The sequence below is a fragment of the Rhodococcus sp. Z13_19A genome (assembly GCF_058133575.1).
Genome location: NZ_JBYUNN010000002.1, coordinates 453382 through 676342, shown reverse-complemented (window position 1 = coordinate 676342; position 222961 = coordinate 453382). Strand labels below are relative to the sequence as shown.

Sequence of the window (222961 nt, the reverse complement as noted above, 5' to 3'; positions counted from 1 at the left end):
CGGGTGAAGAACGAGCTCGACCCCAGCCACACCCTCGCGCCCGGACGGGGACCAGGAGGTACCTGATGGCCGAGAACGTGTCCCTCGGTGTGCCGGTGGTGGGCTACCAGCCCACCAGCCCGCCCCAGGACGCCCAGCCCACCTCCGCCTTCGACGGCCACCACCCGCCCTCGGAGGCGCTCGTCGGCGACTGCGTGCACTGCGGCTTCTGCCTGCCCTCCTGCCCCACGTACACCCTCTGGGGCGAGGAGATGGACTCCCCGCGCGGCCGCATCCACCTGATGAAGACCGGGCTGGAGGGCGAGCCGATGACCCCGGCACGGGTGCAGCACTTCGACGCCTGCCTGGGCTGCATGGCCTGCGTCAGCGCGTGCCCCTCCGGGGTGCAGTACGACAAGCTGATCGGCGCGGTCCGTCCGCAGGTGGAGCGGCGGCACACCCGGCCGTGGCGGGACCGGCTGCTGCGCGGGCTGATCTTCCGCACCTTCCCCTACCCGCGCCGGCTGCGGCTGCTGCGCGGGCCGCTGCGCGCCTACCAGCGCAGCGGGCTGTCCCCGGTGCTGCGCCGCTCCGGGCTGCTGGACCGGCTCTCGCCGTCGCTGCGGGTGATGGAGTCGCTGGCCCCACCCCTGGCCCGGATGGAGCGGGTGCCGGAGGTGACCCCCGCGGTGGGACCGCGGCGGGCGGTGGTCGGCATGCTCACCGGCTGCGTGCAGAGCGTGTTCTTCCCCGACGTCAACGCCGCCACCGCCCGGGTGCTGGCCGCGGAGGGGTGCGAGGTGCACACGCCCGCCCGGCAGAAGTGCTGCGGAGCGCTGAGCGAGCACCTGGGCCGGGAGGAGGAGGGCCTTCGGTTCGCCCGCGCGCTCATCGAGACGTTCCTGGCCGCAGAGGTGACCCACGTGGTGGTCAACGCCGCCGGCTGCGGCTCGCAGATGAAGGACTACGCCCACCTGCTGCGCGACGACCCCCACTACGCCGAGCGGGCCGCGCTGCTCAGCGACCAGGTCCGCGACGTCTCCGAGCTGCTCGCCGAGCTGGGCACCGTGGCTCCGCGCCACCGCCTGGACCTGTCGGTGGCCTACCACGACGCCTGCCACCTGGCCCACGCCCAGGGCGTCCGCGCGCAGCCCCGCACGCTGCTGCGCGAGATCCCGGGGGTGGAGGTTCGCGAGATCGCCGACGGCACCACCTGCTGCGGCTCCGCCGGCGTCTACAACGTCCTCCACCCGGCCACTGCCGACGAGCTCGGCGACCGCAAGGCCGCCACCGTCCTCGCCACCGGGGCGCAGCTGCTGGTGACGGCCAACCCCGGCTGCCTCATGCAGATCGCCACCGCCGCCGAGCGGGCCGGGCACGCGCTGGCGGTGGCGCACACCGTGCAGGTGCTCGACGCCGCCATCCGCGGGCTGCCCGCCGCCACGCTCACCCAGCGCCAGCCGCCAGCATCTGAGCTGCCCTGAAAAGTGACTTTCCCTGTTGGCAAGCAAACCGTAGACTTGCCGACATGGAAAACGACTTCGCCCCGGCGGGAGCACTCACGCCAGCCCAGGCACGCCAGGCGCTGGATGGCCTGGACGTGGACGGCGCCCGGCTGGCCGAGCAGGTGGTGACGCCCTGGTGGTACCACCCCAGCCTCGGCCTCATCGTGGCGCTCATCGTCGGCGCGCAGGCACTGCCAGGATCAGCAGCCGTCGTGCTGGTGGCCCTCGGCGTCATCGCGATCCCGGTCCTCACCACGACGTACCGGCGGCGCTACGGCATCTCCACCACCCAGCCTGCCGGCCCGCGCAGCCGTCGCCTGCTGTTCCTGACGGCCGGGATCTTCCTGCTGGCCATGGTGGCCTCCACCTTCGGCAAGCTCGCCGGCCTCGCCTCAGGGTGGGCGCTGCTGCCCGCCGTCCTGGCCCTCGTCACCACCGTGGTGCTCGGGCGCCGCTACGACGACGTCCTCCGCAGCGAGCTGGCCCGCACCACTGCCGAGCGGGCATGAGCGACCGCACCTCCCCCGCGTTCAACGAGGTCATCCACTCGCCCGCACGCCTGCGGGTCTGTGGCCTGCTGCGGTGGGTGTCCGAGCTGGAGTTCGCCGTCGTCCGGGACACCCTCGGGCTCAGTGACGCCACCCTGTCCAAGAACCTCAGGGTGCTCGCCGAGGCGGGATTCGTGACGATGCGCAAGGAGCGCTCCCCCGTGCGCGCGGACTCCCGCAGGCTCACCTGGGTGGCGCTGACGCCCGCCGGACGCACCGCCCTCGAGGCCCACCTGGCCGCGCTCGCCCAGATCGCCGACGGCCTGTCCTAGGGGTGGAGCCGCTCCGGCCGCAGCAGCTGCAGCGCCAGCTCGGGCAGGGCCGGGTCGGCGGCGTCGAGCCAGTGCACCCGCTGGTCGCGGCGGAACCACGAGCGCTGCCGGCGCACGAAGCGGCGGGTGCCGGCCGCGGTGGCCCGCTGCGCCTCGGCCAGGTCGTGCTCGCCGTCCAGGGCGGCCAGCACCTGGGAGTAGCCCAGCGCCCGGCGCGCGGTGACGCCCTCGCGCAGCCCGTGCTCCAGCAGCTGGTGCACCTCCGCCACCAGCCCCTGGGTAAACATGGTCGCGGTGCGCGCCTCGATGCGGGCGTCCAGCTCGGCGGTGTCGCGGTCCAGACCGATCAGCACGGTGTTCCAGCGCGGGGTGCCCACCTCCGGCCGGGAGGCGCTGAAGGGCTGTCCGGTCAGCTCCACCACCTCCAGCGCCCGCACGATGCGCCGACCGTCGGAGGGCAGCAGCTTGCGGGCCGCCTCGGCGTCCACCCGGGCCAGCTCCTGGTGCAGCTCCAGCGGTCCGCGCACCGCCAGCTCGGCCTCCCAGCGGGCACGCACCGCCGGGTCGGTGGCGGGGAAGGTGAGCTCGTCCAGCAGCGCCTGCACGTACAGGCCCGAGCCGCCGACGATCACCGGCACGGCACCGCGTCCTTGGATCGCCTCCACGTCGGCGCGCGCCGTGCGCTGGTAGTGCGCGACGCTGGCGGTCTCGGTCACCTCCAGCACGTCCAGCTGGTGGTGGACAATGCCGCGGCGCTGCTCCGGCGGGGTCTTGGCGGTGCCGATGTCCATGCCGCGGTACAGCTGCAGGGCGTCGGCGTTGACCACCTCCCCGCCGAGCTCCTCGGCCAGCTGCAGGGCCAGCTCGGACTTGCCGGTGGCGGTGGGCCCCACGATGGCCACCGGCCGGGGCACCGCCGAGCCCGGGCTCAGCGCTGCCACGTCGCCACCTGGTAGCCCACGCCGTAGGGCGCCCCGCGGTAGAGGGTCTCGGTGCGCCAGCCGTCCCCGGCGGCCGCGGCCGCGGCTGCGGCGACCTGCCAGGGCACCCGACCACTCGCGCCGAGCTCCGCGCACAGCTGCGCGTCCAGCGCGGCGAGGGCGCCGCAGTCGGCGGTGGCCAGCGCGTGGTCGAGCTCGGCCTGCAGGGCGGCGGCGCGCTCGTCGAGCGCACCCGGCGCCTTCTCGGTGAGGGTGGTGCAGCCGTCGCCGAGCACCAGCAGTCCCTGCGGGCGCGGGTCCTGGGCCAGCTCGGCGGCCAGTGCCCGGCCTTGCTCGGCGCACTCCTGCGGCGAGGCGTCCGCGGCGGTCAGGCGCACGTCCACGCTGGCCTCTGCCGCCACCTGTCCGCGCAGCCAGCCGGCCACCAGCGCGGGCAGCGGGAGGTCATCGGGAAGCTCCGTCGACGAGGTCTCAGTGCCTGCGCCGAGGGCCACGGTCACGTCCGCGCCGTAGCCGTGCCACGAGCCGGTCGTCGGGGGGCCCAGCCGACACGAGGTGTCGTGCACGCCAACGGAAGTCCACGGCGAGGCCAGGTCGGTGAGCACCCGGGTGGCGCGGAGGCAGGCCGTGCGAAGGTCGTCGGTCTCGGCCGCGGCGGCGCCGGCCAGCTCGGGAACCAGCAGCGGAGGAACAGGCACGAGCACCACTGCGGTCAGCACGGGGGCCGAGGGTAGTGCACCGTCAGGGCGCTGCTTGGTTCTCACCGGGGCCATTACCTGTTTCAATGGCCACAGCACTCGGCGAACCGGCCGGGTGCACGAGCACGTGGGCAGCCGTGACGCGCGGCAGGACGAGGCAGGCCAATGACCGAGAACCCAGCATCCCCCGAGCAGGCGACCACCCCCGGCGACTCTCCCCGCCCCGCCGGCCCCAAGCCCGGGATGCCCAAGCCGGGCGGTCCGCGCCCGGGTCCCCGGCCCTCCGCCGCCCCCGCCCCGACCACGCCGGCCACGCCGCGCGCGGTCGCTCCCGCTGCCAGCGCCAGCCGCTTCGGCCGGGTGGACGACGACGGTGGGGTGTGGCTGCGCACCAAGGACGGCGAGCGACAGGTCGGGTCCTGGCAGGCCGGTGAGCCCGCCGAGGGCCTGGCCCACTTCGCCCGCCGCTTCGACGACCTCGCCACCGAGGTGGTGCTGCTGGAGAAGCGGCTGGAGGCCGGCACCGGCGACGCCAAGCACACCCAGCAGGCGGTGCGGGCACTGCTGGAGACCCTGCCCACCGCCGCGGTGGTCGGCGACGTCGAGAGCCTGCAGGCCCGCCTGGAGGCGCTGCTGACGGTCACCGACGAGAAGGCCGCCGCGGACCGCAGCCGCAAGGAGGCCGCCCGCGCCGCCCAGGCCGCGCGCAAGGAGGCCCTGGCCGCCGAGGCCGAGCAGATCGGGGCGGAGAGCACCCAGTGGAAGGCGAGCGGCGACCGGCTGCGCGCCATCCTCGAGGAGTGGAAGACCATCCGCGGGCTCGACCGCAAGTCCGACGACGCGCTGTGGAAGCGCTACTCCAAGGCCCGGGAGGCGTTCAACCGCCGGCGCGGCGCGCACTTCGCCGAGCTCGACCGCGACCGCGCGGGTGCCCGCTCCCGCAAGGAGGAGCTGGTGGTGGAGGCCGAGTCGCTGTCCGGCTCCACCGACTGGGGCCCCACCGCGGGCCGCTTCCGCGACCTGATGGCGGAGTGGAAGGGCACCGGCCGCGCTCCCCGCGAGGCCGAGGATGCGCTGTGGCAGCGGTTCAAGGCCGCGCAGGACGTGTTCTTCGCCGCCCGCAACGCCGCTGCGGCCGAGCGCGACGAGGAGTTCACCGCCAACGCGGTGGCCAAGGAAGAGCTGTTGGTCGCGGCGGAGCAGCTCGACCCGGCCACCGACCTGGAGGGGGCGCGCAACGCGCTGCGCTCGCTGCAGGAGCGCTGGGACGACATCGGCAAGGTGCCGCGCGACCGCATGCAGGAGCTCGAGGGCCGGATGCGCGCGGTGGAGCAGCGCGTGCGCGAGGCCACCGACAAGCAGTGGCAGCGCACCGACCCCGAGGCCCAGGCCCGGGCGGCGCAGTTCCACGAGCGGGCCACCCACCTGGAGGAGCAGGCCGCCAAGGCCCGTGCCGCGGGCAAGGTCAAGCGGGCCGAGGAGGCCGAGGCGCAGGCGGCGCAGTGGCGCGAGTGGGCGCAGACCGCGGAGCAGGCGCTCCAGTAACCAGCACGGAGCAGGCGCTCCAGTAACCGGCACGGAGCAGGCGCTCCAGCAACCAGCACCACAGCACGGGAGCCGGTCACCGCATCGCGGTGACCGGCTCCCGTGGTTCTGCCGACTAGTTGTTGGGGATGGGCCGTCCGTGGGTGAGCTCCACCCGGGTCCAGACGATGCGCAGCCACTGGAAGGTCAGCACCGCCACCGCGGCCCAGGCCAGGAACAGCCCCACGCCGGGTCCGCCACCGGTGCTGTCCACCGCCAGCGTCTGGCGGGACCACACCGCGAGCAGGCCCAGGAAGGACACGAAGCCGCTGCCCAGGGTGGCCACCCAGGCCAGCACCCAGCGCCGGGCCAGCAGCGCCGCGGCGGAGGCGATCACCACGAAGACCAGGCCGCCGGCGAACAGCCGCAGCGGCAGGATCACGCCCTCGGCCACCGCGGTGTCGTCGTGCACCAGCACGTCCCAGCCGGTGGCGGTGCCCGCCTGCGGCAGGATCATCGACAGGATCCCGGCGAGCACCGCGACCGCGATGACGATGCCGCGCAGGCCCGGCTCGATGGTGCCGGTCACCCGCCGCTCCACCGAGTCGACCTCGTCCCGGATGCCGAGCAGCTCCTCGTCGGTGAGCTCTCGGCGACGGTTGTCGTCCACACTTCCTCCAGAGATCAGCGCAGGGCAGCGCAGAAGATCAGCGCAGACCAGTGTCCTCGCCCGGTCAGACGCGTGCAGCCCTGGGTACCGGCAGGCCCAGCAGGACGCCGGGGGTCGCGGTGCCGGGGGTCTGCGGCGCCCGCGCGGCCGCGGCGTTGTCCCCGGCCCGGGTCCGCCGGTGCGACAACGGGTCACCGTCGGCCACCAGGTGGAACGGGGCGGCGTAGGTCACCACCGTCTCCACCACGTCGCCGGGGCGGATCTCGGCCCCACCGGTGGCGAAGTGCACGAGCCGACCGTCGCGGGCCCGGCCGCTGAGCCGGGCGGTGCTGGCGTCCTTGCGGCCCTCGCCCGAGGCCACCAGCAGCTCCACGCGAGTACCGATGAGGTCACGGTTGGCCTGCAGCGAGATCTCCTCCTGCAGCGCGGTCAGCCGGCCGTAGCGCTCGGTCACCACCTCCTTGGGCACCTGCTCGCCCATGGTGGCCGCCGGGGTCCCCGGACGCGGGGAGTACTGGAAGGTGAAGGCGCTGGCGAACCGGGAGCGGCGCACCACCTCCAGGGTGTCCTGGAAGTCCTGCTCGGTCTCGCCGGGGAAGCCCACGATGATGTCGGTGGTGATGGCCGCGTGCGGCATCAGCTCCCGCACCCGGTCGATGATGCCCAGGTAGCGCTCGCTGCGGTAGGAGCGGCGCATGGCCTTGAGGATGCGGTCGGAGCCGGACTGCAGCGGCATGTGCAGCTGCGGGCACACGTTCGGCGTCTCGGCCATCGCGTGGATGACGTCCTCGGTGAAGTCGCGGGGGTGCGGGGAGGTGAAGCGCACCCGCTCCAGGCCGTCGACTTGCCCGCAGGCCCGCAGCAGGTCGGCGAAGGCGCTGCGCTCGCCGAAGGACACCCCGTAGGCGTTGACGTTCTGCCCGAGCAGGGTGACCTCCAGCACCCCCTGCTCCACCAGGGCGCGCACCTCGGCGAGCACGTCGCCGGGACGGCGGTCCACCTCGGTGCCGCGCAGCGAGGGCACGATGCAGAAGGTGCAGGTGTTGTTGCAGCCCACCGAGATGGACACCCAGCCGGAGTAGGCGGAGTCCCGCTTGGCCGGCAGCGCGGACGGGAAGACGTCGAGGGACTCCAGGATCTCCACCTGGGCCTGCTCGTTGTGCCGAGCGCGCTCCAGCAGGGTGGGCAGCGAGCCGATGTTGTGGGTGCCGAACACCACGTCCACCCAGGGCGCGCGGTTGACGATGCCCTCGCGGTCCTTCTGGGCCAGGCAGCCGCCGACGGCGATCTGCATGCCCGGGTGCGCGGCCTTGGTGGAGGCGAGGTGGCCGAGGTTGCCGTAGAGCTTGTTGTCGGCGTTCTCCCGCACCGCGCACGTGTTGAGCACCACTACGTCAGCCTGCTCACCCGGGTCGGCGGCGGTGTAGCCGGCGGCCTCCAGCATCCCGGCGAGGCGCTCGGAGTCGTGCACGTTCATCTGGCAGCCGTAGGTGCGCACCTGGTAGCTGCGCCCCTCCCCCTGGGCCGGCATCGGTTGTGCCGCTGACGCTTCCATGGACAGCGCTGAGTGCGCGGCTGACCCGGCCGATCCTGTCACTGCGTGTTCCACACCGGCCAGGCTACGGCCCGCGGTGGCGTGCACCGCGCGGGCGGCGACCCCCTCGTGCTCGTGTGAACGTTGCATAACGCCTTACCTGACACAGCGGCGGTGGGCGACTCGGCGCCTCCCGCTGCGGTACCTTCCCCGCCATGACCAACGCGCACGCCACCCAGGACGCGTCCAGCGATCAGAGCGGCACCGCTGTGCCTCTCGGCAAGTCGTCGGACCAGCCCGCCCGCCGCGGGTCCACCGGGGCGCCGCTGGTGGTGATGAGCGAGGTCAACAAGCACTTCGGTGACCTGCACGTGCTCAAGGACGTCAACCTCACCGTGCACACCGGTGAGGTCGTGGTGGTGATCGGCCCGTCCGGTTCAGGCAAGTCCACCTTGTGCCGCACCATCAACCGGCTGGAGACCATCGACAGCGGCACCATCACCGTCGACGGCGTGCCGCTGCCCGACGAGGGCAAGGCGCTCGCCGCCCTGCGCTCCGACGTCGGCATGGTGTTCCAGTCGTTCAACCTCTTCGCCCACAAGACGGTCCTGGACAACGTCACGCTCGGGCCGATCAAGGTGCGCAAGCTGAGCAAGCAGAAGGCCAACGAGCGGGGCCGCGAGCTGCTCGCCCGGGTGGGCATCGCCGAGCAGGCCGACAAGATGCCCGCGCAGCTCTCCGGTGGTCAGCAGCAGCGAGTGGCCATCGCCCGGGCCCTGGCCATGGACCCCAAGGTGATCCTGTTCGACGAGCCGACCTCGGCGCTGGACCCGGAGATGATCAACGAGGTCCTCGACGTGATGACCTCGCTGGCCAGGGACGGGATGACGATGGTGGTGGTGACCCATGAGATGGGCTTCGCCCGTCGGGCCGCGGACCGCGTGCTGTTCATGGCCGACGGCCAGGTGGTGGAGGACGCCGCTCCCGACGTCTTCTTCGACTCCCCCAGCTCCGACCGCGCCAAGGACTTCCTGAGCAAGATCATCAGCCACTGACCGAAGGCCCAGCCGGCCTCCGCACCCCAGACCGCCCCCAGGACCCCTGGCGAGCGACACCCACCGCGAATCGCGGACGAGCAGAAACGGGAACACCATGCGACGTCGAGTGATCAAGGCAGCGGCAGGTGCCACGCTGCTCACCCTGGTGATGACTGCCTGCGGCAGCAGCAGCAGTGACGAGAGCGCGGCGCCGGTGGCCGACAAGCCCACCTTCGCCGAGGGCACCACCATGGCGAGCGTGGCCAGCTCGGGCAAGCTGCGGGTCGGCATCAAGTTCGACCAGCCCGGCTTCGGCAAGCAGGGGCTGTCGGGCAAGTACGAGGGCTTCGACGTGCAGATGGCGCAGATCGTCGCCGCCGGGCTGGGCCTGCAGCCCGACGCCATCGAGTTCACCGAGGCTCCGTCGGCCCGCCGCGAGGAGCTCATCGAGACCAAGAAGGTCGACATGGTGGTGGCCACGTACACCATCAACGACAAGCGCAAGGAGCGCGTCTCCTTCGCGGGCCCGTACTACGTCGCCGGCCAGCAGCTGATGGTGGACAAGGACGACACCACGATCACCGGCCCGGACTCGCTGAAGACCAACCCCGACGCCAAGGTTTGCTCGGTCACCGGCTCCACCCCTGGCGAGAACATCAAGAAGTACGTGGCCAACCCCAACCAGGTGGTCCTCTTCGACGTGTACTCCAAGTGCGCCGATGCTCTCCGCACCGGCCAGGTGCAGGCTGTCACCACCGACAACGTCATCCTGCTGGGCTTCGTCGCCGGCGCCAAGGACGACTTCAAGCTCACCGGTGAGCAGTTCACCCAGGAGCCCTACGGCATCGGCATCGCCAAGGGCGACGTCCCGTTCTGCCAGTTCATCCACGAGCAGCTGACCAAGGCCAAGGAGTCCGGCGCCTACGAGAAGGCGTGGAAGGACACCGCCGGCGAGGTCGAGGGCGCCCAGACCCCCGAGCTGCCCGCGCTGGCCGCCTGCAGCTAGCTGGTCGCCTCGGTGCGGGCCGCTCGCACGTGGCCCGCACCGAGGCTCTCCCCCTGCTCCTGATGACCAGCTCCGCACCGCCTGGAGGCACCCGCGCGTGAACGCGATCACCGACAACCTCGACCTGTACTGGTCGGGGCTGCAGAAGTCGTTCCTGATCTGCATGCTCGCCATGGTCGGCTCGTTGGTGCTCGGCACCGTGCTGGCGTCCTTCCGGGTCTCCCCGGTTCCCACGCTGCGCTGGTTCGGCACCGCCTACGTCACCATCTTCCGCAACACCCCGCTGACCGTGGTGCTGTTCTTCATCGCCTTCGGCATGCCCGAGCTGGGCGTGAACGCCAGCTACTTCACCTTCGGCCTCATCGGCCTGGTGCTCTACACCTCGGCGTTCGTCTGCGAGGCGGTGCGCAGCGGGGTGAACTCCGTGCCGCCGGGGCAGGCCGAGGCTGCCCGCTCCATCGGGCTGGGCTTCAGCCAGGTGCTGGCGCTGGTGGTGCTGCCCCAGGCGCTGCGCAGCGTGGTGCCTCCGCTGGGCAGCGTCATCATCGCGATGTTCAAGAACTCGGCCGTGGTCGGTGCCCTCGGCGTCGCCGGTGACCTGTGGAGCGTGGGCGCCAGCCTGACCAGCGCCCAGGGTTACGCGGCGCTGCCGGTGTTCGTCGGTGTCGCCATCGGCTACCTCATCATCACCATTCCCTCCGGCGTGCTGCTGCAGGTCCTCGAGCGCAAGGTGGCGATCGCCCGATGAGCAAGCTCCTGAGTCGTACCGCGCCCACTGGCAGCGCGGTCCTCTTCGACGTCCCCGGGCCCCGCACCCGGCGCCGCGTGCTGATCTTCAGCGTGCTGGCCGCCGTCGCCATCGCGGCGCTGCTGGCGCTGGCGGGGCTGCGGCTGGCCGACAACGGCCAGTTCGAGTCCGACAAGTGGGCCCCGCTGCTCGACCCCACCAACGCCGACTTCCCCGACGTGTGGAACTTGCTCGGCCAGGGCCTGGCCAACACCCTCAAGGCCGCCGCGCTGGCCATCGTGCTGTCGCTGGTGGTGGGCACCATCATCGGCGTGGCCCGGCTGTCAGCCGGCAAGGTCACCCGCATCCCGCTGATCGCGCTGGTGGAGCTGTTCCGTGGCCTGCCGGTGATCATCACTATCTACCTCACCTCCAAGCTGCTGCCCGAGATCGGCCTGGACGTGTCCTCCTGGCCCGGCGGTGAGCTGCTGTGGTTCCTGGTGATCGGCCTGACGGCCTACAACTCGGTGATCTTCGCCGAGATCATCCGCTCCGGCGTGGTGTCACTGCCCAAGGGCCAGCGCGAGGCGGCCGAGGCGATCGGGCTGACCAACGGCCAGACGCTGCGGCTGGTGCTGCTGCCCCAGGCGTTCCGGGTGATGCTGCCGGCGCTGATCAGCCAGGTGGTGGTGGTGCTCAAGGACACCTCGCTCATCGCGGTGCTGGGCGGCTACATCGAGCTGCTCAAGCAGGGCGGGCTGCTGATCCAGAACCTGAACAATCCGCTGCAGACCTACCTGGTCATCGGCGTCATGTTCATCCTCATCAACTACGCGCTGAGCAAGCTGGCCGAGCTGGTGCAGCGTCGGGTGTCCCGCACCACCAGCACCACCCCTGAGGCCGCACCCGCCGGCGCCGACGCCTGACCCTGGCTCAGCGGGCAGGCTGCCGGCATGGCAGACGGTGAGTGGTTCCAGCCCGGGGAGCTGTACGAGCACAGCGTGCGGCTGCTGGCGCGGGGACGGGCGGACGACCGTGCGCCAGACGCCCGTCCGGCGGGTCCTGACCGCCACTGGGTCGCCCTGGCCCTGACCACCGCCGGCGACCTGGCGGTCACGGTCTTCGTGACAGGTGGTGCCACCAGGGCGCTGCAGCGCCACGTCCAGGTGCTGCGGCGAGCCGACCCACAGTGGGTGCCGCTGGCCGCGCACCACGCGGCCGCCTCCGCCGACACGCTGGCCGAGCGCCCCCCGACCGACGTGCTGGGCGGCCCCGTGGTGGTGGTCGAGTCGGGCGCCGTGGCCGCGGGAAGAGGGCGGCGGGTGCGGTGGGCGCTGCTCCGGGCCCGCCGCGGGAAGAGGGCGGCGGGTGCGGTGGGCGCTGCTCCGGGCCGCGCGCGAGGTGCGCACCGTGGTGGTCGACGACCGGGCGGTGCCGGTGCCGTGGCACGGGCACCTGGTGCTCGGCTGGCGCGGACGGCGGCACCCGAAGGTCCTGGTGCCCACCGGGAGCACCACCGCCGAGCTCGCGGTGGTGCGGCTACAGCTGGGTGGCCTCGGACGCTCCACCGGCAGGTAGTGGGTGGTGGTCGCTCAGCGCCGCGCCGGGGCATCGTCGTGGCGCGGTGCGCCGGGCGCGTCGGCGGACGACTGGGTGGCGGTTGGCTCCACGGCTGCAGCCAGCTGGCCAGTGGTGGGAACCGCCCGCACCCAGGCCCGGGTGAGGGCCGCGGCAGCGATGATCAGCAGCGGTCCCAGCAGCCAGCCGGCGAGCACGTCGGCCACCCAGTGGAAGTCACGCACCACCAACGACATCCCGACCAGCGCCGGCACTCCCACGGCTAGCGCCCACGCCGACCGTCGCCAGCGCGGGGCGAGCAGGCACGCGACGACGCCGTAGACCACGGTGGCGGTAGTGGTGTGCCCGGAGGGCCAGAGCACGCCCGTCTCCCCGTCGAGGCCGGGGCGCCCGACCAGGTGCTTGAGCGAGAGCACGGCCACCACCAGCAGCAACGATGCGCTGCCCGCGAAGATCATCGGCACCCAGTACTGGCGTCGCCCGCAGAGCACGGCGACTCCGAGCAGCAGCAGGAAGATGGCCACCGGTGGGTCGCCCAGGTGGGTGATGACCTGCGCCAGCTCAGCCCACGGGGTGTTCTGCCGGGTGGCGAAGTGGCGCTGCACCGCCTCGTCCAGGGTGATGATCGGGCCACCCCACACCACCTGGACCCACAGGACCAGCAGACCCAGCACCAGGACCGGCGGCACCCACCGCGGGACCCTGACGTCGGGGAGCTTGTTGGTGTTGGTCGTCGGTTGCCCCATGGGCAAAAGCCTACGGACTGTCCTCGGTGTACTCGTCCGTGGCTGCGCCTGCCGCGGTGAGCTCGTCGGAGACCACCCGGAACGCCAGCCCCTGGCTGTACCCGCGGCGGGCGAGCATGCCCACCAGCTTGCGGGTGGCCGCAGCGGTGTCGTCCACCGTGAGCGTGCGCAGCCGCTTGCGCACCAGCTCGCGCGCCCGCAGCTCCTCGGACTCCTCGTCGACGTGGCTCAGTGCCTCCGCGGCGACGGAGTCCGCCACACCCTTGAGCCGCAGCTCGGCGGCCAGCGCACGCTTGCCCTTGCCGGAGTACTCGTGCCGCGACTGCACCCAGGTGCGGGCGAACGCCTGGTCGTCGATCAGCTCGACCTCGGTGAGCTTGTCCAGCACCGGTGCGATGTGGTCGTCCTCGAAGCCCTTGCGACGCAGCCGCTGCTCGAGCTCGGCGCGGCTGCGCTGCCGGACGGTGAGCAGCTGTAGGCACGCCTCGCGGACGTCCTCCTCAGTGCTCACCGTGCTCAGAAGTCGACCGGCGCGGGGGCGACCTCGTCGGTGACCACGGCGCCGATGCCGAGCTTCTCCTTGACCCTCTTCTCGATGTCGTTGCCGACGTCGGGGTTCTCCAGCAGGAACTTGCGGGCGTTCTCCTTGCCCTGACCCAGCTGGTCACCCTCGTAGGTGTACCAAGCACCCGACTTGCGGACGATGCCGTGCTCGACGCCCATGTCGACGAGCGAACCCTCCCGGCTGATGCCGTGGCCGTAGAGGATGTCGAACTCCGCCTGCTTGAAGGGCGGGGCCACCTTGTTCTTGACCACCTTGACGCGGGTGCGGTTGCCCACGGCGTCGGTGCCGTCCTTCAGGGTCTCGATGCGCCGGATGTCCATGCGGACCGAGGCGTAGAACTTGAGCGCCTTGCCACCGGTGGTGGTCTCCGGCGAGCCGAACATGACGCCGATCTTCTCGCGCAGCTGGTTGATGAAGATCACCGTGGTGCCGGAGTTGCTCATCGCGCCGGTCATCTTGCGCAGGGCCTGGCTCATCAGCCGGGCCTGCAGGCCGACGTGGCTGTCCCCCATCTCGCCCTCGATCTCGGCGCGGGGCACCAGGGCCGCCACGGAGTCGATGACCAGGATGTCCAGCGCACCGGAGCGGATCAGCATGTCCGCGATCTCCAGGGCCTGCTCCCCGGTGTCGGGCTGGGAGACCAGCAGCGCGTCGGTGTCCACGCCCAGCTTCTGCGCGTAGTCGGGGTCGAGCGCGTGCTCGGCGTCGACGAAGGCGGCGATGCCGCCGGCCTTCTGCGCCTGGGCCACGGCGTGCAGGGCGACGGTGGTCTTGCCGGAGGACTCCGGGCCGTAGATCTCGATGACCCGGCCACGGGGCAGGCCGCCGATGCCGAGCGCGACGTCCAGCGCGAGGGAGCCGGTGGGGATGACGGCGATGGGCACGCGGGCCTCGTCACCGAGACGCATCACCGAGCCCTTGCCGAAGTTCTTGTCGATCTGCGCCAGGGCCAGGTCGAGCGCCTTGTTGCGGTCGGGTGCTTGAGCCATCGGGGTCTCCTCGTTGGTGCTCTGTTCGGGTCGGCGTGAACGGTAGGACCGGGCACCGACGGTTTTGGTGGATCGTCCGCGGCTGTGGACGAGCCCCGTCGCTGGGGACAACCTCAACCGAACGTGCCCCAGCGTAGACGAACAGGTGTTCGAGTGTGGTACCTGGTTTTCGACACGCCGGACGAGGCGCGTCGGGAGGGAGCTACGGGTGCTCGACCCCGGCAGCAGCCTGCGCACCCGCCGGCGCCTGCGCCGCGCGGTGCTGTGCTGGCACTGGCTGACCTGCGGCACCGGGACCTCCGTGCTCGGCGCGGGCCAGGGTGTGCAGCGCCGTCGTCGCCGCCACGCCCATCACCAGGATGGAGATCGCCATCGGCACGGCGGTGTCCGGCCCGGCGATGCCGACCAGCGGAGACACGGCCGCGCCCACGGTGAACTGCAGCGCCCCCATCACCGCGGAGCCGGTCCCGGCTGCCCGCGGCACCTGGGCCTGCGCCAGGGCGGTGGCGTTGCCGAAGATGAAGCCGATGCTGGCGGTGACGCAGAACATCGCCCCCAGCAGCGCCCACTGCGCCGACCCACCCACGGTCACCACGGCCAGCAGCAGCACCCCGGCCGCGGTCAGCGCGGTGACGCCACCGGTGAGCAGCCGCCGCGGCGACACCCTGCCGATCAGCCGGGTGTTGATGATGTTGGCCCCCACCAGGCCGGCGGCGTTGCAGGCGAACACCACCGAGAACATGCCCGGCGACAGTCCGAGCAGGTCCTGCACCACGAACGTGGACTGCGAGATGTAGGAGAACAAGGCCCCGAAGCCGCTGGCGAACACCAGCGTGTAGCCCAGGAAGCGGCGGTTGGTGAGCACGTAGCGGGCGTTGCGGCCGAGGGCGGCAAACCCGGCGCCGTGCCGGCGGTCGGCGGGCAGGGTCTCCGGCACCAGGAGCAGCACGCCGACCAGCATCACCACCGCCAGCCCGGTCAGCACCCAGAACACCCCGCGCCACCCGATCGGCCCGATCAGCGCACCCCCCGCCAGCGGGGCCATCACCGGGGCGACGCCGCCGATGATCATCATGACGCTGAACAGCTTGGCCGCCGCGGTGCCGCTGGCCCGGTCGGCGATCACCGCGCGGGCCAGCACGATGCCCGCCGCGCCGGAGAAGCCCTGCAGGAAGCGGGTGGCTACCAGCACCTCCACCGTGGGTGCCGTGGCGCAGAGCACCCCGGCCACCGCGCAGAGGGCGGTACCGCCGATGAGCAGCCGCCGTCGGCCGATGCCGTCGGAGAGCGGGCCGATCACCAGCTGCCCGATGGCCAGACCCGCGAGGAACGTGGTGATGGTCAGCTGCACGCTGCTGGCGGTCGCCCCGAGGTCGTCGGAGACCTCCGGCAGCCCGGGCAGGTACATGTCCGTGGCCAGCGGCGCCACCGCGGACAACAGCGCCAGCACGCACAGCATGGGAACGGAGATGGCCCGCTCCCGGGCGTTCTTCTTCGGCACGCACGCTCCTCGAGATCCCGGTCAGCTGACCGCAGCACCCTACGGGCCGCCACGGTCTCCGAGATCACCAGCGCTCGGGCGGGACGTCCATCTCCGCGCACAGCGCGCGCCACACCTCACGGGGATCCGTCCCCGCCTCGATGGCCTGGTCAGCGGTGCGGCCACCGAGGGCGCCCAGGACGTGGTCGGCCACCAGCATGTCGCCGCGCTGCGGCCCGAACTCCAGGGCGACCAGCTCGCGGAACTCTGTCAGTCGCATCCGGTCACCGTAGAAGTCGACAGCCGCCCGGCGCATCCCGGGCTCAGCGGCCGCACGCCCGCGGCATCCCGGCAGACGGTGACGGCGTCGGCGCGCACCGCGTCGAGGCTGCGGGCGGCCCGCTGCGCGGCGGCGGCGTGGGCGGGCTCGGCCAGCACCTGCTGCACGACGGCAGCCAGGCGCTCGGGCGTCAGCGGGCGGACGATGACGGCGCTGCCCTGCCTGGCCGCCCGGTTGGCCAGCTCCCACTGGTCGCCCCCACCGGGCACCAGCACCGCGGGCACGCCCGCGGCCAGCGCCTTGGCCAGCATGCCGTGCCCGCCGCCGATCACCGCCACGCTCGCCGCGGCCAGCAGGGTGTCCTGCCGGCCAGTGCCCACGCTCGCCCAGCCGGGCACCTCCAGCGTCGGGTCCGGGTCCAGCACCGTGGCCACCACGCGCACTCCGCTCAGCCCGGCCAGCGCCGCCTCGAGCACGCCCAGGGTGCCGCCCTCGGCGGTGGACGGGGAGAGGAACACCAGCGGGTCGGACCCCGGCGGCAGCGCCAGCTCAGCCTCCTGCGGGTCCCACTGCAGCGGGCCCACCACGTGGGTGCGCTCCGGCCAGTCGGGCCGGGGCACCTCCAGCGCAGGCAGCGTGGCCACCAGCCGCGCCGTCGGACCGGGATCGCGCACGGGCAGGCCCACCGAGGCCCGGGCCGCGGCACGCTGGCGCCGGCCCTTCCGGGTGGAGCGGGCGGCCATCGCCCGCAGCAGGGCGTCGCGCGCCCGGCCGCCGACGCCGGTGCCCACCGCCAGCCCGCTGCCCACCGGCGGCAGCCCACGCGAGGGCAGGTAGAGCGGGTGCGGGCAGAGCTCCACCCACGGCAGTCCGAGACGTTCCGCGGCCAGCCCGCCCGCCGCGGTGAGCACGTCACCCACCACCAGGTCCGGGCGCAGCGCGTGCAGCTCGGGCACCAGCACGGTGGACATGTACGCCGCCCGGCCGTGCATCCGCTGGCCGGGATCGGCGTCGTCGTCGCCGGGGCGGGGCGCCAGGCCGGGCAGGCGCCGCCACGGCACGCCGGCGCGGGCGGCGGCGTCCTGCCAGCGGGGGCTGGTGAACAGCACCGGCTCGTCCCCGGCGGCCTGCAGGCGCAGGCACAGCGCCATGGCCGGGAACGCGTGCCCCGGGTCGGGGCCGGCCACCACCGCTACGCGCACGGGGCTGAGTGTGTCAGGCGGGGGTGGGTGGGGCCGCCGTCGGTCAGCGCTGCCCGCCGTTGACGTGCAGCGTCTGCCCGCTCACGTAGCCGGCCTCCTCGCTGGCGAAGAACGCCACCACGGCGGCGATGTCGTCCGGTGTCCCCACGCGGCGCACCGGGATCTGCTCGGCGGCCAGCTTCTGGTGCTCCTCGGGGTCCATGCCCAGCCGCCGCGCGGTGGCCGCGGTCATGTCGGTGGCGATGTAGCCCGGGGCCACCGCGTTGACGGTGATCCCGAAGGGGCCGAGCTCGAGAGCGGCGGTGGCGGTGAAGGCGATGACCCCGGCCTTGGCCGAGGCGTAGTTGGCCTGGCCTCGGTTGCCCAGCGCCGAGCGGCTGGACAGGTTCACGATGCGGCCGTAGCGCTGCTCCACCAGGTGGCGCTGGGCGGCCTTGGTGAGCAGGAAGGTGCCGCGCAGGTGCACCGCCAGCACCAGGTCGAAGTCCTCCACGCTCATCTTGAACAGCATGTTGTCGCGAGTGATGCCGGCGTTGTTCACCACGATGTCCAGCCCGCCCAGCTCGCGGACCACCTGGCCGACGGCGGCGTTGACGCCCTCCTCGGAGGTGACGTCGGCGCCGATGCCCACCGCCGTGCCGCCGGCGAGGGTGATGGCCTCCGCCGAGGAGCTGGCGGCGTCGGCGTTGAGGTCGAGCACCCCCACTGCGGCCCCCTCCGACGCCAGGCGGGCGGCGATGCCAGCTCCGATGCCCTGACCCGCGCCGCTCACGATCGCCACTCGTCCGTCGAACCGTCCCATTGCTGCCCCAGCCCCTCTGCGTGTCCAGTCGCCTTGCGCTGCGGCCAACCTAACACCGTTAGGTGGTCGGCGGAAGGTGCGCTCCCGGACCATGGAGAAGGTGACCACCAGCTCCGACGTCGTCCGGTTGCGCGCCACCGCGTGGCACGAGAACGCCTGGTACACGGCGCTGCACTCGGTGTGGCGCTTCCCGCGGCGGCACCGCACCGTGCTGCGCCAGGCCGTCGGCGCGGTGCTCACCTACGGCATCGTGGCGGCGATCTTCTGGGCCATCGTCACCGAGCTGTCCGCGGAGGCCGACAACAGCGCGAGCCTCGACCTGATCCAGGCCTGGCACGTGGTGGCGCTGGTGAGTCTGGGGCTGGTGCTCCTGCTGTCCAACGCCCCTGCCCTGATGATCGCCCTGCCCGGGCAGACCCTGCGCCAGGCCGTCATCGCCAACACCGCGGGCACGGCGGTGTCCAACACCCTGCCCGAGGGCGGTGCGGTGGCCACCGGCCTCACCTTCGCCATGACGCGCTCCTGGGGCTTCCGGCTGGCCGAGATCGCCCGCAGCGTGCTGGTAATGGACGTGGGGAACAGCCTGGTCCGCTACACCCTCGGGGGCATCGCGCTCGCGGTGCTCGCCACCCAGCCCGGCTCGCCGCAGGTGTTTGCCGTCGTGGCTGCGGCGGTCCTCGTGGTCGTCGCACTGGCCGTGGTGGTGCTGGCGCAGGTGCTGCGCAGCGAGTCCTTCGCCCGCCGGGTCGGATCGCTGGTGGGCACGGTCGTCAACGCCGTGCTCCGCCGGCTGCACCGGCAGCAGCACCCGGACCTGCCCGGTCGCGTCGCCGAGCTGCGGGTCGGCTCCGCCGAGCTGGTGCGGCAGCGGTGGCTCGCCCTCACCGTCGCCATCGCCTCCGTCCAGCTGATCAACTGCCTGGCCCTGGGTGCCGCCCTGCACCTGCAGGGGGTGGTGGAGGTGTCCTGGGCGCGCGTCGTGGTCGCCTACGCCGGCACCGCCCTCATCTCGTTGCTGATGCCCAGCCCTGGCGGCCTCGGGGTGGCCGAGGGGTCGCTGCTGACGATCCTGGGCAACGGCTTCGGCACCGTCTCCTCGACGCCGGAGCTGGTGTCGGCGGTGCTGCTCTACCGGATGGCGACCTGGTTGCTGCCCACGGTCGTCGGCCTGTTCACCTACCTCTACTGGCGGCGCACCCAGCACGCGCGCGGCCGCCGGTCCACGCAGGTCAGCCAACCTGCCGCCGAAGGCTGACGGACCCCCGCGCCATGATGGGTGCGTGACCAACCCGGTAAACGACGCGAGGGCCGCCCTGCAGGGCTTCTCCCCGGCCACCCGCGCCTGGTTCACCGGCGCCTTCGACGCACCGACCGACGCGCAGGCCGGCGCCTGGGCCGCCGCCCAGGCCGGCCAGCACGCCCTGGTGGTCGCGCCCACCGGATCCGGCAAGACCCTCGCCGCGTTCCTGTGGGCGCTGGACCGGCTGGCCGCCGAGCCGCCGCCGGAGGAGCCCAGGCTGCGCTGCCGGGTGCTCTACGTGTCACCGCTGAAGGCGCTGGCGGTGGACGTGCAGCGCAACCTGCGCTCCCCGCTCACCGGCATCCGCCAGGAGGCCCAGCGGCTCGGGCTACCGGTGCCCGACCTCACCGTCGGAACCCGCAGCGGCGACACCCCCGCCAGCGAGCGGCGCACGTTCAACCGCACCCCGCCGGACATCCTGGTGACCACCCCGGAGTCGCTGTTCCTGCTGCTCACCTCCGCGGCGCGGGACTCGCTGCGCGGGGTGCAGACGGTGATCATCGACGAGGTGCACTCGGTGGCCGCCACCAAGCGCGGCGCCCACCTCGCCCTGTCCCTGGAGCGCCTGGACGAGCTGCTGGAGACCCCGGCTCAGCGGATCGGCCTCTCCGCGACGGTGCGCCCGGTGGAGGAGGTCGCAGCCTTCCTCGGCGGCGGCCGGCCGGTGCAGGTGGTGCAGCCGCGCACGCCCAAGACCGTGGAGGTGCGCGTCGAGGTGCCGGTGGAGGACCTCGCCAACCTCGGTGAGCTCACCGGGGAGGTGGAGGGGTCGGCGGCCGGGACGGAGCGGCGCACCTCCATCTGGCCGGCGGTGGAGGCCCGGGTGCTCGAGCTGGTGCAGGCACACCGCTCCACCATCGTCTTCTGCAACTCCCGGCGGCTGGCCGAGCGGCTGACGTCCAAGCTCAACGAGCTGGCCGCCGAGCAGCTGGAGGTCACCGACGCGGTCGCCGCGGCGCTGCTGGGCGACGAGGCGCCCGCCCCGGCCCAGCACTTTCCCGCCGAGGCCCCGGGGGCCTCCGGCACCACCGACGGGGCACCGGTGGTGATCGCCCGGGCCCACCACGGCTCCATGTCGCGGGAGCAGCGCACCCTGGTGGAGGAAGACCTCAAGGCCGGACGGCTGCCCTGCGTGGTGGCCACCTCCTCGCTGGAGCTGGGCATCGACATGGGCGCGGTCGACCTGGTGGTCCAGGTGGAGGCACCGCCCAGCGTGGCCTCGGGCCTGCAGCGGGTCGGTCGCGCCGGGCACCAGGTGGGTGCGGTGTCCTCCGGCGTCATGTTCCCCAAGTTCCGCGGCGACCTGGTCTCCTGCGCGGTGGTGGCCGAGCGGATGGCGGCCGGGCAGATCGAGGCGATCAGCTACCCGCGCAACCCCCTGGACGTGCTGGCGCAGCAGGTGGTGGCCATGGTGGCGCTGGAGCCGTGGACGGTGGCCGGGCTGGCCGCCGTGGTGCGCCGGGCGGCACCCTTCGCCGCGCTGCCCGACTCGGCGCTGCAGGCCGTGCTGGACATGCTCTCCGGGCGCTACCCCAGCGAGCAGTTCGGCGAGCTGCGGGCCCGCATCACCTGGGACCGGGTGACCGACGAGCTGCGCGGACGCCCCGGCGCCCAGCGCCTGGCCGTCACCTCCGGCGGCACCATCCCCGACCGCGGGTTGTTCACCGTGATGACGCCGGGCGGCGCGGAGGGCGAGTCGGGCACCCGGGTGGGCGAGCTGGACGAGGAGATGGTCTACGAGTCGCGGGTGGGTGACACCTTCCTGCTCGGCTCCACCGCGTGGCGGGTGCAGGACATCACCCACGACCGGGTGATCGCCGTGCCCGCCCCCGGCCAGCCGGCCCGGATGCCGTTCTGGCGCGGGGAGTCCATCGGCCGCCCGCTGGAGCTGGGCCGGGCCCTGGGCGCGTTCGTCCGGGAGATCGTGGCCGCCGACGCCGAGCCCGCCCGTGCCCGCGCCCGCCAGGCCGGCCTGGACGAGTGGGCCGTGGACAACCTGCTGGCCTACCTGGCGGAGCAGCGGGAGTCCACCGGCGGGGTGCCCGACGACCGCACCATCGTGCTGGAGCGCTTCCGCGACGAGCTGGGCGACTGGCAGGTGGCGGTGCACTCCCCGTTCGGCGCGCAGGTCAACGGGCCGTGGGCGCTGGCCGTGGCAGCCCGGCTGCGGGAGCGGCGCGGGGTGGATGCCCGGGTGGCCAGCGCCGACGACGGCATCGTGCTGCGCCTGCCGGAGGCCTTCGACGACTCCGGCGGGGACCTGCTCGTCACCGCCGAGGACGTGCTGCTCGACCCGGACGAGGTGGAGCAGCTGGTGATCGCCGAGGTGGGCTCCTCCGCGCTGTTCGCCGCCCGGTTCCGCGAGTGCGCGGCCCGGTCGCTGCTGCTGCCGCGGCGCAACCCCGGCCGCCGCAGCCCGCTGTGGCAGCAGCGCCAGCGCTCCGCCCAGCTGCTGGAGGTGGCCAGCGCCTACGAGTCGTTCCCGGTGGTGCTGGAGGCGATGCGCGAGTGCGTGCAGGACGTCTACGACCTGGCCGGGCTGCGCGAGCTGATGGCCGACGTCGCCGCCCGGAAGGTGCGCGTCCTGGAGGTCACCACCCCGGCGCCGTCGCCGTTCGCCCGCAGCCTGCTGTTCGGCTACGTGGGCACCTTCCTCTACGAGCTGGACGCGCCGCTGGCCGAGCGCCGGGCCGCCGCGCTCAGCCTGGACTCCACCCTGCTCGGCGAGCTGCTCGGCTCGGAGTCGGTGCGCGAGCTGCTCGACCCCGAGGCACTGGCCGAGATCGAGGCGCAGCTGCAGCGCACCGACCCCGACCGCCACGCCCGCGACGTGGAGGGCGCCGCGGACCTGCTGCGCTTCGTCGGCGACCTGTCGGTGGCCGACGGGCTGGCGCGCGGGGTGGCGCCGCAGTGGCTGGAGCAGCTGGAGCAGGACCGGCGGGCGCTGCTGGTGCGCATCGCCGGCGAGCAGCGCTACATCGCCATCGAGGACGCCGGGCGGTACCGGGACGCGCTCGGCACCGCGCTGCCGGTGGGGGTGCCCGAGGTGTTCACCGAGCCCACCCCCGACCCGCTGGCCGAGCTGACCGCCCGCTACGCCCGCACCCACGGCCCGTTCGCCCCGGCCACCCTGGCGCAGCGCTACGGCCTGGGCACCGCCGTCGTCGTCGGGGTGCTCGACCGCCTCACCGGCACCGGGCGGCTGGTGCGGGGCGAGCTGCGCCCGGACGGCGCGGGTACGGAGTACTGCGACGCCGAGGTGCTGCGCCGCATCCGCCGCACCTCGCTGGCCCGGCTGCGCGCGGAGGTGGAGCCGGTGGAGCCGGCGGCGCTGGGCCGCTTCCTGCCGCTGTGGCACGGCATCGGCGCAGCCCCGCGGCGCCGGGCGCCCACCGCCGACGACCTGCTGGGCGTGGTGGAGCAGCTCGCCGGGGCGCCGCTGCCCGCCAGCGCGCTGGAGTCACTGATCCTGCCGGCCCGGCTGTCCGGCTACTCCCCCGCCCTGCTGGACGAGCTCACCGCCTCTGGCGAGGTCACCTGGACCGGCTGCGGCAGCCTGCCCGGCGGCGACGGCTGGATCGCCCTGGCGCCCACCGACGTGGCCGACCTGCTGCTGCCCGAGGTGGACGAGCAGGCACCCGACTCACCGCTGCACCGCCACCTGCTGCAGGCACTCGACGGCGGGGCCCTGTTCTTCCGGCAGCTCACCGACCGGGTGGGGGCCGCGCTGGTCGAGGCCGGTGAGCCGCTGCCGGTGGACAGCGAGGTGGTCACCGCGCTGTGGGACCTGGTGTGGGCCGGGCTGGTCACCAACGACACCCTCGCCCCGGTGCGCGCGCAGGTGGGCGCCGGCGGCACCCACAAGGCGCGGCGCTCCGCCCCGCGCAGCCGCTACGCCCGGATGCGCGCGGGACGGCCGGCCATGCCCTCGCGCACCGGTCCCCCGACGGTGGCCGGTCGCTGGTCGGCAGCGGTGCCGCGGGAGGCGGATCCCACCCGGCGTGCGCACGCCCGAGCCGAGGCCTACCTGGAGCGCCACGGCGTGCTCACTCGCGGTTCGGTGGACACCGAGCGCATCACCGGCGGCTTCTCCGGGGTCTACAAGGTGCTGCGGGCCATGGAGGACTCCGGGCGGTGCCGGCGCGGCTACGTGGTGGAGGGACTGGGCGGGGCGCAGTTCGCGGTGCCCGGCGCCATCGACCGGCTGCGCTCGGTGGCCTCCGCCGACCGTGACGCCCGCGCCGAGCCCACCGTCACCCTGCTGGCCGCCACCGACCCGGCCCAGCCGTGGGGGGCGGCGCTGGAGTGGCCCCCGGCCGTGCTCGCCGAGCAGACGCCCGACCCCCGCGCACCCGGAGACGGTGCCGCCGCGCGCAACCGGCACCGCCCCGGCCGCAAGGCGGGCGCGCTGGTGGTGTTGGTGGACGGAGTGCCGGCGCTGTACCTGGAGCGAGGCGGCAAGTCGCTGCTCAGCTTCACCGCCGATGCCGCCACCCTGGACCGGGCCGCTCGTGAGCTCGCCGCTGCCGTGCACGACGGTCGGCTGCGCTCGGTGGCGGTGGAGCGCACCGACGGGGTGGACGCACTGGGCTCGGCGCTGGGCACGGTGCTGGGCAACGCCGGCTTCCACGCCACCCCGCGGGGCATGCGCCTGCGAGCCTGAGCGCGGCCGATACCGGCGACTACCGGATGCTGCGCTGGTTGTTGCCCTTGATGGCGGCGTAGGCCGCGGTGCCGACGAACAGCAGCCCGCCGATGACGGCGAGCCAGAACAGCCCCTTCACGATCGCACCGATCAGTGTCACCGCCAGCCAGACGATGATCAGGACCCCGAGAATCTTCCAGATCATGCCGTTGTCCTCACCTCGACGAAGCCCGCCGCCATGACGGGTGTGTTGAGCGTCAGCCTCTCATCATGGGCGGCGATGTCCCAAGCGTCGAGGCTTGCCACCGCAAAGTTCTCGCCGGGCACCGACAAATCTTCGGTTGCGCACGGCAAAACCTGGGAAAATGACTCTTCCCAAAGCGTCCGAGCCGTGAGTAAGGTTAGGGATACCTAAACTTCGGTGGAAGGACCTCCACGCCCATGTTCGTCTGCATCTGCCACGCGGTCACTGAGACCGACGTCGAGCTGGTCATCGAGAACGGGGCGAGCACCGAGGAAGAGGTCGGGGAGCGCTGCTACGCGGGGACTGGTTGTGGCAGCTGCCTCGATCGCATCTGCGACCTCATCGATGCTGGGACCCGGCGTGAAAGAATGCTGCTGAAGCTGGCGGGCTGACGCCCCCGAGCCTCGCTACCGGCAGGTCGCCGGCACGCATGTGCGATGTCCCAGTGGAGGCGTAGATGAAGGGTGACCCCAAGGTCATCGAGTTCCTCAACAAGCAGCTGACGGGGGAGCTCACCGCGATCAACCAGTACTTCCTGCACGCCAAGATGCAGGACTCGCGTGGCTGGTCGAAGCTCGCGGAGTACACCCGCGCCGAGTCGATCGACGAGATGAAGCACGCCGAGGTGCTCACCGACCGCATCCTGATGCTGGACGGTCTCCCCAACTACCAGCGCCTGGAGCCCCTGCGCATCGGCCAGAACATCACCGAGATGTTCGAGTCCGACCTGCAGGTGGAGGTGGACGCCGTCACGGTGCTCCGCGAGGGCATCGAGTACATGCGCTCCGTCAACGACACCACGTCGGCGCGCCTGTTCGAGACCATCCTCGAGGACGAGGAGGGCCACGTGGACTACCTGGAGACCCAGCTCGACCTCATCAAGACCCTGGGTGAGCAGCTCTACCTGGCCAAGCAGGTGGCGCCGGTCTCCGAGGCCTGAGCTTCGCCAACCGGGCCTGCAGGCCGACCCCGGCGCTAGGCGCTCCCGATCACGATGGCGGGGCGCGCGCCGGGGTCGAGCCATCTCAGCAGGTTCACCAGGTCGTCCCGGTGCACCGCCACGCAGCCCGCCGTGGGCTGGCCGTTGCTGACGTGCAGGAAGAAGGCCGAGCCCGCTCCGCGCACCCGGGCGGCGTTGTAGCCGATGGCCACGGCGTAGTCGTAGACCGCCCCCGCCCCGAAGAGGTTCTCCGATGCTCCCCCGGGGCTGTTCTGCTGCACCACGTGGGTGTTGTAGGTGGGGCTGTTGACGTTGGAGTCCCACCAGTCCCACCACCCGGTGGTGAAGTAGGGCAGTCGAGTGCCGGGGTTGGCCTGCCGGCCGAACGCCTGGGTCAGCGGGTACGCACCCTCCGGGGTGAGGTTGGTGTACTCCGAGGCCTGGCCGATGCCGTTGGGCCCGATGTTCGCCGGCACAGGGCCGTACACCTGCGTCCACCCCGTCGGCGTGCGGTTCCAGGCGGTGACGGTCGCGGTGCTCGCGCCGCGCCAAGGCGCCACCACGGTGATCACCTGGTCGGCGTTGCCCTGGTAGGGCAGCGGCAGCGTGGCCGGCGGCGGCGGGAACAGCCACGCCCACACCTGTTGGAACAGCCCCACCAGGAAGCTCCACACGGTGGCCCAGTCGAAGCCCGCCGCCTGGGCACGCACCGGGGCCGCGGCTGCGGTCGGGGCGCTGACGGCCGTCCGGGTCACCGGCGCGAGCGGAACGGCCGCCGCCACCGGTGCCACGCTCACGCTGACCGGCACCGGCGTCGCGGCCGCTGCCACCGCCTGGCCGCCGCCCACGCCGGTGAGCGCGATACCCAGCAGGACGCTCACCGCCACCGCCCGTGTCCCGAGCGACCGTCTCATCGCGCCTCGTCTCCGTCTGAGCACGGGGCGTTGCGGGGCCTCAACGCACCGAGAGAGCCGGAAAAAGGGCGATGAGGGACCTGACCGCCCCGTAGCAGGGGGCGCGTGCACCCCCCGAACACTGTGGACACACCGTAGAGCACGGGGTGGCAGGGCCCGGCCGCTTCAGCAAAGCCACGCGTGCGGCGGCCACGGCACCGGGTGCGATCATTGGGGACGTGCCTGAGGGAGACACCGTGTGGCTGGCTGGCCGCCGGATGCGTGCCGCGCTGGTGGGCGAGCAGCTGGTGCGCGGCGAGCTGCGCCACCCCCAGCTGTCCACTGTGGATCTCACCGGTCGCACGGTGACCGCGGTGGAGTCGGTGGGCAAGCACCTGCTCATCCGCCTTGACGACGGACGCACCCTGCACACGCACTTCCTGATGGACGGCTCGTGGCACCTGTACTCCCCCGGCCGTCGCTGGCAGGGCCCGGACCACCAGGTGCGCGCGGTGCTGGCGACACCGACCAAGGTGGCGGTGGGCTTCCGGCTGTACCAGATGGCGCTGGTGCCCACCGCCGAGGAGGACCGGCTGGTCGGCCACCTGGGCCCCGACCTGCTCGGTGAGCACTGGGACGCCGCTCAGGAGGAGGAAGCCGTCGCCCGGCTCAGCGCCGAACCTGGCCGCGAGCTGGGGCAGGCGCTGCTGGACCAGCGGGTGCTCGCCGGCGTGGGCAACCTCTACAAGGCCGAGGTGTGCTTCCTGCTGGGCGTCTCACCGTGGAGCCCGGTGTCCGCCGTTGACCCGGTGCGCTGCGTGCGGCTGTGCCGGGACCTGTTGCTGCGCAACGCCAACCGCCCTCAGCAGTCCACCACCGGCCTGCTCGGCCGCGACCGTGAGCACTGGGTGTTCGAGCGCACCGGGCTGCCGTGTCGCCGCTGCGGCACCACGGTGGGCCTGGCCAACCAGGGCGAGCCTCCCCGGCAGCGCCTGACCTACGTGTGCCCCACCTGCCAGCCGGGCCCGCACCCCCCGCTGGCCACCCGGCCCGCCCGAGCCAAGCGCGTGCAGAAGGCCTGAGCAGGCCTACCACTCGCGGGTGGGCAGCTCCGCTCGCCAGGACCGCTCGGCGGTGTGCAGTCCGGCCAGCTCGTCCAGCGCGGCCGTGAGTGCATCGATGCGCTCGGCGGTCTCGGTCAGCGCCGGCCGGTGGTGGTCGGTGTGCCGCGACCTGGTGGCCACCGCGCGGGCGGCCGCGGCCACCACCTGCTCGTACTCGGCGACGCCGGCCTGCAGCCGCCGCACCGCCTCGCCCACCACCGGCTCCAGCTCGGTGGCGGCCACTGGGCTGGAGTCCCGGGCGCGCTCCAGCGCACCGAGGGCACCGGCCTCGTGGCGCAGCACCGCGGCAGCCGAGGCCGCGGAGGCGCGAGCCTCCTGCACCTCCCCGGGGGGTACCGCGGCGTCGGCCTCCAGCAACCCGAAGAGGTTGTGCAGGCTGGACTCCGCCGCGGCCAGCCCGCGCAGCGGCGCCAGGGCGGCCGAGGCCCGCGGCAGGCGGGGGTCCACCGAGCGGCCCGGCGGCAGCGGAAGGCGCCGCAGCCGGCGCAGCCGCACCGCGAAGGCCGTGGTGGGTACTGCGGCCGCCGCAGCCAGCCCGCAGCCGGCGGCCACCACCAGCGACGGCGCGTCAAAGACCGCGAGCCCGGCGGTGCCCGCGGTGAAGGCACCGGTGGCGCTGCCGAAGCCGACGGTGCTGGCCGTCGCCGCGCGGCGCTTGCGCAGCGCCCGCCGGCGCGGGTCCTGCCAACGGGTGACGGCGTTGCCCACTCCCCGCGCCGCCTCCTGGGCAGAGGCGAAGGCGGTGGAGAGGTCGAAGCGCGGGCTGCTCATGTCGTGCGGACGGCCGCTCAAGCCTGGCGCTCGCCCTGCGCGGGCGGTTCGGTCGCCGGCTGGGCGGCACTGGACTGGGCGGCACTGGACTGGCCGGGCGCCGCCTTGGTGGTGTCGACGGCGGGTCGGGCAGTGTCCTGGCCTGCGCCCGCACCGAGGGACTGCTGCCCCGGCGCTGCGCTGAGCGCCCCGGCCCCGGAGTCCATGGAGGCGCGGATCTGCTCCAGCCGGGTGCGTCCGGCCAGCTGGTGGGTGGACTGCTGCACCTCGAGCATCCGGCCCTCCACCGAGTCCTTGGACAGCTCGGCCGAGCCGAGGGCAGTGGCGTAGCGGCGCTCGATCTTCTCCCGCACGTCGTCCAGGGACGGGGTGGTGCCCGGGGCGGAGAGCTCGTTGACCGAGCGCAGCGAGCTGCTCACCTGCTCCTGCATCTTGGCCTGCTCCAGCTGGCTGAGCAGCTTGGTTCGCTCGGCGAGCTTCTGCTGCAGCAGCATCGCGTTCTGCTCCACCGCCTGCTTGGCCTGCCCGGCCGCCTGCAGCGACTGGTCGTGCAGGCTCTTGAGGTCCTCCACCGCCTGCTCGGCGGTCACCAGCTGCGCCGCGAAGGCTTCCGCGGTGCTCTCGTACTGGCCGGCCCGGGCGTCGTCGCCCTTGCCGCGGGCGTCGTCGGCGAGCATCAGCGCCTGCCGGGTGCTGGTGGACAGCTTCTCCACCTCACCCAGCTGGCGGTTCAGCTTCATCTCCAGCTGGCGCTGGTTGCCGATCACGGCGGCGGCCTGGTGCGACAGCGCCTGGTGCTGGCGCTGGGCCTCCTCGATGGCCTGCTGGATCTGCACCCTGGGGTCGGCGTGCTCGTCGATCTTGCTGGAGAACAGCGCCATCGAGTACTTCCACGCCTTGACGAACGGGTTGGCCATCGTCAGCCTGCCTCCCAACCATCTGCGCCCCCGCGAAGCGCGGCGGCGGCCGCCTGCGGCGACGGCGCACGACTCTCGTGCGCCAGACCGGGATGCGTCACCCCGGCCCCAGGACCCCATCCTCTCAGCCGCGGCCGCACCGTTGCACACCTCACGGCCGCGCGCCGCCTGTGCTCAGGCGGCGCGGGCGGTGACGTGCAGGCCCCGCGGGGCGGAGATGACCACCCGTGTTCCGTCCGCGATCTCGGCGCTGTGACCGGGCGGGAGGCTGACCGCAGCGGTGTCGCGCGACTGGGCCCCCTCGCCGGAGGCCAGCGCCTGGCTCACGTCGGTGAAGACCTGGGACAGCGGAACGTCGAGGGCGTCGCAGATGGCGGCGAGCAGCTCGCTCGAGGCCTCCTTGCGGCCGCGCTCGACCTCGGACAGGTAGCCGAGGCTCACCCGCGCGCTCCCGGAGACCTCACGCAGGGTGCGGCTCTGGGCCGTCCGTGCCCGTCGCAAGCTGTCCCCGATTGCCTCTCGCAGCAGCAGTGCCATGGTGCCGCCCTTCATTGGTCGAGTGCCGTCATGACGTACAACGTCGCGGCACCCGCAGTCAGTTCCCGACCAGCCGATCCTTCCGGACAAGTGGGACTGGCGCCACTGGGTGTTGGTCCCGGCGCCGGGGGTGCGGGCACTGGGTGGTCAGGACGCCCGGGCCGCGGCCTGCTTCATGCGAATTCCCTTGGCGCGCAGACGCAGAGCCCGTACCACGTAGTCGGCGCCGGTGAGCACGGTGAGCAGCACCGCCAGCACCATGAGGGCCTGGCTGAACGGCTGCACCCCGTCGGGCAGCGGCAGCACGTACAGCCCGATCGCCAGGGTCTGCACCAGCGTCTTGAGCTTGCCGCCGCGGCTGGCGGGGATCACGCCGTGGCGGATCACCCAGAACCGCAGCGCGGTCACGCCGATCTCGCGGACGGCGATGATCGCGGTCACCCACCAGGTGAGCTCACCGAGCACGCTCAGCCCGATCAGCGCGCCGCCGATCAGGGCCTTGTCGGCGATGGGGTCGATGATCCGGCCGAAGTCGGTGACCAGGCCGTACTTGCGGGCCACCTCCCCGTCGATGCGGTCGGTGATGCTGGCCACGGCGAACACCACGAAGGCCGCCACCCGCCACCCGGTGGACTCCCCCGACTCCGCGAAGAGCGCCAGCAGGAACACCGGCACCAGAGCCAGCCGGAGCATGGTGAGCATGTTGGCCGCGTTCAGGATCGGCGGCGGGTCGGGCAGCGGCCTGGTGCTCACCCGGCGCTCCGCGCGGCCCCGGTGGCGGCCAGCTGCCCGCCGAGCTCCGGTGACTGCACGGTCTCCTCCTGCACGGTCTCCTCTTGCACGGGCTGCTCCGGGGGGATGACCTCCAGGGCCTCCACGACCAGGTCGACGCCGTCGCTGCCCACCACCCGGGCGCGGACCAGCTCACCGACCTCCACGCTGCCGACCTCGGTGAAGACGCACTCGCCGTCCACCTCGGGGGCCTGGTGCTCGGCGCGGCCCGACGCCAGGCCGACCTCGCCCTCGCCCATCTCGGCGAGGTCCTCGGTGCCGTCACGCTCGACGAGCACCACCACCTCGGTGCCGATGCGGTCCTCGGCCCGCTGCGAGGTGAGCTCGTCCACCAGCGAGGAGATGCGCTGCACGCGCACGTTCACCTCGGCCGGGTCGACGTGGCCGTCCAGGTCGACCGCCTCGGTGCCGTCCTCGTCGGAGTAGCCGAACACGCCGACGGCGTCCAGGCGGGCACCGATGAGGAACTGCTCCAGCTCCACCAGGTCCTCCTCGGTCTCCCCAGGGAAGCCGACGATGACGTTGGTGCGGATGCCGGCCTCGGGGGCCAGCGCCCGGATCTGCGCACAGAGCTCCAGGAAGCTCTCCCGGTCGCCGAAGCGGCGCATCCGGCGCAGCACCGGGCCGGAGGCGTGCTGGAAGGAGAGGTCGAAGTAGCGGGCCACGCCGGGCGTGGTGGCGACCGCGCGCAGCAGCGCGGGCCGGGTCTCGGCGGGCTGCAGGTAGCTCAGCCGGACGCGGTCGATCCCGGGGATGGCCGCCAGCTCGCCGAGCAGGGCCTCCAGGATGGTGGTGTCACCGAGGTCCTTGCCGTACGAGGTGGAGTTCTCGCTCACCAGGTACAGCTCGCGCACGCCGTGCTCGGCCAGCCAGCGGCCCTCGGCCAGCACCTCGGCGGGGCCGCGGGAGACGAAGGAGCCGCGGAAGGAGGGGATGGCGCAGAACGAGCAGCGCCGGTCGCAGCCCGAGGCCAGCTTCAGCGGCGCCACCGGGGCGTCGTCGAGGCGGCGGCGGACCACTCGCGAGGCCGGTCCCCACGCGTGGCCGGGTACGGCCACCTCGGCCGCGGCCTTGGGGCGCTCCACCGGGGAGATGGGCAGCAGCAGCCGCCGGTCGGCCGGGGTGTGCGAGGCGATGGGGGTGCCGGCCATGACCTCCTGCAGACGGTCGGCCAGCTCCGGGTAGTGGTCGAAGCCCAGCACCGCGTCGGCCTCGGGCAGGTCCTTGGCCAGCTCCGCGCCGTAGCGCTCGGCCAGGCAGCCCACCGCGACCACCTTGGCGCCGGTGTCGGAGGCGGCCAGCAGCGTGTCGATGGAGTCCTTCTTCGCCTGCTCGATGAAGCCGCAGGTGTTCACCACCACGAGGTCGGCCGGGTCACCGTCGGCGACCAGCTCGAACCCCCCCTCAGCCAACCGGCCGGCCATCTCCTCGGTGTCCACCTCGTTGCGGGCGCAGCCCATGGTCAGGAGGGCGACGCGAGCCGGCGGGTGCGCAGAGCCGGGAGCGGAGGCGGTGGACGGGGAGGAGGAAAGTACAGACACGCTACGTAGCCTATCCGGCCGGCCGTACTAGCCTGCGCATCATGACCTCAGGCGGAGACGTGCTCGTGCGTCGGGCGCGCACCTCCGACGTCCCGGCCATCAAGAACCTCGTCGACCGCTACGCCGGCCGCATCCTGCTCTCCAAGCCGCTGGTCACCCTCTACGAGTCGGTGCAGGAGTTCTGGGTTGCCGAGTGCGGCAACACCGTCGTGGGGTGTGGGGCGCTGCACGTGCTGTGGTCGGACCTCGGCGAGGTGCGCACCGTGGCGGTCGACCCGCCGTACCTGGGCCACGGCATCGGCCACCGCATCGTGGCGAAGCTGCTGGAGGTGGCCCGCGACCTGGAGCTCAGCAGGGTGTTCGTGCTCACCTTCGAGGTGCGCTTCTTCGCCCAGCACGGCTTCGTCGAGATCGAGGGCACCCCGGTGGACGCCGAGGTCTACGCCCAGATGCTGCGCTCCTACGACTCCGGCGTCGCGGAGTTCCTCGACCTGAGCACGGTCAAGCCGAACACCCTGGGCAACACTCGGATGCTGCTCACCCTCTAGCGCGCCTCGCTACAGTCGCCTGCCATGAGCAGCTTCGTGGCACCGCCGTTCGGGACGTTCGCCACCGCGCAGCCGGCGCTGGAGGTGGCCGAGACGCTGGCACCGGCGGTGGCCGAGGCGCTGCGCAGCTGGGACGCCGCCGCCACGGTGCTCTACGTGGACACCGACCCGGACAAGGCCGACACCGCGGTGTTCTGCGCCGCCTACGACGTGCCCCTGCAGGCGTCAGCGAACTGCGTGGTGGTCGCGGCCCGCCGCGGCGGCGAGGTGAGCCTGGCCGCCTGCCTGGCGCTGTCGGACACCCGGGTGGACGTCAACCGCACGGTCCGCCAGCACCTCGGTGCCCGCAAGGCCTCGTTCGCGGCGATGGACACCGCGGTGGCCGAGACCGGGATGGAGCACGGGGGCATCACCCCGGTGGGGCTGCCGCCGTCGTGGCCGCTGCTGGTGGACGCCGCCGTCGTGGCCGCCCCGCACGTGCTGGTGGGCAGCGGTCGTCGCCGAGGCAAGCTGATCCTGCCCGGCAGCGCCGTCGCCCAGCTTCCCGGCGTGCAGGTGCTCACCGGGCTGGCCGCCTGAGCTGGTCGGTGTCGGCGGTCCTAGTCGGTGTCGGCGGTCCTAGTCGGTGTCGGCGGTGGCCTCGGCGGGATCGCCGCCGCGCACCGACCACAGCAGCCCGTCCAGCTCCTCCGGCTTGACCAGCACGTCGCGCGCCTTGGAACCCTCGCTGGGCCCCACCACGCCGCGGGTCTCCATCAGGTCCATCAGCCGGCCGGCCTTGGCGAAGCCCACCCGCAGCTTGCGCTGCAGCATCGAGGTGGAGCCGAACTGGCTGGTCACCACCAGCTCGATGGCCTGCAGCAGCACGTCCATGTCCTCGCCGATGTCGGGATCGACGTCCTTGGCCGCGGCCGTCTTCTGCACGGTCACCCCGTCGGTGTACTCCGGCTCCGCCTGCGTCTTGGTGTACTCGACGACGGCGCTGATCTCCTCGTCGGTGATGAACGCACCCTGCAGGCGGACCGGGCGCCCGGCGCCCATGGGCAGGAACAGCGCGTCACCCATGCCGATGAGCTTCTCCGCACCCGGCTGGTCCAGGATGACCCGGCTGTCGGTGAGCGAGGACGTGGCGAAGGCCAGCCGGGACGGCACGTTGGTCTTGATCAGACCGGTGACCACGTCCACCGAGGGGCGCTGGGTGGCCAGCACCAGGTGGATGCCCGCCGCACGGGCCTTCTGGGTGATGCGGACGATGGCGTCCTCCACGTCCCGCGGGGCCGTCATCATCAGGTCCGCGAGCTCGTCCACGATGGCCAGGATGTAGGGGTAGGGGCGGTAGACCCGCTCGCTGCCCAGCGGCGCGGTGATCTCCCCGGAGCGCACCTTGGTGTTGAAGTCGTCGATGTGGCGCACCCGGTTGACCTGCATGTCCTGGTAGCGCTGCTCCATCTCCTCCACCAACCAGGCCAGCGCGGAGGCCGCCTTCTTGGGCTGGGTGATGATGGGCGTGATCAGGTGCGGGATGCCCTCGTACGGGGTGAGCTCCACCATCTTGGGGTCGATGAGGATGAGCCGCACCTCGTCGGGGGTGGCCCGCGACAGCAGCGAGACCAGCATGGAGTTGACGAAGGACGACTTTCCGGAACCGGTGGAGCCGGCCACCAGCAGGTGCGGCATCTTGGCCAGGTTGGCGTTGACGAAGTTGCCCTCGATGTCCTTGCCGAGGCCGATGACCAGCGGGTGCTGGTCCTTGCGGGTGTTGGGCGCCAGCAGCACGTCGGCCAGCCGGACCATCTCGCGGTCGGTGTTGGGCACCTCGATGCCCACCGCGGACTTGCCGGGGATGGGCGCGAGCAGGCGCACGTTGTCGGTGGCCACCGCGTAGGCGATGTTGCGGGCCAGCGCGGTGATCTTCTCGACCTTGACGCCCGGGCCCAGCTCCACCTCGTAGCGGGTGACCGTGGGGCCGCGGGTGAAGCCGGTGACCGCGGCGTCGATGTTGAACTGCTCCAGCACGCTGGTGATCGCCTCGATCATGGCGTCGTTGGCGCTGGAGCGGGTCTTGGGCGGGTCGCCGACGGTCAGCAGGTCCACCGGCGGCAGCGTGTAGTCGCCCTCGATCACTCGCTGCACCGACAGCTGCTCGGTGTCCTCCACCGGCGCCGGCACGACGGCGGGAACCGCGGCGGCACTCACCTTCGGGGTCTTGGCCTGCGGCGAGGAGTGTCCCGGGCTGGGCCGCTTGGGCGCCACCGGCTCCACGGGGGCGTCCCACGGCAGCTCGTCCTGGTCGCCGCTGCCGCGCACCCCCGCCGGGGTGTCGGCGGCGTCGGTGCTCGCGGCGGCCTGGCGCCGGCGGGACGGGCGACGCAGCTTCTCGGTGGGCTGGGCAGCCAGCTCGTCGTCGGTGGGCCAGCCGTGGCCGGGCAGGTCCGCACCGTCGGACTCCGCGCCGACGAGCTCGTCCTCGGCACCCAGCTCATCGTCGAACCGGTCCGCCCCGAGCAGCCGGCGCAACCGGTGGGGCACCTCGCGGGCAGTGGTGCCGGTGAGCACCAGCAGGCCGAACAGGGCCACCAGCACCAGCAGGGGCACCGCCAGCCACTCGGTGACTCCGGCACTGAGCGGGCCACCGGCGGCGAAGCCGACTGCTCCACCAGCACGTCGGCGCTCGTCCATGGTCTCCGGCAGGCCGCCGATGACGTGCCACACGCCCAGCACGGCCACGATGAGCAGCAACCACCCGGTGACCAGCCGCGGCCGGGCCTCGGGCTCGGGCTCGGTGCGCATCAGGGTGATGGCGGCGGCCAGCAGCAGCAGCGGAGCCAGCCAGGCCCCAGCGCCCATGATGGTGCGCACCCCGGTGTCCACCGCCGAGCCGACCGGTCCCCCAGCCTGCAGCCACACCCCGGCGGCCAGCACCACGCCGACGGCGATGAGGCACAGCGCCAGGCCGTCGCGGCGGTGGGCGTGCTCCAGCTCGCGGGTGCGGCCGATCGCCCGGGCACCAGCGCCCACGCCCTTGGCCATCGCGCCGAACGCGGTGCCCACTCCCCGCATCGCGGTGGCACCCGCGGAGGGGCCGGTGCGCGGGGTGGAGCGAGTACGGGTGGTGCGCGAGGCGGGCTTGCGCGCGGGTGCCGTGCGGGTGCTCGCGGTGGTCTTGCGGGTGCTCGCGGTGGTCTTGCGGCTGGCCGGTGGCTTGCGCGCGCGGGTCGTGGTCTTGCTCCGCGACGCGCCCGTGCGCGCGGTGGAACGGGTGCGTGCCTTGCCTGCCATGCGCCCTACGGTAGTCCCACGCGACTCATCTGCCGCCCCTGCAACACCACTGCCACCGGGCGAGTCACCTCACAGCCCCGGCACCCTCGACGGCGTTCAGGGCCCTCGACGGCGTCAGGGCCCTCCTCGCCCTGTGCGGAACCCACACGGGACGACGAGGGCCCTGAACGACCGGGACCGGTGGGTGCGGCTACGCCTGCGGGTTGGCGGCGGAGCGGGCGGTGGCCACCGGGATGATGGTCGGGATGATCATCGGCCGGCGACGGTAGGTGTCCGCCACCCAGCGGCCCACCACGCGGCGCACCGCCTGGGCGATGCGGTGGCTGTCGGTGATGCCCTCGGCCTCCTGGCGGGCCAGCTCGGACTCCACCACCTCGATGCAGCTCTCCAGCGCCTTGGGGTCGTCGGAGAAGCCACGCCCGGACAGCTCCGGCCGGCTCACCGCCCGTCCGGTGGTGGAGTCGATGGCCACGGAGATGGCGATGAAGCCGCCCTCCCCCAGCACCAGGCGGTCCGACAGCGTGGACTCGCCCACGTCGCCAACTGACAGGCCGTCCACGTAGACGTGGCCCACCGGAACCTGGCCGACGATCTCGGCCATGCCGTCCACCAGGTCGACCACCACGCCGTCCTCGGCGAGCATGATTCGGTCCTCGGCCACCCCGGTGGCCTTGGCCAGCGCGGCGTTGGCGCGCAGGTGGCGCCACTCGCCGTGCACCGGCATCACGTTGGTGGGTCGCACCGCGTTGTAGAGGTACAGCAGCTCACCGGCGGAGGCGTGCCCGGAGACGTGCACCTTGGCGTTCTGCTGGGTGATCACCTTGGCGCCACGCTTGGCCAGGCCGTTGACCACGGCGAACACGGAGTTCTCGTTGCCGGGGATCAGCGAGGAAGCCAGCACCACGAGGTCGTTGGCGCGGATGTTGATCTGGCGGTGCTCGCCGCGGGCCATCCGCGACAGCGCCGACAGCGGCTCGCCCTGCGAGCCCGTGGAGACCAGCACCAGGCGGTCGTCGGGCAGCTTGGTCGCCTGGTCCAGGCTCACCACCAGGCCGTCGGGCACGTCCAGCACGCCCAGCTCGGAGGCGATCTCCATGTTGCGCACCATGGAGCGGCCCACGAACGTGACCTTGCGGTTGTAGCGGTGCGCCACCTCCAGCACCTGCTGGATGCGGTGCACGTGGCTGGCGAAGGACGCCACGATCACCCGCTGGTTGGCCTTGCCGATGACGGTGTCGAGCACGCCACCGATCTCACGCTCGGGGGTGACGAAGCCGGGGACCTCGGCGTTGGTGGAGTCCACCAGGAACAGGTCCACGCCCTCGTCGCCCAGGCGGGAGAAGCCGGCCAGGTCGGTGAGGCGGCCGTCCAGCGGCAGCTGGTCCAGCTTGATGTCACCGGTGTGCAGCACCACGCCCGCGGGGGTGCGGATGGCCACGGCCAGCGCGTCCGGGATGGAGTGGTTGACCGCGAAGTACTCGCACTCGAAGGGTCCGTTGGTGGTGCGCTCGCCCTCGGTGACCTCGACCAGCTTGGGCTTGAGCCGGTGCTCGCGGCACTTGGCCGACAGCAGCGCCAGGGTGAACCGGGAGCCGATGACGGGGATGTCCTGGCGCAGGCGCAGCAGGAACGGCACGGCACCGATGTGGTCCTCGTGGCCATGCGTGAGCACGATGGCCTCGACGTCGTTGATCCGGTCCTCGATGGGGCCGAAGTCCGGCAGGATCAGGTCGACACCAGGCTGGGCGTCCTCGGGGAACAGCACGCCGCAGTCCACGATCAGCAGCTTGCCGCCGAACTCGAAGACCGTCATGTTGCGGCCGATCTCGCCGATGCCACCCAGCGCCACGATCCGCAAGCCGTTGCGCGGCAGCTTGGGCGGCAGGCCCAGGCGCTCGGTCGGGTCCACCCGGGGCTTGCCGTCGGGACGCTGGTTGCCGCCGCCCCGGTTGCCGCCCTGGCCGCGCCCGCCCTGGTTCTGGCCGCCCTGGTTCTGGGCACCCTGGTTCTGGCCGCCCTGGTTCTGGTTGGACTCGCCCTGGTTCCCGCCGTTGCCGCCACCGCGGCGGCCGCGGCCGCCCCGGCTCATGCGGCACCGCCGACGAGCAGGCCGCTGCGACGCATCTCGGCGGAGAGCAGCTCGAGCTGAGCGGCACTGGGAGCGATCTGCGGCAGGCGCGGCACGCCCACGTCCACACCGGTCACGCGCAGCGCGGCCTTGGAGAAGCTGACGCCCCCGAGCTGGCTCATGATGCGAACCAGCGGAAGGGTCTGGGCGTTGAGCTGCCGGGCGCGCACCACGTCACCGGACTCGTAGGCATCGAGCATCTGACGCAGCGGGCCAGCCATCACGTGGCTGATCACGCTGACGAAGCCTACGGCTCCAACTGAGAGCCAGGGCAAGTTCAACGGGTCGTCTCCTGAGTAGTAGGCAAGCTCCGTCTGGCTGATCACCTCAGCACCCCCGCGCAGGTCGCCCTTGGCGTCCTTGACCGCGAGGATGTTCGGGTGCTCAGCCAGCCGGAGCATGGTGTCGTTCTCGATGGGCACGATGGAGCGAGCAGGGATGTCGTAGAGCATCACCGGCAGGTCCGTCGCGCTGGCCACGGCACCGAAGTGCGCGACCAAACCCTCCTGTGAGGGCCGGGAGTAGTAGGGAGTGACCACGAGCAGCCCGTGCGCACCCGACTCGGCCGCGGCGCGGGCGAGCTCGATGGTGTGCGCGGTGTCGTTGGTGCCGACTCCAGCGATGACGCCGACGTCCGGGCCCACCGCGGACAGCACGGCCCGCAGCACCTCGTTCTGCTCGGCGTCGGTGGTGGTGGGCGACTCACCGGTGGTTCCGCACACCACGAGGCCGTCGCAGCCCTGCTTGACCAGGCTGACGGCCAGCGCCGCAGTGGCATCGAGATCGAGGGCCCCGTCAGGGGTGAACGGCGTCACCATGGCAGTGAGCACACGGCCGAAAGGGCGCCCGGCAGCAGCAGAGGGAACACCGGAGGTCATGGGTGGTCACGCTACCCGTTGGCCTGGGTAGCGCTGCACACGCACGTCCCGTTCAGCCACGGGTGTGGCGGCGGGCGCGACCGACTAGAAGGCTCGGTCCAGTCCCAGCACCGCCTGGACGTCGACGTCGGCCCCGGTGGTCTCCAGCTGCACCGCGTCCCGGCCGAAGGCGTGCAGCACCAGCTCGCTGGGCTCCCCGCACAGGGTGACCGTGCGCGGTCCACCCTTGACGGTGATGGTGGCACCGCCCGGGCGCTGCAGCACCACTCCCACCGGGCTCTTGCGGTAGCCGACCCGGCCGACCAGCGTGAGCCGTCCCCACAGCTCGTCCTCGGTGGCCGCCGCGAGCTGGCGCGGCTTCCAGTCACCCTCGGCCCGACGGACGTCCTCGTGGTGGACGAAGAACTCCAGGCCGTTGACCTGGGCGTCGAGCAGGCGGTACGGCGACAGCAGCGGAGGACCGGTGCGCACCTGCTCCACCAGGGTGGGCCAGTGCCGGTTGGCGATGCCGGCCTGCACGTGGTCGGTGTAGCCGGCCAGCAGCGGGACCAGGATGCCCGGTGCGGCGTCGGGGCGGCGCTCGCGCAGCACCAGGTGCGCGGCCAGGTCGCGGGTGCGCCACCCCCCGCACAGCGTCGGGGCGTCGGGGCCCACCTCCAGCAGCAGCGCCGACAGCGCGGCCCGTTCGTCCTGTGCAGTGCTCATGCCTGCCCTTCGCTGGGTGGGTGGTCGTCGGTTCGCGGCGCCGTCAGCCCTCGTTGACGAAAGGGCTGGTGGCGATCTCGCTGCCGTCGCTCATGGTGGCAATCTGGAAGTCCTGGAACACGCTAGCGGCTGCGCCCTGCAGCTGCCGAAGACACTCGACGGCCAGCCGGCGCATCTCCAGGTCGGCGTGCTCGGTGGCGCGCATGCCGATGAAGTGCCGCCAGGTGCGGTAGTTGCCGGTGACCACCATGCGGGTCTCGGTGGCGCTGGGCAGCACGGCGCGGGCGGCCTGGCGGGTCTGCTTGCGGCGCAGGCTGGCGCTGGGCACGTCCACCAGCTTCTCCTCCAGCGCGGCGAGCAGGTCGGCGTAGGCCGTGCGGCTCTGCTCGGCGGCGTCCAGCAGCAGCTTCTCCAGCTCGGGGTCACCGGCCACCGACGGTGGTGCGACCACCCGGTTGTCGTCCTCGGGGACGTAGCGCTGGGACAGCTGGGAGAAGGAGAAGTGCCGGTGGCGCACCAGCTCGTGGGTGAGGGAGCGCGAGACCCCGGTGAGGTAGAAGCTGGCGGTGCCGTGCTCGAGCACCGCGAGGTGGCCCACCTCCAGGATGTGCGCCAGGTAGTCGGCGTTGGTGGCGGTGGCCGGGTTGGGCTTGGACCAGCTCTCGTAGCAGGCGCGGCCGGCGAACTCCGCCAGCGCGGCACCCCCGTCGGCGTCGGTGGACCAGGGGACGTCGGCGGGCGGGAGGAACTCGGTCCTGGCGACCAGCTGCACCTTCAGCGGCACGATCCGGGGCACAGCTGCTCCTCCTCCGATCACGGGCACGGCGCCGGCGGCCGCGTGCACAGACGATAGTCGGGGCTACTCCACGCGCCGGGCCCCGGCGGAGGGCACGACGACGAACGCGGTGGGCGCGCGATGGCCGGCGGCCCGGCTGGCCGCCGTGACCGCGGCCCGCACGCCCGGGACGTGGTGGTCGTCCACCAGCGCGAGCGCGCTGCCACCGAAGCCACCGCCCACCATCCGCGCCCCGTGCGCCCCGGCCTGCACCGCCGCGTCCACGCAGACGTCCAGCGCCGGGGTGGACACCGCGAAGTCCTCGCGCAGGGAGCGGTGCCCGGCGGTGAGCAGCGGCCCCACCGCCCGCGGGTCGGTGCCGGAGCGCAGCACCTCCAGCACCGCCAGCACGCGGGCGTTCTCGGTGACCACGTGCCGGGCCCTACGGCGCAGCGGCTCGGGCAGGGCCTGCACCGCAGCGGGGTCGCTCACCTCGCGCAGGCTGGGGACGCCCAGCGCGGCGGCGGCCTCGTCGCACTCCTGGCGGCGGCGCGCGTAGCTGTCGGGGCCCGCACCGGCGGCCAGCTGGTGCGGCGCACCGGTGTCCAGCACCAGCAGTGCCAACCCGGCGGCGGCGAGGTCCAGCGGCACCTGGGTGGTGCTGCGGTCGCGGGTGTCCAGCAGCAGCGCGTGCCCGGCGGTGCACAGCAGCGACGCCGAGTGGTCCAGCACCCCGGTGGGGGCGCCGGCGAAGTCGTTCTCCGCCGCCCGGGCCACGTCCACCAGCTCCTCGCGGCGCAGTGGCAGGGCGAACAAGTCCCGCAGGGCCAGCGCCACCGAGCAGGTCAGCGCCGCCGACGAGGACAGGCCCGCCCCCACCGGCACCCGCCCGTCCACCAGCACCTGCAGCCCGCTGAGGCGATGGCCCTCCCGCCGCAGCTGGTGCACCACCCCCGCCGGGTAGGCCGCCCAGCCGTCGGGTGCGCCGGGCGCCAGCGCGTCCAGCGCCACCCGCACCGGCTGGTCCGGGTACTGCACCGACGCCAGCACCAGCTCCGGCTCGGCGGTGCGGGCCACCGCCGCGACGGTGCTGTGCGGCAGGGCCACGGGCAGGACGTAGCCGTCGTTGTAGTCGGTGTGCTCGCCGATGAGGTTGACCCGTCCCGGCGCGGCCCACACCCCTTCCGGCGGTCGGCCGAACCGGGCGGCGAACGCCGCCGCCGGGTCCACGCCAGCGGGCACGCTCACGGCAGCACCACCGCGCGCAGCTGCGCGGCCACGGTCTCCGGGTTGGTGTCGCTGACGAACACGCCCATGCCCGACTCCGAGCCGGCCAGGTACTTCAGCTTCTCCGCCGTGCGGCGGAAGGAGAACAGCTGCAGGTGCAGCCACCAGCGCTGCCGCCCGGCTCCTGGCCCTGCTCCTGGGCCTGGTCCCGCAGCGTCCCAGCCCCGGCCGGTGGGCGCCTGGTTCCACGCCGCGACGTAGGGCATGGGCGTGTCGAAGCGGTGCGCGAACCGACCCAGCACGTCCAGGTACACCGGCACCAGGGCGTCGCGCTCGGCGTCGGTGAGCGCGGGCAGGTCGGGCACCTGGCGGTGCGGGAACAGCTGCACCTCGTGCGGCCAGCGGGCGGCGGCGGGCACGAACGCGGTCCAGTGCTCGTTGGCCGCGACCACCCGCGGCCCCGCTCGCTCCGCGGCGAGGACGTCGGCGAAGAGGTTGCGCCCGGTGGACTCCTCGTGGTGGCGGGCCTGCTCCAGCACGGTGCGCACCCGCGGCGGCACGAACGGGTAGGCGTAGACCTGCCCGTGCGGGTGGTGCAGCGTCACCCCGATCTCCTCGCCGTGGTTCTCGAAGCAGAACACCTGGGCGACGTCCGCGCGGGCCCCGAGCTCGGCGGTGCGCTGCGCCCAGGCGTCCACCACCAGCCGGACGCGCCGCGGGTCCAGCTCGGCGAAGGTGAGCCGGTGCTCGCTGGTGAAGCAGACCACCTCGCAGCGGCCGACTCCCGGGCGCAGGTCGGCGTCGGGGGCAGGCACAGCGTCCGGGGCAGGCACGGCGGCCGAGGTACCCAGGGAGGCGAAGCGGTTCTCCAGGGCCACCACCTGGTAGCTGGGCTCGGGCACCTCGGTGGGGCGGCCGGGCGCGGACGGACACAGCGGACAGAGGTCGGCCGCGGGCAGGTAGGTGCGGTCCTGGCGGTGCGCGGCAATCACCACCCACTCCCCCGTCAGCGGGTCGCGCCGGCACTGCGAGTCAGTGACCACCGCGGGCAGGTCCCGGCGGTCGGTGGCGGTACGGGTGAAGGGGGCCGCCCGGCTGCCGGTAGTGGCGGGGTCGTCGAAGTAGATGATCTCGCGGCCGTCGGCGAGCTGACGGCGGGTGACGATCATGGGCTCGGACGCTAGCACCGCCGAGACGGGCTGCGACGGTGGCTGCGAGACGGGGCTGGCCAAGGCGAAGGACGGATCGTGCCTGGTTGTTAGGCTCTGCGACCTGTGACCCGGATCTCCCCTGGTGCGGTCCGGAGCGCGTCCCACTCGAGCGAGGACAAAGGAGTCCGCCCATGGCCATCAGCGGTAGCGACGAGATCGACATCAAGGCGAGCCCGGCGGCGGTGATGGCCACCTTGGAGGACTTCGCCAGCTACCCCGAGTGGTCGTCGGCGCACAAGAAGGCCAGCGTGGAGACCACCGACGACGCGGGACGCCCCCAGCGCGTGCGGATGACGATGCAGATGGTGGGCATCACCGACGAGCAGGTCGTGGACTACAGCTTCGACGGCAACGAGAAGATGAGCTGGTCGCTGGTGGAGAGCAGCCAGCAGAAGTCGCAGGAGGGCACCTACACCCTCACCGACAACGGCGACGGCACCACGCACGTCACCTTCGAGCTGGCGCTGGACATCAAGATCAAGGTGCCCGGCTTCCTGCTGAACAAGGCGAAGAAGGGTGCCCTGGAGACGGCCACCAAGTCGCTGAAGAAGCGGGTGGAGTCCCAGGCCTGAGCCGTCGCTCGTGGCCGACGTCCCCGAGTGGTGCCACCATGGCGTCATGGACCTCAGCCACCACACCGCCGCGCTGGCCGACGACCTGACCGCCGCCGCCGCGCTCGGCGACGAGCAGACCCAGCGCACCGCCGCCGCCCTGGCCAGCGCGCTGGAACCTGCTGCCCGGCTCATGTTGCTCTCCGCCCTGTCGGAGCTGGCCGCCGAGGTGACCGCGGCGCTCGGCGACCGGGTGGTGGAGGTGCGCCTGGACGGGCGCGACGTCCGCGTGGTCACCAGCGGCGCTCCCGTCGCGTCGCCGCCCGGCCCGACCACCGGAGCGGCGACACCCGGCGCCCGCACGTTCGGCCGGGAGGACCTGGGCGGCGACGTGAGCCGGGTGACGCTGCGGCTGGTGGAGCAGCTCAAGGCCCGCGCCGAGCAGGCCGCCAGCAAGGACGGCATCTCGCTGAACACCTGGCTGTCGCAGGCCGTGCAGGGGGCCCTGTGCGACCCCGGGGTGCCGCCCGCGGTGTCCGACTCCGGCCAGACGCTGCGCGGCTGGGTGCGCGGATGAGCGAGCCCGCGCCCGTCGCCCGCACCGAGCACTTCCCGGCGGGCGAGGGCCCGGTGGAGCTGGACGTGCAGGTGGGCACCGGCTCCGTGCGCATCGAGCTGGTCCGCGAGCTGGGCGTGGTCGAGGTCTCCGTGGCGGTCGGCCAGGGTGCGTGGTGGCACCAGGGGCTCAGCGGCGTGCTGTCGCTGCTGGGCGCGGGCGGTCCCGACCGGCCCGAGCCCGAGCCCGGTGCCGCCGACGCCGAGGCGCTGGCCAGCACCGAGGTGGACTTCTCCCCGCAGCGCTCCCGCCTGACGGTGCGGGCACCACGCACGGTCGGGACGCGTGCGGTCGCGCTGGACGTGCACGTGCGCGCCCCCAGCCTGGCCCGGGTGCTGGTGCGCACCAGCTCGGCCCGGGTGGACGTCACCGGGGTGGCGCAGCGGGTGGACATCGGCACCGGCTCGGGCGAGGTGGACGTCCAGGACGTGCTCGACGGCGCGGACGTGCGCACCGGCTCCGGGCAGGTGCGCCTGGCGGTGCTGCCCCGCGGTGGGCGGGTGCGCACCGGCTCCGGCGACGTCACCGTGGCCAGCACCGCCGACGACCTGGAGGTGATCAGCGGGACGGGTGACCTCCGCATCGGCATCGCCAGTGGCGTCACGGCCCAGGTCGACCTCAGCTCGGGCTCGGGCGCGGTGCGCAGCGACCTGGAGGTGCTGGCGGTGGAGCCACCGGAGACCCAGGCTCACCTGCGGGCACGCAGCGGGTCGGGCACCGTGCTGGTGCACTCCGCGCGCTGACCGCCCTCCCCCGCCGCTGGGTAGCGGCTACAGACGCCGCGGGGCGCGCTTGGTGGTACTTGCAGACGCCCCAAGAGCGGCGGAGAGATCGCCTCGCGGCTCCACGGCCACCCCCTGCAGCCCGAGCCAGTCCGCCATCTCCGCCAGCGCCTCCGCCAGGGCGGCCGCCACCTCGCCGGTGTGGTGCCCGGGCTCGGCGAACGCGCCCAGCACCCGCAGCGTGCCGGCGTCGCGCTCGGCCTTGAGGTCCACCCGGGCCACCAGGTGCTCGCCCAGCAGGAACGGGTACACGTAGTAGCCGTGCACCCGCTTGGCCGCGGGGGTGTAGATCTCCAGGCGGTAGCGGAAGTCGAACAGCCGCTCCGTGCGCGGCCGGTGGAACACCAGCGAGTCGAACGGGCTCAGCAGCGTGGCCCGCTGCACCGACCGCGGGGTGCGGGCCTCGCGGTGGCGGTAGGCCGGCGCCCTCCAGCCCTGCACCGCCACCGGTTCCAGCACGCCGTCGGCCACCAGCTCGGCCACCGCGGTGCTCGACTGGCGCGGGCTCAGCCGGAAGTAGTCGCGCAGGTCAGGCTCGGTGGCCACGCCCAGCGCCCGCGCGGAGCGCTCCACCAGCGCCCGCACCGCGTCGGGCTCGCCGATCTCGGTGGCCAGCAGCTCCGGCGGCAGCACGTCCCGGGTCAGCGCGTAGTGGCGCTGGAAGCCGACCCGCGTGGTGGTGCTCAGCTCGCCGATGGCGAACAGCCACTCGCAGATGATCTTGGTGTCGGTGCGGTCCCACCACGGCCCCCGCCCGCCGGCCACGGCCACGTCCAGGTGCGCCTCCACCTGCCCGGCGGTGGCCCCGCCCAGCTCGGCCACCGCGGCGAGCACCCGGTCGGGCAGCCCCGGGCTGCGCTGCAGCACCCGGTCCACCCGTGGTGAGCCGGCCTTCTCCCGCTCCCGCATCCGCCAGCGCAGCAGCGGCCAGTCCTGCACCGACAGCAGCGCCGCCTCGTGCGCCCAGTACTCGGTGAGCAGGCGGGGCTTGCGCCGGGTGTCGCTCCACGCCGCGGTGTCCAGCAGGCCCCGGTCGTAGGCGCCCAGCCGGGAGAACATCGGCATGTAGTGCGCCCGCACGGCCACCGACACCGAGTCCAGCTGCAGCAGCTGCACCCGGTCGACCACCCGGGTCAGGTGCCGACGGGTGGGCGCGCCGGTGGGCAGCGGGTCGGTGAATCCCTGCGCGGCGAGCGCAGTGCGCCGCGCCGCCGAGGCCGTCATCTCCTGCACGCGCACCACCCTGCCACGCCGCACCGACGACCTACCCTGGCCAGATGGCCCTCGCCGCTGTTCGCCCCGCCCAACCCGCCGACTGCGCCGCCATGGCGACCGTCCAGCTGGCCGTGTGGCGTGGCCCCTACGCGGCGTTCCTGCCCCCGGCCGTCATCGCCGAGCTGGACCCGGACACCGCCGCGCTGGCCTGGCACCGCGCCGTCACCGGCAGCGGTGACGCGCAGGTGCTGGTGGCCACCGAGGGCGAGGAGGTGGTCGGGTTCACCGCCGGAGCCGGCGACGAGGTGAGCACCCTGCTGGTCGAGCCGCGCTGGACCAGGCGTGGGCACGGGGGGCGCCTGCTGGGCAGCCTGGCCGGCCGGCTGCGCACCACCGGTGCCCTGCAGGGGCAGGTGTGGGTGGTGGACGCCGACACCGCCGGCCGGGCGTTCTACCCCCGGCACAGCTGGCTGCCCGACGGCACCGTGCGCACCTCCCAGCACGGCCCCCACGCGCTCCGCGAGCTGCGCCACGTCGGCTCGCTCACCGCCCGCTGGGAGTGACCCGCCGCCCCTCAGGCCCGGGTGAGACCCAGCGCCTCGGCGAGGGCGGTGTAGCCGGGCACCGGGTCCTGGCCCTCGGCGGTGAGCAGCTGCAGCACCGCCTGGTCGGCCCCGGCGTCCAGGTGCGCGGTGAGTCCGCGGGCCACGGTGTCGGCGTCGCCGTGGATGGCCAGGGCGTCGATCAGCCGGTCGCTGCCGCCGTCGGCGATGTCGGCGTCGGTGTAGCCGAGCGTGCGCAGGTTGTTGGTGTAGTTCACCAGGCCCAGGTACGGGTTGGCCACCGGCGGGCGGCCGATGGCGCGGGCGGCCTCCGGGTCGGTCTCCAGCACCACCTTCTGCTCCGGGGCCAGCAGCACGCCCTCGCCGAGGATCTCCCGGGCCCGACGGGTGTGCTCGGGAGTGACCAGGTACGGGTGCGCGCCACGGGAGCGCGCGGCCGACAGCCGCAGCACCTTGGGGCCCAGCGCGGCCAGCACCCGCCGGTTGGTGGGCACGCCCTCGGCGTCGAGGACGTCCAGGTACTCCACCAGGGCGGTGTAGGGCTTGGCGTAGCGGTCGCCGATGGCCTCGGGGTGGCCGACGCCGATGCCGAGCAGGAAGCGGTCGGGGTGCTTGGCCTCCAGCCGGTGGTAGGACTTCGCCACCTCCTGCGCCCCGTCGGTCCAGATGTTCACGATCCCGGTGGCCACGGTGATCGTGGTGGTGGCGTCGAGCACGTCCTCGGCCACCTGCAGCTCCGCCGGCGGCGAGCCACCGATCCAGAGGGTGCCGTAGCCCAGCGACTCCACGGTTGCGGCCAGCTCCGGAGTCAGCTGCCGCTCCGGGCGCCACACCCCGATCCGGCCGAGGCTGCTGTTGGTCGCGTCGTCAATCACTTCTGCTCCACTCGCTCGGGGGTGTGGCCTTCCCTGGGTCGAACCCCGGTTCCGCCGCTGCTGTTCCCTCCGCCACAGTCAGGCCATCAGCGACGCGGCCAGCGTCCCGCCCAGCTCGTAGCCGGCCTCGCGGGCGGCGGCATCGGGCGCACCGGACAGCTCCAGCGGTGCGGCCACCTGCTCCAGCCCCATCCCACCGGTGAGCTTGAGCACCGAGCGCACCGCACCGGCGGTGTCGTCGCTGCCGTGCACCCACAGCCCGAACGGGCGGCCGGCGACGGTGCCCAGGCACGGGTAGTAGACGGTGTCGAAGAAGTGCTTGAGCGCACCGGACATGTAGCCGAAGTTGGCCGGGGTGCCGAAGAGGTACCCGTCGGCGCCCAGCACGTCGGGCACCGTGGCGGCGAGGGCGGCGACCTCGCGCACCTGCACCCCGGTGACCTCCGGGTCGCGGGTGCCCGCGAGCACCGCCTCCACCAGCTCGCGCATGCCCGGGGACGGGGTGTGGTGCACCACGAGCAGCGTGCTCACCGCTGGCCCTGGCGCTGCTCCTGCTCCGCCAGCTCCAGGGCCCGCTTCATGGTGGTGCGCGCACGGCCACGGTCACCGGCGGCGTCGTAGGCCACCGCCAGCCGGTAGCTGGTGCGCCAGTTCTCCGGGTCGGCCTCGTACTCCGTCCGTCGCTCGGCGAAGTAGGCGTCGGCGGCATCGCGCTCGAACCGTCCGGACGGGCGCCGCGGGATGCTGGAGGTGTCGGGCAGCCCGCCCTCCTCGTGCAGCCGACGGGCCAGCTCCTGGTTGCGCATGCCGTTGCGCACCGTCGCCCACACCAGCCACACCCCCAGCGGCACCATGATCAGTGCGGCGATGCCCATGGCCACCGCGGCCACGCCGCCGGCGAGCACCAGCAGGATGCCGAAGTACCCGACCAGGCCGACGTAGAACAGCGTGGCGAAGATGATCAGCCACGCCAGGCGCTTCTCCTTCACAGCTGCCCCGTCACAGGTCGAGGAAGTGTTCCAGGCCCACGGTGAGGCCTGGGTGGGTGCTGATCTGACGCACGCCCAGCAGCACGCCGGGCATGAACGAGCTGCGGTCCAGCGAGTCGTGCCGGATGGTGAGGGTCTCCCCCTCGGTCCCCATCAGCACCTCCTGGTGGGCGATGAGCCCGCGCAGGCGCACCGAGTGCACCCGCACTCCCCCGACGTCGGCGCCCCGTGCCCCGTCCAGCTCGCTGGTGGTGGCGTCCGGCATGGGCGCCATGCCGGCCTCGGCCCGCGCCGCGGCGACCAGCTCGGCGGTGCGAGCGGCCGTGCCCGAGGGCGCGTCGGCCTTGTTCGGGTGGTGCAGCTCCACCACCTCGACGGAGTCGTAGAACCGGGCGGCCATGCTGGCGAAGCGCATGGACAGCACCGCGCCGATGGCGAAGTTGGGGGCCACCAGCACGCCCAGCTCGGGCTTGGGCTCCAGCCAGGTGCGCACCTGGTCGAGCTTGTCGGCGTCAAAGCCGGTGGTGCCCACCACGGCGTGGATGCCCTGGTCGATGCAGAAACGGATGTTGTCCATCACCACGTCGGGGTGGGTGAAGTCCACCACCACCTGCGCCCCGGCGTCAGAGACGTTGAACAGCCAGTCGCCGGCGTCCACCGCGGCGACCAGGTCGAGGTCCTCCGCGGCGTCCACGGCCTTGCAGACCTGTTCGCCGACGCGGCCCCGCGCGCCGAGCACTCCGACCCGAGTGGGTTCCTGCATCTGTCCTGCTCCGTTCATCGGCATGCGGCACGTACCTGGTGGGGAAGCTCGTCAGCGTGAGCGTACGGGCCGACCACAGCCACCCCGACAGGACGCCGCAGCACGTCCGCCGCCACGGCGGCGACGTCGGCGCAGGTGACTGCGTCGATGCGGGCCAGGGTCTCCTCGACGTCGAGGTGCTCGGCGTAGTTGACCTCGCTGCGGCCCAGCCGGCTCATCCGGGACGGGGTGTCCTCCAGGCCGAGCACCAGCGCACCGCGCAGCTGCCCCTTGCCGCGGGCCAGCTCGGCCTCGGTGATGCCGTCGGCGGCGACGGTGGCCAGCACCTCGTCGATCACGGCCACCACCTCGCCGAGGTTCTCCGGCTGGCAGCCCGCGTACACCGAGAACGCCCCGGTGTCGGCGTAGGTGTCCACGCTGGAGTAGATCGAGTACGCCAGGCCGCGCTGCTCGCGGACCTGCTGGAACAACCGCGAGCTCATGCCGCCGCCCACGGCGGCGCTGAGCACCGACAGCGCCCAGCGGGCCTCGTCGTGGCGGCCCAGCCCCCGGCTGCCCAGCACCACGTGGGCCTGCTCGCTGTCCCGCTCGGTGACGCTGGTGCCGGGCCGGCCGGCCAGCTCGGCGATCCCGCCGCGGACGGCGACCGGGGCCGCCGCGGGGTGGCTGCCGAGGGTGGCGGTGACCTGCGCCAGCACGGCGTCGTGGTCCACGTTGCCTGCGGCGGCGAGCACCAGCCGCGGCGGGGTGTAGCGGCGGGTGTGGAAGGTGCGCAGCTGCTCCGGCGTCATCGCCTCCACCGACTCCACGCTGCCGATGATCGGCCGGCCGAGCGGGTGCGCGCCGAAGAGCACCTCGGCGAACGCCTCGTGCACCAGGTCCTCGGGGTCGTCGTCGCGCATGGCGATCTCCTCGAGGACCACGTTGCGCTCGGTCTCCACGTCAGCCTCCGCGCACACCCCGCGCAGCACCACGTCGCTGACCAGCTCGATCGCCATCGGCAGGTCGGCGTCCAGGACGTGCGCGTAGAAGCAGGTGTACTCCTTGGCGGTGAAGGCGTTGAGCTCACCACCGACGGCGTCCATGGCCTGGGCGATGTCCAGCGCGGAGCGGCTCGGGGTCCCCTTGAACAGCAGGTGCTCCAGGTAGTGCGCCGCCCCGGCCACGCTGGGGTCCTCGTCCCGCGAGCCCACCGCCACCCACAGCCCGACCGCGGCGGAGTGCACCCCGGGCACGTGCTCGGTGACCACCCGCAGGCCGCTGGGCAGCACGCTGCGCCGCGCGCCGCCGATCAGCTCGGTGGTGTGGGTGCTGGCGCTGACCCCGGACACGCCGCCGCGGCGGTCACGGGTGCTGGGTGCACCCGCGACCGCCGCGGTGGTTGCTCGGTCTGCTGCGCTCAGGACGCAGAACCCTGAGGCGCAGAACCCTGAGGAGCGGAACCCTCGGCTGCCGGAGCCTCGGCTGCGTCCTCGACGGGAACCAGGCTGATCTTGCCTCGGTTGTCGATGTCGGCGATCTCCACGCGGAGCTTGCTGCCGATGCTGACGACGTCCTCGACCTTGTCGATGCGCTTGCCGTTGCCCAGCTTGGAGATGTGCACCAGGCCGTCACGGCCGGGCAGCAGGGAGACGAAGGCGCCGAAGGCGGTGGTCTTGACGACCGTGCCCAGGAACCGCTCGCCCACCTTGGGCAGCTGGGGGTTGGCGATGGCGTTGATCATGTCGATCGCTGCCTGCGCGGACGGGCCGTCGGCCGCCCCCACGTACACGGTGCCGTCATCCTCGATGGAGATGTTGGCGCCGGTCTGCTCCGTGATGGAGTTGATCATCTTGCCCTTGGGGCCGATGACCTCGCCGATCTTGTCCGTGGGCACCTTGATGGCGGTGACCCGCGGGGCGAAGGGGCTCATCTCGTCGGGCTCGTCGATGGCCTCGGCCATCACCTCGAGGATGGTGATGCGCGCGTCGCGGGCCTGGGTCAGGGCCGCGGCGAGCACCTCCGAGGGGATGCCGTCGAGCTTGGTGTCCAGCTGCAGCGCCGTCACGAAGTCCTTGGTGCCGGCGACCTTGAAGTCCATGTCACCGAAGGCGTCCTCCGCACCGAGGATGTCGGTGATGGCGACGTACTCGGTCTTGCCGTCGACCTGGTCGGAGATCAGGCCCATGGCGATGCCGGCGACGGGCGCCTTCAGCGGCACACCGGCGTTGAGCAGCGACATGGTGGAGGCACACACCGAGCCCATGGAGGTGGAGCCGTTGGAGCTCAGCGCCTCGGAGACCTGCCGGATGGCGTAGGGGAACTCCTCCTGGCTGGGCAGCACGGGCATCAGGGCCCGCTCCGCCAGCGCGCCGTGGCCGATCTCGCGGCGCTTGGGCGAGCCCACGCGACCGGTCTCACCGGTGGAGTACGGCGGGAAGTTGTAGTGGTGCATGTAGCGCTTCTTGGTCTCCGGGCCCAGCGAGTCGATCTGCTGCGCCATCTTGACCATGTCCAGCGTGGTGACACCCAGGATCTGGGTCTCGCCGCGCTCGAACAGCGCCGAGCCGTGGGCGCGCGGGATGAGCGCGACCTCGGCCGAGAGGGAACGGATGTCGGTGAGGCCGCGACCGTCGATGCGCACCTTGTCGCGCAGCACCCGCTGGCGGACCAGCTTCTTGGTCAGCGCGCGGAACGCCGCACCGATCTCCTTCTCGCGACCGGCGAACTCGTCGCCGATGGAGGTGAGCACGCGGTCCTTGACCTCGTCCAGGCGGTCCTCGCGCTCGGACTTGCCGGCGATGGTGAGGGCCTTGCCCAGGTCGATCGACGCCGAGCCCTCGACCGCGGCGAACACGTCGTCGCCGTAGGCCGGGAAGATCGGGAACTCACCAGTGGGCTTGGCGGCCTTGCTGGCCAGCTCCTGCTGGGCGGTGCACAGCGCGGCGATGAACGGCTTGGCCGCCTCGAGGCCGGCGGCCACGATCGACTCGGTGGGCGCCTGCGCGCCGTCCGCGATCTTGGCGACCACGGTGTCGGTGGCCTCGGCCTCCACCATCATGATGGCGACGTCGGCGTCAGCGCCGGAGCCGGACACGATGCGGCCGGCGACCACCATGTTGAAGGTGGCGCGCTCGAGCTGCTCGACGGTCGGGAAGCCGATCCACTGGCCGTCGACCATGGCGACGCGCACGCCACCGACGGGGCCGGAGAAGGGCAGCCCGGCGATCTGGGTGGACGCGGACGCGGCGTTGATGGCCACCACGTCGTACAGGTCGTTGGGGTTCAGGCTCATCACGGTGATGACGACCTGGATCTCGTTGCGCAGCCCGGCCTTGAAGGTGGGGCGCAGCGGCCGGTCGATGAGCCGGCAGGTGAGCACGGCGTCGGTGGAGGGACGGCCCTCGCGACGGAAGAAGGAGCCGGGGATGCGGCCCGCGGCGTACATCCGCTCCTCCACGTCCACGGTCAGCGGGAAGAAGTCCAGGTGGTCCTTGGGGTGCTTGGAGGCGCTGGTCGCGGAGAGCAGCATCGTCTCCTCGTCCAGGTACGCCACCACGGCGCCGTTGGCCTGCTGGGCCAGGTGGCCGGTCTCGAACCGGATGGTGCGCTGGCCGTAGGTGCCGTTGTCGATGACCGCGGTGGCCTCGTACACGCCCTCGTCCTCGAAGCCCTGGTCGTTCTGGTTGGTCTCGCTCATGTAGCTACCTCTCGTCTTTTCCTCGTCTGCCTCCGCGTCGCGCCCGGTCCGTGGGCGGACCTGTCGCGGGACGGCGGCCTTCGATCGAAGCGCTCGGGCTCGTCCAGGTGTGCCTGGCGTCCGAGGGCCACTACCGAGGACCGACTCACGCGTGCTCCGGCGCGGCGGAGTGGGAGTGTTCCCTGGTGGAGCTGGTGGTTCTGGTGGAGCAGGTGGTGCGGTCCGGTGGGGTCACGCCGCGAGGCCTGACCCCACCGGGTTGCATCAGCGACGCAGACCGAGCCGCTCGATCAGCGAGCGGTAGCGCTCGATGTCGACCTTGGCGACGTACTTGAGCAGGCGACGACGACGCCCGACCAGCAGCAGCAGGCCGCGGCGGGAGTGGTGGTCGTGCTTGTGCATCTTCAGGTGCTCGGTGAGGTCGCGGATGCGCTTGGTCAGCAGCGCGACCTGGGCCTCGGGGGACCCGGTGTCGGACTCGTGCAGGCCGTACTCGCTGAGAATGGCCTTCTTGTCCTCGGTGCTCAACGCCACGTACTGATCTCCTCGTTCACTGACGTCCGTGCGGGACGATCGCCGGGCGGACCCGGCAGGAGCAGAGCCCTGCGCGGTGCTGCCGGAGGCGACCGGGGCGGTCCTGAGTGACCGCCGTGACCAGTGCTGGCCGGGTGTCGCCGCCACGGACCGCAGCCACACCTTCTGCCCACACTAGCAGGGAGCAGATACCGCAGCCTGCGACAACAGCCTGGCCAGCACCGGAGACTCCGCCGCGACCAGGTGGGCACACCGGGCGAGCTCGTCGGACCCGCACAGCTCGCGCAACGCCTGCACCAGCGACGGCGTTCCCGCCGCGACGGCGGCGTGCACCGGCCCGCGCTCCCCCGCCGCCTGGGCCACCACCACTGCCGGCGCCGCGGTGGCCACCTCGTGCAGGACCTGCCGGCGCCGCGCCTGCCCGGCGATGGTGAGCGCGGCCCGCTCCAGCAGCACCAGACGGGCCAGCGCCACCGGGTTGGCCAGCTTCTGCCGGCGCCCGCTCATCACCTGGCTGAGCATGGGTGCGCTGACTCCGAGCACGGCGGCCAGCTGAGCCTGGGAGATGTCGAACTCCACCACCAGGCGGCGGGCACGCTCGCCGAACGGTTCGCCGTAGTACTCCCGCTGCTTGTCCAGGTTCCGGCGGACCGTCTCGGCCGTGCTCACCCCCGGTCGCCCTCCGGCGCAACCCCCAGCAGCTCCCGGGTGCGCTCGATGTCGTGGGCCATCGCGGCCGTCAGGTCGGTGACCTGGTCGAACTTCTCCATGCCGCGCAGCCGCGCCACGAAGTCCACTGCCACGTACTGGCCGTAGAGGTCGGCGGTGGTGTCGAGCACGAAGGCCTCCACGGTGCGGGTGCGGCCGGAGAAGGTGGGGTTGGTGCCCACCGAGACCGCGGCCGGACAGCGCTCGCCGGGGGTCACGCTGCCCACCGTGGGCCCCTTGCCCAGCAGGGTGAACCACGCGGCGTAGACCCCGTCGGCAGGGATGGCGGAGTGCATCGGCGGGGCGATGTTGGCGGTGGGGTAGCCCAGGTCGCGGCCCCGGCCGTCACCGCGCACCACCACCCCCTCCAACCGGTGCGGACGGCCCAGCGCCTCGGCCGCGGCCTGCACGTCGCCGGCGTCCACGCAGGAGCGGATGTAGGTGGAGGAGAAGGTGACGTCGTGCTCCACCAGCAGGCCCACGCCGTCGGTGCTGAAGCCGAAGCGCTGCCCCAGCCGGTGCAGGGTCTCGATGTCGCCCTTGCCGCCGCGGCCGAAGGTGAAGTTCTGCCCCACCACCACGTCGGCGGCGTGCAGGCGCTCCACCAGCACCTCGTGCACGAAGCCCTCGGCGGACAGCCGGGACAGCTCGGCGGTGAAGGGCAGCACGCAGAACACGTCCACGCCCAGCTCCTCGGCCAGGTCGGCCCGGCGGGCCAGGGTGCTCAGCTGCGCGGGGTGGCTGCCCGGGCGGACCACCTCGGCGGGGTGCGGGTCGAAGGTGAGCAGCACGCACGGCACGTTGCGGGCGCGGGCGTGCTGCACCGCCGTGGAGATCAGCTGGGCGTGCCCGCGGTGCACCCCGTCGAAGACGCCGATGGTGACGACGCAGCGCCCCCACCCGGCCGGTACTCCGTCAAGTCCTCGCCACCTCTGCACACCATCACCCTAGTGGCAGACCTGGATCCGGATCAGTTGGTGCCAACCTGCTGCTGGGAGCGGTGCTGGGCGAGGTGCTCGGCGCGCAGCGTGGCCGGGCGCACCACCATCACCGTGCGGGCTCGGTTGCCCGTCTCCTCCAGCAGCGCCACCGCCAGCCCGTCCGGGCCGACCGCGGCGTGCACCCCCTCGATCCCCACCGGCTCCAGCCAGCGGCCCTGGCTGACCGACTCGGCCTGCTCGGCGGTGACCTCCCGCGACCCGAAGGCCGCCCGGATCGCCTCGTCCACGTCCAGGCTCACCCGGGGCGCCTCGGCCAGCTCCTCCAGGGTGCGGGCGTGCTCCAGGGTGAACGAGCCCACCCGGGTGCGCCGCAGCGCGGTGAGGTGGCCGCCCACCTCCAGGGTGGCGCCGAGGTCGCGGGCCAGCGCCCGCACGTAGGTGCCCGAGGAGCACTCCACGTCCACGTCCAGGTCGAGCACGGGGTCGCCGTCGGCGGTGGTGGTGCGGCGTCGGGCGTTGACGTGCAGCCGGGACACGACGACCGAGCGGGCGGCCAGGTCCACCTGCTCCCCCGCCCGCACCCGGGCGTGGGCGCGCTGGCCGTCGACCTTGATGGCGCTGACGGTGGCGGGCACCTGCTCGATGGCACCGGTGAGCCCGGCGATCACCTGGTCGACGACGTCGTCGCTGAGCCCGCTGGGGTCGCCGACCGTCTGCACCTCGCCCTCGGCGTCGTCGGTGCTGCTGGACTGCCCGAGCCGGATGGTGGCGGTGTAGGCCTTGGTGGTGAGGCTGAGCAGGCCGAGCATCTTGGTGGCGCGCTCCACCCCCAGCACCAGCACGCCGGTGGCCATCGGGTCGAGGGTGCCGGCGTGGCCGATCTTGCGGGTGTTGAGCAGCTTGCGGCAGCGGGCCACCACGTCGTGGCTGGTCAGGCCCGCGGGCTTGTCCACCACGAGCAGGCCGGCGCCGGTCAGGCCGTCGTTGTCAGGGAGCTGGGACACTGCACCGATCCTGCCAGAGCCGCCGGTGCGCCCGGACCACCCGTTGGGCGCCGGGTGGACCCCGTCACTTCCGGGTGCACCCCGTCACGACCGGGTGGCGCCGGCCACCGCCCAGCGCCCCGACCGGGTGCGCACCACCACGGCGGCCAGGCGCAGCAGCATGAAGACGCTGAGCCCGGTCCAGATGCCGACCAGGCCCCAGTCCAGGGCCAGGGAGAGCCAGATCAGCGGCAGGAAGCCCAGCACCGCCGAGCCCAGGGTGGCGGTGCGCAGGAACCGTGCGTCCCCGGCACCCAGCAGCACGCCGTCCAGGGCGAAGACCACCCCGGCCACCGGCATCATCGCCACCAGGAACCACCACGCCTTGGGGATCTCGGCGAGCACGGCGGCGTCGGCGGTGAACACCCGCGGCAACAGCCCGCTGGCGGCGGCGAAGGCCAGGGCCAGCCCGACGCCCAGCACCGCCGACCAGCGGGTGATCCGCCAGGCCAGCGCCCGCGCCGAGGCGGTGCGCGAGGCACCCAGCGCCGCGCCCACCAGCGCCTGGGCGGCGATGGCGAGGGAGTCCAGCACCAGCGCCACGAAGTTCCACAGCTGCAGCACCACCTGGTGCGCGGCCACGCTGGCCGCGCCGAAGCGGGCGGCCACCGCGGCGGCGGAGAGGAAGCAGAGCTGGAAGCCGAGGCTGCGCAGCAGCAGGTCGCGGCCCAGCACGAGCTGCGCCCACATCAGCGCCGGCTGGGGCCGCAGCCGCACCCCCGGCTGCACGTGCGCCTCCCGGCGCAGGGCCTGCAGGAACAGCGCAGCGGCCAGCACCTGCGCCACCACGTTGGCCACCGCGGAACCGGCCAGGCCCATCCCCACCGGGTGCACCAGCACCGGGCAGAGCACCGCCGAGACGGCGTTGCCCACCACCACGTAGCGCAGCGGGCGCACGGTGTCCTGAACGCCCCGCATCCAGCCGTTGCCCGCCAGCGTCACCAGGATGAGCGGGGCGCCGAGCACGGCGATGCGCAGCCACTGCTCGGCCTCGGCAGCCACCTCGCCGCCGCCGGCCAGCACCCGGGTGATCGGGCCGGCGAACAGCTGCACCCCGAGCACCACCAGCACCCCGATGGCCATGGCCAGCCAGGTGGCCTGCGCGCCCTCGGTGACGGCGTCCGCCCGGCGGTGCGCACCGTGCAGCCGGGCCGCCCGGGCGGTGGTGCCGTAGGAGAGGAACGTGAGCTGGGTGCTGACCTGGGCCAGCACCACCGCTCCCACGGCCAGCGCACCCAGCGGCACCGCACCGAGGTGGCCGACGACGGCGGTGTCCACCAGCAGGTAGACCGGCTCGGCGGCCAGCACGCCCAGCGCGGGCAGCGCCAGCCGCGCAACCTGCCCGGCGGATCCCTCCTCGCGCGGGAGGGTGTCGGCGGCCTGCGGGGTGGGGCGGTCGTCCCGGTCTGCTGCGCGGCTCATCCGAGCACGGCCAGCAGCGCGGCGACGACCTCCTCGGCCGTGCCGACCGCGGAGTACCCGGCGGCCAGCCGGTGCCCGCCGCCGCCCAGCGCGGTGGCCGCCGCAGCGACGTCCACCTCGCTCTTGGCGCGCAGGGACACCGTCCAGCCCAGCTCGCTGGTCTGCTTGAGCACCGCGGCCACCTCGGCCTCCGAGGCGGTGGCGACCAGGTCGATGATGCTCTCGGTCTCCTCCGACCGCAGTCCCCCGATGTCGGCAGCGGGGACCACCGCGTAGGCCAGGCCACGCCCACCCGCGGCGGAGCGCTCCAGCACCGCCGAGCCCAGCACGCGGGAGAGCAGCTGCAGCCAGGCGAAGGGGTGGGTGTCCATCAGCGGGCGCACCACCTCCACCGGGTTGAGCCCCGTGGCGATGAGCCGGGACGCCAGCTCGTGGGTCTGCGGCCGGGCGCGCCGGAACGACGAGGTGTCGGTGACCAGGCCGGCGTACAGGCAGTACGCCAGGTCCCGGTCGAGCTCCACGCCACACGCGGCGAGCACGTCGGCCACCAGCACCGTGGTGGACTCCGCGAAGGGGTCCACCAGGTTGGCGCTGCCGAAGTAGGTGTTGGACGCGTGGTGGTCGATCACCAGCGTCTGCTTGGCGGTGTCCACCCGGTCGCGCAGGTCGCCCAGGCGTCCGCTGCTGCCGCAGTCCACCACCACCAGCAGGCCGGGGGCGGGGTCCACCTCGGTGGGCGGCACCAGCAGGTCCTGGCCCGGCAGCGAGCGCAGCGACTCCGAGGGCACCGCCGGGTCGGCGAAGGACACCTGCACCCCGATGTCGGCGCGGCGCAGCGCGATGCCCAGGGCGAGCGCGCTGCCCAGCGCGTCGGCGTCCGGGTTCACGTGGCACAGCACGGTGACAGCCTCCGCCGTCCCCAGCAGGGTGGCGGCCTCGGACGCGCTGATCTCGGACGAGGCGGTCATCAGTCGGTGCCTGCACCACCGAGGCTGCTGCGGTCCACCACGTCCTCGTCGTCCTCGCGGACGCGCGGGACTCGGTAGGGATCGGGCTCGCCGGCCGGGACGGCCCGCGCTGCCGCGGCCGCCACCTCGGCGTCGCGGGCCCGGGTCTTGGCGAGCAGCTCCTCCATGTGGCGCGCGGTGTCGGGCACCGTGTCGGCCACGAAGGTCAGGGTCGGGGTGAACCGCACGCCGGTGCCGGCGCCCACCCGGGTGCGCAGCGCACCCTTGGCCTGCTCCAGCGCGATCGCGGCGCCCTGGTAGTCCGGCTCCTCGTCGACCTTGGCCCCCATCACCGTGTAGAAGATCGTCGCGTCGTGCAGGTCCGCGGTCACCTTGGTGTCGGTGATGGTCACCAGGTCGAGCCGGGGGTCCTTCACCTCGTGCTCGATCGCCGTGGCGACGATCTGGGAGATCCGCTTCGCAAGCTTGCGCGCCCGCGCGGGGTCGGCCATGACGGCCACCGTCCTCATCAGTGTCGTGGATGAATGTTGTTCAGTATGGGTTCGTGCGCCTGCGGGGCCGACGCCGGCCCGGCACGAGAAGCGTTGTCCGCCAGTGCCACTGAGACCAGCGGTGGCTAGTCGTGCGGGCCGAGGACCCGGCGGTGCGCCGAGAGCAGGTCAAGCTCCGGCCGCCCGGCCACCATACGCTCGCAGGAGTCCAGCACCTGGTGCATGTGAGCAGCATCCGACGAGACGACGGCAACACCTATCACGCTGCGCCGGTACCGGTCCTGCAGTCCAGCCTCGGCCACCGACACCTCGAAGCGGCGCCGCAGCTCGGCCACCACGGGCCGGACCACGGAGCGCTTCTGCTTGAGCGAGGCGACGTCACCGAGGAGCACGTCCAGCTCGAGGACACCCACGTACACGTCGGCACCTCCGGCTGGTCGAGCCACAACCGCGCGGGTTGGGTGTGCTCGTGGCACACCCAACCCGCGCGTTGCGGACTAGTCGCGCGGCTTCTCGCGCATCTCGTAGGTCTCGATGATGTCGTCGACCTTGATGTCGGAGTACGACAGGGTCAGACCACACTCGAAGCCCTCGCGAACCTCCGTGACGTCTTCCTTCTCCCGCCGCAGCGAGGTGACGTTGACGTTCTCGGCGATGACGCGACCGTCCCGGATGAGCCGGGCCTTGGCGTTGCGCTTGACCTGGCCGGACTTGACCATGCAACCGGCGATCGTGCCGACCTTGGAGGAGCGGAACAGTGCCCGGATCTCCGCGCGGCCCAGCTCGACCTCTTCGTAGATCGGCTTGAGCATGCCCTTGAGCGCGCTCTCGATCTCGTCGATGGCCTGGTAGATCACCGTGTAGTACCGGATGTCGACACCCTCGCGAGTGGCCAGCTCAGTGGCCTTGCCCTCCGCGCGGACGTTGAAGCCGATGATGATCGCGTTGGACGCGGCCGCCAGGTTGACGTTGGTCTCGGTGATGCCACCGACACCGCGGTCGATGACGCGCAGCTGCACCTCGTCGTCGATCTGGATGTTGTACAGCGCCTCCTCGAGGGCCTCCACCGTTCCGGAGTTGTCGCCCTTGAGGATGAGGTTGAGCTCGTTGGTCTCCTTGAGCGCCGCATCCAGGTCGTCCAGGCTGATCCGCTTGCGGGAGCGAGCCTGCAGCGCGTTGCGCTTGCGCGCGTTGCGACGGTCGGCGATCTGCCGCGCGATGCGGTCCTCGTCGACCTTCAGCAGGTTGTCGCCGGCACCGGGCACCGAGGTGAACCCGATGACCTGCACCGGGCGCGACGGGGTCGCCTCGAGGACGTCCTCGCCGTGCTCGTCGACCATCCGGCGCACCCGGCCGTAGGCGTCACCGGCGACGACGGAGTCACCGACGCGCAGCGTGCCTCGCTGGATGAGCACGGTGGCCACCGGGCCACGGCCGCGGTCGAGGTGGGCCTCGATGGCCACACCCTGGGCGTCCATGTCCGGGTTGGCCCGCAGGTCCAGCGCCGCGTCCGCGGTGAGCAGCACGGCCTCCAGCAGGGCGTCGATGTTCGTGCCCTGCTTGGCGGAGATGTCGACGAACATCGTGTCGCCGCCGTACTCCTCGGCCACCAGGTTGTACTCGGTGAGCTGCTGGCGGATCTTCTCGGGGTTGGCCCCCTCCTTGTCGATCTTGTTCACCGCCACCACGATCGGCACGTCCGCTGCCTGGGCGTGGTTGATGGCCTCCACCGTCTGCGGCATGACGCCGTCGTCGGCGGCAACCACCAGGATCGCCAGGTCGGTGGCCTTCGCACCACGGGCACGCATGGCGGTGAACGCCTCGTGACCGGGGGTGTCGATGAAGGTGACCAGTCGCTGGTTGCCCTCGAGCTCGGTGAGCACCTGGTAGGCACCGATGTGCTGGGTGATGCCACCGGCCTCGCCCTCGCGGACGTTCTCCTTGCGGATGGTGTCCAGCAGTCGGGTCTTTCCGTGGTCGACGTGACCCATGACGGTGACCACCGGCGGACGCACGACGAGGTCCTCCTCGCCGCCCTCGTCCTCGCCGTAGGTGAGGTCGAAGGCGTTGAGCAGCTCGCGGTCCTCGTCCTCCGGGCTGACCACCTGCACGACGTAGTTCATCTCGGAGCCGAGCAGCTCCAGGATCTCGTCGTTGACCGACTGGGTGGCCGTGACCATCTCACCGAGGTGGAACAGGGCCTGCACCAGCGCAGCGGGGTTCGCGTCGATCTTCTCGGCGAAGTCCGACAGCGAGGCACCGCGGGCGAGCCGGATGGTCTCGCCGTTGCCGTGCGGCAGCCGCACGCCGCCGACGGCGGGCGCCTGCATGCTCTCGTACTCGGCGCGCTTCGCCCGCTTCGACTTGCGACCGCGACGGACGGGACCGCCCGCGCGACCGAAGGCACCAGCCGCAGCACCGCGACCGCGGTTGCCGCCACCGGGACGACCCCGGAAGCCGGAGCCCGCGGGGGGACCTGCCGGCGCACCGGTGCCACCACCGCGGTAGTTGCCGCCGCCACCGGGACCGCCGGTGCGAGCACCGCCGGGAGCACCCGGACGACCGGGACGACCACCAGGACCGGCGGCCGGACGGGCCGCACGCTGGGGCATCGCACCCGGGCTGGGACGCGGCGGCATGTTGCCGGGGCTGGGCCGGGGACCACCGGCGCCAGGAGCCGGACGCGGTCCACCAGGACCGGCGGCCGGACGCGGTGCACCCGGGCGCGGAGCACCGGCACCGGGGGCAGGCGCTGCACCCGGACGCGGGGCAGCCGCAGGGCGCGGCGGCGTCGGGGCAGAGCTGAACGGGTTGTTGCCCACTCGCGGAGCCTTGGGCGCCGGAGCCTTGGGACCAGGCTTGGGTCCGGCCGGCGACGGGGCCGACGGAGCCTGGGCTGCGGGAGCCTGAGCCGCGGGGGCCTGGGGCTCCGGAGCTGCCGGTGCCTGCGGCGCGGGAGCCTGCGGCGCGGGAGCCGGAGCTGCCGCGGGGGCCTGCGGTGCGGGCGCACCGGGCTTGGCCGAGGTGGCCCGAGCCGCGGGTGCCTGCGGTGCCGGCGCCTGCGCGGCCGGGGCCTGCGGCTCCGGACGCTGGGCGGCGGGTGCCTGCGGGGCAGGAGCCTGCTGGGCCGGCGACGGCGCGGGAGCGCCCGGCCGGGGGCCGGACGGCTGCTGCGCTGCAGGCGCTTCGGGGGCGGACGGACGCGCGCCGGGACGGGGTCCCGGACGGGCTCCACCAGGCGTGGGCTGCGCGACGGGGGCCGCGCTGCTGCCGTTCGCTCCGGGGAATGCCTCCCGCAGTCGACGGGCGACGGGCGCCTCGACCGTGGAAGACGCTGACTTCACGAACTCGCCCTGCTCCTTGAGCTTGGCGAGAACATCCTTGCTGGTGACACCGAGCTCTTTCGCTAGCTCGTGCACGCGGGCCTTACCTGCCACTGCTCTCCTTACTGGGAGGCCGGCGGCAAGATCCGCACGACCTCGGTTACAACCGACGGACGTTCATCACTGAGACTTCACGGGGTGCTCATGAGTTCTTGGCCTGTCTTCCTTGGTGGGCATGCTCTGTGGTGCTCACCGAACTGTCCGCCACGAGGGCGGCTGCTGCACTGACGTCGAGCGGACCAGGAACACGCAGTGCCCTGGGAAGTGCTCGCCGCCGCTCCGCAGCGTCCAGACACCGGCTGGTGGGGTGCAACCACGCACCCCGTCCGGTCATCCTGTGCTGCGGATCAGGGATCACGCACGAGCCTCGCGCAACTACCCTGAGCAGTTCGGCGGTCGACGCCCGGACCCGGCACCCCACACAGGTCCGTTGCGGCTGGTGTGCCGCGGCGGACCGAGTGGAACACAGGGCGTCAAGCTCGACCACGGACAAGTCTAGCGCTCCTGCCGGCCTTGCGACGAACCGTCCCGTTCACCCGGTCCCGCGGCGGCCGTCTCGTCGGTCGGTGCCGCGTCGCTGCGGATGTCGATTCGCCACCCGGTGAGCCGCGCGGCGAGCCGTGCGTTCTGCCCTTCCTTGCCGATCGCCAGGGACAGCTGGAAGTCCGGGACCACCACGCGCGCAGCGCGAGCCGCCTCGTCCACCACGGTGACGCTGACGACCTTGGACGGCGACAGGGCGTTGCCGACGAAGCGGGCGGGGTCGTCGTCGTAGTCGATGATGTCGATCTTCTCCCCCGCCAGCTCGCTCATGACGTTGCGCACGCGCTGCCCCATCGGGCCGATGCACGCGCCCTTGGCGTTGAGCCCCGCCACCTTGGTGCGCACCGCGATCTTGGACCGGTGCCCGGCCTCGCGGGCGACGGCCATGATCTCCACGGAGCCGTCCGCGATCTCGGGCACCTCCAGGGCGAAGAGCTTGCGCACCAGGTTCGGGTGGGTGCGGGAGAGGCTGATGACCGGCCCTCGCTGGCCGCGGGTGACGCCCACGACGTAGCACTTGACCCGCTCGCCGTGCTCGTAGCTCTCCCCGGGCACCTGCTCGGCCGGTGGCATCACGCCCTCCACGCCGGTGGCCTCGCTGCCGATGCGCACCACCACCATTCCGCGGGCGTTGGCCCGGGAGTCGCGCTGCACCACGCCGCCGACGATCTCGCCCTCGTGCGTGGCGAACTCGCCGAAGGTGTGCTCGTGCTCGGCGTCGCGCAGCCGCTGCAGGATCACCTGTCGCGCCGTGGTGGCGGCGATGCGGCCGAAGCCCTCCGGGGTGTCGTCCCACTCGGAGACGAGGTTGCCCTCGGAGTCGACCTCGCGGGCCATCACCCGGACCAGGCCGGTTCGCCGGTCGACATCGATGCGGGCGTCCGGCTGGTGGCCTTCGACGTGCTTGTACGCGGTGAGCAGCGCGGACTGGATCGCCGAGATGACGGTCTCGATGGACACGCCCTTCTCCGACTCAATTGCGCGCAGGGCCGCGACGTCGATATTCACTTGTTCTCCTCGTTGTCCGCCACGGCGTTGTCCACCGTGCTCGATCCCCCCGCGTCACTGTCTTCGGTGTCTTCGGTGTCGTGGTCTTCGGTGTCGTGGTCTTCGGTGTCGTCGTCCTGGGTGCCGCCGGTCGCTTCCCCCAGCTCGACCGGCTCCCCGGGGACCGCACCGCGGGGCGCTCCGGTGATGGCCAGCTCGGCCGGGTCCGGCCGGGAGAACTCCACCTCGACCACGGCGGCGCGGACGTCCTCCAGTGCGACGGTGCGCACCTGTGGCTGCGGTCGAGCGGTCAGCACCAGCGTCACGGTGCCGTCGACGACCTCGCCCACCCGGCCGCTCACCTTCTCCTGCTCCAGGGTGACGGCGACCCGTCGGCCGCGGGCACGGCGCCAGTGCCGCTCCAGGGTGAGCGGGCGGTCCACGCCGGGCGTGGTGACCTCGAGGGTGTAGGAGGAGTCGGCCACGCCGGGCGTGGCGTCGAGCACCGCGGAGATGGCCCGGCTCAGCTCGGCGACCTCGTCGAGCTCCAGCCCGTCCTCGGAGTCCACGATGATGCGGACGACGCTGCGACGGCCCGCTGCGGAGACCGTGACACCTTCCAGGTCGCAGGCGAAGCCGGCGACGACGTCACCGATGAGCTCGGTGACCTTGTCTGGGGGCGGGACGGGCATGAGTGGGGCTCCCAGCTGGGTTGAGGCGTGCAGTTGTGGCAGGCGACTGGAGTGCGCCCGCGAATGCTCAGACTAGCGGCTCGCGGCTGGCAAGATGACCGTCGTGCCTCCCGTACCAAGCCCCGTCCTGCCGGTGCTCACCCGCCGCCGCTTCGCGCTCGGTGCCACTGCGGTGGCAATGACCCTGGCGGCCAGCGGGTGCGGGGTGCTGGGCGGTTCGGACAGCCCTGACCAGCAGGAACAGGACGTCGAGCCTCGGGTGGACCCGCTGATCGCCCTCGCCGCCGCAGCCCGTGCCGACGCCGCCGCAGCCACCCAGCTGGCCACCACCGCTCCCGAGCAGGCTGTGGTGCTCAGCACAGTGTCCGCCGACCGCACGGCGCACGCCGAGGCCATCGAGGCGGAGGTCACCCGCGCCGCGGGCCCCACCCCGGCCACCCCGCAGTCCGGGGCCACCACCACCACCCCGCCGGCCACCACGTCCGCGGCCGGGTCGACGGCCCCGGCCACCCCGGGCCCGGCCACCGTGGCCGAGCTCAAGACCGAGCTGCAGGCCCACGAGCGCGCCGCCGCCGAGCTGGCGCGGACCGAGCCGGCCTACCGCGCCGGGCTGCTGGGCTCCGTCGCCGCCGCCTGCGCCAGCCACCAGGCGGTGCTGGCATGAGCACCCCCCGCACCCCCGACGCCGCCGAGCAGCAGCAGGCCCTGGCCGACGCCGTGGCTGCCGAGCACGCTGCCGTGTTCGCCTACGGCGTGGTGGACGCCCACGCGTCGCCGCAGCGCCAGGCCTGGGTCACCGCCGTCTCCGCTGCACACCGCGCCCGCCGCGACGCCACCAGCGAGGCGCTGCGGGCCACCGGCGCCACCCCGCCGCACGCCGCGGCCGGCTACACGCTGCCCGTCGCGGTCAACGACCCGATCACGGCCGCCGAGCTGGGCGTGCGGGTGGAGACCGAGACCGCGGTGGCCTGGCGGGCCGTGCTGGAGCGCTCCGCGCCCGACGCCAGCGCCACCGGCCTGCGGGCCACCGCCGCCGCGGCGCTCACCGACTGCGCGGTGCGCGCCGCCTACTGGCGTGCCGCGCTGACCACCAACCCCGTCACCACTGCCTTCCCGGGACAGCCATGAAGACCACCGTGCTCGAGGTGCGCACCGGCTCCGCCGAGACCGTCGCCGACCTGACCGCCGACTGCGCCCGCTTCCTCGCCGACTGCGACGCTGACGAGGGCCTGCTCAACGTGTGGGTGCCGCACGCCACCGCCGGGGTGGCGGTGCTGGAGACCGGCGCGGGCAGCGACACCGACCTGCTGGCGATCCTGCGCGAGCTGCTGCCCGCCGACGACCGCTGGCGCCACCGGCACGGCTCCCCCGGCCACGGCCGCGACCACGTGCTGCCCGCGCTCGTCGCCCCGCACGCCACCATCCCGGTGCTCGGCGGCGAGCTGGCGCTGGGCACCTGGCAGTCGGTGTGCCTGGTGGACACCAACGGCGACAACACCACCAGGCAGGTCCGGCTCAGCTACCTGCGCGGCTGAGCCGGACCTCCGGGGAGCTACCGCCCGCTGAGCAGCTCCAGTGCCTCGGCGGCGGGGACCTCGCGGCTGGTGCCGGCGAAGCGGTCGCGCAGCTCCACCATCCCGTCCTTCCAGCCGCGGCCCACCACGCAGATCACCGGCACGCCCAGCAGCTCGGCGTCGGCGAACTTGACGCCGGGAGACGCCTTGCGGTCGTCCAGGAACACCCGCACCCCGCGGGCGTCGAGGTCAGCGGCCAGCTGCTCCGCCCCCGCCGTGGCGTCGGCGTCCTTGCCGGCGATCACCAGGTGCACGTCGGCCGGGGCCACCTCGGCGGGCCAGCGCAGGCCGCGCTCGTCGTGGCACTGCTCGGCGATGACGGCGACCAGGCGAGACACGCCCACGCCGTAGGAACCCATGGTGGGCCGGACCTTCTTGCCGTCCTGGCCGAGCACGTCCACGGTGAACGCGTCGGTGTACTTGCGGCCGAGCTGGAAGATGTGGCCGATCTCGATGCCCCGGGCGGCCACCAGCGGCCCGCCGCCGTCGGGCGAGGGGTCGCCGTCGCGGACCTCGGCGGCCTCGATGGTGCCGTCGGGGGTGAAGTCGCGCCCGCAGACCAGGTCCACCACGTGCTTGCCCGCCTCGTCGGCGCCGGTGATCCAGGCGGTGCCCGTGACCACGCGGGCGTCCACCAGGTAGCGCACGCCGTTCGCGGCCAGCGCGCGCGGGCCGATGTAGCCCCGGACCAGGAACGGGTTCTTGGCGAAGTCGGACTCGGTGAGCAGCACCACCTCGGCCGGCTCCAGCGCCGCCTCCAGCCGCTTGGTGTCCACCTCGCGGTCGCCGGGGATGCCGACGCCCACCAGCTCCCACTCACCGCCCGGGAGCTTGGTCTTGACCAGGATGTTCTTCAGCGTGTCGGCCGCGGTGACGGTGCGGCCCAGGTCAGCACCGTTGGCCCACGTCACCAGGGCGTCGATGGTGGCGGTGTCCGGGGTGTCCAGCACCCGGGCCTCGGGCAGGCCCTCCAGCGACCGGGCGGGCGGGGCCACCGTGGTGACGGCCTCCACGTTGGCCGCGTAGCCGGACTCCAGGCAGCGGACGAAGGTGTCCTCACCGTTCGCGCTCTCGGCCAGGAACTCCTCCGACGCCGAGCCACCCATGGCTCCGGACATGGCCGAGACGATGACGTACTTGAGGCCGAGGCGCTCGAACATCCGTTGGTAGGCGCCGCGGTGGGCCGCGTAGGACTTGGCCAGGCCCTCGTCGTCGAGGTCGAAGGAGTAGGAGTCCTTCATGATGAACTCGCGGCCGCGCAGGATGCCCGCGCGCGGGCGCTCCTCGTCGCGGTACTTGGTCTGCACCTGGTAGAGGGTGACCGGGAAGTCCTTGTAGGAGTTCAGCTCACCCTTCACGGTGAGCGCGAACATCTCCTCGTGGGTGGGGCCCAGCAGGTAGTCGTTGTTCTTGCGGTCCTTGAGCCGGAACAGCGCCGGGCCGTACTCGGTCCACCGGTTGGTGGTCTCGTAGGGCTGGCGGGGCAGCAGCGCCGGCAGGCTGATCTCCTGCGCGCCGATGGCGTCCATCTCCTCGCGCACCACCCGCTCCACCTCGCGGAGCACCCGCAGGCCCAGCGGCAGCCAGGAGTAGACGCCGGGAGCGATGCGGCGCACGTAGCCGGCGCGCACCAGCAGCTTGTGGCTGGGCACCTCGGCATCAGCGGGGTCGTCGCGCAGGGTGCGCAGGAACAGGGAGGACAGGCGGGTGATCACGGGTGGTCAGCGTAGTCGCCGACGCGCGGGCCTCCCGCCGTCCTGCGGAGTGGCGTTCCCCTTCGTAGAGTTGGCGAATAGGGTCCTACAGGTCCATCACCGTCACCACAGGAGGATTCAGTGCTGATCCGTCGTCTTGCTCGACCCATGCTCGCCGCCTCGTTCATCTCGGGGGGCATCAACACGCTGCGCAACCCGAGCGCGCGGGTCGAGCAGGCCACCCCCCTCATCACCAAGGCTGAGGAGGCCCTGCCCGACGACGTCACCGCCAACGTGCCGACCGACCCCGACACCCTGGTGAAGATCAACGCCGGCGTGCACGTGCTGGGCGGGCTGCTGCTCGCCACCGGCAAGGCGCCCCGCCTCGCCTCCACCGTGCTCGCGGCCTCGCTCATCCCCACCACGGTCGCCGGCCACCCCTTCTGGGAGGCCACCGACCCGAAGAAGAAGGCTGCTGACCAGCAGCAGTTCATCAAGAACGTGGGCCTGCTGGGCGGGCTGATGCTCGCCGCCGTGGACACCGAGGGCAAGCCTTCGCTGGGCTGGCGCGGACGCAAGGCCGCCAAGGCTGCCAGCGCCGCCGTCTCCACCGCGGTTCCCTTCGCCGCCGCCGGCGCCTCCGGCAAGGGCGAGTCCCTGGCCGGGGCCGCCAGCAAGGCCGCCGAGCGTGGCCAGGAGCTGGCCCACCGCGTCGCCGAGAGCGACACCACCAAGCGCCTCTCGGCCTCCAGCGAGCAGCTGGCCCAGGCTGCCCGGGTGCGTGCCGCCGAGCTGGCCCGCCTGGCCGCCGAGCGCGGCGGTGAGCTGGCCCAGGTCGCCAGCGACCGCGGACCGGTGCTGGCCGAGCAGGCCAAGGCCCGCAGCGCGGTCCTCGCCGCCGTGGCCGGCGAGCGTGGCTCCGAGTGGGCCGACCTGGCCCGGGCCCGTGGCGCCGAGCTCGCCACCGTCGCCAGCCTGCGTGGTGCCGAGCTGGCCGAGCAGGCCCGCGAGCGCGGCGCCGAGCTGGCCAAGGAGAGCGCGAAGCAGCGTCGCAAGGCGGAGCGTCGCTGGCTCTGACCTGACGATCACCGACGGCCCGGCAGGTTCCTGCCGGGCCGTCGGCGTCTGTCCGGGGTCGGTCGGGGCGCCCGGTCCCGCCGTGACCGGCGGCGATACGGTAGGTCAGTGCTCGTGCTGCTTCCGCCGTCGGAGACCAAGGCTCACGGCGGCGACGGACCCCCGCTGGACCTCGCCACCCTCGGCTTCGCCGAGCTGACCGAGCTGCGCCGCACCTTGCTGGACGCGCTCACCAAGCTGGCCACCGACCCCCCGGTGATGATGGCCGCGCTCGGCCTGGGCCCCAAGCAGGCCGACGAGGCCGAGCACAACGCCCGCCTGTGGGAGGCGCCCACCACCGCGGCGCTGGACCGCTACACCGGTGTCCTCTACGACGCCCTCGACGCCGGCTCGTTCACCGCCGCCCAGCGCGACCGGGCGCTGTCCCGCCTGGCCGTCGGCTCCGCCCTCTTCGGCCTGCTCCGCGCCGGTGACCGCATCCCCCGCTACCGACTCTCCGCCGGCTCCACGCTGCCCGAGGTGGGCACCCTGCGCGCCCGGTGGCGCCCGGTGCTGGTGCCCGCGCTGGAGGCGGTGGACGGGCTGGTGGTGGACCTGCGCTCCGGCGCCTACGCCGCGCTCGGTCCGGCACCGGGTGCGGTCACCGCCACGGTGCTCACCGAGCAGCCCGACGGCAGCCGCAAGGTGGTCAGCCACTTCAACAAGTCGCACAAGGGCCTGCTGGCTCGCGCGCTCGCGCTGACCCGTGCCGAGCCGGCCGACGTGCGCGGCGTGGCCGCCGTCGCGCGCCGCGCCGGGCTGCGGGTGGAGGTCAGCGGCCCCACCGAGCTCGTCCTGCTCACCTGACGCTTCCTCGCCTTCCGGGCACGCCCACCGGCGCCCCCGGCTCCACCCCCCCCAGACAGGAGACCCCTGCTGTGCCTGCCCGCCCGTCCCGGCCCTGGACCCGCTACGTCGCCATCGGTGACTCCTTCACCGAGGGCATGAGCGACGCCCACCCCGACCAGCCCGACTACTACGTGGGCTGGGCCGACCGTCTGGCCGGGCACCTGGCCGCCATCGCCGAGAACGGCAGCGCCAGCTCCGGCGGCCCCGCGCACGCGAACACCCCGGCCGCAGGGCTGTCCTACGCCAACCTGGCCATCCGCGGCCGGCTGCTGGCGGACATCGCCGGCCGCCAGACCGACGAGGCGATCGCGCTGGCCCCGGACCTGGTGAGCATCAGCGGGGGCGGCAACGACATCATGCGTCCGCGTGCCGACGTCGAGGCGCTGGCCGCCGAGCTCGACGACGCCGTGGGCCGGCTGCGCGCCGCGGGGGCAGACGTGCTGATCGCCACGCCCGCCGACCCCAGGGGCGCGCCCGTGGTGCGTCACACCCGCGGCCGGGTGGCCACCTACACCGCGCACATCTGGACCATCGCCCGCAAGCACGACGCCTACGTGCTCAACCAGTGGGGGCTCGCCCCGCTGCAGGACTGGCGGATGTGGGCCGACGACCGCATCCACATGACCAGCGAAGGTCACCGGCGCGTGGCGCTCGAGGCGCTCAGCACGCTCGGCTGCTCCCCCACCGAGACCGGGTGGGCCGACCCGCTGCCGGTGCAGCCGACGCCCAGCCGCCGCGAGAACGCCAGGGAGACGGCGCGATGGGCCCGCGAGCACCTCGCACCCTGGGTGCAGCGGCGCATGCGGGGGGAGTCCTCCGGCGACCTGCTCGGTGCCAAGCGCCCAGAACTGCGGCCGATCGGCCCTCTCACCTGCGGCTAGTATCACCGCGTCACAACGGCGTGACCACCACGCCAGCAGCGATCGCAGCGGCGGCCACTTCCCATCTCCCTGGAGACACCTTTGACCACGGCGCAGACCTCGCCACGTCCGGCGCAGACGAGCTTCATGGACCGCTACTTCAAGATCACCGAACGAGGGTCCACGGTCGGCCGTGAGGTGCGGGGCGGCATCGTCACCTTCGTGACCATGGCCTACATCGTGGTGCTCAACCCGCTGATCCTCGGCAGCTTCTCCGCCGACTCCCCCAGCGCGCACCGCGACGTGGTGGGCAACATCCTCCCGGTCGCCCAGGTCGCCGCCGTCACCGCGCTGGTGGCGGGCGTGATGACGATCTTGTTCGGCGTCATCGCCAACTACCCGTTCGCCATCGCCACCGGCCTCGGCATCAACACCCTGCTGGCGGTCACCATCGCCCCGCAGGTGACCTGGCCCGAGGCCATGGGCCTGGTGGTCATCGACGGCATCATCATCCTGGTGCTCGCGCTCACCGGCTTGCGCACCCGGGTGTTCAACGCGGTGCCCAGCGCGCTCAAGGCGTCCATCGCCGTCGGGATCGGCCTGTTCATCGCCTTCATCGGCCTGGTCGACGCCGGCTTCGTCCGCCGGCTGCCCGACGCCGCCAACACCACGGTGCCGGTCGGGCTGGGCATCGAGGGTTCCATCGGGTCCTGGCCCACGTTCGTGTTCGTCTTCGGCGTGCTGCTCATGGGCGTGCTGGTGGTGCGCAAGGTCCGCGCGGGCCTGCTCATCGGCATCGTCGTCACCACCGTGCTCGCCGCCATCCTGCAGGCGATCTTCGACGTGGGCCCGTCCAACGGCGTGGACCCCAAGGGCTGGAACCTCAGCGTCCCGATCCTGCCGGACGTCTTCGCCAGCCTGCCCGACCTCAGCCTGGTCGGTGAGGTCAGCTTCGGCGCCTTCGCCCGCATCGGTGCGCTCTCGGCCAGCCTGCTCGTGTTCACCCTGGTGCTCGCTAACTTCTTCGACGCCATGGGCACCATGACCGGTCTGGCCAAGGAGGCCGACCTGGCCGACAAGGACGGCAACCTCCCCGGCGTCGGCAAGGCACTGGTGGTCGAGGGCGTGGGTGCCATCGCCGGCGGTGTCGGCTCGGCCTCGTCCAACACCGTCTTCGTCGAGTCGGCCTCCGGCATCGCCGAGGGCGCCCGCACCGGCCTGGCCAACGTGGTCACCGGCGTGCTCTTCCTGGCGGCCATGTTCCTCACGCCGCTGTACTCGGTGATCCCCATCGAGGCCGCCGCTCCCGCGCTGGTGGTGGTGGGCGCGCTGATGATCGCCCAGATCAAGGAGATCGACTTCAGCGACCTCTCCATCGCGCTGCCGGCCTTCCTCACCATCGTGGTCATGCCGTTCACCTACTCCATCGCCAACGGCATCGGCGTCGGCTTCATCACCTGGGTGGTGCTGCGGGTCGCCCGCGGCCGCCGCAAGGAGATCAACCCCCTGCTGTGGGTGGTGGCGCTGCTGTTCGTCGCCTACTTCGCCGTCGGGCCGATCGAGGACCTCATCGGCTGACACCCCTCGGACGCACAGACGCCCTGTCGCCCATCCTCACGGATGGCGGCAGGGCGTCTGGCGTTGCTGGTGTCCGGACGGCTCAGCGGCGGGCGGCTGCCCCGCGGGGAACCACCGTGGGGGCCTGCACGGAGCGGGAGGCGCTGGCCGGTGCGGGGTCGGGCAGCAGCGCCTGGGAGACCCGGCGGGCGGCGTCGGCCAGCAGCGGGACCACGCGGTCGAGCTGGGCGCTGCCCGACTCGGCGCACAGGCTGATGGCGGCAACCGGTCCCTCGTGCGTGCGCACGGCGGCGGCCACGCTCGGGCACTCCGCGGTGAACTCCCCGCGGTCCAGGGAGATGCCGCCACGGGCCCGGATCCGGTTGAGCTCGCGGTGCAGGCTCATCAGGTCCCACTTGCCCGGCTGTGGTGGACGGGTGATGCGCTCACCGACGAGGTCGTCGACGCGCTCGGGCTCCAGCCAGGCCAGCATGGCGCGACCGCCGGTGGTCTTGTAGATCGCCGAGCGCTGGCCGACCTTGGAGGGCAGCACGCTGGCGTAGCGGCCGCCCACCTTGTCCAGGTACATCTCCATGGAGCCGTCCAGCACCGCCAGGTGCACCACCATGCCGGTGCGCAGGTGCAGGCTGTGCAGCACGTCCGCCGCTGCCTTGCGGATCTCGCCGTGCGCGCCGTCCTGGCCGCCCAGGCCCAGTGCCCGCCGGCCCAGGCTGTAGCCCATGGACGTGTGCTCCAGCCAGCTCAGCTGGACGAGCTGGTCGAGGATCCGGTGCGCGGTGGAGCGCGGCAGATGGGTGCGACACGCGATCTGCTCGAGGTTCAGCCGGGTGAAGCGGCTGTCGAACGCATCGACGATGAGCGTCATCCGCTCCACCATCGAGGGCGGGAGCGCTGGGCGGGCCGCTGCCTGAACCTGTGGGTTCGTGACCGCTGTCATCGTGCCTCCGTCTGACTCATTACGGCCCCCACCTGCAGGAACGCCGAAGAACTGAACTCAATTATGAAAACTGTAGCAGTGGGGCGCATCACAACCAAGCGAGTGCTTGTTAGTCCGTGTCGCGACGAGGCTCCCAGACAGCGGGACACCGGCGAGTCGCGGGTCGCAGTCTGGTCTAGAACCGCGCGCGCACGGGTCCGCGCAGAGCCGTCCGAACGGTCGCCAAGGGGCTCTCAGCAGGCCCTTAGGGACGCACCAGCCCGACCGCGCGAGGGCGGCACCCGGAGCACGTTCGGTGACACCGACGATCTCGACCATCGAGACGGCACCCTGTGTGATGTGCGTCGCACTCATCGCCCGCCGCGGGCGAGCTCGCGGCCCCCTGGCGGCCTCAAGCGGGAACCCGGGACCGCCTCCGACACCACCCCCGGCCGGGCGATGGTCACCGCGTTGCCGCACGTCGGAGCGCTCGATCCGGGTCCCGCTGACGGTGAGTTCGAGTGATCTCACTCACTGAGACGCCCCGCGGTATGACCTGGGTCTCGTCCTAGGTTCCTCAGGACCCGGGCCCCTGTCTGGGCAGATCCTGCAAGTAGGCGCACCAGATCCTGCCGCGAGCGCGGACAGGGTGAAGGAGAAACAGTGAGATACAAGAGAGCTGCGCAGACGGCGGCAGCGCTGGTCGCGATCGCGTTGGTGGTCCCGGCCTGTTCGTCCGACCGGACCGAGACTGCGGTGGGCGCCGACAGCGGTTCCAGCACCTCCTCGTCCAGCGAGAGCGCCAGCACCGCGTCGTCGCAGAAGTTCGGCACGCTGGACTCCCCCTGCGGCAAGGGCGACGCCAAGGGCGCCACCGACCAGGGCGTCACCGACAAGTCGATCACCATCGGCTACGGCGACGACCGCGGCGCCACCGCGAGCCCCGGCCTGTCCAAGGAGATGGGCGACGCCGTCAAGGCGATGATCGCGTGGTGCAACGAGCAGGGCGGGATCAACGGCCGCGAGATCAAGGGCAACCAGTACGACGCCGCGATCACCAAGGTGAACTCGGTGATGCAGGACTCGTGCAAGAGCGACTTCATGCTGGTCGGCCAGGGCTTCGCCGGCGACGCCGGTGGCGAGGCCACCCGCGTCGCTTGCAACCTCGTCACCGTGCCCGGGTACGTGACCAGCGCGGACGCCCTCAACGCCCCGATGATGTACGAGGCGTTCCCGACGCCGGCGGACTACTTCAACAACTCCCAGTTCCACCACCTCGCCACCCTGAGTCCCGACGCCAAGACGGGCACCGAGGTCATCTCCACCACGCTGCCCGCGGTCACCTCGACCAACCTCAAGGCCGTCGAGGGCGCCAAGGAGGCGGGCTTCACGCTGAAGAACTGCGGCATCACCACCAACTTCTCCGGTGAGCCCAACTTCGTGCCCTTCGCCGAGAAGTACAAGTCCTGCGGCATGACCTCGGCCTTCTACACCGGCTCGGGCACCCCGGCCATCTTCAACCTGCTGCAGGCCATCAACCAGGTGGGCACCCAGCCCACCTACGTGCTGGGCACGCCGTTCTACGCCGACTCCGTTGCTCAGTGGAACGCCGCCACCAAGATTCCGAACATGCACGTGGACATCGCCTTCCAGCCCTTCGAGAACGCGTCGAAGGTGCCCGCGGTGCAGAAGTACCTGGACATCGTGACCCCGACCGGTGGCAAGACCGCCCTGCTGGGCATGCAGGCCACCTCGTCGTTCCTGCTCTGGGCCACCGCGGCCAAGGAGTGCGGCAGCGACCTCACCCGCCAGTGCATGGTGAACGAGCTGTCCAAGGTGCACCAGTGGACCGGTGGCGGCCTGCACGCCACCACCGACCCGGGCGCCAACAAGCCGGCGAACTGCTCCATGACCCTCAAGCTCGAGGACGGCAAGTTCAACCAGGTCCTGCCCAAGACGCAGGGCGAGTTCGACTGCGACGGCAAGTACCTGGTCAAGGTCTCCGAGTCGGCCTGGGGCACCCAGCTGAACGAGGACCGGATCGTCACCAAGTACCTGACACCGAACACCATCAAGCCGCAGAGCTGATCACAACAGAGCTGATCACGACAGCGCTGATCTGAGGCGAGCTGGCCGGACCCCCAGGTCCGGCGGAGGGGCGGTACCGCGCGAGCGGTGCCGCCCCTCTGCGTTGCCAGAAGCAGTGACCCTGCGCGCCACCACGTCACTGTCTGTCATGTCGTTCGCTTGCCACACCTTCCTCCCGACGGCGACGTCCATCCCACTCAACGGGAAGGCTTCCGGCGTGATGTTCGTCGCACCCTAGGTTCCGTTCAACGCCTGGGGCACCTCGGGCACAGGGTGAGGAGAGAGCTTGTGAGACTGAGGAAAGTCGTCCAGACGGCAGCGGCGCTGACCGCGATTGCCCTGGTGGTCCCGGCCTGTTCGTCCAGCCGGTCGGACACTGGCAGCGACCCCGGCGCCGGCGCCCCCACCACCGCGGTCACCGCGGCCTCCGAGAAGTTCGGCACGCTGGAATCCCCCTGCGGCCAGGGCGACGCCAAGGGCTCCACCGACCAGGGCGTCACCGACCAGTCGATCACGATCGGCTACGGCGACGACCGTGGCTACGCGATCAACCCCGGCCTCAACGCCGAGATGGGCGACGCGGTCAAGGCCATGATCGCCTGGTGCAACAAGCAGGGCGGGATCAACGGCCGCGAGATCAAGGGCAACCAGTACGACGCCTCCATCACCAAGGTCAACTCGGTGATGCAACAAGCCTGCAAGAGCGACTTCATGCTGGTCGGCCAGGGCTTCGCCGGTGACGCCGGCGGGGAGGCCACCCGGGTGGGCTGCAACCTCGCGACCGTCCCCGGGTTCGTGGTCAGCCCGGACGCCCTCAACGGCCCGATGATGTACGAGGCGTTCCCGACGCCGGTGGACTACTTCAGCAACTCCCAGTTCCAGCACCTGATCGAGCTGGACCCGGAGGCCAAGGCCGGCACCGAGATCATGGCGACCACGCTGCCCGCGGTCATCTCCACCAACGTCAAGGCCACCGAGGGCGCCAAGGCCGCCGGCATCGTCCCCAAGAACTGCGGCGTGACCACCAACTACGCCGGCGAGCCCAACTTCGTGCCGTTCGCCGAGAAGTACAAGTCCTGCGGGATGAAGACGGTGTTCTACACCGGCGCCGGCACCCCGGCCATCTACAACCTGCTGCAGGCCATCGACCAGGTCGGCGTCCAGCCCAACTACATGCTGGGCACCACCTTCTACACCGACGCCGTCGCCAAGTGGAACGCCACCACCAAGATCCCCAAGCTGAACATCGACATGGCCTTCCAGCCCTTCGAGAACGCCGACAAGGTGCCGGCGGTGCAGAAGTACCTCGACGTGGTCAACGGCGCGGGCGCCAAGCCGGCCCTGCTGGGCATGCAGGCCACCTCCTCGTTCCTGCTGTGGGCCACCGCGGCCAAGGAGTGCGGCAGCGACCTCACCCGCCAGTGCATGGTGAACAAGCTGTCCACGGTGAACGAGTGGACCGGTGGCGGGCTGCACGCCAAGACCGACCCCGGCAAGAACATGCCGACCGACTGCTCGCTCACGGTCAAGCTCGAGGACGGCAAGTTCAGCCAGATCCTGCCCAAGGAGCGCGCCGAGTTCGACTGCGACAGCAAGTACCTGGTCAAGATCTCGGAGTCCGCCTGGGGCACCCAGCTGAACGCGGACCGGATCAGCACCAAGTACCTGACGCCGAACGTGATCATGCCGCAGAGCTGACTCAGGCCCGAGCGGCGGCAGGACCAGCCCACGAGGGGTGGCACTCGACTCGACGAGTGCCACCCCTCGTGGCCGATCAGGACGTGACCACGGTGCTCCCACTCACTGAGACTGGGCGCAGGAGTGACCTAGGTCGCACCATAGCGTTCTGCCCGTCCAGCGCTCAGCAGGCCGCGCGAACGGCCCAGCGCTGCCCCGAGCAGGTCTTTCGGAGCTCTCTCCCCACGATCCAGTGCCGACCGCCGGTGCTCACAACTTGAACACCAGTGGCACCGCAGTCCGCGCCACTCCAGCCAGCCCACTTGCCGAAGGTGTGTAGATGAACGCTTTTGTGACCTTCACGATCCTGGGACTCGTGCTCGGTGCCGTGTACGCGATCGCCGCGTCCGGCCTCGTGCTCACCTACAACACCTCGGGCATCTTCAACTTCGCCCACGGTGCCCAGGCCATGCTCGGTGCGTTCTGCTACTGGCAGCTGCGCTCCGGCTGGGGGCTGCCCACCCCGGTGGCTCTGCTCATCACCCTCGGCGTCATCGGCCCGCTGATGGGCTGGGGCCTCTACCTCTTCATCATGAAGGGCCTGCGCAACACCGCCGAGGTCACCAAGATCGTGGTGACGGTGTCCATCCTGCTGGGTGCGATCTACCTCTCCCACTGGTTCTGGGACCCCAAGGACTCCCGCAGCTCGGAGAAGTTCTTCGGCAACAGCAGCCAGATCGACGTCTTCGGCTCGGTCGTCAGCACCCACGACCTGATCGCCCTCGTGGTCGCGGTGCTCATCGCGATCGGCCTGCGCATCATGTTCACCCGCACCCGCATGGGCGTGTCCATGCGCGGCGCGGTGGACGACCCGGACCTGCTGCGCCTCAACGGCCACAACCCCGAGCGCATCGCCGCCACCTCCTGGGCCATGGGCTCGGTGCTCGCCGTGCTCGCCGGCATCCTCATCACCCCGATCAGCGGCGGCTCGCTGGAGGCCAACGCGCTGACGCTGCTGGTGATCGACGCCTTCGCCGCCGCGATGTTCGGCAAGCTGCGCAGCATCCCCCGCACCTTCGTCGGCGCTATCGTGCTGGGCCTGGCGAGCACCTACGTGCTGGCCTACTTCCCCTCCACCTGGACGTGGACCAGCAACTTCCGCATCTCGCTGCCGATGATCGTGCTGTTCATGGTCCTCATCGTGCTGCCGCACGACCGGCTCTCCGGAGCCGCGGTGCGCACCCGGGAGCGGGCCAACGTCCCCTCCGTCCGCTCGGCCATCTGCTGGGGCGCCGTGCTCATCGCCGCGGTGTTCCTGATCAAGCTGCTCATGGTCGACTCCGCGATCACCCTGCTCACCACCGGCATGACGTTCGCGATCATCGCCCTCTCGCTCACCGTGCTCACCGGCTACGCCGGACAGATGAACCTCGCGGCGATCTCCTTCGGCGCGGTGGCCACCGTGGTGGTCTTCCACTTCGGCACCACCACGTTCGGCTACGAGAGCCGCACCACCCTGGTGGGCGTGCTGCTCGGCATGGCCGCCGCGGCGGTGGTCGGCGGCATCGTCGCCCTGCCCGCACTGCGACTGCGGGGGCTCTACCTGGCGCTGGCCACGCTGGCCTTCGGTGTCTTCCTGTCCAACATGGTCCTCAACGACATCTCCCAGCACGAGCTCTTCGGCAAGAAGTTCTCGCTGTTCACCGACGGCAACCTGCTGATCCCGCCGGTCAAGGTCGGCCCGCTGGACCTCAAGGACGGTGACACCTTCCTGATGACGACCACGGCGCTGTTCGCGCTGATCGGCATCGGCCTGGTGGCGCTGCGCAACAGCGGCTACGGACGACGGCTCGCCGCCATGAAGGACAGCGAGGCGGCCTCGGCCACCCTGGGCCAGAGCCTGGTCCGGCTGAAGCTGAGCGTCTTCGTCATCTCCGCCGCCATCGCCGGCCTGGGCGGCATCCTGATGTCCAGCGCCATCGGCTCGGTCCAGTCGGACAGCTTCTCGGTGCTGGTCAGCCTCTCCCTGCTGATGCTCACCGTGGCGGCAGGCATCGGCTACGTCACCGGCGCCCTGTTCGGCGGCATCATGTCCGGCGTCGGCTTCACGATGGTCATCTCCACGTTCAACGACCTGGCGATGGACCACGAGAACCTGTCCTCGGTGTACACCACGCTCGGCTACATCGCCGCCGTCAGCCCGGCCCTCATCGGTCTCGGTGTCGGCGCCAACCCCAGCGGCACGGTGCACCAGGTGACCGAGGGCTACCGCGCCCTGCGCAACGCCAAGCCGGTGCTCATCGGTGGCGCGGTCATCGAGGTCATCCTCTACCTGCTGGCCTACACCGACACCATCGACAAGTGGTGGTTCGGCATCCTGACCATCACCCTGGTCTTCCTGCTGCCGGTGTTCGGCCAGATGCTGATGCCCGAGGCGGTGCTCGGCAAGGAGGAGATCGCCCGCCGGAAGGTCACGCCGCCCGAGCTCATCGGGGTGGACGTGCCGTTCTCCGAGCGCGACCGCCACGCGCTGGACCAGAAGCTCGGCCTGCCCGCGTTCGTCGGCGCGGTCCCCACCGGCCTCGCCACCTCCCCCGCCGCCGGCTCGCACGGCGCCGACCAGAACAAGGAGCTGAGCACCAATGCCTCTGCTTGAGAGCCGCGACATCACGGTCCGCTTCGGCGGCCTGGTCGCCGTCAACAACGTGAGCATCAGCATCGAGCCCGCCACCATCACCGGGCTGATCGGCCCCAACGGTGCTGGCAAGACGACGCTGTTCAACACCATCACCGGGCTGCAGCGCCCGTCCGCCGGCAAGATCCTGCTCGACGGCGAGGACATCACCAAGATGCGTCCGCCCAAGCGCGCGCACCGTGGCCTGGCCCGCACCTTCCAGCGGCTGGAGCTGTTCATGTCGCTGTCGGTGCGGGACAACATCCGCGTCGCCGGGGACATCCACAACGCCAACGGCCGCAGCAAGCGGATCGACGTCAACGCCGAGACCGACCGGGTGCTCGAGCTGTGCGGGCTGGGCGACATCGCCACCCAGGACGTCTCCGACATCCCCACCGGCCGTGCTCGCGTGGTCGAGCTGGCCCGGGCGCTGATGACCGAGCCCCGCGTGCTGCTGCTGGACGAGCCGGCATCGGGCCAGACCGAGCACGAGACCGACCAGTTCGCCGACCTGCTGGTCCAGCTGGCCGCCGGCGGCCTGGCCATCTGCCTGGTGGAGCACGACCTGCCACTGGTGATGCGGGTGTGCTCGATGATCCACGTCCTGGACTTCGGCTCGCTGCTCGCCTCGGGCACGCCCGAGCAGGTGCGCCAGGACCCCGCAGTGATCGCCGCCTACATCGGCACGGAGGACGTCGCATGACCGACACGCTCACCGCTCCCGGCAGCGGGCCGGCCCACCCCGCCGTCGAGCCGATCCTGGAGCTCGCCGACGTTCGCGCCGGCTACGGCGCCATCGAGGTGCTGCACGGCGTGAACCTGCAGGTGCTGCCCGGGCAGGTGGTGGCCCTGCTGGGTCCCAACGGTGCCGGCAAGACCACCTCGCTGAAGATCTGCTCCGGCCTGGTGCCGGTCAGCTCGGGCGAGCTGCGGCTGTCCGGCCGGGCCGTCAACGGCGCAGGTGCCTCGGACCTCGCCCGGCTCGGGGTGTGCTCCATCCCCGAGGGCCGTGGGGTGTTCGCCAACCTCAGCGTCCGCGAGAACCTCTGGATCGGCACCGGCACCGGCACCAGCCTGGAGCACATGGAGGAGGTGGCGTACGCCCGCTTCCCCATCCTGGGCAAGCGCCGCAACCAGCTGGCGGGATCCATGTCCGGTGGTGAGCAGCAGATGCTGGCGCTGTCCCGGGCACTGGGCACCGACCCCACGATCCTGTTGCTCGACGAGCTGTCCATGGGGCTCGCGCCCCTGATCGTGTCGCAGATGTACGACACGGTGGGCCAGCTGGCGGCAGAGGGGCTGACCATCCTGGTCGCCGAGCAGTTCGCCCGGGCAGTCCTGCCCATCGCGGACTCGGCGGCGCTGATGCTGCAGGGCCGGCTGGTGCGAGTGGGCGCACCGGACGAGATCGAGAACGAGCTTTCAACCAGCTACCTAGGAGGATGACCTGATGACTGCTGAGCAGCGTCGTGAGCAGTTCAAGACAGATGTGGCCGAGCTCAAGCTCAAGACCGGTGGCTCCCGCCGCGACGGTCTGGTGCAGGGACTTGGTGTTCTCGGGATGGCCGTCGGCGTGATCGCCGCGTTCGTCTGCTACTCCATGTCGCTGAGCCAGACCAGTGTGGACGTGCTGTCCACCCAGGTGCTGACCCTGGCGTTCGTCGCGCTCACCGTCCTCGGTGCCGCGCTCTACCTGGCCGGTGCGCTGGCCAAGGTGCTGCGGCTGTGGCTGCTGCGCCAGCTCTACGAGGGCCAGGCCCACGTGGACCAGCTCGCCGCCGCCCTGGGTGGTTCCGGTGTCGAGAGGGACAAGACCACCGTCTGACCTTGCTGGTCATCCTCAGGACGCAAGCCGCCGCCTCCCGCTCCGGGAGGCGGCGGTTCTGCATTGTCAGGGCTTCGTTGCTGGTCAGGGGCAGAAACTGTCGGGGCGGGCTCCTATGATTCGAACATGAGTTCGAGTGGCGCAGCGGTGGCAGTGGAGGACCTCCCCGACGAGGTCGCCTCGCTGCTGGCTGAGCATGCCGCGATGATGGCGCGGTTGCAGCAGGTGCCGCTGGCCGGGCTGTCCGATGCTGGGGTGATGGCGGTGGTGCGCGAGGTGGAGCGAGTGCACCGGATGAAGCCCACGGTGGACCACCGCCTGATTGTGGAGATGGAGTGCCGCTCCCTGGCCACGGTGTTCCTGGCCCGGGGCACGGCGGGGTTGTTGTCAGAAGTGCTACACCTGGACGTGCAGGAGGCCCGTGCTCGGGTGCGAGCCGCCTTGGTGCGGGGTCCTCGGACGTCCTTCACCGGTGAGGATCTCGGTCCTCTGCAGCCCGCCACAGCAGCAGCCGAGGCGGAAGGATCCCTCTCGCCGCGGCACGCCGACATCATCGCCAAGACGCTGCACGACCTACCCGCATCGCTGGACGCCGAGACTGTCGGGTTGGCGGAGCAGACTCTGGCTGCGCAGGCGTGTGCGTTGCGCCCGTCGGAGCTGGTCAAGGCCGCGGAGCGGCTGGTGGCCTACCTCGACCCCGACGGGCGGGAGACGTCTGAGGTGGATCGGGCGCGGCGGCGCGGGTTCACCATCGGTAGGCAGCGCCTGGATGGGATGAGCCGCATCAGCGGTGAGCTGGACCCGATGACGCGAGCCCTGGTGGACGCGGCGTTCTCCGCCGCCGCCCGGCCGGTGTCGGAAGAGGGGACTCCGGATCCGCGCAGTGCCGCCCAGCGAAACCACGACGCGCTGGCCACGCTGTGCCGCAACGCATTGGCGGGCGGGGAGCTGGCGAGCAACCGCGGATTACCGGCGACGGTGGTGGTGACGATGGGACTGGCCGATCTGGAGCGCCGGGCGGGTACCGCATCAACGGCTTGTGGTGGCACCGTGCCGGTGCGTGACGTGCTCCGCATGGCCGCCGACGCGAAGTGGCTGCCCTGCGTGCTCGACTCCACCGGACAAGTGCTCCACCTCGGTCAGGGGCAGCGCCTGGCCTCACCGGCACAGCGACTAGCCCTGTACGCCCGCGACCGCGGCTGCACCCGGCCCGGCTGTGAGATGCCCGCCCAGTGGACCCAGGTCCACCACCTCACCGAGTGGCAACACGGCGGACCGACAGACCTGCACAACCTCGCGCTCGTCTGCCCGTTCGACCACCGGCTCATCACCCACGAAGGATTCACCGTCCGCATGGGCACCAGCGGCCGGGTGGAGTGGATCGCACCCCGACACGTTGACCCAGAACAGGTTCCGTGCACCAACCCGATCCACCACCCACCCGACCTCAGCGACCCCGACCCACCCCGCTGCCACCGTGGCGTGGCTTAGCCACCACCGGTACAGCCACCCAACCGCACAACGGCGTGCGGCCGGTCCCCCGCAAGGGGAACCGGCCGCACACCGTCAGCGCTGACGTGTCAGGGCTTCATCCACGCCTTGTCGAACAGCATGATGTCGGTGGCGTGCGGCGTCACGCCGTGCACGTTCTTCTGCCACGCGATGTAGGACGGAATGGCCCCGAGGCTCACCGACGGCACCGACTCGTTGGCGCGCTGCTGGATCTTGCCGATGACCGCCTTCTTGGCGTCCACGGTGCCCGCAGCCTGCAGCTCGCCGAGCAGGGTGTCCATCTGGGCGTCCTTGTAGCCGACCACGTTGGACGGCGACGCGCTCTGCAGCGTGGTGTACAGACCCAGGAACGGAATGTCCTCGTACAGGCCCAGCCCAGCGTGTGCCAGGTCGAAGTCCCGCTTGATGTACACGTTGTTCACCACGTCCTCGGCGCTGTTCGCCGGCATGATCGTCACGGTGAAGCCCACTGCCTGCAGCTGCGCCTGCACGGCCAGGCCGATGGCCCGGTCGCGCGGCTCCTGCAGCACCACGTACTTCAGCTCGCCGTTGTAGCCGTCCTTCTTGGCCTCCGCCAGCAGCTGCTTGGCCTTCTCCGGGTCGTGTGCGACCGGCTTGACGTCGCCTGCCCACTGCGACGACGGGTCGAACAGGCCCGAGCTGGGCCGGCCCTTGCCCTCGTCCACCCGGTCGTCGACCGCGGTCGGGCTGGTGGCGTAGGCGATGGCCTGCCGCACCCGCACGTCGGCTCCCGGACGGCCCTCCCGGTTGTTGATCATCTCGGCACTTCCGGCGTTGAGGAAGCTCAGGTAGCCGGGCAGGCCCGCCGCCCGCGCGTCCGAGATCGCCGTGGCACTGGCCCGCAGGTAGCCGACCTGCAGCTGGTTGCTCTTGAGCGACTCCCAGGTGGCCTGGGGACCGTTGAGCGCCACGAACCGCAGCTTGTCCAGGTACGGCTTGCCGCCCCAGTAGTCAGCACGCGCGGCCAGCACTCGCTCCTCGTTGGGGGCGTAGCGCTCCTGCACGAACGGACCCGCGCCGATCGGCTGGAAGGTGCCGGACTTCATCGAGCTGGGCGCCACGATCATGCCCTGGCCCAGGGCCATCATGGCCTCCAGCTCGGGCCAGGCCTTCTTGAGCTTGACCACCACGGTGGACGGGTCTGCCGCCACCGCGCTGTCCAGGTTCATCTTCCACAGCTCGCTGCCGTTGCCGCGGTTCTGGGTGTAGCGGTCCCAGCTCCACAGCACCGCGGCGGAGTCCAGCGGGGTGCCGTCGCTGAACTTCACGTTCTCGCGCAGCTTCAGCGTCCAGGTCAACCCGTCCGCGCTGGCCTCGAACGACTTGGCCAGCTGCGGCACGAACTTCTTGTCCGCGGAGTTGTAGCGGACCAGCACGTCGTACACCGCGGCCAGCTCCGACCCACCGGAGGAACCGCGTGCGGCGGTCTTGGCCGGGTCCATGGTCGCGGCTGCGGCCTGGGTGCCGAAGGTGAGCGTGCCTCCCGCCACCGGGTCCCCACCGTCGGGCTGGTCGCCCACCAGGCCGAGCTGGATCTCCTGGTCACCGCTGGGCGAGGCCGCGGTGTCGTCGTCAGATCCACCCCCGGCACACCCCGCGAGCAGCAAGCTGCCCGCCATCGCCACGCCGGCCAGGCGCACGAGCGCTAGTCGAGCCATGTTTTTTCCTCCACAGGTAACCGAATAATCACGACAGAAAACAGCGGGTCAGACGTGGTGGCACGCCACCAGGTGGTTCTCCCCCACCGGGCGCAGGAGCGGCTCCTCCTGCGCGCAGCGGTCGGTGGCCAGCGGGCACCGGGTGCGGAAGCGGCAGCCGCTCGGCGGGTTCAGCGGTGACGGAAGCTCACCCACCACCTCGTGCGCCTCGTCCTCGACGCCCGGGGTCCGCGGGCCCGGCACCGACGCCAGCAGCAGCCGGGTGTACGGGTGCAGCGCCTGCTCCTGCAGCCCGTCCGACGGCGAGATCTCGCAGACCTTGCCCAGGTACATCACCATGATGCGGTCGCTGATGTTCTTCACGACCGCCATGTTGTGGGCGACGAACAACAGGCTCAGGCCGTAGCGCTTCTTGGTGTCCTCGAGCAGGTTGAGGATCTGCGCCTGCACCGACACGTCCAGGCTGGACACCGGCTCGTCGCAGATCATCAGGGTCGGCTCGAGCATGAGGGCACGCGCGATGCACACCCGCTGGCACTGTCCGCCGGAGAGCTCGCGGGGGCGACGCTCCCACACCACGTCCGGGTCCAGGCCCACCGCGGTGAGCGTCTCCCGGGCACGGCGCTCGATGGCCGCCTTGTCCTTCTCGCCCCAGATCGACGGACCCTCGGTGATCAGGTGCTTCACCTTGCGCCGGGGGTTCAGCGACGAGATGGGGTCCTGCAGGATCATCTGCAGCTGGGTGCGGGTGCGGCGCAGCTCCCCCGGCTTGAGGGTGGTGAGCTCGGTGTCGTTGAGCCGCACCGAGCCCGAGGTGGGCGAGGGCAGCTGCATGATGGCCTTGCCCACGGTGGACTTGCCACAGCCGGACTCCCCCACGATGCCCAGCGTCTCTCCGGCGCCCAGGGTGAAGCTCACCCCGGACACCGCGTGCACCGTCTGGCCGTGGCCGACGGGGAACTCCACCACCAGGTCGTCCACCACCAGCACCGGCGCCTGCTCGGTGGGCAGCGACGCGGCCGGGCTGGTCACGACGTCCGTGCCGCTCATGCCACCACCTCCGGCCGAGCCAGCTCGCGACCGGCAGCGGTCGTGCCGGCCGCCGCGTTGGCGGACAGCGCCTGCTCCCCCTCGGGGGTGCCGACCGGGAAGAAGCAGGCGTGGCTGTGCGGCGTCGCCGCCGCGTCCACGGTGGGTGAGGGCAGCAAGTCCGGCTCCTTCTCCAGGCAGGTGGGCTGGGCGTAGCGACAGCGGGCGGCGAAGCGGCAGCCCGGCATCGGGCGCGTCATGTCCGGCAGCCCGCCGCCGATGGTGGCCAGCCGGGTGTGCGCCGGCTGCTCCAGCCGCGGGATGGAGGCCAGCAGCGCCTCCGTGTAGGGGTGCCGCGGGTGGTTGAACACCTCACCGGCGGCGGCGGTCTCCACCACCTTCCCGGCGTACATCACCGCCACCCGGTCAGCGCGGCCGGCGACCACCCCGAGGTCGTGGCTGATCAGGATGACGCCCATGCCCAGCTCGTCGTTGAGCGACTCCAGCAGGTCCAGGATCTGCTTCTGCACCGTGACGTCCAGCGCGGTCGTCGGCTCGTCGGCGATGAGCAGCTCGGGGTCGCAGGCCAGCGCCATGGCGATGACCACCCGCTGGCGCATGCCGCCGGAGAGCTCGTGCGGGTACTGGTCCAGCCGGCGGGCGGGGTCGGGGATGCCCACCTTGCGCAGCAGCTCGGTGGCCCGGCTGCGTGCCTCGGCCTTGCGCAGGCCCAGGTGCACCTTGAGCGACTCGGTGAGGTGCACGCCGATCCGCTTGAACGGGTTGAGCGCAGTCATCGGGTCCTGGAACACCATGGCCACCCGGGGCCCCCACAGCCGACGGTGCTCGGCGCTGCTCATGGCGTGCACGTCGCGGCCGTCGAAGGACACCGTGCCGGTGACGCGGGTGCTGCCGCTGTTGGAGGTGAGCCCCATGATGGTGCGCCCGAGCACGGACTTGCCCGAGCCGGACTCACCGACGATGCCGAGGGTCTCCCCGCGGTTGAGGGTGAGCGAGACCCCGTCCACCGCGCGCAGCACGCCGCGCTCGGTGGTGAAGGCCGTCTGCAGGTTCTCCACCCGCAGCAGAGGCTCGGTGGCTGTCGTGGACTGTGTGGTCATGTGAGCACCTGCTCCTGCTGGGAACCGACGCGCTGGCGGGCCTTCTCGCCCACCAGGTTGAAGGCGAAGACGGTGAGGAACAGCACCAGCCCGGGCACCAGGACGATGTGCGGGTGCTTCTCGAAGACCCCGCCCTCACCCTCGGCGATCATGTTTCCCCAGGTGGGCTGCGGGGGCTGGATGCCGAGGCCCAGGAAGCTCAGCGACGACTCGGCCACGATGAGCACCGAGATCATCACCATGGCCAGCGAGGCCACCGGGAGCACCACGTTGGGCACCAGCTCGCGGAACATCACCCGCCACCGGGTGGCGCCCATCGCCCGGGCGGCCAGCACGAACTCGCGCTGGGCGAAGGTCAGCGTGTTGGCGCGGGCCAGCCGGATCATCGACGGGATGGCCAGCACGGACAGCGCCAGCGCCACGTTGCGCATGGTCGGTGCCAGCACCGAGGCCAGGGCGATCAGCAGGATCAGCGCGGGCACGGCCAGCAGCGAGTTGGTGAGCACGCCCACCACGGTGTCGACCTTGCCGCGCAGGTAGCCGGCGAGCACCCCGATGGAACCACCCACCAGCATCCCGATGAGCGCAGCGGAGAACGCCACCACCAGCGACGCCCTGGCCCCGTAGATCACCCGGGAGAGCAGGTCGAGGCCGAAGTTGTTGGTGCCCAGCGGGTGCGCGGAGAACAGCTCCGGCGAGGCGAAGCTGGGGTCGGCGATCGTCTTGACCGTGTCCGCGTGCTCGGCCAGCGGCAGCAGCGGGGCGAAGATCGCCGCGGCCACCAGCACCGCCAGCCAGGTGCAGCACAGCCAGAAGGTGAGGTCGAAGCGGGCCCCGAACCGCCTGCGGCAGATGATCTGCATCCCCTTGTACAGCGGGACCAGGCCCACGAGGGCCAGCAGGACGCGGACGGCGACCATGATCTGGACCCCGAGCGCACCCACCAGGACCAGGGCGATCCCGGCAACCAGCAGACCGGCGCCAACCAGGTAGCTGCGCCGGGCCGAGCCGGACGGCTGGGCGGGGTCGGGCAGGGTCTTGTCCCCCGCGATGACGCTGCTCAGCTCGCCGACCTGGTCGGGCTCGAGCGCGTCCGGTGCAGTGCTAGACGTGGGCACGACGGCTCCTCGGGTCGAGGTATCCATAGAGAGCATCGATGACGCCGTTGATGACCACGTACAGCACGGCGATCAGCAGGACCGCCCCCTGCACCATGGGCATGTCACCCTGCTGGGCGGCCCGCACGATGAGCGTGCCGAGGCCGGGCAGGGAGAACAGCGTCTCGACGATGACGGTGCTGCCGATCATGGAGCCCAGGGCCAGACCCATCATGGTCAGCAGCGAGAACGAGGACGGCCGCAGCGCGTCCTTGAGCAGGATGTGCTTGTTGGACATGCCCTTGGCTCGGGCGACGGTGATGTACTCCTCCTGCAGCGTGGTGATCAGGTCGCTGCGGAGCACTCGGATGAAGATCGCCATCTCCAGCAGCGCGATGGTGATGGCCGGCAGGATCGCGTGGTAGAGGTTGTCGCCCAGCCCCTCGCTGAGGCGCACCCACTGCGAGCGCGGGAACCAGCCGAGGTCGTTGACCACCACCATGATCAGCAGCAGGCCGGCCAGGAAGCTGGGCACCGAGAGCACCGCGAACGTGCCGGCGCTGATCACCCGGTCGATGAGCCCGCCCGCGTGCCTGGCCGACCACAGCGCCAGCGGCACCGCGAAGGCCAGGGCCAGGAAGATGCCCATCACCGCGATCTGCACGCTCACCGGGAGCGCCGCACCGATGCGGTCGGTGATCTCGTCCTGCGGCGGCACCAGCGACTGGCCGAGGTCGCCGTGCAGCGCGCCCCACAGCCAGTCCCAGTAGCGCTGGAAGAACGGGTCGTCCAGACCCAGCTCGTCGCGCACCCGTTGGTACTCCTCCGGCGGCTTGCCCTCACCCACCAGGGTGACGGCGGCATCGCCCGGGATGAGCGCTTGCAGCCCGAAGGTGCCGAGGCTGACGATGAACAGCACCGCCAGCAGCTCTCCGAGCTTTTTGAGGACAGTCCTCACCATGTGAGCGTTCCCCTCCTGATTCTTGTGACGAGCTGATGGCAGGTGTTGCGGGCGGAGCCGGTCAGGGGGTGATCCACGCCTTGTCGAACAGCATGATTCCGTCGTAGCTGGGGCGGACCCCGTGCAGGTTCTGCTGCCAGGCGATGAACGTCTTGAACGCACCCAGCGGCGCCACCGGGACGGTGTCGTTGATCTTCTGCTGGAGCTGTCCCATCACCGCTCGCTTGGCGTCGTCGCCGTCAGCGCTCTTCAGCTTGAGCAGCAGCTCGTCCATGCCCTTGTCGCTGTAGCCCATGATGTTGTTGGACGCCCCGGTGGTGAAGGCCGGCATCAGTCGGGTGAACGGAGCCGCGTCCTGCACGCTGTAGGCGCCGTAGGTGATGTCGAAGTCGTGGTCGACGTACATCTTCTTGACCAGCTCGGTCAGGTTGTTGGCGTAGCTGATCTCCACGGTGAACCCGGCGGCCTGCAGCATGGCCTGCGTCGCGAGCGCGCCCTGCAGCGCCGACGGCTCGTTCAGCCCGAGGTAGGTGAGCTTGCCGTCGTAGCCCTTCTTCTTGGCCTCCTCCAGCAGCGCCTTGGCCTTGGCGAGGTCGTGCGGCAGGCCGTCGACCTCGGTGTTCCACTTGGAGTGCGCGGGGAAGGCCTCCCGCCCGAGCAGCCCCGTGCCGCCCCAGACTCGCTCGTTGTACGTCTGGTCGTTCACCGCGTGGGCGATGGCCTGGCGCACCGTGAGGTCGGCGCCGGCCTTGCCGGCCCGGGAGTTGATCTGCAGGATCGAGGTCAGTCCGGCCGCGTCCACGTACCCGGGGTAGCCGGCGTTGAGCACCTCGTCGACGGTGATGGCGCTGCGCAGGTAGGCCACGGTGTTGCCACCGGACTTCAGCCCATCGGCCTTGGCCTGCTCGCCGTTGATGGCCACGAAGCGCAGCCGCTCCAGGTTCGGCGCTCCGTCCCAGTAGTCCGGGCGGGCCTTGAGCACCAGCTCGTTGTTGGCCGCGAAACGCTCCACCGTGAACGGCCCCGCCCCGATCGGGGTGAACTTGGCCGGATCCTGGTACGCCGCCGGGGCCAGGATCATGCCGTGGCCGGTGGCCAGCAGCGCCGGCAGCTCGGAGTACGGCTGGTTCACGGTGAGCTTGATGGTCAGCGGGTCGGTCGCGGTGGCGGAGGTGACCGTGCTGGTCCACACCTCGTTCTGCGAGCCACGAGCGGCGTTGTAGCGCTTGATGCTGGCCAGCACGGCAGCAGCGTTGAAGGGGGTGCCGTCACTGAAGGTGATGTTCTCCCGCAGCGTGAGCGTCCACGTCAGCTGGTCGTCGCTGACCTCGAGGGACTTGGCCAGCTTGGGCACGAACTGCTTGGTGCCCAGGTCGTAGCGCATCAGCAGGTCGTAGACCGCCGCCTCCTCGGTGCCACCGGTGGCACCAGCGGGCAGCGCCTTGGTGGGGTCCAGGCTGGTGACGAACCCGTAGGGCGCGAACGTCATGGTGCCGCCCTTGACGGGCGTGCCGCTGTCGTCCTGGTTGCCGATCAGCCCCGTCACCGGAGCCGCGGCCGGCGCGCCGGCACCGCCGTCAGCGTCGTCGTTGGTGCTGGCGCACGAGGCGAGCAGCACGCTGCCGGCCAGGGCTACCGCCACCAGGCGACCAGCGCGACCAAGACTCATTCGGGGACGCAGCATTCAGACCCTCCACAGGCGACACGTGAGTTGGGGGAACAGCAGCGTTATGACGCGTTTCACTATTACTGTTCGGCAGGTGCCATCTTGTGGCAAAGATCAGCCTGGCGGCGGCGGATTCCGCTCAGTGGGACACCGGAGCGGCCGGTCAGGGCGTGAGCCACGCCTTCTCGAACAGCATGATGCCGTCCGAGCTGGGGCTGACCCCGTGCAGGTTCTGCTGCCAGGCGATGAAGGTCTTGAAGGCCCCGATCGGCACCACCGGGACGGTGTCGTTGATCTTCTGCTGGATCTCGCCCAGCACCGTGCGCTTGGCGTCGTCGCCGTCGGCGCTCTTCAGCTTGAGCAGCAGCGCGTCCATCCCGGGGTCGCTGTAGCCCATGATGTTGTTGGACGCCCCGGTGGTGAGGGCGGGCTTCAACCGGGTGAACGGCGCGGCGTCCTGGACGTTGTATGCGCCGTAGGTGATGTCGAAGTCGTGGTCGACGTACATCTTCTTGACCAGCTCGGTGAGGTTGTTGGCGTAGGCGATGTCCACCGTGAAGCCGACGGCCTGGAGCATCGCCTGCACGGCGAGCGCGCTCTGCTGCGCAGCCGGCTCGTTCAGTCCGAGGTAGGTGAGCCTGCCGTCGTAGCCCTTCTTCTTGGCCTCCTCCAGCAGCGCCTTGGCCTTGGCCGGGTCGTGGGCCAGACCCTTGACGTCGGTGTTCCACGCGGAGTGCGCCGGGAACACGTCGCGGCCGGGCAGTCCCTTGCCGCCCCAGACCCGCTCGTTGAAGACGTTCTCGTTCACCGCGTGGGCGATGGCCTGGCGCACCGTGAGGTCGGCGCCGGGCTTGCCGGCCCGGGTGTTGATCTGGGCGGCCGCGCTCAGCGCGGGGGCGTCCACGAAGCCGGGGTAGCCGGCGTTGAGGGTCTCGTCCACGGTCACCGCACTGCGCAGGTAGGCCGCGGTGTTGCCACCGGACTTCAGCCCGTCGGCCTTGGCCTGCTCGCCGTTGATGGCCACGAAGCGCAGCCGCTCCAGGTGGGGCGCACCGTCCCAGTAGTCCGGGCGGGCCTTGAGCACCAGCTCGTTGTTGGCGGTGAAGCGCTCCACCGTGAACGGCCCCGCCCCGATCGGGGTGAACTTGGCGGGGTCCCGGTAGGCGGCCGGGGCCAGGATCATGCCGTGGCCGGTGGCCAGCAGCGCCGGCAGCTCGGAGTACGGCTGGTTCACGGTGATCGACACCGTCTGCGGGTCGGTCGCCGTGACGGAGGTGACGGTGCTGGTCCACACCTCGTTCAGCGAGCCGCGGCCGGCGTTGTACCGGTTGATGCTGGCGATCACCGCGGCCGCGTCCAGCGGAGTGCCGTCGCTGAAGGTGATGTTCTCCCGCAGCGTGAGAGTCCAGGTCAGCTGGTCGGCGCTGACCTGGAGGGACTTGGCCAGCTTGGGCACGTAGGACTTGCGGTCATGGTCGTAGCGCATCAGCAGGTCGTAGACCGCCGCCTCCTCGGTGCCACCGGTCGCACCAGCGGGCAGCGCCTTGGTGGGGTCCAGGCTGGCGACGAAGCCGTAGGGGGCAAAGGTCATGGTGCCGCCCTTGACGGGCGTCCCGCTGTTGTCCTGGTTGCCGACGAGCCCTGCCTCGGGGGCCGGCGCGGGTGCGCCGCCACCGCCGTCGGCGTCGTCGTTGGTGCTGGCGCACGAGGCCAGCAGCACGCTGCCGGCCAGGGCTACCGCCACCAGGCGCCCAACGCGGGCCACGCTCTTACGGGGACGCAGCATCCGGAAACCTCCACGGGGCACACCTGCACGGCAACAGGCGTAGTGACCCAGGTCACTTTCCCGTTCGGTATGCGCCATCTTGTGGCAAAGATCAGCCCGGCGGCACCGGATTCCGCTCAGTGGGATCGTGCCGGGGTCAGGACCAGCGGGCCTGACCACCGTCCAGCGGGATGGTCGCCCCGCTCAGGTACCCCGCGTCGGGTCCCACCAGGAAGGCGACCGCACGGCCGATGTCCTGCTCGCAGTCACCGATGCGGCCGAGCGGGATGGTCTTGACGAACTCCGCAGCCTCCTCCGGGCGGTTCTCCGTCCACCACTTCAGGCCGGGCGAGAGCGCGTGCGGCGCCACGGCGTTCACCCGGATGCCGTCGACCCCCCACTCGCTGGCCGCGGTGCGGGTGAGCGAGCGCATGGCCTCCTTGGCCGAGGCGTAGGCGCCGTAGCCGCTGGTGTCCCAGCGCACCGCCGCCGAGCTCACCATGTTGATGATCGCTCCGCCGCCGGCGGCCTTCATGTGCGGGTGGCAGGCCTTCATCAGCCGCAGCGCTGCCAGCGGCCCGGTGGCAAACGCCTTCTCCAGCAGGTCCACGTCGATCTCCAGCAGGCTCCCCAGGGCCGAGGAGTTGGCGTTGTTCACCAAGATGTCCAGCCCGCCCAGCAGCTCCACGGTGCGCTCCACGGCCGGGGCCACCTGCGCGGCGACGCTGACGTCGCAGACCACCGGCTCGGCCCGGCCGCCGAACGCCTCGATCTCCTTGCAGGTGTCCAGCAGCTTCTGCTCGGTGCGCCCGGCCACCGCGATGGCCGCGCCGCGGCGGGCCAGGGCGAAGGCGATGCCCTGCCCCACGCCCTGTCCGGCACCGGTGATCAGGGCGACCTTGCCCTCGAGCGTGCGGGAGGAGTCGGTGCTCATGGGTGCGCTCCAGAGGGGTTGACGGAGGGGGGTGCTCGGGTCAGGCGAAGGCGAGGCGGCCGGCGCTGACCACGGCGGCGCCGTCGGGTCCGTGCACCTCGAACGCCAGCGGGCCGTCCTGCGGCTGCCACAGGTCCAGCCGCAGGGTGTCGCCGGGAAAGGCGGGCGCGGCGAAGCGTCCAGCCAGGGCAGCGAGGTCCGCCGGGTGCGCGCCCAGGGCGTCAGCGGCCCCCAGCATCGCCGTCGCCACCGTGCACAGGCCGTGCATGATCGGCCGCGGCTGCCCGATGCCCGCGGCGGCCACCGGGTCGACGTGGATGGGGTGGCGGTCGCCGGTGAGCCGGTAGAGCACCGCCTGCCGTGGTGAGGTGGGCAGCGCCCGGGTGTCGGTGGGCGGCGTGCTCGGCGCCGGCGGCTTGCCCGGTCCGCGCTCGCCACCGAAGCCACCGCTGCCGGGGCCGAAGATCGACCAGGTGGCGACGAAGTACTCGCTCTCCACCGCGACCTCGAACACCGCGGCCGCGCCCTTGTCCCACACCTGCCCCACCGAGGCGGACATGGTGAGCTCACCAGAGCGGGGCAGCGGCTTGAGCACCGTCAGCTCCTGCGCCCCGTGCACCGAGGTGCGGGTGTCGAAGCCGCCAGCCGAGCCCAGCGCGTCCGGGGCCCACTGAGCCAGGGACAGCGCGAACGTGGGCAGCACCCGCAGGTCCCGCTCGAAGACCAGGTCGAGGTCGGTGGCCGCCGCGCCCACGGCGAGCGCGTAGAGGATCGCGTCGCGCTCGTCGTAGGCGACGGTGCGGGTGCCCAGCGCGGTGCCGGCCCACTCCCCCGCCGGCCGCGGGTCCAGGCCGGTGGTGGTGCTCACCGGGCTCAGGCCAGGCCGAGCAGCAGGCCGCTGGTGGGCACCGCGGTGCCCGCCGTGACGACCATGTTCTGCACGCCCTCGGGCTGGTTGGTGGACGTGCCACGCAGCACCCGCACCGCCTCGGCGATGCCGTTGGTGCCGTGCAGGTACGCCTCGCCGACCTGGCCGCCGTGGGTGTTGCTGGGCAGGCGCCCACCGATCTCCAGGTTGCCGTCGGCGATGAAGTCCTTGGCCTCCCCCACGCCGCAGAAGCCCAGCTCCTCCAGCTGCGGGAGCACCAGCGGGGTGAAGTGGTCGTAGAGGACGGCGGCCTGCACGTCGTCCGGGCTCAGCCCGCTCTGGCTGTACAGCTGCCGGCCGACCAGGCCCATCTCCGGGATGCCGGTGATGTCCGGGCGGTAGTAGCTGGTCATCATGTGCTGGTCCTTGCCCGAGCCCTGCGCCGCACCCTTGATGATGGCGGGGGTGTGCTTGAGGTCCTTGGCCCGCTCGGCGGAGACGATGACCAGTGCCTGGCCACCGTCGGTCTCCTGGCAGCAGTCCAGCAGGTGCAGCGGCTCCGCGATCCAGCGCGAGGCCTGGTGGTCGGCCAGCGTGATGGGGCGCTCGTAGAACCACGCCTTGGGGTTGTTGGCCGCGTGCTTGCGCGCCACCACGGCCACTCGGCCGAAGTCCTCGCTGGTGGCACCGTGCTGGTGCATGTAGCGGCGGGCGAACATCGCCACCCACTGCGCGGGCGTGGACAGCCCCTGCGGCGTCAGCCAGGCGTAGGCGGCCCGGTCGGCGGTGCTGTCCAGCGGGCGGTCGTGCTGGCCGAGGCCGTAGCGGACCCCGGAGCGCTCGTTGAACGCGCGGTAGCAGACCACCACGTCGGCCACGCCGGTCGCCACGGCCATGGCCGCCTGCTGCACGGTGGCGCACGCGGCGCCGCCGCCGTAGCCGATGCGGGAGAAGAACTTGAGCTCGCCCAGGCCACAGTTGCGGGCGACCAGCACCTCGCCGTTGGTCTCCGCGGTGTAGGTGGAGAGCCCGTCCACCTCGGACGGGTCGATGCCGGCGTCGGCCAGCGCGGCGACGATGGCCTCGCAGGCCAGCGAGAGCTCGCTGCGCCCGGAAGCCTTGGAGAACTCGGTGGCGCCGATGCCGACGATGGCGGCGGCGCCGGACAGGGGGCTGGGAGCCATCAGCTGTTCGCTCCTTCGGTGCCGACCGCGGAGGCGCCGGTCGGGAAGACGACCGTGACGGTGCCGCTGGCGTGGTTGCCCAGGCTGTTGGCCCCGACCACCTTCACCTCGACGGCGCCGTCCTGCTTGGACACCACCTCACCGCTCATGGTCATGGTGTCGCCGGGGTAGTTGGGCGCACCCAGCCGGATGTTCACCCGACGCAGGAAGACCTGCGGCCCGGCCCAGTCGGTGACGTAGCGGCCCACCAGGCCGTTGCTGGTGAGGATGTTCATGAAGATGTCCCTGGAGCCACGCTCGGCCGCCAGCGTCGGGTCGTGGTGGACGTCCTGGAAGTCCCGGGTGGCCAGCGCCGTGGCGATGATCAGCGTGCGGGTGAGCGGGACGGCCAGCTCGGGCAGCTGCTCCCCCACCTGGACGTCGTCGTAGCTGCGGCCCTGCAGCGCTGCGGCGGTGGCGCTCACGAGGCCACCTCGACACCGGCGGCCAGCTGCGCGCCCAGGCGGGCGAGGTCAGAGCTGGCGCCACCGAGGGTCGCGGCGATCTGCTTGTTCCACAGCAGGTAGCGGTGCACCGGGTAGTCGGTGTCCACGCCGATGCCGCCGTGCACGTGCTGGGTGCGGTGCACCACGCGCTGACCACCGTCGGTGGCCCACCACTTGGCCACCAGCACCGAGGTGCCGGTGTCCAGGCCCTCCGACAGCAGCCACGCGGCCTGCCACAGGGTGACCCGCATGGCCTCCAGGTCGATGTAGCAGTCGGCCATCTGGTGGGCGACGGCCTGGAAGGTGGCCAGCGGCTTGCCGAACTGGTGGCGCCCGTTGAGGTAGTCCACGGCCTGGCGCACGGCGCCGTCGCCGACGCCGATGGCGATGGCGGCCAGCGCCAGCTCCACCCGGTCGAGCAGCCAGGACACCGTGCTGCCGTCGGCGGCGCCGACCAGCTCGGCGGGGGCGGAGCTGAGGTCCACGTTGCCGCACACCTCGTGGGTGGTGGACACCGTCTGCTCCACCTGCACGCCCTCGGCGGCCAGGTCGAGCAGGAACAGCGCGGGGCCGGTGTCCGTGCTGGCCGAGACCACGGCGCGGTGGGCCACGTGGGTCACCGGTACCACGGCCTTGGCGCCGGTGAGGCGCCACTGGCCGTCGGCGTCCTGGCGGGCGGACACGGTGGGGGCGCCGTCGGTGAAGGTGCCGAACTCCTCCAGACCCACGGTGAGGATGATGCTGCCCTCCGCCGCGGCCGGGACCAGCTCGGTGCGCTGCGCGGGCGTGCCGTGCTCGGCGATGGCCAGCGCGGCCAGCGTGTGCGGCCACACCGGCACCGGGGCCACGTGGCGGCCCTGCTGCTCGAGCAGCACGTACAGCTCGGCCAGCCCCAGGCCGCCGCCGCCGAGGTCCTCCGGGAGCGCGATGCCCAGCAGGCCGCTGTTGGCCAGCTCGCGCCACAGCTCACGGTCGACGTTCTCGGCGGTCTTCTCGACCTCCTTGACCCGGTCGGTGGTGGCCTTGCCGGTGAAGATGTCGGCAGCGAGGCCGCGAATGGCCTCCTGCTCCTCGCTCAGGGTGAAGTCCATCAGATGCTCTCTCCTGCGGCCGGCCGGAACGCGGGAAGCGTCAGCTCCGGGTCTGCGTCGATCCAGTCCAGCTCGACCGGCATGCCGATCGTCACCTCGTCGGGCTGGACGTGTGTCATGTTGGCGATCAGTCGGGTCCCCTCCTCGAGCTCGATGACGGCGACCACCAGCGGGTAGTCGAAGGCATCGATCTTGGGGTGGTGGTTGACCACGAAGCTGTAGACGACCCCGCGCCCGGAGGCGTCCACGGTGTCCCAGTCCAGCGACTGGCACTGCCCGCACATGGGGCCGGTGGGGTGGCGCAGCGTGCCGCAGCTGGTGCAGCGCTGGATGACCAGCCGGTGCTCCTTGGCCGCCTCGAACCAGAAGAGGTTGTCCTGGTTCAGCGCCGGGCGAGGGCGCAGCGCACGCTCGGGTGCCGGCGCGGCAGCCTCGGTGGACGCGGCAGCCTCGGCGGGCTTGAAGCGCAGCAGGCGCCAGCGCTGGGTGCCCACCACCTCGTCGTCGGCGTCGCGGTAGGTGCGCAGCGTGGTGACGAAGTGGCCGGTGCCCAGGCCGGTCTTCTTCTCGTCCGAGATGGACTCCACCACCTCGGTGGTGCTGACCACGTCACCGGGGCGCAGCTCGCGGACGATCTCCTGGTCGGAGTCGGTGGCCACCACGGAGGTGAAGCCCGCCTCGTCCAGGACCGCCTGCAGCTGCTCGGCCACCGACGGCTCGCCGGTGCCGGCACCGCTCTCCGCGGCGGCGTTGGCGGCCATCTTCTCGGCGAAGGTCTTCATGGTCCAGACCTGCAGCATCATCGCCGGGGCCACGACGCCGGGACGTCCGGTGGCCTTGGCCGCGGCCTCGTCCAGGTAGATCGGGTTGGTGTCGCCCATCGTCTCCACCCAGTGGCGGATCATCGGCGTGTTCACCGCGTCCGGTCCCCACGCGGCGGGAACCAGGGTCTTGCCCTCGAAGGCCTTGAGCCTGGTGAGGAAGTCGCTCACTTCACCCTCTTCTCTCGTGCCATGCCGAGGCCGATGGTGGCGACCATGTCGCGCAGCACCTCGTTGACGCCGCCACCGAAGGTGTTCACCACGCCCTGGCGGGAGATCTGCTCGATCTGCCCGGCCAGCACCGCGCCCGGGGACTCCGGGCGGATGCGCCCGGCCGCGCCGAGGATGCCCAGCAGGGTGCGGTAGACGTCGATGTGGGTCTCGGTGCCGTAGGTCTTGGTGCCACCGGCGTCGGCACCGGAGAGGGTGTCGGCGGCGACGGCGCTGGTCATCTTCCAGTTCAGCAGCCGCATCGCCTCGAGCTTGGCGTGCGTGCGGGCCAGGTCGGCCTGCACCCAGGGCAGCTCGATCGCGCCGGTCTCCTTGGCCCAGTCCAGCACCTGGTGCCACAGGCCGTAGGTGCGCCCGCCGATAGCGGCCAGGCCGATGCGCTCGTGGTTGAGCTGGGCGGTGATCAGCCGCCAGCCGCCGTTGACGTCGCCGACGACGTCGCCGTCACCGACGCGGATGCCGCTGTAGTAGGTGGCGGTCACCTTGAGCCCGCCCACGGTCTCGATGGGCGACCAGGAGAAGCCGGGGTCGTCGGTGGGCACGATGAGGATGGACACGCCCTTGTGCTTGGGCGCCTCGGCGTCGGTGCGGGCGGCCAGCCAGACGTAGTCGGCGGTGTTGGCGCCGCTGGTGAAGATCTTGGAGCCCTCGATCACCCACTCGTCGCCGTCGCGCACCGCGCGGGTCTTCAGCGAGGCCAGGTCGGTGCCGGCCTCGGGCTCGGTGTAGCCGATGGCGAAGACGATGTCGCCGGCCAGGATGCCGGGCAGGTAGCGGTCCTTCTGCTCCTGCGTGCCGTACTTCATCAGCGTGGGGCCGACGGTGTTCACGGTGACGAAGGGGAACGGCAGACCGGCGCGCTGCACCTCGTCGAAGAAGATGAACTGCTCCTCGATGGAGCGACCCTGGCCGCCATACTCGGTGGGCCAGCCGATGCCCAGCCAGCCGTCCTTGCCCAGCAGCTTCACGATCTCGCGGAAGCTGGAGCCACCGACACCGCCCTCACCGGCAGCGCGTCGCTTCTCCTCGGGCAGGAGCGTGGCGAAGTACTCCCGGAGCTCCTTGCGCAGCTCCCGCTGCTCGGTCGTCTCCCGCAGATCCATGACCACTCTCCTCATCACCGGTGCAACCCAGACCTGGCACGGCGCCGCTGGGGCCACCACGCGCATCTCTCCCGGACGCTAGTCAGCCGCTCCTGCCCCCGCCGTGCGGTGTCTCGGTGAGCGGAAGGGGCGCTCGCCTGGCGACGCCCCGACCGGCTGAGATGGCAGTCACACCCACCCAGCACACCCACCCAGCACACCCCTCCAGGCACACCCTCCAGGCACACCCATCCAGCACAGGAGACCGCACCGATGACGCGCACGCTCGCAGACCAGCTGGCCCTGGTCGACCTGCCCGGCCGCTACGCCCAGGCGGTGGACCGGCGCGACCAGGCGGCCCTGCTGGCGCTGTTCACCGACGACGCGGTGCTGGTGCAGCCCGCTGCCCTCGTCCGCAAGGGCCGCAGCGCGGAGATCGTCGGCGCCGAGGCGGTGGCGGCCGGCCTGCTGCAGGCGACCGGGCACCTGCTGGGCACTCACCACGTGGTCAGCCAGCAGGTGCTGGCCGAGGCCGGCGAGCACCCCGACACGGCGCACGGCGAGACGTACTGCGCCGCCCACCACCTCTACCAGCGCGGGGAGGAGACCCGGGACAACGTGCTGTTCCTCCGCTACCAGGACACCTACCGCCGGGTGGCCGGCGGCTGGCGCATCGCCCGCCGCGAGCTGGTGGTGGACCTGTCCGAGGACCGCCCGGTCACCCTGCTGCGCTGAGCCGCCTCGTCACACCAGGCGCAGCCGCGCCGAGCACTCCGCCATCTCGTCGATCACCTTGTCCAGGCTGTCTGCCCGACCCGACGCCGACACCAGGATGCGGTCGGAGCCCAGGGAGCGGGCCCAGTCGAGCTTGGCCTCGTCCAGTCGGTGCAGGCCCGCGCCGAGCACCAGGCTCACCTCCTGCGGGTCCCGGCCCGCGCCGGTGGCGGCCTCACGCATGACGGCCACGGCCGCGGCCAGGTCGTCGCCGCCCAGGCCCAGCGGCTGGAAGCCGTCCCCCAGCCGTCCGGCGCGCCGGGCCGCCGCCTTGCTGTGCCCACCGACGTACAGCGGGACGCGGTGCTCCCGGGCCGGCTTGGGCCAGCTGTGCGCGCCGCGGAAGGAGTAGTGGTCGCCGTCGAAGCTGACGCCCTCCGGGTCGGTGCCGGCCCACAGCGCGCGCATCACCGCGATGGCCTCGTCGGCGGTCTTGCCGCGCCGGTCGAAGTCACCGCCGCAGGCCTCCACCTCCTCGCGCATCCAGCCCAGCCCCAGGCAGATGCGCAGCCGCCCGCCGGAGAGGCGGTCCAGGGTGGCCAGCCGCTTGGCCAGCACCACCGGGTTGTGGTTGGGCAGCACCAGCACGCCGGTGGCCAGGCCCAGGGTGGTGGTGGCCCCCGCCAGGTAGGACAGCAGCTCCAGCGGGTCGGGCAGGCTGCAGTCGTCGGGCAGGTGCGACTTGCCGGTGGGCGAGTACGGGTAGGTGCTGGTGGTCTGGGAGATCACCACGGAGTGCTCCACCGCGGAGACCTCGTGGAAGCCCAGCGACTCTGCGGCCCTGGCGAAGCGCAGGATCCACTCGGGCTCGCCGGCCTGCCCCAGCTCCACCGGCATCACCACGCCGATCTTCATGTCGGACGTCATCTCAGTGGTCCTCTTTCCCTGTCGGTGCCACGTCTTCGGCCGGTGTCTCGGCCAGCTCCCGCACCAGTCGCGGCGCGGAGACCACCGTGCCGAGGAAGCGGTCCGCCTGCGGCGAGGTGGCCAGCCACACGGCAGCGTCCGCGGCCATCGTGGCCGGGACAGCAGTGGCGCCGGCCTTCTCGATGGCGTCGGTGCCGCCGCGGGCCCGCCCGCTCTCGGTGATGACGAAGCCGGGGCTGAGGTTGTGCGCGGTGACCCCGTGGCTGCGGTACTCGGCGTTGATCGCGCCGGCCAGCCGCCCGAAGGCGGCCTTGGACGCGGCGTAGGACAGCCCCCAGCCACCCTCGCCGGGTGCGGCGGGCGGGTCCATGGTGGCCGAGCCCGACGCCAGGTTGACGATCACTCCGCCACCAGCCGCCACCATCGCCGGCAGCACCTGCTGGACGAGGGCGAGCTGGTGCAGGTAGCTGCCGCGCACCATCGCCTCGGCGTCGGCCAGGTCGATCTCCAGCAGCCGGTCCATGTTGCCCGCGGTCTGCGCGTAGGCGTTGTTCACCAGCACGTCCACCCGGCCCCACTCGGCGAGCACCCGGGCACCGGCGGCCCGCACCGAGGCAAGGTCGAGCAGGTCCATCGGCACCGGCAGCACCCGCACCCCGCACGCGGCGATCTCGGCGGCGGTGGTGTCCAGGCTGCCCGGCACCGCGATGGGACCGGCGGGGTCCGACCGGGTCCGCGGGGCCACGGCACCCTCGCCCTCGTGCACCGTGCGGGCGGTGATGGCCACGTCGAAGCCGGCGCGGGCGAAGCTCAGCGCGACCTCCCGGCCGATGCCGCGACTGGCCCCGGTGACCAGGACGACCCTGCCGGTGCTCATCGGCTAGACCCCGAGGAAGCGCTGGCGGCCGTGGGTGGTGAACTCCGCGTCCAGCGCGTCCTTGTCGGCCTCGCTCATCAGCGTGTAGGTGGGCGCGCCACGCCCCACCCAGCGGTAGACCGGCTCGTCGCAGCGCCAGCGCTCGCCCTGCAGCGTCCGCTTGAGCACCTTGTTGGAGCCGGTCATCGGCAGGCTCAGCGACACCCGCACGAAGCGTGGCGCGGCCTTGGACCCGAGGTCGTCCTGCGCGCCCAGGAAGGTGGCCAGCTCGGCCGGGTCGAAATCGTCCAGGTCGGCCACCTCCAGCGCAGCCATCACCTGGTCGCCCGAGCGGGGGTCGGGCACGGCGTAGACGCCGGTGGCGATCACCTGGGGGTGGCGGCGCAGGATGCGCTCGATCATCAGGGCGGAGGTGTTCTCGCCGTCCACCCGGATCCAGTCACCCTTGCGGCCCGCGAAGTAGATGTAGCCGTCCTCGTCCACGTAGCCGAGGTCGCCCGTCCAGTACCAGCCGTGCCGGATCTTCTCGGCGATGGCGTCCTCGTTCTTGTAGTAGCCCTCGAAGCGCTTGGCGCCGCCGCGGTCCACCATCTCCCCGATCGACTCGTCGGGGTTGAGCACCTGGCCGTGCGCACCGAGGCGGGCGCGGACGCGCTCCTGCCGGGTGTCGGGGTCGACGATGGCGATGTCGGCGTGCGCGGGGCGGCCCAGCGCGCCGGCCGGGGCGGCGGGGTCGAGCACCACCGAGCCCGCGCCCTCGCTGGAGCCGTAGCCCTCGAACAGCTCGGCGCCGAAGCGGCGGAGGAACTCCGACTTGTCCTCCGGGGACGCCTCGGTGCCGAACCCGCGCACCAGGGTGTTGTCGGCGTCGTCAGGCTGCTCGGGGGTGGCCATCACGTAGCCCAGCGCCTTGCCCACGTAGGTGAAGAAGGTGGCGCCGAAGAAGCGGACGTCGGGCAGGAAGCCGGAGGCGGTGAACTTCGGGGTGAGGCAGACCGTGGCCCCCACGGCCAGCGCCGGTGCCCACAGCGCCATCAGCGCGTTGCCGTGGAACAGCGGCATGCAGCAGTAGTCGACGTCCTCGCGGACGTGGCTGTACTTGGCGACGTTGGCGTAGGCCAGCCGCGCCAGCCGTCCCTGGCTGCACCGCACCGCCTTGGACATGCCGGTGGTGCCGGAGGTGAACAGCAGCAGGAACAGGCTCTGCTCGTCCACGCCCGGCGCGACCGCGGGCTGCGTGCCCTGGTGCGCGGCCAGCTGCTCGGCGTAGGCGGGGCTGTCCACCAGCAGGAAGCGGTCCTCGCTCAGGCCCAGGTCCAGCGCGGCCAGCTGGGCCATGCCCGCGGCGTCGGTGACGATGAGCTGGCAGTCGACGTAGCGCACCTCGGCCTCGAGCTCGGCCCCGCGCCGGGTGGGGTTGATGCCCACGATGGTGGCCCCGCTCAGCGCGGCGCCGCCCAGCCAGAAGATGAACTCGGGGGTGTTCTCCAGCAGCACGCCGACGTGGAACGGACCGTCCTGGCGCAGGCTCTGGGCCAGGGCACCGCGGGTGGCGCTCTCGTGCACCACCTCGTGCCAGGTCCAGTCCTGCTCACGGGTGCGCAGTCCCAGGTGCTCGTCGCCGAGGCGGTCGAGGAGCTGGGCGGCGACGGTGGCGCGCTGCTGCGCGCTGGGGACCTGGGTGCTTGCCAACTGGGTGCTTGCTACCTGCGTGCTTGCCAACGAAAAAGTCTCCTCGTGCGACGCGCAGGGACGCGTCTGGTGGGGGCGGCTTGGTGGTCACGGCCGGCGTCCGGCGCGCGCCCGAGGGGCGTCGGGGTGGACGCTAGCGGCGGCGCGCGATCCCTGGCCGCAACGTCTCACTCATCGGAAGCACCGTGGTGGGCAGCAGGATTGCGTGAGACGTTCGCCCCATGACTGACGCTGCGCTGCAGGAGCTGCTGGACAAGCAGGCGATCTACGAGGTGGTGCTGCGCTACTGCCGCGCCATCGACCGCCTGGACCTCGAGGCCGTCCGCAGCTGCTACCACCCCGACGCCGTCGATCACCACACCGGCTTCGACGGCGGCGTGGACGAGTACCTGGCCTGGGTGGAGCGCGGGCTGCGCCGCCTGGGCGGCACCATGCACCACGTCGGCAACCACCTGGTGGAGCTGCACGGCGACGTGGCCGTGAGCGAGACCTACCTGAGCGCCGCGCACTGGGGAGCCCCGGACGCACCACCGGAGGCGAGCTTCACCTCCGGCGCCCGCTACGTGGACCGGATGGAGCGTCGCGAGGGCCGGTGGGCCATCGCCGAGCGCTGGGCGGTGCGCGAGTGGACCCGCTCCGACGCGGGCCGGCTCGTCCCGCCCAAGGCTGCGGGGCCGCGCGGACGCCGCGACGGCACCGACCCGGTGGACCAGCTCCGCGCTGCGGTCCGCGGCTAGCGAGCGCTCAGCGTCAGTCGACGGTGGGCGCCCACTGCACGCCGTTGATGTGGCTGCCGCCGTCCACGTACAGGGTGTTGCCGGTGACGTAGCGGCAGTCGTCGCCGCCCAGGAACACCGCCACCGGACCGATGTCCTCCAGCGGGTCGCCGACGCGGCCCATCGGGTTGCCTGCCGCCATCGCCGCCGCGTTCTCCGGGCTGGCGGCGGCCATCCGCTGGTAGGCCGCGCTCATCGCACCGGGGCAGATGACGTTGCAGCACACCTGGTGCGGGGCCCACTCCCGGGCCGCGGTGCGGGTGAGGGTGCGCAGCGCCTCCTTGGCGGCGTTGTACTGCACCGAGTACATGTGCGCGTTGACGCCGTTGAGCGAGCAGAGGTTGATCACCCGGCCGGTGCCGTGCTCGCGCAGGTGCGGCAGCGCGGCCTGCATCGCCCAGAACGCCGCCATCACCGCCATGTCGAAGCCGCCGCGCAGCTGCTCGTCAGTCATCTTCTCCAGCCGGGCGAAGCCGCTGCCGCGCCAGGCGTTGTTCACCAGCACGTCCAGGCGGCCGAAGCGCTGCACCGCGGTGTCCACCATGGACAGCACCTGGGCCTTGTCGGTGACGTCCACGGGCACGAGCACCGCCGGCGTCCCCCACTGCTCGCCGATCCAGCTCACCGTCTCGCGGCCGGCGGCCTCGTCGATCTCGGCCACCACCACCGAGGCACCCTCGCGGGCGTACGCGCCGGCGATGCCGCGCCCGATGCCCATGCCCGCACCCGTGATGACTGCGACCCGACCGTCCAGCTTGCCCATGGTTCCTGCTCCTCGTTGCCGTCACGGTGCGTGCGTTTCCGCGGACACTAAGTGCCACGACGAGGCGCTGACCTGGGCATCTCGGTCACCGAGAACTCCTGTGCGGCACCGTTGACACCGCGGTGTCGCCGTCATAGCGTCCTGCCCACCAGGGCCTCCGAGCAGCACCGTCCACCCCGGGCACCCGCCTCGCCCGGACCCGCGACCCGCCGGAGACCTCCGTGAGCCGTTTCGCCCGCCCGTCCTTCCCCAGCGCCTCTGCGCCCTCCCCCGAGGGTCGCTGAGGTGCGGGCGCTACAGCTCGTCTCCCCCGGCCAGGTGGCGCTCCGCGAGGTCGACCTGCCGCCCATCGCCCCCGACGAGGTGCTGGTGAAGGTGGCCGGCGCAGGCGTGTGCCACTCCGACCTGCACCTGCTGCACCTGCCCTTCCCCGCGCCACGGGCGATGACCCTGGGCCACGAGACGGCCGGCCACGTGGCCACGGTGGGTCCGGCGGTGGAGGGCTTCGCCGAGGGTGACGCGGTGCTGGTCTACCTGGTGTGGGCGTGCGGCACCTGCCGGGCGTGCGTGCAGGGCCGCGACAACGCCTGTCTCGCCGCCGGGCGCCAGGGACTTCCGCCGTGCCCGGGCCTCGGCCTGGACGGCGGGATGGCCGAGTACATCGCGGTCAAGGCCCGCTTCCTGGAGCCGCTGGGCACGCTCGACCCGGTGACCGCCGGGCCGCTCGCCGACGCGGGACTCACCCCGTACCACGCCATCAACGGGGTGCGGCAGCGCCTGGAGCCCGGCGCCACGGTGGCCGTGCTCGGCGTCGGCGGCCTTGGGCACGTGGGCCTGCAGATCCTGGCGGCCACCTCGGCGGCGCGGCTGGTGGCCGTGGACCCCTCCCCGGGCAAGCGTGAGCTGGCGGCCCGCCACGGCGCACACGCGGTGCTCGACAGCGACGAGTCCACCGCCGCGTCGATCCTGGAGCTCACCGACGGCCACGGCGCCGACGTGGTGCTGGACTTCGTCGGCTCGCAGTCCACCGTGGACCTGGCCACCTCGGTGGTGGGCGCCGACGGTGCGCTGCGCTTCGTTGGGCTGGCCGGCGGCAGCTTCGCCTACAGCGCCGGCGCCGACGCGCTGCCCTGGGGAGTGGACGTGCGCCGCACCTACGCCGGCACCCGCAGCGACCAGCGCGCGGTGCTCGCGCTGGCCGAGCAGGGACACCTGCACCTGCAGGCTCAGCAGTACGCGCTGGAGGACGGCGCCAAGGCCTTCGCCGACCTGGAGGCCGGCACCGTGCTGGGCCGGGCGATCCTGGTCCCCTGAGCGCGCGAGGTCGCTAGCTCTCCGGCTGCTGGTGCCCGGGACGGGGCAGGTGCTTGTTGATGAACAGCCCCTGGGCGCTGACGCACACCTGGCCGTCAGCCGTGGCGATCTGGCCCTCGGTGCGGATCTTGCGGCCCTCCACCGACACCTGGCGCCCGGTGATGGTGAGCGGCTCGAACAGCGGCGTCGGCCGGTGGTAGCGCAGCGTCAGCTCGGCGGTCATGCCGGAGTCGCCCGCCCAGTAGTTGGCCACTCCGAGCGTGTGGTCGAGCAGCAGGGCGGAGACGCCACCGTGCACCATCCGCGGCGGCCCCTGGTAGGGCAGCGTCAGGGTGACCACGCCCTCGATGGAGCCGTCGTCCTTGCCCGCCAGCACCACCGGCGGGGCGATGGCGTTCTCCGGCCCGGTCACCGGGTCGTGCCGGGTGACGCCCTCGCCGCCCCACATGTCCGCCAGCCGCTCCTCCACCTCGGGGCAGTGCGCCTCCAGGTTGTCCGCGATGGAGTCGAGCTCCTCGGTGATCCGGGAGAGGTCCGGGCTGTCCCGGCTGGTGCGCAGCAGGGCGTCCACGAGGCGCCGCGCGGCGCGGGTGGCGCGGTCGATGGGGTCGCCGGTGGGCGGAGAGGTGAGCACCGGGCCGCGGGCGTCGCCGTCCGGGTCCACCGGGTCCGGCCCGGCCAGGAACGGCGTCTGCGTGTCCCGGTCCTGTGGGGAAGGGCTGCTGTCCATGCTGGACCTCCGTGGTCGCGTACAGGCACCGCCGCCTGCACCTCGCGCCGGGGCCAACGCGCTCCCCCGAGCACCGGTCACCAGCCACCGCTGTGGCCGGGTCCCGCCGATCGTCTCACCCGGCTGCGGCGGCCGGCGCGCACCGTCCCTGTCACCGGTCGGCGGCACTGATCGCGTTGTCCGCAGGCGTCTTCCGCTGATCAAGACCTGCTCGGACACCACCCTGCGCGCCTGCCAGGCTGAGCCGGCGAACACCCTCAGCAAGGGAGAACCTGTGCCCGACCCTGTTGCACCGCCCACCGCGCTGCTCGCCGGCCGCACCGCCCTGGTCACCGGGGCCGCCGCCGGCATCGGTGCCGCCATCACCACCCTCTACGCCGCCCACGGCGCCACCGTGCTCGCCGTGGACACCGACGCGGCGGCACTCGCGGACCTGCCCCCAGGAGTGCAGACGCTGGTCGCCGACGTCACCGACCCGGACTTCCCGGCCCAGGTGGCCGAGCACCCGGTGGACGTGCTGGTGAACAACGTCGGACACTTCCTGCGCGCGCCGGTCACCTTCGCCGACGCCTCCCCCGAGGAGTGGGAGCCCCTGGCGGAGGTCAACCTGAACCACGCGCTGCGGCTGACCCACGCAGTGCTGCCGGGCATGATCGCCCGCGGCCGCGGCGGCTCGATCATCAACCTCACCACCGTGGAGGCCCACCGCGGCATCCCCGGCCACGTCATCTACTCCACCTACAAGGCGGCGCTGCGGCACTTCACCCGCAGCCTCAGCCTGGAGGTCGGTCGGCACCAGATCCGGGTGAACAACATCGCGCCCGACCTCATCGAGACCCCGCAGGTGCCCTACCAGCGCCTCGTCGCGCCCGAGGACCGCGAGCGGTGGCCGCGCTGGGCCCCGCTCGGCGGACCCGGCCAGCCCACCGACGTCGCCGGACCCGCGCTCTTCCTCGCCTCCGACCTGTCCCGCTACATGACGGGCTCCACGCTGCACGTGGACGGCGGCAGCCACGCCGCCGGCGGCTGGTTCCCCCGCGCGGACGGCTCCTGGACCAACCGACCGATGAACGCCTGAGCTCCTGTCCTGCCACCGTCCGACCACGCCGAAGGATCCTCACCCGTGCGCCCCACCCTCAGCCTGAACGTGCCCAACTTCGGACCGCTGCTGGCCCGCGACGGCTACCGCCACCTCATCGAGCTGGCCGAGCAGGCCGAGGCCGCCGGGATCGACCGCGTCAACGTCACCGACCACGTGGTGATGGGGCCCGACACCTCGGCCTACACCTGGGGCCCCTTCGCCACCGAGCCGGACGCGATGTGGCTGGAGCCGCTCACCGTGCTGTCGGTGATGGCCGGGCGCACCCGCACCATCCGGCTGGGCACCGGGATCGTCATCGCGGCGCTGCGTGGCGCCGCCGTGCTGGCCAAGACCGCCGCCACCCTGGACCTGCTCTCCGGCGGGCGCCTGGACCTGGGCGTGGGCACCGGCTGGCAGGCCAAGGAGTACGAGGCCGCCGGGATGGACTTCGCCCGCCGCGGTCGGCTGCTCGACGACACCCTCGCCGGGTGCCGCGCCCTGTGGGAGCAGGCCCCCGCCTCGGTGGACACCCCCACGGTGTCCTTCAGCGACGCCTACTGCATGCCCCGCCCGCCGGCCGGCGCCCGCATCCCGATCTGGGTGTCCGGGACGCTGTCCACCCCGGTGGTGCGACGGCTGACCACGTGGGGCGACGGGTGGATCCCGATCATGGGCGCCACCCACGAGGACATCGCCCGGGGTGCCGACCAGCTGCGCGGCGCCTTCGCCGACGCCAGCCGGGACCCGCAGCAGCTGCAGGTGCGCGGTCGCCTGGCGGTGGCCCGCAGCGCGTCCGGCGAGATCGACTGGGACGCCACCGCCGCGGACGCGGCCGCGCTGCTCGCGGTGGGCTGCACCGACGTCAACGTGGCGCTGCAGGTGGTCGACCCGGACCCCGACCGGGCGGCCGAGCAGCTGCCGGCGCTGGCCGCGGCCTTCGCCTCGGCCCACACCGGTGAGGTGGTGCGCTAGCGCGAGCCCAGCCCCTGGATGCGGCGCATGGTGGTGTGCAGCTGCTCGGTGCTCAGCGCGGGGGTCTCCAGCGCGGTGCAGCTGTCGCGGCTGGCCCGCAGCCCGTCGAGCACGATGCCCAGGGTGCGTCGCCACAGCTCGGGCTGGCCGCCGTCCACGTGGCCGCTGGCCGCCTGCACCGACAGCGCCAGGATCGGCAGGTCGGTGGCCTCGACGTCCGGCCGCAGCGCCCCGGCCTCCTTGGCCCGCCGCACCAGCAGCGCCACCTGCTGCTCCAGCACCAGCTGGGTCTGCTCCACCGCGTCCACCAGGCCGCGCTGGGTCGCCGTGTTGGCCGAGCACAGGGCCCGGGTCGGGCCACCCACCACCAGGTCCCGCAGCCCCCGGTCCTCGGCCAGCATCCGGGTGTTCTCGGTGAGGAACGACACCAGCCCCTCCCACGGGTCGGCCACCTCGGTGGCCGACCGGGCCAGGGCCATCAGCTCCTCCAGCCGGGAGACGAACAGGCGCTCGATGAGCTCGTCCTTGCCGGTGAACCGCCGGTAGACGGTGCCCACGCCCACCTGGGCCTGCTCGGCGACCTCGGCCAGCGTCGCCTCGAGCCCGCGCAGGGCGAACACCTGCCGGGCGGCGTCCAGGATTCGCTCGAGGTTGGCCCGCGCGTCGCTGCGCAGCGCCGGGGTGTTGCGGGGCATGGCGCGGACCCTACGCGGGTGATCTCGGGCCGGCGCCCCCACCGGCAACTAAGCGGAACCTGTCGTTCCGGGCTGTTACCGTGGCGCGGAATCTCTCGTTCCGCTTCTCTCCCGGAGGCCTTTTCGCATGACCCAGACCCACGGCACACCGCCAGCGACCGAGGGGGACAGCCGCCGCCGGTGGCTGATCCTGGCGGTGCTCAGCGTTGCCCAGCTGATGGTGGTGCTGGACGCCACCATCGTGAACATCGCTCTGCCGGAGGCGCAGCGCTCGCTGGAGTTCGGTGACAGCGAGCGCCAGTGGGTGGTCACCGCGTACTCCCTCGCCTTCGGCAGCCTGCTGCTGCTCGGCGGGCGGATCAACGACCTCTTCGGCCGCCGCAACTCCTTCATCGTCGGGCTGGTCGGCTTCGCCGCCGCCTCCGCCCTCGGCGGCTGGGGCCCCAGCTTCGAGGTGCTCGTCGCCGCCCGCGCCCTGCAGGGCGTCTTCGGTGCGCTGCTCGCCCCGGCGGCCCTGTCCCTGCTGTCGGTGACGTTCGCCGGCTCCGCCGACCGCGCCAAGGCCTTCGGCGTGTTCGGCGCCATCGCCGGTGCCGGCGGGGCGATCGGGCTGCTGCTCGGTGGCGTGCTCACCGAGTACCTCTCCTGGCACTGGTGCCTCTACGTCAACGTGATCTTCGCGATCGCGGCCCTGGTCGGCGCGGTGCTGTTCCTCCCCCGCAAGGCCGAGGGCGGCCACCGGCACCGGCTGGACTGGCCGGGCACGCTGCTGGCCACCAGCGGCCTGTTCTTCCTGGTCTACGGCTTCTCCCACTCCGAGACCCACGGCTGGTCGGACACGCTCACCCTGACGTTCCTCGCGCTCGGCGTGGTGCTGCTCGCGGCCTTCGTGTGGGTGGAGACCCGGGTGAGCCACCCCCTGCTGCCGATGCGGGTGGTCGCCGACCGGCTGCGCGGCACGTCCTACCTGGTGATGCTCATCGCCGCCGTGGGCATGTTCGGCATCTTCCTGTTCCTCACCTACTACATGCAGCAGACGCTGGGCTACAGCCCGGTGGTCACCGGGTGTGCGTTCGTCCCGATGGTCGCCGCCATCGCGGTGTCGGCGTCGGTGCTCGGTGCCCCGCTGTCCGCCCGGTTCAGCCCCCGCATCCTGGTCAGCGCGGGCATGGCCATCTCCGCGCTCGGCCTGGTGCTGCTCACCGGCATCGAGGTGGACAGCTCCTACGTCACCGGTGTCCTGCCCGGCCTCGTCCTCTTCGGCCTCGGCATGGGCCAGGTGTTCTCCAACGGCATCGCCGCCTCCACCAGCGGGGTGCAGGACGAGGACGCCGGCGTGGCCTCGGCCACCGTCAACACCGCGCAGCAGGTCGGTGGCTCCATCGGCGTGGCCCTGCTGAGCAGCGTCGCGGCGTCGGCCGCAGAGGGCTACGTCAGCGACAACCTGGCCGCCGCCCAGGCCGCCGGCGGTGACCCGGCTGTGCTGGCGCAGCGCCTGGCCGAGGGTGCAGCCCTGTCCAGCTACCACTCCGCGTTCTGGCTGGCCGCGGCGTTCTTCGCCGTCGGCGCGGTGCTCTCGGCGATCCTCTACCGCAACGAGATCCCCAACCACGACGCGCACGGGGCGCCGGCCATGGCCCACTAGCCAGCCTCCACCACGCAGCAGCGGCCGCACCCCACCGGGGTACGGCCGCTGCTGTGCGTCAGCCGCAGGTCAGATGGTGTTGCGCATCATGCCCTGCGGGTCGCCGCCCAGCTCGAGCAGCGCGGTGGCGTGGTAGATCGAGCCCGGCACGTGCACCGCGTGCACCAGCCCGGCGTGGGCGTCGCGCCAGAAGCGCTGCAGCGGGGTGTGCAGGTGCAGCGCGCCACCACCGGAGCGGTCGAAGATGTCGTCCACCGCGCGCACGGCCCGACGGGCCGCCGCCACCTGGGTGCGTCGTCCCCGGGCGCGGTCCTCGAAGCTGACCTCCTTGCCTGCGTCGACGGCGTCGAAGAAGCGGTCGGTGGTCTCCAGCAGCGCGGCGCGCGAGGCGGCGATGTCGGCCGCCGCGTCACTGATCGCGTAGAGCACGTACGGGTCTTCCTTGATCTTGGTGCCGGTGACCGCCACGCGGTTCTTCTGCGCCGCGACGTGGCAGGCCATCGCACCCTCGGCGATGCCGATCACGGCGGAGGTGATGCCCAGCGGGAAGATGGCCCAGTACGGGTACTTGTACAGGGTCTCGGTGCGGCCCTGCTCCTTGACCAGCGTGCCGTCGCCGACCTTGGCGGCGTCGATGGTGCGGTACTCGGGGATGTAGGCGCCCTTGACGGTGACGTCCTTGCTGCCGGTGCCCTTGAGCCCGACGACCTCCCAGCTACCGTCCACGATCTCGTAGTCGGGGCGCGGCACCAGCACGTGGATGACCTTCGGCGGCATGATCGGGGTGCCGTCGGGGTTGCCCACCATGGCGCCGATGAACAGCCACTGGCAGTGGTCGGTGCCGGAGGAGAACGACCAGCGGCCGTTGAGGATGTAGCCGCCGTCGGTGGGCGTGGCGATGCCCATCGGCGCGTACGGGGACGCGGTCCAGGTGTCGTTGTCCTCGCCCCAGACCTCCTCCTGCACCTTCGGGTCCGCCAGCGCCAGCTCCCACGGGTGCACGCCGACGATGCCGGTGAGCCAGCCAGTCGCGCCGTCGAGGGCGGCGGTGGCCATCACGGTCTCGGCAAACTCGCGGGGGTGCGACTCGGTGCCGCCGTACTGCTTGGGGGCGAGCATCCGCATGACGCCGGACTCGCGCAGCACCTTGGCGGCAGCGTCGGTGAGCTTGCCGCCCGCCTCGTTCGCCTCGGCGTTGGCCCGGATCTCGTCCGCCCGCGCCATGATCGTGTCCAGAACCTGGCCCATGTCTTCGTTCTCCTCTAGGTGTTGCTCGCCGGACGCCGGATGGCGGGCGGGATGATCAGCTGGCGTCGGGTCGGGTGAGGAAGGCCTTGACTGTGCGCAGCCACGCCTCCCTGGCCTCGATCATCGCCCAGTGGCCACAGTTGGGGAAGATGTGCAGCTCGGCGTCGGCGATGGTGCGCATTGGCAGCAGCGCCATGTCCACCGGGCTGACACGGTCGTCGCGACCCCAGGTCAGCAGGGTCGGCGCGGTGATCTTGTGCAGCTGCGCCCAGTACGGGATCGCGTCCTTCTGCGCCGCCGCGGTCGCCGCGAACGCCTTGCTGCTGTACATCTTGCGCGCGCCGGCCAGGGTCTCCGGGTCGGTGGCCAGCGCCCAGCGCTCCTCGATGAGCTGCTCGGTGACCACGGCGGGGTCGTAGACCATGGAGTGCAGCCAGCGGACGAGGCCCTCGCGGGTGGGGTTGTCGGTGAACTCCATCAGCAGCTTGATGCCCTCGCCGGGGCCGGGGCTGAAGATGTTGCGCCCGATGCCGCCGATGGTGACCAGCTTGTGCACCCGCTGAGGCATGTGGATCGCCACGTTGGCGCCGACGATGCCGCCCATGGAGTTGCCGATGATGTCCACCGCGCCGAGGCCGAGCTTGTCCAGGAAGGTGGCCACGGAGACGCCCGCGGTCATCATCGGGTGACCCTCGGTGGGGTCGCTGACGCCGAAGCCGGGGAACTCCAGGATGAGGCAGCGGAAGTCCTCCGCGAGCTCGCCGAGCACGCCGCGGTAGTTGCGCCAGCCGGTCACGCCGGGACCCGAGCCGTGCAGCAGCAGCAGCGGGGGGCCGTCGCCGGCCTCGTGGTAGCGCAGCACGCCTGCGTCGGTCTCCAGCTCGCGCCGGGTTCCCTCGAAGCTCACATCAGTCATTCATCCACCTCAGGTGACAGTCGGCCGCGTCGTTGCGCGTCAGTGACGCTAGACACGCTAACCCGCCGGTAATCGCGCGGTCCCGATCAGCGAGATCCCGACCCGGTCGCCCGGCGCGGCGCGACACCATGCCCTAGTCCATTTACCTCTCCCAGCCCCCGAGGAAGTGCCAGCAGTGCGCATCGGACTCAGCTCACCCATCGTGGTGCAGCACCCGTCCACCACGTCCGAGTGGGAGCGCTCCGCGGGCATCGCCGAGCTGGCGCGCGTGGCCGAGGCCGCCGACGGGCTGGGCTTTCACCACCTCACCTGCAGCGAGCACGTGGCGGTCCCGGTGGACGTGGCCCAGGAGCGCGGCGGCACCTACTGGGACCCGCTGGCCACCCTCGGCTACCTCGCCGCCCGCACCCGCCAGGTCCGGCTGACCACCACGGTGCTGGTGCTCGGCTACCACCACCCGCTGGAGATCGCCAAGCGCTACGGCACCCTGGACGTGGTCAGCGGCGGCCGGCTGGTGCTGGGGCTCGGCGTGGGCACCCTGCGCGAGGAGTTCGAGCTGCTGGACGCGCCGTTCAGCGGCCGCGGCGCCCGCGCCGACGACGCGCTGCGAGCGCTGCGCGCCTCGCTGTCGCAGCCGGAGCCGAGCTACCACGGCGAGCACTACTCCTACGAGGGCTTCCTGGTGTCGCCGCACGCCCAGCAGGCTCGGGTCCCGCTGTGGATCGGCGGCCGCACCCCGCGCTCGCTGCGCCGCGCCATCGAGCACGGCGACGGGTGGGTGCCCTTCGGGCTGGGCCTGCGCGAGCTCACCGAGCTGCTCGGTGCCGCCGAGCTGCCCCCGCAGCTGGAGGTGGTGCTCTCCCCCGGCCGCCAGCTCGACCCGCTGGGCGCCCCGGACGCCTGTTCCACCGCGCTGAGCCGGCTGCGCGACGCTGGCGCCACCGTGGTGAGCGTCGCGATCGACGCCACCGGCGCCCAGCACTACTGCGACCAGCTGCACGCCCTGCGCGAGCTCGCCGAACCACTCGGCGCGCGCTTCACCCCGCCTACCGAAGGATCCCTCGATGACTGACGTCGACGCCCGCCTGGCTGCCCTGGAGCAGCGGGTCGCCCTGCTGCAGGACCACCTGGACATCACCACGCTGATCTACACCTACCCCGCGGCGGTGGACAGCGGCTCGGCGACGACGGTGTCGGGCCTGTGGACCGAGGACGGCGTCTACGACGTGGACCCGCGCCCGATGAACGGCCGCGCGGAGATCGAGGCGATGGTGGGCTCCTCGGCCCACCAGGGCTACATCCACGACGGCTGCGGCCACTTCCCCGCGCCGGCCCGCGTCACCGTGGACGGCGACACCGCGGTGGCGATCCAGTACACGCAGCTGATCATGAACAAGGTGGACGCCGCCGGCTTCCGCATCGCCCGGCTCACCGCCAACCGGTGGGAGCTGGCCCGCGGCGCCGAGGGCTGGCGGGTCACCAAGCGCACCGGTCGCGTGCTGGACGGCCGCCCCGAGTCCCGCGAGATGCTGGCCGCCGGGGTGGGCGGGCAGCCGGTCTCGCGCCCCTGATCCCTGCCGCCGGGCGGCGGTGGTGGGTAGCGGTTGCTGACCTGCGCGGGGCGGCTGGGGCGTACTTGCAGACGTACCCAGGTGTTCCGATCAGCGGGACGTCGGCGCTGCCGCACGGTCAGCCTGCCTAGCATCTGCCGGCAGGTAGTCCCCTGCTCTCCCCCGTACAAGGAGCCGTTCGCAAATGGTTGAGTCCCTGAGCTTGGACGGCAAGGCCGCCGTCGTCACCGGAGCGGGCGCAGGCCTGGGCCGCGCCGAGGCGCTGGCGCTGGCCGGTGCCGGTGCCGCCGTCGTGGTCAACGACATGGGCCCGGCCGCGCACGACGTGGTGGACGAGATCAAGGCCAGCGGTGGCCAGGCCGTCGCCGTCCTCGGCGACGTCTCCGACTGGTCGCTGGGCGACACGCTCGTGCAGACCGCGGTGGAGAGCTTCGGCTCGTTCGACATCCTGGTGAACAACGCCGGCATCCTGCGCGACAAGATGATCTTCAACCTGTCGGAGTCGGACTGGGACGACGTCATCCGGGTGCACCTCAAGGGCCACGCCGCCACCTCCCACGCCGCGGCGGTGCACTGGCGCCAGAAGTCCAAGGACGCCGGTGGCCCCATCTTCGGCCGCGTCATCAACACCTCCTCCGAGGCGTTCCTGTTCGGCTCCGCCGGCCAGCCCAACTACTCCGCCGCCAAGGCCGGGATCACCGCGCTGACGCTGTCCACCTCCCAGGGCCTGCAGCGCTACGGCGTCCGCGCCAACGCCATCTGCCCGCGGGCGCGCACCGCGATGACCGCCGAGGCCTTCGGCGAGCAGAGCGAGCCCGGCGCCGACCCGCTGTCCCCGGACCGCGTCGGCACCCTGGTCGCCTACCTGGCCTCCCCCGCCTCCGAGGAGATCACCGGCCAGGTGTTCGTCGTCTACGGCAAGATGGTCGCGCTGATGGCCGCCCCGCAGGTGGAGAACCGCTTCGACGCGGCGGGCTCGGCGTTCTCCGTCGAGGAGATGAACGACCAGCTGACGCCGTACTTCTCCGGCCGCGGCCGCTACGAGACCTACTCCGCCTACAACGTCGCCGCGCTGGAGAAGCCCGCGCTCGCCATAGACTGACGTCGAGCGGGCACCTCCCCGCGGATCTCTCCCGCAGGACCCGAGCCTGACCTACAGCACCAGCTAGGAGCGCCATGCGCCTGGACGGAAAAGTCGCGATCGTGACCGGCGGGGCAGGCGGCATCGGCCGCGGCATCGTGCAGGCCTTCACCAAGGAAGGTGCCCGGGTCCTGGCCGTCGACGTCAACGACGAGGCGGGCCAGGCCCTGGCGTCGGAGCTGGGCGAGTCGGTGCGCTTCCTGCGTACCGACATCTCCCGGCCCGAGGCGGCGCAGGAGATCGTGGACGCCGCGGTGGCGGCCTTCGGCGGACTGCACGTGCTGGTCAACAACGCCCACGCCTCTCGCCAGGCGCCGCTGCTGGAGCACACCCAGGAGATGTTCGACCTGTCGTTCGGCACCGGCTTCTACCCCACGGTGCACCTGATGCAGGCCGCACACCCCCAGCTCAAGGAGCACGGGGGCACGGTCATCAACTTCGCCTCCGGGGCCGGCCTGAACGGCCAACCCACCCAGACCTCCTACGCCGCGGCCAAGGAGGCCATCCGGGCGGTCAGCCGGGTGGCGGCACACGAGTGGGCCCGCGACGGCATCACCGTCAACATCATCAGCCCGCTCGCTGCCACCGAGGGTGTGCGCAAGTGGCAGGAGGAGCACCCGGCGATGGCCGAGGCGGTGCTCTCCGGTGTTCCGCTGCACCGCTTCGGCGACCCCGAGCAGGACATCGGCCGGGTGGCGGTGTTCCTGGCCAGCGACGACGCGCGGTACATGACCGGGCAGACGCTGATGGTCGACGGCGGCAGCATCATGCTGCGCTGAGCTGCACGCTCGCCCCCACGCACGCAGACAGGCCCGGACCAGCAGGTCCGGGCCTGTCTGGTCGGCGCTAGCCGCGGGTGCTGGGCGCTGCTGCCTCGGCGCCGGCCTCGGCGACGGTGGCCTTGGCCCAGCGGTAGTCCGCCTTGCCGCTGGGCGAGCGCACGATGAACGGTGCGACCACCAGCGAGCGGGGAATCTTGTACCCGGCGATCTGGGTGCGGCAGTGCTTCTGCACGTCCTCCAGGCTGGGCTCGTCAAAGCCCTCGCGCAGCTGGACCACCGCGCCCACCCGCTCGCCGTAGAGCGGGTCGGGGGCGCCGGCGACCAGCGCATCCATCACGGCAGGGTGGCTCTTCAGCGCCTGCTCCACCTCCTCGGGGAAGACCTTCTCGCCGCCGGTGTTGATGCAGCCCGAGCCCCGGCCCAGCAGCACGATGGTGCCGTCGGCCTCCACCCGGGCCATGTCGCCCAGCACCGACATCCGCACACCGTCCACCACCGGGAAGGTGGCGGCGGTCTTGGCCGGGTCGTTGTAGTAGGCCAGCGGGACGTGGCCCCTGCGGGCGAGGTAGCCCAGCTCGCCAGAACCGGGCTCCACCGGCTGCAGCGTCTCGTCCACCACCACGGCGTTGGCGCTGGGCGCCATGCGCATGGACCCGTCCTCCCCCATGGCCAAGGTGCCGTCGGCGCCGGACTCCGAGGCGCCGAAGCTGTCCCGCAGGTAGAGGTTGGGCAGCAGCTCCGTGAGCTGGGCCTGCACCGTGCGCGACCACAGGGCGCCACCGGAGCCGATCATGAACAGCGAGCTGAGGTCGTGCTCACCGGCGTGGGCGGCGATGGCGTCGGCCAGCGGCCGGGCGATGGCGTCGCCGACCACCATCACGCAGCTGACCGACTCCGCCTCCACCAGGCGCAGCGCCTCGACCGCGTCGAACTGGCGCATCAGCACCTGCTTGCTGGCCATGAAGAACCCGCTGAACAAGGAGTACACCGCGGCGCCGTGCATCAGGGGCGCGGTCACCAGGAACGTCATCGGGGTCTCCGCCGCCGCGGCGGCCGCGGCCACCTCCGCCGCGCTGGTGTAGGAGTCGCCGTAGTGGTTGCCCCCGCCGAGCGCGGCGTGGAAGAAGTCCTCGTGGCGCCACACCACACCCTTGGGCATCCCGGTGGTGCCGCCGGTGTAGATCACGTAGTGGTCGTCGTTGCTGCGCTCGCCGAAGTCACGCTCGGCGGACTGGGCAGACACCCCCAGCTCGTAGTCCACGTGGGTCACCGCACCGAGGTCGGCGTCGGTGGCGCCCAGCGTGAGCACGTGCTTGACGGTCGGGCAGGCCGGGAGCACGGCGGCCGCGGTGGCGGCCAGGTCGCCGTCCACGATCACGCCGACCAGCTCGGCGTTGCCGTACAGGTAGCTCAGCTCGGCGTCGGTGTAGCGGAAGTTGATGTTGATCGGCACGGCCCGCGCCTTCAGGCAGCCCAGCAGCGACTCCACGAACTCCAGGCTGTTGCGCATGTGCAGACCCACGTGGTCGCCGGGCCGGATCCCCAGCTCCTGCAGCTGGTGCCCCACCTGCGTGGCCCGGGTGTCCAGCTCGGCGTAGGTCCTGCGCTGGCCGTCGCAGACCAGCGCCACCCGGTCCGGGATCGCGTCCGAAACGGCTTCGTACAGGTCAGCGAGGTTCAGCGACATGGTCGTCCTTCGTCAGCGGGCGGCGCGGTGCCTGCGGCACGGGTGCGCCAGTGTGTTCTGCGGCACTGCCATTCCCGCACCCCGGCGGGGGCCGACCAAGCGCGGCTACCGGTCAGTGAGACCAGGACCACGCCACGCCGGGCCGGGCGCTCGCCGACACGCCGGGCCAGGAGCGCGGAGCTGTCAGGGCCTGGTGGTACCAACATCAGCAGAGCTTGACCGAGGCTTGACCCCCAGATCTGCGAGGTGCGTGTGATGAGTGACCAGTGCATTGACTGCGTGAGCGAGAGCGACCACTGCCACGGCACGCTGATCGTGCACCTCAGCCACGTCCTGGAGTGCACCGAGGACGGCTGCGTGGTGCTGGACTCCGCCCGTCACGACCTGCTGCTCACCTGCGACCGGCTCGGCAGCGCCTGTGACTGCCTGCCCAGCCTGCCCGCCGACGAGCGCGAGCTGCTCAGCGCCTGAGGACGAGCGCCGCTGCCCGGGATGAAATCGTCGGGTCGCGACGTTGTCCGAGCCACGGGGTAACCAGCACCGAAAGGACGTCATGACGACCACCAACCTGACCAAGGAGACCTTTCCCACGGCGATCCAGGAGCCGGGAGTGGTCCTGGTCGACTTCTGGGCCAGCTGGTGCGGTCCGTGCCGGGCGTTCGCGCCGGTCTACGACGCCGCCGCGGAGAAGCACCCGGAGATCACCTTCGCCAAGGTGGACACCGAGGCCGAGCCCGAGCTCTCGGCGGCGCTGAAGATCATGTCGATCCCCACGCTGATGGCCTTCCGCGACGGCATCCTGGTCTACAGCCAGCCCGGCGCCCTGCCCGAGGCGTCGCTGCAGCAGCTCATCACCCAGGTGGAGGAGCTCGACATGGACAAGGTGCGGGCCGAGCTCGCCACCGCGGACAGCGCCTCCAGCTGAGCCCGCCTGCTGGCGGATCGCGCGGCACGCACTACCCGTAGCGTGCCGGCCATGCCGACAGCACCCCTCACGCGCGCCGGACTGGCGCGCCTGGTCGACCACACGCTCCTCAAGCCCGAGGCCTCGGCCGCAGCGGTTCGCGCCGCTGCGGCCGAGGCCGTTCGGCTGGGGTGCGCCTCCGTCTGCGTCAGCTCCGCCCGCCTGGTGGACGCCGCCCCGGTGGTGCGGGACACCGGCACCGCGCTGTGCACGGTGATCGGGTTCCCCGCCGGCGCGGTGCTCACCGCGGGCAAGGTCGCCGAGGCTCGTGCGGCCCTCGCGCTGGGCGCCACCGAGCTGGACATGGTCGCCGACCTCGGCCGAGTGGTCGATGGCGACCTCGTCGGTGTGCAGCACGACATCGCCGCCGTGCGCGCCGTCACGCCGGCCGACCACGTGCTCAAGGTGATCCTGGAGACCGCGGCGCTCAGCGACGAGCAGGTGGTGCTCGCGTGCCGGGCCGCCGAGCAGGCCGGCGCCGACTTCGTGAAGACCTCCACCGGGTTCCACCCCACTGGTGGCGCCACCACCGAGGCGGTGCGGCTGCTGCACCAGTCCGCGCCCGCGCTGGGGGTGAAGGCATCCGGCGGCATCCGCAGCCTGGCGGCGGCCCAGGCGATGCTCGACGCCGGTGCCACCCGGCTGGGCATGAGCGCCACCGCGGCCGTGCTGGCCGAGCTGCCCGAGTAGTCCGGGCAGTCCGGCACGCCCGCTCCCAGACCCCGTCCCGGGATGCGCTCATGGGGCGCTCGCCCCTGCCGATGGTCACCTTGTGGCATCTTTTGATTACTTACTGTGCTCAATCCTGCGCAACCCCGGCGCGCCGGCTCGCCGCCGCTCGCCGCGCCTGGTAACGCCCCGCGCACCGGGCCGCGGCGCCGGTGCGCTGTTCGTCCGCCGGTTCGCGCGCACCGCCGCCCTCGTGTCGGTGGCCGCCGCGCTGATCGCCACCTCCGGCACGCCGCCGGTGGAGGCGCCGGTCCGGCTGGCTGCCCTCAGCGCGGACGCCCAGGTCACCATCACCGGCCACGGCTACGGCCACGGGCGCGGGATGGGCCAGTACGGCTCCTACGGCTACGCCACCCGCCACGGCTGGAGCCACCAGCAGATCCTGGCGCACTACTACGGCAACACCGTGCTCAGCCAGGTCGGCAACCCGCTGATGACGGTGCGGCTGACCGGCAGCGACGGGCGCGCCATGTCGGTGTTCTCCGACCGCGGCTTCTACGCCGGTGGTACCTGGATCGCCCCTGGCGACGCGGTCACCATGGTCGCCAAGCCCAGCGGCGGCGCCACGGTGACGGCGACGGCCGGCTGCGGGGGACGCACCTACTGGGTGCGAGACACCGCGGGCACCCGAGCCGACCCGCCGGTGGAGGGGCTGAACCGCCCCACCGCCGAGAACCTCCGCCTGTGCAGCACCGGCACCCGGTACCGCGGATCGCTGGTGGCGGTCAACGACGGCGGCGTGCAGCGCACCGTCAGCTCGCTGTCCACGGAGGACTACCTGCGCGGGGTGGTGCCGTCGGAGTCCCCCGCCAGCTGGGCCGACAGCGGCGGGGCGGCGGCGCTGCGGGCGCAGGCGGTGGCCGCCCGGTCGTACTCGCTGTCGGAGTCGCGCTACCGCTACGCCAAGACCTGCGACTCCCAGTCCTGCCAGGTCTACACCGGCTCCGGCGCCGAGGACCGGCGCAGCGACGCCGCCATCCTCGCCACCGCCGGCGTGGTGCTCACCCGGGGCGGCACCGCGGTGCGCGCCGAGTTCTCCTCCTCCACCGGCGGCCACACCGCGGGTGGCCTGTTCCCCGCGGTGCCCGACGCCGGCGACGCCGTCTCGCCCTACGCCACGTGGACCACCACCGTCACCGCCGGCTCCATCGCCCGCGCCTACGGGATCGGCGAGCTGGTGAGCATGGACGTCAGCGCCCGCAACGGCCTCGGCGTCGACGGCGGCCGGGCGACGCAGGTGCGCATCGTCGGCACCCAGGGCACCGTCACCCGCACCGGCGACCAGGTGCGCATCACCCTGGGGCTGCGCTCTGACTGGTTCCGCATCGCGGCCCCTGGCACCGTCCCTGGCGCTGTCCCTGGCGCTGTCCCGGGCACCACCCCCGCCGGCTTCAGCGTGGGCGGCGCCATCGGCGAGCGCTACCAGGTCCTGGGCGGCGCCCGCAGCATCCTCGGCGCGGCCACCACCAACGAGCTGGGCACCGCCGACGGGGTCGCCCGCTACAACCACTTCCAGGGCGGCTCCATCTACTGGTCCCCCGCCACCGGCGCCCGTGAGGTCTACGGGTCCATCGGGGAGCGCTGGGCGGGGCTGCGCCGGGAGGCCGGCCCCCTGGGCCTGCCGATCACCGGCGAGCTGGGCACACCCAACGGCCGTGGCCGCTACAACCACTTCCAGTCCGGGTCGCTGTACTGGTCGCCGGCCACCGGCGCGCAGGAGGTCTACGGCGCTGTCCGGGACGTGTGGGCCGCGCAGCGCTGGGAGGCGGGCTTCCTGGGCTTTCCCACCACCGGTGAGACGGCCACCAGCAAGGGCACCGGCCGGTACAACCACTTCGAGGGCGGGTCGGTCTACTGGTCGCCGGCCACCGGGGCCCACGAGGTGCACGGCGCGATCCGGCAGGCCTGGGCCGCTGGTGGCGGGGAGACCGGCTCGCTGGGCTTTCCCACCTCCCACGAGCACGACGTGCCGGGTGGACGGGCGTCGCGCTTCCAGGGCGGCACCCTGACCTTCTCGTGGGCCACGGGGCAGGTCGTGCGCAGCTGACCCTCAGGGGGTGAGCAGGTAGGTGTACTGCGGGCAGTAGACCCTGACCGCCTCGCCGGCGAAGTACCCGGCCAGCACCGCGGAGTAGTCGTACGGCGGATCCATGAGCTCGTTGGCCTCCGCCGTCAGCCCGCTGCCCTGGGACAGCCCCTGGCACACGCCGCGAGCGCCGACCACCTGCACCGCGTCGTCGGGCGTGACGATGTCCCTTGCGCGCATCCGAGCCAGGAAGTCGGCGTCGGAGTACGAGCTGCCATAGGTGGGATAGCCGCCGTAGCCGGGGTAGCTCGGGTAGGGCACGTACTCGGTGTAGGTGGAGCCAGTCGGCACCACGTACACCGTGGTCCCCGGCGGCGGTGCTGCCCGCGGCGGTGAGGTGCCCGACGAGGAGGCAGCAGGCGGGGTCGTGGCCGACGGGGTCGTGGCAGGCGGTGGCGAGGGGGCCGTCACGGGGGACGAGCCGTCGGCTCCGCACCCCGTCGCTCCCAGCCCTGCCGTCGCGGCGAGGGCGACCACCGCACCGGCGATCCGGGTGTTCACTGGCATGGGCTCGTCCTTGCCTGTCGGGTTGCGCCCGCGCCAAGGTACGCCCGGCTGCGGCACCTCGCCGCCGACCCTCGCCCACCCGGCATCCCGGCCTGGTGCGCCCCTACCGTCTCGCCACGGTGGCGAACCCGTCGACTTCGGGCACGACCCGGAGCTCCGGGAACGACCGGATCAACGCTGCAGCGACTTCGCCGCGGCGTTGCCCTTCAACGCCGCACAGAGCAGGACGGTGAACACTGCGAGAAACACCGATGGTGCAGCGACAGCCGACACCACTGATCCGAAACCGGTCACCACACCGATCACGACCTGCACGCACAATCCCGCTCCGGCGGTCCACACCGTCCGGCGCAGAAGCGGCCGCGCAACCCGATGGCCCAGCTGCCACGCCTCGGGGCTCGACATCGTCGCCTTGGTGCGTATGCCCACCACGGGATTCGGTTCCTCACCGACAAGTCGCGGCATGAGTCCGGCAACGAGCGCGACGACGAGCGTGGAGGCCGTCAGCGAGGTCGTCAGACCCAGCAAGTCCGATGATCCCACCGTCCAGCCCCCTCTCGGCAGAGTGTTGCCACCACGAACCTTCCCCGCTCAGGTGCCGCTGGGGCACCACCTGACTGTATGCGAACCGCTTGCACGCCAGGCTGTTCGGGTGACGCGACCGCAGGCACGGAACCGGCAGCCGTCAGATCGGCCCTAGCCCCGCTCCGCCCGGCGTGCCTGCGCCTGCGCGTACGCCGCGGGCGTCTGTCCCAGCGCCGCCCGGAAGTCCCGGATCAGGTGCGCCTGGTCGGCGTAGCCCATCTCCACCGCCACCTCCGCCCACACCACCTGCCGGCCGTCGCGCACCGCCTCCGCGGCGTCGAGCAGGCGGTAGCGACGGAGCACCCACGTCGGCGGCACCCCCGCGTGGCGCAGGAACTTGCGCTGCAGGGTCCGCGGACCGACCGCAGCCCGCGTGCACAGGTCCGCCAGCCCCCGCACCGTGCGGTCGGTCTCCGCCACCCGGGCCAGCCGAGCCACCTCCCGAGCCGTGCCGGCCCGCGAGGGACGCACGGCTGCGACCAGCGCCCGGGCCAGCACCGACACTCGAGCAGCCTCATCGGCGGCGCCGGACACCTGCGCCACGAGTGCGTCGGTGTCCACGCCGATCGCCACGCCCAGTGGCACCGCGCGATCAGTCAGCGTAGCGGCGTCGGCGTCCAGGAAGGCGCCCAGGCCGCCGGGGGTGGTCAGGGCGGCCACGGTCCACCCGCGCCCGGTGAGCGTGCGGGTGGTCAGGCCGGTGGACACCCCGGCGCACTCCGCCACCACCGAGCCCGCGCTGCTGCTGCGCCCATCGGCGTGGCCCACCGAGAGGTTGGCGCCGGGGTGGGTGAGGACCTGCTGGGCGTGCACCTGTCCGGCCGGCAGGTCCCACTGCACCGCCCAGAAGCGGTCGACCAGCCCGAGCAGCTCTGGCTGCACCGGGTATCGGGTGAGCCGCACCCGCTGCCGCAGCAGCCACGGGTCGAGGATGCCGCGGCTGTCCCGCTCCACCGGCTCTGGTTCCCTCACCACGTCCGCGACCCTAGCCCGGCCGGGTGACGCTTTTGTTCAATCGGTGCTGGTCAGCGCGGTTCTACCGTGGAGGTCATGACCTCTTCCACGCAGCACACCACCGCCCTGCTGGACACCGTGCTCGATGACCTCGGCACCGTCGTCGCCACCATCGGACCCGGCCAGCTGCACAATCCCACCCCGTGCACCGAGATGGACGTGGCCCAGCTGCGCCAGCACGTGCTGGCCTGGCTGGGCAACTTCGCCGACGGCTTCGCCCACCCCGACAACCGCGCGCAGGCGGCGCCGGCCGATCCCGGTGCGAGCGTCGACCACGTGACCGCGGTGCGCGCCGCTGCCGACCAGCTGGTGGCATCGCTGCAGGCCGGCGCCGCCGAGCGGCCGCTGTACCTCGGCGACGACGCCATGCCCGGGGAGATGGCGCTGGGCATGATCCTCTGGGAGTACCTGGTGCACGGCTGGGACCTGGCGCGGGCGACCGGACAGCCGTGGTCGCCGCCGGAGGCGGCCGCGGCCCAGATCGTGGCGTTCGCCCCGAGCATGCTCAGCCCCGACTACCAGGGCGAGGGCAAGATGTTCGCCGACCCGGTACCGGTGCCGCCGAGCGCGCCGGCCATGGACCAGCTGCTCGGGCTGTCCGGCCGCGACCCGCGCTGGTCCCCGGCGTAGCCCTGCCCTACACCTTGCGCAGCGGTGGGGCGGGCACCCCGATCAGGCAGCGGCGCACCGCGTCCCACGCGGCCGCCATGGCTGCCGCCACCGCCGGCGGGTCGCTGCCGAGGACCCGCGCCCAGGCGCCGCTGTCCTGCGGCAGCACGCTCACCCCGTGCTGCACGGGGTGCTCGGCCAGCGCGGCGTGCAGCACGTCGGCGACGTCGGTGGCCGGGGCCAGCGGGCTCACCACGTAGAACGAGGCCATCAGCGTGTGCCCGGCCAGCACGCCGGGGCCGCGCACGTCCGCACGCCCGGGCTCCAGGCGCACGGTGTCCACCGCCAGCAGCTGGCCGTCGGGGCGGCGCACCTCCAGGTCGGTGGCCACCACGTCGTAGGCGTGGCACTCCCCGCGGGCCAGGCGTCCACCCACCAGCGTGTCGCTGAGCAGCACCGTGGCAGTGGGATCGACGGTGACCACAGTGCGCTGGTGCAGCCGCGCGCCGGCGAACGGGATCACCGGGTCGGGCAGGTGCTCCAGGTACCCGCCGGCACCCACGGTCAGGTTCATCTGCTGGGTGGCGAAGTCGGCGTCGGCCCGGTGCACCTTGGTGGCGGCCTGGGTGGTGAGGTGCACCGCAGTGTCCGCGCCGCACACCACGTCGGTGCGCAGCCGGTCGGCCTGCACGATGCCCCCGCCGGTGGACATCAGGTACACCACCGCCAGGTCCGGCCGGCCCGGGTCCACGTGCAGCGGGCGCATGATCTGCAGCGGAGACTTCTGGTAGTGCCGCACCAGCTCGGTGCGCGGACCCACCACCTCGAAGCCCAGCTCCAGCAGCCCCACCTTGCCCGGGCGTCCCACGCCCAGGGTCTGCGGCACGCCGGTGTGGCGCAGCACCTCCACCGGGATCTGCGGCGGTGCGTAGTGGGCGGCAGCGAAGCGGTCCACCACGAGCGGCTCGGGGGCCAGGCTCACGCGGCCACCCGTCGGTAGCCGTCCAGGAACGCCACCACCTGCTCCAGCCCCTGCCCGGTGAGGCAGTTGGTCAGCGCCACCGGCCGGTTGTCCCGCACCCGGTAGGCGTCGGACTCCATCACGTCCAGGTTCGTGCGCACGTGCTCGGCGATGTCGATCTTGTTGATCACCAGCAGGTCGGAGTCGGTGATGCCCGGGCCGCGCTTGCGGGGCATCTTCTCCCCGCCGCCGGTGTCCAGCACGAAGACGAACACGTCCACCAGGATCGGGCTGAAGGTGAGGGTCAGGTTGTCCCCGCCGGACTCGTAGAACAGCGTGTCCACCTCGGGGAAGCGCTGCAGCATCTCCGCGCCGGCGGCGAGGTTCATCGTCGGGTCGTCGCGCACGGCGGTGTGCGGGCACGCGCCGGTCTCCACGCCCACCACCTTCTCCGGGTCGAGCACGCCGGCGAGGGTGCGGCGCACGTGCTGGGCGTCCTCCTGGGTGTAGATGTCGTTGGTGATCACCGCCGGCCGGCGGCCACGAGCGGTGAGCACCGGGACGAGCGCCTCGATCAGGGCGGTCTTGCCGGTGCCCACGGGGCCGCCGATGCCGACCTTCAACACGTTGTCCATCGAGGGGTCCTTCTTCTGCTGGGTGGTGGGGGTGCGGGTGCGGGTGGGGAGCTCGAGCGCGGATCAGGTGGCGAACATGCGTGCCTCCGCCCGCTCGTGCCGGCCGGACATGACGTCGAACATCGGGGTGCACCCGCCCAGGTCGGCCAGCCCACGCTGCAGCGCGTCCGCGGTGACCTCCTCGATCACCGCCGCGGTGCGGTGCAGCACGGCCTGCGCGGCCCGGTGGTCGGTGAGCCGCAGCCGCAGCGCCGCACCCACGAAGCTGGTGGCGAAGGCGAACAGGTCCGAGGCCACCGCGTGCTCCACCGGCACCCCGGTGCCCGCGTAGGCCACGCCGGCGGCCACCGGCTGGCAGCCGGGGGTGCGGCGGGAGGTGACCAGCTCGGAGTACCGCTGCAGGATCGGTCCGCCGAAGGAGGCCAGCGCGACGTCGAGCACCTGGCCGCCGGTGCGGGTGCACGCCACCCGCAGCTCGCGGGTGAGCTTGGTGGCGTGCAGGCGCTGGTCCACCGCCACCACGGTCTCCCAGTCGCCGGTGTCGGCCGCGCGGTGGGCCAGGGCCAGCGCCGTGGCGTCGGCGGGGCCGACGGTGTGGCGCAGGGCGTCGGCCAGCAGCTCCGGCATCGCCGCGGCGTCCACCGCCCGCGCCTGGGCGAAGCCCTCCAGCCCGTGGGAGAGCGTGTAGAAGCCGCTGGGGAAGGCTGAGTCGGTCAGCTGCAGGCTCACCAGCAGGGAGCCCAGCCCCGTGCCGGTGCCGGTGTCGCTCACGTCGCTCACACCAGGTAGAAGAGCTGGCTCAGCGGCAGCGTGCGCGCCGGCTCGATGGTGGCCGGGGCGCCGTCCAGGGTCACCTGGTAGGTCTCCGGGTCCACCTCGATCACCGGGGTTCCGCTGTTGCGCACCATGTCCTGCTTGCTCACCGTGCGGCAGCCGCGCACGGCCACCACCCGGCTGGTCAGCCCCAGCCGCTCCGGCACGCCGGCGTCCAGGGCCGCCTGGGAGGTGAAGGTGATGCGGGTGTGCGCCACCGCCTTGCCCAGCGCGCCGAACATCGGTCGGTAGTACACCGGCTGCGGGGTGGGCAGCGACGCGTTGGGGTCGCCCATCTGCGACCAGCAGATCATCCCGCCCTTGATGATCAGCGCCGGCTTGGCGCCGAAGGAGTCGATCGGCCACAGCACGATGTCGGCCAGCTTGCCCGGCTCCAGCGACCCGATGTGGTCGGCGGTCCCGGTGACCAGCGCGGGGTTGATGGTCAGCTTGGCCACGTAGCGCAGCACCCGGAAGTTGTCGTTGCGCGAGGTGCCGTCGGCCGCGGTGTCCTCCGGCAGCGGACCGCGCTGGTCCTTGCAGTGGTGGGCGGTCTGGAACGCCCGCGTCCACGACTCCCCCACCCGGCCCATGGCCTGGGAGTCGGAGGAGATGATGGAGATGACCCCCTCGTCGTGCAGCACGGTCTCGGCGGCGATGGTCTCCGCCCGCACCCGGGAGTCGGCGAAGGACACGTCCTCGGGGATGTTGTGGCTGAGGTGGTGGCACACCATCACCATGTCCAGCAGCTCGTCCACCGAGTTCACCGTGTAGGGCAGCGTGGGGTTGGTGGAGGAGGGCAGCACGTGCTGCTCCCCCGCCACCCGCATGATGTCGGGCGCGTGCCCGCCACCGGCGCCCTCGGTGTGGAAGGTGTGGATGGCTCGGCCGTCGATGGCGGCCAGGGTGTCCTCGTAGAACCCGGACTCGTTCAGGGTGTCGGTGTGCAGCGCCACCTGCACGTCGTAGGCGTCGGCCACCTTCAGCGCGGTGTCGATGGTGGCCGGGGTGGCGCCCCAGTCCTCGTGCACCTTGAGCCCGCAGACGCCGGCGACGACCTGCTCCTCCAGCGCCTCCGGCAGGGAGCCGTTGCCCTTGCCCAGCAGCCCGACGTTCACCGGCAGGTCGTCCACCGCCTGCAGCATCCGGGAGATGTTCCACGGGCCCGGGGTGCAGGTGGTGCCCTTGGAGCCGTCGCTGGGCCCGGTGCCGCCGCCGATGAGGGTGGTGATGCCGTTGGACAGCGCCTCCTCCACCTGCTGCGGGGCGATGAAGTGGATGTGGCTGTCGATGCCGCCGGCGGTGGCCACGAGGTGCTCACCGGCGATGACGTCGGTGCCCGGTCCGATCAGCAGGTTCGGGTGCACCCCGTCCTGGGCCTGCGGGTTGCCGGACTTGCCGACGCCGACGATGCGCCCGTCCCGGATCCCGATGTCGCCCTTGACCACTCCGAGCACGGCGTCGAGCACCACCACGTTTGTGATCACCAGGTCCAGCGCTCCGGCGGCGGAGGTGGCGGCCGGGTCCTGCGCCATGCCGTCGCGGATGGCCTTGCCGCCGCCGTACACCGACTCGTCCCCGTGGGCACCGCGGTTGTGGTCGTGCTCCACCTCCACGACGAGGTTGGTGTCGGCCAGGTGGAAGCGGTCGCCCACGGTGGGCCCGTAGAGGTCGGTGTAGGTGCGCCGCGGCAGCGTGGTCACTGCTGCACCTCCGAAGCCTCGAGCTCGCCGTCGGCGGCACCCAGGAAGCCCAGCGCCTCGGCTCGTCGCAGCGCCGCGGCGCGGATGCCGGGCTTGTCCAGCGCACCGTCCACCAGGTTGCTGAAGCCGATCAGCCGGCTGGTGCCGCCGTAGCTGCACAGCGCCACGTCGCGGGTGTCACCAGGCTCGAAGCGCACCGCGGTGCCGGAGGCGATGTCCAGGTGCATCCCGTAGGCCGCGGCACGGTCGAAGTCGAGCTCCCGGTTGGCCTCGAAGAAGTGGTAGTGCGAACCCACCTGCACCGCGCGGTCGCCGGTGTTGCTCACCCGCACCGTGGCCGTGCGCCGACCGGCGTTGATCTCCACCGGCTCCTCGCCGTAGAGATACCTGGCACCTGCTGACATCGTCGTGAGCTCCTTGGTCGTGGGTCGCTGGGGGTGAGTCGCTGGTGGTGAGTCGCTAGTGGTGGCTGTGGGCGGGTTCAGCGCCGTGGCTGTGGGCGTACCCGTGGCCGTGCTCGGCGTGCAGGGCGGCCTCGATCCCGGTGTGGCCCAGCACCAGGTGGTCCAGCGCCGCGGTGACGCGTGCCGTCACCACCGCCTGCACCGCGGCGGTGCTCAGCAGCGGCCCGCCGTCGTGCACCGGCACTCCTGGTGGCGCGTCCGCGGTGGGCGCCGGCCCGAACGCCGCGGGCACCACGGTGACACCTCCGGCCCCCAGCACCGCGCACCGGCGCAGGCCCTCGGCCACGTCCGGGTCACCGCCGGCCAGGGCCACCTCCACCCAGGGGTGTGGTCCGTGCTGGCGGACCAGGCGGGCCACCCGGAACAGGTCAGCCTCGTCGAACGGCCCGCTGGCCGCGGCCGTCACCAGCAGCGCACCCCGGTCGCCGGGCCAGCGCGCGGCGGCCCCGGTGGCCGCGGCGCGCAACCAGCCCACCAGGTGGTCGGGGGTGCCGAACGGCTTGGTCAGCGCCAACCGTCCGGTGTCCGCGTCGTCCCCCTGCCACCGCAGGGCTCGGGCGGCCTCGGCCACCAGTGCCGGGTCCCGGCCCAGGGTCATCGGCACCACGACCACCGGCCCGCTGCCTTCGCGCAGAACGGCCCGCACCGCCGCCCCGAGCTCGCGGCCGGCCCGCACCACCACCGCGCCGGGAACCAGCCCGAGCAGGTCACGGCCGTGCGCGCTCTCGTGCCCGCCGACCAGCACGACGCTGGCCACCGCCGGGGCCGCAGCAGCCAAGCTAGGCCCCCACCGGGTCGTGGCAGGAGACCAGCTTGGTCCCGTCCACAAAGGTCGCCTCCACCTGGATGAGGGCGGCCATCTCGCGCACCCCGGGCATCACCTCGTCGTTGCTGACGACGTGCTTGCCCAGCTCCATGCACTCGGCGACGGTCTTGCCGTCCCGCGCACCCTCCACGATGGCCTCGCAGATCAACCCGACCGCCTCGCTGTAGTTCAGCTTGACGCCGCGGTCGCGGCGCTTGCGGGCCAGGTCGGCCACCAGGTGGATGTGCAGCTTGTCGATCTCCCGCGGGCTGAGGTTCATTCCTGGGACCGTACCGCTGGACTCGTCCTGCTCGACTGCTCCGGCAGCACGTGTGCGCCGGTCTTGTCCGTGCTGAGCATGAGCGAGCTGATGTACTGCTTCTCCCCGTTCGGGCCGGGCACTGCCGAGGCGATCATGTCCGGGCGCTCGAACTCGGTGCCGGAGAGGTGGCAGAGCAGCGTCTCCCCGGAGGGGTTGCCGTGCTCGTCGAACATCGGCAGGTCGATGCCGTCGTCGGTGCGGCGCAGGTAGTACTTGCCCTTGGTGGCCACCGCGAGGATCGGCGGCATGACCAGGGCGATGAGGATGGCCACGATCGGCGAGTACGGCTTGATGGTGTCGCCGAACGCTCCGAAGAAGACGGCGATGGAGATGCCTGCCGAGAGCAGCATGGAGACGAAGCCGACGGGGTTGACGTTGTAGAGCATCCCGCGCCGGAACTCCGGGACCATCGGCGAGAGCTTGAGCAGGTACTTGTTGATGGCGATGTCCGACGCCACGGTGATCACCCAGGCGATGCCGCAGTTGGCGTAGAAGCCCAGGATGGTGTTGAGGAAGTCGAACATGTTCGCCTCCATCAGCACCAGGGCGATGCCCAGGTTGAACAGCACGAACACCAGGCGCCCGGGGTAGGTCTTGGTCACCCGGGTGAAGGAGTTGGTCCACGCCAGCGACCCCGAGTAGGCGTTGGTCACGTTGATCTTGATCTGGCTGATCACCACGAGCACGACGGCCAGGGTCATCGCCAGCCAGTGCGGGACCATGTTCTCGTAGGTCTCCAGGAACTGGTGGACGGGCTGGTTGGCCGTGGCGGCGCCGTCGGCGACGTTGGCGATGAGGTAGACCGCGAGGAACAGGCCCAGGATTTGCTTGATGGCGCCGAAGATGACCCAGCCCGGTCCGGCCAGCAGCATCGCCGCCCACCACCGGCGGGAGTTCTCCGGCGTCTTGGGCGGCATGAACCGCAGGTAGTCGATCTGCTCGGCGATCTGGGCGATGAGGGAGAGGCAGACACCGGCGGCCAGCATCACGGACCCGAAGTTGACGCCCTCGTTGCTCTCCCCGCTGTAGGCCAGGAAGGTCCCCACCGAGTCGGGGTGCTGGATGACGAGGTAGCCCACCGGCACCACCATCAGGACCAGCCACAGCGGCGTGGTCCACACCTGCAGCGTGGCCAGCGTGTTCATCCCGTAGATGACGAGCGGGATGACCATAAGGGTGGACACCGCGTAGCCCAGCCACAGTGGGATCCCCAGCCCCAGCTCCAGGCCCTGGGCCATGATCGAGCCCTCGAGGGCGAAGAAGATGAAGGTGAACGTCGCGAAGATGACGTTGGTGACCACCGAGCCGTAGTAGCCGAACCCGCTGCCGCGGGTGATCAGGTCGAGGTCGATGTTGTACCGCGCCGCGTAGTAGGACAGCGGCAGCCCGCTGAGCATGATGACCACCGCGAACACCAGGATCCCCAGCAGGGCGTTGCCCGTGCCGTAGGAGATCCCGATGTTCGCACCGATCGAGAAGTCGGCCAGGTAGGCGATCCCCCCGAGGGCCGACGTGGCCACCACCCCGGTGCTCCAGCGGCGATAGCTGCGCGGGGCGAACCGGAGGGTGTAGTCCTCCAGCGTCTCGCGCATCTTGTCCGAGCCCTGCGGCAGCCCCGCTGCCGTCACCCCACCCGTTGCGACCGTGTCGCCCTTGCTCGTCGTCATGACCGCGAAACCTAGTGACGGTGTGTTGCCTGTCCGTGTCTCCTTGTTTCCGATGCGTAACGCCTGTGCCGATCGGACACATCAGTCACGGACGATTCAGGCTAGTGCTGGCGCGCGGCCTGCCACGACGGCGGATTCGTCGCCAGCGCGTCGGCCACGGCTCCGGTGACAAATGCGTAAACCGCCTTGTGCAGCACGTCCACCACCAGCTCCCGACGTGGCCACGTCCACGGTGGCGCACCCTGGCCGGTGACGTTCTCCAGGGTCTGGTCCAGCGACAGCCGGATGACGGTGAAGGCTGCCGACGCCCGCGGCCCCCGGAGCCCGCCCTCGGCCATGACGCCGCGCCAGGCACCGAGCAGGATGGCCTGGCCGGTGTGCATTCCCAGGTTCATCAGGTGCCGCTCGGAGTCGGGGCGCTGCGGGCGGCCGAGCAGCCGCTCCAGGGTGTGCGCGGGCATGTAGGAGTCGGGCCGCCCGGTGAGGCGCTGCTCCACCTTCTCCCCCAGCGTCATCACCGCCACCCCACAGGCTCCGGCGAACAGGCCCTTGGCGACCCCCAGCCCGACGCGCCGCCCCACGTCGATCGGCTCGGTGTCGTCCTGCCGGGTCCAGCGGATCTGCTTCAGCCCGGTCCGACGGTGCCAGCTGTGTGCCATGGGCGTGCATCCCTCCTGCTCAGCGGTGACCGGTCTGGCGCGACCGGCCCCGTTCGTGCGCGCCAGTTTTCTGCACCAGCGAGTCCCCCGCACGCCAGGGGGCGGGTCGACGATCATGGATCCCGATGAGCACTGCTGCGCCCGGGCACGACCCGCTGCTGGTCATGACCTTCAACCTCTGGCAGCTGCGGCTGCGCGGGTCACGCCACCGGGCCGAGCTGGCGCTGCAGGCGATCCTCGACGCGAGCCCGGACGTGGTGGTGCTGAACGAGGCGTTCAACCGACCGTCGCGCGCGCTGGTGGTGCAGCTGCGTTCGGCCGGCTACCACTGCTCTCCCTACCTCGGTGGCGTCGGTGGGCGGTGGGCCGGGGTGAGCGGCCGACGGCGCGGGGCGCGCCGGCTGGTCGGCGGCGGGGTGTTCGTGCTCAGCCGGTTGCCGCTGCAGCAGTGCCACCAGCACGTCTACCGGGCCGTGCAGCGCCGCACCACCTCCTCGGTGCTGGAGACCAAGGGGGTGGTGCTGGTGGCGCTGGGCGGGGCCGGCGCCGGAACCTGGGTGGCGGGCACGCACCTGCAGGCCGACGAGCGCGGCGACGCCCACCAGGTGCGGATGGCCCAGCTGGCCGAGCTGCGCGCGCTGGTCGCCGCCACCGTCCCGCCGGAGCACACCGTGGTGCTGGCCGGTGACCTCAACGTGGCTGCCCGCGCCACCGACGGCCGCTGGGTGCAGGCGTGCCGCGTGCTGGGCGGGCTCACCCACGGCCAGCTCCACGAGCCCACCTTCGACGCCACCCGCAACCCGCTCACCGCCGCCCAGCACCCGGGAGTGCGGGAGGTGCTCGACCACGTCGGCGTGCTGCACCGCGACGGGGCGGCGCCACGGCTGCGGGTCAGCAGCACCACCCTCGCACCTGCCGCCGGCCGCGAGGCCTCCGACCACTTCCCCGTCCTGGCCACCATCACCGCCACCGCCTCCAGCGGGTTTACCCAGCCGTAAACAGCACCGGGAGAGGACGTGTGCGCCCGTAACACGGACGTACGCGTCGCGAAACGCGTACTCCCTACCGTCACTCGAGTCGACGCCGCAGACCCCGAAACCGCCGACCGCGACACCGCCGACCGCGACACGGCTGCGCCGACGTCCTCGTTCTCTCCTCCCACGACTGTGAGCTGCCATGTCCACGATCGCCGCACACCCCTACGCCTGGCCGTACGACGGCGAGCTGTCCGTCGAGCGCACCGCCCTGGTCAACATCGACTGGCAGGTCGACTTCTGCGGCCCGGGCGGCTACGTCGACGCCATGGGCTACGACCTGTCCCTGACCCGGGCGGGGCTGCCCGCCACCCAGACGGTGCTCGCCGCTGCTCGGGCCGCCGGGATGCTCGTCATCCACACCCGAGAAGGACACCGGCCGGACCTGTCCGACCTGCCACCGAACAAGCTCTGGCGCTCCCGGCAGATGGGGGCGGGGATCGGCGACGCCGGCCCGTGCGGGCGGATCCTGGTCCGCGGCGAGGTCGGCTGGCAGATCGTCCCGGAGGTCGCCCCGGTGGACGGTGAGGTCGTCATCGACAAGCCGGGCAAGGGCTCCTTCTACGCCACCGACCTCGAGCTGGTGCTGCGCACGCGCGGCATCACGCACCTGATCCTCACCGGCATCACCACCGACGTGTGCGTGCACACCACCATGCGCGAGGCGAACGACCGCGGGTTCGAGTGCCTGCTGCTCTCCGACTGCACCGGGGCCACCGACAAGGACAACTACGAGGCCGCCCTGAACATGATCACCATGCAGGGCGGTGTCTTCGGAGCCGTCGCCACCTCCGAGCAGCTGCTGTCCGCGCTCTGAGTCCAGCCCGCTTCCCTCTCCGCCCCTGCTCCCTTCCACTCCGAAGGACACGCCATGACTAGCACCGCCACCACCCCACCCGTCGAGCACGGCCTCGAGTCGGAGTTCGAGCACGAGCCGGTACCCGCCAGCCACCGCAGGTCCCTCGGCTCGGTCTCGGCCGTCTGGTTCGGCTTCCCCATGATCATCACCAACGCCATCTTCGGCGGCACCATCGTCTACGGGCTCGGCTTCTGGCGGGGTCTCGCCGCCATGGTGCTGGGCAACGTGGTGCTGATGGCCTACGTCGGCGCCCTCAGCTACTCCGCCGGCCGGACCGGCAAGAACTTCGGGCTGCTGGCCGCGGAGACCTTCGGCAGCCGGGGCGCCACCATCACCGCCGGCTTCCTGTCCACCGTGGTGATCGGCTGGTTCGCCTTCCAGACCGGCCTCACCGGGGCCACCCTCAACGCCGCGCTCGGCTGGAACGAGACCGCGATGATCGCGCTCGCGGGGGTGCTCTACATCGGAGTCACCTTCATCGGCATCCGTGCGCTCACCATCATCGGCCTGGTGGCCGCTCCGCTGTTCGTCGTGCTCGGCGGGCTGGCGATCTGGTTCGCCACCCGCGACCACGGGCTGAGCGGCATCACCTCCTACTCCGGCGGCGCCCCGGACGCCACCGTGCTCAGCATCGGCGCGGCCGCCACCATCGTCATCGCCGCCTTCGCCGACTCCGGGACCATGACCGCCGACTTCACCCGGTGGTCGCGCACCGGCAAGGAGGCCGTGCTGGCCGCCTTCTCCGCCTTCCCCGTCGCCAACTTCATCGCGCTGGTGGTGGGCGGGATCATCGTGGCGGCCGGCGCCGCGATCGACCCTGCGGTCAACGGTGGAGACTTCCTGTCCATCCTCACCGACCACGGCCCGGTGCTCACCTCTCTCGCCGTCGTGTTCGTGTTCGTGAACCTCGGCTCGGTGTGCACCCACTGCCTCTACAACGGTGCGGTGGGCTGGGGCCAGATCAGCGGTGGCCGCATGCGGGTGCTCACCCTGGGGCTCGGCGCCGTCGGCCTGGTCGCCGCCCTCGCTGGTGTCTGGAGCCACTTCTCCGAGTGGCTCAACCTGCTCGGCATCTTCGTGCCACCGATCGGCGCCGTGCTCATCGTCGACCAGCTCGTCCTGCGCAAGGTCCGCAACCGGGCCGTGCGCACGCTGCGCGTGCAGCCGTTCGCGGCCTGGGTGATTGGTGCCGCCGGTGCCTACGCCGTGCACCTGTGGGCGCCGCAGCTCAGCGAGGCGATCGCCGGCATCCTGCTCGGCGGACTGGCCTACCTGGCCATCGAGGGGCTCAGCCGCGGCCGGAGCTCCACCATGGAGACCTCAGCACCAGCGCCGGTACCGGCCGCGTGACCATCACCCCACCGAGGAGCCTGACGTGAACCCGAACGAGCTGCACGCCCTGCCGGCGACCGAGGTCGCCCGGCTCATCCGCACCGGAGAAGTCTCCGCGGTCGACGTGACCGAGGCCGCCCTGGACCAGATCCACACCCTCGACGACCAGCTGCACGCGTTCTGCGAGCTGACCGCCGACCAGGCCCGCCAGCAGGCCCGCGCCGTGGCTGACGCAGTGACCCGCGGCGAGACCCTCGGACCGCTGGCCGGGGTCCCGATCGCGGTGAAGGACCTCATCGCCACCAAGGGCATCCCCACCCGGTGCGGCTCGCCCGCCTACCGCGACTTCGTCCCCGACGAGGACGACGTCGTGGTGGAGCGCGTCAAGGCCGCCGGTGCGGTGGTCCTGGGCAAGACGACGGTGCCGGAGCTCGGCTACAGCGGCGTCGGGCACAGCCCGGTGTCGCCCACCGCGCGCAACCCGTGGGACCCGGCGATGACACCCGGCGGGTCCAGCGCCGGCTCCGGCGTGGCGGTGGCCGCCGGCATGGCACCACTGGCGCTCGGCAGCGACGGCGGCGGGTCCATCCGCATCCCCGCTGCGCACTGCGGGGTGTACGGGTTCAAGGCGTCCATGGGCCGGGTTCCGCTGTACCCGGGCTGCCGCGACGACCGATACCCCGGCATCTCCAGCTGGGAGAGCCTCGAGCACATCGGTCCGCTCACCCGCACGGTGGACGACGCAGCCTTGTTGATGTCGGTCCTCGCCGGACCGGACCCCCGCGACCGGCACTCCATCCCGTGCGACGACGTCAGCTGGCTGACGGCACCGCGGGGCGGGATCAAGGGTCTGCGCGTCGCGTTCAGCGCCGACTGGGGCTACCTCGCCGTCGACCCCGAGGTTCGCGAGATCGCCGCGCGCGCCGCACGGGTGTTCGCCGACGACCTGGGGTGCGAGGTGGTCGAGGCCGACCCCGGCTGGGAGGACCCCTTTGAGGCGTTCTGGTCGCTGGTGGTGGCCGACACCGACCTCAGCGGCATGCGGGAGCTGGTGCGCCGACACGGCCACGAGATGTCGCCGCACCTGGTGGAGCTGCTGGGCAAGCCGTGGACCGCAGAGCAGCTCACCGACGCCGACGCCGCCCGCAAACGACTGGTGAACCACATGTGGCGCTTCATGGCGGACTACGACCTGCTGCTCACCCCCACCCTCACCGTGCCGGCGTTCCCGGTGCACGTGCAGGGCCCGGAGGTGGTGGCCGGGCGAATGGTCCCGCCCACCGCCTGGCTCGGCTTCACCTCACCGATCAACATGACCGGCCAGCCGGCGGCGAGCGTGCCGGCGGGCTTCACCGCCGCCGGGCTCCCGGTCGGGCTGCAGATCGTGGGGCGCCACCTGGCCGACGCCAGCGTCCTGCGGGCCTCCGCCGCGTTCGAGGCCGCTGCCCCCTGGGCGCAGCGGTGGCCGACGCTGGCCCGCACGCCCGAGGGAGTGGCCGCATGACCGGCCTCGGTGGGCTCAACCCCTCACCCGGGGCGCTGGTGCTCGGCCTGGTGCAGCAGCAGGTCCCCGTGGTGGACGAGCCGGCTGACCTGCTGCGCACCGCGGAGAAGATCGCCGCGACGGTGCGCTCCGCCAAGGCCGGCCTGCCCACGCTGGACCTGCTGGTCTTCCCGGAGTACAGCCTCAACGGGCTCAACCCACAGTCGTGGGCTCGTGAGGAGATGCTCTGCGAGCTCGACGGCCCCGAGGTGCAGCTGTTCCGCGCCGCCTGCGCGGAGAGCTCGGTCTGGGGCTGCTTCTCGCTGATGGAGCGCAATCCCGACGGTGCGCCCTACAACAGCGGCATCATCGTCAACGCCGACGGCGAGATCGCGCTCTACTACCGCAAGATGCACCCCATGGTGCCGCTGGAGCCGTGGGAGCCGGGCAACCTCGGCATACCCGTCTGCGAGGGACCCGCCGGCTCCACGCTCGCGCTGATCATCTGCCACGACGGGATGCTTCCGGAGATGGCCAGGGAGGCGGCCTACAAGGGCGCCAACGTCATCCTGCGCACGGCGGGCTACACCGACCCGGTGCGCCACCAGTGGCGCATCACCAACCAGGTCAACGCCTTCACCAACGTGGCGTACACGGCGTCGGTCGCGCTGGCCGGCGCCGACGCCACCGGGATCTGGTCCATCGGTGAGGCCATGGTCTGCGACGTCGACGGCGTGGTGCTCGAGCAGGGCGACAACACCCCCGACCGCATCGTCACCGGTGAGGTCGTCCCCGCCCGCGCCGACGCCGCTCGCCGCGGGTGGGGAGTGGAGAACAACATCTACCAGCTGGGCCACCGCGGGTACGTCGCCGTGCGCGGCGGTGCGACCGACTGTCCGTACACCTACATGACCGACCTGGCGGCACAGCAGTACCGCGTCCCGTGGGAGGACCAGGTCGAGGTGACCGACGGCACTGGCGCCGGGCACGGACCGCCGCGGGAGAAGGGCACCACCACGGCTACCCAGTCGGCCTCTGCTCCCCGGCAGACCACCGGCTAGCCGGCACAGATCCGCATCGGCCCTCCACCGTGGACCAGCTCCGTTGGTGCACAGTGGAGGGTTCGAGCGAGCCCTTCCCCTTGCGCAGCACCGGACGATGGCCGGCGACAGCGTGGTGCCCCCGTCCCCGCGACGGGGGCACCACGCTGTCTCCATCCAGCGCTGCCCGCCCGCCGCTGGTACACAGGAGGCAGGCCGGCGGCCACGGTTCGCACCGCGTGGTTCCCGAGCCCACGTCGCGGTCGAGCAGGCTGCCGCGCACGTGCCAGATGACGCCCGGTCCAGCGGCCCCGCCCCCGGGGGCACCCCGGCTCCGAGCGCCAGTGAACAGCTCCCGCAGAGCACTCACTGAAGGGCGAACTCCCATGGCCACCGGTGAAACCGGCTTCGACGACGTGTCGTTCGACCTGATCTCCCTCCAGTACCACTCGCTCAAGGCCGGGCACGACTACGGCCAGTACGTCCGCGATGCCCGAAACGCCGGGCGCGAGGACATCGCGTCCTTCTTCGAGGAAGTGATGTCGCAGGACTCCGCGCGGGCCGCGCGCTGCCACGACTTCCTCCGCGAGCTCAGCGGCAGCTCTCCGTCCGGCCCCGCGGTCAGCTGAGCTCCGGGCACCTTTCCCACTGTCTCCGGGTTCAGCACCGAGCCCGTCCAGCGCCGTTCGCGACGCAGCAGGGACAGGTTCTCGTCACCAGGCACCACCTTTCGGAGGTAGCAGATGTTTCTCCACACCAAGGGACTGCAGTTCGAGTGCAAGCCCGAGCAGGCCGACGCCCTCTACGCCATGAAGTTCCAGGAGATCCTGGGCGGACAGTTCGGTGAGATGACCGTGATGATGCAGTACCTGTGGCAGGGCTTCACCTGTCGGATGCCCGGCAAGTACAAGGACATGATCATGGACATCGCGACCGAGGAGATCGGGCACGTCGAGATGCTCACGACGATGCTGGCCCGCCTCCTCGAGGGTGCGCCCGCGGAGGTCGTGGAGAAGTCCGTCGCCGCCAACCCCGTGCTCGCCGCCGTCATCGGCGGCATGAACCCCCAGCACGCCATCGTCAGCGGTGGCAACGCCCTGCCCCGGGACAGCCAGGGCGTGCCGTGGAACGCCGGCTACATCGTCGCCAGCGGCAACCTGCTGGCCGACTTCCGCTCCAACGTGGCCGCCGAGGCGCAGAGCCGGGTGATGACCAGCCGCCTCTACAACATGACCGACGACCACGGGGTGAAGCAGACCCTGGCCTTCAACCTGGCTCGGGACACCTTCCACCAGCAGCAGTGGCTGCGCGGCATCGAGCAGCTCGTCGCCGATGGCCTGCTGGAGAGCGAGATCGAGACCAGCAACGCCGAGTTCGAGAACGAGGAGGCCGGCCGCACCTACTACGGCTTCGACCCCGACAGCCAGGCCCACGAGGGCATGTGGGCCAACGGTCGCACGATGCTCGGTGATGCCGACGTCAACTACGTGGTCAACCCTGCCCCGAGCGCGGACGACGGCATGCTGCCGCCGCCGGACCCCAAGCTGTTCGTCACCTACGACGGCAACGCAGGCACGCCCAAGACCGGCGACGCCGCCGGCGCGCACCTGCAGGGGGCGCAGAACGTGGTGAGCAAGGTGAAGGACAAGCTCACGCCCGACGAGTAGCCGGCGCTCCGGCACCTGAGCAGCCCTGCCCGGCACCGGGTCGGGTCGTCCGCTTCCCCGCGTGGCGACCGGCCCGGAGCCGGGCAGGGTCCCACCCAGCACCGAAGGACACGATGAACCAGCCAGCTCAGCAGCAGCAGCCCCCGGGCACCGAGCAGGACCTCACCCCCAGGGCCGATCACGGTGAGCAGAGCTACCGCGGCTCGGGGCGACTGGAGGGCAAGGCCGCCGTCATCACCGGAGCGGACAGCGGGATCGGCAAGGCCGTGGCGATCGCCTACGCCCGGGAGGGCGCCGACGTGGTGATCTCCTACCTCGACGAGCACGAGGACGCCGAGGACACCCGCAAGTGGGTGGAGGAGGCCGGGCGCCGGGCGATCCTGGTGCCGGGCGACCTCGCCGAGCCCGCGCACTGTCGCGCAGTGGTGTCCCGCGCGGTCGAGGAGCTCGGCCGGGTGGACGTGCTGGTGAGCAACGCCGCCTTCCAGATGACCCACGAGTCCGTCGGGGAGATCCCCGACGAGGAGTGGGACCACACCATCGCGACCAACCTCAGCGCGATGTTCCACCTGGTCAAGGCGTCGGTGCCGCACATGCAGCCCGGTTCTTCCATCATCGGGACAACGTCGGTCAACTCCGACAACCCGGTGCCCACCCTGATGCCCTACGACGTGACCAAGGCCGGCATCGCCAACATGATCGCCGCGCTCGCCCAGCTGCTGGCCAGCAAGGGTATCCGGGCCAACAGCGTCGCTCCCGGCCCCATCTGGACGCCGCTGATCCCCTCCACCATGCCGCCGGAGCAGGTGGAGGAGTTCGGCAACCAGGTTCCGCTCAACCGCCCCGGCCAGCCCGCCGAGGTGGCCCCGGTGTACGTGATGCTCGCCTCCGACGAGGCCAGCTACGTCTCCGGCGCCCGGGTCGCCGTGACTGGCGGACAACCCATCCTGTGACCGCAGACCCGGCCGCACCACCGACTGGAGGAGACGTTCGATGACCACGTCCATCGCGCACCAGAGCATCGAGGAGCTGGGCGGGCCCACCAGCATCCTGGCCCGCCAGCGCTCCGACCACGAGCGCCTGGACCACCTGATGACCAGGGCGCGGGAGACCGAGGCGGCGGGCGGGCTGGAGCACGAGCAGGCCCTGCGTGCGGTGGCGCGACTGGTGTTCACCCACGCGTTCGCCGAGGAGTCGGTGCCGTTCCCCGCAGCCAGGAAGGTGCTGCCCGAGGGCGACCCGCTCACCCTGGAGATCGAGGAGGAGCACCAGGAGGTGAACGAGGTGATGACCGAGCTCGACCGCTCCGAGCCCGGCGACCCGGGCCGCCACGAGCTGATGGAGCGGGCCTTCACCGTCCTGGACCAGGACGTCCGTGACGAGGAGGATCGCCTCCTGCCCCGGCTGCAGGAGCTGATGACGCCGCAGCAGCTGCGGGCGCTGGGCTGGCAGTGGTGGGCCCTGCGGCGCACCTCGCCCACCCGGCCGCACCCGATGGTGTCCCGGCGCCCGCCGGGTCAGGTGCTCTCGGCACTGCCCCTGACCGTGCTCGATCGCTCCCGCGACGGGCTCCAGGTGCTCAACGAGCGGACCGACCGCCGGATGAACCACCTCATCGGACCCGCCGACCAGGCACTGGCCACCGCCGCGGGTGCGGTGGAGAGACTGCCGATCATGCGCAAGGGCGACAAGGCCCCCACCAGCCGCTAGCCCTTTCCCCGGGGTGGGGCTGTGGGTAGGTTGCGACGGGTGGAGCAACGCCTCAGCCTGGTCTCGCTCGGCGTGACCGACCTGGCCCGGGCCCGCGACTTCTACGCCGCCCTGGGGTGGACCGGCCAGGAGGTGCAGGAGACGGTGTTCCTGCAGGCCGGGGGCATCGGCGTGGTGCTGTGGAGCCGGGCCGAGCTCGCCGCCGACTGCGGGCTGCCCGACGCGGACCCGGGTGGGTTCGGCGGCATCGCCCTGGCGCACAACGTGCGCTCGCGCCCGGAGGTTGACGAGGTGCTGGCGGCCGCCGCCGCGGCGGGCGCACGGGTCACCCGGCCGGCTGCGGAGACCTTCTACGGCGGCTACGCCGGGGTGTTCTGCGACCCGGACGGGCACGCCTGGGAGGTCGCGCACAACCCCGGCTTCCCGCTGGCCGCGGACGGCTCGATCACCATCCCCGACCTCGGTCAGGCCTGAGCGCGCCTAGCCGTCGGTGAGCTCCTCGGCCAGCAGGTCCATCAGCAGGGCGTCGTGCCAGCTGCCGTTGTTGCCGCGCTCGGAGCGGCGCAGGGTGCCCACCGGGCGGAAGCCCACCTTGGCGTAGCAGGCGATGGCCGCGGCGTTGTCCGCCGCCGGGTCGATCTCGATGCGGTGGTGGCCGTGGTCGTCGACGAGGTGGCGGGCCAGGGTCCGCACCGCGTCGGTGCCCACCCCGCGACCGTGCACCGCCGGGTCGAGGTAGACGTCGATGGACGCGTGCCGGTAGTCCGGCTCGGCCTCCTCGCCCCACTGGATCCAGCCGACCATCCGCCCGTCCAGCTCGACGACGTAGGGCGTGGAGCCCGCCTCGTCGAGGTCCTCGGCCACCGCCGCCACCAGGTCCGGCCCGCCCCGCCACCGCTCGTGGACCTCGGGCGTCTCGCGGATCGGGACCAGCGCCGGAATGTCCGCAGTGGTCGCTGGGCGCAGCGTGACCTGGGAGCCGGAGAGTGTCGTCATCTCTCCACGCTAGGTCCAAGCTCAGCCTGCGTGCTCCACGCCGAGCTCAGCCAGCAGCGCCTGCACCTTGGTGCGGATCTCGTCGCGGATGGGACGGACGGCCTCGACGCCCTGACCGGCCGGGTCAGCCAGCTCCCAGTCGCGGTAGCTCACACCGGGGAACACCGGGCAGGCATCGCCGCAGCCCATGGTGATCACCACGTCGGAGGTCTGCACCGTGTCCGGGGTGAGCACCTTCGGTGCCTGGGTGGAGATGTCGACACCGACCTCGGCCATCGCCTGCACCGCGGCGGGGTTGATCGTGTCGGCGGGGGCGCTGCCGGCGGAGCGCACCTCCACCGCGCCGCCGCCGAGCGCGGTGAGGAACCCAGCGGCCATCTGCGAGCGCCCGGCGTTGTGCACGCAGACGAACAGCACGCTCGGCCGTCCGCTCACGACGTGACCTGCGTGGTCTTGACGGCGCTGACCGGACGCTCCCGGAAGCGCGTGCGCAGCGCCAGGGAGACGTACACCAGCGCCACCAGCACGGGCACCTCGATGAGCGGGCCCACCACCCCCGCCAGCGCCTGCCCGGAGGTGGCACCGAAGGTGGCGATCGCGACCGCGATGGCCAGCTCGAAGTTGTTGCCCGCGGCGGTGAACGCCAGCGTGGTGGTGCGCTCGTAGCCGAGGCCGACGGCCGCGCCGAACAGGTAGCCCCCGCTCCACATCACCGCGAAGTAGACCAACAGCGGCAGCGCGATGCGCACCACGTCCCACGGGTTGTCGGTGATCTGCTCGCCCTGCAGGGCGAAGAGCACCACGATGGTGAACAGCAGGCCGTACAGCGCCCAGGGCCCGATCCGCGGGAGGAAGGTGCCCTCGTACCACTGCCGACCCCGCACCCGCTCCCCCAGCCGGCGCGACAGGAAGCCGGCCAGCAGCGGGATGCCCAGGAAGATCAGCACCGACCGGGCGATCTCCCACGGCGAGGCGTCGATGGTGGTCTGGTCCAGCCCCAGCCAGCCGGGCAGCACCGAGAGGTAGAACCAGCCCAGCACGGCGAACATGACCACCTGGAACACCGAGTTGATCGCCACCAGGACGGCCGCGGCCTCCCGGTCCCCGCAGGCCAGGTCGTTCCAGATGATCACCATGGCGATGCAGCGGGCCAGGCCCACGATGATCAGCCCGGTGCGGTACTCCGGCAGGTCGGGCAGCAGCAGCCAGGCCAGCGCGAACATCAGCGCCGGACCGAGGACCCAGTTCAGGATGAGCGAGCTGACCAGCAGCTTCTTGTCGCCAGTCACCGAGCCCAGCCGGTCGTAGCGGACCTTGGCCAGCACCGGGTACATCATGATGAGCAGGCCCAGCGCGATGGGCAGCGAGATGCCCTCCACCTGCACCTTCTGCACCGCCTCGGTGACGGCCGGGGCGTTGGTGCCCAGCACCAGGCCCACCACCATGGCCACACCGATCCACACGGGCAGGAATCGGTCCAGCACGGACAGCTTGCCGAGCACGGTCTCCTGCTCGCGGACGGGCGCGCTCATGCGGGCACGGCAGCGGCAGCCGGGGCGCCGGTGGTGGGGCTGAGCACGCTGGAGAGCTGCTCCAGCGCAGCGGGAACCACCCAGTAGTAGACCCAGGTGCCGCGGCGCTCGCAGTCCAGCAGGCCCGCCTCGCGCAGCACCTTGAGGTGGTGGGAGATGGTCGGCTGGCTCAGCTCGAAGCTGGCGGAGATGTCGCAGACGCACGCCTCCCCGCCCTCGTGGCTGGCCACCAGGCTGAGCAGCCGCAGGCGCACCGGGTCGGCCAGCGCCTTGAAGCCGCGGGTGAGCTCCTCCGACCGCTGCCGGCTCAGCGGCTCGCGCACCAGCGGCACCCCGCACGCACTCTCGTAGTTAGACACGCCTCTATATTGACCGACCGTGAACCAGCGGGCAACCGGGTGGTCTCAGTGCTCGGCGAGCGCGTCCGCGTAGCGTCGGCGCACCAGCTCCACCAGCAGCGGGTGCACCCCCACCGGCTCGGCCACCGCGTCCGCGCGCGCCTGGGCCAGGCGGGTGTGGAACAGCCCCGGCGCCAACAGGTACGGCGAGACCAGCACCCGTCCCGCTCCCTCGGCCCGCAGCCCGGCCACCACCTCGGCCACCGGCGGCTGGGCCGCCACCAGGTAGCCCACCGGCACCGGCGCCTGGAGCAGCTCGGCCAGCAGGGCCCCGGCCGCCCGCACGTCAGCCAGCGCGCGGTCGTCGGCCGAGCCCACGGCGGCGAGCACCACCGCCTCGCCGGGTTGCCAGCCCGCCTCGTGCAGCCGCGCCAGCTGGGCCTGGGCCAGCACCGGGTCCGGCCCCAGGGCCGCGGTCACGTGCACCTGCTGGTGCCCGCTGGCCCGCACCTGCTCCGGGACGTCGGTGCGCACGTGGTAGCCGGCGGCGAAGAACGCCGGCACCACCACCACCGGCTCGGTGAGCTCGGCCAGCACCTCCGACACCGTCGGCCCGAGCACGTCGGCGAAGGCCAGCCGCACGTCGGTGCCGTCCGCGGCCACCACGCTCGCCAGCTGCCTGGCGAGCTCGACACCGCGCGGGTCACGCGTGCCGTGCGCGACCAGCAGCAGCACGGGTGCGCTCAGACCGGCTCCACCGCCAGCCGGTAGCCCCGCTTGACCACGGTCTGCACCAGCCGGGGCTGGCCGAGCGCGGCACGCAGCCGGCCCACCGCAGCCTCGACGGCGTGGGTGTCGCCGCTGTTGCCCGGCAGCTCGGCCAGCAGCTGCTGCATGGACAGCACCCGGCCGGGCTGGCGCGCCAGGGCGTGCAGCAGCGCCATGCCCGCCGGTGGCACCGCCTTGAGCTCGCCGTCCACCACCACGGCCTGGCCGCGGATGCTCACCTGTGCGCCGGCCACCTGCAGCTGCGGCACGCGGCTGGGCAGCTCGTCCACCAGGAAGCGGGCCAGCGCGCCCAGGCGGGCCCGGGTGGGCTGTGCGGTGGGCACGCCGATGGCCTCCAGCGGTCCGGCGGTCACCGGTCCCACGCACGCCACCAGCATCCCGGAGCGCAGCGCGTCCCTCAGCTGGTCGACGATCCCGAGGTCCTTGGCGCGGCTGAGCACGCTGGCCACCGCCGGGGCGCTGGTGAAGGTGACGGCGTCCAGCCCACCGGACGCGCAGGTCTCGATCAGGCGGTCCATCGGTGCCAGGTCGGCCGGCGGCAGCCAGCGGTACACCGGCACGGGCAGCACCTCGGCGCCGGCGTCGCGCAGGGCGGCGCAGATGTCGTACTGCACCTCCCACTCGGTGTTGGTGCCGTGCAGCTGCACCGCGATGCGCTTGCCGGCCACGCCCTCGGCCACCAGGTGCTCGGCCACCTCGACCGCCGACTCGCCCTGGGGTGACCACTCCTCCCGCAGCCCCGCCGCCCGGATGGCACCGGTGGTCTTGGGGCCGCGGGAGAGCACCCGGCAACCGCGCAGCGCGTCCACCAGCCGGCCGCTCTCGCCCCAGCTCTCAGCGGCGTCCACCCAGCCGCGGAAGCCGATGCCGGTGGTGGCCACGACGATGTCCGGCGGGTGGGCGACCACGGCCTCGGTGGCCTGCTCCAGCTCGGTGTCGTCGGCGACCGGGATGATGCGGATGGACGGGCCGTGCAGCACCGCGGCACCCTTGCGCACCAGCAGCGCGGCCAGGTCCTCCGCGCGGCGCGCAGCGGTGATCCCGATGGTGAACCCGGCAAGGGCTTGGGGCTGGCCGGAGGTGTCCTGCGCTGGTGCCGCCACAGCCTCCTCCGTCCTGGTTCGTGCGGGCGTCACGGCCCTGCTGTCAGTGGTGCCGCTGTCGGGGGTGCCCCGACCTGCACCGTCGCTCGTCCGGCACCAGTGTCCACGACTCGGACATCGTAGACGCGCACGGCGACCGTCTCGTCGTCCAGGCAGACCCCGGAGCGCAGCGAGAACACCTGCTTGAGCAGCGGGGACGCCACCGTGGGCTCACCGTCCCGGTCACCGACCAGCCCGCGGGAGAGCACCGCGGCCCCGGAGAACGGGTCCAGGTTGCACAGCGCGTGCAGGCTGCCGTCGGCCAGCCGGAAGAGCGCGGCCTGCTTGCCGGTGGGCAGCAGCACCGCCACCCCTCGGCCCCGGATGAGGTGGTCGAGCGGGCAGGCGTCCACCCAGGTGGTGGCCGGGGTGTCCAGGACGGTCATCGCGCTGCCTCCAGCTGGGGGTCGGGAACGCTCGGCGAGCGGTCGTCGCGGCGGATGGGCAGCCCGAGCAGCACCGGCACCTTGCGGCCGTCGGCCTCGGTGAAGGCGATGGTGGGGTCGGGCTCGGCCGGGGCGTTGACGAAGGAGACGAACCGAGACAGCTTGTCGGGGTCGTTGAGCACCCCGGCCCACTCGTCGGTGTAGCTGTCCACGTGGGCCTGCATGGCCGCCTCCAGCTCGGCGCCGATGCCCAGGCTGTCCTCGCACACCACCTGCCGCAGGTGCTCCAGGCCGGTGCGCCCGTCGGTGCCCAGCGACTCCATCCACGGCGCGGTGCGCTGCAGCCGGTCGGCGGTGCGGACGTAGAACATCAGGTACCGGTCGATGTAGCTGACCAGGGTGGCGTCGTCGAGGTCCTGGGCCAGCAGCTCGGCGTGGCGCGGGGTGAAGCCGCCGTTGCCGCCGACGTAGAGGTTCCAGCCGTGCTCGGTGGCGATCACGCCGACGTCCTTGCTCCGCGCCTCCGCGCACTCCCGCGCACAGCCGGAGACGCCGAGCTTGATCTTGTGCGGCGAGCGCAGCCCGCGGTAGCGGTTCTCCAGGGCCACGGCCATGGCCACCGAGTCCTGCACGCCGAAGCGGCACCAGCTGGAGCCGACGCACGACTTCACGGTGCGCAGCGACTTGCCGTAGGCCTGGCCCGACTCCATGCCCGCGTCGATCAGCCGCTTCCAGATGGCCGGCAGCTGCTCCACCCGCGCACCGAACATGTCGATGCGCTGGCCGCCGGTGATCTTGGTGTACAGCCCGAAGTCGCGAGCCACCTCGCCGATGACGATGAGCTTGTCCGGGGTGATCTCCCCGCCGGGCACCCGCGGCACCACCGAGTAGGTGCCGTTGCGCTGGATGTTGGCCAGAAAGTGGTCGTTGGTGTCCTGCAGCGACGCCTGCTCACCGTCGAGCACGTGCCCGGTGCCCAGCGAGGCGAGGATGGAGGCCACCACCGGCTTGCACAGGTCGCACCCAGCACCCTTGCCGTGCTGGGCGATCAGCGCCGAGAAGGTGCGGATGCCGGTGGCCCGGACGATCTCGAACAGCTCGGCCCGGCTCTGGGTGAAGTGCTCGCACAGCGCGGTGGACATCTCCACCCCCGCCGAGGCGAGCAGCGTCTTGAGCATGGGCACGCAGCTGCCGCAGGTGGTGCCGGCGCTGGTGCACGCCTTCAGGCCCGCAACGTCGCAGCAGCCGCCGGCGATGGCCGCGCCGATGGTGCCCTTGGTGACGGCGTTGCAGGAGCAGACCTGGGCGTCGTCGGGCAGCGAGCCCACTCCCACCTGCGCTCCGGCCGGGGAGATCAGCGCCGCGGGGTCGGCAGGCAGCGGGTGCCCGACCAGCGGGCGCAGCGTGGCGTAGGCGCTGCTGTCGCCCACCAGCACCCCGCCGAGCAGGGTCTGGGCGTCGTCGGAGACGACGAGCTTGGCGTAGGTCCCGGCGACGGCGTCGTTGAGCACCACCTCCAGCGCGCCGGGGGTGGCCGCCTGGGCGTCGCCGAAGCTGGCCACGTCCACCCCGAGCAGCTTCAGCTTGGTGGACAGGTCCGCGCCGGGGAAGCTCGCCTCGCGGTGCAGCAGCCGCTCGGCCACCACCTCCGCCGACGCGTAGCCGGGACCGACCAGGCCGTAGCAGCGGCCCTCGATGGCGGCGCACTCGCCGACGGCGTAGATGGCGGGGTCGCTGGTGCGGCAGCCGGTGTCCACCAGCACGCCGCCGCGCTCGCCGACGGCCAGGCCGGCGTCGCGGGCCAGCTGGTCGCGCGGTCGCACCCCGGCGGAGAACACCACCAGCGAGGCGTCGATGGTGCCGCCGTCGGACAGGCCGACGCGCAGCCCACCCTCGGGCAGCTCGGTGATCTCCTGGGTGCCCACCCCGGTGTGCACCGTGAGCCCGAGCTTCTCCACCAGGTTGCGCAGCAGCGCGCCGCCCCCGGCGTCCACCTGCAGCGGCATCAGCCGCGGCGCGAACTCCACCACGTGCGGGGTGATGCCCATCAGGTTCAGCGCGTTGGCCGCCTCCAGGCCGAGCAGCCCGCCCCCGACCACCACGCCCGTGGGACGGCCCTGGGCCGCGGCCGCCTCAGCCGCGGCGCGGATGCCGTCCAGGTCGGCCAGGGTGCGGTAGACGAAGCAGCCGGCGGAGTCGCGTCCGGGCACCGGGGGCACGAAGGCCGAGGAGCCGGTGGCCAGCACCAGCGCGTCGTAGCCGAGCACCTCCCCCGAGGTGGTGGTGACGGTGCGCGCGGCGCGATCGATGGCCAGGGCGGTCTCCCCCAGGCGCACCTGCACCTGTTCGTCGCCGGCGTAGTCGTTGCCGGCCAGCGCCAGCGAGCTCGCGTCCCAGCCGCCCACGTAGGAGGAGAGGGCGACCCGGTCGTAGGCGGCCACGGGTTCCTCGCTGAGCACCGTCACCTGCCAGGTGTGGTCGACGTCACGCTCGCGCAGCGCCTCCACGAACCGGTGGCCCACCATGCCGTGGCCGACCACGATCACGGTCCGGCTGCTCATGCGACGCCGCCCCGGGCCGAACCGGCGGGCGTGTTGGCGGCGACGCTCGCGGCGGGCAGGGTGGGGCGGCGCAGGTAGATGGCCCAGGTGACCAGGGCACACACCGCGTAGAACCCGAGGAAGACCCAGAAGGCCATGGTCGCCGACTTGGCCGGGGAGTTGTAGGAGGCCCGCAGCACCAGGTTGATGGCCACCCCGCCGAGGGCACCCACCGAGCCGGCGATGCCGATCAGCGCCCCGGACATGGTGCGCGACCACGCGGCCGCCTCCGCCGCGGTGCCGCCGGCCTCGACCACACCGCGCGACTTGGCCTCGAAGATCGCCGGGATCATCTTGTAGGTGGAGCCGTTGCCGATGCCGGAGAGGATGAACAGCAGGATGAAGCCGACGACGAAGGCGACCATCACCGTGCCGCTGGCTGCCCCTGCGGCGCCGTCGTCCACCGTTCCGGCAACCACCAGCACGCCGGCGGCGGCGATCATCGACACGAACGTGTAGAGGGTGATCCGCCCGCCGCCGATGCGGTCGGCGAGCATGCCGCCGAGCGGGCGGGACAGCGAGCCCAGCAGCGGGCCGATGAAGGCGATCTGCGCGGAGTGCAGGGCGGCCTCGGCCTGCATGGCCGGCGTGGCCGCCACCGCCCCGCCGCCGGTGAGGTCGGCCAGGAAGTTGATCTGCAGCACCTGGCCGAAGGCGAAGCTGAAGCCGATGAACGAGCCGAACGTGCCGATGTAGAGGAAGGACATCACCCAGGCGTCGCGGAAGTGCAGCACGTCACCCAGCGAGCGGAGGTTCACCCGCTGGTTGCCCAGGTTGTCCATGAACACCGCGGCCCCGACGGCGGCACAGGCGATGAGCACCAGGTACACCGCGCAGACCAGCTCTGGGGACCGGTTGCCCGCGGTGGCGATGACCAGCAGGCCGATCAGCTGGATGGCCGGCACCCCGATGTTGCCGCCGCCGGCGTTGAGGCCCAGCGCCCAGCCCTTGAGCCGCTGCGGGTAGAAGGCGTTGATGTTGGTCATCGAGGAGGCGAAGTTGCCGCCGCCCACCCCGGCGAAGGCCGCGATCACCAGGTAGGTGGTGTAGGAGGCGGGGTTGAGCATGAAGTACAGCGTGAGCAGGGTGGGCACCAGCAGCACCAGCGCGCTGAAGATGGTCCAGTTGCGTCCGCCGAAGCGCGCGGTGGCCACCGTGTAGGGCAGCCGCAGCACGGCGCCGACCAGGGTGGGCACGGCGACCAGGAAGAACTTGCCTGCGGCGTCGATGCCGTACACCGACATCGGCATGAACAGCACCATCACCGACCAGATCGACCAGATGGAGAAGCCGACGTGCTCGGCGACCACCGACCAGATGAGGTTGCGCCGGGCGACGTTCTTGCCACCGGCCTCCCAGGCGGCGACGTCCTCGGCGTCCCAGTGCTCGATGTAGTGCTTGCGCCTGCGGGTCCGGCTGCCGCTCGCGTGGCTGTCCTGCGTCGTGGTCACTGTGGGCCTCTCCTCCTCGCGGGAGGCCCACAGTAGGGACGTCGTGTTGCGCCCAGCCTGCGCCCGGTGAACCCGACGTCACGACCTCCTCACGCCCGTGCGCGCGACGGTGTGAGGCCGAGCCGGGCACCGTCGGCCCTGCTCAACGGGCGCCCGGTGCTACAGCAGGTACCGGAAGATCGGGCTCTCCGGCGGGATCAGCTGCACGTCCGGCGGCGCCAGCCGCATGCGCTCCAGCAGCGCGGGCAGGTCGTCCGGGCGGCTCAGCTCGATGCCCACCAGCGCCGGCCCACGCTCCCGGTTGTTGCGCTTGACGTACTCGAACAGGGTGATGTCGTCGTCCGGGCCCAGCACCTCGTCCAGGAAGCCGCGCAGCGCACCCGGCTCCTGCGGGAAGTCCACCAGGAAGTAGTGCTTGCGGCCCTCGTGCACCAGCGCGCGCTCGACGATCTCGCCGTAGCGGCTCACGTCGTTGTTGCCACCGGAGACCATCACCAGCGTGGTGGTGCCGGGCTCCACCGCCACCACGGTGCCCAGCGCGGCCGCGGCGAGCGCGCCCGCGGGCTCGGCGATGATGCCGTCGGTCTGGTACATCGCCAGCATCTCCACGCACACCTGGCCCTCGGCGACGCTCACCAGCTCGGCGCCGGAGTCGCGGATGATCGGATAGGTCACCTCGCCGGCGCGGCGCACGGCGGCGCCGTCGACGAAGGGGTTCACCTCGGCCAGGCCCACCGGACCACCCGCAGCCAGCGCGGCGGCCATGCACTGCGCGCCGGCCGGCTCCACGCCGACCACGCGGATGCCGGGGTGGCGCTCCCGCAGCCAGGACAGCGCGCCGGCGAGCAGGCCGCCCCCGCCCACCGGAAGCACGATGGTGTCGGGCGGGCCGTCCAGCTGGGCCAGTGCCTCGGCCAGGGCGGTGCCCTGCCCGGCGATGGTCCGCGGGTGGTCGAAGGCGGGCACCACCACGGCGCCGGTGCGCGCGGAGTCGGCCGCCGCGGCGGCGGCGGAGTCGTCGTAGCTGTCGCCGAGCACGATCAGCTCGATCATGTCGCCACCCAGCGCGGCGATGCGGTCGCGCTTCTGCCGCGGGGTGGTGCGGGGGACGTAGATGCGGCCGCGCACGCCGGTGGTGGCGCAAGCGTAGGCCAGGCCCTGCGCGTGGTTGCCGGCGCTGGCGCTGACCACGCCGGCCGCGCGCTCGTCGTCGTCCAGCTGCGCCACGAAGTTGAAGGCGCCACGCACCTTGTAGGAGCGCACCACCTGCAGGTCCTCGCGCTTGAGCAGCACGGTGCCGCCCACCCGGGCGGAGAGCCGGCGGTTGACCTCCACCGGGGTGGTGGGCACGTGCCCGGCCAGGCGCTGGGCGGCGTCCTCCACCATCGCGGCGTCGACGTCACCAGCGCTGGCGGGAGCGGCGCTGGGCGGGGGTGTGCTGGGGTGGGTGCTCACAGCTGCTCGCGGACCAGGACCGAGGTGTGCAGCAGGCCGTCCAGCGCCTCGGGCGTGGAGTGCGGGTGCAGGGCGTGCACCGCCAGCCGGAACAGCAGCGCGCGCAGCAGCATCTGCGGCCACTCCGGCAGCTGCTCCCCGCTGGTCAGCAGCTCCTCGTCGGCGTTGCCCCAGGCGAGGGCGTCCACCACCGCCACGGCGGAGCCCCACGCGGCCGGGCGCCAGAAGGGGGTGAGCTCGGTGATGCCGGGCTCGGCGGCACCGGCGAAGAGCACCGTGCCGAACAGGTCACCGTGCACCAGCTGCGCCGGGGACTCCACCGGCGTGCGCGCCTCGGCCAGCTCCTGCCACAGGTCGCTGGCCAGCAGCACCTCCAGGCCCGCACCGGCCGGGCGCTCAGCCCAGGCCGCCGCGTCGGCGACGGCGAGGAAGTCGGCCGGGTCCACGGCACCGGTGAGGAACCGGGGCCGCTTGGCGCTCTCCAGCGCGGTGTGCAGACGCTGGGCGACCTCGACCACCTCGAGGTGACGGGGCTCGGGCTGACCGGTGAGGAAGGTGTCGGCCGTCCAGCCGGAGACCACCCAGCGGCCGTCGGTGGAGCGCACCGGGCGGGCCAGGCGGACGCGGTCGATCACCAGCGTCTCGCGCACCCCGGCTGACCAGGTGGCGCGGGCGTGGTCGGCACCCGGGGTGAGGACCACGTCCCCGCAGCGCCACCCGCTGCTCCACTCCGAGCCCAGCGGCTCCGGCTCCACGTTGCGCAGGCCGAAGGTGGCCAGCACGTGCGGAGGTGGCTCGTCCGCAGGGCTCGCCTGCGGGGTGGACGCATCAGTGACACTCACTCGTCGCAGGCTACCGGTGCGGCCCTGTCGACCACCGGATCCCCGGGGCGTTCCGGGCCCTTGTCGCCCCTGGCGACGCCAGAGAAGGGCGACAAGGGCCCGGAAGCCGTGCACCGAGGAGCGCGCGGCGGTGCAGCTCGGCCGGTCCTAGTAGGTCGGCAGCGAGGTGTCCACCTGCTTGGCCCAGGCGAGCACACCACCCTGCAGGTGCGTGGCGTCGGAGAAGCCCGCCTTCTTGATCGCGGCGAGCGCCTCGGCCGAGCGCACCCCGGACTTGCAGTGCAGCACGATCGGCTTGTCGTGCGGAAGCTCCGACAGTGCCTCCCCGGAGAGGATGCGGTCCTTGGGGATGAGCCTGGCGCCAGGGATGCGGACGATGTCCCACTCCACCGGCTCGCGGACGTCGATCAGCTCGAAGTCCTTGCCGGCGTCCATCATGTCCTTGAGCTCAGGGGCGGTGATGGTGCTGCCGGTCGCCGCCTCCCGCGCGGAGTCCGAGACCACGCCGCAGAACGCCTCGTAGTCGATGAGCTCGGTGACCTTGGTGGCCTCGGGGTCCTTGCGCAGCTTGATGGTGCGGTAGGTCATGTCCAGCGCGTCGTAGACCATCAGCCGGCCCAGCAGCGGCTCGCCGATGCCCATGATCAGCTTGATGGCCTCGGTGCCCATGATCGAGCCGATGGAGGCGCACAGGATGCCCAGCACACCACCCTCGGAGCAGGAGGGCACCATGCCCGGCGGCGGCGCCTCCGGGTACAGGTCCCGGTAGTTCAGGCCCTTGCCGTTGGGCGCGTCCTCCCAGAACACCGACGCCTGGCCCTCGAAGCGGTAGATGGAGCCCCACACGTAGGGCTTGCCCAGCAGCACCGCGGCGTCGTTCACCAGGTAGCGGGTGGCGAAGTTGTCGGTGCCGTCCAGGATGAGGTCGTAGTCGCGGAAGATGTCCAGGACGTTGTCGGCCTCCAGGCGCACCTGGTGCAGCACCACGTTGACCAGCGGGTTGATCTCCTCGATCGACTCCTTGGCGCTGACGGCCTTGGGCTTGTCGAGGTCGGACTGGCCGTGGATGACCTGGCGCTGCAAGTTGGACTCGTCGACCACGTCGAAGTCGACGATGCCCAGCGTGCCCACCCCGGCGGCGGCCAGGTAGAGCAGCGCGGGCGAGCCGAGCCCGCCGGCGCCGATGCACAGCACCTTGGCGTTCTTCAGCCGCTTCTGTCCGTCCATGCCGACGTCGGGGATGATGAGGTGCCGGCTGTAGCGGGCGACCTCCTCCTTGGTCAGCTCGGCGGCTGGTTCGACCAGCGGTGGCAGCTGGGTGGCGCTCGCCATGGTTTCTCCTGTTCGGGCGGTGCGTCGCACGTGCGGGGTGCGCGACGTTGCGTGTGCGTGCGTGCGTGTCGAGAAGCGATTCTCCAACCCTGCAACGCGCGGAGTGCCGTGGGGCTTCCCGAGCTGTTCAGCCGCGCGGAAACGGCCACGGGTTGAAGCGACAGGCGAACCCGTCGGCGGGCACGACACCGCCGGGGTCCACCGTGGCGATGGTGTTGTTGGCGGTGCTGATGGTCTGCTGCATCATCACCGGCGCCAGGCCGCCGTCGGACGCGCAGGCCTGGTGGGCGGCGTAGCCGATGCCGTGCCCCACCTCGTGGTTGATCGCGTACTGCCGGTAGGAGCCGATGTCACCCTGGAAGTCCACCGCGCCGCGGACCCACCGGGCCACGTTGAGCACCACCCGGTCGAGGTCGCTGGTGTAGCAGGACACCTCCAGCTTGATGGTGTAGCCGCAGACCTCGCGCACCGTGGTCGGCGTGGCCAGCGAGATCCGCAGCGCCGGCTGACCGGAGTCCACCCGCTGGAAGGCGTGCTTGAGCTCGCCGGTCCAGCTCTTGGGGTTGCTGAGTGTCTCGTCCACCATCCGCGCGAACGACTCCTCGCCGCCGAAGGAGGCGGTGTCCATGCCGTCCTCCACCTCGACGGAGTAGGTGGTCAGCTGGGCGGTCTCCGCGCCCACCCGGGGACCCGTTCCCGGCACCACGTGCCAGGTGCGGGTGGGCACGTCGGGCACGGGGCCGCCGTTCGGGAGCGCCCCGGAGGGGACGTCGGGGGCGAAGGTGCCGTCGCCCGGGGGACCCGGCACCGCGCTCTGCTCGGCAGTCGTCCCGGAGCCGGCCAGCTGGGTGCCGGGGGCGGGCTGCGGGGGCGCGGACTCCGCCGAGGTGGCGGTGCTGGGCCCCGAGCGCACCACGCCCACGCTGGCGATCACCGTGAGCACCACCAGCAGCGGAACGGCGTAGGCCCGCCAGCCGTAGGCGGCCACGAAGCGGCCCAGCGGTCCGCGGCGCGAAGCGGGCAGACCGGTCGGGCGGGGCACCGGCCGCTCGTCGCCGTCGCGGTCTTCCGGTGGCCGGCTCACGGCGCCCAGGTTGCCACACCGGGCCGTGCCCGGCGCCGAGGCACGCTCACCACTGGCCCTCCTGCACCTCCTGCAGCATCCCGCGGACGGCCCGAGCCACGGCCACCGGCCGCTCCATCTGCGCGACGTGCCCCACCTGGTTGAACACCAGCAGGCGGCTGCGCCGGATCACCGCGACCAGCTTGGGGGCGCGCTCCACGGTCACCAGCCGGTCCTTGGTGCCCCACACCACCAGCGTCGGGGCCTGCACCTTGCCGGCCACCGACCACAGCGAGCGGTGCGGCAGGGTCACCCAGGTCTGCAGGATGGCGTTGAAGGACTTGTTCAGCGCCGACGACGCCCACGACTGCCCCTTCCGCTCGTCGGCCTCCTGCACCGCTGCCGCGATCTTGTTCTCCGGCACCGCGTCCGGGTCGGCGAAGCACAGCCGGATCATCTGCTCGGCCCGCCGCTCGGCCGGGGTCTCGGCCAGCTGCTGGCGCACCAGCCGTCCGATGATGGGGACCACCGCGAGCACCATCCGCAGGTCGGACACCCGCCGCGGGTCCGGACGCAGGTCAGGCACCGCCGGCGAGACGAGCGTGAGGGTCTGCACCAGGTCCGGCCTGCGCGCCGCCACCAGGATGGCGATGGCCCCACCCATGGAGTTGCCGAAGAGGTGCACCGGTGCCGGTTGCTGCTCGAGGTAGTCGATCACCAGGTCGGCGCAGCCGGGCAGGGAGTAGTCACCGTCGGCTGGAGGCTCGCTGCGGCCGAAGCCAGGCAGGTCCAGCGCGTAGCCCGGCATGAGGGGGGCCAGGGCACCGGCGAGGTCGGTCCAGTTGGTGGCCGAGCCGCCCAGGCCGTGCACGTACACGGCCGGGACAGCGCCTTCCGGGCCGGGCGTGGTGCGCACGTGCACCGCCCGACCACCGACGTCGACCATCTCCCCCGGCCACTCCGTCCGGGTCAGGTCGACGGCACCCAGCTCGGCGTGCACGTCGGTGGAGAGGGCGGTCGGGGCGACCACGGTGGCCGGGGCTGCGTTGCGCATGGCAACCAGGATGCGGCATCTGCGCCCCTCCCGCAGACTCAGTGCCGCCGTCCCGGCCTGTGGGCGGAATGCGTCCCGAGCTCATTACCCGCGAGTAACCTGGGCGGGCACACCAGCGAGCGAAGGCGGGTTGATGACGGACGTGGGCACGGACCAGGCCAGTGCAGGCTCCTCGAGGTCGACCCCGGTGCCGCGGCGCAACGCGCGGCTGCCGCGGACCGCACGACGGGCGCAGCTGATGGCAGCCGCCCGGGACGTCTTCGTCGCCCGGGGCTACCACGCCACGGGCATGGAGGAGATCGCGCTCCGCGCCGGGGTCAGCAAGCCCGTGCTCTACCAGCACTTCCCCGGAAAGCTCGACCTCTACCTCGACCTGCTGCACAGCTACGTCGACGACCTGGTGCGCCTGGTGCGAGAGGCCATCAACTCCACGCCGGACAACAAGCTGCGGGTGCACGCGGCGGTGGCGGCGTACTTCGACTTCATCGACGCCGACGGCCAGGGCTACCGCCTCGTCTTCGAGTCCGACCTGCTGGGCGAGCCGTCGGTGCAGCAGCGGGTGGACCGGGGAACCGAGCAGTGCATCGACGCGGTCACCGAGGCGGTGATGGCGGACGCGGGGCTGGACCCGCAGCGGGCCCGGCTGCTGGCGGCCGGCCTGGTGGGCGCCAGCCAGGTGGGCGCCCGCTACTGGTTGGACTCCGACCGCCCCGTGCCCAAGGAGGAGGCAGTGGAGATCATCAGCTCGCTGGCCTGGGCCGGGGTCGGCCACCTGCCGCTGCACGCGGGACAGGAGCGGGAGCCGGCCAGACCGAGCTGAGACCCGGCCGGACGAGCCGCGGGGCAAGGATCGTCCCCGTCGGCCCGTCCGGGTGGGCGATCAGGCTGTTCCGAACCCCACGCGGCGGCCGTCAGCAGGGCCGATCTCGACGTAGGAGATGCGCGAGGACGGCAGCACGAAGCGGCGTCCCTTGTCGTCGGTGAGGGCCAGCACTCCGTCGCGCGCACCCTTGAGGGCAGCGTCGACCAGCTCCTGGACCTCGTCCGGCGACTGGCTGCTGCTCACCAGCAGCTCGCGCGGACTTTCCGCAATGCCGATCTTGACCTCCACGGGGAACCTCCGGTCCACAGACAACTACCTACGGCCCGAAGGCTAGTGCAGCCGCCCTCGCTGGACGCACCCCGCGGCTGTGCTGTCAGCGAAACCGGGGCCCCCAGCGAACCCGGGCCACAGCGAAACCGGGCCCACAGCCGAGGAGCAGAGCGTCAGCCCAGTCCCATGGCGCGCATCCGCCGGGTGTGCTGGTTCTGCAGGCGCCGGAACAGCTGGGCGAAGCCGACCAGACCGGAGGTGCTGGTGATGAGCAGCTCGGCGAGGTCGTCGCGCCGGGCCACCACGTGCTGGGCCTGGGTCACGGCCTCCCCCAGCAGCCGTCGCCCCCACAGCGTCAGCCGGGCGGCCAGCGCGGGGTCGGCGGCGCAGGCCGCGCTCACCTCCTGCTCGGCGAAGGCGGAGTAGCCGGTGTCGGCCAGCACGGCGCGCACGGTGGCCCCGGTCTCCTCGTCCAGCGCCCCGGCGATCTCCCGGTAGAAGTCGGCCGCCAGCCCGTCGCCCACGTAGGCCTTGACCAGCGACTCCAGCCACGAGTCGGGGGCGGTGAACTCGTGGTAGGAGTCCAGCGGGGCGATGAAGGGCTGCATGGCCTCCTGCACCGCCACCCCGCGCTCGGCCAGGAAGGCCTCCACCTGGTGGTAGTGGCCCATCTCCGCCGCGGCCATGGACGCCAGCGCCGCCCGGCCGTCGAGGGTGGGTGCAGTGCGCGAGTCCTGGGCGAGCCGGTCGAAGGCCGACAGCTCGCCGTAGGCCAGCACCCCCATCAGGTCGACCACGCCCGGGTGCAGTGCAGCGCTGACCTCGGCGCTCTCGGCGATGCTCATGGGGCGTGAGCCTAGTCCGGCCGACGCGTGTCGCATCTGTCATGGTGAGACCACTTCAGTGCCAGTTGCGGTTACCATGTAGTTCGAGCACCAAGCGACATGCGGGTGCTCAGAAACTGCGCGCGCACCAGCCTCCCACGCTGCCGCGCCTCGCCGGAGCCGCTCAGCGGCAGCCGCAGCGGGGGCGCCTCACGGAGTGCAGGCCGGGTCTGCCAACCGGATCCGTCAGGTGCGTGCTGGCCCGAGAGAGGCACGACCCCTGACTACTTCACCGCTTTCCGACACAGACACCACCTCCACGGACACCGCCGTGAACGAGAACGTCGTCGACCAGAGCGTCGACCACACCGCTGCGGGCACCGCCCCCGAGGACGCCATCGCCAAGCCCCTGGTGGGCGACGCGCCGGTGGCCCCGCAGTCGCCGTCCTTCGCCGAGCTGGGCGTGCGCTCGGAGATCGTCGAGGCCCTCAACGAGGTGGGCATCGAGCGCACCTTCGCCATCCAGGAGCTCACCCTGCCGCTGGCGCTGGCCGGCGACGACCTGATCGGCCAGGCTCGCACCGGCATGGGCAAGACCCTGGGCTTCGGGGTGCCGCTGCTGCACCGCATCACCACCGACGGCTCCGGCACCACCACCCTGGACGGCACCCCCCGCGCCCTCATCGTGGTGCCCACCCGCGAGCTGTGCGTGCAGGTCACCCAGGACCTCAAGGACGCGGGCAAGCACCTCGGCATCCGGCTGCTGTCCATCTACGGCGGGCGCCCCTACGAGCCCCAGGTCGCGGCGCTGCAGAAGGGCGTCGACGTCGTCGTCGGCACCCCCGGCCGCCTGCTCGACCTGGCCCAGCAGGGCCACCTGGTGCTCGGCAAGATCGGCGTCCTGGTGCTCGACGAGGCCGACGAGATGCTCGACCTCGGCTTCCTGCCCGACATCGAGCGCATCCTGCGCATGGTGCCGGACAAGCGCCAGACCATGCTGTTCTCCGCCACCATGCCCGGCCCGATCATCACCCTGGCCCGCACCTTCCTCACCCAGCCCACGCACATCCGCGCCGAGGAGCCGGACTCCTCCGCGGTGCACGATCGCACCACCCAGCACATCTACCGCGCCCACGCGATGGACAAGGTGGAGATGCTCAGCCGGGTGCTGCAGGCCAAGGACCGCGGCCTGTCCATGATCTTCACCCGCACCAAGCGCACCGCGCAGAAGGTCGCCGACGAGCTCGCCGACCGCGGCTTCGCCGTGGGCGCCGTGCACGGCGACCTCGGCCAGGGCGCCCGTGAGCAGGCCCTGCGCGCGTTCCGCACCGGCAAGATCGACGTGCTGGTGGCCACCGACGTCGCCGCCCGCGGCATCGACGTCACCGACGTCACGCACGTGGTCAACTACCAGTGCCCGGACGACGAGAAGACCTACGTGCACCGCATCGGCCGCACCGGCCGGGCCGGCAAGACCGGTGTGGCGGTCACCCTGGTGGACTGGGACGACCTGCCCAAGTGGCAGCTGATCGACAAGGCGCTCGGCCTGGGGCTGCCCGAGCCCGAGGAGACCTACTCCAACTCGCCGCGCCTGTTCAGCGACCTCGACATCCCCGAGGGGATCACCGGCCGCCTGCCCCGGGCCGAGCGCACCCGCGCCGGCCTCGGCGCCGAGGTGCTCGAGGACCTGCCCGGCTCCCGCACCGGCGGCAAGAGCGCTCGTTCCGGCGGCCAGGGCCGCTCCGCCGGCGCCGATCGGCACGAGCACGGCAGCCGCCAGGAGGGCACCGACAAGCCCGCAGGGGCCGGTCGCCGCGGACCGCGCAGGCGCACCCGGGGCGGCTCCGCCGACGGCGCGCCCGCCGGCACGGGTGAGGCCACCCAGGCCACGGTCGCTCCGTCCACGGCAGGCACCGAGGGTGGCGAGGGCGGCGACGCACCCCGCAAGCGCCGTCGTCGCCGTCGCGGCGGATCGGGCGGCAACGCCGCGGGCGAGACGCCGGCCACCAGCACCGTCAGCGCTGACTGACCTGCTCCCCCGTGCTGGCACCGGAGCGGCGCACGCGAGCTGACGTGCTGGCCGCCACGGCGATCGTCCTGGTCGTCGTGGTGGCCGCCGCGCTGCTGTGGTGGCGCAGCGACGCCCGGGCCACCACCTCGGTGGTCGCCGAGGAGCCCGCCGCCGCGCTGGCCGCCGCGACCACGGTGCCACCGACGCTGAGCGAGTCCTGGCAGGCGCCGTCGGCCGCCACCACCGCCCCGGTGGTCGCCGGTGGGGTGGTGGCCACCGCCGACGGCTCCGAGGTGGCCGGGCGCACGCCCAGCACCGGCCAGACCCGGTGGAGCTACACCCGCGCCAACAGCACGCTGTGTGCCGCGGCCGGGCAGTGGAGCCTGGTGGTCTCGGTGTACCGCACGGACCGCGGCTGCAGCGACGTCACCGCGCTGCAGGCCTCGACCGGAGCCCGCGGCGCGCAGCGGACCAGCCTGGCCGACGACCAGGTGACGCTGCTCGGCGACGGGGTCTACCTCGCCTCCATCGGCTCCACCCGCACCGAGGTGTGGCGCTCGGACCTGGTGCGCACCATGGAGCTGGGCCGGGTGGACGCCCCGGTCAACCCCGGCTCGCAGCCCCGCGAGGGGTGCGCGATCCGGTCGGTGGCCTCCTCCACCAGCCGCGTCGCGGTGGTCTTCTCCTGCCCCGGCGAGGCCGGCGAGCGGCTCTCGCTGTTCGGCCCCACCCCCGACGACGCCACCAAGCCCGCCGAGCTGGCGACCACCCTGCTGGGCGTGGACGGCGCCCGTGCGGTGGCCGAGGCCGGCGACCGCACCGTGGTCTACCTGCCCGGTGAGCAGCCCGTCCTCACCGTCTACGACTCCGGCGCGCGGCCGGTGAGCACCGTCCCGGTGGCCGCCGCCGACGCCCCGCCCCCGCGCACCGGCTCAGCCGAGGGTGCGCGCCTGGTGGAGCCCACCACCACGCTGGGTTCCACCCTGCTGTGGTGGACCGGTCGCGCCACCGTGGCGCTGCGCACCGGCGACTACTCCACCGCGTGGGCGCAGCCCGGTGCGCTGGGCCCCGGGGTGGAGATGGCCACGCAGCTGCTGCTGCCGGTGCCGGAGGGCATCGCGGTGCTCTCCCCCGCCACCGGTCTGCGGATGCGCACCATCGACGTGCCGCGTCCGGCGGGGTCAGTACCTCCCGGCCAGGCGCTGGAGCTGGCGGTGGCCGGGACGGTGGTGCTGGAGCAGCGCGGTGCGACGGTGGTGGCGCTCAGCTGACGGCGACGTCGACCGTCACCAGCTGCGCCCCGTCGTCCCAGTGCGCCAGCAGGTTCTCCGCCAGCTCGCGGTAGGCCTGGGCGCCCTTGTTGCGTGGACCGGTGAGCACCGAGCTGCCCGACGCCGACGCCTCGGCGAAGCGCACCGTGCGCGGGATCGGGGGCGACAGCAGGGGCAGCTGGTAGCGGTCGGCGACGTCAGCGAGCACGTCCCGGCTGTGGGTGGTGCGCGAGTCGTACAGCGTGGGCAGCACGCCCAGCATCGCCAGCTCGGGGTTGGTGATGGCCTGCACGTCGGCCACCGTGCGCAGCAGCTGTCCCACCCCGCGGTGCGCCAGCGTCTCGCACTGCAGCGGCACCAGCACCGCGTCGGCGGCCGTCAGCCCGTTGAGGGTGAGCACCCCCAGCGACGGGGGGCAGTCGATGATCACCACGTCGAAGTCGTCGGCCACGGTGGCCAGCGCCCGCTTGAGCGCGTACTCCCGGCCAGGGCGCATCAGCAGCATCGCCTCCGCGCCGGCCAGGTCGATGGTCGCCGGCATCAGGCGCGGGCCCTCGACCACGTCCAGCAGCACCGTCGCGGCGGTGGCGTCGCCGAGCAGCACCTCGTGGGCAGATGCGGTGAGCCCGTCCGGGTCGTGGCCCAGGCTGAAGGTGAGACAGGCCTGCGGATCGAGGTCGACGAGCAGGACTCGTCGCCCCAGCGCCGCCAGCGCCGCCCCCAGGGACGCCACCGTCGTGGTCTTGGCCACTCCGCCTTTTTGGTTCGCTACCGCCAGGGTGAAGGTCACCGGCAGATACTCCCACGCCGGGACCGCGGTCAGGCGCAGCAACGCAGCTCTGCTAGCGCGCGTCCCGCACCAGGGCCATGCTGGGACGATGCCCCCGCTCACCGCGAACCCACAGCCGGGCGCAGCCACCGACCCGGCTGAGGACCTCGGCCTGTTCGGCCCGGACAGCATCACCTGGCGGGTGCTGGCCGACCCGGCCATGGGGATCGGCGGGCTGCGGGCGCTGTTCCTGCAGGCGCTGCACCCGCTGGCGATGGCCGGGGTCTACGAGCACTCCGACTACCAGGCGAGCTTCTGGCCACGGTTGCGCCACACCGCCGAGTACGTCAGCACCGTGGGGTTCAGCCCCACCGCGCAGGTGGAGTCCGTGGCGGCCCGGGTGCGCCAGATGCACACCCTGGTGCACGGCACCGACGCGGTGACAGGTCTGCGCTACTCCGCCCAGGACCCCGACCTGCTGACCTGGGTGCACGTGACGGAGGTGTCCAGCTTCCTGCACACGGCGCGGCGCGGCGGCCTGACGCTCACCGGGGCCGAGCAGGACCAGTTCCTGGCCGAGCAGGTCCGGGCGGCGCGACTGCTCGGGGCGGACGAGGTGCCCGCCAGCCGGGCGGAGGTGGCGCAGTACCTGCAGCGGGTGCGCCCGCAGCTGCGGTGCAGCTCGGCCACCCGCGACGCCGCCCGGGTGCTGCTGGTGCCGCCGATGCCGTGGCGGGTGCAGCTGCTCACCCCGGCACGCCCGGCCTGGTCGGCGGTGGCGCTGCTCGGGTTCAGCCTGCTGCCGGCCTGGGCGCGGCGGATGTACCGGCTGCCCGGCCTGCCCACCACCGACCTGGCGGCGGGGGTGCTGCTGCGCGGGCTGCGCACCGTGGCGCTGGCGCTGCCGGAGCGGGTGCGGGTGGGCCCGCCCGTTCAGCAGGCCTGGGCGCGGGCGGCTAGCTCCACCACTGGGTCCACAGCAGACCACCCGTGAGCGCCAGCACCACCGCAGCGGAGCCCACGGCCGCGGCCGGCCCTCGGCGGTCGCCGTAGACCTGCACCAGCACCGCGGCCAGCGCCACCAGCAGGTGCGCGGCCATCATGGTGGCCGGTGGGCCCATGGCCCCGCGCTGCGCGGCCAGCACCGTGGCGCCCACCACCACCACGGCGAGGATCACCAGGCCGCCGGTGAGCACCCCGGAGATCATCCGCACCAGCCCAGCCAGGCGCTCGCCCGCGCTCGGGCCCCCGGTGTACGTCTCTCTCCTGCGCACGGTGCTCACGGCGCCAACCCCGCCCACGGCGCCAGCTCCGGCGCCTGCCGGCCCAGGTCGCAGCTGCGGCGGACGTCGCACCAGGAGCACTGCGCCCCCGGGCTCGGCGGGAACAGCACGTCGGGGTCGCCTCCGGCAGCGAGCGTGTCCGTGGTCAGCTGGATCTCCTGCGCCGACTCCTCGGCCCGCTGCTGGTGCCGGGCGAGGGACTCCGGCGTGTGGTCGAAGGCGAGCACCTCGCCGGTGGGCAGGTGGTGCAGCTCCACCCGGCGGCAGGGCTTGCGCAGGGTGCGCCGGGTGGCCAGCACGTACAGGGCCAGCGCCTGCGAGCCCCGCGCGTCGTCCACGGTCAGCGGGCGGCGCCCGGTCTTGTAGTCCACCACCACCAGCTCGGTGCCCTCCGGTGCCTGCTCGTTCACCCGGGCGTCGATGCGGTCGACGCGCCCCTCCGCAACGATGGCGCCCACCGGGGCGGCCACCCAGCGCTCCAGGCCCACGGGCTCCACCTCGGCCGCGCCACCGTCGAGGGACTCCACGTAGTCGGCCACCCAGTCCTGGGCACGCTCGCGGTAGCGCGCGGACTGCTCGGCGTCGGCGAACCCGCTGGCGCCCTGCACCGCGCTCCACGCGGTGCGCACCTGCGCGCGGGCGTCCTCCACCGTGCGGCGGGCGGCGGGCTGGTCGAAGAAGGTGCGCAGCGCGGCGTGCACCACCGCGCCCACGGTGTTGTGCGCCCACGCCCCGGCTCGGGGTGGCGCGGGGCGGTCCAGGTAGGTCATCCGGTAGCGGCGGCGGCAGGCGGTCCAGGTGCCCAGCTTGGACGGGGTGACCTTGACCAGCCTCGTGGGCATCCCGTCGAGGCCCAGCTGGTCGCTGCCCCCGGGGGCCACCGCCCGGCGGCGGCCGCTCACCGCCGCACCACCGTGGCGCCGGTGGCGGCGTCCAGCAGCTGCTCGTAGTCCTGCGGCCCAGTGGTGTGCGTGCCGAGGCGCACCACCTTGTTGCGCCCGTGGTAGTCGCTGGAGCCGGTGGTGAACAGCCCCAGCTCGGCGGCCAGGCTGCGCAGGTGGCGGCGGTCGCGGTCGTCGTGGTCCACGTGGTCGACCTCCACCCCGCCCAGCCCTTCCGGGACCAGCTCGGCGATGGCGTCGTCGGTGAGCATCGCGCCGCGGCTCTGCGCCCGGCAGTGGGCCAGCACGCTCACCCCGCCGGCGGCGGCCACCAGGTGCACCCCGCGCAGCAGCGGGGTGTCCTCCTTGTGCACGTAGTAGCGGCCACGGCTGGACAGCAGGTCGCTGAACGCCTCGCCCACCGAGGCCACCACTCCGGCCTCCATGAGCGCGCGGGCCAGGTGCGGCCGGCCCGCCGAGGGGCCCGCCGCCGACAGCACGGCGTCGGGGTCGACCGGCAGGCCGTCAGCAGCCATCCGCTCCGCCATCACCCGCAGCCGCCGGGTGCGCTCCCCGCGCAGCCGGAGCCGCTCGGCCGCCAGCTCGGGGTGCTCGGGGTCGAACAGGTAGGCCAGCAGGTGCACCGCGACCTGGCGCCCACCCGCGCCGGGCCCGAAGCCCTCGGCCGGGGAGGCGCAGGACAGCTCCATGCCCGGCACCAGGGTGAGGCCCTCCGGCAGCGCAGCAGCAGCCTCCGCCCACCCGGAGGTGGTGTCGTGGTCGGTCAGCGCCACCACGTCCAGCCCCGCGGCGGCGGCGGCGGTCACCAGCTGGGCGGGGGTGTCGGTCCCGTCCGAGACCTTCGAGTGGGTGTGCAGGTCGATGCGCACGCGTCCTCACTCCTTCCTGGTCCCTGGATCGGCTGTCCTGCCCGGCGGGCACGTGCCCGCCGGGTAGGACAGAAAGCGACTGTCGCTGGTGCGCTAGGCCTTCGGCTCGGGGCGGCCGGGCTGCTCGCCGCCGCGCGCCTCGCCGTAGGAGCGCTTGGGCACCATCACCTTGCGGCGGAAGATGCAGACCACGGTGCCGTCCTGCTTGTAGCCCTTGGTCTCCACGTACACCACGCCGCGGTCGTCCTTGGACTTCGACGGGGTCTTGTCCAGCACCTCGGTCTCGCCGTAGATGGTGTCGCCGTGGAAGGTTGGCTTCACGTGGCGCAGCGACTCCACCTCGAGGTTGGCGATCGCCTTGCCGCTGACGTCGGCGACGCTCATGCCCAGCAGCAGCGAGTAGATGTAGTTGCCCACCACGACGTTCTTGCCGAAGTCGGTGGTCTCCTCGGCGTAGTTGGTGTCCAGGTGCAGCGGGTGGTGGTTCATGGTGATGAGGCAGAAGAGGTGGTCGTCGTACTCGGTGACCGTCTTTCCGGGCCAGTGCTTGTACACATCGCCGACCTCGAACTCCTCGTAGTACCGACCGAACTGCACCGTCTACCTCCAGGCTGGGTTCCACGGGGCGCAGTGCCCCGGTTGATCTTTGTCCGACGTGACGTCTCAGTGTGACGGAGTGAGCCAGGCCATCGTGCGGCGACCCGCGGGCGGCCGGCCCGCCGCGCTACCCGGTCGCGGGGAGCCCGAGGTGGCCGGGGGCCGTCACAGCGTGACTGCGGAGCGGCCGGGGTCGCGGACGTCCACGCCCGCCTCCTCCCACGCCTCCCGCAGCGCCTGGGCGCCGCGCAGCCGGACCCAGGCCGCCTCGGTGCCGGTCACCGGCACCACCTCGAGGAAGCGCACCGGGTCCATCGGCTCGGCCAGCGCCAACTCCGGGACGTCGCTCTCGCCCAGCACCACCGCGGTGAAGGCCGAGCCCTCCCAGAGCGGCTCGCGCAGGTCGATCAGCGCGTCGGGCTGCAGCACCAGTCCCTCGACGACGGGAGCAGCGGCCAGGATGGCCAGCGTGCGCACCACGCCGTCGACCCCACCCCGCACTGACAGCACCAGCTCGGCGCGGGGCCCGTGCACGCTGTCGGTCATGATCGCCTCGGGGTCACCCATGGGGTGGCGCGAGCAGCCCACGGTGGCGTAGCGAACCATCCGGTCGGAGTCGGGCCCGAAGCGCAGCACGTCCAGCGACTGCACCCCGAGAAAGGTCACCGACGCCCGCTCGGGAGCCGGCCCGACGATGTGGGTGCGCAAGTGGACGTCTACCTGGTCGAGCACCTCAGCCATTGCCCCATTGAACCAGTCGTGTCGTGCTGGCTCAGCCCTGGTTGCCCATCGACAGCTTGCTCAGCAGGTCGCGGGCCCGCTCGGCGGTGCGCGGCTCGCACAGCACGTCGTAGCGTCCCGCGACCAGCTGCATGGTGGAGGAGAAGTCCCGCTGGCCCTTGGTGGCGCCGTAGGTCATGGCTCCGGAGATGAGGCCGAACACCACACCCACGACGATGCCGGTGATCAGCGGCACCGCCAGGCCGCCCTCGCCGAAGAGGCTGAGCAGCAGTCCCACGAACACGCCGAGCCAGGCGCCGGAGGCGGCACCGGCCCCCAGCACCTTGGGCCAGGTCAGCCGCCCCAGCACCCGCTCGACCTGCATGAGGTCGACTCCGACGATGGTCACGTCCTCCACCGAGAACTCGCGGTCTGACAGGTAGTCCACCGCCCGCTGAGCCTCGGCGTAGGTCGGGTAGGAGCCGATGGGCCATCCCGTCGGTGGGGTCGGCATCGACAACCCCTTGCCCTGGTTGGACAGCGCACGGTTGGACATGGGGCTGGTCATCGGTTCAGCTCCTTATCGGGATACGGACTGCAGTCTCTCCGGTGCAACGAACCGAGCACGCGTTTCGTGCCCGGTTCGTCGTTCGGATCAGCGCCGCTGCGCGTACTCCTTCAGCAGACCCCGACTGATGATCGTCTTCTGGATCTCGCTGGTGCCCTCACCGATGAGCAGGAACGGCGCCTCGCGCATGAGGCGCTCGATCTCGTACTCCTTGGAGTAGCCGTAGCCGCCGTGGATGCGGAAGCTCTGGGTGGTGACCTCGGCGCAGTACTCGCTGGCGAGCATCTTGGCCATGCCGGCCTCGACGTCGTTGCGCTTGCCGGTGTCCTTCAGCCGCGCGGCGTTCACCATCATCAGGTGCGCGGCCTCCACCTTGGTGGCCATCTCGGCCAGCTGGAAGGCGATGGCCTGGTGCTGGGCGATGGGCTTGCCGAAGGTCTCGCGCTGCTGGGCGTAGGCCACGGCCAGCTCGAAGGCGCGGATGGAGATGCCGCAGGCCCGGGCCGCCACGTTCACGCGACCGACCTCGACGCCGTCCATCATGTGGCCGAAGCCCTTGCCGGGCACGCCGCCCAGGATGTCGCTGGCCTTGGCCTGGTAGCCGTCGAACACCAGCTCGGTGGTGTCCACGCCCTTGTAGCCCATCTTCTCGAGCTTGCCGGGAATGGTGAGACCCGGCTTCACCTCGCCGAAACCGGAGGGCTTCTCGATGAGGAAGGTGGTGAGGTTCTTGTACGGCTTGTCCGCACCCTCGTCGGTCTTCACCAGCGCGGCGATCAGGGTGGAGGAGCCACCGTTGGTCAGCCACATCTTGGCGCCGTTGATGGTGTAGTCACCATCAGCGTTCTTGGTGGCCTTGGTGCGAATGGCGGCGACGTCGGAGCCCAGGCCCGGCTCGGACATGGAGAACGCGCCGCGGACCTCGCCGGTGGCCATTCGGGGCAGGTAGTACTCCTTCTGCTCCGGCGTGCCGTGGTGGATCAGCATGTAGGCGACGATGAAGTGGGTGTTGATGACGCCGGAGACGCTCATCCAGCCCCGGGCGATCTCCTCGACCACCAGCACGTAGGTCAGCAGCGACTCGCCGAGGCCGCCGTACTCCTCCGGGATCATGAGGCCGAACAGCCCCATCTCCTTCATCCCGTCCACGATCTCCTGCGGGTAGGTGTCGGAGTGCTCGAGCTCCTGGGCACGGGGAATGATCTCCTTGTCCACGAAGTCACGGACGGTGGAGAGGATCTCCTGCTGGATCTCCGTGAGGTCCGCAGTCTGGGCGAGCCGTGCCATAGAGAACACCTTTCCAAGGGGTCGGACGCCGCAGCGTGGTGAGCGCTGCGACGGGTTGCCGGCGAACGTGTCGGAGCGCCGGCTGCACACCGGGTCCCGTACAAGTTACTCGCCAGTATGGCGGCTGCACCCACAACGCCGCGAGGGGGTGTGCTGATGCACACCCCCTCACGAGCACGCCACGGGTGGCGTGCGGAAAAGCCTTGTCGCCCAGGTCAGACCGCGTCGGCTGCGTCCTTGGCCGCCTCGGCCTCGCTGCTCGCACCGTCGGTGGACAGCTCGCCGCCGGCGCTCTCCAGGTGGGCGCGGATGAACCAGTGGAAGAGCTCCAGCTCGCCGGACTGGCCGGTGAGCAGGTCCTCGGTCACCGGGTCCAGCTCGCCGACCTCCTCCATCGCCTTGCGGTGGTCACCGATGACGCCGGTGTAGACCACGTCCAGGGCACCGAGGTGGGCGATGGAGCCCGCACGGTTGACGGAGTAGTCGTCCCAGGTGCGGTCGCGCACCAGCGCGCCCGGGGTGCCGTTGGGCGAGGCGCCCAGGGTCGCGATGCGCTCCGCGACCGCGTCGGCCATCGCACGGACCGCCTCGACCTGGGGGTCGAGCATCTCGTGCACGGCGATGAACTGCGGGCCCACCACGTTCCAGTGCACGTGCTTGAGGGTCAGGTGCAGGTCGTTGAGTGCGTAGAGCCGCTTCTGGAGGGTCGCGGCCACCGTCGCGCCGTCCTCTGGGTTCATTCCGGGAACTGTGTAATGAAGTGAATTGGCCATGCCTGCACCATACTTCTTCGCCACGACGCGCGCCGGAGGAGTCGACGGCCGAACGCATCTTCGCAGATGAGGCGGGACAAGGCCGCGCCGGTGTGCAAAGATCGCGACGCCCGAAATGCGTGGTTCCGCTGTGGCCAGACGATCGGGTTCATCAACTCTCGCTGATACCCAGGGAGCACGATGCGTTCACGGTTGCGCGGTCCACTCGGTCTCGTCCTGGCCGCCCTGCTCACCTCGACGCTGGGCCAGCTGACCGTGGCCCCGCCGGCCGGGGCACAGGGCGCTACCGGCCCCGCCGCGCTCGTCGTGCTGGACGTCTCCGGATCGATGGCCGCGCCCGGCCAGGGCGGCGCCGCCCTCATCGAGCAGGCGCGCACCGCGGTGAGCAGCACCGTGGCCGCGCTGCCGGCCGGCTCGCAGGTGGGCCTGCGGGTGTACGGCTCGACGGTGGGCAGCGAGGAGTCCAACAAGGCCGCGGGCTGCCAGGACAGCAGGCTGCTGGTGCCGGTGGGCCCGGTGAACCCCGCTGCGATCAACGCCGCGCTGGGCAGCGTGCAGCCCAGCGGGTGGACGCCCATCGGGCTGGCCCTGCAGCAGGGCGCCAAGGACCTGCCGAGCACCGGTCCCCGCACCATCGTGCTGGTCTCCGACGGGCTGGACACCTGCGCTCCCCCGGACCCCTGCGAGGTGGCCAGGCAGCTCAGCGCCGACGGCGTGCCGGTGACCGTGGAGGCCATCGGCTTCAACCTGCCCGCCGGCGACCCGGCTCGCGGCCAGCTGCAGTGCATCGCCGGCGCCACCGGCGGCGAGTACCGCGACGCCGCCGACGCTGGCCAGCTCGCCGCGGCCCTGACCAGCTCCTCCCAGCGCGCCCTGCGGGGCTTCAACGCCGCGGGCGCCGCTGCCGGCGGTGGCGCCAGCCCCGTGGACGCGCCGTTCCTGCCCACCGACGGCAGCGCCGTGCGGGACACCATCGCACCGGGCCAGACCAAGTACTACGCCCTGCCCACCGCCGTGGACGACCGCCCGGAGACCTCCACCACCCTGGGCAACGACCAGCCCGCGACGGTGGCGGACAAGTCCTGCAAGGGCGAGCTGACCAGTGCCATCCTCAGCCCCAGCGCGAGCACGGTGGACAACGCGTCCAAGTCCTTCGACGGCCGGCAGTCGGTGACCGCGGTGAACAACCTCGGCGAGCGCACCAACGCGGTGCCCCCGCTGAGCAAGGACGCCTCGTACCCCAACCACGTCGCCGGCACCTGGTACCTCAAGGTCGAGCTCACCCGGCAGACCTGCTCCGGCGGCCAGCCTCCGCTGCCCCAGCGCGACTACCAGCTCCAGGTGAGCGTCAAGGGCCTCAGCGCCGCCTCGCCCGCCCCCGCCACCCCGCTGGTGGCCGGCAGCGCGTCCACCAACGCGCCCAGGCTGAGCCCCGCGACCCCGGTCCGCGACACCCTCCGCTTCGGCGAGACCGCCTGGTACGCCGTCGACGTGGCCAAGGGCCAGCGCCTGCGCGGGCTGGTGCTGGTGGGTGGCGACCCCTCCGCCGTGGACAACGCCTGCACGGGCGCCGGCACCGTCCAGCTCGTCAACGGCCGCGGCGACCGGGTGGACACCGACGTCTTCAGCTTCGACGGTCGCAAGCCCGCCGCGGCGGAGAGCGTCACCTCCAGCAACGAGGCCGTGGGGGAGACCAAGTCTGACTCCAGCAGCATCGCCGCGCCCGGCACCTACTACCTCACCGTCACCCTCGCCCAGGGCTCCTCCTGCACCGGCAAGCTGCCGGTGAGCGACCTGGAGTACCCGATCCGGGTGGAGGCCAGCACCGCCGCCTTCACCGCGCCCGTCACCGCCACCCCCACGCCCACCGCGGAGCCGGTCGCGGCCACCCCGGAGGCCGCCCCCGCCGAGCCCGACTCGGGCACCAGCCCGTGGTTGTGGGTCGCACTCGGCGTCATCCTGCTGGGGGCAGCAGCGGTGGCCCTCGTCGTGGTCCTCGTGCGCCGGTCCGCCGCCGCCGGCCACCAGGGTCCCGGACAGCCGTACTGATTGACCCCGACGACTAGACGCGCTCCGCCCGGAACTGCTGAACTGGACCGATGAGCACCCCACGCGGCGACGACACCCCGCCCAGCGATCCCTTCGCCAAGGCGCCCCGCCAGGACCCCTATGCGGGTGGCGGGCAGGACCCCTACGCCGGCGGGGGCTACCCGGAGCAGCAGCCCTACGCCCAGCCCGGTTACGGACAGCAGGAGTACGCCCAGCCTGCCTACGGGCAGGAGCACGGCCAGCAGTACGGCCAGCAGTACGGGCAGTACGGCGCTGAGCCCTACGGCCAGCAGTACCCCGGCTACCCGCAAGCCGCCCGTACCAACGGGATGGCCATCGCCGCGCTGGTCACCGCGCTGGCCGCCCTCCCGGTGACGGGGGGGCTGCTGTCGTTCGTCGGAGCAATCCTCGGCCACGTGGCCATGAGCCAGATGAAGCGCACCGGCGAGGAGGGACGGGGCATGGCGCTCGCCGGCATCATCATCGGCTGGTCGGTCACCGCGCTCTGGGTGCTGTTCGCCGGGTTCATCATCCTCGTCGCCATGGCCGCCTCCGACAGCTCCACCTACTAGACGGCCTGCCCCGGTGACCGCGACCGTCTCCAAGCCTCAGCTCGACGCCGCGCTGCGCAAGGCCGCGGCGGTGTGGGTGCAGCCCCAGGGCCACCCCAGCCGGCTGGTCTGGGGCGTGTGGTTCGCCCGCCCGCCGCTGGCGGGGTCGCTGCTGGTCGCCACCGGCGGCACCGAGCAGCAGGTCCCCGGCCTGGTCGACGGTGCTGAGGTGCAGGTGGTGGTGGCCGCTCCCGGCACCCGCAGCCGCCTGGCCGAGATCTCCTGCACCGCCCGGCGCATCGAGCCCGACGCCGCCGCCGCCACGGCGCTGCGCACCGCCCGGCGCAACGGGGTGGCCCACTGGCACGAGGTGTTTCAGCTCCAGCTCGCCTGAGCGGGTCCCTGGCGTGCGGGGACCAGGCGATAACCTGGCCGCATGGCAGCCGTGAGCAAGGTCTTCGTCGCCCGGATGGCTGGGCTGCCCGTGCTGGGCCCCGACGGGGAGACCGTCGGCCGCGTGCGTGACGTGGTGATCACCATGCGCATCTCCCGGGAGCAGCCGCGCGTGCTGGGGCTGGTGGTCGAGCTGGCCACCCGACGACGCATCTTCGTGCCGATGCTGCGGGTCACCGCGATCGAGCCCACCTCCATCAACCTCAACACCGGCAACGTCAGCCTGCGCCGCTTCGTCCAGCGGCCCACCGAGGTGCTGGTGCTGGCCCAGGTGCTCGACTCCCCGGTGCAGGCGGAGTCCCCCGAGCTCACCGGCGACGTGGTGGTCACCGACGTCGCCATCGAGGCCACCCGCACCCGGGACTGGGTGGTGAGCAAGGTGGCGGTGCGCCCGCGCCGGGCCCGGCTGGGCCGCCGTGGCGCGGTGACCGTGGTCAGCTTCGACGAGGTGGAGGGGCTCACCCGCAAGGCCCTGGCGCAGCCGGGGCAGAACACCGACCACCTGATGGCCCAGTTCCAGGACATGCGCGCCGCCGACGTGGCGCACGCGCTGCGCGAGCTGCCCACCAAGCGGCGCATGGAGGTCGCCGAGGCCTTCGACGACGAGCGCCTGGCCGACGTGGTGCAGGAGCTGCCGGAGAAGGACCAGACCGAGCTGCTCATGCACCTCAAGCTGGAGCGCGCCGCCGACGTGCTGGAGGCGATGGACCCCGACGACGCCGCCGACCTGCTGGGCGAGCTGCCCGACAGCGAGGCCGAGGCGCTGCTGGGCCTGATGGACCCCGAGGAGTCCGAGCCGGTGCGCCGGCTGCTGCAGCACTCCCCCGACACCGCCGGCGGCATGATGACTCCGCAGCCGCTGGTGCTCACGCCCAACGCCACGGTGGCCGAGGCGCTCGCCCGGGCCCGCAACCCCGACCTCACCCCCGCCCTGGCCAGCATCATCTTCGTGGTGCGCCCGCCCACGGCCACGCCCACCGGCCGCTACCTCGGGTGCGTGCACCTGCAGCGCCTGCTCCGGGAACCGCCGGCCAACCTGGTGAGCGGGGTGCTGGACACCGGCCTGCCCACCCTCTCGCCCACCTCCACGCTGTCGGAGGTCACCCGCTTCTTCGCCACCTACAACCTGGTGTGCGGCCCGGTGGTGGACGAGGAGAACCACATGCTGGGCGCGGTGGCGGTGGACGACCTGCTCGACCACCTGCTGCCGGAGGACTGGCGCCTCACCGAGACCCACCTGACCCGGCCCGACCTGAACGCGGAGGGAGCTCGCCATGCCTGACACCTCCGCCGCCCGCCAGCGCCTGGGCACGCCGCGCGGCAGCCGGCGCTTCCAGCTCAACGTCGACCCCGACTCCGTCGGCCAGGTCGGTGAGCGCTTCGCCCGCTTCCTGGGCACCGGCCGCTACCTGGCCATCCAGACCGCCGTGGTGATCGTGTGGATCACCATCAACGTCGTCGCCGTGGCCTGGCGGTTCGACCCGTACCCGTTCATCCTGCTGAACCTGGCCTTCTCCACCCAGGCCGCCTACGCCGCCCCGCTGATCCTGCTGGCCCAGAACCGGCAGGAGAACCGGGACCGGGTCTCGCTCGAGGAGGACCGGCTGCGCGCGGCGCAGACGAAGGCCGACACCGAGTTCCTGGCCCGGGAGATCGCCGCGCTGCGCATCGCCATCGGCGAGGTGGCCACCCGCGACTACCTGCGGCGCGAGCTGGAGGACCTCAAGACGTTGCTCGTCGAGCACGACCTGGACGCCGGCACGGCCACGGCACCACAGGGCGAGCGGGCCTGAGCGCGGCGGGTTCGGCGCGTCCCCCTACCATGGCGCCAGTGGAACCCAGTGAAGACGCCATCCGTACCGCGCTCTCCCGTGTGAACGACCCCGAGATCCGCAAGCCCATCACCGAGCTGGGCATGGTCAAGGACATCGTGATCGGCCCCGAGGGACGGGTCGACGTGGGCGTGTACCTCACCGTCGCCGGCTGCCCCATGCGCAGCGAGATCATCGATCGGGTGACCACCGCGGTCGCCGACGTCCCTGGCGTGGGCGCGGTGAACGTGGAGCTGTCGGTGATGGACGACGCCCAGCGCACCGAGCTGCGCAAGAACCTGCGCGGCGACTCCGCCGACCCGGTGATCCCGTTCGCCCAGCCGGGCTCGCTCACCCGGGTCTACGCGGTGGCCTCCGGCAAGGGCGGCGTGGGCAAGTCCAGCGTGACGGTGAACCTGGCTGCGGCGATGGCCGCCAAGGGCCTGTCCGTGGGCGTGCTGGACGCCGACATCTACGGCCACTCCATCCCCCGCATGATGGGCACCGACGCCGCGCCCACCCAGGTGGAGAAGATGATCATGCCCCCGCAGTCGCACGGGGTGAAGCTGATCTCCATCGCCCAGTTCACCCCGGGCAACGCCCCGGTGGTGTGGCGCGGACCCATGCTGCACCGCGCGCTGCAGCAGTTCCTGGCCGACGTGTTCTGGGGTGACCTGGACGTGCTGCTGCTGGACCTGCCGCCGGGCACCGGTGACGTGGCCATCTCGGTGGCCCAGCTCATCCCGGGGGCGGAGATCCTGGTGGTCACCACCCCGCAGCAGGCTGCCGCCGAGGTGGCCGAGCGAGCCGGCGCCATCGCGCTGCAGACCCGCCAGCGCCTGGCCGGCGTGGTGGAGAACATGTCGTGGCTGGAGCTGCCCGACGGCACCCGGATGGACGTCTTCGGCTCCGGCGGCGGCGCCGCGGTGGCCGAGCGGCTCACCCAGGCCGTGGGTGCCGACGTCCCGCTGCTGGGTCAGATCCCGCTGGAGACCCGGGTGCGTGAGGCCGGCGACGCCGGAGTGCCCATCGTGCTCAGCGCGCCGGACTCCCCCGCCGCGATCGCGCTCCAGTCGGTGGCGGACAAGCTGTCCCGCCGGGCCCGTGGGCTGGCCGGGATGTCGCTGAACGTGAGCCCGTCCCGCAGCGCCTGACACCAGCGCGTCCCGCCGGCACGCTGCTGGCCAGCCAGCCCCGCGCCACCTGAGCCGCGCCTCGTGCGTGGGCTCAGGTGGCGTCGGCGTCGTAGGGCGGCCGCTCGTCCCTGGCCAGCGGCGCGGGGCGGGTCTCCGGGTTCACCCGGGTCTTGGTCAGGTCTGCGCCGGGCTTGGTCATGTCCACCGCGCCCCGGGCGTCCTGCACGGCCTCGGTGACCTGACCGGCCGGGGAGCTCGGCCCGAACAGGAACGACTCGTCGCCGTCGAAGAGGTGCTTGGTGATGGCGGTGCGGGGGTTGAGGTTGCGCAGCTCCTGCAGGTCGGCCAGCGGCTTGCGCAGATCGTCGAACTCCGGGCCCAGCTCGTCCTTGAGCTGGTCACGCGCACCGGTGGCGTACTCGCGGACCTGCTTGAGGGTGCGGGCCAGCCAGGCTGCCGCCGACGGCAGGCGCTCCGGGCCGAGGATGAACAGGCCTGCGACCGCCAGGACGGCGAACTCGGCCCAGCCGATGTTTCCGAACACGGGCCCAGCCTACGGCCCGAGGGGCTCAGTCGGAGTCCGGAGTGACCTGGATGTCGATGGTGCGACCGGCCCGCACCACGCGCAGGGGCACCGGCTCGCCGATGGTCCGCTCCTGGATGGCCACGGTGAGCTCCTCGGCGCCGGCGATGGTGCGGTCGCCCACCTGGACGATGACGTCGCCCTCGGCCAGCCCGGCCCGCGCGGCGGCGCTGCCGTCCTGCACGTTGGCCACCGCGGCCCCGTCGGTGGAGCCGTCGGTCACCGAGCGGACGTTCACCCCGATGGTGGGGTGGCGCATCGAGCCGGTGCGGATGATCTCCTGAGCCACGGCCGTCACCTGGTCCACGGGGATGGCGAAGCCCAGGCCGATGGAACCACCGGAGTCCCCGCCGGAGGTCCGGATGGCGGAGTTGATCCCCACCACCCGACCCTCGTAGTCCACCAGCGGACCGCCAGAGTTGCCGGGGTTGATGGCGGCGTCGGTCTGCAGCGCGTCGATCACCGCGTCAGTGTCGGTGCCGTCGCCGGACAACCGCACCGGACGCTGCTTGGCGCTGATGATGCCGGTGGTGACGGTGCCGGCCAGGCCCAGCGGAGAGCCGATGGCGATCACCGGGTCGCCGACGTTGAGCTGGTTGGAGCGGCCCAGCTGCGCCACCGTGAGGTTGGGGGTGGTGGCGCGCAGCACGGCCAGGTCGGTCTTGGTGTCGCGACCGACGATCTGCGCCCGCTGCCGGGTTCCGTCGGAGAACACCACGTCCAGGGTGGCCCCGGAGGGGTTGGTGGCCGCCTGGGAGATGACGTGGTTGTTGGTGACGATGTAGCCGCCGCCGTCGATGACCACGCCGGACCCGCTGCCACCGGTGTCCCCGGCACGGACCTCCACCGACACCACCGAGGGCAGCACGGCGGCAGCCGTCGCCGCCACTCCGTTGGCCGGCGGTGCCGCGCCGTCGTCGACCTGGGCCAGGGTGACGTTGGCGTCGGTGAGCGCGGAGGTGACGTCGGCGGTGCCGCGCCCGACGAGGCCGCCGATCGCTCCCACCGCCAGCGCCAGGACCACGAGCGCGGCCAGGGCGCTCGGGCGGACCCGGGAGCCCAGCAGCAGCTCACGGGCACCCAGCTTCGCCGTGGGCGGGCCAGGTTCGGCCTCCGGCTCGGTGTCCTCGCCAAGAGCCGGTGGCCCGGGGCGCGCACCGGAGCGGGCGTCGCGCCAGGGGTCGCTCTCCGCCAGCTCGGTGGGCCCGACGGTCTCCGGGGCCCCGCGCTGCAGGCTCGCCTGCGCGCCGGGGGGACGGCCGAACGCCTGGGCCAGCGCCGGGTCAGGCGGCGGGGCGGACACCATCCGCGGGTCGCGACGGCGCTGGGCGGCGCCAGCGAAGGAACCAGCCACGCCGTGGGGGCGGCCGAAGACCTGGGCCTGCTGCGGGTCGATCGGGGGACGCTGCACGCGGCGCGGCTGGAGGCGCGGCGGCTGGCTCCCCTCGGGACCGCGCTCGCCCGCACGAGGGGAGCTCACGCCCGGTTCGGTCATGTTCGGCGGATACCCCTCATCGGTGTCGACGGCGTCCGGGCGCCCTTGCAGAGTCCCGTGGCAGCCAGGATAGGGGGCTAGCCTGCCCGACCTACGGTGAAGTCCGCGTCTGCCCTGCCCAGGAGGTGGCGCTGACGCTGGCGCCGATCGCGCGTGCGGGGACCTTGGCCGACTGCAGGGTCGCGCCCACCACGGTCGGCGAGCTGCTGGCCCGCGGGGTCGGCGCGCTGCGGGGTCCGGCAGCAGGAGAAGTCACCACCATGGTGAGCGCGCCCACCGCCAGCGCGGACACCGTGGCCACGGCCAGCGGAACCGCGCCCCGGTTGCTGCGGCGCGGCGGGGGGGTGCTGCGCCGACCAGGGCTGCGCTCTCGGGTGACCTGCTGCTGGGGAACCTGGCGCTGGGGAACCTGGCGCTGGGGAACCTGGCGCTGGGCGACCTGCTGGGGACGGGTGCGCTGCTGGCTCTGCGGTATCCCGCACAGCAGGCTCTGCAGCCCGGCCGGCACCGCCAGCGGGGCGGCGGAGCGCACCGCTGAGCGCGCACGCTGCTGGCCGTCCACCTCGGCCGCGCACTCCGGGCACGTGCCCAGGTGGGCAGCGGCACGCTGGTGAGCGGTCATGGTCAGCTCGCCGTCGACGTAGGCCACGACGGCCTCGGAGGCGAGGTGCTCGGTCGAGGATCGGCCGGCGGAGGCCCATGCGCTGCGCAAGCGGCTCGCGCCGCGAGAGCCGGGGGCGTCCTGGCTCATCCGCAACCTCCTCAGTGCTGTCTCTCGCTGCTTCTCTGGTCGTGCTCGGTGCTCTCACGACCCCGTGCCCGGGCCGAGCGGAGCCACGCTCAACCGGCGGCTGCCGAGTACGCGCCCATCCTGCCCTTGCGCTCCAGGGCGGCCCGCAGCGCTTGCCGGCCCCGGTGGATCCGGCTGCGCACCGTCCCCATCTTCACCCCCAGCGTTGCCCCAATCTCCTCGTATGACAACCCTTCGATGTCACAGAGCACCACGGCGGCCCGGAACTCGGGCGGGAGGGCGTCCAGCGCCTCCTGCAGGTCGGAGTCGAAGTGGGCGGAGGCGAACGCCTGCTCGGGGCTGGGCTCGTCGCCGGGAACCCGGTCGTAGTCCTCCGGGAGGGCCTCCATGCGCACGCGGTTGCGGCGGCGGACCATGTCCAGGAAGAGGTTGGTGGTGATGCGGTGCAGCCAGCCCTCGAACGTGCCCGGCTGGAAGCTGGACAGCGAGCGGAACACCCGGATGAAGGTCTCCTGGGTGAGGTCCTCCGCATCGTGCTGGTTGCCCGAGAGCCGGTAGGCCAGCCGGTAAACCCGGTCGGCGTGGTCGCGCACCACCTCGTCCCAGGTGGGCAGGACCCACTCGGTGTCCTCGGGGCTGAAGCCGGCAACGTGGGCGGTCGCAGCCGGCGAGCTGTCAGTGGACGGGAGGTCCTGGCGGCGTTCGCTGGCGGGTGTCATGTGGTGGTGGCTGCCTCCGGTCAGTGCCTGGGGCCGTGTCGTGGACACCAGGCGTTCTGTTCAACACACATGAGGTTCGCGCTGTTCCGCTCGACCGGTTCGCCTCATGCCTGCGTCGAAGCCTCGAGCATTCCCGCTCCGGGTGAGACGACGATGAGAACCACCTGTGCGACACCTGAGAGTGGCGATGACAGCGCGCCTACACCTCTTGACCGCACCGTGACGATAACCTCGCTAGGTGACTTCTAGCGTGCCACCGAACCCAGCCGAGCGCACCTTTGCCCACGTGGAGAGCTCCGTCGTGGAGGACGAGGTGCTGCACTCGGCCCGGGAGCGCGCCGAGGACCTTGGCGCCAAGCCCGTGACAGCCTCGGCAGGCGCCACCTTGTCCTTCCTCGCCAGCGTCATGGCGGCCCGCACCGTGGTGGAGGTCGGCACCGGAACCGGGGTCAGCGGGCTGTGGCTGCTGCGCGGCATGCGCCCCGACGGCGTGCTCACCACCATCGACATCGAGCCGGAGCACCAGCGCGCCGCGCGCCGGGCGTTCAGCGACGCCGGCTTGCCCTCGCACCGCTTCCGGCTGATCAACGGTCGCGCGCTCGAGGTGCTGCCGCGCCTCACCGACGGCGGCTACGACCTGGTGTTCGTGGACGCCGCTCCGGCCGACCACCCGCGCTACCTGGCCGAGGCGACCCGCCTGCTCCGTCCGGGCGGCGTGGTGGTGCTGCACGGCTCGCTGGCCGGGGGCCGCATCGCCGACCCGGCCCAGCGTGACCCGGCCACCGTGGCCCTGCGCGAGACAGAGCGCCTGATCGCCGAGGACGACCGCTTCGTCTCGGTCCTGCTGCCCGTGGGCGAGGGCCTGCAGGCCGCGATGCTCACCAGCTAGCCGGCTCCACCCCGCTTCCGACCACGGCTGAGCGCACCCACGGGGCGCGCTCAGCCGTCGTCGTTCAGCCGTGGTCGTTCAGCCGTGGTCGACGCGCAAGCCCTTGCCCACCACCACGATGCCGCCGGGGCTGACGGTGTAGCGCTGCCTGTCGTGCTCGTGGTCCACCCCGATGATCACGCCCGGGTCGACCACCACGTTCTTGTCCAGGATCGCGTTGCGCACCACCGCGCCCCGGCCGATCCGCACGCCGGGCATCAGCACGCTGCCGTCCACGCTGGCGCCCTCGCTGACCACCACGTCCGAGCTGAGCACCGAGTTGCGCACGGTCGCACCGGAGATGATGCTGCCGGCACCCACGATGGACTCCTGGGCCAGGCCACCGTGCACGAACTTGGCGGGGGGCCGCATGTCCGTGGCCGAGCGGATCGGCCAGCGCTGGTTGTAGAGGTTGAACACCGGGTGCACCGACACCAGGTCCATGTGCGCGTCGTAGAAGGCGTCCACCGTCCCCACGTCGCGCCAGTAGCCGCGGTCGCGCTCGGTGGCGCCGGGAACCACGTTGTCGGCGAAGTCGTAGACGTGGGCGAGGCCCGCCTCCACCAGGGCCGGGATGATGTCCCCGCCCATGTCGTGGTCGGAGCCGTCCTGGCCGGCGTCGGCGTGGATGGCCTTGAGCAGCACCTCGGTGGAGAACACGTAGTTGCCCATGGAGGCGAAGGTGACGTCCGGGTCGTCGGCGGTCCCCGGCGGGTCCACCGGCTTCTCCAGGAAGCGGGTGATCTTGCCGTCGGCGTCGGCGTCGATGCAGCCGAAGGCGTGGGCCTCGCTGCGCGGCACCCTGATGCCCGCCACGGTGACGCCGGCGCCGGACTCGATGTGGCGCGCCACCATCTGCTCGGGATCCATCCGGTAGACGTGGTCGGCGCCGAACACCACCACGTGCTCCGGGCGCTCGTCGTCCACCAGGTTCCAGGACTGGTAGATGGCGTCGGCGCTGCCGGTGTACCAGCGCGGCCCGAGGCGCTGCTGGGCAGGGACCGGGGCGATGTACTCACCGGTGAGACCGGACAGCCGCCAGGTCTGGGCGATGTGCCGGTCCAACGAGTGCGACTTGTACTGCGTGAGCACGCAGATCCGGGTGTAGCCGGCGTTCACCATGTTGGAGAGCACGAAGTCGATCAGTCGGTAGGCACCCCCGAACGGCACCGCGGGCTTGGCCCGATCTGCAGTGAGGGGGTAGAGACGCTTGCCCTCACCACCCGCAAGGACGATCCCGAGCACGTTCGGCTGACTACGCACAGCGCAAATCTAGCCGTTCCGCCCGCTTCGAGCCACACGGCGTCCACCCACGGTGCGGCGTGGCGTCTCGGCGGCGAGACGATACGGTTCGTGGTGTGCGAGTAGCTGTGTTGACCAAGGAGTACCCGCCCGAGGTGTACGGCGGGGCCGGCGTGCACGTCACCGAGCTGGTGACCCAGCTCCGGGCGCTGTGCGAGGTGGACGTGCACTGCATCGGGGCCCCACGCCCTGGGGCCGTCGCGCACTCCCCTGCGCCCGAGCTGGCCGGCGCCAACCCCGCCCTGGCCACCCTGTCGGCGGACCTCTCCATCGTCAACGCCGTGGCGGGAGCCGACCTGGTGCACTCCCACACCTGGTACACCGGCATGGCCGGCCACCTCTCGGCGCTCCTGCACGGGGTGCCGCACGTGCTCACCGCGCACTCCCTGGAGCCGCGCCGCCCGTGGAAGGCCGAGCAGCTCGGTGGCGGCTACCGCGTCTCCTCCTGGGTGGAGCGCACCGCCATGGAGCACGCCGACGCCGTGATCGCCGTGAGTGAGGGCATGCGCGCGGACGTGCTCGCCTGCTACCCGTCCCTGGCGCCGGAACGGGTGCACGTGGTGCGCAACGGCATCGACACCGAGGCGTACCACCCTGGCGCGGGCACCGAGGTGCTCGAGCGCCTGGGCGTGGACCCGGACCGGCCGGTGGTGGTGTTCGTCGGCCGCATCACCCGGCAGAAGGGCGTGGGCCACCTGGTGGCGGCCGCCCACCACCTGCACCCCGACGCCCAGCTGGTGCTCTGCGCCGGCGCACCGGACACCCCTGAGCTGGCCACCGAGATCGAGCAGGCCGTCACCGAGCTGTCCGCCACCCGCAGCGGGGTGTTCTGGGTGCGGGAGATGCTGCCCGCCGGCGACGTGCGCGAGCTGCTGGCAGCGGCCACGGTGTTCGTCTGTCCCTCGGTGTACGAGCCGCTGGGCATCGTGAACCTGGAGGCGATGGCCTGTGGCACCGCGGTGGTGGCCTCCGACGTGGGCGGCATCCCCGAGGTGGTCGACGACGGGCGCACCGGCCTGCTGGTGCACCACGACGCCGCCGACCCGGAGGCGTTCCGCCGCGACCTGGCCGCGGCGGTGAACGAGCTGGTCGCCGACCCCGCCCGTGCGGCCAGGATGGGTGCGGCCGGCCGCGAGCGGGCCATCGCCGAGTTCTCCTGGACGTCCATCGCCGAGCAGACCCTGGCCGTGTACCGGACTGTGCTGCAGCAGCCCCTAGCTCCCAACCCCTAGCCGTGCTGCGGGGCGGCGCTGCCCACCCGCACCAGCGGCTGGTACACGGAGACCACGGTGGACGCGGTGACGGTCAGCGGGTCCTCCAGCCCCGCCACCCGCTCCGCCAGCTCCGCGGCGCTGGTGTGGAAGGCCGACGGCCCCATGCCCACCAGGTCCTGCACGTCCTGGTGGCGCAGCGTCATCGTGAACTCGAGCATGGTGTGCCGGCGCCGGGCGAAGTAGCCCTGCATCGCCTGCTCCAGCCGCTCCGGCTTGCGCTCGTCCACGTGCAGCAGCCCCAGCGGACCCACCAGCTCGGCCAGGTGGTTCGGGGTGGGGGTGACCACCACCAGCGACCCGTCGTCGGTGAGCGCGCGGTGCAGCTCGCCGGCGCTGCGCGGGGCGAACACCGTCAGCGCCACCGACACCGCGGCGTCGGCCACGGGCAGCTGGCGCCAGGCGTCGGCCAGCACCGAGCCGGCCCGCGGGTGCGCCCGAGCCGCCACCTTCGCGGCCGCCTTGGAGGCGTCCACCGCCACCCCGCAGGCCGCCGGCGCCTGCTCCAGCGCCGCGGCCAGGTAGTGCCCGGTGCCCGCCCCGACGTCGAGCACGCAGCCACCGGGGTGGCGCTGCTGCACCCGTGCCACCTCGCCGGCCACGGCGTCCATGATCGGCTGGTAGTGCCCGGCGTCGAGGAAGCGAGCGCGGGCGGCGACCATCGCGGCGCTGTCGCCGGTGGCGGCCTGGCCCCCACCGGTCAGCAGGGCCACGTAGCCCTGGCGGGCGAGGTCGAAGCTGTGCCCGGCCGGGCAGCGCAGCGCCGGCCCCACCTGCTCCAGGGATTGCGTGCAGTGCGGACAGGCGAGCACGGCAACGACGTCAGGGAGCACCGGCCCAGTCTCTCACCGGCCGTGGCCGCACCAGTCGGGCCGCCGCCCCCACGCACGCCAGCGCCAAAACCAGGAAGCCGAGCACCACCACCGTCAGCGCGGTCCAGCCGTGGTCGGTGAAGGGCACCCCCACCGCCCAGCCGCCGACGCTCGAGCCCGCGTAGTAGGCGCACAGGTACAGCCCCGACGCCTGGGCCCGGGCCCGCCCCTGCGCCCGGGCGGCCACCCAGCCGCTGGCGGTGGCGTGCGCGGCGAAGAACCCGCCGGTCATCAGCACCAGCCCCACCAGCACCGCGGGCAGCGCCGCCACCAGCATGAGGAGCACGCCCAGCAGGGTCACCACGATCCACCCCGCCAGCACCGCGGGGCGGCCCAGGCGCACGGTCATCCGCCCGGCCAGCGGGGCGGTGAGCGAGCCGACGGCGTAGGCCAGGAACAGCAGCGCCACCAGGGCCGGCGCCACGTCGAAGGGCTCGTCGGTGAGCCGGAAGCCGAGGTAGTTGTAGACCCCGACGAAGGTGCCCATGAGCAGGGCGGCGACGGCGTACATCCAGCGCAGCGCGGGGTCGGCGAGCGCGGCCCCCACCCCGCCGAGCAGCGGCCGCAGCCGCAACGGCTGCGGCCGGAAGCGCCGCGAGGCGGGCAGCAGCACCACGATGGCCACCGTGCAGACCACCGCGACCGCGGCGTTGGCCGCCAGCCCCACCCGCCAGGTGCTCACGTCCGCGACCAGTCCGGACACCAGGCGCCCCGTCATGCCGCCGATGCTGTTGCCCGCGATGTAGAGGCCCATCGCCCCGCCCAGCGCCCTGGCGGACATCTCCTCGCCCAGGTAGGCCATCGCCGTGGCCGGCAGCCCGGCGAGCGCCACGCCCTGCACGGCTCGCATGCCCAGCAGCGTGCCGAAGCTGGGGGCCAGCGGCAGCAGCACGCCGACCACCGCGGCCACCCCCAGCGCCAGCAGCATGGTGCGGCGCCGGCCCACCGCCTCCGACAGCGTGGCCAGCGGCAGCACCGCCAGCGCCAGGGCGCCGGTGGCGACGGAGACGCTGAGGCTGGCCTGGGTGGGCGAGAGCGCGAGGTCCGCGCCGAGCTGGGGCAGCACGGCCTGGGTGTCGTAGAGCAGGCCGAAGGTGGCCACGCCCGCCAGGAAGAGGGCCAGGGAGATGCGCCGGTAGTCGCCGGTGCCCGCCTCGACGGGGTCCGGGAGGTCGGTCCCGCGGCCCAGCGTCGACGTCATGCCTGCACGGTAGGAGCCCCCAACTCGTTAGTCCACCTCAGCACCTTGGGGGCAGGGCAGAAAACAGCGCTCCGGGGTGTCGGAACCTGGCCGTCCGGGACGACTATCAGGGCATGGGTGGCGGCACAGGTGCGTCGACGGCAGCGGGCACGGCCCTGCTGGCGCTCTACGACGAGGCGCTGCCCCACGTCTACGGCTACCTGGTGTCGCGCTGCGGGCAGCGGGGCCTGGCCGAGGACCTCACCTCGGAGACGTTCCTCGCCGCGGTGGAGGCCACCCGCAAGCCTTCCGGTGCGCCGGCCCCGCTGACGCAGGCGTGGCTGATCGGCGTGGCCCGGCACAAGCTCGCCGACCACTGGCGCAGGCAGCAGCGCCTGCGCGAGCACCAGCAGAGCACCACGGTGGACCTGGCCGAGGACCTGACCGACGACCCCTGGGACGCCCAGCTGGACCGCCTGCTCGCCCCGCAGACCCTGCGGGGGCTGAGCCCCGCGCACCAGGCTGCGCTCACTCTCCGCTACGTGGACGACCTCCCCGTGCAGCAGTGCGCCGCCGTCCTCGACCGCACCGTGCACGCCACCGAGGCGCTGCTGGTCCGTGCCCGCCGGGCCTTTCGCGCTGCCTATCCCGCCGCTGCCACCGGAGAGGAGGGACCCCGTGCCTGACCCACGCCGCCCGGACCGCAGCAGCGGAGCCGACCCGTTCGACGCCCTGGCCACCCCGATCGACGCGCTGTCCCCCGACCCGGACTTCGCCACCGCGCTGCGCGACCGCGTCGCCGCTGCCCTCGCCCGCCCGCAAGGAGCCACCATGTCCGACTCGTCCGATCTCGACCTGTCCCCCGACCCCCGCGTGGAGGAGATGCTGGAGCCGTCGCTGGACCGGCGCGCCGAGGGCTTTCCCCGCCCCGGTGCGCTGCCGTACCTCACCGTGAGCGGCGCCCAGCAGGCCATCGACTTCTACGTCGAGGCGTTCGGTGCCCGACTGGTCGGCGAGCCCATCCGCATGCCCGACGGCCGCATCGGCCACAGCGAGCTGGCCATGGGCGGCGGCGTCGTCTACCTGGCCGAGGAGTACCCGGAGCTGGGCCTGCGCGCTCCGCAGGCCGGTGCGACGTCGGTGAGCCTGATGCTCCCGGTGGCCGACGCCGACGCGGCCCTGGCCCGCGCCCTGCGGGCCGGCGCCACGCTCGAGCGCCCGCCCAGCGACAACCACGGCCGGCGCGGCGCCGTGCTGGTGGACCCGTTCGGCCACCGGTGGATGCTCAGCGCCCCGGTCCCCACCCGTCGCTCCCCCACCGAGCCGGTGCACCAGGGCGACATCGTCGCCGCCACCTGGCGCACGCCCGACGCCGAGCGGGCGGAGCGGTTCTACCGCGCCGTCCTGGGCTGGAGCTTCTCCGCCACCGCCCCGCGGGTGCGCAACGTGACCCGAGCGCACGAGGTGGAGGGCGGCCACGACACCAGCACCCTGTACTGCTGCTTCGCCGTGGACGACGTGCAGGTCGCCGTGCGCACGGTCCGTGCCGCCGGCGGCACGGCCGAGGCCCCCGAGCACACCCCGGGTGGGCTGGTGGCCCGGTGCACCGACGTGCAGGGCACCCCGTTCGCCGTGCAGGAGCAGTCCTCGCGCGAGGATCGCCCACCGTTGACCGGCACCGTCACCGGAGACCTCTGCTACGTCACCTTCCGGCCACGCGGGAGCTCCGCGCCGGTGCGGGACTTCTACCGCAGGGTGCTCGGCTGGACGCTCGTCCCTGGTCAGGCGCCGGACGGCTGGGAACCGGTGGGCGTGCACCCCATGGCCGGGATGGCAGGCGGCGGGGACGGCACCACGGTGCCCATGTGGAAGGCCGTGGACGTGCCGGCCGCGGTGGACCGGGTGCGCGCCGCCGGAGGAACGGTGGTCGCCGGCCCCGAGCGCCAGCCCTACGGCGTCACCGCGGAGTGCCTGGACGACCAGGGTGGGCGGTTCTACCTGGGCGACGTCTGAAGCAGCCGCGGGCGACTGGCGGTCGGCGCCATGGCCCGCACCAGCTCCACCAGGGTGCGCGCGGCGAAGCCAGTGGCCACCGGTGCCACCTCGTCGTAACCCTGCTCCGCGCGCGCCGGGCCGGCGATGTCCAGGTGCGCCCACGGCAGCCCGCCGGTGAACTCTCGCAGGAACAGCGCCGCGGTGATGCCACCCGGCCCAGGCGGACCCTGTCGCAGGTCGGCGATGTCGCTCACCACCGCCTCGGCGTGGTCGGCCAGCAGCGGCATCCGCCACCACTGCTCCCCCACCCGGGCGCCGGCCGTGCTGATCTGCTGGGCCAGCTCGTCGGTGGTGGCGAACAGCCCGCCGGTGCGCAGCCCGAGCGCCACCTTCATGGCGCCGGTGAGCGTGGCAACGTCCACCATCGCGTCGGGGCTGAGCGTGTCCACGGCGTAGGCCAGCGCATCGGCCAGCACCATGCGGCCCTCCGCATCGGTGTTGCTCACCTCGGTGGTGCGCCCGCCGTAGTGGGTGACCACGTCGCCAGGACGGTAGGCCGAGCCCGAGACGTGGTTCTCCGCGCAGGGCACCAGCCCACTCACCCGGATGGGCAGCTCCAGCTCGGCCACTGCGCGCAGGGCCGCGATCACCGCAGCGCCACCGGACATGTCCGTCTTCATCAGGTGCATGCCCTCGGCGGGCTTGATGGAGATGCCACCGGTGTCGAAGGTGATGCCCTTGCCCACCAGCACCACGTGGGTGGTGGCACCAGCCGGCTGCCAGCTCAGCTCCAGCAGCCGCGGCGGGCGCGAGGACCCACCACCGACGGCGAGCACTCCACCGAAGCCGTTGTCGGCCAACCACTGCTCGTCGCGGACGATGGCCTGCAACCCGCTCACCTCGGTGCACGCCCGCTCCGCGGTCTCCGCCAGCCACTGCGGGCTCTTCACGTCCGAGGGCATCCCGGCCAGGTCGCGGGCCAGGGCAGTGGCCCGGCCCAGCACCGAGCCCAGGCGCACGGCGTCGCGCAGCTCGTAGGTGGCGGTGGTGATGAGGGCGACCGAGCCCAGCCGCGGCCCCTGGTCGCTGCCGGTGACGCGCAGCTGGTGGCTGCCGAGCACCAGGCCGGTGACCAGCGCGCTCACCTGCTGCGGGTCGACGGTGGGGGGAAGCCACAGCTGCAGCGCCGCGCCGTGCCCGGCGCTGCCGGTGCGGGCGAGGCGGTCGTCGACCGCCCGCACCAGCCGGGCCCCCGCCGTGCGCCAGGCCCGCTCGTCGGCGTCGCCGGTGCCGAGCAGCCAGAAGTGGTCGGTGTCGGCTCCGGGCAGGGCCACCACCTGGGTGGCGCCGGCGTCGGCGGTGAAGCCCAGCTGCGCCAGCACCGTCGAGTCCTGCCGCGGCAGGTCGCCACCCTCGCCCACCACGACCGTGCCCGCGTCGCCGGGAGTGCAGGTGACCACCTGGGGCACCCCGTCCTCGGCGGCGCCGACCAGCTCCACCTGGACCAGGTCGGTGGGCACACGGGGATGGACGCTGGGAGGCACTGCTGCACGACCTTTCACCGGAGAACATGCACCGGACGACGCGGGACCCCACGGCCGTGCTCGACCGGGGGCCCCGTACGCGTGGCGAGCCGCTTGGCCCGTCAGGATCTAGCTGGTCACGCCCTTGAGCTCGTCACCGAGGGCTGAGGCCTCGTCGGGCGTCAGCTCGACGACCAGTCGGCCGCCGCCCTCGAGCGGAACGCGCATCACGATGCCCCGCCCCTCCTTGGTCGCCTCGAGGGGTCCGTCTCCGGTCCTGGGCTTCATGGCCGCCATCGTGTGCCCTCCGCATCGTTGCTGGCCTGCTGTGTACCGGCCGCCGCTGTCCTACCGTCCCATTGTCCCCTATTGGTGCGCTGGTGGGTAACTGAGGCCGCACGGCGCGGCGCGGCGCGGCGTGTGCACCACACCGCCCAGGAGCAGCCGGACCGGGCCCGGTCGCCCGGGTCAGGCGTCCCGGGGCTGCCAGCGGGGGTCGGCGAGCCAGCAGCCGGGGTGGTGGTCGTTGACCATGCCCACCGCCTGCATGAGGCTGTGCGCGGTGGTCGGTCCGACGAAGCGGAAGCCGCGCCGCTTGAGCTCCTTGGCCATGGCCACCGACTCCGGCGAGGTGGCCCGTGGGGTCCAGGTGGTCGGGTCCCAGGACTGGTCCGCACCTGTCGGCGCCGGCGCGAACGACCACAGCAGCGCGTCCAGGTCGTCCACGTCCAGCACCGCCCTGGCGTTGCTCACGGTGGCCTCGATCTTGGCCCGGTTGCGCACGATGGACGCGTCGGCCAGCAGCCGCTGCACGTCGGCGTCGCCGAAGCCGGCCACCCGCTCCGGGTCGAACCCGGCGAACGCCCGCCGGAAGTCCTCCCGCTTGCGCAGCACCGTGATCCAGGACAGTCCGGCCTGGAACGCCTCCAGGCACAGCCGCTCGTAGAGCGCGTCGCGGCCGTGCACCACCCGGCCCCACTCCTCGTCGTGGTAGCGGCGGTAGATCTCCGGCGCCTGCCCCCACGAGCAGCGCCGCACCCCGCCCTCGCCCTGCACCGACCCGGCGGGCAGCACCAGCGGATGCTCGCTCACCCTGAGCCCGCCTCCCCTGGGCCCGTCTCTCCTGGGCCCTCGCAGCGCCGGGCCAGCCGCCGCAGCGACAACCGCACCCCGGCGGCGAAGGGCGCGCGGACCAGCGGCCACCCCAGCATGCCGAGCACCCCGAGGGGCAGGTCGAGCTCCTCGCGCCACACCACGGTGCACTCGTGGGCACTGCGGGGCACCACGGCGAACACGCCGGCTCCGCGGACCACCCGGCCGGTGTGGTCGACCACGCAGCGTCGCGGCGGGTCCCACTCGGTGATCACCATGGTGTCCAGGAAACCCAGCGGCCCCGCACCGCTGAAGGCCGCGAGCTGCGAGCCCACGCCGCGCCCGTCACCAGCGCTCACCCGTACCCGGGTGCCCAGCATCCACTCGTGCTGGCTCGGCCAGTCCACCAGCGCGTCCCACACCTTCTGCGCCGGGGCGGCCACGTCCTGGTGCAGCTGCAGGGCGGTCCGCGTGCTCACTCGCGCTCCGCCGCAGCGTCGCGGCTGCCGCCCTCGCGCCGGTCGCCGGCACCGCTGGGGCGGACCTGCGCGAGCTCGGCGCGCAGCTGGTCGACCTCGCCCGCGAGCCGGGCCAGCGCCCAGTCCACCTCGGCGGCCTTGTACCCGCGCAGCACCTGCTGGAACCGCAGCGCCCGCACGTCGTCGCCGCGGACGTCGTGCTCGGGCAGCTCGGTGACGGTGCGCCCCGGCGGCAGCGGCGCCAGCTCCTCACCGCGGCCGAACACCGTCGCGGCCACCCAGAAGAGCACCCCGGCGACGACCACCATGACCAGCAGGTAGATCAGCGCGGTACCCATGCTCCGATGATCGCACGGGCGCTGCCGCCCCGGGCTGGCGCTGGCGGGCTAGCGCTGCTGGGCGAGCACCTCGCGCATGGGTGGGCGGTCGGCGAGAGCCACCTCGTGGCCCACGCCGTGCCACTGGTGCTCGCGCTGCTCGAACTGGGTGAGCCCGTGCCCGGTGTCGGCCACCCCGCAGCGGCGCAGCGCGGTGCCCAGGATCTGCCTGCTCATCACACCCAGCTCCAGCAGCGAGCGGTTGCGGTGCTTGCGGACGCCGAGGTTGACCTGGGCGATGGCATCGAGCCCGCAGCGGGCGTAGGTGTCCAGCAGCAGCCCGATCTCCACGCCGTAGCCGGGGGCGAAGGGCACGCTCTCCAGCAGCTCCCGGGTGGCGGCGTACTCCCCGCCCAGCGGCTGCACCACCCCGCTCAGCTCCGGGCGCAGCGCGGCAAGCAACGGACGCGCCATCAGCTCGGTGACGCGGCCGCCGCCGGACTCGCTGTGCTCGCCCTCCACCCGCAGCGGCCGGCGGTAGAAGCCCTTGACCAGGGCGGTGCCCGGCCGGGTGAGCAGCGGCCCGAGCAGCGCGGGCACGAAGCCGGGGTCGGTCTCCACCAGGTCGGAGTCCAGGAACACCACCAGGTCGCCGGTGGTGGCCGCGAGCGAGCGCCACAGCACCTCGCCCTTGCCCGGCACCGGGTCGACGCCGGGCAGGGCCTGCTCGCGGCTGACCACCCGGGCCCCCGCCGCGGCTGCCCGGGCGGCGGTGGCGTCGGTGGAGCCGGAGTCCAGCACCACCAGCTCGTCCACCAGCGTGCCCAGCAACGGGTGCACGGCAGCCACCACCGCGGCCACCGTCTCCTCCTCGTCCAGCGCGGGCAGCACCACCGACACCGTCCGTCCGGCCTTGGCGGCCACCAGCTCGGCAGCGGTCCACGGCGGCTCGTGCCAGGTGTGGGTGGTGAACCAGGCCGGCTCCGGCGCGCTCACGCCAGGCCCCGGGTGGTGCGGGCCGGCGGGCGCTGCCCAGCGATGGCCGCCACCATCTCCACCACGCGGCGGGTGGCACGCACCTCGTGGGCGCGGAAGACCCTGGCCCCGGCCGCGGCGGCCAGCGCGGTGGCGGCCAGGGTGCCCTCCAGCCGCTCGGTGAGCCCCACGCCCAGGGTCTCGCCGATGAAGTCCTTGTTGGACAGCGCCATCAGCACCGGCCACCCGGTGGCGACGAGCTCGTCGGTGCGGCGCAGCAGCTCCAGGCCGTGGAAGGTGTTCTTGCCGAAGTCGTGCGTGGGGTCGACCAGGATCGAGCCGGGATCGACCCCCAGCTCCTGGGCCCGGCGAGCCTGGGCGGAGACGTCGGCGATGACGTCAGCCACCACGTCGGCGTAGTGCACCCGGTGCGGACGGGTGCGCGGGCGGGCGCCGCCGGTGTGCGAGCAGACCAGCCCGGCGCCGTGCTCGGCGGCCACCTCGGCCAGGTGCGGGTCGTAGCCGGCCCAGGTGTCGTTGACCAGGTCGGCCCCCGCCTGGCAGGCCAGCCGGCCGACCTCGGCCCGCCAGGTGTCCACGCTGATCACCACGTCCGGGTGCCGCTCGCGCACCCGCTCGACGAAGGGCACCACGCGGCGCGCCTCCTCGGCTGCGTCCACCAGCACGCCGGGGCCGGCCTTCACCCCGCCCACGTCCAGGATGTCGGCACCCTCGGCCACCGCGCGATCAGCCGCAGCGAGGGCGGCGTCGTCGGCGAAGTGGGCGCCGCGGTCGTAGAAGGAGTCGGGCGTGCGGTTGAGGATCGCCATCACCAGCGCGCGGTCAGCCGGCACCCGACGTCCGCAGAACACCGTGGTCGGCACAGGGGTCATCGACACCCTCAGGCTCGGGGCGCGCAGGCCTGCAGCGCGGTCTGCACGTCGCGGGTGACCACCAGGTGGTCCAGGCCGCGCTGGGACACGAAGCCGGCCGGCATGCTCCGCAGCCAGCTGAGCAGCCCGTCGTAGTGGCCGGTCGGGTCCAGCAGCACCACCGGTCGGTCGTGCATGCCCAGGTAGCCCGAGGTCCACACCTCGAACAGCTCCTCCAGCGTGCCCAGCCCACCGGGCAGGGCCAGGAAGGCGTCGGCGCGCTCGTCCATCAGCCGCTTGCGCTCGCGCATGGTGTCGGTGACCAGCAGCTCGTCGGCGGCGGCGTCGGCGTGCTCGGCGGCCATCAGCGCCTTCGGGATCACCCCCACGGTGGGCCCACCGCCGCGGCGGGTGGCCCGGGCGAGGGCGCCCATCATCGAGGTGTTCCCGCCACCCCACACCAGGCCCCAGCCGCGGGCGGCGATGCCGGTCCCCACCTGCTCGGCGAGGTCGAGGTAGCTGGGGTCGACCGGCCCGGAGGCGCAGTAGCCGGCCACGAACCGGGTCACGACTGCAGTCCGCTGGGCAGGTCGTCGGCGGAACCGGGCTCGTCCAGGTGCCGGGTGGTCAGCGCGCCGGTGCGCCGGGACTCCACGATGATGTCCACCACCTCGTCCACGTCGTCGGTGCAGTGCAGCAGGCTCATGTCGACCTCGGAGATGTTGCCCGCGGCCAGCACCGAGCTGCGGATCCAGTCGATCAGGCCCGACCAGTAGCTGGTGCCGAACATGATGATCGGGAACCGGGTGATCTTGCGGGTCTGCACCAGCGTGAGGGCCTCGAACAGCTCGTCCAGCGTGCCGAAGCCGCCGGGCAGGCAGACGAAGGCCTGGGAGTACTTCACGAACATGGTCTTGCGGGCGAAGAAGTACCGGAAGTTGATGCCCAGGTCGACCCACTGGTTGAGCTGCTGCTCGAACGGGAGCTCGATGCCCAGGCCGATGGAGCTGCCGCTGGCGTCGCAGGCACCGCGGTTGGCCGCGGCCATCACGCCCGGGCCGCCGCCGGTGATCACCGCGTACCCCGCGGTGGCCAGCGCCTTGCCGATGGCGCGGCCCTGGGCGTACACCGGGTCGTCCTCGGGGGTGCGGGCGGAGCCGAACACGGTGACCGCGCTGGGCACCTCGGCGAGCGCGCCGAAGCCCTCCACGAACTCGCTCTGGATGCGCAGCACCCGCCACGGGTCGGTGTGCACCCAGTCGCTGGGGCCGCGGTGGTCCAGCAGGCGCTGGTCGGTGGTGCTGAGGTCGTTGTTGCGCTCACCGCGCACCTGCACCGGCCCGCGGTTGCGCACCCCGCGGGGCCCTGCCCCGTGATCCTCTGCTGCCATGGGGAAAGGGTAGCCAGGTGCCACCACGCGTCAGGTCAGGTAGGCCCGCAGCACGTCGGCACAGCGGGTGATCTGCTCCACGGGCACGTGCTCGTCCCGCTTGTGCGCCAGGTTGGGGTCACCCGCGCCGTAGTTCACCGCGGGCACCCCGAGGGCGGCGAAGCGGGAGACGTCGGTCCAGCCCAGCTTGGCCTGCGCCACGCCCCCGGCGGAGGTGACGAACTCGGCGGCGGCGGGTGCGGCCAGCCCGGGCAGCGCACCGGCGGCGGAGTCGGTCACCTCGAAGCCGAGGCCGTCGATGCCGGCGAACACCGCGCGGACGTGGTCCTCGGCCTGGGCCTGGCTGCGGTCGGGGGCGAAGCGGAAGTTCACGTCCACCTCGCAGCGGTCGGGCACCACGTTGCCGGCCACGCCGCCGCTGATGCGCACCGCCTGCAGGCCCTCGCGGTACAGGCAGCCGTCGATGTCCACCTGGCGGGCCGAGTAGGCGGCCAGGCGGTCGAGCACCGGCGCCATCGCGTGCACCGCGTTGCTGCCCAGCCACGAGCGGGCCGAGTGCGCCCGCGTGCCGGTGGTGCTCAGCCGCACCCGCATGGTGCCCTGGCAGCCGGCCTCCACCGTGCCGTCGGTGGGCTCGCCCAGGATGGCCAGGTCGCCCACCAGCCACTCCGGCAGCTCCCGCTCGATGCGGCCGAGGCCGTTGTGCACGGCCGCGATCTCCTCGCAGTCGTAGAACACCAGGGTTACGTCGCGGGCGGGCTCGGGCACGGTGGCCGCCAGGTGCAGGAACACCGCGTCGGTGGACTTCATGTCCACGGTGCCGCAGCCGTGCAGGAGGTTGCCCTCGCGGCGGCTGGGCACGTTGTCGGCGATGGGCACGGTGTCCAGGTGCCCGGCCAGCACCACCCGGCTGCCGCGGCCCAGCTGGGTGCGGGCCAGCACGGTGTTGCCGCTGCGGACGATCTCCAGGTGCCCGGCCTGGCTGCGCAGCGCCTGCTCGACGGCGTCGGCCAGGACGCTCTCCTGCTGGGAGACGCTGGGGATGTCCACCAGCACGGCCGCGAGGTCCACGGGGTCGGAGCTGAGGTCGAGAGCGGGAGTCACGTCACGGGGAGCCACCCATGCAGGTTATCGGTGCGCCGGTAGCGTTGTGCGGCGTGAGCACACAACTGGAGCCCGGCGTGACCGGAGCACAAGCAGACGGAGTGGCCAGCGTCCTCGCCGACGGGACCGTGCTGGACGTGTGGTTCCCGCAGCCGCAGCTGGGCGCGCACCAGGCGTCCGCGAGCGCCCGGCTCACTGCCGAGGAGCTCGACCCCGCCCTGGCCGCGATGCTGGGCACCGACGAGGCCCGCGGCGTGGAGGTGATGGGGGTGCGCACCACCATCGCCGACCTCAGCGCCGCGCCGATCGACGCGCGCGACGTCTACCTGCGCCTGCACCTGCTCTCCCACCGCCTGGTGCAGCCGCACGGAGTGAACCTGGACGGCCAGTTCGGGCTGCTGTCCAACGTGGTCTGGACCAACCACGGGCCCTGCGCGGTGGAGGGCTTCGAGCTCACCCGCGCCCGGCTGCGCGCCCGCGGCCCGGTCACCGTCTACAGCGTGGACAAGTTCCCGCGGATGGTCGACTACGTGGTCCCCTCCGGGGTGCGCATCGGCGACGCCGACCGCGTCCGGCTGGGGGCGCACCTGGCCGCCGGCACCACCGTGATGCACGAGGGCTTCGTGAACTTCAACGCCGGCACCCTGGGCTCGTCCATGGTGGAGGGCCGCATCTCCGCCGGCGTCGTGGTGGACGACGGCTCCGACGTGGGCGGCGGTGCGTCGATCATGGGCACCCTCTCCGGCGGCGGCACGGAGACCATCTCCCTGGGCAAGCGCTGCCTGCTGGGCGCCAACTCCGGCATCGGCATCTCCCTGGGCGACGACTGCGTGGTGGAGGCCGGCCTGTACGTCACCGCCGGCACCAAGGTCACCGGCCCGGACGGCACCGCGGTGAAGGCGCGCGAGCTGTCCGGGCAGAACGGGATGCTGCTGCGGCGCAACTCCGTCACCGGTGCGGTGGAGGTGGTGGCGCGGGAGGGCTCTGGGGTGGCGCTGAACGAGGCCCTGCACGCCAACGACTGAGCAGCCGAGCAACTGAGCTACTGCGCACCTGACGCACAGAGCGCAGACAGCACCGCCCGGACGCGACGTGCGTCCGGGCGGTGCTGTCTGCGCTCGAGGTGGGCGCGGCGTCCGAGCCGCTACTTGGGCTCGATGTCGAAGAGCGCGGTGTTGCCGCTGACCGAGGTCACCCGGAGCCCAACCTCGACGTTCGTCTCGCCCCGCACCGTGCAGGTCATGGTCTCGCCGACCTCAGCCTTGAGGTCACCCGGGCAGGTCACCGAATCGGGGGTGCCCAGCCCGTTGGCCGCGAACTGCTGGCTGATCTGGGACTCCACGGAGTCGCGGTCCACCATCTTGGCGCCGCGCACTCCGACGAGCACGATCGCCAGCACGCTGAGCGCGAGGAAAACGAACCCCAGCACGACGGCGACGGTGGCGAGGGTGCGGCCCTTCTGCCCGGTGCGCTTGGTCTGCGCGCGCCCGACGAAGCCGAGCACGATGCCCACCGGGGAGAACACGAACGCGAAGACGATCGCAAGGATCGCCACGGTGTTGGTGCCGGGGGGAACCGGCGCCTGGCCCTGGTGGGACGGGAACGGCTGCGCCTGCGGCGGAGGGGGGAACGCGCCAGGGGTACCCGAGCTAGTGGTCATGAAAGCCTTCCAGGGCAGGGCTGCTCAAGACCCCACGACGGCCCGAGCAGCAACGACGCAGGGACGAGGTGCCCGTGCAGCGCACAGTAACTGCCATGTGCCGCTCTGTGTCAAGCAAGACTCTTCTGAAGTCTTGCCCGATCACGAAGCGCCGCAACGACACCGCCGCTGCGCAGGCGCCGGTCAGCCCTGCAGGCGAGCGACCGCGGCGTCGATGCGCTCGTCGGTGGCGGTGAGCGCGATCCGCACGTGCTGTCCGCCGGTGGGGCCGTAGAACTCCCCGGGCGCGACCAGCATGCCGCGCTCGGCGAACCAGGCCACGGTGGCGCGACAGTCCTCGTCACGGGTGGCCCACAGGTACAGCCCGGCCTCGGAGTGCTCCACCTGCAGCCCCGCGGCTCGCACGGCGGGCAGCAACCTCGCCCGCCGGCTGCGGTAGATCTCCCGCTGCGCCGCGGCGTGGGTGTCGTCGGACAGCGCCGCCTCCATGGCCGCCTGCACCGGCCGAGGCACGATCATGCCGGCGTGCTTGCGCACCTCCAGCAGCTCGGCCACCAGTGCCGGGTCGCCGGCGACGAACCCGGCGCGGTAGCCGGCGAGGTTGGAGGTCTTGGACAGCGAGTGCACCGCGAGCAGCCCGGTCAGGTCGCCGTCGTTGACGTCGGCGTGCAGCACCGACCGTGGCTCGGCGTCCCAGGCCAGCCCCAGGTAGCACTCGTCGGAGACCACGACGGTGCCCCGCTCGCGCGCCCACTCCACCACCTTGCGCAGGTGCGGCACCCCCAGCACCGCGCCGGTGGGGTTGGACGGGGAGTTGAGGAACAGGACGGCCGGCTGCCCGGAGCCCCGGGTGGCCGGCCCGAGGCGGGTCACGCTGTTGGAGCGGACCACCTGGGCGCCAGCCAGCTGGGCGCCGACCTCGTAGGTGGGGTAGGCCAGCTCGGGCACCACCACGGTGTCCGCCGGCCCCAGCCCCAGCAGGGTCGGCAGCCACGCGATCAGCTCCTTGGAGCCGATGGTGGGCAGCACCGCGTCGGCGGGCACCCTGTGCACGTCGTGGCGGCGGGCGAGGGCCTGCACGACGGTCTCCCGCAGCGAGGTGGTGCCCCACGTGGCGGGGTAGCCCGGGATGTGGGCAGCAGCGGTCAGCGCGTCCTGGATGACCTCGGCGACCGGGTCGACCGGGGTGCCCACCGAGAGGTCGACGATGCCGTCGGGGTGCTCACCGGCACGCTGTGCGGCGCCGGTGAGCGAGTCCCACGGAAAGCTGGGGAGGCTGAGGTGCTTCCTGCTCACTCGCCGTCACTCTGCGGCGGGAGGCTGGCCACCGGCTCCGGGTCGAAGTCGGTCTTGCCGACCTTGGCGGCGCCGCCGGGCGAGCCGAGGTCGACGAAGAAGTCGGCGTTGACCTTGGTGTAGCCCGACCACTGGTCCGGCACGTCGTCCTCGTAGTAGATGGCCTCTACCGGGCAGACCGGCTCACAAGCACCGCAGTCCACGCACTCGTCGGGGTGGATGTAGAGCATGCGCCCACCCTCGTAGATGCAGTCGACGGGGCACTCTTCGATGCAGGCCTTGTCCAGCACGTCCACGCAAGGCTCAGCAATCGTGTAGGTCACTGCGGTTCTCCTGATCTCGCCGGGGGCTACTCGTGAGCAAGTATCCCCGAATGATCCTTCTGGTGTGAATTCACCCCGTCGTGTGTCGCGAGCTGCGTACCCACTTGTCCGCCTTGCGTACTGCGCGCTTGAGGGCGGAGTGCTCGCTGAGGTAGTCCCCCGCCAGCCCGACCACCGGCACCTTGCCCAGCGCCCGGTAGGGCAGGCGGCCCTGCGGGCGCTTGTCCAGCTCGCCCAGGATGCCTCGCATCACCCGCGCGTAGCGCCACAGCGCCCGGGCCGCACCGACCAGCGCCCCCCGCTCGGGGGCGCTGCCCTTGCCCGGCTGCTCCTCCTGCTTCGCCGCGGTGCCCTCCACCAGGGCACGGCTGACGTCGCGGTCGCACAGCACCCAGGCGAGCATGCGCACCTGCTCCACCTCGTCGGTGACGCCCCACTCGCGGGCCACCGCGCACAGCAGCATCGCCTGGCTGGCGCTGCCCAACGCCGGCTGCAGCGGCAGCCGGTCGGCCACCACCCCGCCGAAGCCCGGGATGGCGACGATCAGCGTGGTGAAGCGTCCCACCCGGTTCATCCACCAGGTGGTGCGCTGCTGCGGCGTCATGGACTGCCACGCCGCCGTGCCGGGGAACTCCACCTGGTAGAAGGCGTCCACCGCCTTGCCCACCGCCCGGTTCTTGAGGCTGGTGCTGCGCACCTCAGCCACTTCGGGGTCGGGCCGCTCGTGGGTGCGCGCCTTGAGGTGGAACGGGTCGGTGTGGGTGAGCGCGTCCAGCACCGGTCCGCTGCCGTGCACCACCACCTTCAGTGCGCTGACCACGTACGCGTCGGTGATCGCCGGCGCCATCACTGCCCGCTCGCCATGGCGGGAACGTCCCGGCGGCCATAGCCGGTGGTGCGCTCGTGGATGGGCCGGCCGATGCCCGCGGCGATCTCGGTCAGCTCCTGCACCGTCTTGGCCGAGCCGTGCTGCGAGCCCGCCATCCGGGAGATGGTCTCCTCCATCAGCGTGCCGCCCAGGTCGTTGGCCCCGCCGTTGAGCATCGCCTGGGTGCCGGCGGTGCCCAGCTTGACCCAGCTGGTCTGGATGTTGTCGATGCGCCCGTGCAGCATGATCCGCGCCAGCGCGTGCACCGCCCGGTTGTCCCGGATGGTCGGTCCCGGACGGGACGCCCCCGCCAGGTACAGCGGCGAGGACTGGTGCACGAACGGCAGCGGCACGAACTCGGTGAAGCCGCCGGTCTGGTCCTGGATGCCGCGCAGCACGTTGAGATGGCCCACCCAGTGCCGCGGGTGGTCGACGTGGCCGTACATCATCGTGGACGAGCTGCGCAGCCCCACCTCGTGCGCGGTGGTCACCACCTCGATCCAGGAGCTGGTGGGCAGCTTGCCCTTGGTGAGGATCCAGCGGACCTCGTCGTCGAGGATCTCCGCGGCCGTGCCGGGGATGGTGTCCAGCCCCGCGTCGCGCAGCTCCACCAGCCAGTCCCGGATGCTGGCCCCGGAGTGCGCGGCCCCGTTGACCACCTCCATCGGGCTGAAGGCGTGCACGTGCATGCCCGGCACCCGCTCCTTGACCGCGCGGACCAGGTCGGCGTAGCCGCCGGCAGGGATCTCCGGGTCGATGCCGCCCTGCATGCACACCTCGGACGCGCCCAGGTTCCAGGCCTCCTCGGCCCGGTCGGCCACCTCGGTGAGGCTCAGGGTGAACGCGTCAGCGTCGCCCTTGCGCTGGGCGAAGGCGCAGAAGCGGCAGCCGGTGTAGCAGATGTTGGTGAAGTTGATGTTGCGGTTCACCACGTAGGTGACGTCCTCGCCCACGGTCTCCCGGCGCAGGTCGTCGGCCAGCGCGCACAGCGCCTCCAGGGCCGGGCCCTCGGCGGTGGCCAGGGCCAGGTACTGCTCGTCGGTGCACCCGGCCGGGTCGTCGGCGGCGGCCCGCAGCGCGGCGGTGACGTCCCCACCCAGCAGGGCGGGGGCGTCGATGGCCAGCACCTGCTCGCGCACCGTCTCCCAGTCGCCGAAGGCCGAGCCCAGGTCGGAGCGGGTCTCGGTGTTGCGGCCATCGGTGTCGATGGCGCTGTGCAGGTCGGTGCGCCCGCTGGACTCCCAGGAGGCGTCGGGCTCCTGCCACGGCAGCCCGGTGGGCACCGCTGCGGCGTCGGCCAGCCCGTCCGGTGCGGCCAGCGCGCGCACGTGCGCGCTGATGCGGGGGTCGATCCACGGCGAGCCGGCCAGCACGTACTCCGGCTGGGCGGCCAGGCGCTCGGTGAGGGTGAACCCGGCGGCCGCGCTCGCCGCGGCGAGGGCGTCCAGCTGGGGCCAGGGCCGCTCCGGGTTGACGTGGTCCGGCGTCAACGGGGAGACACCGCCGAAGTCGTCCACGCCCGCACCCAGCAGGGCGGCGCAGTCGTCCAGGTCCACCAGGTTCGGCGGGGCCTGCACGCGCATCGCCGGGCCCAGCAGCAGCCGGGTGACGGCGATGGTGGCCCGGTAGTCGTCCAGCCCCGCGTCGGGGGCGGCACGCATGGCCGTGTCGTCCTTGGCCCGGAAGTTCTGCACGATCACTTCCTGCACGTGCCCGAAGCTCTTGTGCGCCTTGCGGACGGCCAGGATGGAGTCGACGCGCTCGGTGAGCGTCTCGCCGATGCCCACCAGGATGCCGGTGGTGAAGGGCACGCCCAGGCGGCCGGCGTCGGTGAGGGTGCGCAGCCGCACCTCGGGGTGCTTGTCCGGGCTGCCGTAGTGGCACTCGCCCTTGGTGGTGTGCAGCCGCAGCGAGGTGGTCTCCAGCATCATCCCCATGGACGGCGCCACCGGCTTGAGCCGGGAGATCTCCTCCCAGGTCATCACGCCCGGGTTGAGGTGGGGCAGCAGACCCGTCTCCTCCAGCACCCGGACGGACATGGCCCGCAGGTAGGCCTGGGTGGAGTCGTAGCCGCGGGAGTGCAGCCACTCCTGGGCCTCCGGCCAGCGGTCCTCGGGCCGGTCGCCCAGGGTGAACAGGGCCTCCTTGCAGCCCAGCGCCGCACCCTGCGCGGCGATCTCCAGGACCTCGTCGGGGTCGAGGAACATGCCGTGCCCGGCGGCGGCGAGCTTGCCGGGCACGGTGACGAAGGTGCAGTAGTGGCAGCGGTCCCGACACAGCCGGGTGAGCGGGATGAACACCTTGCGGGAGTAGGTCACCACACCAGGCCGGCCGGCAGCGAGCAGACCGGCGTCGCGCACGCGGGCCGCAGCCGCGCACAGCGTGTCCAGCTGCTCCCCGCGGGCGTGCAGCAGGGTGTGGGCCTCGGTGGCGTCCAGGGTCTTGCCGTCGGTGGCGCGCCGCAGCGCGCGCCGCAGCGCCGACTCCGAGGGCGTCACCTCGACCGGGGGTGGGGTCGGAAGATCCACGGGCTCAGTTGTCACGACCCCGATACTGCCCGTTGCCTCGCAGCCTCGCCCAGGTGGCCACCCAGTACCACCACCGCCGGCACCACTCCGAAGCCGAACAGCGCCATCAGGCGCCAGTCCTGCGGCGGAACCTGGTCGCCGCCGGGACCCCCGGTGGCCAGCGCCAGCACCACCAGCACCCACCCGACCAGCGGCAGGGCGGCCACGCCGGTTCGCGGCGTGAGCCTGCCGGCCAGCCAGACCAGCCCGGCGTTGGTGAGCGCCGCGGCGAACGCACCCACCGGCAGCGGGACCACACCGACGTACACCGGCAGGAAGAGGGACTCGAGCACCGCGAGCACCGCGGCGTAGAGGACCAGCAGGCCCAGGCAGAGCCGGGTCACGGGGTGATGCCCGCGAAGAGGTCGTGCTCCCGGCCGTCCGGGCCCAGCTCACCGGCCTCGCCGCGCACCCGCACGTAGTGCTCGGCGAGCAGCACCGGCTGGGCGATGTTGTTGGACAGGGCGAGCTCGGTGCCGCTCGGCGCCACGGTGACCTGCGTGGCGTGGGCGCGCATGGCCGCCAGCTTCGCCTGCCGCACAGCGTGCACGTCGATCACGGCGTCCACGTCGGCGTCGGACACGCTGGGCAGCTCACCGGGCTCGGGCAGCCGCCAGCCCTGCGGCAGGTCGGTCATCCCGGCGATGCCCGCCGTCAGCGCGCGGTGCTCCACCACCGTCCAGTACACCTTGGGCACCTCCCACGCAGGCCCCGCGTCGGCGAACATCGCCGGGTCGGCGGCGTGGTCGAGGGCGTCGGTGGTCAGTCGGTGCACCTGCACGTGGTCGGGGTGGCCATAGCTGCCGTGGGGGTCGTAGGTGACCACCACGTGCGGGCGCACCCGGCGGATCACCTCGGTCATCGCGTGCGCGCCAGCCAGCCCGGCGTGCACGAAGGCGCGGGGGTTCTCCGCCGACGGCGTGCCCACCATGCCGGAGTCGCGCCACCGCCCGGCCCCGCCCAGGAAGTGCGGCCCGCCCACGCCCAGGGCGTGCAGCGCCCGGCTCAGCTCGCTGATGCGGTAGCCGCCCAGCTGGTCTGCCTCCCCGGCCACCAGCCCGGCCCAGCGCGCCCCGATCACCTCGCCCTCCTCGCCGAGGGTGCAGGTGAGCACCGTGACCTCCACCCCGCGTGCGGCGTAGTGGGCGATGGTGCCGCCGGTGGTCAGGGTCTCGTCGTCGGGATGGGCGTGCACCAGCAGCAGCCGCGGGCGCCGCAGGCTCATCGGTCGTTCCGCGACCACGTGGCGGCGTCGGCGAACGGGCCGCCCCGCAGCCCGATGGGCTCGTCCACGCCGGTGACCTGCTTGCGCACGGCCAGCACGGTGCTGTCCTGGTACAGCGGCAGCACCGCGTGCAGCGCCCACAGGCGCGGCTCCAGCTCGGCCAGCGTGGCGGCCACGTCGACGGCGCCGCTCAGTGCGGCGTCGATCTGCGGCTGCAGCGAGGGGTCGCACACCCCGGAGACGTTGCCCAGCCGGGTGGTCGGCGCGCTGCGGGTGCCGGTGGGGCCGGCGGCTGCGGTCGGGGTGGGCGCACCGGCGGGAGCGACACCAGCCGAGCCGGTGCAGCCGAAGGTCGACGCCAGCGTGGTGGCCGGGTCCCCACCGGCGGGCGCCCGGCCGACGAGCATCCCGATCTCGCCGCTGCCCAGGCGGTCGCCGTAGAGCTCGCTGGAGGTGACGATGGAGGCCTTGGCGTTGATGCCCGCGCTGGTGAGCTGGTCGGCCACGGCCTGCGCCACCGAGGTGGCGGCGCTGTCCTCCTTGGCCGCCCCCACCATGACCGTCAGCGGCGTGCCGTTCTTCAGGTAGCGACCCGCCTGCACGCTGTAGCCGGCCCGGCCCAGCGCCTCCACCGCGGCGGTGACGGTGCCCCCAGCGGGGCGGGTGGCGAGGTAGCCCGGCTCCGACGGCGCCAGCACCTGGGCGTCGGCGCGGAACTGCCCCACCGCCCGGCCCGCACCGATCATGCTCAGCGCGTCCACGTCCAGCAGCCCGAGCAGGCCCTCTCGGACGTTGACGTCGGACAACCCGCTGGCGCCCACGTCCACGGCCACCCGCATGGTGGAGGGCTGGGCCACGGTGAGGGTGCGCACGTCGGGGATGGCCGCCAGCTGGGTGCGGGTGGCGTCGCTGCCGTGCAGCTGGGCCATCTGCGCGTCCTTGGAGCGCAGCGACTCCGCCAGCTGGTTGGGGGTGCCGTCGCGGCGCAGCAGGATCGAGTCCAGGGCGGTGGGGGTGTCCCAGAAGCGGTCGTTGCGCTCCAGCAGCACCTCGCCGCGGTCGCGGTCGACGCTCTTGACCTTGAACCGCGAGCCCGACACCGGCAGCCCGTCGTCCAGGGCCGCGGTGAACCCCCCGGGCAGGTCCTTGAGCAGGTGCGCGGGCAGCAGCGAGCGGAACAGCTGCTGCCACGCCGGGTAGTCGGCGGCGAAGGACACCGTCACCGTCTTGCCCCCGCCGGAGGAGGCGACGTCGGTGATCAGGTCGTAGCCGGCCGCGTCGGCCACCCCGGGCTGGGAGATCATCTGCTGCCACAGGTAGCGGAAGTCCTCCGCCGCGATGGGAGCCCCGTCCGACCACTGCGCCTCGTTGCGCAGCACGTAGGTCACCTGGAACGGTGCCGTCGGCTTGGTGGTGGCGGCCGGGGTGGCCGAGACGGCGATGGAGGGATCCAGCGTCCACCCCGAGCCGGTGGCCTCCGGGAGGAACACCGAGGGCAGCACCAGGCCACTGACGGCGTTGTTCACCGGGGAGAGGTCAGCCAGCTGGTGCGGGTTGAACCCCGGGCCCACCTCGTCGATGGCCACCACCACCGAGTTGGTCACCGTCGCCTTGGGCGGCGGCGTGACGGTGGTGGCCGTGCTGACCACCACCGGCGCCGGCTGGGCGGTGCAGGCCGGAGTCAGCGCGACCAGCGCAAGAGCTGCGGCCCCCACCCAACGCCCGCCTCGGCGGGCACCGTGCCGACCGCGCACCTGTGCATCTCCCTGCTCACCGTGACCGGCCCCCACACGCGCGGGGGCCGCCTGCTGCACCGGTTCGCCCGGTGCGTCCGCCCAGACTAGATCAGCTGGCGGCCTTGTCACGGAGCTTGTCGCGGGAGCGGGTGCGGGCGCGCTCGTTGGCGTCCAGCACCAGCTTGCGCACGCGCACCACGTCCGGCGCGACCTCGACGCACTCGTCGGAGGCGCAGAACTCCAGCGCGCTCTCCAGTGTGAGCACGCGGGGACGGGCCAGCGCCTCGAAGGTGTCCGAGGACGACTGCCGCATGTTGGTGAGCTTCTTCTCGCGGCAGACGTTGATGTCCAGGTCCTCCGAGCGGGGGCTCTCGCCCACCACGTGACCCGCGTAGGTGGCCGTGCCCGGCTCCACGAAGAAGGTGCCGCGGTCGGAGAGCTGGATCATCGCGAACGGGGTGACCACGCCGGCGCGGTCGGAGACCAGCGAGCCGGTGTGGCGGCTGCGGATCTCGCCGGCCCACGGCTCGTAGCCGGCGGAGTAGGTGTTGGCGATGCCGGTGCCCCGGGTGTCGGTGAGGAACTCGGTGCGGAAGCCGATCAGGCCGCGGGCGGGGACGACGAACTCCATGCGCACCCAGCCGGTGCCGTGGTTGACCATCTCCTCCATCCGGCCCTTGCGGGCGGCGAGCAGCTGGGTGACCGCGCCGAGGTGCTCCTCGGGGACGTCCACGGTGAGGTGCTCGAAGGGCTCGTGCATCTTGCCGTCGACCATCTTGGTGACCACCTGGGGCTTGCCCACGGTCAGCTCGAAGCCCTCGCGCCGCATCTGCTCCACCAGGATGGCCAGCGCCAGCTCACCACGGCCCTGCACCTCCCAGGTGTCCGGACGGTCGGTGTTGAGCACCCGCAGCGACACGTTGCCGATGAGCTCGGAGTCCAGCCGGCTCTTCACCAGGCGGGCGGTGAGCTTCTTGCCACCGTTGCGCCCGGCCAGCGGGCTGGTGTTGATGCCGACGGTGACCGAGATGGCCGGCTCGTCGACGGTGATGGGCGGCAGGGCGACGGGGTTGTCCACGTCGGCCAGGGTGTCGCCGATCATGATGTCCGGGATGCCGGCCACGGCGACGATGTCGCCGGCCTCGCCCAGGTCGGCGGCCACGCGCTCCACACCCTCGGTGCGCAGCAGCTCGGTGATCTTGACCTTGTGGGTCTCGGTCACGCCCTCGGCGCTGGTGCGCATCCAGGCCACGGTCTGGCCCTTGCGCAGCTCACCGGCGTGGATGCGGACCAGGCCGATGCGGCCCAGGAAGGACGAGGCGTCCAGGTTGGTGACGTGCGCCTGCAGCGGGGCGTCCGGGTCGCCCTTGGGCGCCGGGACGTACTCCATGAGCAGGTCGAACAGGGCGTCCAGGCCCTCGGCGTCGGGCACCTCGCCGTCGGCGGGCTGGGTCATGCTGGCCTTGCCCGCGCGGGCGGAGGCGTAGATGACCGGCAGGTCCAGGGCGAGCTCGGCGGCGTGCGCCGCCTCGTTCTCCAGGTCCGAGGCCAGGTCGAGCAGCAGGTCGTGGACCTCCTCGACCACCTCGGTGATGCGGGCGTCGGGACGGTCGGTCTTGTTCACCACCAGGATGACGGGCAGCGAGGCGGCCAGCGCCTTGCGCAGCACGAAGCGCGTCTGGGGCAGCGGGCCCTCGCTGGCGTCGACCAGCAGCACCACGGCGTCGACCATGGACAGCCCGCGCTCCACCTCGCCACCGAAGTCGGCGTGGCCGGGGGTGTCGATGACGTTGATCACCACGTCGCCGTCGGGCGTGTGCCGACGCACCGCGGTGTTCTTCGCGAGGATGGTGATGCCCTTCTCGCGCTCGAGGTCACCGGAGTCCATGACTCGGTCGACGAGCTCCGCCCGCTCAGCGAAAGCGCCCGACTGACGCAGCATGGCGTCGACGAGGGTCGTCTTGCCGTGGTCGACGTGGGCGACGATGGCGACGTTGCGGAAGGCGGTGCGGGGCGCACTAGTCACTGGGTAGGTTCTCCTGAAAGCTCTAGAGTCCACGGTCCGAGAAGGGTCTCGATCCGTGGTCGGGGTGGCCGTCGACCTGGGCGCATGCGCGGACTTTTTGTGCTTCTCGTCCGTCGCGCACCACTCAGCCACTGCGGCGACAAACATCTTACCCGCTCACACGAACTTTTCCTGCACTGCAGGTCACTCGACCAGCAGCGGGGCCAGCTCAGCACGCCAGCCCCGGTCGTTCACCACCAGGTCCAACCGGCTGAGCTCGCCGGCTCCCACCCACCGCAGCGCGGCGTGCTCCCTGGCCTCGGCGGGGCCCCGGACCAGCTCTGCGCGGTAGGCGCGCAGCACCCGACCGTCGGGCAGCAGCACGTCCGCGCCCACCTGCTCGCCCGGCTCCACCACCACGCCGAGCTCCTCGTCGAGCTCGCGGACCAGCGCCTGCTGCGGGCTCTCTCCCGGCTCCACCCCTCCGCCGGCCAGCTCCCACTTCCCGGCGAGCGCGGGCGGGCGTCGCCGCTGGGCCACCAGCAGCCGACCGTCGGCGACCACGGCACCGGCCACCACCTCCCGGGCGGCGGCCATCGCGGTGGCGGCGGCGCTCACGTGGTCCACCCACTCCCCCAGCACGGCCTGCACCCAGCCGCGAACCAGACCACCCGACGGACCCCGCACCTGGGCCACCAGGCGGGTGCCCGCCGTGGTGGGCGCGAGCGTGACGGTGACCTCCAGGGACGGCAGGGGGCCGCGCTGCCGGCTCAGCCGCAGCTGGTGCAGCTCGGCGACCGCCACCCGCAGGCCGAGGGTGACCGGCAGGCGCCGGGGCCGCACGGCCACCACGTCCCCGGGGGCGAGGAGGCCCTGTGCTCGCGGTACCTGCACCCGGGCGTGTCCGGCCAGCGCGGCGGCCACCACCACCGAGCGCACGGCGCCGGCCGTGGTGGCCAGCGGCGCCGCGACGTCGCGCTCCAGGCGTGCGGCGGTCACCGGCGCCGTCCGGGCTGTCCGTGCCGGCAGTGCCGGCCCGTGCCACCATCAACCATGGCGACCTTGCTGACCCGGGCGGAGATCGAGTCGGCGCTGCCCGAGCTGCCCGGCTGGGCCTTCACCGACAACCGCCTGCAGCTGACCACCGAGCTGGCGAGCTTTCCCGCCGTGCTGGCGCTGGTGGCCGCGGTGGGCGAGGTCGCAGAACAGCGCAACCACCACCCGGACATCGACATCCGCTGGCGCACCGTGACCTTCGCGTGCACGACGCACAGCGCCGGTGGCGTCACGCAACGGGACGTGGAGCTGGCACAGCAGGTTGCGGCACTGCTGGCCGAGGCCTGACCAGACGCCGCTGCAACCCCATGAGCACCAGGATGAAGGCGGTGCCGGCCGGGTAGATCGCGCCGGAGATCGACTCCAGCAGGGGCCGCTCGAACTCCCAGATGCTGGGCTGCTGCAGCAGCAGCAGCGCGATCACCCCGATCAGCATGACCACCACCCACACCAGGCTCGCGACGAAGGCCAGCCTGGTCTGGCGCAGCGGGCCGTGGGCCAGCCACAGCACGGCGGGCACCAGCCACACCCAGTGGTGGCTCCACGAGATGGGCGAGACCAGCAGCCCGAACAGCTGGACGATCACCAAGGTGCCGAGCCGGTCGTCGGCGGCCAGGCCCCGCCAGGCCCACACGCACAGCGCCGCAGCCAGCAGCACCGCCACCACCCACACCGGGCCGGTGCCCACGTCGTGGCCGGCGAAGCGGCTGAGCACCCCACGCAGCGACTGGTTGATGGCCGAGCCCACCGGGCCGATCCGGTCCGCCTTGCCCAGCAGCTCACCGAAGTAGGTGCGGGTGGCGTCCGGGATGGCCAGGAAGCTGATGGCGATGGTGGCGGCGAAGGCCACGGCGGAGAACACCGCCGCCAGGTAGCGGCGCTGGGCCAGGAAGTACAGGCCGGTGATCGCCGGCGTCAGCTTCACCCCGGCCAGCACGCCGACGATGCCGCCGGCCAGCCACCACCGGCTGGTGGTGGCCGCGGCCAGGCCCCCCAGCACCAGGAACACGTTGACCTGGCCGTAGTCCAGCGTGGTGCGCACCGGTTCCATCCAGATCCCCACCGCGGCCCACAACATGGCGGCGTTGCGCCAGAAGGGCTCGGCCGAGCGCTCCGCACCCAGCAGCAGCGTGAGGCTCAGGCGGACCACGCCCCACAGCGCCACCATGGTGACCACCAGCCACAGCACGGCCAGGGCGGTGATGGGCACGTAGTGCAGCGGGAAGAACAGCAGCGCCGCGAACGGTGGGTAGGTGAAGGGCAGCGGGAAGTTGGGGGTCATCTCCGAGAACGTGAAGGTGTAGAGCTCCCCGCGCTCCAGCGACTGCGCGCCGAAGCTGTAGACGCGCAGGTCCACCATGTTCAGCCCGGTGCGGGTGAGGAAGCTGAGCACCAGGCGCGAGGCACCGGAGACGAGGAGGACCAGCGGCGCCAGCCACCAGTGCGACTGCACCAGCGCGAGGGCCCGGGACATGACCTGCTGGAGTCGCACCCGCCCACCCTAGAGCCTCGTCGGCCTCAGTCCTGAATGCGGTTGAACTGCACCAGCAGCTCCCCGAACCGGCTCACGTCCTCCGCCGACCAGTCGTCCAGCAGCCGGGCGAAGCGCTGGCGCCGGGCGGTGCGGGCGTGCGCCAGCCGCACCAGTCCGTCGTCGGTCATCGACAGCTTGGCCGAGCGGCGGTCGGCGGCGTCCTCCACCCGCTTGATCAGGCCCAGCTTGAGCAGCAGCCCCACCTGACGGCTCAGCGTCGGCTTGCCCACGCCGTAGAAGGCGGCCAGGTCGGTGAGCCGGACCTCGCCCACCTCCTCCACCCGCTGCAGCAGCGCGTAGGCCGCCGGTTCCAGGCCGGGGTGCACCTCGCGGGCGAGCTCGCCAGAGAACGAGCGGGCCCGACGGAAGAGCACCGCCAGCTCGTGCTCCACGATGTCGTGCGGGTGCCGGACGCTCACCTCTCCAATGTATAGCGACTCAGGTCACACCGGTCGGGCCCGCGAACCCGCACGGGCCCGCTACATCCCGGTGGCGTAGGACTAGCACCGTGGTGACCGATTCCCCGACCTTCCGCACTGCCCAGGACACCGATGTCGAGGCGGTCGCGGCGCTGGTGCAGCTGGCCTACCGCGGCGAGGAGAGCCGGTCCGGGTGGACCACCGAGGCGGACCTGCTGCGGGGCCAGCGCACCGACACCGGGCAGGTGCGCGAGCTGCTGGCCCGGCCGGGTACCCAGGTGCTGCTGCTGTGCGCGGCGGACGGGGCCCTGCTGGGGTGCTGCGAGCTGACCGGCCCCACGCCCGGGCAGGGCACTCCCGGGCAGGCCTACTTCGGCCTGTTCAGCATCCGCCCGGGGCACCAGGGCGAGGGCTTGGGCCGGCTGCTGCTGGCCGAGGCCGAGCGCCGCGCCGTCACCGAGCTGGGCTGCTCCACGATGGAGCTGACGGTGATCACCCAGCGTGCCGAGCTGATCGCCTGGTACCTGCGTCGCGGCTACCGGCGCACCGGCGAGCGGCGCCCCTTCCCCTACGGCGACGAGCGGTTCGGCGTGCCGCTGCGCGACGACCTGGAGCTCGAGGTGCTCACCAAGGTCCTGGTGCCGAGCGGCTGATCTTCCTCTGGGCTAGCCCCGCCCACCTTGGCTAGCCTCACCCCATGAACGCGGTGACGGCCCTGCGACGGATCGCCTTCCTGCTCGAGCGTGCCCGCGAGGCCAGCCACCGGGTGCAAGCCTTCCGCAACGCCGCCGACGTCGTCACCCGGCTCTCCCCCACCGACCTGGACCGGAGGGTGGCGGCAGGGACGCTCACCGACCTCGGCGGCATCGGCCCCAAGACCGCCGCGGTGATCACCCAGGCGCACACCGGGCACACCCCCGACTACCTGGTCCGGCTGGAGGAGTCCGCCGGCCACCTGGTGGAGGGCGGGGAGAAGCTGCTGGCGCAGCTGCGCGGCGACCTGCACTGCCACAGCAGCTGGAGCGACGGCGGCAGCCCGGTGGAGGAGATGGCGGCGACGGCGGTCGAGCTGGGCCACGAGTACCTGGCCATGACCGACCACTCCCCGCGGCTGACCGTCGCCCGTGGCCTCACCGCCGAGCGGCTGCGCGAGCAGCTCGCCCTGGTGGCCACCGTCAACGAGCAGCTGGCACCGTTCCGGCTGCTGTCGGGCATCGAGTGCGACATCAACGTGGACGGGACGCTGGACCAGACCGACGAGCTGCTGGGCGAGGTGGACGTGGTGGTGGCCTCCGTGCACTCCAAGCTGCGCACCGACCGAGCCGCCATGACCGCGCGGATGCTGGCCGCCGTGCGCAACCCGCACACCGACGTCCTCGGCCACGTCACCGGCCGGCTGGTCACCGGCGACCGGGGGGTGCGCCCGGAGAGCGACTTCGACGCCGAGGCGGTGTTCGCCGCCTGCGCCGAGCACGACGTGGCGGTGGAGATCAACAGCCGCCCCGAGCGCCTGGACCCGCCGCGTCGGCTGCTGCGCCAGGCGGTGGCCGCGGGCTGCCTGTTCAGCGTGGACACCGACGCCCACGCCCCCGGCCAGCTGGACTGGCAGGCCTACGGCTGTGCGCGGGCCGAGGAGTGCGACGTCGACCCCGACCGGGTGGTGAACACCTGGCCGGTGGCGGACCTGCTGGCCTGGACCCGGCGCTCCCGCCCCTAGTCCGCCCCGGCACTAGTCCGGCTCGTGCTCCAGCCGGGCCAGGTACCGCTCGGCGGAGCGCTGCACGGCCAGCTTGGCGTCAACGGTGACCACCCGCCGCCACCAGCCGCCGTAGATGGTGTCGAACGGCCAGGGCTCCAGCAGCCGCAGCGCCCGGTCGATCACCGCGGGCGACTCGGGCACGTGGTTGGGGTAGCTGTACATGAAGGAGACGTAGCGCCGGTCCATCACCACGGTGAGGATGTCGCCGGTGCACAGCGCGGGCTCGGCGAGGGTGACGCCGCCGGCGTCGCGACCGTCCCAGTGCAGCACCGTGCCGCCGGCGAAGTGCACCCCGGCCCGCAGCAGGGTCCGGCCCGGCAGCACCTCCAGGGTGTCGCCGGTCCACGAGACGATGTTGCCGTCGCGGCAGACCCACTCTGCGTCGGCGGCGTGCAGGTACACCGGCACACCACCGAAGGCCTCGCTCCAGGCGATCGCCGAGGAGTAGAAGTGCGGGTGCGAGACGGCCACCGCCGCGATGCCACCCTGCTCGGCCACCGCGGCCACGGTCTCCGCGTCGAGGTAGGACACGCAGTCCCACAGCAGGTTCCCGCCCTCGCCGGGCACCAGCAGGGCCCGCTGCCCGATGGCGAAGGACGGTTCGGTGCCGACGCCCCACAGCGCGCCCTCCTGGCGGAGCACCGTCTGGTGGCCCTGCTCGGCCAGCTCGGCCAGCGTGGTCCAGCGCTGGCCGTCCCAGCCCACGTACTGCCGCTCGTCCTCGCACACGACGCAGCGGCCGTCCACCACGAGCAGCGGGTCGTACTGCACCCCGCAGGTCACGCAGATCGGGTGGACGTCGTCGGTCGCGGGGTCACCGCCGCCGGGGCCGGACACGGGTCGGGCCTCAGCGGTGCAGCAGGGCGAAGGTGGCCAGGGCGTGCACCACCGACTCCTCGCCCTGCAGCACCTCCGCCTCGCACACCATCAGGTGCTCGCCCTGGGTGCGGATCTTGCCGACCGCCCGCAGCTCCCCCGGCTTGGCCGGCCGCAGGTAGGTGATGGTCAGCTGGCTGGTCGCCGGGGAGTCGTCCTCGCCGGTGCGGCTGCGCACGGCCAGGCCCATCGCGGTGTCCACCAGGGTCGCGAGCACCCCGCCGTGCACGGCTCCGGCCGGGTTGAGGTGCTCCTCGGTCGCCGTGAAGTCCAGCTCCGCCCGACCGTCCTCGGTGGTGCCCGGCTGCAGTCCCAGCTGCTCCGCAAAGCCCGTCATGTGCTGCTCCTCGGTGTCGGTCGCGCTCCGGCCCGGTGGCCAGGCGCCCCATCCTTCCGGACAACCGGGGCCCGCGGCGCGCTCGGGGCCCGGCGATATCCTCGATCAGTGGCACGCAGGGACGACGACGACCAACGACCCGCGCTGGGCCGCTTCCGCGGGGCGCGCTACGCACGCACCTGGCTGACCATGCTGTTCGGCATGACGATGGCCTGGCTGGTCATGTTCACCATCGCCTCGCACAGCATCGCCTGGGTGGTGCTGGTGCCGCTGGCCGCGCTGGGCATCGCGGCCATCTGGCTGGTCCCGCTGACGGTGGTCACCCCGGACGGGCTGCGCCTGGTGATGCGGCGCATCTTCGTGCCGTGGTGGGAGGTCCGCTGGGTGCTCGACCCCCGTCCTGGCGACGAGCAGGCCCGCATCGAGCTGCGCGACGGCTCCGTGTTCAGCCTGCCCGGCGTGCCGCCGCAGGCGGTTCCTGGGCTGCGTATCACCTGGGCCCAGAACCGGGTGCGCCGCCGCTGAACCGGAACCCCGTCCGCCCGCCCGTTTGTGGTGAATTCCCACACTTTGGTTGCAATTTTTCTGCCGGTAGACTAATGAGGCCCGTGCAGCGCCGAGGCGGGGAGCGCTCGGCGACAGCTCCCGTGAACCAGACACGAAACTGGTGGTCGCCATGTACCGAAGCTGCAGCCCGTCACCGGCACTCGACCTCGGGACCTGGCGATGAACGCCGGCGACACCGCGTGGGTGCTCGTCTGCGCGGCGCTCGTCATGTTCATGACGCCGGGCCTGGCGCTGTTCTACGGCGGGATGGTGCGCGTCAACAACGTGCTCACCATGATCATGCAGAACATCATTCCGCTCTGCGTCATCTCCCTGACCTGGGTGATCGTCGGCTACACCCTGGCGTTCTCCAACGAGGGCAACTCCGTCATCGGCAACGTCGACGCCTTCTCGCTGCTGGAGGTGGACGCCCCGCAGTTCCACACCGTCGCCGGAGCGGTCACCATTCCGGCGCTGGCCTTCGTGGCGTTCCAGATGATGTTCGCGGTGATCACCCCGGCGCTGCTCACCGGCGCGGTGGCCGGGCGGCTCAAGTTCTTCGGCTGGGTGTGCTTCCTGGTGATCTGGTCCATCGTCGTGTACCCGCTCGTGGCGCGGTGGCTGTGGGCTCCACAGGGCTGGTTGGCCGACCTGGGCGCCCAGGACTGGGCCGGCGGGATGGTGGTGCACGCCTCGGCGGGCGCAGCCGCGATCGCGGTGCTGCTGGTGGTCGGCCGGCGCAAGGGGTGGTCCAGCACCGCCTCCTCCCCCAACAACCTGCCGCTCATGCTGGTCGGCGCCGGGATCCTGTGGTTCGGCTGGTTCGGCTTCAACGCCGGTGACGGCCTGCAGGCCGACGCAGTGGCCGCGCAGGCCATGATGAACACCCACATCGCCGCCTCCGCCGCCATGCTCACCTGGCTGCTGGTGGAGCAGCTCACCAGCGGCCACTCCACCCTGGTGGGCGCCGTCTCCGGCGCGATCGCCGGGCTGGCCACCATCACCCCGTGCGCGGGCTTCGTCAGCACCGGCGGCGCCGTCGCCATCGGGCTCATCGCCGGCCTGCTGTGCAACCTGGCGGTGCGGCTGAAGTTCCTGCTGCGCTACGACGACGCGCTCGACGTCATCGCCGTGCACTTCCTCGGCGGCGTGCTGGGCACCTTGCTGCTGGGGTTCTTCGGCAGCAGCGACATCAACCCCGTCGGCGCCGACGGGGTGTTCTACGGCGGTGGCGGCAGCCTGCTGTGGCACCAGGTGGTGGCCCTGGTCAGCGTGGTGGTCTTCTCGCTGGTGGTCAGCTGGATCATCGCCATGGCGGTGCAGCTGACCATCGGCCTGCGCGAGCCCCTGGACGAGCAGGACCACCTGGACGAGGTGCAGCAGGGCGCCACCGGCTACGCGCTGGGCGACGTCACCAGCCGGCTCACCGAGTCGGCGGTGCCGGCCCGCACCAACGGTCACCGCCTCACCCCGGCCGACGCCGGCGGCGACGGGCACGGGGCCCTGCGCCTGGTGACGGCCACGGTGCGCAGCGAGCAGGTCGACGAGCTGCGCGACGCCCTGCTGGCGGCCGGCGCCCAGTCGCTGGAGCTCACCAGCGCCGCGGTGTACACCGGTGAGCTGCGCTCGGCGATGTTCCGCGGGAGCCTGCAGCAGTCCAGCTTCCACGACCGGCTGCGGGTGGAGGTGCTGGTGGACCAGTCGCGGCTGCCGGAGGTGGTGGCCGCCCTCAACCGCGCCGGGGTGGAGCCGCGGTCCCTGCACCAGCAGGAGGTCAGCACCCTGTAGCCCGGCTAGCCCCGGCCCACTCCGTTGGGGGACTGAGCGTGCACGGGCTCCTCGCGCACGGCCGGCTCCGGGCGGGGCTGGGCCACCGGCGGCGGCACCTCGCACTCGCACATCGCCTCGCCGGTGCCCTCGTCCTCGGCCAGCTCGTCGGCCACCAGCAGGTCGGCGCGCACGCAGCGGTCCCGCTCCCGGTAGGCCGCGCGGCTGAGCCGGTGCGCGACCACCGAGGCGGTGATCAGCTGGAACATCCCGGCCAGCACCAGCATCCCCACGTCGACGTTGCCGCGCAGCCGGATGGTGGCGCCGGCCAGCACCAGCAGCAGGCCGAGCACCTGCGGCTTGGCGCCGGCGTGCATGCGCGACATGGTGTCGGGGAAGCGCACCAGGGCGATCGAGGCGGTCAGGGCCAGCAGCGCACCGCCGAGCAGGGCGATGCCGGAGATCACGTCGAGGAAGGTGCTCACTGGTCGTCCCTCACTCGGAAGCGGGCGACGCTCACGCTGCCGACGAAGCTCAGCAGCGACAGCGCCACGATGGCGGGCACCGTGGAGGAGTCCTTGGTGACCGCGGCCTGCGCGCCCAGCGCGCACAGGATGACGGCCACCAGCACGTCCACCGCCACCACCCGGTCCAGCGTGGTGGGGCCACGCACGATGCGGACCACGGTGAACGCACCGGCCAGGGTGAAGATCACGGCGAGCACGACGGCGAGCACGGTCATCGCACACCTCCCCCGCTCGGGGACACCGCGCTCGGCTCGTCCGGGGACTCGAACGCCGCGATGAACCGGTCCTCCAGGCGTCGGACCTGCTCCTTGAAGCGCCGGATGTCCTTCTCCGAGCGGACGTCGAGGACGTGCGAGTAGATCACCCGGTTGGTGCGGTCGATCTCCATCACGATCGATCCCGGCACCAGGGTGAGGGTGGTGACGGTGAGGGCCAGCACCAGCTCGGACTCCACCCGCATGTGCGTGCGCACCACGGCGCTGCGCGGCGGTGGTCCGGGGCGGATGGCCAGCAGCGCCACCTGGGTGCTGGAGACCACCAGGTCCCACACCACGTGGGCGACCAGCTTGACCAGCGCCCACAGGTGCACCCGGCTCTCCACCGGCACCGGGGGCAGCGGCAGCAGGGTGCGGATGACGATGGCCACGACGATGCCGCCCAGGATGTTCGCGGCGGAGATGTTGCCCCACAGCAGCACCCAGACGGAGGCGAGCCAGGCGACCACGGCGGCGCCGTGCAGGGAGTTGCGGCGCAGGATCTTCATCGGCCCGCACCCGGCCCCAGCACCGTCTCGACGTAGTGCGCCGGCTGGCGCAGGTCGGTGGCGGCGCGGTCGGTGATGCCCACCAGTGGGCCGGCGAGCACGGTGAGCAGCATGCTCACCCCGATGATGCCGATGGTGGGCACCAGCATGCTGGCGGGCATGGGCCCGACCTTCTCGGCCACCGCGGTGTCCGAGGCGGCGGGGACCTTGGCCAGCGGGCCGGTCTCGGCCAGCTCCCCCTCGGGAGCATCCTCGCGGGGCCGCCAGAACGCCTTGGTCCACACCCGGGCAACGGCGTAGAGGGTGAGCAGGCTGGTGAGCACGCTGCCCACCACCAGCGCCCAGGCGAGCACGCTGCCGTCGGCGACCCCGGCCTGCAGCAGCGAGGTCTTGCCGATGAAGCCGGAGAACGGGGGGATGCCACCCAGATTCATCGCCGGGATGAAGTACAGCACCGCCAGCAGGGGGCTGGCCACGGCCAGGCCGCCGAGGCGTCGCAGCGACGTGGAGCCACCTTGGCGCTCCACCAGCCCGGCCACCAGGAACAACGAGGTCTGCACGACGATGTGGTGCACCACGTAGTAGATGGCGCCGGACAGGCCCGCCTGCGAGGACAGCGCGATGCCGAACACCATGTAGCCGATGTGGCTGACCAGGGTGAAGCTGAGCAGCCGCTTGATGTCGTTCTGGGCCAGCGCGCCCAGGATGCCCACCAGCATGGTGAGCAGCCCGGCCACCATCAGCACCCGGTCCATCGCCCCACCCGGGAACAGCAGCGTCTGGGTGCGGATGATGGCGTAGACACCCACCTTGGTGAGCAGGCCGGCGAACACCGCGGTGACCGGTGCCGGTGCGGTCGGGTAGCTGTTGGGCAGCCACGCCGACATGGGGAACACCGCGGCCTTGAGGCAGAACGCCACCAGCAGCACCGCGAAGATGGCGTTGCGGGTTCCCTCCGGCACGTCGGGCATCCGCTGGGCGATCTGGGCCATGTTCAGCGTGCCGGTGGCGGCGTAGACGAAGCCGATGCCGGAGAGGAACACCAGCGACGACAGCAGGTTCACCGCCACGTAGGACACCCCTGCGCGGATCTGCTCCGCCGAGCCGCCCACCGTCAGCAGCACGTAGCTGGCCGCCAGCAGCACCTCGAAGCCCACGTAGAGGTTGAACAGGTCGCCGGCCAGGAAGGCGTTGCTCACGCCCGCCGACAGCGCCAGGTAGGTGGGCTGGAAGATCGACACCGGACGTTGCTCGTCACCGTCGCTGACACCCTGGCCCACCGCGAACAGCAGGACGGCCAGCAGCACCACCGCCGAGACCACCAGCATCAGCGCGGAGAGCCGGTCCACCACCAGGGTGATGCCCACCGGAGCGGCCCAGCCGCCCACCTGCACCGCGGCCATGCCGTCGCGGTCGACGAGCACCAGCAGGGCCACCGCCACCGCGAGCACGGCGGTGAGCACGACGATGCTGATCAGCCGCTGCGCGCGGGGCCGGCGGCCCATGACCATGGTGGCGGCAGCACCGAGCAGCGACAGCAGCACCGGCAGCGGAGCGAGGGTGGCGATCACTGCGGCTCCCCCCGGGTGCGGCCGCCCGGCCCGGGCACGCCGTCGGCGCCCACCGGTTCGGGGTCCTCGACGTCAAACTCCGACGGGTCGAACTCCGACTCGTCCACCTCGGGGGCGGGCTCACCGGTGACGGGGTCGTCGGAGCGGTCCCGGTCGGGAGCCTCGGCCAGGCTGCGGCGGGAGATCTTCGCCGACTCGGGGTCGTTCTCCACCAGGTCCTGCCGGTTGAGCCGGAACGCGCGGTAGGTCAGCGCCAGCACGAACGCGGCGAGCCCCATGGTGATGACGATCGAGGTGAGGATCATGCCCTGGGCCAGCGGGTCGGCCATCGGGCCGCCGTCACCGCGGCCCACGATCGGCGCGCTCCCGGAGGGTCCGCCCGAGGTGAGCAGCAGCAGGTTGGTGGCGTTGCCGATCAGCAGCACTCCCAGCAGCAGCCGGGTGACGCTGCGCTCGATGAGCAGGTAGATCCCGCAGGAGTAGAGCACCCCGATGACGACGAGCATCCCCAGGTTCGCGGTCATCGGTTCCACTCCTTTCGCTGTGTGTGAGCCGTGGGGTCGCTGCCGGTCCAGTCCCCTGCGTTGGCCGCCTCCAGCGACTCGCGGTTGTCCGCGTCGCGGACCTCCTCGTCGGACTCCTCCTGCAGGTCCAGGCCGGCGCCGAGGCTGCGGAGCACGTCCAGCACCAGCCCGATGACGATGAGGTAGACGCCGATGTCGAAGAACAGCGCGGTGACCAGCTTGACGTGGCCCAGCACCGGCAGCGTCACCTCGATGATGGCCGAGGACAGCACCGGGGCGCCCAGGAGCACCGAGGCTCCGGCGGTGATGCCGGAGATCAGCAGACCCAGGCCGAGGATGAGCCCAGCGTCCACCGGCAACGTCTCGCCCAGCTCGTAGCGGCCGCCGGCGAGGTAGCGCACGGCCAGCGCCAGCCCCGCCACCAGGCCACCGGCAAAGCCGCCACCGGGGGCGTTGTGGCCGGCGAAGAGGAAGTACACCGACAGCACCATGATCGTGGGGAACACCAGCCGGGCCGTGATCTCCAGCATCAGCGAGCGGTAGCGCGGGTCGATCACGTCGCCGCCGCGCAGCCAGGTGGTGCCCTCCTGCGACCGCGGTGAGCTCTCCGGGAAGCCGGGCTCCTGGGCGGAGCTCGCGGTGGGCTGGTTCTCCGGGGGCGGCAGCGAGCCGCCGCCGCTGTCGTCGACGTCCGACACCCGCGGCGCGGTGCCCACTCGGCGGTGGCCGAACACCAGGCTGGCCACGCCGGTGGCCGCCACCAGCAGCACCGAGATCTCGCCGATGGTGTCCCAGGCGCGGATGTCCACCAGCAGCACGTTGACCACGTTGCGCCCGCCCGCCTCCAGGTACGACAGGTCGGGCAGCTGCAGCGCGATCGGCAGCGTGCTGCGGGCGTTGAGCGCGTACGCCCCCAGCACGGTGAGCAGGGTGCCCACCGCGATCGACAGCGCGGCACGCGGTCCCCGACGGCCGATGGAGTTGCTGTCCAGCATCTCCGGCGGCAGCTTGCGCAGCACGAGCACGAAGGTCACCAGCAGCAGCGTCTCCACCAGGAACTGGGTGAGGGCGAGGTCCGGGGCACCGTGCAGGGCGAAGATGACGCCGCTGGCGTAGCCGGTGACGCCGACCAGCAGCACCCCGGCGAGGCGGTTGCGCACCTGGGTGGCCGCCAGCGCGGCCACCACCGCCAGCAGCCCGATCACCACCTGCAGCGGCGCGTCCCACAGCTTCAGCCGGAGACCGGTGTCGGTGCCGATGGCCAGGAACACCGAGGGCAGCACCAGCAGCACCAGCAGGATGGTGGTGAGGTTCAGCGGCAGCGAGCCGCGCTGCGTGGTGCCGGTGAGCTTCTGGGACAGCACGTCGGCCTGGCGCAGCACGCCGTCGTAGATCCGGTCGGCGTTGCCCAGCGGCGGGCTGGCCCACTGCAGGCGCACCACCTGCTCCCGCGCCACGAACAGCAGACCACCCCCGAGGAAGGCCACCCCGGTGAGCGCCAGCGCCGGGCCGAGGCCGTGCCACAGGGCCAGGTGGTAGGACTGGGAGCCGGGCAGGGTGTCGGCGTAGTCGGCGAAGATGTCGCTGATGAGGGGCGCGAACAGCCCGTCCAGCAGACCGGCCACGGTGAGCACGGCGGGTGCCACCAGGAACAGCGGGCTGGGGGCGTGCAGCTTGCGCACCTTGGCGCTGGGCTCCGCCTCACCCTTGGCGCCGAACGCACCCCAGACGAAGCGCAGGCTGTAGGCCACCGTCAGCGCCGAGCCGGCGACCAGGCCCACCAGGGTGAGGGTGGAGGCCGTCCCGGCGCTCAGGCCCCAGGTGGCCGGCAGGCCGGAGTGCAGCAGCGCGTCGAAGGCCGCCTCCTTGCCCACGAAGCCGATGAAGGGCGGGACGCCGGCCATGCTCGCGGCCGCAGCAATGGCGATCACCGCCAGCAGTGGCTGCTTTCGGCCCAGCCCGCTGAGCTTGCGCAGGTCCCGGGTGCCGGTGGAGTGGTCGATGATGCCGACGACGAGGAACAGGGTGGCCTTGAACAGGGCGTGGGCCACCAGCATGGCCATCCCCGCCAGCGCCATGTCCCGGGTGCCCGCACCCACCAGCACGGTGAGGAAGCCGAGCTGGCTGACGGTGCCGAAGGCCAGCACCAGCTTGAGGTCGTTCTCCCGCAGCGACCGCCACCCGGCGATGAGCATGGCGGCCAGGCCGAGGGTGATCACCAGGGGCCGCCACGCGGCGGCGTCGGCGAAGCCCGGTGCCAGCCGCGCCACCAGGTAGATGCCGGCCTTCACCATGGCCGCGGCGTGCAGGTAGGCGCTCACCGGGGTGGGAGCGGCCATCGCGCCGGGCAGCCAGAAGTGCAGGGGGACGATGGCCGACTTGCTCAGCGCACCGACGAGCACCAGCACGATGCCCACACCGGTGAGCCAGCTGTGCGAGGTGATCAGCCCGGGGCCGGCGGCCACCACGTCGGAGAGCAGGTAGCTGCCGGTGAGCCGGCCCAGGATCACGATGCCCACCAGCATCGCCAGGCCACCACCAGTGGTGACCAGCAGCGCCTGCGTGGCGGCCCGACGGCTGCGGGCCTTGCTGGCGTAGTGACCCACCAGCAGGAAGGACAGGACGGTGGTGAGCTCCCAGAACATGTAGAGCAGGAGCATGTTGTCGCTCAGGACCAAGCCGTACATGGCCCCGGCGAAGGCCACCATCAGACCGGCGAACAGCCCGAGGCGCGGCTCGTCGTCGTCGAAGTAGCGGGAGCAGTACAGCAGCACCAGCGCACCGACCCCGGTGACCAGCACGCAGAGGATCGAGGCGAGCGGGTCCAGCCGGAGGACGAAGTTGAGGTCCAGGCCAGGTATCCACTGGTGGTAGATCTCCTGGACGGTGCCCATGGTGCGCACCGACCACACCAGGCCGGCGGCGGGAACAGCGGCCAGGACCAGGAACGCCCTGCGACCCATCCAGCGCACGAGCGCAGGCGCGAGCAGCGCCGCGGCGGCATAGATGATCAGCAGTACGAGCAGGGGGAGCTCCGTCAGTGGGTCACACAGCCGGACGCACACGGTCCGGCAGCACGGGCGGGAGGTTTATCCACATCTTACCGGTGGATGCTGCCCTGCTCACGGGCAGTACTGATAAATCGGACACATCGGACCACGCCGACTGCTCAGCCGCGTGCCGCCTCAGCCCGGGTGCCGCACGGAGTCGAACAGCGCCACCATGTCCGGGGACAGGCGCAGCAGCTCGACGTGCGGGGCGCCGCCCGCGGTGCCGTCGAGGTAGGCGAACTCCATGCCGGTACCGGGGAAGGTGCCCGACTGGGTGACCGTCAGCCCCTGGGCACGGGCCTGCTCCAGCGCCGCGTCGAAGTCCTCGGGCACCCAGGCCACGTGGTGCAGCCCGGGGCCGCTGGTCTGCAGGTGCTCGGTGTAGAGGCTGGGCCCGGACACCGGCCGGATGAGCTCCACCTGCTGCTCCCCGAAGTAGCCCAGCGCCACGTCGATGACGAAGTCGGCGGGCTCCCCGCGGTACGTGGCGTGCTCGGGCCCGAACACCACGTTGGGCACCCGCATCCAGTGCGGCACCCCGAGCGTGTCCGTGAACCACTGCTCGGCGGCCTCGAGGTCCTCCACCACCCAGCAGATCTGGAAGATCGGTCCACTCACCAGGCTCATGCGCACCTCCGGCCACCGCCAAGGGCCTCGCTGGCCCCCGCCACCGTCCATCCAGCCACGTCGAGGTGAGCAGGACAAGGGCAGGTCACCGGCCACCGAGCGCGGCGGCGCCGTGGTGCGTGACTCAGGCCACTTGCTGTGTCACGGTGAGCCCGGGCAGCCCGCTGCCGCGGCAGTCGTCGCGCACCTGTCCCGCAAGGAGAGGTGAGGACCCATGCTCGCTCGGCACCGGTTGCGGACCATCCCCGTCATCGCCCTGGCCGCAGTGGGGCTGACGGTGCTGGCCACCGCGCCCGCCGGCGCCGCCGCTCCCGGAGACGCTGCCCTGGGCGGGGCTGCGTTCTACACGCCACCCGCGGAGCTGCCCGCGACCAACGGCGACCTCGTCCGCCACCGGCCCGCCACCGTGGCCTACCTGGGCGTGCCCGCCACCACGATCATGTACAAGAGCACCGACGCGAACGGCGAGGCCGTGGCTGTCACCGGAACGGTGCTGCAGGCCACCGCCCCGTGGCGTGGCGGCGGCGACCGCCCGCTGATCAGCTACGCGGTGGGCACCATCGGTCAGGGCGACCAGTGCGCGCCGTCGGTGCTGCTCGGCCAGGGCTTGGAGTACGAGGCGATCACCCTGCCCTCGCTGCTGGCCGCGGGCGCCAACGTGGTGGTCACCGACTACCTCGGCCTGGGCACCCCCGACCGGGTGCACAGCTACCTCAACCCGGTGGAGGAGGCGCACGCCGTGCTCGACGCCGCCACCGCTGCGCAGAACCTGGGCCGCGAGGTGCCCGGCCTCGACGTCCCCGCCGACGGCCCGGTGGGCATCTACGGCTACTCCCAGGGCGGGCAGGCGGCGGGGGCTGCAGCCGAGCTGCACTCCACCTACGCCCCGCAGGTGAACCTGGTGGGCAGCGCGGTGGGGGCTCCCCCGGCCGACGTGGTCCCGGTGGCGATGGGCAGCGACGGCACCATCCTCTCCGGGGCGCTGGGCTACGCGATCAACAGCCTCGCCGCCAACGACCCCCAGCTGGCGGCCGCCTTCGACGCTCGGCTGAACCAGCGCGGCAAGGACTTCGTCCAGGCCGTGCGCACGCAGTGCCTGGGCGAGACCATCCTGCGGTTCGGCTTCCAGCAGTCCGGCCAGTACACCGTCGACGGTCAGCCGTTCACCTCTTTCCTGTTCACCGAGCCCTTCGCCTCGGCGCTGGCCGACCTGCGGGTGGGTCGGCACACCCCGGACGCCCCGGTCTACCTCTGGAGCGGCACCAACGACGACGTGGTCCCGATCGGGCAG

At 72.4% G+C, this 222961-nt stretch carries 225 protein-coding genes and 1 pseudogene (2 of these 226 running past the window's edge); 81 read left to right on the top strand and 145 right to left on the bottom strand.

The features are described from left to right. The 4 genes in view from AC3YNX_RS09915 to AC3YNX_RS09900 are tightly spaced (at most 44 nt apart) and all read left to right on the top strand, a layout consistent with a single transcriptional unit that may run on beyond the window. On the top strand, window positions 1–66 hold the 3' end of the coding sequence (locus AC3YNX_RS09915) for an FAD-binding oxidoreductase (protein WP_489995355.1). 1179 nt of this gene lie to the left of the window's left edge; 66 of the gene's 1245 nt are visible here — the last part of the coding sequence; its start codon lies beyond the left edge, outside the window; its stop codon occupies window positions 64–66. Next, window positions 66–1463 carry a (Fe-S)-binding protein gene (locus AC3YNX_RS09910; RefSeq protein WP_489995354.1) on the top strand — a complete coding sequence of 466 codons (1398 nt, stop codon included), beginning with the start codon at window positions 66–68 and terminating at the stop codon, window positions 1461–1463. Before AC3YNX_RS09915 ends, AC3YNX_RS09910 begins: the two co-directional genes overlap by 1 nt. Window positions 1464–1507: 44 nt before the next feature. Next, entirely contained in the window at window positions 1508–1993 is a 486-nt protein-coding gene (locus AC3YNX_RS09905; RefSeq protein WP_489995353.1) for a hypothetical protein, read from the top strand. After that, window positions 1990–2304 (top strand): transcriptional regulator, encoded by a 315-nt coding sequence (locus tag AC3YNX_RS09900; RefSeq protein ID WP_489995352.1) that lies wholly within the window; start codon window positions 1990–1992, stop codon window positions 2302–2304. The genes AC3YNX_RS09905 and AC3YNX_RS09900 overlap by 4 nt, the downstream gene beginning before the upstream one ends. Here AC3YNX_RS09900 and miaA read toward each other — a convergent pair. Next, a complete protein-coding gene (gene miaA, locus AC3YNX_RS09895) occupies window positions 2301–3245 on the bottom strand; it encodes a tRNA (adenosine(37)-N6)-dimethylallyltransferase MiaA (RefSeq protein ID WP_489995351.1) in 945 nt (314 codons plus the stop codon). The two genes, AC3YNX_RS09900 and miaA, sit on opposite strands and share 4 nt — an antisense overlap. Continuing rightward, complete coding sequence (locus AC3YNX_RS09890) at window positions 3233–3964, bottom strand: class III extradiol ring-cleavage dioxygenase family protein (protein WP_489995350.1); 732 nt, start codon at window positions 3962–3964, stop codon at window positions 3233–3235. The genes miaA and AC3YNX_RS09890 overlap by 13 nt, the downstream gene beginning before the upstream one ends. Window positions 3965–4108: 144 nt before the next feature. Between AC3YNX_RS09890 and AC3YNX_RS09885 the strand changes: the two genes are divergently transcribed. Continuing rightward, window positions 4109–5488 carry a DUF349 domain-containing protein gene (locus AC3YNX_RS09885; protein WP_127782425.1) on the top strand — a complete coding sequence of 460 codons (1380 nt, stop codon included), beginning with the start codon at window positions 4109–4111 and terminating at the stop codon, window positions 5486–5488. A 115-nt stretch (window positions 5489–5603) separates the two neighbouring features. Here the strand turns inward: AC3YNX_RS09885 and AC3YNX_RS09880 are convergent, their stop codons facing one another. Together AC3YNX_RS09880 and miaB are read right to left on the bottom strand one after the other, a co-directional pair. Further along, a complete protein-coding gene (locus AC3YNX_RS09880) occupies window positions 5604–6137 on the bottom strand; it encodes an Rv2732c family membrane protein (protein WP_127782424.1) in 534 nt (177 codons plus the stop codon). Between the two features lie 64 nt (window positions 6138–6201). After that, window positions 6202–7668: a tRNA (N6-isopentenyl adenosine(37)-C2)-methylthiotransferase MiaB gene (gene miaB, locus AC3YNX_RS09875; RefSeq protein ID WP_489995349.1), complete on the bottom strand. Its 1467-nt coding sequence runs from the start codon at window positions 7666–7668 to the stop codon at window positions 6202–6204. Between the two features lie 338 nt (window positions 7669–8006). On the opposite strand from miaB, the gene AC3YNX_RS09870 reads away from it, so the two are divergent. The 5 genes from AC3YNX_RS09870 (at window position 8007) to AC3YNX_RS09850 (ending at window position 12019) form a co-directional block, all read left to right on the top strand. After that, window positions 8007–8726 (top strand): amino acid ABC transporter ATP-binding protein, encoded by a 720-nt coding sequence (locus tag AC3YNX_RS09870; protein ID WP_164860699.1) that lies wholly within the window; start codon window positions 8007–8009, stop codon window positions 8724–8726. A 97-nt stretch (window positions 8727–8823) separates the two neighbouring features. After that, window positions 8824–9714, top strand: coding sequence for a glutamate ABC transporter substrate-binding protein (locus AC3YNX_RS09865; protein WP_127782421.1), 891 nt, complete (start codon window positions 8824–8826; stop codon window positions 9712–9714). A gap of 97 nt (window positions 9715–9811) precedes the next feature. Then, on the top strand, window positions 9812–10462 hold the full coding sequence (locus AC3YNX_RS09860) for an amino acid ABC transporter permease (RefSeq protein WP_127782420.1): 651 nt from the start codon (window positions 9812–9814) through the stop codon (window positions 10460–10462). Next, the gene (locus AC3YNX_RS09855) at window positions 10459–11367 is read left to right on the top strand and encodes an amino acid ABC transporter permease (RefSeq protein WP_489995348.1); all 909 of its coding nucleotides are present in this window, start codon (window positions 10459–10461) and stop codon (window positions 11365–11367) included. Before AC3YNX_RS09860 ends, AC3YNX_RS09855 begins: the two co-directional genes overlap by 4 nt. 442 nt (window positions 11368–11809) lie before the next feature. Next, window positions 11810–12019, top strand: a complete 210-nt coding sequence (locus tag AC3YNX_RS09850) for a hypothetical protein (RefSeq protein WP_489995347.1) — start codon at window positions 11810–11812, stop codon at window positions 12017–12019. A 14-nt stretch (window positions 12020–12033) separates the two neighbouring features. Here the strand turns inward: AC3YNX_RS09850 and AC3YNX_RS09845 are convergent, their stop codons facing one another. From AC3YNX_RS09845 to fabG, 7 genes are all read right to left on the bottom strand, one after another. After that, window positions 12034–12765 carry a phosphatase PAP2 family protein gene (locus AC3YNX_RS09845; RefSeq protein ID WP_489995346.1) on the bottom strand — a complete coding sequence of 244 codons (732 nt, stop codon included), beginning with the start codon at window positions 12763–12765 and terminating at the stop codon, window positions 12034–12036. A gap of 10 nt (window positions 12766–12775) precedes the next feature. Beyond that, window positions 12776–13276, bottom strand: coding sequence for a regulatory protein RecX (locus AC3YNX_RS09840; protein WP_489995345.1), 501 nt, complete (start codon window positions 13274–13276; stop codon window positions 12776–12778). Between the two features lie 5 nt (window positions 13277–13281). Further along, window positions 13282–14319, bottom strand: a complete 1038-nt coding sequence (recA, locus tag AC3YNX_RS09835) for a recombinase RecA (protein ID WP_127782415.1) — start codon at window positions 14317–14319, stop codon at window positions 13282–13284. A 202-nt stretch (window positions 14320–14521) separates the two neighbouring features. Beyond that, a complete protein-coding gene (locus tag AC3YNX_RS09830; protein ID WP_489995508.1) occupies window positions 14522–15778 on the bottom strand; it encodes a multidrug effflux MFS transporter in 1257 nt (418 codons plus the stop codon). Between the two features lie 106 nt (window positions 15779–15884). Beyond that, the gene (locus AC3YNX_RS09825; RefSeq protein WP_127782414.1) at window positions 15885–16079 is read right to left on the bottom strand and encodes a DUF3046 domain-containing protein; all 195 of its coding nucleotides are present in this window, start codon (window positions 16077–16079) and stop codon (window positions 15885–15887) included. After that, window positions 16070–17281: a glycosyltransferase gene (locus tag AC3YNX_RS09820; RefSeq protein ID WP_489995344.1), complete on the bottom strand. Its 1212-nt coding sequence runs from the start codon at window positions 17279–17281 to the stop codon at window positions 16070–16072. The genes AC3YNX_RS09825 and AC3YNX_RS09820 overlap by 10 nt, the downstream gene beginning before the upstream one ends. A 43-nt stretch (window positions 17282–17324) precedes the next feature. Next, on the bottom strand, window positions 17325–18083 hold the full coding sequence (gene fabG, locus AC3YNX_RS09815) for a 3-oxoacyl-ACP reductase FabG (RefSeq protein ID WP_489995343.1): 759 nt from the start codon (window positions 18081–18083) through the stop codon (window positions 17325–17327). Between the two features lie 91 nt (window positions 18084–18174). On the opposite strand from fabG, the gene AC3YNX_RS09810 reads away from it, so the two are divergent. Both AC3YNX_RS09810 and AC3YNX_RS09805 read left to right on the top strand, forming a co-directional pair. Beyond that, window positions 18175–19338: a lysylphosphatidylglycerol synthase transmembrane domain-containing protein gene (locus AC3YNX_RS09810; protein ID WP_489995342.1), complete on the top strand. Its 1164-nt coding sequence runs from the start codon at window positions 18175–18177 to the stop codon at window positions 19336–19338. Window positions 19339–19363: 25 nt separating this feature from the next. Next, complete coding sequence (locus AC3YNX_RS09805) at window positions 19364–24046, top strand: ATP-dependent helicase (RefSeq protein ID WP_489995341.1); 4683 nt, start codon at window positions 19364–19366, stop codon at window positions 24044–24046. A 19-nt stretch (window positions 24047–24065) separates the two neighbouring features. Here the strand turns inward: AC3YNX_RS09805 and AC3YNX_RS09800 are convergent, their stop codons facing one another. Both AC3YNX_RS09800 and AC3YNX_RS09795 read right to left on the bottom strand, forming a co-directional pair. Further along, window positions 24066–24233, bottom strand: a complete 168-nt coding sequence (locus AC3YNX_RS09800) for a hypothetical protein (RefSeq protein WP_489995340.1) — start codon at window positions 24231–24233, stop codon at window positions 24066–24068. Continuing rightward, window positions 24230–24355: a hypothetical protein gene (locus AC3YNX_RS09795; protein WP_489995339.1), complete on the bottom strand. Its 126-nt coding sequence runs from the start codon at window positions 24353–24355 to the stop codon at window positions 24230–24232. Before AC3YNX_RS09795 ends, AC3YNX_RS09800 begins: the two co-directional genes overlap by 4 nt. A gap of 114 nt (window positions 24356–24469) precedes the next feature. Between AC3YNX_RS09795 and AC3YNX_RS09790 the strand changes: the two genes are divergently transcribed. Together AC3YNX_RS09790 and bfr are read left to right on the top strand one after the other, a co-directional pair. Then, window positions 24470–24664: a (2Fe-2S)-binding protein gene (locus AC3YNX_RS09790; RefSeq protein ID WP_127782409.1), complete on the top strand. Its 195-nt coding sequence runs from the start codon at window positions 24470–24472 to the stop codon at window positions 24662–24664. A 65-nt stretch (window positions 24665–24729) separates the two neighbouring features. Further along, window positions 24730–25212, top strand: coding sequence for a bacterioferritin (gene bfr / locus AC3YNX_RS09785; RefSeq protein WP_127782408.1), 483 nt, complete (start codon window positions 24730–24732; stop codon window positions 25210–25212). Between the two features lie 35 nt (window positions 25213–25247). On the opposite strand, the gene AC3YNX_RS09780 is transcribed toward bfr, so the two are convergent. After that, window positions 25248–26126, bottom strand: coding sequence for a L,D-transpeptidase family protein (locus AC3YNX_RS09780; RefSeq protein ID WP_489995338.1), 879 nt, complete (start codon window positions 26124–26126; stop codon window positions 25248–25250). A 218-nt stretch (window positions 26127–26344) separates the two neighbouring features. Between AC3YNX_RS09780 and AC3YNX_RS09775 the strand changes: the two genes are divergently transcribed. Next, entirely contained in the window at window positions 26345–27187 is an 843-nt protein-coding gene (locus tag AC3YNX_RS09775) for a DNA-formamidopyrimidine glycosylase family protein (protein WP_489995337.1), read from the top strand. Between the two features lie 6 nt (window positions 27188–27193). Here the strand turns inward: AC3YNX_RS09775 and pspM are convergent, their stop codons facing one another. The 5 genes from pspM to rimO all read right to left on the bottom strand — a co-directional run bounded on the left by pspM (window position 27194) and on the right by rimO (window position 31787). Next, window positions 27194–28000, bottom strand: a complete 807-nt coding sequence (gene pspM / locus AC3YNX_RS09770) for a phage shock envelope stress response protein PspM (protein WP_489995336.1) — start codon at window positions 27998–28000, stop codon at window positions 27194–27196. Window positions 28001–28017: 17 nt separating this feature from the next. Next, window positions 28018–28917, bottom strand: a complete 900-nt coding sequence (locus AC3YNX_RS09765) for a PspA/IM30 family protein (RefSeq protein ID WP_489995335.1) — start codon at window positions 28915–28917, stop codon at window positions 28018–28020. 174 nt (window positions 28918–29091) lie between these two features. Continuing rightward, complete coding sequence (locus AC3YNX_RS09760) at window positions 29092–29454, bottom strand: helix-turn-helix domain-containing protein (RefSeq protein WP_127782404.1); 363 nt, start codon at window positions 29452–29454, stop codon at window positions 29092–29094. Window positions 29455–29601: 147 nt separating this feature from the next. Next, complete coding sequence (gene pgsA, locus AC3YNX_RS09755; RefSeq protein WP_489995507.1) at window positions 29602–30156, bottom strand: CDP-diacylglycerol--glycerol-3-phosphate 3-phosphatidyltransferase; 555 nt, start codon at window positions 30154–30156, stop codon at window positions 29602–29604. A 47-nt stretch (window positions 30157–30203) separates the two neighbouring features. Continuing rightward, window positions 30204–31787: a 30S ribosomal protein S12 methylthiotransferase RimO gene (gene rimO / locus AC3YNX_RS09750; protein ID WP_489995334.1), complete on the bottom strand. Its 1584-nt coding sequence runs from the start codon at window positions 31785–31787 to the stop codon at window positions 30204–30206. Between the two features lie 41 nt (window positions 31788–31828). Between rimO and AC3YNX_RS09745 the strand changes: the two genes are divergently transcribed. Both AC3YNX_RS09745 and AC3YNX_RS09740 read left to right on the top strand, forming a co-directional pair. After that, on the top strand, window positions 31829–32335 hold the full coding sequence (locus tag AC3YNX_RS09745) for an amino-acid N-acetyltransferase (RefSeq protein WP_206518109.1): 507 nt from the start codon (window positions 31829–31831) through the stop codon (window positions 32333–32335). A gap of 24 nt (window positions 32336–32359) precedes the next feature. Continuing rightward, window positions 32360–32914 (top strand): YbaK/EbsC family protein, encoded by a 555-nt coding sequence (locus tag AC3YNX_RS09740; RefSeq protein ID WP_127782403.1) that lies wholly within the window; start codon window positions 32360–32362, stop codon window positions 32912–32914. Between the two features lie 39 nt (window positions 32915–32953). On the opposite strand, the gene AC3YNX_RS09735 is transcribed toward AC3YNX_RS09740, so the two are convergent. From AC3YNX_RS09735 to galT, 7 genes are all read right to left on the bottom strand, one after another. Then, the gene (locus AC3YNX_RS09735) at window positions 32954–35614 is read right to left on the bottom strand and encodes a DNA translocase FtsK (protein ID WP_489995333.1); all 2661 of its coding nucleotides are present in this window, start codon (window positions 35612–35614) and stop codon (window positions 32954–32956) included. A 190-nt stretch (window positions 35615–35804) separates the two neighbouring features. Then, on the bottom strand, window positions 35805–37703 hold the full coding sequence (locus tag AC3YNX_RS09730) for a ribonuclease J (protein WP_489995332.1): 1899 nt from the start codon (window positions 37701–37703) through the stop codon (window positions 35805–35807). Continuing rightward, entirely contained in the window at window positions 37700–38620 is a 921-nt protein-coding gene (gene dapA / locus AC3YNX_RS09725; protein WP_127782400.1) for a 4-hydroxy-tetrahydrodipicolinate synthase, read from the bottom strand. The genes AC3YNX_RS09730 and dapA overlap by 4 nt, the downstream gene beginning before the upstream one ends. A gap of 84 nt (window positions 38621–38704) precedes the next feature. Then, the gene (locus AC3YNX_RS09720; protein ID WP_127782399.1) at window positions 38705–39325 is read right to left on the bottom strand and encodes a TIGR03085 family metal-binding protein; all 621 of its coding nucleotides are present in this window, start codon (window positions 39323–39325) and stop codon (window positions 38705–38707) included. A gap of 43 nt (window positions 39326–39368) precedes the next feature. Then, window positions 39369–40121: an FAD-dependent thymidylate synthase gene (gene thyX / locus AC3YNX_RS09715; protein ID WP_489995331.1), complete on the bottom strand. Its 753-nt coding sequence runs from the start codon at window positions 40119–40121 to the stop codon at window positions 39369–39371. A 63-nt stretch (window positions 40122–40184) separates the two neighbouring features. After that, window positions 40185–41348: a galactokinase gene (gene galK, locus AC3YNX_RS09710; RefSeq protein ID WP_489995330.1), complete on the bottom strand. Its 1164-nt coding sequence runs from the start codon at window positions 41346–41348 to the stop codon at window positions 40185–40187. Then, entirely contained in the window at window positions 41345–42496 is a 1152-nt protein-coding gene (gene galT / locus AC3YNX_RS09705; protein WP_489995329.1) for a galactose-1-phosphate uridylyltransferase, read from the bottom strand. The genes galK and galT overlap by 4 nt, the downstream gene beginning before the upstream one ends. A gap of 173 nt (window positions 42497–42669) precedes the next feature. On the opposite strand from galT, the gene AC3YNX_RS09700 reads away from it, so the two are divergent. Genes AC3YNX_RS09700 through AC3YNX_RS09690 form a run of 3 tightly spaced genes read left to right on the top strand, consistent with a single transcriptional unit; the run spans window position 42670 to window position 44448 of the window. Beyond that, window positions 42670–43110, top strand: a complete 441-nt coding sequence (locus AC3YNX_RS09700; protein WP_489983885.1) for an SRPBCC family protein — start codon at window positions 42670–42672, stop codon at window positions 43108–43110. Window positions 43111–43156: 46 nt separating this feature from the next. Further along, entirely contained in the window at window positions 43157–43666 is a 510-nt protein-coding gene (locus AC3YNX_RS09695; RefSeq protein WP_489995328.1) for a toxin-antitoxin system HicB family antitoxin, read from the top strand. Continuing rightward, entirely contained in the window at window positions 43663–44448 is a 786-nt protein-coding gene (locus tag AC3YNX_RS09690; RefSeq protein WP_489995327.1) for a DUF4097 family beta strand repeat-containing protein, read from the top strand. The genes AC3YNX_RS09695 and AC3YNX_RS09690 overlap by 4 nt, the downstream gene beginning before the upstream one ends. Before the next feature lie 27 nt (window positions 44449–44475). Here the strand turns inward: AC3YNX_RS09690 and AC3YNX_RS09685 are convergent, their stop codons facing one another. Beyond that, window positions 44476–45711, bottom strand: coding sequence for a winged helix-turn-helix domain-containing protein (locus tag AC3YNX_RS09685; protein WP_489995506.1), 1236 nt, complete (start codon window positions 45709–45711; stop codon window positions 44476–44478). Between the two features lie 53 nt (window positions 45712–45764). On the opposite strand from AC3YNX_RS09685, the gene AC3YNX_RS09680 reads away from it, so the two are divergent. Continuing rightward, window positions 45765–46265: a GNAT family N-acetyltransferase gene (locus AC3YNX_RS09680; protein ID WP_489983882.1), complete on the top strand. Its 501-nt coding sequence runs from the start codon at window positions 45765–45767 to the stop codon at window positions 46263–46265. A gap of 11 nt (window positions 46266–46276) precedes the next feature. On the opposite strand, the gene AC3YNX_RS09675 is transcribed toward AC3YNX_RS09680, so the two are convergent. The 18 genes from AC3YNX_RS09675 to rimP form a co-directional block, all read right to left on the bottom strand. Next, on the bottom strand, window positions 46277–47140 hold the full coding sequence (locus AC3YNX_RS09675; protein ID WP_489995326.1) for an LLM class F420-dependent oxidoreductase: 864 nt from the start codon (window positions 47138–47140) through the stop codon (window positions 46277–46279). A gap of 78 nt (window positions 47141–47218) precedes the next feature. After that, window positions 47219–47629 (bottom strand): flavodoxin family protein, encoded by a 411-nt coding sequence (locus tag AC3YNX_RS09670; protein WP_127784684.1) that lies wholly within the window; start codon window positions 47627–47629, stop codon window positions 47219–47221. 38 nt (window positions 47630–47667) lie between these two features. After that, a complete protein-coding gene (locus AC3YNX_RS09665) occupies window positions 47668–48129 on the bottom strand; it encodes a hypothetical protein (protein WP_489995325.1) in 462 nt (153 codons plus the stop codon). Between the two features lie 10 nt (window positions 48130–48139). Further along, complete coding sequence (gene dapB / locus AC3YNX_RS09660) at window positions 48140–48892, bottom strand: 4-hydroxy-tetrahydrodipicolinate reductase (RefSeq protein WP_127782389.1); 753 nt, start codon at window positions 48890–48892, stop codon at window positions 48140–48142. A gap of 14 nt (window positions 48893–48906) precedes the next feature. After that, window positions 48907–50295, bottom strand: coding sequence for a M16 family metallopeptidase (locus AC3YNX_RS09655; RefSeq protein WP_489995505.1), 1389 nt, complete (start codon window positions 50293–50295; stop codon window positions 48907–48909). After that, on the bottom strand, window positions 50292–52571 hold the full coding sequence (locus AC3YNX_RS09650; protein WP_489995324.1) for a polyribonucleotide nucleotidyltransferase: 2280 nt from the start codon (window positions 52569–52571) through the stop codon (window positions 50292–50294). The genes AC3YNX_RS09655 and AC3YNX_RS09650 overlap by 4 nt, the downstream gene beginning before the upstream one ends. A gap of 264 nt (window positions 52572–52835) precedes the next feature. After that, on the bottom strand, window positions 52836–53105 hold the full coding sequence (rpsO, locus tag AC3YNX_RS09645) for a 30S ribosomal protein S15 (RefSeq protein WP_127782386.1): 270 nt from the start codon (window positions 53103–53105) through the stop codon (window positions 52836–52838). 174 nt (window positions 53106–53279) lie between these two features. Next, complete coding sequence (locus tag AC3YNX_RS09640; RefSeq protein ID WP_489995323.1) at window positions 53280–53774, bottom strand: helix-turn-helix domain-containing protein; 495 nt, start codon at window positions 53772–53774, stop codon at window positions 53280–53282. Beyond that, window positions 53771–54751, bottom strand: coding sequence for a bifunctional riboflavin kinase/FAD synthetase (locus AC3YNX_RS09635; protein WP_489983878.1), 981 nt, complete (start codon window positions 54749–54751; stop codon window positions 53771–53773). Before AC3YNX_RS09635 ends, AC3YNX_RS09640 begins: the two co-directional genes overlap by 4 nt. Before the next feature lie 32 nt (window positions 54752–54783). Further along, window positions 54784–55758, bottom strand: a complete 975-nt coding sequence (gene truB, locus AC3YNX_RS09630) for a tRNA pseudouridine(55) synthase TruB (RefSeq protein ID WP_489995322.1) — start codon at window positions 55756–55758, stop codon at window positions 54784–54786. An 84-nt stretch (window positions 55759–55842) separates the two neighbouring features. Then, a complete protein-coding gene (locus AC3YNX_RS09625; protein WP_489995321.1) occupies window positions 55843–57219 on the bottom strand; it encodes an MATE family efflux transporter in 1377 nt (458 codons plus the stop codon). Beyond that, window positions 57216–58187: a DHH family phosphoesterase gene (locus tag AC3YNX_RS09620; RefSeq protein WP_489995320.1), complete on the bottom strand. Its 972-nt coding sequence runs from the start codon at window positions 58185–58187 to the stop codon at window positions 57216–57218. Before AC3YNX_RS09620 ends, AC3YNX_RS09625 begins: the two co-directional genes overlap by 4 nt. After that, entirely contained in the window at window positions 58187–58678 is a 492-nt protein-coding gene (gene rbfA / locus AC3YNX_RS09615) for a 30S ribosome-binding factor RbfA (RefSeq protein WP_127782380.1), read from the bottom strand. Before rbfA ends, AC3YNX_RS09620 begins: the two co-directional genes overlap by 1 nt. A 125-nt stretch (window positions 58679–58803) precedes the next feature. After that, window positions 58804–59097 carry a DUF503 domain-containing protein gene (locus AC3YNX_RS09610; protein ID WP_127782379.1) on the bottom strand — a complete coding sequence of 98 codons (294 nt, stop codon included), beginning with the start codon at window positions 59095–59097 and terminating at the stop codon, window positions 58804–58806. 78 nt (window positions 59098–59175) lie between these two features. Further along, on the bottom strand, window positions 59176–62115 hold the full coding sequence (gene infB, locus AC3YNX_RS09605; protein ID WP_489995319.1) for a translation initiation factor IF-2: 2940 nt from the start codon (window positions 62113–62115) through the stop codon (window positions 59176–59178). 88 nt (window positions 62116–62203) lie between these two features. After that, window positions 62204–62482, bottom strand: a complete 279-nt coding sequence (locus AC3YNX_RS09600; protein ID WP_346773869.1) for a YlxR family protein — start codon at window positions 62480–62482, stop codon at window positions 62204–62206. A gap of 74 nt (window positions 62483–62556) precedes the next feature. Beyond that, window positions 62557–63612, bottom strand: coding sequence for a transcription termination factor NusA (gene nusA / locus AC3YNX_RS09595; RefSeq protein WP_489995318.1), 1056 nt, complete (start codon window positions 63610–63612; stop codon window positions 62557–62559). Continuing rightward, the gene (gene rimP / locus AC3YNX_RS09590) at window positions 63609–64283 is read right to left on the bottom strand and encodes a ribosome maturation factor RimP (RefSeq protein WP_489995317.1); all 675 of its coding nucleotides are present in this window, start codon (window positions 64281–64283) and stop codon (window positions 63609–63611) included. The genes nusA and rimP overlap by 4 nt, the downstream gene beginning before the upstream one ends. Window positions 64284–64386: 103 nt before the next feature. Between rimP and AC3YNX_RS09585 the strand changes: the two genes are divergently transcribed. The 3 genes from AC3YNX_RS09585 to AC3YNX_RS09575 are packed head-to-tail and all read left to right on the top strand — an operon-like array spanning window position 64387 to window position 65818. Beyond that, window positions 64387–64947, top strand: coding sequence for a hypothetical protein (locus AC3YNX_RS09585; RefSeq protein WP_489995316.1), 561 nt, complete (start codon window positions 64387–64389; stop codon window positions 64945–64947). Next, window positions 64944–65411 carry a DUF4439 domain-containing protein gene (locus AC3YNX_RS09580; RefSeq protein WP_127782375.1) on the top strand — a complete coding sequence of 156 codons (468 nt, stop codon included), beginning with the start codon at window positions 64944–64946 and terminating at the stop codon, window positions 65409–65411. Before AC3YNX_RS09585 ends, AC3YNX_RS09580 begins: the two co-directional genes overlap by 4 nt. Further along, window positions 65408–65818: a YjbQ family protein gene (locus tag AC3YNX_RS09575; RefSeq protein WP_489983871.1), complete on the top strand. Its 411-nt coding sequence runs from the start codon at window positions 65408–65410 to the stop codon at window positions 65816–65818. The genes AC3YNX_RS09580 and AC3YNX_RS09575 overlap by 4 nt, the downstream gene beginning before the upstream one ends. A 17-nt stretch (window positions 65819–65835) precedes the next feature. Here the strand turns inward: AC3YNX_RS09575 and AC3YNX_RS09570 are convergent, their stop codons facing one another. Further along, window positions 65836–67572: a proline--tRNA ligase gene (locus tag AC3YNX_RS09570; RefSeq protein ID WP_489995315.1), complete on the bottom strand. Its 1737-nt coding sequence runs from the start codon at window positions 67570–67572 to the stop codon at window positions 65836–65838. A gap of 120 nt (window positions 67573–67692) precedes the next feature. Between AC3YNX_RS09570 and AC3YNX_RS09565 the strand changes: the two genes are divergently transcribed. The 4 genes from AC3YNX_RS09565 to AC3YNX_RS09550 all read left to right on the top strand — a co-directional run bounded on the left by AC3YNX_RS09565 (window position 67693) and on the right by AC3YNX_RS09550 (window position 71954). Continuing rightward, window positions 67693–68628: a DoxX family protein gene (locus AC3YNX_RS09565; protein WP_127782372.1), complete on the top strand. Its 936-nt coding sequence runs from the start codon at window positions 67693–67695 to the stop codon at window positions 68626–68628. 108 nt (window positions 68629–68736) lie between these two features. Further along, the gene (yaaA, locus tag AC3YNX_RS09560) at window positions 68737–69474 is read left to right on the top strand and encodes a peroxide stress protein YaaA (RefSeq protein ID WP_489995314.1); all 738 of its coding nucleotides are present in this window, start codon (window positions 68737–68739) and stop codon (window positions 69472–69474) included. 71 nt (window positions 69475–69545) lie between these two features. Then, window positions 69546–70397, top strand: a complete 852-nt coding sequence (locus tag AC3YNX_RS09555) for an SGNH/GDSL hydrolase family protein (RefSeq protein WP_127782370.1) — start codon at window positions 69546–69548, stop codon at window positions 70395–70397. A gap of 126 nt (window positions 70398–70523) precedes the next feature. Next, on the top strand, window positions 70524–71954 hold the full coding sequence (locus tag AC3YNX_RS09550; RefSeq protein WP_127782369.1) for an NCS2 family permease: 1431 nt from the start codon (window positions 70524–70526) through the stop codon (window positions 71952–71954). An 82-nt stretch (window positions 71955–72036) separates the two neighbouring features. On the opposite strand, the gene AC3YNX_RS09545 is transcribed toward AC3YNX_RS09550, so the two are convergent. After that, complete coding sequence (locus tag AC3YNX_RS09545; protein ID WP_489995313.1) at window positions 72037–72891, bottom strand: IclR family transcriptional regulator; 855 nt, start codon at window positions 72889–72891, stop codon at window positions 72037–72039. 642 nt (window positions 72892–73533) lie between these two features. Between AC3YNX_RS09545 and AC3YNX_RS09540 the strand changes: the two genes are divergently transcribed. From AC3YNX_RS09540 to AC3YNX_RS09510, 7 genes are all read left to right on the top strand, one after another. Beyond that, window positions 73534–74958 carry an ABC transporter substrate-binding protein gene (locus AC3YNX_RS09540; protein WP_489983867.1) on the top strand — a complete coding sequence of 475 codons (1425 nt, stop codon included), beginning with the start codon at window positions 73534–73536 and terminating at the stop codon, window positions 74956–74958. A 288-nt stretch (window positions 74959–75246) separates the two neighbouring features. Beyond that, on the top strand, window positions 75247–76656 hold the full coding sequence (locus AC3YNX_RS09535; protein ID WP_489995312.1) for an ABC transporter substrate-binding protein: 1410 nt from the start codon (window positions 75247–75249) through the stop codon (window positions 76654–76656). Window positions 76657–76975: 319 nt separating this feature from the next. Beyond that, window positions 76976–79291 (top strand): ABC transporter permease, encoded by a 2316-nt coding sequence (locus AC3YNX_RS09530; protein ID WP_489995311.1) that lies wholly within the window; start codon window positions 76976–76978, stop codon window positions 79289–79291. Continuing rightward, window positions 79278–80012 carry an ABC transporter ATP-binding protein gene (locus AC3YNX_RS09525; protein ID WP_127782365.1) on the top strand — a complete coding sequence of 245 codons (735 nt, stop codon included), beginning with the start codon at window positions 79278–79280 and terminating at the stop codon, window positions 80010–80012. Before AC3YNX_RS09530 ends, AC3YNX_RS09525 begins: the two co-directional genes overlap by 14 nt. Continuing rightward, window positions 80009–80755 carry an ABC transporter ATP-binding protein gene (locus AC3YNX_RS09520; protein ID WP_127782364.1) on the top strand — a complete coding sequence of 249 codons (747 nt, stop codon included), beginning with the start codon at window positions 80009–80011 and terminating at the stop codon, window positions 80753–80755. The genes AC3YNX_RS09525 and AC3YNX_RS09520 overlap by 4 nt, the downstream gene beginning before the upstream one ends. 4 nt (window positions 80756–80759) lie before the next feature. After that, window positions 80760–81134 (top strand): hypothetical protein, encoded by a 375-nt coding sequence (locus tag AC3YNX_RS09515; RefSeq protein WP_127782363.1) that lies wholly within the window; start codon window positions 80760–80762, stop codon window positions 81132–81134. 126 nt (window positions 81135–81260) lie between these two features. Continuing rightward, window positions 81261–82625 (top strand): HNH endonuclease signature motif containing protein, encoded by a 1365-nt coding sequence (locus tag AC3YNX_RS09510; protein WP_489995310.1) that lies wholly within the window; start codon window positions 81261–81263, stop codon window positions 82623–82625. 89 nt (window positions 82626–82714) lie between these two features. On the opposite strand, the gene AC3YNX_RS09505 is transcribed toward AC3YNX_RS09510, so the two are convergent. From AC3YNX_RS09505 to AC3YNX_RS09440, 14 genes are all read right to left on the bottom strand, one after another. Beyond that, window positions 82715–84325: an ABC transporter substrate-binding protein gene (locus AC3YNX_RS09505; protein ID WP_489995309.1), complete on the bottom strand. Its 1611-nt coding sequence runs from the start codon at window positions 84323–84325 to the stop codon at window positions 82715–82717. A gap of 48 nt (window positions 84326–84373) precedes the next feature. Beyond that, a complete protein-coding gene (locus AC3YNX_RS09500; protein ID WP_127782360.1) occupies window positions 84374–85375 on the bottom strand; it encodes an ABC transporter ATP-binding protein in 1002 nt (333 codons plus the stop codon). Next, complete coding sequence (locus tag AC3YNX_RS09495; protein ID WP_127782359.1) at window positions 85372–86475, bottom strand: ABC transporter ATP-binding protein; 1104 nt, start codon at window positions 86473–86475, stop codon at window positions 85372–85374. Before AC3YNX_RS09495 ends, AC3YNX_RS09500 begins: the two co-directional genes overlap by 4 nt. After that, complete coding sequence (locus AC3YNX_RS09490; protein WP_241249788.1) at window positions 86472–87593, bottom strand: ABC transporter permease; 1122 nt, start codon at window positions 87591–87593, stop codon at window positions 86472–86474. The genes AC3YNX_RS09495 and AC3YNX_RS09490 overlap by 4 nt, the downstream gene beginning before the upstream one ends. Next, window positions 87580–88533, bottom strand: coding sequence for an ABC transporter permease (locus AC3YNX_RS09485; RefSeq protein ID WP_127782357.1), 954 nt, complete (start codon window positions 88531–88533; stop codon window positions 87580–87582). Before AC3YNX_RS09485 ends, AC3YNX_RS09490 begins: the two co-directional genes overlap by 14 nt. Window positions 88534–88594: 61 nt before the next feature. After that, a complete protein-coding gene (locus AC3YNX_RS09480; protein WP_489995308.1) occupies window positions 88595–90217 on the bottom strand; it encodes an ABC transporter substrate-binding protein in 1623 nt (540 codons plus the stop codon). Window positions 90218–90362: 145 nt separating this feature from the next. Continuing rightward, entirely contained in the window at window positions 90363–91985 is a 1623-nt protein-coding gene (locus AC3YNX_RS09475; RefSeq protein WP_489995307.1) for an ABC transporter substrate-binding protein, read from the bottom strand. 136 nt (window positions 91986–92121) lie between these two features. After that, on the bottom strand, window positions 92122–92898 hold the full coding sequence (locus AC3YNX_RS09470; RefSeq protein WP_127782355.1) for an SDR family NAD(P)-dependent oxidoreductase: 777 nt from the start codon (window positions 92896–92898) through the stop codon (window positions 92122–92124). Between the two features lie 40 nt (window positions 92899–92938). Next, window positions 92939–93766, bottom strand: a complete 828-nt coding sequence (locus AC3YNX_RS09465) for a MaoC/PaaZ C-terminal domain-containing protein (protein WP_489995306.1) — start codon at window positions 93764–93766, stop codon at window positions 92939–92941. 5 nt (window positions 93767–93771) lie between these two features. Continuing rightward, entirely contained in the window at window positions 93772–94950 is a 1179-nt protein-coding gene (locus AC3YNX_RS09460; RefSeq protein ID WP_489995305.1) for a lipid-transfer protein, read from the bottom strand. Next, a complete protein-coding gene (locus AC3YNX_RS09455; RefSeq protein WP_489995304.1) occupies window positions 94950–95414 on the bottom strand; it encodes a MaoC family dehydratase in 465 nt (154 codons plus the stop codon). The genes AC3YNX_RS09460 and AC3YNX_RS09455 overlap by 1 nt, the downstream gene beginning before the upstream one ends. Next, the gene (locus AC3YNX_RS09450; RefSeq protein WP_489983853.1) at window positions 95411–96526 is read right to left on the bottom strand and encodes an acyl-CoA dehydrogenase family protein; all 1116 of its coding nucleotides are present in this window, start codon (window positions 96524–96526) and stop codon (window positions 95411–95413) included. The genes AC3YNX_RS09455 and AC3YNX_RS09450 overlap by 4 nt, the downstream gene beginning before the upstream one ends. After that, window positions 96526–97518 carry a bifunctional MaoC family dehydratase N-terminal/OB-fold nucleic acid binding domain-containing protein gene (locus tag AC3YNX_RS09445; RefSeq protein WP_489995303.1) on the bottom strand — a complete coding sequence of 331 codons (993 nt, stop codon included), beginning with the start codon at window positions 97516–97518 and terminating at the stop codon, window positions 96526–96528. Before AC3YNX_RS09445 ends, AC3YNX_RS09450 begins: the two co-directional genes overlap by 1 nt. After that, window positions 97515–98681, bottom strand: a complete 1167-nt coding sequence (locus AC3YNX_RS09440) for an acyl-CoA dehydrogenase family protein (RefSeq protein ID WP_127782350.1) — start codon at window positions 98679–98681, stop codon at window positions 97515–97517. The genes AC3YNX_RS09445 and AC3YNX_RS09440 overlap by 4 nt, the downstream gene beginning before the upstream one ends. A 252-nt stretch (window positions 98682–98933) precedes the next feature. Here AC3YNX_RS09440 and AC3YNX_RS09435 point away from each other — a divergent pair, with 252 nt between their 5' ends. Further along, window positions 98934–99395 (top strand): nuclear transport factor 2 family protein, encoded by a 462-nt coding sequence (locus tag AC3YNX_RS09435; RefSeq protein ID WP_489995302.1) that lies wholly within the window; start codon window positions 98934–98936, stop codon window positions 99393–99395. 9 nt (window positions 99396–99404) lie between these two features. On the opposite strand, the gene AC3YNX_RS09430 is transcribed toward AC3YNX_RS09435, so the two are convergent. The 3 genes from AC3YNX_RS09430 to casI are packed head-to-tail and all read right to left on the bottom strand — an operon-like array spanning window position 99405 to window position 102870. Then, complete coding sequence (locus AC3YNX_RS09430; protein ID WP_489995504.1) at window positions 99405–100289, bottom strand: LLM class F420-dependent oxidoreductase; 885 nt, start codon at window positions 100287–100289, stop codon at window positions 99405–99407. Between the two features lie 13 nt (window positions 100290–100302). Then, a complete protein-coding gene (locus tag AC3YNX_RS09425; protein WP_489995301.1) occupies window positions 100303–101178 on the bottom strand; it encodes an SDR family NAD(P)-dependent oxidoreductase in 876 nt (291 codons plus the stop codon). A gap of 3 nt (window positions 101179–101181) precedes the next feature. After that, on the bottom strand, window positions 101182–102870 hold the full coding sequence (gene casI, locus AC3YNX_RS09420; RefSeq protein WP_489995300.1) for a steroid-22-oyl-CoA synthetase: 1689 nt from the start codon (window positions 102868–102870) through the stop codon (window positions 101182–101184). A gap of 221 nt (window positions 102871–103091) precedes the next feature. Between casI and AC3YNX_RS09415 the strand changes: the two genes are divergently transcribed. Then, the gene (locus AC3YNX_RS09415) at window positions 103092–103607 is read left to right on the top strand and encodes a nuclear transport factor 2 family protein (RefSeq protein WP_127782346.1); all 516 of its coding nucleotides are present in this window, start codon (window positions 103092–103094) and stop codon (window positions 103605–103607) included. 13 nt (window positions 103608–103620) lie between these two features. Here the strand turns inward: AC3YNX_RS09415 and AC3YNX_RS09410 are convergent, their stop codons facing one another. Further along, on the bottom strand, window positions 103621–104409 hold the full coding sequence (locus tag AC3YNX_RS09410) for an SDR family NAD(P)-dependent oxidoreductase (protein WP_489995299.1): 789 nt from the start codon (window positions 104407–104409) through the stop codon (window positions 103621–103623). A gap of 285 nt (window positions 104410–104694) precedes the next feature. On the opposite strand from AC3YNX_RS09410, the gene AC3YNX_RS09405 reads away from it, so the two are divergent. After that, on the top strand, window positions 104695–105723 hold the full coding sequence (locus AC3YNX_RS09405) for an alcohol dehydrogenase catalytic domain-containing protein (RefSeq protein WP_489995298.1): 1029 nt from the start codon (window positions 104695–104697) through the stop codon (window positions 105721–105723). Between the two features lie 13 nt (window positions 105724–105736). On the opposite strand, the gene AC3YNX_RS09400 is transcribed toward AC3YNX_RS09405, so the two are convergent. Next, window positions 105737–106453, bottom strand: a complete 717-nt coding sequence (locus tag AC3YNX_RS09400) for a PaaI family thioesterase (RefSeq protein WP_489995297.1) — start codon at window positions 106451–106453, stop codon at window positions 105737–105739. Between the two features lie 274 nt (window positions 106454–106727). On the opposite strand from AC3YNX_RS09400, the gene AC3YNX_RS09395 reads away from it, so the two are divergent. Next, complete coding sequence (locus AC3YNX_RS09395; protein ID WP_489983847.1) at window positions 106728–107531, top strand: SDR family NAD(P)-dependent oxidoreductase; 804 nt, start codon at window positions 106728–106730, stop codon at window positions 107529–107531. 45 nt (window positions 107532–107576) lie between these two features. After that, window positions 107577–108506, top strand: a complete 930-nt coding sequence (locus AC3YNX_RS09390) for a TIGR03619 family F420-dependent LLM class oxidoreductase (RefSeq protein WP_489995296.1) — start codon at window positions 107577–107579, stop codon at window positions 108504–108506. On the opposite strand, the gene AC3YNX_RS09385 is transcribed toward AC3YNX_RS09390, so the two are convergent. After that, on the bottom strand, window positions 108503–109201 hold the full coding sequence (locus tag AC3YNX_RS09385) for a TetR/AcrR family transcriptional regulator (protein ID WP_489995295.1): 699 nt from the start codon (window positions 109199–109201) through the stop codon (window positions 108503–108505). The genes AC3YNX_RS09390 and AC3YNX_RS09385 overlap by 4 nt on opposite strands. 127 nt (window positions 109202–109328) lie before the next feature. On the opposite strand from AC3YNX_RS09385, the gene AC3YNX_RS09380 reads away from it, so the two are divergent. Beyond that, entirely contained in the window at window positions 109329–110846 is a 1518-nt protein-coding gene (locus AC3YNX_RS09380) for an MFS transporter (RefSeq protein ID WP_489995294.1), read from the top strand. A 69-nt stretch (window positions 110847–110915) separates the two neighbouring features. Here the strand turns inward: AC3YNX_RS09380 and AC3YNX_RS09375 are convergent, their stop codons facing one another. Continuing rightward, the gene (locus AC3YNX_RS09375; protein WP_127782338.1) at window positions 110916–112094 is read right to left on the bottom strand and encodes an acyl-CoA dehydrogenase family protein; all 1179 of its coding nucleotides are present in this window, start codon (window positions 112092–112094) and stop codon (window positions 110916–110918) included. Between the two features lie 55 nt (window positions 112095–112149). Continuing rightward, window positions 112150–113010: an alpha/beta fold hydrolase gene (locus AC3YNX_RS09370; protein WP_489995293.1), complete on the bottom strand. Its 861-nt coding sequence runs from the start codon at window positions 113008–113010 to the stop codon at window positions 112150–112152. A 175-nt stretch (window positions 113011–113185) separates the two neighbouring features. Between AC3YNX_RS09370 and AC3YNX_RS09365 the strand changes: the two genes are divergently transcribed. The 4 genes from AC3YNX_RS09365 to AC3YNX_RS09350 all read left to right on the top strand — a co-directional run bounded on the left by AC3YNX_RS09365 (window position 113186) and on the right by AC3YNX_RS09350 (window position 116501). Beyond that, window positions 113186–114082 carry an LLM class F420-dependent oxidoreductase gene (locus tag AC3YNX_RS09365; protein WP_489995292.1) on the top strand — a complete coding sequence of 299 codons (897 nt, stop codon included), beginning with the start codon at window positions 113186–113188 and terminating at the stop codon, window positions 114080–114082. After that, the gene (locus AC3YNX_RS09360; protein ID WP_489995291.1) at window positions 114075–114581 is read left to right on the top strand and encodes a nuclear transport factor 2 family protein; all 507 of its coding nucleotides are present in this window, start codon (window positions 114075–114077) and stop codon (window positions 114579–114581) included. Before AC3YNX_RS09365 ends, AC3YNX_RS09360 begins: the two co-directional genes overlap by 8 nt. Before the next feature lie 184 nt (window positions 114582–114765). Next, window positions 114766–115683: a 3-oxoacyl-ACP reductase gene (locus AC3YNX_RS09355; RefSeq protein ID WP_127782334.1), complete on the top strand. Its 918-nt coding sequence runs from the start codon at window positions 114766–114768 to the stop codon at window positions 115681–115683. Window positions 115684–115757: 74 nt separating this feature from the next. Further along, window positions 115758–116501: an SDR family NAD(P)-dependent oxidoreductase gene (locus AC3YNX_RS09350; protein WP_127782333.1), complete on the top strand. Its 744-nt coding sequence runs from the start codon at window positions 115758–115760 to the stop codon at window positions 116499–116501. Window positions 116502–116568: 67 nt separating this feature from the next. Here the strand turns inward: AC3YNX_RS09350 and AC3YNX_RS09345 are convergent, their stop codons facing one another. Next, entirely contained in the window at window positions 116569–118191 is a 1623-nt protein-coding gene (locus AC3YNX_RS09345) for an acyl-CoA synthetase (RefSeq protein ID WP_489995290.1), read from the bottom strand. A 279-nt stretch (window positions 118192–118470) separates the two neighbouring features. On the opposite strand from AC3YNX_RS09345, the gene AC3YNX_RS09340 reads away from it, so the two are divergent. The 4 genes from AC3YNX_RS09340 (at window position 118471) to AC3YNX_RS09325 (ending at window position 121931) form a co-directional block, all read left to right on the top strand. After that, the gene (locus AC3YNX_RS09340; protein WP_164860528.1) at window positions 118471–118662 is read left to right on the top strand and encodes a hypothetical protein; all 192 of its coding nucleotides are present in this window, start codon (window positions 118471–118473) and stop codon (window positions 118660–118662) included. 82 nt (window positions 118663–118744) lie between these two features. Further along, window positions 118745–119116, top strand: a complete 372-nt coding sequence (gene trxA / locus AC3YNX_RS09335) for a thioredoxin (protein ID WP_127782330.1) — start codon at window positions 118745–118747, stop codon at window positions 119114–119116. Between the two features lie 51 nt (window positions 119117–119167). Next, window positions 119168–119845, top strand: a complete 678-nt coding sequence (gene deoC, locus AC3YNX_RS09330) for a deoxyribose-phosphate aldolase (RefSeq protein WP_489983839.1) — start codon at window positions 119168–119170, stop codon at window positions 119843–119845. A gap of 82 nt (window positions 119846–119927) precedes the next feature. Then, window positions 119928–121931: a SpoIID/LytB domain-containing protein gene (locus AC3YNX_RS09325; protein WP_489995289.1), complete on the top strand. Its 2004-nt coding sequence runs from the start codon at window positions 119928–119930 to the stop codon at window positions 121929–121931. 3 nt (window positions 121932–121934) lie between these two features. On the opposite strand, the gene AC3YNX_RS09320 is transcribed toward AC3YNX_RS09325, so the two are convergent. The 3 genes from AC3YNX_RS09320 to AC3YNX_RS09310 form a co-directional block, all read right to left on the bottom strand. Further along, window positions 121935–122261, bottom strand: coding sequence for a DUF732 domain-containing protein (locus AC3YNX_RS09320; RefSeq protein ID WP_489983837.1), 327 nt, complete (start codon window positions 122259–122261; stop codon window positions 121935–121937). 387 nt (window positions 122262–122648) lie between these two features. Next, window positions 122649–123020 (bottom strand): SdpI family protein, encoded by a 372-nt coding sequence (locus AC3YNX_RS09315; protein ID WP_489995288.1) that lies wholly within the window; start codon window positions 123018–123020, stop codon window positions 122649–122651. Window positions 123021–123173: 153 nt separating this feature from the next. Then, window positions 123174–124037 (bottom strand): helix-turn-helix domain-containing protein, encoded by an 864-nt coding sequence (locus AC3YNX_RS09310; RefSeq protein ID WP_489995287.1) that lies wholly within the window; start codon window positions 124035–124037, stop codon window positions 123174–123176. A gap of 75 nt (window positions 124038–124112) precedes the next feature. On the opposite strand from AC3YNX_RS09310, the gene AC3YNX_RS09305 reads away from it, so the two are divergent. Beyond that, window positions 124113–124706, top strand: a complete 594-nt coding sequence (locus AC3YNX_RS09305) for a TIGR03086 family metal-binding protein (RefSeq protein ID WP_489995286.1) — start codon at window positions 124113–124115, stop codon at window positions 124704–124706. Window positions 124707–124713: 7 nt separating this feature from the next. On the opposite strand, the gene AC3YNX_RS09300 is transcribed toward AC3YNX_RS09305, so the two are convergent. From AC3YNX_RS09300 to AC3YNX_RS09260, 9 genes are all read right to left on the bottom strand, one after another. After that, window positions 124714–125667, bottom strand: coding sequence for an urease accessory protein UreD (locus AC3YNX_RS09300; protein ID WP_489995285.1), 954 nt, complete (start codon window positions 125665–125667; stop codon window positions 124714–124716). Beyond that, window positions 125664–126281 carry an urease accessory protein UreG gene (ureG, locus tag AC3YNX_RS09295; RefSeq protein ID WP_127782323.1) on the bottom strand — a complete coding sequence of 206 codons (618 nt, stop codon included), beginning with the start codon at window positions 126279–126281 and terminating at the stop codon, window positions 125664–125666. The genes AC3YNX_RS09300 and ureG overlap by 4 nt, the downstream gene beginning before the upstream one ends. A 63-nt stretch (window positions 126282–126344) precedes the next feature. Continuing rightward, entirely contained in the window at window positions 126345–127061 is a 717-nt protein-coding gene (locus AC3YNX_RS09290) for an urease accessory UreF family protein (protein WP_127782322.1), read from the bottom strand. After that, window positions 127058–128797, bottom strand: coding sequence for an urease subunit alpha (gene ureC / locus AC3YNX_RS09285; protein WP_489995284.1), 1740 nt, complete (start codon window positions 128795–128797; stop codon window positions 127058–127060). Before ureC ends, AC3YNX_RS09290 begins: the two co-directional genes overlap by 4 nt. After that, entirely contained in the window at window positions 128794–129201 is a 408-nt protein-coding gene (locus AC3YNX_RS09280) for an urease subunit beta (RefSeq protein WP_489995283.1), read from the bottom strand. The genes ureC and AC3YNX_RS09280 overlap by 4 nt, the downstream gene beginning before the upstream one ends. Window positions 129202–129256: 55 nt before the next feature. Next, on the bottom strand, window positions 129257–130039 hold the full coding sequence (locus tag AC3YNX_RS09275) for a sirohydrochlorin chelatase (protein ID WP_489995282.1): 783 nt from the start codon (window positions 130037–130039) through the stop codon (window positions 129257–129259). Between the two features lies 1 nt (window position 130040). Beyond that, window positions 130041–130346: an urease subunit gamma gene (locus AC3YNX_RS09270; RefSeq protein ID WP_127782318.1), complete on the bottom strand. Its 306-nt coding sequence runs from the start codon at window positions 130344–130346 to the stop codon at window positions 130041–130043. Next, the gene (locus AC3YNX_RS09265) at window positions 130343–132055 is read right to left on the bottom strand and encodes a purine-cytosine permease family protein (protein ID WP_489983830.1); all 1713 of its coding nucleotides are present in this window, start codon (window positions 132053–132055) and stop codon (window positions 130343–130345) included. The genes AC3YNX_RS09270 and AC3YNX_RS09265 overlap by 4 nt, the downstream gene beginning before the upstream one ends. Window positions 132056–132156: 101 nt before the next feature. Continuing rightward, window positions 132157–132714, bottom strand: a complete 558-nt coding sequence (locus AC3YNX_RS09260; protein WP_489995281.1) for a hypothetical protein — start codon at window positions 132712–132714, stop codon at window positions 132157–132159. Window positions 132715–132839: 125 nt separating this feature from the next. Here AC3YNX_RS09260 and AC3YNX_RS09255 point away from each other — a divergent pair, with 125 nt between their 5' ends. From AC3YNX_RS09255 to AC3YNX_RS09210, 10 genes are all read left to right on the top strand, one after another. After that, complete coding sequence (locus AC3YNX_RS09255; RefSeq protein ID WP_489995280.1) at window positions 132840–133712, top strand: endonuclease/exonuclease/phosphatase family protein; 873 nt, start codon at window positions 132840–132842, stop codon at window positions 133710–133712. Between the two features lie 178 nt (window positions 133713–133890). Then, window positions 133891–134565 (top strand): biuret amidohydrolase, encoded by a 675-nt coding sequence (gene biuH, locus AC3YNX_RS09250; protein WP_127782316.1) that lies wholly within the window; start codon window positions 133891–133893, stop codon window positions 134563–134565. Between the two features lie 54 nt (window positions 134566–134619). Beyond that, window positions 134620–135957: a cytosine permease gene (locus tag AC3YNX_RS09245; protein ID WP_489995279.1), complete on the top strand. Its 1338-nt coding sequence runs from the start codon at window positions 134620–134622 to the stop codon at window positions 135955–135957. A 25-nt stretch (window positions 135958–135982) separates the two neighbouring features. After that, window positions 135983–137443, top strand: coding sequence for an amidase (locus tag AC3YNX_RS09240; protein WP_489995278.1), 1461 nt, complete (start codon window positions 135983–135985; stop codon window positions 137441–137443). Next, window positions 137440–138483: a formamidase gene (locus AC3YNX_RS09235; protein WP_489995277.1), complete on the top strand. Its 1044-nt coding sequence runs from the start codon at window positions 137440–137442 to the stop codon at window positions 138481–138483. Before AC3YNX_RS09240 ends, AC3YNX_RS09235 begins: the two co-directional genes overlap by 4 nt. A 365-nt stretch (window positions 138484–138848) precedes the next feature. Further along, window positions 138849–139091 carry an acyl carrier protein gene (locus AC3YNX_RS09230; RefSeq protein ID WP_489983824.1) on the top strand — a complete coding sequence of 81 codons (243 nt, stop codon included), beginning with the start codon at window positions 138849–138851 and terminating at the stop codon, window positions 139089–139091. A 114-nt stretch (window positions 139092–139205) separates the two neighbouring features. Further along, window positions 139206–140129, top strand: coding sequence for a manganese catalase (locus tag AC3YNX_RS09225; RefSeq protein ID WP_489995276.1), 924 nt, complete (start codon window positions 139206–139208; stop codon window positions 140127–140129). Window positions 140130–140242: 113 nt separating this feature from the next. After that, window positions 140243–141082, top strand: coding sequence for an SDR family oxidoreductase (locus AC3YNX_RS09220; protein ID WP_489995275.1), 840 nt, complete (start codon window positions 140243–140245; stop codon window positions 141080–141082). A gap of 40 nt (window positions 141083–141122) precedes the next feature. After that, the gene (locus tag AC3YNX_RS09215; RefSeq protein WP_489995274.1) at window positions 141123–141839 is read left to right on the top strand and encodes a hemerythrin domain-containing protein; all 717 of its coding nucleotides are present in this window, start codon (window positions 141123–141125) and stop codon (window positions 141837–141839) included. Between the two features lie 39 nt (window positions 141840–141878). Further along, complete coding sequence (locus tag AC3YNX_RS09210; protein WP_489995273.1) at window positions 141879–142313, top strand: VOC family protein; 435 nt, start codon at window positions 141879–141881, stop codon at window positions 142311–142313. Between the two features lie 6 nt (window positions 142314–142319). Here AC3YNX_RS09210 and AC3YNX_RS09205 read toward each other — a convergent pair whose 3' ends face one another. From AC3YNX_RS09205 to AC3YNX_RS09140, 14 genes are all read right to left on the bottom strand, one after another. Then, window positions 142320–142835, bottom strand: a complete 516-nt coding sequence (locus tag AC3YNX_RS09205) for a GNAT family N-acetyltransferase (RefSeq protein WP_489995272.1) — start codon at window positions 142833–142835, stop codon at window positions 142320–142322. A 21-nt stretch (window positions 142836–142856) separates the two neighbouring features. Continuing rightward, the gene (locus tag AC3YNX_RS09200; RefSeq protein ID WP_127782307.1) at window positions 142857–143270 is read right to left on the bottom strand and encodes an arsenate reductase ArsC; all 414 of its coding nucleotides are present in this window, start codon (window positions 143268–143270) and stop codon (window positions 142857–142859) included. After that, complete coding sequence (arsB, locus tag AC3YNX_RS09195; RefSeq protein ID WP_489995271.1) at window positions 143267–144367, bottom strand: ACR3 family arsenite efflux transporter; 1101 nt, start codon at window positions 144365–144367, stop codon at window positions 143267–143269. Before arsB ends, AC3YNX_RS09200 begins: the two co-directional genes overlap by 4 nt. Then, window positions 144364–144726: an ArsR/SmtB family transcription factor gene (locus tag AC3YNX_RS09190; RefSeq protein WP_489995270.1), complete on the bottom strand. Its 363-nt coding sequence runs from the start codon at window positions 144724–144726 to the stop codon at window positions 144364–144366. The genes arsB and AC3YNX_RS09190 overlap by 4 nt, the downstream gene beginning before the upstream one ends. Before the next feature lie 45 nt (window positions 144727–144771). Beyond that, entirely contained in the window at window positions 144772–145452 is a 681-nt protein-coding gene (locus tag AC3YNX_RS09185; protein ID WP_489995503.1) for a sirohydrochlorin chelatase, read from the bottom strand. Then, on the bottom strand, window positions 145449–146597 hold the full coding sequence (locus AC3YNX_RS09180) for a uroporphyrinogen-III synthase (protein ID WP_127782305.1): 1149 nt from the start codon (window positions 146595–146597) through the stop codon (window positions 145449–145451). The genes AC3YNX_RS09185 and AC3YNX_RS09180 overlap by 4 nt, the downstream gene beginning before the upstream one ends. A 29-nt stretch (window positions 146598–146626) precedes the next feature. Beyond that, the gene (gene nirD, locus AC3YNX_RS09175) at window positions 146627–147022 is read right to left on the bottom strand and encodes a nitrite reductase small subunit NirD (protein ID WP_489995269.1); all 396 of its coding nucleotides are present in this window, start codon (window positions 147020–147022) and stop codon (window positions 146627–146629) included. Then, window positions 147019–149583: a nitrite reductase large subunit NirB gene (gene nirB, locus AC3YNX_RS09170; protein ID WP_489995268.1), complete on the bottom strand. Its 2565-nt coding sequence runs from the start codon at window positions 149581–149583 to the stop codon at window positions 147019–147021. The genes nirD and nirB overlap by 4 nt, the downstream gene beginning before the upstream one ends. After that, window positions 149580–151073, bottom strand: coding sequence for a nitrate/nitrite transporter (locus tag AC3YNX_RS09165; protein WP_127782302.1), 1494 nt, complete (start codon window positions 151071–151073; stop codon window positions 149580–149582). Before AC3YNX_RS09165 ends, nirB begins: the two co-directional genes overlap by 4 nt. 159 nt (window positions 151074–151232) lie before the next feature. Further along, window positions 151233–152459 (bottom strand): threonine ammonia-lyase IlvA, encoded by a 1227-nt coding sequence (ilvA, locus tag AC3YNX_RS09160; protein WP_489984083.1) that lies wholly within the window; start codon window positions 152457–152459, stop codon window positions 151233–151235. Window positions 152460–152524: 65 nt separating this feature from the next. Beyond that, window positions 152525–153370, bottom strand: a complete 846-nt coding sequence (locus AC3YNX_RS09155; RefSeq protein WP_241249781.1) for a TIGR02569 family protein — start codon at window positions 153368–153370, stop codon at window positions 152525–152527. Between the two features lie 147 nt (window positions 153371–153517). Next, entirely contained in the window at window positions 153518–154702 is a 1185-nt protein-coding gene (gene moeZ, locus AC3YNX_RS09150; protein ID WP_127782301.1) for an adenylyltransferase/sulfurtransferase MoeZ, read from the bottom strand. A gap of 127 nt (window positions 154703–154829) precedes the next feature. Further along, window positions 154830–155786, bottom strand: coding sequence for a DUF3152 domain-containing protein (locus AC3YNX_RS09145; RefSeq protein ID WP_489995267.1), 957 nt, complete (start codon window positions 155784–155786; stop codon window positions 154830–154832). A gap of 46 nt (window positions 155787–155832) precedes the next feature. After that, entirely contained in the window at window positions 155833–156819 is a 987-nt protein-coding gene (locus tag AC3YNX_RS09140) for an alpha/beta fold hydrolase (RefSeq protein WP_127782300.1), read from the bottom strand. 133 nt (window positions 156820–156952) lie between these two features. Here AC3YNX_RS09140 and AC3YNX_RS09135 point away from each other — a divergent pair, with 133 nt between their 5' ends. Beyond that, window positions 156953–157639, top strand: a complete 687-nt coding sequence (locus tag AC3YNX_RS09135; RefSeq protein ID WP_489983814.1) for a TetR/AcrR family transcriptional regulator — start codon at window positions 156953–156955, stop codon at window positions 157637–157639. A 60-nt stretch (window positions 157640–157699) separates the two neighbouring features. On the opposite strand, the gene AC3YNX_RS09130 is transcribed toward AC3YNX_RS09135, so the two are convergent. Both AC3YNX_RS09130 and AC3YNX_RS09125 read right to left on the bottom strand, forming a co-directional pair. After that, the gene (locus AC3YNX_RS09130) at window positions 157700–157930 is read right to left on the bottom strand and encodes a DUF3107 domain-containing protein (RefSeq protein ID WP_127782298.1); all 231 of its coding nucleotides are present in this window, start codon (window positions 157928–157930) and stop codon (window positions 157700–157702) included. A gap of 155 nt (window positions 157931–158085) precedes the next feature. Continuing rightward, a complete protein-coding gene (locus AC3YNX_RS09125; RefSeq protein WP_206518106.1) occupies window positions 158086–158757 on the bottom strand; it encodes a ferritin-like fold-containing protein in 672 nt (223 codons plus the stop codon). A gap of 376 nt (window positions 158758–159133) precedes the next feature. Here AC3YNX_RS09125 and AC3YNX_RS09120 point away from each other — a divergent pair, with 376 nt between their 5' ends. Together AC3YNX_RS09120 and AC3YNX_RS09115 are read left to right on the top strand one after the other, a co-directional pair. Continuing rightward, entirely contained in the window at window positions 159134–160765 is a 1632-nt protein-coding gene (locus tag AC3YNX_RS09120) for a DEAD/DEAH box helicase (RefSeq protein WP_489995502.1), read from the top strand. Window positions 160766–160776: 11 nt separating this feature from the next. Then, a complete protein-coding gene (locus AC3YNX_RS09115; protein WP_489995266.1) occupies window positions 160777–162018 on the top strand; it encodes an Rv3212 family protein in 1242 nt (413 codons plus the stop codon). Here the strand turns inward: AC3YNX_RS09115 and AC3YNX_RS09110 are convergent. Further along, complete coding sequence (locus AC3YNX_RS09110) at window positions 162011–162808, bottom strand: ParA family protein (RefSeq protein WP_127782294.1); 798 nt, start codon at window positions 162806–162808, stop codon at window positions 162011–162013. The genes AC3YNX_RS09115 and AC3YNX_RS09110 overlap by 8 nt on opposite strands. 88 nt (window positions 162809–162896) lie before the next feature. Between AC3YNX_RS09110 and AC3YNX_RS09105 the strand changes: the two genes are divergently transcribed. Then, window positions 162897–163781: an oxygenase MpaB family protein gene (locus AC3YNX_RS09105; protein ID WP_127782293.1), complete on the top strand. Its 885-nt coding sequence runs from the start codon at window positions 162897–162899 to the stop codon at window positions 163779–163781. Here AC3YNX_RS09105 and AC3YNX_RS09100 read toward each other — a convergent pair. From AC3YNX_RS09100 to AC3YNX_RS09065, 8 genes are all read right to left on the bottom strand, one after another. Then, window positions 163744–164070, bottom strand: a complete 327-nt coding sequence (locus AC3YNX_RS09100) for a hypothetical protein (protein ID WP_241249780.1) — start codon at window positions 164068–164070, stop codon at window positions 163744–163746. The two genes, AC3YNX_RS09105 and AC3YNX_RS09100, sit on opposite strands and share 38 nt — an antisense overlap. Further along, a complete protein-coding gene (locus AC3YNX_RS09095; RefSeq protein ID WP_206518105.1) occupies window positions 164067–164972 on the bottom strand; it encodes a RecB family exonuclease in 906 nt (301 codons plus the stop codon). Before AC3YNX_RS09095 ends, AC3YNX_RS09100 begins: the two co-directional genes overlap by 4 nt. After that, the gene (locus AC3YNX_RS09090; protein ID WP_489995265.1) at window positions 164969–165841 is read right to left on the bottom strand and encodes a PHP domain-containing protein; all 873 of its coding nucleotides are present in this window, start codon (window positions 165839–165841) and stop codon (window positions 164969–164971) included. The genes AC3YNX_RS09095 and AC3YNX_RS09090 overlap by 4 nt, the downstream gene beginning before the upstream one ends. A 93-nt stretch (window positions 165842–165934) precedes the next feature. Next, window positions 165935–166438 (bottom strand): MaoC family dehydratase, encoded by a 504-nt coding sequence (locus tag AC3YNX_RS09085; RefSeq protein ID WP_127782291.1) that lies wholly within the window; start codon window positions 166436–166438, stop codon window positions 165935–165937. A 165-nt stretch (window positions 166439–166603) separates the two neighbouring features. Then, window positions 166604–167179: a suppressor of fused domain protein gene (locus tag AC3YNX_RS09080; RefSeq protein ID WP_127782290.1), complete on the bottom strand. Its 576-nt coding sequence runs from the start codon at window positions 167177–167179 to the stop codon at window positions 166604–166606. Between the two features lie 31 nt (window positions 167180–167210). Then, a complete protein-coding gene (locus tag AC3YNX_RS09075) occupies window positions 167211–167726 on the bottom strand; it encodes a YflT domain-containing protein (protein ID WP_127782289.1) in 516 nt (171 codons plus the stop codon). Between the two features lie 87 nt (window positions 167727–167813). Beyond that, a complete protein-coding gene (locus AC3YNX_RS09070) occupies window positions 167814–169013 on the bottom strand; it encodes an acyl-CoA dehydrogenase family protein (protein ID WP_127782288.1) in 1200 nt (399 codons plus the stop codon). 215 nt (window positions 169014–169228) lie between these two features. Further along, window positions 169229–169786: a Dps family protein gene (locus tag AC3YNX_RS09065; protein ID WP_127782287.1), complete on the bottom strand. Its 558-nt coding sequence runs from the start codon at window positions 169784–169786 to the stop codon at window positions 169229–169231. Between the two features lie 180 nt (window positions 169787–169966). Here AC3YNX_RS09065 and AC3YNX_RS09060 point away from each other — a divergent pair, with 180 nt between their 5' ends. From AC3YNX_RS09060 to AC3YNX_RS09035, 6 genes are read left to right on the top strand one after another with little or no spacing between them, the layout of a single operon-like run. After that, window positions 169967–171835 carry a vWA domain-containing protein gene (locus AC3YNX_RS09060; RefSeq protein WP_489995264.1) on the top strand — a complete coding sequence of 623 codons (1869 nt, stop codon included), beginning with the start codon at window positions 169967–169969 and terminating at the stop codon, window positions 171833–171835. A gap of 50 nt (window positions 171836–171885) precedes the next feature. Next, complete coding sequence (locus AC3YNX_RS09055) at window positions 171886–172407, top strand: DUF4190 domain-containing protein (RefSeq protein ID WP_489995263.1); 522 nt, start codon at window positions 171886–171888, stop codon at window positions 172405–172407. A gap of 13 nt (window positions 172408–172420) precedes the next feature. Further along, window positions 172421–172780, top strand: a complete 360-nt coding sequence (locus AC3YNX_RS09050; protein ID WP_489995262.1) for a hypothetical protein — start codon at window positions 172421–172423, stop codon at window positions 172778–172780. A gap of 42 nt (window positions 172781–172822) precedes the next feature. Beyond that, window positions 172823–174121 carry a magnesium transporter MgtE N-terminal domain-containing protein gene (locus AC3YNX_RS09045; RefSeq protein ID WP_127782282.1) on the top strand — a complete coding sequence of 433 codons (1299 nt, stop codon included), beginning with the start codon at window positions 172823–172825 and terminating at the stop codon, window positions 174119–174121. Next, on the top strand, window positions 174114–174632 hold the full coding sequence (locus AC3YNX_RS09040) for a DUF1003 domain-containing protein (protein ID WP_127782281.1): 519 nt from the start codon (window positions 174114–174116) through the stop codon (window positions 174630–174632). Before AC3YNX_RS09045 ends, AC3YNX_RS09040 begins: the two co-directional genes overlap by 8 nt. A gap of 29 nt (window positions 174633–174661) precedes the next feature. Further along, entirely contained in the window at window positions 174662–175804 is a 1143-nt protein-coding gene (locus AC3YNX_RS09035; protein ID WP_489995261.1) for an Mrp/NBP35 family ATP-binding protein, read from the top strand. Window positions 175805–175877: 73 nt separating this feature from the next. On the opposite strand, the gene tatB is transcribed toward AC3YNX_RS09035, so the two are convergent. From tatB to sigE, 4 genes are all read right to left on the bottom strand, one after another. Further along, window positions 175878–176330, bottom strand: coding sequence for a Sec-independent protein translocase protein TatB (gene tatB, locus AC3YNX_RS09030; RefSeq protein WP_127782279.1), 453 nt, complete (start codon window positions 176328–176330; stop codon window positions 175878–175880). Window positions 176331–176355: 25 nt separating this feature from the next. Beyond that, on the bottom strand, window positions 176356–177864 hold the full coding sequence (locus AC3YNX_RS09025) for a trypsin-like peptidase domain-containing protein (protein ID WP_127782278.1): 1509 nt from the start codon (window positions 177862–177864) through the stop codon (window positions 176356–176358). 91 nt (window positions 177865–177955) lie between these two features. Beyond that, window positions 177956–178615, bottom strand: coding sequence for an anti-sigma factor family protein (locus AC3YNX_RS09020; RefSeq protein ID WP_489995260.1), 660 nt, complete (start codon window positions 178613–178615; stop codon window positions 177956–177958). Window positions 178616–178704: 89 nt separating this feature from the next. After that, window positions 178705–179334, bottom strand: coding sequence for an RNA polymerase sigma factor SigE (gene sigE / locus AC3YNX_RS09015; protein WP_127782276.1), 630 nt, complete (start codon window positions 179332–179334; stop codon window positions 178705–178707). A 238-nt stretch (window positions 179335–179572) separates the two neighbouring features. Between sigE and AC3YNX_RS09010 the strand changes: the two genes are divergently transcribed. Then, window positions 179573–180223: an O-methyltransferase gene (locus tag AC3YNX_RS09010; RefSeq protein ID WP_489995259.1), complete on the top strand. Its 651-nt coding sequence runs from the start codon at window positions 179573–179575 to the stop codon at window positions 180221–180223. Window positions 180224–180301: 78 nt separating this feature from the next. Here the strand turns inward: AC3YNX_RS09010 and glgC are convergent, their stop codons facing one another. After that, window positions 180302–181525 carry a glucose-1-phosphate adenylyltransferase gene (glgC, locus tag AC3YNX_RS09005; RefSeq protein ID WP_127782275.1) on the bottom strand — a complete coding sequence of 408 codons (1224 nt, stop codon included), beginning with the start codon at window positions 181523–181525 and terminating at the stop codon, window positions 180302–180304. Window positions 181526–181620: 95 nt separating this feature from the next. Between glgC and glgA the strand changes: the two genes are divergently transcribed. After that, window positions 181621–182796, top strand: coding sequence for a glycogen synthase (glgA, locus tag AC3YNX_RS09000; protein ID WP_489995258.1), 1176 nt, complete (start codon window positions 181621–181623; stop codon window positions 182794–182796). On the opposite strand, the gene AC3YNX_RS08995 is transcribed toward glgA, so the two are convergent. Next, complete coding sequence (locus AC3YNX_RS08995) at window positions 182793–183668, bottom strand: putative RNA methyltransferase (protein ID WP_489995257.1); 876 nt, start codon at window positions 183666–183668, stop codon at window positions 182793–182795. The genes glgA and AC3YNX_RS08995 overlap by 4 nt on opposite strands. After that, window positions 183658–184908, bottom strand: a complete 1251-nt coding sequence (locus tag AC3YNX_RS08990) for an MFS transporter (protein ID WP_127782273.1) — start codon at window positions 184906–184908, stop codon at window positions 183658–183660. Before AC3YNX_RS08990 ends, AC3YNX_RS08995 begins: the two co-directional genes overlap by 11 nt. A gap of 113 nt (window positions 184909–185021) precedes the next feature. On the opposite strand from AC3YNX_RS08990, the gene AC3YNX_RS08985 reads away from it, so the two are divergent. Both AC3YNX_RS08985 and AC3YNX_RS08980 read left to right on the top strand, forming a co-directional pair. Next, window positions 185022–185573: an RNA polymerase sigma factor gene (locus AC3YNX_RS08985; protein ID WP_489995256.1), complete on the top strand. Its 552-nt coding sequence runs from the start codon at window positions 185022–185024 to the stop codon at window positions 185571–185573. Then, on the top strand, window positions 185566–186900 hold the full coding sequence (locus AC3YNX_RS08980) for a VOC family protein (RefSeq protein WP_489995255.1): 1335 nt from the start codon (window positions 185566–185568) through the stop codon (window positions 186898–186900). The genes AC3YNX_RS08985 and AC3YNX_RS08980 overlap by 8 nt, the downstream gene beginning before the upstream one ends. Here AC3YNX_RS08980 and AC3YNX_RS08975 read toward each other — a convergent pair. The 10 genes from AC3YNX_RS08975 to dapE form a co-directional block, all read right to left on the bottom strand. Further along, on the bottom strand, window positions 186882–188426 hold the full coding sequence (locus AC3YNX_RS08975) for a leucyl aminopeptidase family protein (protein WP_489995254.1): 1545 nt from the start codon (window positions 188424–188426) through the stop codon (window positions 186882–186884). The genes AC3YNX_RS08980 and AC3YNX_RS08975 overlap by 19 nt on opposite strands. A 108-nt stretch (window positions 188427–188534) precedes the next feature. Further along, on the bottom strand, window positions 188535–188702 hold the full coding sequence (locus AC3YNX_RS08970; protein WP_127782270.1) for a DUF3117 domain-containing protein: 168 nt from the start codon (window positions 188700–188702) through the stop codon (window positions 188535–188537). A gap of 171 nt (window positions 188703–188873) precedes the next feature. After that, window positions 188874–189497 carry a DNA-3-methyladenine glycosylase I gene (locus tag AC3YNX_RS08965; RefSeq protein ID WP_489995253.1) on the bottom strand — a complete coding sequence of 208 codons (624 nt, stop codon included), beginning with the start codon at window positions 189495–189497 and terminating at the stop codon, window positions 188874–188876. After that, the gene (locus AC3YNX_RS08960) at window positions 189494–189976 is read right to left on the bottom strand and encodes an SRPBCC family protein (RefSeq protein ID WP_489995252.1); all 483 of its coding nucleotides are present in this window, start codon (window positions 189974–189976) and stop codon (window positions 189494–189496) included. The genes AC3YNX_RS08965 and AC3YNX_RS08960 overlap by 4 nt, the downstream gene beginning before the upstream one ends. After that, a complete protein-coding gene (locus AC3YNX_RS08955) occupies window positions 189973–190314 on the bottom strand; it encodes a DivIVA domain-containing protein (protein WP_127782268.1) in 342 nt (113 codons plus the stop codon). Before AC3YNX_RS08955 ends, AC3YNX_RS08960 begins: the two co-directional genes overlap by 4 nt. 48 nt (window positions 190315–190362) lie before the next feature. Further along, entirely contained in the window at window positions 190363–191289 is a 927-nt protein-coding gene (locus AC3YNX_RS08950) for a glucosyl-3-phosphoglycerate synthase (protein WP_489995251.1), read from the bottom strand. Continuing rightward, window positions 191286–192161 carry a dihydropteroate synthase gene (gene folP / locus AC3YNX_RS08945; protein ID WP_489995250.1) on the bottom strand — a complete coding sequence of 292 codons (876 nt, stop codon included), beginning with the start codon at window positions 192159–192161 and terminating at the stop codon, window positions 191286–191288. Before folP ends, AC3YNX_RS08950 begins: the two co-directional genes overlap by 4 nt. Before the next feature lie 8 nt (window positions 192162–192169). Continuing rightward, a complete protein-coding gene (locus AC3YNX_RS08940; protein WP_489995249.1) occupies window positions 192170–192709 on the bottom strand; it encodes an LOG family protein in 540 nt (179 codons plus the stop codon). Next, complete coding sequence (locus AC3YNX_RS08935; RefSeq protein ID WP_127782264.1) at window positions 192706–193530, bottom strand: LOG family protein; 825 nt, start codon at window positions 193528–193530, stop codon at window positions 192706–192708. Before AC3YNX_RS08935 ends, AC3YNX_RS08940 begins: the two co-directional genes overlap by 4 nt. Window positions 193531–193560: 30 nt before the next feature. Beyond that, window positions 193561–194649: a succinyl-diaminopimelate desuccinylase gene (dapE, locus tag AC3YNX_RS08930; RefSeq protein ID WP_489995248.1), complete on the bottom strand. Its 1089-nt coding sequence runs from the start codon at window positions 194647–194649 to the stop codon at window positions 193561–193563. A gap of 62 nt (window positions 194650–194711) precedes the next feature. On the opposite strand from dapE, the gene dapD reads away from it, so the two are divergent. After that, window positions 194712–195659 (top strand): 2,3,4,5-tetrahydropyridine-2,6-dicarboxylate N-succinyltransferase, encoded by a 948-nt coding sequence (gene dapD, locus AC3YNX_RS08925; RefSeq protein WP_241249858.1) that lies wholly within the window; start codon window positions 194712–194714, stop codon window positions 195657–195659. Window positions 195660–195778: 119 nt separating this feature from the next. Here dapD and AC3YNX_RS08920 read toward each other — a convergent pair whose 3' ends face one another. The 10 genes from AC3YNX_RS08920 to AC3YNX_RS08875 all read right to left on the bottom strand — a co-directional run bounded on the left by AC3YNX_RS08920 (window position 195779) and on the right by AC3YNX_RS08875 (window position 206911). Further along, on the bottom strand, window positions 195779–196294 hold the full coding sequence (locus AC3YNX_RS08920; protein WP_489995247.1) for a DUF4333 domain-containing protein: 516 nt from the start codon (window positions 196292–196294) through the stop codon (window positions 195779–195781). A gap of 183 nt (window positions 196295–196477) precedes the next feature. Continuing rightward, the gene (gene dapC, locus AC3YNX_RS08915) at window positions 196478–197590 is read right to left on the bottom strand and encodes a succinyldiaminopimelate transaminase (RefSeq protein WP_489995246.1); all 1113 of its coding nucleotides are present in this window, start codon (window positions 197588–197590) and stop codon (window positions 196478–196480) included. Continuing rightward, window positions 197587–197913 carry a ferredoxin gene (gene fdxA, locus AC3YNX_RS08910; protein WP_127782260.1) on the bottom strand — a complete coding sequence of 109 codons (327 nt, stop codon included), beginning with the start codon at window positions 197911–197913 and terminating at the stop codon, window positions 197587–197589. The genes dapC and fdxA overlap by 4 nt, the downstream gene beginning before the upstream one ends. A 70-nt stretch (window positions 197914–197983) precedes the next feature. Beyond that, window positions 197984–198760, bottom strand: a complete 777-nt coding sequence (locus tag AC3YNX_RS08905; protein WP_489995245.1) for a hypothetical protein — start codon at window positions 198758–198760, stop codon at window positions 197984–197986. Beyond that, on the bottom strand, window positions 198760–201324 hold the full coding sequence (locus AC3YNX_RS08900) for a bifunctional FO biosynthesis protein CofGH (RefSeq protein WP_489995244.1): 2565 nt from the start codon (window positions 201322–201324) through the stop codon (window positions 198760–198762). Before AC3YNX_RS08900 ends, AC3YNX_RS08905 begins: the two co-directional genes overlap by 1 nt. Then, a complete protein-coding gene (locus AC3YNX_RS08895) occupies window positions 201321–201692 on the bottom strand; it encodes a hypothetical protein (protein WP_127782258.1) in 372 nt (123 codons plus the stop codon). The genes AC3YNX_RS08900 and AC3YNX_RS08895 overlap by 4 nt, the downstream gene beginning before the upstream one ends. Next, window positions 201689–202573, bottom strand: a complete 885-nt coding sequence (gene mshB / locus AC3YNX_RS08890) for an N-acetyl-1-D-myo-inositol-2-amino-2-deoxy-alpha-D-glucopyranoside deacetylase (RefSeq protein WP_127782257.1) — start codon at window positions 202571–202573, stop codon at window positions 201689–201691. Before mshB ends, AC3YNX_RS08895 begins: the two co-directional genes overlap by 4 nt. Further along, window positions 202570–204288, bottom strand: a complete 1719-nt coding sequence (locus AC3YNX_RS08885; protein WP_489995243.1) for an ABC transporter family substrate-binding protein — start codon at window positions 204286–204288, stop codon at window positions 202570–202572. The genes mshB and AC3YNX_RS08885 overlap by 4 nt, the downstream gene beginning before the upstream one ends. A 130-nt stretch (window positions 204289–204418) precedes the next feature. Beyond that, the gene (gene typA / locus AC3YNX_RS08880) at window positions 204419–206335 is read right to left on the bottom strand and encodes a translational GTPase TypA (protein WP_241249763.1); all 1917 of its coding nucleotides are present in this window, start codon (window positions 206333–206335) and stop codon (window positions 204419–204421) included. A 183-nt stretch (window positions 206336–206518) separates the two neighbouring features. Continuing rightward, window positions 206519–206911, bottom strand: coding sequence for a (deoxy)nucleoside triphosphate pyrophosphohydrolase (locus AC3YNX_RS08875; RefSeq protein WP_127784661.1), 393 nt, complete (start codon window positions 206909–206911; stop codon window positions 206519–206521). 456 nt (window positions 206912–207367) lie between these two features. On the opposite strand from AC3YNX_RS08875, the gene AC3YNX_RS08870 reads away from it, so the two are divergent. Next, window positions 207368–207658, top strand: coding sequence for a 4a-hydroxytetrahydrobiopterin dehydratase (locus AC3YNX_RS08870; RefSeq protein ID WP_489995242.1), 291 nt, complete (start codon window positions 207368–207370; stop codon window positions 207656–207658). Here the strand turns inward: AC3YNX_RS08870 and AC3YNX_RS08865 are convergent. Further along, complete coding sequence (locus tag AC3YNX_RS08865; protein ID WP_489984080.1) at window positions 207600–208844, bottom strand: mannosyltransferase; 1245 nt, start codon at window positions 208842–208844, stop codon at window positions 207600–207602. The genes AC3YNX_RS08870 and AC3YNX_RS08865 overlap by 59 nt on opposite strands. A gap of 44 nt (window positions 208845–208888) precedes the next feature. Continuing rightward, on the bottom strand, window positions 208889–209323 hold the full coding sequence (locus AC3YNX_RS08860) for a MarR family winged helix-turn-helix transcriptional regulator (RefSeq protein ID WP_164860582.1): 435 nt from the start codon (window positions 209321–209323) through the stop codon (window positions 208889–208891). A 92-nt stretch (window positions 209324–209415) separates the two neighbouring features. Between AC3YNX_RS08860 and AC3YNX_RS08855 the strand changes: the two genes are divergently transcribed. After that, window positions 209416–209976, top strand: coding sequence for a GNAT family N-acetyltransferase (locus tag AC3YNX_RS08855; RefSeq protein ID WP_489995241.1), 561 nt, complete (start codon window positions 209416–209418; stop codon window positions 209974–209976). 44 nt (window positions 209977–210020) lie between these two features. Beyond that, window positions 210021–211040, top strand: coding sequence for a PHP domain-containing protein (locus tag AC3YNX_RS08850; protein ID WP_489995240.1), 1020 nt, complete (start codon window positions 210021–210023; stop codon window positions 211038–211040). Window positions 211041–211052: 12 nt separating this feature from the next. On the opposite strand, the gene AC3YNX_RS08845 is transcribed toward AC3YNX_RS08850, so the two are convergent. Then, the gene (locus tag AC3YNX_RS08845) at window positions 211053–211919 is read right to left on the bottom strand and encodes an MBL fold metallo-hydrolase (protein WP_489995239.1); all 867 of its coding nucleotides are present in this window, start codon (window positions 211917–211919) and stop codon (window positions 211053–211055) included. 10 nt (window positions 211920–211929) lie between these two features. After that, on the bottom strand, window positions 211930–212295 hold the full coding sequence (locus AC3YNX_RS08840; protein WP_127782249.1) for a PaaI family thioesterase: 366 nt from the start codon (window positions 212293–212295) through the stop codon (window positions 211930–211932). A gap of 108 nt (window positions 212296–212403) precedes the next feature. Here AC3YNX_RS08840 and AC3YNX_RS08835 point away from each other — a divergent pair, with 108 nt between their 5' ends. Together AC3YNX_RS08835 and amt are read left to right on the top strand one after the other, a co-directional pair. Then, on the top strand, window positions 212404–212820 hold the full coding sequence (locus tag AC3YNX_RS08835) for a hypothetical protein (RefSeq protein WP_127782248.1): 417 nt from the start codon (window positions 212404–212406) through the stop codon (window positions 212818–212820). A 201-nt stretch (window positions 212821–213021) separates the two neighbouring features. After that, a complete protein-coding gene (gene amt / locus AC3YNX_RS08830; RefSeq protein WP_127782247.1) occupies window positions 213022–214629 on the top strand; it encodes an ammonium transporter in 1608 nt (535 codons plus the stop codon). 140 nt (window positions 214630–214769) lie between these two features. On the opposite strand, the pseudogene AC3YNX_RS08825 reads toward amt, so the two are convergent. From AC3YNX_RS08825 to AC3YNX_RS08795, 7 genes and pseudogenes are all read right to left on the bottom strand, one after another. After that, a pseudogene (locus AC3YNX_RS08825) lies at window positions 214770–215093 on the bottom strand (monovalent cation/H(+) antiporter subunit G); the annotation flags it as partial. Beyond that, window positions 215090–215350, bottom strand: coding sequence for a monovalent cation/H+ antiporter complex subunit F (locus tag AC3YNX_RS08820; protein WP_127782245.1), 261 nt, complete (start codon window positions 215348–215350; stop codon window positions 215090–215092). The pseudogene AC3YNX_RS08825 and the gene AC3YNX_RS08820, both read right to left, overlap by 4 nt. Next, complete coding sequence (locus tag AC3YNX_RS08815) at window positions 215347–215898, bottom strand: Na+/H+ antiporter subunit E (RefSeq protein ID WP_127782244.1); 552 nt, start codon at window positions 215896–215898, stop codon at window positions 215347–215349. Before AC3YNX_RS08815 ends, AC3YNX_RS08820 begins: the two co-directional genes overlap by 4 nt. Next, complete coding sequence (locus AC3YNX_RS08810; RefSeq protein WP_489995501.1) at window positions 215895–217409, bottom strand: Na+/H+ antiporter subunit D; 1515 nt, start codon at window positions 217407–217409, stop codon at window positions 215895–215897. The genes AC3YNX_RS08815 and AC3YNX_RS08810 overlap by 4 nt, the downstream gene beginning before the upstream one ends. A 56-nt stretch (window positions 217410–217465) precedes the next feature. Beyond that, window positions 217466–217993 carry a Na(+)/H(+) antiporter subunit C gene (locus AC3YNX_RS08805; protein WP_127782242.1) on the bottom strand — a complete coding sequence of 176 codons (528 nt, stop codon included), beginning with the start codon at window positions 217991–217993 and terminating at the stop codon, window positions 217466–217468. Beyond that, a complete protein-coding gene (locus AC3YNX_RS08800; protein ID WP_489995500.1) occupies window positions 217990–221019 on the bottom strand; it encodes a Na+/H+ antiporter subunit A in 3030 nt (1009 codons plus the stop codon). Before AC3YNX_RS08800 ends, AC3YNX_RS08805 begins: the two co-directional genes overlap by 4 nt. A 159-nt stretch (window positions 221020–221178) precedes the next feature. Further along, the gene (locus AC3YNX_RS08795) at window positions 221179–221670 is read right to left on the bottom strand and encodes a VOC family protein (protein ID WP_127782241.1); all 492 of its coding nucleotides are present in this window, start codon (window positions 221668–221670) and stop codon (window positions 221179–221181) included. Between the two features lie 214 nt (window positions 221671–221884). Here AC3YNX_RS08795 and AC3YNX_RS08790 point away from each other — a divergent pair, with 214 nt between their 5' ends. Beyond that, window positions 221885–222961 carry the 5' portion of a lipase family protein gene (locus tag AC3YNX_RS08790; RefSeq protein WP_489995238.1) on the top strand. 219 nt of this gene lie beyond the right edge of the window, so the window shows 1077 of its 1296 coding nt (coding positions 1–1077); it begins with the start codon at window positions 221885–221887; the stop codon falls past the right edge of the window.

Excerpts from the sequence above, each read along its gene's own strand:
- AC3YNX_RS09060 (WP_489995264.1), top strand. The coding sequence starts at position 169,967 with ATGCGTTCACGGTTGCGCGGTCCACTCGGTCTCGTCCTGGCCGCCCTG.
- AC3YNX_RS09855 (WP_489995348.1), top strand. The coding sequence starts at position 10,459 with ATGAGCAAGCTCCTGAGTCGTACCGCGCCCACTGGCAGCGCGGTCCTC.
- AC3YNX_RS09220 (WP_489995275.1), top strand. The coding sequence starts at position 140,243 with ATGAACCAGCCAGCTCAGCAGCAGCAGCCCCCGGGCACCGAGCAGGAC.
- amt (WP_127782247.1), top strand. The coding sequence starts at position 213,022 with ATGAACGCCGGCGACACCGCGTGGGTGCTCGTCTGCGCGGCGCTCGTC.
- AC3YNX_RS09305 (WP_489995286.1), top strand. The coding sequence starts at position 124,113 with ATGACCTCTTCCACGCAGCACACCACCGCCCTGCTGGACACCGTGCTC.
- AC3YNX_RS09825 (WP_127782414.1), bottom strand. The coding sequence starts at position 16,079 with ATGCGACTGACAGAGTTCCGCGAGCTGGTCGCCCTGGAGTTCGGGCCG.
- AC3YNX_RS09040 (WP_127782281.1), top strand. The coding sequence starts at position 174,114 with ATGCCTGACACCTCCGCCGCCCGCCAGCGCCTGGGCACGCCGCGCGGC.
- AC3YNX_RS09800 (WP_489995340.1), bottom strand. The coding sequence starts at position 24,233 with ATGATCTGGAAGATTCTCGGGGTCCTGATCATCGTCTGGCTGGCGGTG.
- AC3YNX_RS08935 (WP_127782264.1), bottom strand. The coding sequence starts at position 193,530 with ATGGCAGCAGAGGATCACGGGGCAGGGCCCCGCGGGGTGCGCAACCGC.
- AC3YNX_RS09070 (WP_127782288.1), bottom strand. The coding sequence starts at position 169,013 with ATGGCACGGCTCGCCCAGACTGCGGACCTCACGGAGATCCAGCAGGAG.
- AC3YNX_RS08920 (WP_489995247.1), bottom strand. The coding sequence starts at position 196,294 with ATGACCACTAGCTCGGGTACCCCTGGCGCGTTCCCCCCTCCGCCGCAG.
- AC3YNX_RS09125 (WP_206518106.1), bottom strand. The coding sequence starts at position 158,757 with ATGAGCATCGCCGAGAGCGCCGAGGTCAGCGCTGCACTGCACCCGGGC.
- ilvA (WP_489984083.1), bottom strand. The coding sequence starts at position 152,459 with ATGGTGGAGGACGCCGCCCAGCGCCTGGCCGGGCACGTGCCCACCACC.
- moeZ (WP_127782301.1), bottom strand. The coding sequence starts at position 154,702 with ATGGCGAGCGCCACCCAGCTGCCACCGCTGGTCGAACCAGCCGCCGAG.
- AC3YNX_RS09045 (WP_127782282.1), top strand. The coding sequence starts at position 172,823 with ATGGCAGCCGTGAGCAAGGTCTTCGTCGCCCGGATGGCTGGGCTGCCC.
- galT (WP_489995329.1), bottom strand. The coding sequence starts at position 42,496 with ATGATCGTCACCCGCCGTCAGCTCGCCGACGGCCGCGAGATCATCTAC.
- AC3YNX_RS09260 (WP_489995281.1), bottom strand. The coding sequence starts at position 132,714 with ATGGCACACAGCTGGCACCGTCGGACCGGGCTGAAGCAGATCCGCTGG.
- AC3YNX_RS09135 (WP_489983814.1), top strand. The coding sequence starts at position 156,953 with ATGACGGACGTGGGCACGGACCAGGCCAGTGCAGGCTCCTCGAGGTCG.
- AC3YNX_RS08865 (WP_489984080.1), bottom strand. The coding sequence starts at position 208,844 with ATGTCCCGGGCCCTCGCGCTGGTGCAGTCGCACTGGTGGCTGGCGCCG.
- AC3YNX_RS09385 (WP_489995295.1), bottom strand. The coding sequence starts at position 109,201 with ATGCCCCGCAACACCCCGGCGCTGCGCAGCGACGCGCGGGCCAACCTC.
- AC3YNX_RS09720 (WP_127782399.1), bottom strand. The coding sequence starts at position 39,325 with ATGAGCACTGCACAGGACGAACGGGCCGCGCTGTCGGCGCTGCTGCTG.
- AC3YNX_RS09865 (WP_127782421.1), top strand. The coding sequence starts at position 8,824 with ATGCGACGTCGAGTGATCAAGGCAGCGGCAGGTGCCACGCTGCTCACC.
- AC3YNX_RS09375 (WP_127782338.1), bottom strand. The coding sequence starts at position 112,094 with ATGGGCCAGGTTCTGGACACGATCATGGCGCGGGCGGACGAGATCCGG.
- AC3YNX_RS09625 (WP_489995321.1), bottom strand. The coding sequence starts at position 57,219 with ATGAGCCGCGCAGCAGACCGGGACGACCGCCCCACCCCGCAGGCCGCC.
- AC3YNX_RS09065 (WP_127782287.1), bottom strand. The coding sequence starts at position 169,786 with ATGGCCAATTCACTTCATTACACAGTTCCCGGAATGAACCCAGAGGAC.
- AC3YNX_RS09910 (WP_489995354.1), top strand. The coding sequence starts at position 66 with ATGGCCGAGAACGTGTCCCTCGGTGTGCCGGTGGTGGGCTACCAGCCC.
- AC3YNX_RS09435 (WP_489995302.1), top strand. The coding sequence starts at position 98,934 with ATGACGCGCACGCTCGCAGACCAGCTGGCCCTGGTCGACCTGCCCGGC.
- AC3YNX_RS09830 (WP_489995508.1), bottom strand. The coding sequence starts at position 15,778 with ATGCTGTGCGTGCTGGCGCTGTTGTCCGCGGTGGCGCCGCTGGCCACG.
- AC3YNX_RS09905 (WP_489995353.1), top strand. The coding sequence starts at position 1,508 with ATGGAAAACGACTTCGCCCCGGCGGGAGCACTCACGCCAGCCCAGGCA.
- AC3YNX_RS09360 (WP_489995291.1), top strand. The coding sequence starts at position 114,075 with ATGACTGACGTCGACGCCCGCCTGGCTGCCCTGGAGCAGCGGGTCGCC.
- AC3YNX_RS08795 (WP_127782241.1), bottom strand. The coding sequence starts at position 221,670 with ATGAGCCTGGTGAGTGGACCGATCTTCCAGATCTGCTGGGTGGTGGAG.
- AC3YNX_RS08870 (WP_489995242.1), top strand. The coding sequence starts at position 207,368 with ATGGCGACCTTGCTGACCCGGGCGGAGATCGAGTCGGCGCTGCCCGAG.
- deoC (WP_489983839.1), top strand. The coding sequence starts at position 119,168 with ATGCCGACAGCACCCCTCACGCGCGCCGGACTGGCGCGCCTGGTCGAC.
- AC3YNX_RS09430 (WP_489995504.1), bottom strand. The coding sequence starts at position 100,289 with ATGAAGATCGGCGTGGTGATGCCGGTGGAGCTGGGGCAGGCCGGCGAG.
- AC3YNX_RS09580 (WP_127782375.1), top strand. The coding sequence starts at position 64,944 with ATGAGCACCCCCCGCACCCCCGACGCCGCCGAGCAGCAGCAGGCCCTG.
- AC3YNX_RS09245 (WP_489995279.1), top strand. The coding sequence starts at position 134,620 with ATGACTAGCACCGCCACCACCCCACCCGTCGAGCACGGCCTCGAGTCG.
- AC3YNX_RS09515 (WP_127782363.1), top strand. The coding sequence starts at position 80,760 with ATGACTGCTGAGCAGCGTCGTGAGCAGTTCAAGACAGATGTGGCCGAG.
- AC3YNX_RS09425 (WP_489995301.1), bottom strand. The coding sequence starts at position 101,178 with ATGAGCACCGGCAGGGTCGTCCTGGTCACCGGGGCCAGTCGCGGCATC.
- AC3YNX_RS09530 (WP_489995311.1), top strand. The coding sequence starts at position 76,976 with ATGAACGCTTTTGTGACCTTCACGATCCTGGGACTCGTGCTCGGTGCC.
- pspM (WP_489995336.1), bottom strand. The coding sequence starts at position 28,000 with ATGAGCAGCCCGCGCTTCGACCTCTCCACCGCCTTCGCCTCTGCCCAG.
- arsB (WP_489995271.1), bottom strand. The coding sequence starts at position 144,367 with ATGAGCGCGCCCGTCCGCGAGCAGGAGACCGTGCTCGGCAAGCTGTCC.
- AC3YNX_RS09350 (WP_127782333.1), top strand. The coding sequence starts at position 115,758 with ATGCGCCTGGACGGAAAAGTCGCGATCGTGACCGGCGGGGCAGGCGGC.
- AC3YNX_RS08955 (WP_127782268.1), bottom strand. The coding sequence starts at position 190,314 with ATGGGTACCGCGCTGATCTACCTGCTGGTCATGGTGGTCGTCGCCGGG.
- AC3YNX_RS09790 (WP_127782409.1), top strand. The coding sequence starts at position 24,470 with ATGTTCGTCTGCATCTGCCACGCGGTCACTGAGACCGACGTCGAGCTG.
- pgsA (WP_489995507.1), bottom strand. The coding sequence starts at position 30,156 with ATGCTCACCATGCTCCGGCTGGCTCTGGTGCCGGTGTTCCTGCTGGCG.
- AC3YNX_RS09765 (WP_489995335.1), bottom strand. The coding sequence starts at position 28,917 with ATGGCCAACCCGTTCGTCAAGGCGTGGAAGTACTCGATGGCGCTGTTC.
- AC3YNX_RS09575 (WP_489983871.1), top strand. The coding sequence starts at position 65,408 with ATGAAGACCACCGTGCTCGAGGTGCGCACCGGCTCCGCCGAGACCGTC.
- AC3YNX_RS09550 (WP_127782369.1), top strand. The coding sequence starts at position 70,524 with ATGGACCGCTACTTCAAGATCACCGAACGAGGGTCCACGGTCGGCCGT.
- AC3YNX_RS09685 (WP_489995506.1), bottom strand. The coding sequence starts at position 45,711 with ATGACGGCCTCGGCGGCGCGGCGCACTGCGCTCGCCGCGCAGGGATTC.
- biuH (WP_127782316.1), top strand. The coding sequence starts at position 133,891 with ATGTCCACGATCGCCGCACACCCCTACGCCTGGCCGTACGACGGCGAG.
- AC3YNX_RS09870 (WP_164860699.1), top strand. The coding sequence starts at position 8,007 with ATGAGCGAGGTCAACAAGCACTTCGGTGACCTGCACGTGCTCAAGGAC.
- AC3YNX_RS09080 (WP_127782290.1), bottom strand. The coding sequence starts at position 167,179 with ATGGCTGAGGTGCTCGACCAGGTAGACGTCCACTTGCGCACCCACATC.
- AC3YNX_RS09485 (WP_127782357.1), bottom strand. The coding sequence starts at position 88,533 with ATGGTGAGGACTGTCCTCAAAAAGCTCGGAGAGCTGCTGGCGGTGCTG.
- folP (WP_489995250.1), bottom strand. The coding sequence starts at position 192,161 with ATGACCCCTGTGCCGACCACGGTGTTCTGCGGACGTCGGGTGCCGGCT.
- AC3YNX_RS09235 (WP_489995277.1), top strand. The coding sequence starts at position 137,440 with ATGACCGGCCTCGGTGGGCTCAACCCCTCACCCGGGGCGCTGGTGCTC.
- AC3YNX_RS09400 (WP_489995297.1), bottom strand. The coding sequence starts at position 106,453 with ATGGACAGCAGCCCTTCCCCACAGGACCGGGACACGCAGACGCCGTTC.
- AC3YNX_RS09215 (WP_489995274.1), top strand. The coding sequence starts at position 141,123 with ATGACCACGTCCATCGCGCACCAGAGCATCGAGGAGCTGGGCGGGCCC.
- AC3YNX_RS09415 (WP_127782346.1), top strand. The coding sequence starts at position 103,092 with ATGACTGACGCTGCGCTGCAGGAGCTGCTGGACAAGCAGGCGATCTAC.
- AC3YNX_RS09900 (WP_489995352.1), top strand. The coding sequence starts at position 1,990 with ATGAGCGACCGCACCTCCCCCGCGTTCAACGAGGTCATCCACTCGCCC.
- AC3YNX_RS09520 (WP_127782364.1), top strand. The coding sequence starts at position 80,009 with ATGACCGACACGCTCACCGCTCCCGGCAGCGGGCCGGCCCACCCCGCC.
- AC3YNX_RS09885 (WP_127782425.1), top strand. The coding sequence starts at position 4,109 with ATGACCGAGAACCCAGCATCCCCCGAGCAGGCGACCACCCCCGGCGAC.
- AC3YNX_RS09620 (WP_489995320.1), bottom strand. The coding sequence starts at position 58,187 with ATGACCGCCTCGTCCGAGATCAGCGCGTCCGAGGCCGCCACCCTGCTG.
- AC3YNX_RS09225 (WP_489995276.1), top strand. The coding sequence starts at position 139,206 with ATGTTTCTCCACACCAAGGGACTGCAGTTCGAGTGCAAGCCCGAGCAG.
- AC3YNX_RS09345 (WP_489995290.1), bottom strand. The coding sequence starts at position 118,191 with ATGTCGCTGAACCTCGCTGACCTGTACGAAGCCGTTTCGGACGCGATC.
- AC3YNX_RS09355 (WP_127782334.1), top strand. The coding sequence starts at position 114,766 with ATGGTTGAGTCCCTGAGCTTGGACGGCAAGGCCGCCGTCGTCACCGGA.
- AC3YNX_RS09525 (WP_127782365.1), top strand. The coding sequence starts at position 79,278 with ATGCCTCTGCTTGAGAGCCGCGACATCACGGTCCGCTTCGGCGGCCTG.
- AC3YNX_RS09650 (WP_489995324.1), bottom strand. The coding sequence starts at position 52,571 with ATGAGCGAGACCAACCAGAACGACCAGGGCTTCGAGGACGAGGGCGTG.
- bfr (WP_127782408.1), top strand. The coding sequence starts at position 24,730 with ATGAAGGGTGACCCCAAGGTCATCGAGTTCCTCAACAAGCAGCTGACG.
- AC3YNX_RS08815 (WP_127782244.1), bottom strand. The coding sequence starts at position 215,898 with ATGAAGATCCTGCGCCGCAACTCCCTGCACGGCGCCGCCGTGGTCGCC.
- AC3YNX_RS08820 (WP_127782245.1), bottom strand. The coding sequence starts at position 215,350 with ATGACCGTGCTCGCCGTCGTGCTCGCCGTGATCTTCACCCTGGCCGGT.
- AC3YNX_RS09075 (WP_127782289.1), bottom strand. The coding sequence starts at position 167,726 with ATGACCAGCCCCATGTCCAACCGTGCGCTGTCCAACCAGGGCAAGGGG.
- AC3YNX_RS09475 (WP_489995307.1), bottom strand. The coding sequence starts at position 91,985 with ATGCTGCGTCCCCGTAAGAGCGTGGCCCGCGTTGGGCGCCTGGTGGCG.
- AC3YNX_RS09730 (WP_489995332.1), bottom strand. The coding sequence starts at position 37,703 with ATGAGCCGGGGCGGCCGCGGCCGCCGCGGTGGCGGCAACGGCGGGAAC.
- AC3YNX_RS08985 (WP_489995256.1), top strand. The coding sequence starts at position 185,022 with ATGGGTGGCGGCACAGGTGCGTCGACGGCAGCGGGCACGGCCCTGCTG.
- AC3YNX_RS09700 (WP_489983885.1), top strand. The coding sequence starts at position 42,670 with ATGGCCATCAGCGGTAGCGACGAGATCGACATCAAGGCGAGCCCGGCG.
- AC3YNX_RS09230 (WP_489983824.1), top strand. The coding sequence starts at position 138,849 with ATGGCCACCGGTGAAACCGGCTTCGACGACGTGTCGTTCGACCTGATC.
- AC3YNX_RS09440 (WP_127782350.1), bottom strand. The coding sequence starts at position 98,681 with ATGGATCTGCGGGAGACGACCGAGCAGCGGGAGCTGCGCAAGGAGCTC.
- AC3YNX_RS08875 (WP_127784661.1), bottom strand. The coding sequence starts at position 206,911 with ATGGCCGCCGCCCGGGAGGTGGTGGCCGGTGCCGTGGTCGCCGACGGT.
- AC3YNX_RS09495 (WP_127782359.1), bottom strand. The coding sequence starts at position 86,475 with ATGACCACACAGTCCACGACAGCCACCGAGCCTCTGCTGCGGGTGGAG.
- AC3YNX_RS08990 (WP_127782273.1), bottom strand. The coding sequence starts at position 184,908 with ATGACGTCGACGCTGGGCCGCGGGACCGACCTCCCGGACCCCGTCGAG.
- AC3YNX_RS09460 (WP_489995305.1), bottom strand. The coding sequence starts at position 94,950 with ATGGCTCCCAGCCCCCTGTCCGGCGCCGCCGCCATCGTCGGCATCGGC.
- AC3YNX_RS09780 (WP_489995338.1), bottom strand. The coding sequence starts at position 26,126 with ATGAGACGGTCGCTCGGGACACGGGCGGTGGCGGTGAGCGTCCTGCTG.
- mshB (WP_127782257.1), bottom strand. The coding sequence starts at position 202,573 with ATGAGCCTGCGGCGCCCGCGGCTGCTGCTGGTGCACGCCCATCCCGAC.
- miaB (WP_489995349.1), bottom strand. The coding sequence starts at position 7,668 with ATGCCGGCCCAGGGGGAGGGGCGCAGCTACCAGGTGCGCACCTACGGC.
- AC3YNX_RS09370 (WP_489995293.1), bottom strand. The coding sequence starts at position 113,010 with ATGACTGATGTGAGCTTCGAGGGAACCCGGCGCGAGCTGGAGACCGAC.
- AC3YNX_RS09760 (WP_127782404.1), bottom strand. The coding sequence starts at position 29,454 with ATGGCACTGCTGCTGCGAGAGGCAATCGGGGACAGCTTGCGACGGGCA.
- nirD (WP_489995269.1), bottom strand. The coding sequence starts at position 147,022 with ATGACCGTCCTGGACACCCCGGCCACCACCTGGGTGGACGCCTGCCCG.
- AC3YNX_RS09205 (WP_489995272.1), bottom strand. The coding sequence starts at position 142,835 with ATGACGACACTCTCCGGCTCCCAGGTCACGCTGCGCCCAGCGACCACT.
- AC3YNX_RS09510 (WP_489995310.1), top strand. The coding sequence starts at position 81,261 with ATGAGTTCGAGTGGCGCAGCGGTGGCAGTGGAGGACCTCCCCGACGAG.
- AC3YNX_RS09505 (WP_489995309.1), bottom strand. The coding sequence starts at position 84,325 with ATGGCTCGACTAGCGCTCGTGCGCCTGGCCGGCGTGGCGATGGCGGGC.
- AC3YNX_RS09480 (WP_489995308.1), bottom strand. The coding sequence starts at position 90,217 with ATGCTGCGTCCCCGAATGAGTCTTGGTCGCGCTGGTCGCCTGGTGGCG.
- nirB (WP_489995268.1), bottom strand. The coding sequence starts at position 149,583 with ATGAGCAGCCGGACCGTGATCGTGGTCGGCCACGGCATGGTGGGCCAC.
- sigE (WP_127782276.1), bottom strand. The coding sequence starts at position 179,334 with ATGACACCCGCCAGCGAACGCCGCCAGGACCTCCCGTCCACTGACAGC.
- AC3YNX_RS08810 (WP_489995501.1), bottom strand. The coding sequence starts at position 217,409 with ATGGTCATGGGCCGCCGGCCCCGCGCGCAGCGGCTGATCAGCATCGTC.
- rbfA (WP_127782380.1), bottom strand. The coding sequence starts at position 58,678 with ATGGCCGACCCCGCGCGGGCGCGCAAGCTTGCGAAGCGGATCTCCCAG.
- AC3YNX_RS09500 (WP_127782360.1), bottom strand. The coding sequence starts at position 85,375 with ATGAGCGGCACGGACGTCGTGACCAGCCCGGCCGCGTCGCTGCCCACC.
- AC3YNX_RS09035 (WP_489995261.1), top strand. The coding sequence starts at position 174,662 with ATGGCGCCAGTGGAACCCAGTGAAGACGCCATCCGTACCGCGCTCTCC.
- AC3YNX_RS09545 (WP_489995313.1), bottom strand. The coding sequence starts at position 72,891 with ATGACAGCGGTCACGAACCCACAGGTTCAGGCAGCGGCCCGCCCAGCG.
- AC3YNX_RS08905 (WP_489995245.1), bottom strand. The coding sequence starts at position 198,760 with ATGGCGCCGGCGATCACCGACGCGTACGTGGTCAGCGCACTGAAGGTG.
- AC3YNX_RS08805 (WP_127782242.1), bottom strand. The coding sequence starts at position 217,993 with ATGACCGCGAACCTGGGGATGCTCGTCGTCATCGGGGTGCTCTACTCC.
- AC3YNX_RS09735 (WP_489995333.1), bottom strand. The coding sequence starts at position 35,614 with ATGGCAGGCAAGGCACGCACCCGTTCCACCGCGCGCACGGGCGCGTCG.
- AC3YNX_RS09020 (WP_489995260.1), bottom strand. The coding sequence starts at position 178,615 with ATGAGCCAGGACGCCCCCGGCTCTCGCGGCGCGAGCCGCTTGCGCAGC.
- AC3YNX_RS09470 (WP_127782355.1), bottom strand. The coding sequence starts at position 92,898 with ATGAGCACCGACTCCTCCCGCACGCTCGAGGGCAAGGTCGCCCTGATC.
- AC3YNX_RS08840 (WP_127782249.1), bottom strand. The coding sequence starts at position 212,295 with ATGACGGGCTTTGCGGAGCAGCTGGGACTGCAGCCGGGCACCACCGAG.
- AC3YNX_RS09450 (WP_489983853.1), bottom strand. The coding sequence starts at position 96,526 with ATGGACTTCACCCTGAGCGAGGAGCAGGAGGCCATTCGCGGCCTCGCT.
- AC3YNX_RS09670 (WP_127784684.1), bottom strand. The coding sequence starts at position 47,629 with ATGCGCGAGCTGGTGGAGGCGGTGCTCGCGGGCACCCGCGACCCGGAG.
- AC3YNX_RS09680 (WP_489983882.1), top strand. The coding sequence starts at position 45,765 with ATGGCCCTCGCCGCTGTTCGCCCCGCCCAACCCGCCGACTGCGCCGCC.
- AC3YNX_RS09265 (WP_489983830.1), bottom strand. The coding sequence starts at position 132,055 with ATGACGACGAGCAAGGGCGACACGGTCGCAACGGGTGGGGTGACGGCA.
- AC3YNX_RS09270 (WP_127782318.1), bottom strand. The coding sequence starts at position 130,346 with ATGAACCTCAGCCCGCGGGAGATCGACAAGCTGCACATCCACCTGGTG.
- rimP (WP_489995317.1), bottom strand. The coding sequence starts at position 64,283 with ATGCCCGTCCCGCCCCCAGACAAGGTCACCGAGCTCATCGGTGACGTC.
- ureG (WP_127782323.1), bottom strand. The coding sequence starts at position 126,281 with ATGGACAACGTGTTGAAGGTCGGCATCGGCGGCCCCGTGGGCACCGGC.
- AC3YNX_RS09105 (WP_127782293.1), top strand. The coding sequence starts at position 162,897 with ATGCCCCCGCTCACCGCGAACCCACAGCCGGGCGCAGCCACCGACCCG.
- AC3YNX_RS09690 (WP_489995327.1), top strand. The coding sequence starts at position 43,663 with ATGAGCGAGCCCGCGCCCGTCGCCCGCACCGAGCACTTCCCGGCGGGC.
- AC3YNX_RS09140 (WP_127782300.1), bottom strand. The coding sequence starts at position 156,819 with ATGCGCAACGCAGCCCCGGCCACCGTGGTCGCCCCGACCGCCCTCTCC.
- AC3YNX_RS09745 (WP_206518109.1), top strand. The coding sequence starts at position 31,829 with ATGACCTCAGGCGGAGACGTGCTCGTGCGTCGGGCGCGCACCTCCGAC.
- trxA (WP_127782330.1), top strand. The coding sequence starts at position 118,745 with ATGACGACCACCAACCTGACCAAGGAGACCTTTCCCACGGCGATCCAG.
- AC3YNX_RS09380 (WP_489995294.1), top strand. The coding sequence starts at position 109,329 with ATGACCCAGACCCACGGCACACCGCCAGCGACCGAGGGGGACAGCCGC.
- AC3YNX_RS09740 (WP_127782403.1), top strand. The coding sequence starts at position 32,360 with ATGAGCAGCTTCGTGGCACCGCCGTTCGGGACGTTCGCCACCGCGCAG.
- dapB (WP_127782389.1), bottom strand. The coding sequence starts at position 48,892 with ATGCAGGAACCCACTCGGGTCGGAGTGCTCGGCGCGCGGGGCCGCGTC.
- AC3YNX_RS09255 (WP_489995280.1), top strand. The coding sequence starts at position 132,840 with ATGAGCACTGCTGCGCCCGGGCACGACCCGCTGCTGGTCATGACCTTC.
- AC3YNX_RS09410 (WP_489995299.1), bottom strand. The coding sequence starts at position 104,409 with ATGGGCAAGCTGGACGGTCGGGTCGCAGTCATCACGGGTGCGGGCATG.
- AC3YNX_RS09845 (WP_489995346.1), bottom strand. The coding sequence starts at position 12,765 with ATGGGGCAACCGACGACCAACACCAACAAGCTCCCCGACGTCAGGGTC.
- fabG (WP_489995343.1), bottom strand. The coding sequence starts at position 18,083 with ATGGGACGGTTCGACGGACGAGTGGCGATCGTGAGCGGCGCGGGTCAG.
- AC3YNX_RS09695 (WP_489995328.1), top strand. The coding sequence starts at position 43,157 with ATGGACCTCAGCCACCACACCGCCGCGCTGGCCGACGACCTGACCGCC.
- AC3YNX_RS09025 (WP_127782278.1), bottom strand. The coding sequence starts at position 177,864 with ATGACCGAACCGGGCGTGAGCTCCCCTCGTGCGGGCGAGCGCGGTCCC.
- AC3YNX_RS09280 (WP_489995283.1), bottom strand. The coding sequence starts at position 129,201 with ATGTCAGCAGGTGCCAGGTATCTCTACGGCGAGGAGCCGGTGGAGATC.
- AC3YNX_RS08970 (WP_127782270.1), bottom strand. The coding sequence starts at position 188,702 with ATGGCGGCCATGAAGCCCAGGACCGGAGACGGACCCCTCGAGGCGACC.
- dapA (WP_127782400.1), bottom strand. The coding sequence starts at position 38,620 with ATGACCTCCGGTGTTCCCTCTGCTGCTGCCGGGCGCCCTTTCGGCCGT.
- AC3YNX_RS08850 (WP_489995240.1), top strand. The coding sequence starts at position 210,021 with ATGAACGCGGTGACGGCCCTGCGACGGATCGCCTTCCTGCTCGAGCGT.
- AC3YNX_RS09810 (WP_489995342.1), top strand. The coding sequence starts at position 18,175 with ATGGAGAAGGTGACCACCAGCTCCGACGTCGTCCGGTTGCGCGCCACC.
- AC3YNX_RS09055 (WP_489995263.1), top strand. The coding sequence starts at position 171,886 with ATGAGCACCCCACGCGGCGACGACACCCCGCCCAGCGATCCCTTCGCC.
- recA (WP_127782415.1), bottom strand. The coding sequence starts at position 14,319 with ATGGCTCAAGCACCCGACCGCAACAAGGCGCTCGACCTGGCCCTGGCG.